The 202,804-nt window shown below is 67.9% G+C and carries 174 protein-coding genes and 2 tRNA genes; 98 read left to right on the top strand and 78 right to left on the bottom strand.

Going from position 1 to position 202,804, the window contains the following annotated elements; all coding sequences use genetic code 11:
- From MXC99_RS13560 to MXC99_RS13540, 5 genes are all read right to left on the bottom strand, one after another.
- A partial coding sequence (locus MXC99_RS13560; protein ID WP_247725961.1) for a response regulator occupies window positions 1-1,105 on the bottom strand: 1,105 nt, incomplete at its 3' end.
- A 63-nt stretch (window positions 1,106-1,168) separates the two neighbouring features.
- On the bottom strand, window positions 1,169-1,525 hold the full coding sequence (locus MXC99_RS13555) for an Hpt domain-containing protein (protein WP_247725960.1): 357 nt from the start codon (window positions 1,523-1,525) through the stop codon (window positions 1,169-1,171).
- Between the two features lie 78 nt (window positions 1,526-1,603).
- Complete coding sequence (locus MXC99_RS13550) at window positions 1,604-2,809, bottom strand: EAL domain-containing response regulator (protein ID WP_247725959.1); 1,206 nt, start codon at window positions 2,807-2,809, stop codon at window positions 1,604-1,606.
- 14 nt (window positions 2,810-2,823) lie between these two features.
- Entirely contained in the window at window positions 2,824-7,227 is a 4,404-nt protein-coding gene (locus MXC99_RS13545; protein ID WP_247725958.1) for a PAS domain S-box protein, read from the bottom strand.
- A gap of 115 nt (window positions 7,228-7,342) precedes the next feature.
- Window positions 7,343-9,181, bottom strand: a complete 1,839-nt coding sequence (locus MXC99_RS13540) for a potassium transporter Kup (RefSeq protein WP_247725957.1) — start codon at window positions 9,179-9,181, stop codon at window positions 7,343-7,345.
- Window positions 9,182-9,523: 342 nt separating this feature from the next.
- On the opposite strand from MXC99_RS13540, the gene gltX reads away from it, so the two are divergent.
- Both gltX and MXC99_RS13530 read left to right on the top strand, forming a co-directional pair.
- On the top strand, window positions 9,524-10,936 hold the full coding sequence (gene gltX, locus MXC99_RS13535) for a glutamate--tRNA ligase (RefSeq protein WP_247725956.1): 1,413 nt from the start codon (window positions 9,524-9,526) through the stop codon (window positions 10,934-10,936).
- Window positions 10,937-11,118: 182 nt separating this feature from the next.
- Entirely contained in the window at window positions 11,119-12,771 is a 1,653-nt protein-coding gene (locus tag MXC99_RS13530) for an SEL1-like repeat protein (protein WP_247725955.1), read from the top strand.
- A gap of 113 nt (window positions 12,772-12,884) precedes the next feature.
- On the opposite strand, the gene mnmC is transcribed toward MXC99_RS13530, so the two are convergent.
- From mnmC to prfB, 8 genes are all read right to left on the bottom strand, one after another.
- Entirely contained in the window at window positions 12,885-14,822 is a 1,938-nt protein-coding gene (gene mnmC, locus MXC99_RS13525) for a bifunctional tRNA (5-methylaminomethyl-2-thiouridine)(34)-methyltransferase MnmD/FAD-dependent 5-carboxymethylaminomethyl-2-thiouridine(34) oxidoreductase MnmC (protein ID WP_247725954.1), read from the bottom strand.
- A 36-nt stretch (window positions 14,823-14,858) separates the two neighbouring features.
- Window positions 14,859-15,779 (bottom strand): DUF808 domain-containing protein, encoded by a 921-nt coding sequence (locus MXC99_RS13520; RefSeq protein WP_247725953.1) that lies wholly within the window; start codon window positions 15,777-15,779, stop codon window positions 14,859-14,861.
- An 8-nt stretch (window positions 15,780-15,787) separates the two neighbouring features.
- On the bottom strand, window positions 15,788-17,287 hold the full coding sequence (gene lysS / locus MXC99_RS13515) for a lysine--tRNA ligase (RefSeq protein WP_247725952.1): 1,500 nt from the start codon (window positions 17,285-17,287) through the stop codon (window positions 15,788-15,790).
- A gap of 107 nt (window positions 17,288-17,394) precedes the next feature.
- Window positions 17,395-20,187, bottom strand: a complete 2,793-nt coding sequence (locus MXC99_RS13510; RefSeq protein ID WP_247725951.1) for an ATP-binding protein — start codon at window positions 20,185-20,187, stop codon at window positions 17,395-17,397.
- Between the two features lie 21 nt (window positions 20,188-20,208).
- Window positions 20,209-21,297: a tRNA (uridine(54)-C5)-methyltransferase TrmA gene (gene trmA, locus MXC99_RS13505; RefSeq protein WP_247725950.1), complete on the bottom strand. Its 1,089-nt coding sequence runs from the start codon at window positions 21,295-21,297 to the stop codon at window positions 20,209-20,211.
- Between the two features lie 4 nt (window positions 21,298-21,301).
- The gene (locus MXC99_RS13500; protein WP_247725949.1) at window positions 21,302-22,012 is read right to left on the bottom strand and encodes a hypothetical protein; all 711 of its coding nucleotides are present in this window, start codon (window positions 22,010-22,012) and stop codon (window positions 21,302-21,304) included.
- A gap of 27 nt (window positions 22,013-22,039) precedes the next feature.
- Window positions 22,040-23,362 carry a hypothetical protein gene (locus MXC99_RS13495; RefSeq protein WP_247725948.1) on the bottom strand — a complete coding sequence of 441 codons (1,323 nt, stop codon included), beginning with the start codon at window positions 23,360-23,362 and terminating at the stop codon, window positions 22,040-22,042.
- Window positions 23,363-23,463: 101 nt separating this feature from the next.
- Window positions 23,464-24,568 (bottom strand): peptide chain release factor 2 gene (gene prfB / locus MXC99_RS13490; RefSeq protein WP_247725947.1). Its coding sequence is split into 2 segments (ribosomal slippage): window positions 23,464-24,486 and window positions 24,488-24,568, totalling 1,104 coding nucleotides; the frame shifts between segments, so codons are not numbered across the junction.
- 225 nt (window positions 24,569-24,793) lie between these two features.
- Here prfB and boxC point away from each other — a divergent pair.
- Window positions 24,794-26,452 (top strand): 2,3-epoxybenzoyl-CoA dihydrolase, encoded by a 1,659-nt coding sequence (gene boxC, locus MXC99_RS13485; protein ID WP_247725946.1) that lies wholly within the window; start codon window positions 24,794-24,796, stop codon window positions 26,450-26,452.
- 36 nt (window positions 26,453-26,488) lie between these two features.
- On the opposite strand, the gene nhaA is transcribed toward boxC, so the two are convergent.
- A complete protein-coding gene (nhaA, locus tag MXC99_RS13480; protein ID WP_247725945.1) occupies window positions 26,489-27,832 on the bottom strand; it encodes a Na+/H+ antiporter NhaA in 1,344 nt (447 codons plus the stop codon).
- Window positions 27,833-28,350: 518 nt separating this feature from the next.
- Here nhaA and MXC99_RS13475 point away from each other — a divergent pair.
- From MXC99_RS13475 to MXC99_RS13455, 5 genes are all read left to right on the top strand, one after another.
- Window positions 28,351-28,566, top strand: a complete 216-nt coding sequence (locus tag MXC99_RS13475) for a glycine zipper 2TM domain-containing protein (RefSeq protein ID WP_247725944.1) — start codon at window positions 28,351-28,353, stop codon at window positions 28,564-28,566.
- Window positions 28,567-28,591: 25 nt separating this feature from the next.
- A complete protein-coding gene (locus MXC99_RS13470) occupies window positions 28,592-28,852 on the top strand; it encodes a hypothetical protein (protein ID WP_247725943.1) in 261 nt (86 codons plus the stop codon).
- Between the two features lie 93 nt (window positions 28,853-28,945).
- Window positions 28,946-29,260 carry a BON domain-containing protein gene (locus MXC99_RS13465; protein ID WP_247725942.1) on the top strand — a complete coding sequence of 105 codons (315 nt, stop codon included), beginning with the start codon at window positions 28,946-28,948 and terminating at the stop codon, window positions 29,258-29,260.
- 3 nt (window positions 29,261-29,263) lie between these two features.
- Window positions 29,264-38,215: a GH36-type glycosyl hydrolase domain-containing protein gene (locus MXC99_RS13460; protein ID WP_348772100.1), complete on the top strand. Its 8,952-nt coding sequence runs from the start codon at window positions 29,264-29,266 to the stop codon at window positions 38,213-38,215.
- A 141-nt stretch (window positions 38,216-38,356) separates the two neighbouring features.
- Window positions 38,357-39,058: a VIT1/CCC1 transporter family protein gene (locus MXC99_RS13455; RefSeq protein ID WP_247725941.1), complete on the top strand. Its 702-nt coding sequence runs from the start codon at window positions 38,357-38,359 to the stop codon at window positions 39,056-39,058.
- A gap of 50 nt (window positions 39,059-39,108) precedes the next feature.
- Here MXC99_RS13455 and cls read toward each other — a convergent pair whose 3' ends face one another.
- The 15 genes from cls to MXC99_RS13380 form a co-directional block, all read right to left on the bottom strand.
- Window positions 39,109-40,542 (bottom strand): cardiolipin synthase, encoded by a 1,434-nt coding sequence (gene cls, locus MXC99_RS13450; protein ID WP_247725940.1) that lies wholly within the window; start codon window positions 40,540-40,542, stop codon window positions 39,109-39,111.
- A gap of 81 nt (window positions 40,543-40,623) precedes the next feature.
- A complete protein-coding gene (locus MXC99_RS13445; RefSeq protein ID WP_247725939.1) occupies window positions 40,624-41,862 on the bottom strand; it encodes a DUF2254 domain-containing protein in 1,239 nt (412 codons plus the stop codon).
- A 233-nt stretch (window positions 41,863-42,095) separates the two neighbouring features.
- On the bottom strand, window positions 42,096-42,539 hold the full coding sequence (locus MXC99_RS13440) for a PRC-barrel domain-containing protein (protein WP_247725938.1): 444 nt from the start codon (window positions 42,537-42,539) through the stop codon (window positions 42,096-42,098).
- A 40-nt stretch (window positions 42,540-42,579) separates the two neighbouring features.
- On the bottom strand, window positions 42,580-42,768 hold the full coding sequence (locus MXC99_RS13435) for a CsbD family protein (RefSeq protein WP_247725937.1): 189 nt from the start codon (window positions 42,766-42,768) through the stop codon (window positions 42,580-42,582).
- Between the two features lie 145 nt (window positions 42,769-42,913).
- Complete coding sequence (locus tag MXC99_RS13430; RefSeq protein ID WP_247725936.1) at window positions 42,914-43,423, bottom strand: glycine zipper 2TM domain-containing protein; 510 nt, start codon at window positions 43,421-43,423, stop codon at window positions 42,914-42,916.
- 90 nt (window positions 43,424-43,513) lie between these two features.
- Window positions 43,514-43,693 carry a lmo0937 family membrane protein gene (locus MXC99_RS13425; RefSeq protein ID WP_247725935.1) on the bottom strand — a complete coding sequence of 60 codons (180 nt, stop codon included), beginning with the start codon at window positions 43,691-43,693 and terminating at the stop codon, window positions 43,514-43,516.
- A 78-nt stretch (window positions 43,694-43,771) separates the two neighbouring features.
- Window positions 43,772-46,012, bottom strand: a complete 2,241-nt coding sequence (locus MXC99_RS13420; RefSeq protein ID WP_247725934.1) for a putative bifunctional diguanylate cyclase/phosphodiesterase — start codon at window positions 46,010-46,012, stop codon at window positions 43,772-43,774.
- Window positions 46,013-46,059: 47 nt separating this feature from the next.
- The gene (locus tag MXC99_RS13415) at window positions 46,060-48,795 is read right to left on the bottom strand and encodes a chemotaxis protein CheB (protein WP_247725933.1); all 2,736 of its coding nucleotides are present in this window, start codon (window positions 48,793-48,795) and stop codon (window positions 46,060-46,062) included.
- Window positions 48,737-50,119 carry a helix-turn-helix domain-containing protein gene (locus tag MXC99_RS13410; RefSeq protein ID WP_247725932.1) on the bottom strand — a complete coding sequence of 461 codons (1,383 nt, stop codon included), beginning with the start codon at window positions 50,117-50,119 and terminating at the stop codon, window positions 48,737-48,739. The genes MXC99_RS13415 and MXC99_RS13410 overlap by 59 nt, the downstream gene beginning before the upstream one ends.
- A gap of 212 nt (window positions 50,120-50,331) precedes the next feature.
- The gene (locus MXC99_RS13405; RefSeq protein ID WP_247725931.1) at window positions 50,332-51,435 is read right to left on the bottom strand and encodes a dihydrolipoamide acetyltransferase family protein; all 1,104 of its coding nucleotides are present in this window, start codon (window positions 51,433-51,435) and stop codon (window positions 50,332-50,334) included.
- On the bottom strand, window positions 51,432-52,415 hold the full coding sequence (locus MXC99_RS13400; RefSeq protein ID WP_247725930.1) for an alpha-ketoacid dehydrogenase subunit beta: 984 nt from the start codon (window positions 52,413-52,415) through the stop codon (window positions 51,432-51,434). The genes MXC99_RS13405 and MXC99_RS13400 overlap by 4 nt, the downstream gene beginning before the upstream one ends.
- A 66-nt stretch (window positions 52,416-52,481) precedes the next feature.
- Window positions 52,482-53,579 carry a pyruvate dehydrogenase (acetyl-transferring) E1 component subunit alpha gene (gene pdhA, locus MXC99_RS13395; protein ID WP_247725929.1) on the bottom strand — a complete coding sequence of 366 codons (1,098 nt, stop codon included), beginning with the start codon at window positions 53,577-53,579 and terminating at the stop codon, window positions 52,482-52,484.
- Between the two features lie 325 nt (window positions 53,580-53,904).
- On the bottom strand, window positions 53,905-54,576 hold the full coding sequence (locus MXC99_RS13390) for an OmpW/AlkL family protein (protein WP_247725928.1): 672 nt from the start codon (window positions 54,574-54,576) through the stop codon (window positions 53,905-53,907).
- Between the two features lie 356 nt (window positions 54,577-54,932).
- On the bottom strand, window positions 54,933-56,648 hold the full coding sequence (gene recJ / locus MXC99_RS13385; RefSeq protein ID WP_247725927.1) for a single-stranded-DNA-specific exonuclease RecJ: 1,716 nt from the start codon (window positions 56,646-56,648) through the stop codon (window positions 54,933-54,935).
- Window positions 56,645-57,745: a hypothetical protein gene (locus tag MXC99_RS13380; protein WP_247725926.1), complete on the bottom strand. Its 1,101-nt coding sequence runs from the start codon at window positions 57,743-57,745 to the stop codon at window positions 56,645-56,647. Before MXC99_RS13380 ends, recJ begins: the two co-directional genes overlap by 4 nt.
- Window positions 57,746-57,933: 188 nt before the next feature.
- Between MXC99_RS13380 and MXC99_RS13375 the strand changes: the two genes are divergently transcribed.
- From MXC99_RS13375 to MXC99_RS13335, 9 genes are all read left to right on the top strand, one after another.
- Window positions 57,934-58,317 (top strand): hypothetical protein, encoded by a 384-nt coding sequence (locus tag MXC99_RS13375; RefSeq protein ID WP_247725925.1) that lies wholly within the window; start codon window positions 57,934-57,936, stop codon window positions 58,315-58,317.
- A gap of 208 nt (window positions 58,318-58,525) precedes the next feature.
- Entirely contained in the window at window positions 58,526-60,718 is a 2,193-nt protein-coding gene (locus MXC99_RS13370; protein WP_247725964.1) for a YgiQ family radical SAM protein, read from the top strand.
- Window positions 60,719-60,952: 234 nt separating this feature from the next.
- Entirely contained in the window at window positions 60,953-61,939 is a 987-nt protein-coding gene (locus MXC99_RS13365) for a sulfurtransferase (protein ID WP_247725924.1), read from the top strand.
- Window positions 61,940-61,958: 19 nt separating this feature from the next.
- Window positions 61,959-63,104, top strand: a complete 1,146-nt coding sequence (locus MXC99_RS13360) for a YeeE/YedE family protein (protein WP_247725923.1) — start codon at window positions 61,959-61,961, stop codon at window positions 63,102-63,104.
- Between the two features lie 13 nt (window positions 63,105-63,117).
- Window positions 63,118-63,285 carry a hypothetical protein gene (locus tag MXC99_RS13355; protein ID WP_170110011.1) on the top strand — a complete coding sequence of 56 codons (168 nt, stop codon included), beginning with the start codon at window positions 63,118-63,120 and terminating at the stop codon, window positions 63,283-63,285.
- A 217-nt stretch (window positions 63,286-63,502) separates the two neighbouring features.
- On the top strand, window positions 63,503-64,759 hold the full coding sequence (locus MXC99_RS13350; RefSeq protein WP_247725922.1) for a lipoprotein-releasing ABC transporter permease subunit: 1,257 nt from the start codon (window positions 63,503-63,505) through the stop codon (window positions 64,757-64,759).
- On the top strand, window positions 64,752-65,459 hold the full coding sequence (lolD, locus tag MXC99_RS13345) for a lipoprotein-releasing ABC transporter ATP-binding protein LolD (protein ID WP_247725921.1): 708 nt from the start codon (window positions 64,752-64,754) through the stop codon (window positions 65,457-65,459). Before MXC99_RS13350 ends, lolD begins: the two co-directional genes overlap by 8 nt.
- A gap of 203 nt (window positions 65,460-65,662) precedes the next feature.
- Window positions 65,663-68,068, top strand: a complete 2,406-nt coding sequence (locus tag MXC99_RS13340; RefSeq protein ID WP_247725920.1) for a DNA internalization-related competence protein ComEC/Rec2 — start codon at window positions 65,663-65,665, stop codon at window positions 68,066-68,068.
- Between the two features lie 121 nt (window positions 68,069-68,189).
- Window positions 68,190-69,110, top strand: a complete 921-nt coding sequence (locus tag MXC99_RS13335; protein WP_247725919.1) for an alpha/beta fold hydrolase — start codon at window positions 68,190-68,192, stop codon at window positions 69,108-69,110.
- 16 nt (window positions 69,111-69,126) lie between these two features.
- Here MXC99_RS13335 and rsgA read toward each other — a convergent pair whose 3' ends face one another.
- Both rsgA and MXC99_RS13325 read right to left on the bottom strand, forming a co-directional pair.
- Window positions 69,127-70,071, bottom strand: a complete 945-nt coding sequence (rsgA, locus tag MXC99_RS13330; RefSeq protein ID WP_107220630.1) for a ribosome small subunit-dependent GTPase A — start codon at window positions 70,069-70,071, stop codon at window positions 69,127-69,129.
- A complete protein-coding gene (locus MXC99_RS13325; RefSeq protein ID WP_247725918.1) occupies window positions 70,068-71,339 on the bottom strand; it encodes a M48 family metallopeptidase in 1,272 nt (423 codons plus the stop codon). The genes rsgA and MXC99_RS13325 overlap by 4 nt, the downstream gene beginning before the upstream one ends.
- 152 nt (window positions 71,340-71,491) lie before the next feature.
- Between MXC99_RS13325 and orn the strand changes: the two genes are divergently transcribed.
- Window positions 71,492-72,040 (top strand): oligoribonuclease, encoded by a 549-nt coding sequence (gene orn / locus MXC99_RS13320; protein ID WP_247725917.1) that lies wholly within the window; start codon window positions 71,492-71,494, stop codon window positions 72,038-72,040.
- A 133-nt stretch (window positions 72,041-72,173) separates the two neighbouring features.
- Here the strand turns inward: orn and MXC99_RS13315 are convergent, their stop codons facing one another.
- Together MXC99_RS13315 and rpmE are read right to left on the bottom strand one after the other, a co-directional pair.
- Entirely contained in the window at window positions 72,174-73,832 is a 1,659-nt protein-coding gene (locus tag MXC99_RS13315) for an ArnT family glycosyltransferase (protein WP_247725916.1), read from the bottom strand.
- 159 nt (window positions 73,833-73,991) lie between these two features.
- Window positions 73,992-74,210, bottom strand: coding sequence for a 50S ribosomal protein L31 (rpmE, locus tag MXC99_RS13310; RefSeq protein ID WP_107220634.1), 219 nt, complete (start codon window positions 74,208-74,210; stop codon window positions 73,992-73,994).
- Between the two features lie 175 nt (window positions 74,211-74,385).
- Here rpmE and MXC99_RS13305 point away from each other — a divergent pair, with 175 nt between their 5' ends.
- The 5 genes from MXC99_RS13305 to MXC99_RS13285 all read left to right on the top strand — a co-directional run bounded on the left by MXC99_RS13305 (window position 74,386) and on the right by MXC99_RS13285 (window position 77,805).
- The gene (locus tag MXC99_RS13305; protein ID WP_247725915.1) at window positions 74,386-75,387 is read left to right on the top strand and encodes a tRNA dihydrouridine synthase; all 1,002 of its coding nucleotides are present in this window, start codon (window positions 74,386-74,388) and stop codon (window positions 75,385-75,387) included.
- 76 nt (window positions 75,388-75,463) lie between these two features.
- Entirely contained in the window at window positions 75,464-76,138 is a 675-nt protein-coding gene (gene trmB, locus MXC99_RS13300; RefSeq protein WP_247725914.1) for a tRNA (guanine(46)-N(7))-methyltransferase TrmB, read from the top strand.
- Window positions 76,139-76,238: 100 nt separating this feature from the next.
- On the top strand, window positions 76,239-76,997 hold the full coding sequence (locus MXC99_RS13295) for a YecA family protein (protein ID WP_247725913.1): 759 nt from the start codon (window positions 76,239-76,241) through the stop codon (window positions 76,995-76,997).
- Window positions 76,990-77,319 carry a YkgJ family cysteine cluster protein gene (locus MXC99_RS13290; protein ID WP_247725912.1) on the top strand — a complete coding sequence of 110 codons (330 nt, stop codon included), beginning with the start codon at window positions 76,990-76,992 and terminating at the stop codon, window positions 77,317-77,319. The genes MXC99_RS13295 and MXC99_RS13290 overlap by 8 nt, the downstream gene beginning before the upstream one ends.
- Window positions 77,320-77,445: 126 nt before the next feature.
- Entirely contained in the window at window positions 77,446-77,805 is a 360-nt protein-coding gene (locus tag MXC99_RS13285; protein ID WP_247725911.1) for a YkgJ family cysteine cluster protein, read from the top strand.
- A 48-nt stretch (window positions 77,806-77,853) separates the two neighbouring features.
- Here MXC99_RS13285 and MXC99_RS13280 read toward each other — a convergent pair whose 3' ends face one another.
- Complete coding sequence (locus tag MXC99_RS13280; protein ID WP_247725910.1) at window positions 77,854-78,789, bottom strand: ATP adenylyltransferase family protein; 936 nt, start codon at window positions 78,787-78,789, stop codon at window positions 77,854-77,856.
- Window positions 78,790-78,870: 81 nt separating this feature from the next.
- Between MXC99_RS13280 and MXC99_RS13275 the strand changes: the two genes are divergently transcribed.
- A complete protein-coding gene (locus MXC99_RS13275) occupies window positions 78,871-79,101 on the top strand; it encodes an RNA-binding S4 domain-containing protein (protein ID WP_247725909.1) in 231 nt (76 codons plus the stop codon).
- 90 nt (window positions 79,102-79,191) lie between these two features.
- Here the strand turns inward: MXC99_RS13275 and MXC99_RS13270 are convergent, their stop codons facing one another.
- Window positions 79,192-80,931: an NAD-binding protein gene (locus MXC99_RS13270; protein WP_247725908.1), complete on the bottom strand. Its 1,740-nt coding sequence runs from the start codon at window positions 80,929-80,931 to the stop codon at window positions 79,192-79,194.
- A 19-nt stretch (window positions 80,932-80,950) separates the two neighbouring features.
- Window positions 80,951-81,334 carry a DUF6394 family protein gene (locus MXC99_RS13265; RefSeq protein ID WP_247725907.1) on the bottom strand — a complete coding sequence of 128 codons (384 nt, stop codon included), beginning with the start codon at window positions 81,332-81,334 and terminating at the stop codon, window positions 80,951-80,953.
- A 217-nt stretch (window positions 81,335-81,551) separates the two neighbouring features.
- On the opposite strand from MXC99_RS13265, the gene MXC99_RS13260 reads away from it, so the two are divergent.
- On the top strand, window positions 81,552-82,226 hold the full coding sequence (locus MXC99_RS13260; protein WP_247725906.1) for a DUF502 domain-containing protein: 675 nt from the start codon (window positions 81,552-81,554) through the stop codon (window positions 82,224-82,226).
- 33 nt (window positions 82,227-82,259) lie between these two features.
- Here MXC99_RS13260 and acnA read toward each other — a convergent pair whose 3' ends face one another.
- Window positions 82,260-84,959: an aconitate hydratase AcnA gene (gene acnA / locus MXC99_RS13255; RefSeq protein ID WP_247725905.1), complete on the bottom strand. Its 2,700-nt coding sequence runs from the start codon at window positions 84,957-84,959 to the stop codon at window positions 82,260-82,262.
- A 291-nt stretch (window positions 84,960-85,250) separates the two neighbouring features.
- Here acnA and acnB point away from each other — a divergent pair, with 291 nt between their 5' ends.
- The 5 genes from acnB (at window position 85,251) to MXC99_RS13230 (ending at window position 93,599) form a co-directional block, all read left to right on the top strand.
- Window positions 85,251-87,848, top strand: a complete 2,598-nt coding sequence (gene acnB, locus MXC99_RS13250) for a bifunctional aconitate hydratase 2/2-methylisocitrate dehydratase (protein ID WP_247725904.1) — start codon at window positions 85,251-85,253, stop codon at window positions 87,846-87,848.
- A 346-nt stretch (window positions 87,849-88,194) separates the two neighbouring features.
- Window positions 88,195-89,958, top strand: a complete 1,764-nt coding sequence (locus MXC99_RS13245; protein ID WP_247725903.1) for a sensor domain-containing protein — start codon at window positions 88,195-88,197, stop codon at window positions 89,956-89,958.
- A 252-nt stretch (window positions 89,959-90,210) separates the two neighbouring features.
- On the top strand, window positions 90,211-90,945 hold the full coding sequence (locus MXC99_RS13240; protein ID WP_282100156.1) for a transglycosylase SLT domain-containing protein: 735 nt from the start codon (window positions 90,211-90,213) through the stop codon (window positions 90,943-90,945).
- Window positions 90,942-91,631, top strand: coding sequence for a response regulator (locus tag MXC99_RS13235; protein WP_247725901.1), 690 nt, complete (start codon window positions 90,942-90,944; stop codon window positions 91,629-91,631). The genes MXC99_RS13240 and MXC99_RS13235 overlap by 4 nt, the downstream gene beginning before the upstream one ends.
- Before the next feature lie 615 nt (window positions 91,632-92,246).
- On the top strand, window positions 92,247-93,599 hold the full coding sequence (locus MXC99_RS13230) for a hypothetical protein (RefSeq protein WP_247725900.1): 1,353 nt from the start codon (window positions 92,247-92,249) through the stop codon (window positions 93,597-93,599).
- A 111-nt stretch (window positions 93,600-93,710) separates the two neighbouring features.
- Here the strand turns inward: MXC99_RS13230 and MXC99_RS13225 are convergent, their stop codons facing one another.
- The 15 genes from MXC99_RS13225 to MXC99_RS13155 form a co-directional block, all read right to left on the bottom strand.
- On the bottom strand, window positions 93,711-95,729 hold the full coding sequence (locus tag MXC99_RS13225) for an NEW3 domain-containing protein (RefSeq protein WP_247725899.1): 2,019 nt from the start codon (window positions 95,727-95,729) through the stop codon (window positions 93,711-93,713).
- Window positions 95,730-96,370: 641 nt separating this feature from the next.
- Complete coding sequence (locus MXC99_RS13220; protein ID WP_247725898.1) at window positions 96,371-97,129, bottom strand: DsbC family protein; 759 nt, start codon at window positions 97,127-97,129, stop codon at window positions 96,371-96,373.
- Between the two features lies 1 nt (window position 97,130).
- Window positions 97,131-97,757: a type II secretion system protein gene (locus tag MXC99_RS13215; protein WP_247725897.1), complete on the bottom strand. Its 627-nt coding sequence runs from the start codon at window positions 97,755-97,757 to the stop codon at window positions 97,131-97,133.
- 5 nt (window positions 97,758-97,762) lie between these two features.
- A complete protein-coding gene (locus MXC99_RS13210; RefSeq protein WP_247725896.1) occupies window positions 97,763-98,146 on the bottom strand; it encodes a type II secretion system protein in 384 nt (127 codons plus the stop codon).
- A gap of 10 nt (window positions 98,147-98,156) precedes the next feature.
- Window positions 98,157-98,669 (bottom strand): type II secretion system protein, encoded by a 513-nt coding sequence (locus MXC99_RS13205; RefSeq protein ID WP_247725895.1) that lies wholly within the window; start codon window positions 98,667-98,669, stop codon window positions 98,157-98,159.
- Window positions 98,666-100,651: a secretin N-terminal domain-containing protein gene (locus MXC99_RS13200; protein ID WP_247725894.1), complete on the bottom strand. Its 1,986-nt coding sequence runs from the start codon at window positions 100,649-100,651 to the stop codon at window positions 98,666-98,668. The genes MXC99_RS13205 and MXC99_RS13200 overlap by 4 nt, the downstream gene beginning before the upstream one ends.
- Entirely contained in the window at window positions 100,648-101,151 is a 504-nt protein-coding gene (locus tag MXC99_RS13195; RefSeq protein WP_247725893.1) for a hypothetical protein, read from the bottom strand. The genes MXC99_RS13200 and MXC99_RS13195 overlap by 4 nt, the downstream gene beginning before the upstream one ends.
- Window positions 101,148-101,699: a hypothetical protein gene (locus MXC99_RS13190; RefSeq protein WP_247725892.1), complete on the bottom strand. Its 552-nt coding sequence runs from the start codon at window positions 101,697-101,699 to the stop codon at window positions 101,148-101,150. The genes MXC99_RS13195 and MXC99_RS13190 overlap by 4 nt, the downstream gene beginning before the upstream one ends.
- The gene (locus MXC99_RS13185; RefSeq protein ID WP_247725891.1) at window positions 101,696-102,220 is read right to left on the bottom strand and encodes a hypothetical protein; all 525 of its coding nucleotides are present in this window, start codon (window positions 102,218-102,220) and stop codon (window positions 101,696-101,698) included. Before MXC99_RS13185 ends, MXC99_RS13190 begins: the two co-directional genes overlap by 4 nt.
- A 13-nt stretch (window positions 102,221-102,233) precedes the next feature.
- Window positions 102,234-103,031: a hypothetical protein gene (locus tag MXC99_RS13180; RefSeq protein ID WP_247725890.1), complete on the bottom strand. Its 798-nt coding sequence runs from the start codon at window positions 103,029-103,031 to the stop codon at window positions 102,234-102,236.
- Window positions 103,012-104,742 carry a GspE/PulE family protein gene (locus MXC99_RS13175; protein ID WP_247725889.1) on the bottom strand — a complete coding sequence of 577 codons (1,731 nt, stop codon included), beginning with the start codon at window positions 104,740-104,742 and terminating at the stop codon, window positions 103,012-103,014. Before MXC99_RS13175 ends, MXC99_RS13180 begins: the two co-directional genes overlap by 20 nt.
- Window positions 104,739-105,953, bottom strand: a complete 1,215-nt coding sequence (locus MXC99_RS13170; protein WP_247725888.1) for a type II secretion system F family protein — start codon at window positions 105,951-105,953, stop codon at window positions 104,739-104,741. The genes MXC99_RS13175 and MXC99_RS13170 overlap by 4 nt, the downstream gene beginning before the upstream one ends.
- A gap of 25 nt (window positions 105,954-105,978) precedes the next feature.
- Window positions 105,979-106,428, bottom strand: coding sequence for a type II secretion system major pseudopilin GspG (gene gspG / locus MXC99_RS13165; RefSeq protein WP_247725887.1), 450 nt, complete (start codon window positions 106,426-106,428; stop codon window positions 105,979-105,981).
- Window positions 106,429-106,696: 268 nt separating this feature from the next.
- A complete protein-coding gene (locus MXC99_RS13160; protein WP_247725886.1) occupies window positions 106,697-107,704 on the bottom strand; it encodes an HpcH/HpaI aldolase/citrate lyase family protein in 1,008 nt (335 codons plus the stop codon).
- 129 nt (window positions 107,705-107,833) lie between these two features.
- Window positions 107,834-108,826 (bottom strand): malate dehydrogenase, encoded by a 993-nt coding sequence (locus MXC99_RS13155; protein ID WP_247725885.1) that lies wholly within the window; start codon window positions 108,824-108,826, stop codon window positions 107,834-107,836.
- Window positions 108,827-109,055: 229 nt separating this feature from the next.
- Here MXC99_RS13155 and MXC99_RS13150 point away from each other — a divergent pair, with 229 nt between their 5' ends.
- The 16 genes from MXC99_RS13150 to moaE all read left to right on the top strand — a co-directional run bounded on the left by MXC99_RS13150 (window position 109,056) and on the right by moaE (window position 126,464).
- A complete protein-coding gene (locus MXC99_RS13150) occupies window positions 109,056-109,784 on the top strand; it encodes a GntR family transcriptional regulator (protein WP_107220651.1) in 729 nt (242 codons plus the stop codon).
- Window positions 109,785-109,883: 99 nt separating this feature from the next.
- On the top strand, window positions 109,884-110,273 hold the full coding sequence (sdhC, locus tag MXC99_RS13145) for a succinate dehydrogenase, cytochrome b556 subunit (RefSeq protein WP_107220652.1): 390 nt from the start codon (window positions 109,884-109,886) through the stop codon (window positions 110,271-110,273).
- The gene (gene sdhD / locus MXC99_RS13140; RefSeq protein ID WP_247725884.1) at window positions 110,267-110,614 is read left to right on the top strand and encodes a succinate dehydrogenase, hydrophobic membrane anchor protein; all 348 of its coding nucleotides are present in this window, start codon (window positions 110,267-110,269) and stop codon (window positions 110,612-110,614) included. The genes sdhC and sdhD overlap by 7 nt, the downstream gene beginning before the upstream one ends.
- 2 nt (window positions 110,615-110,616) lie before the next feature.
- Complete coding sequence (gene sdhA / locus MXC99_RS13135) at window positions 110,617-112,410, top strand: succinate dehydrogenase flavoprotein subunit (protein ID WP_247725883.1); 1,794 nt, start codon at window positions 110,617-110,619, stop codon at window positions 112,408-112,410.
- Between the two features lie 19 nt (window positions 112,411-112,429).
- Complete coding sequence (locus MXC99_RS13130; RefSeq protein WP_247725882.1) at window positions 112,430-113,140, top strand: succinate dehydrogenase iron-sulfur subunit; 711 nt, start codon at window positions 112,430-112,432, stop codon at window positions 113,138-113,140.
- Window positions 113,141-113,155: 15 nt separating this feature from the next.
- The gene (locus tag MXC99_RS13125; RefSeq protein ID WP_107220656.1) at window positions 113,156-113,392 is read left to right on the top strand and encodes a succinate dehydrogenase assembly factor 2; all 237 of its coding nucleotides are present in this window, start codon (window positions 113,156-113,158) and stop codon (window positions 113,390-113,392) included.
- 61 nt (window positions 113,393-113,453) lie between these two features.
- Window positions 113,454-114,749, top strand: coding sequence for a citrate synthase (gene gltA, locus MXC99_RS13120; RefSeq protein ID WP_247725881.1), 1,296 nt, complete (start codon window positions 113,454-113,456; stop codon window positions 114,747-114,749).
- Window positions 114,750-114,913: 164 nt separating this feature from the next.
- A complete protein-coding gene (locus MXC99_RS13115) occupies window positions 114,914-117,763 on the top strand; it encodes a 2-oxoglutarate dehydrogenase E1 component (RefSeq protein WP_247725880.1) in 2,850 nt (949 codons plus the stop codon).
- A gap of 24 nt (window positions 117,764-117,787) precedes the next feature.
- Complete coding sequence (gene odhB / locus MXC99_RS13110) at window positions 117,788-118,969, top strand: 2-oxoglutarate dehydrogenase complex dihydrolipoyllysine-residue succinyltransferase (protein WP_247725879.1); 1,182 nt, start codon at window positions 117,788-117,790, stop codon at window positions 118,967-118,969.
- A 75-nt stretch (window positions 118,970-119,044) separates the two neighbouring features.
- Window positions 119,045-120,475 (top strand): dihydrolipoyl dehydrogenase, encoded by a 1,431-nt coding sequence (lpdA, locus tag MXC99_RS13105; RefSeq protein WP_247725878.1) that lies wholly within the window; start codon window positions 119,045-119,047, stop codon window positions 120,473-120,475.
- Window positions 120,476-120,654: 179 nt separating this feature from the next.
- Complete coding sequence (gene zapE / locus MXC99_RS13100) at window positions 120,655-121,767, top strand: cell division protein ZapE (RefSeq protein WP_247725877.1); 1,113 nt, start codon at window positions 120,655-120,657, stop codon at window positions 121,765-121,767.
- Between the two features lie 111 nt (window positions 121,768-121,878).
- Window positions 121,879-123,837, top strand: coding sequence for an ATP-dependent DNA helicase (locus MXC99_RS13095; RefSeq protein WP_247725876.1), 1,959 nt, complete (start codon window positions 121,879-121,881; stop codon window positions 123,835-123,837).
- 57 nt (window positions 123,838-123,894) lie between these two features.
- Window positions 123,895-124,389, top strand: a complete 495-nt coding sequence (mobB, locus tag MXC99_RS13090; protein ID WP_107220663.1) for a molybdopterin-guanine dinucleotide biosynthesis protein B — start codon at window positions 123,895-123,897, stop codon at window positions 124,387-124,389.
- Entirely contained in the window at window positions 124,386-125,591 is a 1,206-nt protein-coding gene (locus MXC99_RS13085) for a molybdopterin molybdotransferase MoeA (protein WP_247725875.1), read from the top strand. Before mobB ends, MXC99_RS13085 begins: the two co-directional genes overlap by 4 nt.
- Window positions 125,592-125,633: 42 nt before the next feature.
- Window positions 125,634-125,894, top strand: a complete 261-nt coding sequence (gene moaD / locus MXC99_RS13080) for a molybdopterin converting factor subunit 1 (RefSeq protein WP_247725874.1) — start codon at window positions 125,634-125,636, stop codon at window positions 125,892-125,894.
- Between the two features lie 3 nt (window positions 125,895-125,897).
- Window positions 125,898-126,464: a molybdopterin synthase catalytic subunit MoaE gene (moaE, locus tag MXC99_RS13075; RefSeq protein WP_247725873.1), complete on the top strand. Its 567-nt coding sequence runs from the start codon at window positions 125,898-125,900 to the stop codon at window positions 126,462-126,464.
- A 119-nt stretch (window positions 126,465-126,583) separates the two neighbouring features.
- On the opposite strand, the gene MXC99_RS13070 is transcribed toward moaE, so the two are convergent.
- A complete protein-coding gene (locus tag MXC99_RS13070) occupies window positions 126,584-127,090 on the bottom strand; it encodes a phasin family protein (RefSeq protein WP_247725872.1) in 507 nt (168 codons plus the stop codon).
- Between the two features lie 278 nt (window positions 127,091-127,368).
- Between MXC99_RS13070 and MXC99_RS13065 the strand changes: the two genes are divergently transcribed.
- Window positions 127,369-127,704: a DUF2249 domain-containing protein gene (locus tag MXC99_RS13065; protein ID WP_247725871.1), complete on the top strand. Its 336-nt coding sequence runs from the start codon at window positions 127,369-127,371 to the stop codon at window positions 127,702-127,704.
- Here MXC99_RS13065 and MXC99_RS13060 read toward each other — a convergent pair.
- From MXC99_RS13060 to MXC99_RS13050, 3 genes are all read right to left on the bottom strand, one after another.
- Window positions 127,701-127,910 carry a hypothetical protein gene (locus MXC99_RS13060; protein WP_247725870.1) on the bottom strand — a complete coding sequence of 70 codons (210 nt, stop codon included), beginning with the start codon at window positions 127,908-127,910 and terminating at the stop codon, window positions 127,701-127,703. The genes MXC99_RS13065 and MXC99_RS13060 overlap by 4 nt on opposite strands.
- A 35-nt stretch (window positions 127,911-127,945) precedes the next feature.
- Entirely contained in the window at window positions 127,946-129,286 is a 1,341-nt protein-coding gene (gene gorA / locus MXC99_RS13055; protein WP_247725869.1) for a glutathione-disulfide reductase, read from the bottom strand.
- A gap of 181 nt (window positions 129,287-129,467) precedes the next feature.
- Window positions 129,468-130,046, bottom strand: coding sequence for an RcnB family protein (locus tag MXC99_RS13050; protein ID WP_247725868.1), 579 nt, complete (start codon window positions 130,044-130,046; stop codon window positions 129,468-129,470).
- A 222-nt stretch (window positions 130,047-130,268) separates the two neighbouring features.
- Between MXC99_RS13050 and MXC99_RS13045 the strand changes: the two genes are divergently transcribed.
- The 3 genes from MXC99_RS13045 to MXC99_RS13035 all read left to right on the top strand — a co-directional run bounded on the left by MXC99_RS13045 (window position 130,269) and on the right by MXC99_RS13035 (window position 132,404).
- The gene (locus MXC99_RS13045) at window positions 130,269-131,219 is read left to right on the top strand and encodes an alpha/beta hydrolase (protein ID WP_247725867.1); all 951 of its coding nucleotides are present in this window, start codon (window positions 130,269-130,271) and stop codon (window positions 131,217-131,219) included.
- 156 nt (window positions 131,220-131,375) lie between these two features.
- A complete protein-coding gene (tadA, locus tag MXC99_RS13040) occupies window positions 131,376-131,840 on the top strand; it encodes a tRNA adenosine(34) deaminase TadA (RefSeq protein WP_075148582.1) in 465 nt (154 codons plus the stop codon).
- Window positions 131,841-131,924: 84 nt separating this feature from the next.
- Complete coding sequence (locus MXC99_RS13035; protein WP_247725866.1) at window positions 131,925-132,404, top strand: L,D-transpeptidase; 480 nt, start codon at window positions 131,925-131,927, stop codon at window positions 132,402-132,404.
- Here the strand turns inward: MXC99_RS13035 and MXC99_RS13030 are convergent.
- Both MXC99_RS13030 and MXC99_RS13025 read right to left on the bottom strand, forming a co-directional pair.
- A complete protein-coding gene (locus tag MXC99_RS13030; RefSeq protein WP_247725865.1) occupies window positions 132,394-133,191 on the bottom strand; it encodes an NRDE family protein in 798 nt (265 codons plus the stop codon). The genes MXC99_RS13035 and MXC99_RS13030 overlap by 11 nt on opposite strands.
- An 18-nt stretch (window positions 133,192-133,209) precedes the next feature.
- Window positions 133,210-134,241 (bottom strand): YgfZ/GcvT domain-containing protein, encoded by a 1,032-nt coding sequence (locus tag MXC99_RS13025; RefSeq protein WP_247725864.1) that lies wholly within the window; start codon window positions 134,239-134,241, stop codon window positions 133,210-133,212.
- 241 nt (window positions 134,242-134,482) lie between these two features.
- Here MXC99_RS13025 and mltG point away from each other — a divergent pair, with 241 nt between their 5' ends.
- The 7 genes from mltG to MXC99_RS12990 all read left to right on the top strand — a co-directional run bounded on the left by mltG (window position 134,483) and on the right by MXC99_RS12990 (window position 141,022).
- Window positions 134,483-135,487: an endolytic transglycosylase MltG gene (gene mltG, locus MXC99_RS13020; protein WP_247725863.1), complete on the top strand. Its 1,005-nt coding sequence runs from the start codon at window positions 134,483-134,485 to the stop codon at window positions 135,485-135,487.
- Window positions 135,484-136,188 (top strand): dTMP kinase, encoded by a 705-nt coding sequence (tmk, locus tag MXC99_RS13015; protein ID WP_247725862.1) that lies wholly within the window; start codon window positions 135,484-135,486, stop codon window positions 136,186-136,188. The genes mltG and tmk overlap by 4 nt, the downstream gene beginning before the upstream one ends.
- Window positions 136,185-137,234 carry a DNA polymerase III subunit delta' gene (holB, locus tag MXC99_RS13010; protein WP_247725861.1) on the top strand — a complete coding sequence of 350 codons (1,050 nt, stop codon included), beginning with the start codon at window positions 136,185-136,187 and terminating at the stop codon, window positions 137,232-137,234. Before tmk ends, holB begins: the two co-directional genes overlap by 4 nt.
- Complete coding sequence (locus tag MXC99_RS13005) at window positions 137,231-137,593, top strand: PilZ domain-containing protein (RefSeq protein WP_247725860.1); 363 nt, start codon at window positions 137,231-137,233, stop codon at window positions 137,591-137,593. The genes holB and MXC99_RS13005 overlap by 4 nt, the downstream gene beginning before the upstream one ends.
- Before the next feature lie 71 nt (window positions 137,594-137,664).
- A complete protein-coding gene (locus tag MXC99_RS13000; protein ID WP_247725859.1) occupies window positions 137,665-138,471 on the top strand; it encodes a TatD family hydrolase in 807 nt (268 codons plus the stop codon).
- A 46-nt stretch (window positions 138,472-138,517) separates the two neighbouring features.
- On the top strand, window positions 138,518-139,174 hold the full coding sequence (locus MXC99_RS12995; protein WP_247725858.1) for an ankyrin repeat domain-containing protein: 657 nt from the start codon (window positions 138,518-138,520) through the stop codon (window positions 139,172-139,174).
- 141 nt (window positions 139,175-139,315) lie between these two features.
- Window positions 139,316-141,022, top strand: a complete 1,707-nt coding sequence (locus MXC99_RS12990; RefSeq protein WP_247725857.1) for a SulP family inorganic anion transporter — start codon at window positions 139,316-139,318, stop codon at window positions 141,020-141,022.
- A 70-nt stretch (window positions 141,023-141,092) separates the two neighbouring features.
- Here MXC99_RS12990 and MXC99_RS12985 read toward each other — a convergent pair whose 3' ends face one another.
- Complete coding sequence (locus MXC99_RS12985) at window positions 141,093-141,887, bottom strand: AraC family transcriptional regulator (protein ID WP_247725856.1); 795 nt, start codon at window positions 141,885-141,887, stop codon at window positions 141,093-141,095.
- 101 nt (window positions 141,888-141,988) lie between these two features.
- Here MXC99_RS12985 and MXC99_RS12980 point away from each other — a divergent pair, with 101 nt between their 5' ends.
- Window positions 141,989-143,215, top strand: coding sequence for an MFS transporter (locus MXC99_RS12980; protein ID WP_247725855.1), 1,227 nt, complete (start codon window positions 141,989-141,991; stop codon window positions 143,213-143,215).
- 23 nt (window positions 143,216-143,238) lie between these two features.
- On the opposite strand, the gene hcrB is transcribed toward MXC99_RS12980, so the two are convergent.
- From hcrB to MXC99_RS12960, 4 genes are read right to left on the bottom strand one after another with little or no spacing between them, the layout of a single operon-like run.
- Complete coding sequence (hcrB, locus tag MXC99_RS12975; RefSeq protein WP_247725854.1) at window positions 143,239-144,213, bottom strand: 4-hydroxybenzoyl-CoA reductase subunit beta; 975 nt, start codon at window positions 144,211-144,213, stop codon at window positions 143,239-143,241.
- Window positions 144,210-146,519 (bottom strand): 4-hydroxybenzoyl-CoA reductase subunit alpha, encoded by a 2,310-nt coding sequence (gene hcrA, locus MXC99_RS12970; protein WP_247725853.1) that lies wholly within the window; start codon window positions 146,517-146,519, stop codon window positions 144,210-144,212. The genes hcrB and hcrA overlap by 4 nt, the downstream gene beginning before the upstream one ends.
- The gene (gene hcrC, locus MXC99_RS12965; RefSeq protein WP_247725852.1) at window positions 146,516-147,001 is read right to left on the bottom strand and encodes a 4-hydroxybenzoyl-CoA reductase subunit gamma; all 486 of its coding nucleotides are present in this window, start codon (window positions 146,999-147,001) and stop codon (window positions 146,516-146,518) included. The genes hcrA and hcrC overlap by 4 nt, the downstream gene beginning before the upstream one ends.
- A gap of 10 nt (window positions 147,002-147,011) precedes the next feature.
- Entirely contained in the window at window positions 147,012-147,512 is a 501-nt protein-coding gene (locus MXC99_RS12960; protein ID WP_247725851.1) for a MarR family winged helix-turn-helix transcriptional regulator, read from the bottom strand.
- A 253-nt stretch (window positions 147,513-147,765) separates the two neighbouring features.
- Between MXC99_RS12960 and cobS the strand changes: the two genes are divergently transcribed.
- From cobS to MXC99_RS12925, 7 genes are all read left to right on the top strand, one after another.
- On the top strand, window positions 147,766-148,764 hold the full coding sequence (gene cobS / locus MXC99_RS12955) for a cobaltochelatase subunit CobS (protein WP_247725850.1): 999 nt from the start codon (window positions 147,766-147,768) through the stop codon (window positions 148,762-148,764).
- A gap of 5 nt (window positions 148,765-148,769) precedes the next feature.
- Window positions 148,770-150,623 carry a cobaltochelatase CobT-related protein gene (locus tag MXC99_RS12950; protein ID WP_247725849.1) on the top strand — a complete coding sequence of 618 codons (1,854 nt, stop codon included), beginning with the start codon at window positions 148,770-148,772 and terminating at the stop codon, window positions 150,621-150,623.
- A 41-nt stretch (window positions 150,624-150,664) separates the two neighbouring features.
- Entirely contained in the window at window positions 150,665-151,018 is a 354-nt protein-coding gene (locus MXC99_RS12945; RefSeq protein WP_247725848.1) for a zinc ribbon domain-containing protein YjdM, read from the top strand.
- 268 nt (window positions 151,019-151,286) lie between these two features.
- Window positions 151,287-152,474 (top strand): amidohydrolase, encoded by a 1,188-nt coding sequence (locus MXC99_RS12940; RefSeq protein WP_247725847.1) that lies wholly within the window; start codon window positions 151,287-151,289, stop codon window positions 152,472-152,474.
- A complete protein-coding gene (locus MXC99_RS12935; protein ID WP_247725846.1) occupies window positions 152,471-154,969 on the top strand; it encodes an ABC transporter permease in 2,499 nt (832 codons plus the stop codon). Before MXC99_RS12940 ends, MXC99_RS12935 begins: the two co-directional genes overlap by 4 nt.
- A gap of 89 nt (window positions 154,970-155,058) precedes the next feature.
- The gene (locus MXC99_RS12930) at window positions 155,059-156,252 is read left to right on the top strand and encodes a DNA recombination protein RmuC (protein WP_247725845.1); all 1,194 of its coding nucleotides are present in this window, start codon (window positions 155,059-155,061) and stop codon (window positions 156,250-156,252) included.
- Window positions 156,253-156,327: 75 nt separating this feature from the next.
- A complete protein-coding gene (locus MXC99_RS12925; protein ID WP_247725844.1) occupies window positions 156,328-156,609 on the top strand; it encodes a hypothetical protein in 282 nt (93 codons plus the stop codon).
- 48 nt (window positions 156,610-156,657) lie between these two features.
- Here the strand turns inward: MXC99_RS12925 and ribA are convergent, their stop codons facing one another.
- The gene (gene ribA / locus MXC99_RS12920) at window positions 156,658-157,815 is read right to left on the bottom strand and encodes a GTP cyclohydrolase II RibA (RefSeq protein ID WP_247725843.1); all 1,158 of its coding nucleotides are present in this window, start codon (window positions 157,813-157,815) and stop codon (window positions 156,658-156,660) included.
- A 309-nt stretch (window positions 157,816-158,124) separates the two neighbouring features.
- Entirely contained in the window at window positions 158,125-159,204 is a 1,080-nt protein-coding gene (gene moaA, locus MXC99_RS12915) for a GTP 3',8-cyclase MoaA (protein WP_247725842.1), read from the bottom strand.
- Window positions 159,205-159,411: 207 nt separating this feature from the next.
- Here moaA and MXC99_RS12910 point away from each other — a divergent pair, with 207 nt between their 5' ends.
- A complete protein-coding gene (locus MXC99_RS12910; RefSeq protein WP_247725841.1) occupies window positions 159,412-161,841 on the top strand; it encodes a Lon protease family protein in 2,430 nt (809 codons plus the stop codon).
- Between the two features lie 26 nt (window positions 161,842-161,867).
- Here the strand turns inward: MXC99_RS12910 and MXC99_RS12905 are convergent, their stop codons facing one another.
- The 3 genes from MXC99_RS12905 to MXC99_RS12895 all read right to left on the bottom strand — a co-directional run bounded on the left by MXC99_RS12905 (window position 161,868) and on the right by MXC99_RS12895 (window position 163,332).
- Entirely contained in the window at window positions 161,868-162,464 is a 597-nt protein-coding gene (locus MXC99_RS12905) for a Yip1 family protein (RefSeq protein ID WP_247725840.1), read from the bottom strand.
- 180 nt (window positions 162,465-162,644) lie between these two features.
- Window positions 162,645-163,070: a putative toxin-antitoxin system toxin component, PIN family gene (locus tag MXC99_RS12900; RefSeq protein WP_247725839.1), complete on the bottom strand. Its 426-nt coding sequence runs from the start codon at window positions 163,068-163,070 to the stop codon at window positions 162,645-162,647.
- Window positions 163,057-163,332 carry a type II toxin-antitoxin system Phd/YefM family antitoxin gene (locus MXC99_RS12895; RefSeq protein ID WP_075148613.1) on the bottom strand — a complete coding sequence of 92 codons (276 nt, stop codon included), beginning with the start codon at window positions 163,330-163,332 and terminating at the stop codon, window positions 163,057-163,059. Before MXC99_RS12895 ends, MXC99_RS12900 begins: the two co-directional genes overlap by 14 nt.
- 592 nt (window positions 163,333-163,924) lie before the next feature.
- Here MXC99_RS12895 and MXC99_RS12890 point away from each other — a divergent pair.
- Window positions 163,925-164,317 carry a response regulator gene (locus MXC99_RS12890; protein ID WP_247725838.1) on the top strand — a complete coding sequence of 131 codons (393 nt, stop codon included), beginning with the start codon at window positions 163,925-163,927 and terminating at the stop codon, window positions 164,315-164,317.
- Window positions 164,318-164,541: 224 nt separating this feature from the next.
- Here the strand turns inward: MXC99_RS12890 and MXC99_RS12885 are convergent, their stop codons facing one another.
- The 6 genes from MXC99_RS12885 to MXC99_RS12860 form a co-directional block, all read right to left on the bottom strand.
- Complete coding sequence (locus tag MXC99_RS12885) at window positions 164,542-165,159, bottom strand: DUF2238 domain-containing protein (protein WP_247725837.1); 618 nt, start codon at window positions 165,157-165,159, stop codon at window positions 164,542-164,544.
- 1 nt (window position 165,160) lies between these two features.
- Complete coding sequence (locus MXC99_RS12880) at window positions 165,161-165,391, bottom strand: hypothetical protein (protein ID WP_247725836.1); 231 nt, start codon at window positions 165,389-165,391, stop codon at window positions 165,161-165,163.
- A 147-nt stretch (window positions 165,392-165,538) separates the two neighbouring features.
- Entirely contained in the window at window positions 165,539-166,387 is an 849-nt protein-coding gene (gene fghA, locus MXC99_RS12875) for an S-formylglutathione hydrolase (RefSeq protein ID WP_247725835.1), read from the bottom strand.
- 91 nt (window positions 166,388-166,478) lie between these two features.
- Window positions 166,479-166,554: transfer RNA gene (locus tag MXC99_RS12870), tRNA-Asn, on the bottom strand.
- A gap of 61 nt (window positions 166,555-166,615) precedes the next feature.
- A tRNA-Asn gene (locus MXC99_RS12865) sits at window positions 166,616-166,691 on the bottom strand.
- A gap of 86 nt (window positions 166,692-166,777) precedes the next feature.
- Window positions 166,778-167,986, bottom strand: a complete 1,209-nt coding sequence (locus MXC99_RS12860; protein WP_247725834.1) for an amino acid aminotransferase — start codon at window positions 167,984-167,986, stop codon at window positions 166,778-166,780.
- 155 nt (window positions 167,987-168,141) lie between these two features.
- On the opposite strand from MXC99_RS12860, the gene uvrB reads away from it, so the two are divergent.
- The gene (uvrB, locus tag MXC99_RS12855) at window positions 168,142-170,247 is read left to right on the top strand and encodes an excinuclease ABC subunit UvrB (RefSeq protein ID WP_247725833.1); all 2,106 of its coding nucleotides are present in this window, start codon (window positions 168,142-168,144) and stop codon (window positions 170,245-170,247) included.
- A gap of 18 nt (window positions 170,248-170,265) precedes the next feature.
- Window positions 170,266-170,736 carry a low molecular weight protein-tyrosine-phosphatase gene (locus MXC99_RS12850; RefSeq protein ID WP_247725832.1) on the top strand — a complete coding sequence of 157 codons (471 nt, stop codon included), beginning with the start codon at window positions 170,266-170,268 and terminating at the stop codon, window positions 170,734-170,736.
- 88 nt (window positions 170,737-170,824) lie between these two features.
- Here the strand turns inward: MXC99_RS12850 and MXC99_RS12845 are convergent, their stop codons facing one another.
- Window positions 170,825-173,899 carry an Rne/Rng family ribonuclease gene (locus MXC99_RS12845; protein WP_247725831.1) on the bottom strand — a complete coding sequence of 1,025 codons (3,075 nt, stop codon included), beginning with the start codon at window positions 173,897-173,899 and terminating at the stop codon, window positions 170,825-170,827.
- 437 nt (window positions 173,900-174,336) lie between these two features.
- On the opposite strand from MXC99_RS12845, the gene MXC99_RS12840 reads away from it, so the two are divergent.
- Both MXC99_RS12840 and MXC99_RS12835 read left to right on the top strand, forming a co-directional pair.
- Window positions 174,337-175,296, top strand: coding sequence for an RluA family pseudouridine synthase (locus MXC99_RS12840; protein ID WP_247725830.1), 960 nt, complete (start codon window positions 174,337-174,339; stop codon window positions 175,294-175,296).
- Window positions 175,289-175,945 carry an HAD-IA family hydrolase gene (locus MXC99_RS12835; protein WP_247725829.1) on the top strand — a complete coding sequence of 219 codons (657 nt, stop codon included), beginning with the start codon at window positions 175,289-175,291 and terminating at the stop codon, window positions 175,943-175,945. The genes MXC99_RS12840 and MXC99_RS12835 overlap by 8 nt, the downstream gene beginning before the upstream one ends.
- 89 nt (window positions 175,946-176,034) lie before the next feature.
- Here the strand turns inward: MXC99_RS12835 and MXC99_RS12830 are convergent, their stop codons facing one another.
- Window positions 176,035-176,775: an SAM-dependent methyltransferase gene (locus tag MXC99_RS12830; protein ID WP_247725828.1), complete on the bottom strand. Its 741-nt coding sequence runs from the start codon at window positions 176,773-176,775 to the stop codon at window positions 176,035-176,037.
- Window positions 176,772-177,347, bottom strand: coding sequence for a Maf family protein (locus MXC99_RS12825; protein ID WP_247725827.1), 576 nt, complete (start codon window positions 177,345-177,347; stop codon window positions 176,772-176,774). The genes MXC99_RS12830 and MXC99_RS12825 overlap by 4 nt, the downstream gene beginning before the upstream one ends.
- A gap of 165 nt (window positions 177,348-177,512) precedes the next feature.
- On the opposite strand from MXC99_RS12825, the gene MXC99_RS12820 reads away from it, so the two are divergent.
- The 9 genes from MXC99_RS12820 to MXC99_RS12780 all read left to right on the top strand — a co-directional run bounded on the left by MXC99_RS12820 (window position 177,513) and on the right by MXC99_RS12780 (window position 184,261).
- Entirely contained in the window at window positions 177,513-178,037 is a 525-nt protein-coding gene (locus tag MXC99_RS12820) for a YceD family protein (RefSeq protein ID WP_247725826.1), read from the top strand.
- Window positions 178,038-178,066: 29 nt separating this feature from the next.
- On the top strand, window positions 178,067-178,246 hold the full coding sequence (rpmF, locus tag MXC99_RS12815; RefSeq protein ID WP_075148623.1) for a 50S ribosomal protein L32: 180 nt from the start codon (window positions 178,067-178,069) through the stop codon (window positions 178,244-178,246).
- Between the two features lie 93 nt (window positions 178,247-178,339).
- Window positions 178,340-179,356: a phosphate acyltransferase PlsX gene (gene plsX / locus MXC99_RS12810; RefSeq protein WP_247725825.1), complete on the top strand. Its 1,017-nt coding sequence runs from the start codon at window positions 178,340-178,342 to the stop codon at window positions 179,354-179,356.
- The gene (locus MXC99_RS12805; RefSeq protein WP_247725824.1) at window positions 179,353-180,318 is read left to right on the top strand and encodes a beta-ketoacyl-ACP synthase III; all 966 of its coding nucleotides are present in this window, start codon (window positions 179,353-179,355) and stop codon (window positions 180,316-180,318) included. The genes plsX and MXC99_RS12805 overlap by 4 nt, the downstream gene beginning before the upstream one ends.
- Window positions 180,319-180,354: 36 nt before the next feature.
- Window positions 180,355-181,284 carry an ACP S-malonyltransferase gene (fabD, locus tag MXC99_RS12800; protein ID WP_247725823.1) on the top strand — a complete coding sequence of 310 codons (930 nt, stop codon included), beginning with the start codon at window positions 180,355-180,357 and terminating at the stop codon, window positions 181,282-181,284.
- A 3-nt stretch (window positions 181,285-181,287) separates the two neighbouring features.
- On the top strand, window positions 181,288-182,037 hold the full coding sequence (fabG, locus tag MXC99_RS12795) for a 3-oxoacyl-ACP reductase FabG (RefSeq protein WP_247725822.1): 750 nt from the start codon (window positions 181,288-181,290) through the stop codon (window positions 182,035-182,037).
- An 89-nt stretch (window positions 182,038-182,126) separates the two neighbouring features.
- Window positions 182,127-182,366, top strand: a complete 240-nt coding sequence (gene acpP / locus MXC99_RS12790; RefSeq protein ID WP_004255952.1) for an acyl carrier protein — start codon at window positions 182,127-182,129, stop codon at window positions 182,364-182,366.
- A gap of 101 nt (window positions 182,367-182,467) precedes the next feature.
- Window positions 182,468-183,703 carry a beta-ketoacyl-ACP synthase II gene (gene fabF, locus MXC99_RS12785; RefSeq protein ID WP_247725821.1) on the top strand — a complete coding sequence of 412 codons (1,236 nt, stop codon included), beginning with the start codon at window positions 182,468-182,470 and terminating at the stop codon, window positions 183,701-183,703.
- A 27-nt stretch (window positions 183,704-183,730) separates the two neighbouring features.
- The gene (locus MXC99_RS12780; protein ID WP_247725820.1) at window positions 183,731-184,261 is read left to right on the top strand and encodes a protein YgfX; all 531 of its coding nucleotides are present in this window, start codon (window positions 183,731-183,733) and stop codon (window positions 184,259-184,261) included.
- Between the two features lie 74 nt (window positions 184,262-184,335).
- Here MXC99_RS12780 and nadB read toward each other — a convergent pair whose 3' ends face one another.
- A complete protein-coding gene (gene nadB / locus MXC99_RS12775; protein WP_247725819.1) occupies window positions 184,336-185,937 on the bottom strand; it encodes an L-aspartate oxidase in 1,602 nt (533 codons plus the stop codon).
- Window positions 185,938-186,168: 231 nt separating this feature from the next.
- On the opposite strand from nadB, the gene rpoE reads away from it, so the two are divergent.
- The 18 genes from rpoE (at window position 186,169) to MXC99_RS12685 (ending at window position 202,603) form a co-directional block, all read left to right on the top strand.
- The gene (gene rpoE / locus MXC99_RS12770; RefSeq protein WP_247725818.1) at window positions 186,169-186,768 is read left to right on the top strand and encodes an RNA polymerase sigma factor RpoE; all 600 of its coding nucleotides are present in this window, start codon (window positions 186,169-186,171) and stop codon (window positions 186,766-186,768) included.
- Window positions 186,769-186,777: 9 nt separating this feature from the next.
- Complete coding sequence (locus MXC99_RS12765) at window positions 186,778-187,326, top strand: sigma-E factor negative regulatory protein (RefSeq protein ID WP_247725817.1); 549 nt, start codon at window positions 186,778-186,780, stop codon at window positions 187,324-187,326.
- On the top strand, window positions 187,323-188,294 hold the full coding sequence (locus tag MXC99_RS12760; RefSeq protein WP_247725816.1) for a MucB/RseB C-terminal domain-containing protein: 972 nt from the start codon (window positions 187,323-187,325) through the stop codon (window positions 188,292-188,294). Before MXC99_RS12765 ends, MXC99_RS12760 begins: the two co-directional genes overlap by 4 nt.
- Entirely contained in the window at window positions 188,291-188,761 is a 471-nt protein-coding gene (locus MXC99_RS12755; protein ID WP_348772099.1) for a SoxR reducing system RseC family protein, read from the top strand. Before MXC99_RS12760 ends, MXC99_RS12755 begins: the two co-directional genes overlap by 4 nt.
- Window positions 188,758-190,194, top strand: coding sequence for a DegQ family serine endoprotease (locus MXC99_RS12750; protein ID WP_432654254.1), 1,437 nt, complete (start codon window positions 188,758-188,760; stop codon window positions 190,192-190,194). Before MXC99_RS12755 ends, MXC99_RS12750 begins: the two co-directional genes overlap by 4 nt.
- Window positions 190,191-190,469, top strand: coding sequence for a glutaredoxin family protein (locus MXC99_RS12745; RefSeq protein ID WP_247725815.1), 279 nt, complete (start codon window positions 190,191-190,193; stop codon window positions 190,467-190,469). Before MXC99_RS12750 ends, MXC99_RS12745 begins: the two co-directional genes overlap by 4 nt.
- Before the next feature lie 67 nt (window positions 190,470-190,536).
- Complete coding sequence (gene lepA, locus MXC99_RS12740) at window positions 190,537-192,333, top strand: translation elongation factor 4 (protein WP_247725814.1); 1,797 nt, start codon at window positions 190,537-190,539, stop codon at window positions 192,331-192,333.
- A gap of 46 nt (window positions 192,334-192,379) precedes the next feature.
- Window positions 192,380-193,168, top strand: a complete 789-nt coding sequence (lepB, locus tag MXC99_RS12735; protein ID WP_247725813.1) for a signal peptidase I — start codon at window positions 192,380-192,382, stop codon at window positions 193,166-193,168.
- Window positions 193,169-193,310: 142 nt separating this feature from the next.
- Window positions 193,311-193,673, top strand: a complete 363-nt coding sequence (locus MXC99_RS12730) for a DUF4845 domain-containing protein (RefSeq protein ID WP_247725812.1) — start codon at window positions 193,311-193,313, stop codon at window positions 193,671-193,673.
- A 4-nt stretch (window positions 193,674-193,677) separates the two neighbouring features.
- Window positions 193,678-194,349 (top strand): ribonuclease III, encoded by a 672-nt coding sequence (rnc, locus tag MXC99_RS12725; protein ID WP_247725811.1) that lies wholly within the window; start codon window positions 193,678-193,680, stop codon window positions 194,347-194,349.
- Entirely contained in the window at window positions 194,346-195,278 is a 933-nt protein-coding gene (gene era, locus MXC99_RS12720; protein ID WP_247725810.1) for a GTPase Era, read from the top strand. Before rnc ends, era begins: the two co-directional genes overlap by 4 nt.
- Window positions 195,279-195,293: 15 nt before the next feature.
- Window positions 195,294-196,046, top strand: coding sequence for a DNA repair protein RecO (gene recO / locus MXC99_RS12715; RefSeq protein ID WP_247725809.1), 753 nt, complete (start codon window positions 195,294-195,296; stop codon window positions 196,044-196,046).
- Window positions 196,046-196,801, top strand: a complete 756-nt coding sequence (locus tag MXC99_RS12710; protein ID WP_247725808.1) for a pyridoxine 5'-phosphate synthase — start codon at window positions 196,046-196,048, stop codon at window positions 196,799-196,801. Before recO ends, MXC99_RS12710 begins: the two co-directional genes overlap by 1 nt.
- Before the next feature lie 28 nt (window positions 196,802-196,829).
- Window positions 196,830-197,228, top strand: coding sequence for a holo-ACP synthase (gene acpS / locus MXC99_RS12705; protein WP_247725807.1), 399 nt, complete (start codon window positions 196,830-196,832; stop codon window positions 197,226-197,228).
- 186 nt (window positions 197,229-197,414) lie between these two features.
- On the top strand, window positions 197,415-199,133 hold the full coding sequence (locus tag MXC99_RS12700; protein WP_247725806.1) for a type I restriction-modification system subunit M: 1,719 nt from the start codon (window positions 197,415-197,417) through the stop codon (window positions 199,131-199,133).
- Window positions 199,123-200,484: a restriction endonuclease subunit S gene (locus MXC99_RS12695; RefSeq protein WP_247725805.1), complete on the top strand. Its 1,362-nt coding sequence runs from the start codon at window positions 199,123-199,125 to the stop codon at window positions 200,482-200,484. Before MXC99_RS12700 ends, MXC99_RS12695 begins: the two co-directional genes overlap by 11 nt.
- A gap of 2 nt (window positions 200,485-200,486) precedes the next feature.
- Window positions 200,487-201,506, top strand: a complete 1,020-nt coding sequence (locus tag MXC99_RS12690; protein ID WP_247725804.1) for an SIR2 family protein — start codon at window positions 200,487-200,489, stop codon at window positions 201,504-201,506.
- Window positions 201,506-202,603, top strand: a complete 1,098-nt coding sequence (locus tag MXC99_RS12685) for an AAA family ATPase (protein WP_247725803.1) — start codon at window positions 201,506-201,508, stop codon at window positions 202,601-202,603. Before MXC99_RS12690 ends, MXC99_RS12685 begins: the two co-directional genes overlap by 1 nt.
- Window positions 202,604-202,804 lie beyond the last annotated feature (201 nt).

Raw genomic sequence — 202,804 nt, 5'->3', positions numbered from 1 at the left:
TGGGGATAGAAAAACCAGCGGCGCCGGAGCAGTTGGCGCTGTTGTAGTGGCATTTTTGAAAGTGCGATCTAGCAAAAACAAGCACTTGCGAGCGTAACTGTCGAACTCGGGGGGGCAAGGCCTGCACGCCGCTGATGCCCGGCATCAGGATGTCGAGCAGTACGAGGTCGGGCGTGGTGTCACGGAGTATCCGCAATGCCTCGGTGACGTCGTAGGCCACGGTCAGTTCGTATGCGGACGGTTCGAGCTGGTGGGCGACCGTCTTGTGCACGAACTCGTCGTCATCGATCAGGAGGATGCGTGGGCGCACATCCTTGGCCATCGCCTTGAGAGCACGGGCCGATTCGATGTGCGGTGTGCAGTCGTGCTGCAGTTGCTCGGCCCACTGGCGCACTGGCCGGACCGCTTCGGTGAGGCCCTTGAAGTACGCGCGCAACTCGTTCTGCTTGAGTTGGGCGATGTCTTCCTGCAGGTTCTGGAGCGCTTCGGGGTCGTCGTGGGCCGCCTGGTCGGCGCGACGGTGGAGGTGATCGAGCGCGCTGCCGATACTTTGCTCGGCCAGGTTGACCGCGTCGTCGACCGAAGCGATGTGCCGGTTGCCTTCGCTCGCTTGCTGCTGGAGCAGCTCTTCGAGGCCGACGATCGACCGCGCCTGCCGGGCGAACTCGCCGAGTACCGGGGGCGTGCGCTTGAGCGCCTGCTGTTCGCGCAGGACGTTATGGACCGACATGCGCAGGCGCGGGACGTCATACGTCATCGGCCAGAACATCACGTAGTCGTCGAAGACCGCCTTGCGGCACAGTTCGTAGGCGCCCTGGACGCTGAGCTTGTTGCACAGGACCACGGTGCGGTGCGGCTGCAGATGGATCTTTTCGCTGAGCCGGTAAAGCTCCAGGTAGAACTCTTCGGACTTGTTCAGCGTCTTGAAGGCCAGCACCAGGACGTCGGGCGGTCGCAGGTCGAAGAACCCGACGCGTTGCTCCGGGTCGAGCGACAGGAGGACATGTTCGAACTCCGGCGCGAGCTGCTTGCCGATGATGGTGGCGTCGTTGTGATCGTCGGTGACGATCATGATGGTCGCAGGAATTTTCTTGGTGGGGGTCATCTGTACAGTCGTTCCGACAGGTTGACGGGACGGTCCGGTCCCTGTGGATCGGGGTGTGGCATTTCAGGCAAGCAGCCGGTCGATCCGGCCGGCCACAGTGTGCAGTTCGCGCTCCAGCGCTTCGATCGAGGACTTCAGCTCTGCGATCGGCCGGCCCTGCGCGGCCTCGCCTTCGAGACGGGCGCTCGACTCCCCGAGGGCCATCGCACCGACTGTGCGGGCGTTGGATTTGAGGCGGTGGGCGAGGCCGGAGATGCGCTCAAGCTCTCCGGACCGGAGGGCGGATTGCAGCGCTTCGAGGGTCGTGGTCGCCACCCGGCGGAAGTCGGCGAGGAAGTCGGCGATGACTTCCGGCTCGTCGCCGACCACCGCCTTGAGCATGTCGAGGTCGAGCGTATCCGTTGTTGGTGGTTGCATCATGTGGTTCTCCTTGGCGAGGCTGGGCACGCGCTGCGCGAGGGCATTTCGCGAAAGGGGGCACGGCCGCCGGATGTGTTTTCAATAGAGGTGGTGGGCCGGATTGAAGGAGGCGCGGCCGATCTCCCGGTCGTGGAGCCAGGTGAGCAACTGCTCGACCGGCAGCGCCCGGGCGATGAACCAGCCCTGGGCGATGTCGCAGCCGGCTGCGCGCAGATGGTTCCAGTCGTCGTGGTCTTCGATGCCTTCGGCGACGGTCTTCATCCCCAGCTTGCGGGCCATGTCGAGGCTGGCGTCGAGGATGGTGCGCAGGGCGCCGTCGCGCCAGGCGCCATGGACGAAGCTGCGGTCGATCTTCAGCTCGGTGAACGGGATGTCGCGCAATTGGGTGAGGGAAGAGTGGCCGGTGCCGAAATCGTCGATCGACAGGCCGACGCGCTTGAGGCGCAGGCGGGTGAGGATGTCCAGTGCCGCCTGGCGGTTCTTCATCAGGCGGCTCTCGGTGACTTCGAGGATCAGCGTGCTCGGTGCCACGCCGGCGGCCGAGGCTTCCTGCTCGATGAATTCGGGGAAGTCCAGGCGCACGAGGTTATCCATCGACACGTTGATCGCCAGCTGCAGGGTGTGGCCCTGCAGCTGCCAGCGCCGGGCATCGCGCAGCGCACGGCGAAGGACCGCGCGCATCAGCGCATCGACCAGGCCGTGATCCTCGGCTACCGCGATGAAACGGTCCGGATAGACCAGCCCGTCTTCCGGGTGCTGCCAGCGCGCCAGGGTTTCCACGCCGATCACCGTTCCGCTGTGCAGATCGACTTTGGGTTGGTAATGGTTGACCAGCTGCCCGGCGGCGATTCCGTGTGCCAGTTCGTCGGCGCCGTAGGGCGTGGCAGGAGCGAGGCGTTCCTCGCTGGCCTCCGGCAGTGCCTGCAGCAGCCGCTGCAGCTGCTCGCTGGACACGGGCTTGTAGAGCGTGCCCGCGACCCGCAGGCGCTCGGCGCGTGCCAGGCGCTCCGCGCTTTGCAGGATGCGTTCGTCCTCGCCGCTGATCAGTACCAGGGCACCGCGATAGCCGAGGCGGACGAGGTGGCGGATGAACTCGACGCCGTCCATTTCGGGCATCTGCAGATCGCAGAAGATCAGCTCGGCCGTGCCGGGCTCGCGTTCCAGGTGCTCGACCGCGCTGCGCGCACGCCCGTACAGTGCGATTTCGGTGAACCCGAGCGCGTGCAGCTGGCGATTCATCAGCCGGCAGATGAAGGGGTCGTCGTCGACTATCAGGATTTTCATCACGCTCGTCTCATTCAGGCCGGTTGTTCGCCGGCCAGCTGCTGTTTTATCTGTCGTCGCGTGGCGGCGCGGATGCTGCGGAATTCGCTGGTGCAGTGCGCCAGGGAGGCGGTGTCGGCGGCTTTCGCGGCCTGCTCCAGGTCGCCGCACAGCTGCGCCAGGCGCTGCGCGCCGACGGCCCGGGAGGACGACTTCAGGCGATGGGCGAGGGCGCCCATGGCGGCGTGGTCCCCGCATCCGAAGCTGTCTTCGAGTTCGATGGCCAGTGCATCGAGCGATTCGACATAGTCGTGAAGGACTTCGGCGGCCATCTGCCGGTCGCCCCCGACCAGGGTGTCCAGCGCCTGCGTATCGAGCAGGATCTCCTCGACCGGTGCGGCGGCGCCGGGTTGAGTGATCTTGGCGGCTTCGGTGGTTTCGGCCGTTGCGCAGGGCAGCCAGCGCTCGAGTGCCGCTTTCAGCGTGGCAAGCCGGATCGGCTTGGTCAGGTATTCGTCCATTCCGGCCGCTTTGGCTCGCGCGGCTTCATCGCGCAAGGCATTCGCGGTGAGGACGAGGATCGGGATACGCCGCGCGCCGTTTTCCTCGCGGCGGATGCTCTCGGCGAGCTGATAGCCATCCATTTCCGGCATGTGCAGGTCGGTCAGCAGCAGGTCGTAGGGCGCATCTCGCCACATCGCCAGGGCTTCGACGCCGTTGCGGGCGATCTCGCAGTGATGGCCGAGCAAACCCAGCTGGTGCTGGATCACCTTGCGGTTCACCGCATCGTCTTCGGCGACCAGGATGCGATGGCTGCGTCCGTCGCCCCGCGCCGACGCGGCTGCGGGTGGCGCGGGGTCGATGCTGGGCGGGGGGCTGGCCGGCTCCAGCGGCAGGCGGACGCTGAACAGCGATCCTCGCCCCGGGCAACTGTCGACGCTGATTTCACCGTTCATCAGGTCGACCAGGCGCTTGCAGATCGCCAGGCCCAGGCCGGTGCCGCCGAAGCGGCGGGTGGTCGTGCTTTCGGCCTGGGTGAAGGGGGTGAACAGATTGCGCTGATGCGCCGCGCTGATACCGATGCCGTTGTCCTCGACTTCGAGGGCGACCTGCAGCGGGCTGGCGGCCAGCACCCGGGCGCGCACGTGGACCCGGCCGCGGCCGGCGCTGGGATTGCGTTCGGTGGAAGAGAACTTGATCGCGTTGCCGACCAGGTTGCAGAGGATCTGCCGCAGGCGCAGCGGGTCGGCGTGGATCCACCGTGGCATCCCGGCTTCCACGTGTACCTCGAGATCGACGCCTTTGGCCTCGGCGAGCGGTATCAGGGTGCGGCACTGCTCTTCCAGCAGGGCGGGGAAATCGACCGTCTCCTGACCGATCTCCAGCTTGCCGGCTTCGATCTTCGAGAAGTCGAGGATGTCGTCGATGATGCTGAGCAGATTGCCCGCCGACTCGCGGATGGTCTTCACCAGATCGGCCTGCTGGAGGTTCAGATCATCCTGGGCGAGCACGTCGATCAGGCCGATCACGCCGTTCATCGGCGTGCGGATCTCGTGGCTCATGGTGGCGAGGAAGGCCGACTTCGCGCGGCTGGCCTGCTCGGCATCCTCGCGGGCCTGGGTGAGGCTGGCAATCAGCGCCTGGCGGTCGCGGATGTCGCGCAGGGTGCCGATGAACAGGTGCTCGCCGTCGATGCGGTATTCGGACACGCTCAGCTCCAGGCTGACCGCTGCGCCGCTCTTGTGGCGCCCGGTCACTTCGCGACAGGAGCCGATGATGTGACGCTCGCCGCTCTGCAGGTAGCGCGCCAGGTAGTCGTCGTGCCGGTCACGGTGGGGACTGTCCATCAGGCAGGAGACGTTACGCCCGAGCAGTTCTTCGGGGGTGTAGCCGAGCAGCGGCTCGATCGCCGGATTGACGCGGCGGATGGTGCCGTGGCGGTCGATGGTGATCACGCATTCGAGCAGGTGATCGAGAACCGCGCGGATTTCCTCCTTTTTGGCTTCCAGCTCGGTCAGGGTCCGGCTGCGCTCCTCGATGCGCTGCTGCAGCTCGGCATTGAGCTCGGTGAGCTGCCGCGCGGCGCGGTGCTGCTCGGTCATGTCCCGCGCGGTGGCGAACAGCAACTGGCCCGGCTGGGGCAGGGCCTTCCAGCTCAGCCAGCGCCAGGAGCCGTCCTTGCAGCGGTAGCGGTTCTCGAAGCCGAGCGTGCTGCTGTCGTCGTGAGCCAGGCGCTGGAGCTCGTGGCGGGTGGCGGGAATGTCGTCGGGATGGACAAAATCGAACATCGGGCGACTGAGCAGTTCCTGCTCGCTCCAGCCCAGGATCCGGCTGAAGGCGGGGTTGACGCTCTTGAAATGGCCGTCGGTGGAGGCGATGCAGAACAGGTCGAGGGACAGGTTGAAGAAGCGGTCGTGCTGCTCTTCGGCACGGATGCGCGCGCTGATGTCGTTGAGCAGGATCAGCGAGCCGAGGCGGCCCCCGTGCAGGTAGGCGACCGAGGTGAGTTCGGCCCAGGAATAGGAGCCGTCCAGGCGGTGGTAGTGGATCACCGTCGGGTTGGGGGCGGGCAGCCCATTGGCGCGCAGCTCGGTGCGCTCGCGGATGATGTCCCGGCTGTCGGGGTGGACGAAATCGAGCAGGGCGTGCCCCAGCAGCTGGTCGGCGGAGCGGGCGCCGAACAGCTCCAGGGTGCGGGCGTTGACGAACATGAAGCGGCCATCGCACTGCACGAGGATGCCAAGGGGCGAGAGCTCGATCAGCTGGCGATAGCGTTCTTCGCTCAGGTGCAGGGCGAGTTCGGCCGCCGAACGGGCCTCCAGCTCGCTGCGCAGCTGGGCGGTGCGCTCGCCGACCTGGCGGCTGATGAGGGTGTGGCGACCGGCACTGCTGAGGGTGGCGAAGACCGCGAGCAGTGCGATGAGCATGGAAAAACCGAGGAAGAGGCGCTCCTCGCTGCTTGAGCCGGGTAGCCGGGGCGGAGTGTCGGGCTGCATTTCCAGGCGCCAGGTGCGGCCGCCGAAGTGGAAGTCGCGCTGCCAGTCCGGCTCGGCTTCGCCGGGCAGGCCGTCGACCAGCAGGCGTGCCGGGCTACCCGGGGTGACGTCGGTGATGCGTGCGGCGAAGCGGTGTTCGCGGGCACGCTCGATCAGCGGGGCGAACAGCTGCGGGATGTCGAGGACGCCGGCCACGTAGCCGGCGAGGTGCTGTGGTTGGCGCTCGCCAGCCTGCCGCCACACCGGGATATAGACCAGCGAGGCATGGCGTTCGGTACGCACCAGCCGGACCTGATCGGAAGCTGCGGTGCTGCCGTTGCCCAGCGCCGCGGCCATCGCCTGGCGGCGTAGCGGCTCGAAGCCGTGGTCGAGGCCGAGCACGATATGGCTGGCGGCCAGTGGCGCGCTGTACAGGATCGGGAAGTATTCGGCACGCCGGCCGGCGCTCTGCAGTTTTCCCTGGCCGTCCAGTTCGGTGATGCGGAAGGTTTCGAAGCCTTCGGTGAGCATCGATGCCTCGAAGGCGCCGCGCTGCGCGGCTTCGATGCGCGGCGCCCAGTCCACCGAAAGGATCGCCGGGTGATCGAGAAAGCTGTGGGCATATTTGTGGAATTCCTCGCGCGTGACTTCGTCGCTGGCGGTGAAGAAGTGGGCGAGCCCTTCGAGCGGCAGCAGGGTTTCGACGATGCTCTGGGTTTCACCGTCGCTGATGACGCGCATCAGCGTGTGGGTCTGGCTGCGCGCGCGCAGGTCTTCCAGTTGCGTCAGGCCGAGATGACCGGATACCAGCAGGGCGGCGGTGATGATCAGCGGCAGGGTGAAGCGGTAGCTGCCGCCGCCAAGCACCCGGAAGGGGTGAGTGCCGGGCCACAGCAGCAGGCTCAGCGGGGCGAACAGCAGCACGCCGAGGGTGTCGCCCGACCACCAGCGCAGCCATTCGTCGAGCAGTGCAGCCTCCTCGAGCCGGCCACCGAAGAACCGGATGGCGGTGCTGCACGAGGCGGAAAGGAGGCAGGCCAGCGGTCCTGCGCCGATCAGGAACCGGCCCAGTCTCCAGTCGTGGGCGAACGGCAGGTCGTCCTCGAGGTAGCGCCGTGCCAGCCGGGCGCCGAGCAGGGCCTGGGCGGTGACTGCGCTCGCGATCAGTGCGGCGGTTCCGGCACCGGCAAGGGAAGGGTCGAACCAGAGGTTGGTCGACAGGCCGCCGAGCCAGACCCCTGGCCAGCAGCGTGGCCCCCAGATCAGCAGGGCGGCCACCGCCACTCCGGCGGCGGGCCATACCGGGGAGGCGTAACCGGAGGACAGGGAGAACAACATCCCGGCGACCCCGGCCAGACCGTAAAGAAAGGCGACGATCAGGCAGCGGCGCAGGTGCACTTTCGGGGAGATGGGCGTGTCGGCTGGCGTCCTACCCTGCGCAGCCTTCACCGCGTTGTCGTTCATTCATCGGCCCATCGGTCTTTTTTGCGGATCATATCAAGCATGTCCGCGGATGCCGAAGGGCCTTTTTCACGGCAACGGACGCGTCGTTGGCGGAATCAGCCTGTGACTGGGCCGTTCAGAGCTCGATCTGGGTGCCCAGCTCGATGACCCGGTTGGGCGGGATCCTGAAATAGTCCGCGGCGCTGCCGGCGTTGCGGAACATGACGATGAAGAGCTTTTCACGCCACCGCGCCATGCCCGAGCCCATCCGGGACACGAGCGCCTCGCGCCCGAGGAAGAAGGACGTCTCCATCATGTTGATGGGCAGGCCCAGTTCACGGCAGCGGGCGAGCTCCACCGGGATGTTGGGTTCGTCCTTGAACCCGTAGTGCACACTCAGCTGATGGAAGCCGAAATCGAGCGGGGTGAGCCGGAGCCGCTCTTCCAGCGGCACGTACGGGATGTCGGCCGTCTCGACCCTGAGGAGGAGTACCTGCTGATGGAGAACCTTGTTGTGCAGCAGGTTGTGCAGCAGCGCCCGCGGCACGCCATCGAGCCAGGTGGTCATGAAGACCGCTGTCCCCGCGACCCGGGGCGGGGGGTCGTTGAACAGGGAGTGAATGAACAGTTCGAGCGGCATCGTGTCGCTGCGGATGCGTTCATTGAGGAGGCTGCGGCCGCGCTTCCAGGTCGTCAGCAAGGTGAAGATCACCGCACCGATGAGCAGCGGAAACCACCCCCCGGCCAGCACCTTGGTCAGGTTGGCGGAAAAGAACGCCATGTCGGTGATCAGGAAAACGAGGATGAACGCCAGTGCCGGCAGCATCCCCCATTTCCATAGCCGGCGCACGACCACGAAGGCGAGCACGGTGTCGATCATCATCGTCAGCGTCACCGCGATGCCGTAGGCTGAGGCCAGCGCGCTCGAAGACTGGAAGCCGACCACGAGGGCGACGACTGCACCGAGCAGCATGCCGTTGATGCCGGGAACGTAGATCTGGCCGATCTCCCTTTCCGATGTGTGCAGCGTTCGCATCCGCGGCGCGTAACCGAGCTGGATCGCTTGCTGGGTCAGCGAGAAGGCGCCCGAGATGACGGCCTGGCTGGCGATGATGGTGGCCAGGGTCGCTATGCCGACCATCGGGTACAGCAGCGGCTCGGGCACCAGCATGTAGAAGGGGTTGCCGACGTTCTCCGGATGGTCGAGGATCAGCGCGCCCTGCCCGAGGTAGTTCAGGTACAAGGCCGGGAAGACGACGAGAAACCAGCCCAGTTTGATCGGTTTTCGGCCGAAATGCCCCATGTCGGCATACAGGGCCTCGCCACCGGTGATGGCCAGGACGACGGCACCGAGGGCGAGCCAGCCCAGCAGCGGGTTGTGCCATAGGAAGGCCGCAGCCCAGGCTGGGTTCAGGGCGCCGAGGATTTCCGGGTGAAGCCGGATGCCATTGATGCCGAGCGCGGCCAGGATCGCGAACCAGCACAGCATCACGGGCCCGAAAATGGCGCCCACACTTGCCGTGCCCCGGCGCTGCATCATGAAGAGGCCGACCAGCACCACCAGTGCGATCGGGACCACGAAAGGGCGCAGCGCAGGGGTGGCGACTTCGAGCCCTTCGACCGCCGACAGCACCGAGATCGCCGGTGTGATCATTCCGTCGCCGTAGAACAGCGCCGCCCCGAAGACGCCCAGCAGCGACAACAGCGTGGCCTTGCGGCCAGGCTCGACGACCCGCAGCGCGAGTGACATCAAGGCCATGATGCCGCCTTCGCCGCGGTTGTCGGCACGAGTGATGAAGATCACGTACTTCACCGAGACGACCAGCACCAGCGCCCAGAAAACCAGCGACAGGATGCCGTACACATTGGCGGGCGTGACCGGCACTGCATGGTGGCCGTTGAAGACTTCCTTCAGCGTATACAGGGGGCTCGTGCCGATGTCTCCGTACACGACGCCGATGGCGGCGATGACCATGCCCGGAAGGTTTCCGTGCCTATCAGCGGGAGGGGGGCCGGGAGCGTTTGTCGAACCAGGTGTCTGCATGGTCTGCTTTCGTACGGGATGGCTGCGCGGGAAGGGTGTTGCCCCCGATGTCAGGCGTGGGTGTGGGCGCCGGGGCGGATGCTACACAGGAAGCGCATAAAAAAAGTGTAAAGATCGCCGCCCTGGCGGGGCCTCCCTTGGCACGTGTCGGCCGGCTGCGTTGAGGGCCAGCCACTGCTGCATCGGGGTTAGAATCGCCCCTTTCTGCCGGGATGTCTTGACTCGCGTCCCGGAACCTCGCGTCTCCTTCCTTCTGCCGATTTTCCGACCTCCATGCCTGCAACGCCTGCTTCCCGTCCCGTCCGCACCCGCTTCGCCCCCAGCCCGACCGGCTACCTGCACATCGGCGGCGCCCGCACCGCGCTGTTCTCCTGGGCGTACGCCCGGCGCCACGGCGGAGCCTTCATCCTGCGCATCGAGGACACCGATGTCGCCCGCTCCACCCCCGAAGCGGTGCAGGCCATCCTCGACGGCATGCGCTGGCTCGGCCTCGCGCACGACGAAGGTCCGTTTTACCAGATGCAGCGGATGGACCGGTACAAGGACGTGATCCGCCAGATGCTCGCCGCCGGCACCGCCTATCCCTGCTACATGGCGGCGGAAGAACTCGACCGCCTCCGCGAGGAGCAGCGCGCGCGCGGCGAAAAACCCCGCTACGACGGATGCTGGCGTCCCGAGCCGGGCAAGACCCTGCCGCCGCCGCCCGAAGGCGTGCAGCCGGTGGTGCGCTTCCGCAACCCGACTGAAGGCGTGGTGGCGTGGGACGACCTGGTCAAGGGCCGCATCGAGATCGCCAACACCGAGCTCGACGACTTCATCATCGCCCGCGCCGACGGCACGCCGACCTACAACTTCTGCGTGGTGGTGGACGACTGGGACATGGGCATCACCCACGTCATCCGTGGCGACGACCACGTCAACAACACCCCGCGTCAGATCAACGTGCTGCGCGCGCTCGGCGCCGAAGTGCCGTTGTACGCCCACCTGTCGATGATCCTCGGCGACGACGGCACCAAGCTGTCCAAGCGCCACGGCGCGGTGAGCGTGATGCAGTACGACGACGACGGCTACCTGCCCGAAGCGGTGATCAACTACCTCGCGCGTCTGGGCTGGAGCCACGGCGACGACGAGGTCTTCAGCCGCGCGCAGTTCGTCGAGTGGTTCGACCTCGACCACATCACCCCTTCGGCGGCGCAGTTCAACACCGAAAAGCTCAACTGGCTCAACGCCCAGTACCTGAAGAAGGCCGACGACGCCTTCCTCGCCGCCGAAGTCGCCAACCGCCTCGCCCGGCGTGAAGTCGATCCGGAAACCGGGGTGTCCCTGGAGGCGGTGGTGGCGCTGTACAAGGACCGGGTCGCGAACCTCAATGAACTGGCCGACGCGGTCGAGCTCTTCGTCGCCGAGGTGCATCCGGCGCCGGAAGTGATCGGCCAGCACCTGACCGAGGCCGCCCGCGCCGCGCTCGCCGGCCTGCGCCGCCGCCTCGCCGAGGTCGCCTGGGACAAGGCCGCGCTGGCGCAGGCGATCAAGGACACCATGGCCGAGCACGGCCTGAAGATGCCGCAGGTGGCGATCCCGCTGCGCGTCGCCGTGCTCGGCGTGGCGCAGACGCCCTCGATCGACGCGGTGCTCGAAGTGCTGGGGCGCGAGCGCGTGCTCGCGCGCCTCGATCGCCACCTCTGACGCTCGCCCGCAAGCCGCCCGGCAATGCAGAAGGCCCTTCTTCCGCGCGTTTGAACCCCCTTTTTTGAATACGGCCCCATCCCCGGCTATGGTGACAGGATAGCCGGGGGCGCTTTCCGCTTTGCCGGGAACCCCCGCGCTGCGCGCAATGCGTGCGCAGACGGCGAAAAAAAGGGGGGTGAATGATGAAGCGCATGCTTGCTGCGGCCTGGGTTCTGCTCGCCGCCTGCGCCGGGCCGGCCGTCGCCGATCTGAACACCGGGCAGCGGGCGCTCGACCTGAGCGACTACCCGAAGGCCCTGGCCGAGTTGCGCCCGCTCGCCGAGCGCGGCAACAGCAAGGCGCAGTTCCTCCTCGGCAAGATGTACACCTTCGGCTGGGGCGTCGCCCAGGACAAGGAGGAAGGCCTGCGCTGGTACCGCGAGGCGGCCAGCCGCGGTCTGCCCGAAGCGCGCCGGCTGCTGATCCGGCTCTGTGAGCGCGACAGCGATGCCGCTTCCGTCGCCGCGGAGGCGGAACGGCTGAACGGGCTCGGGCCGCTGGAACTGCTCCGCAATGGGCGCAGCCTGTGCTCCAGGGTCGCGCTCCAACTGGAGGCGAGGCTGGAAAAGAACCCGGCCGAAACGACCTCCCGCTACCGCCTGCTCGGCTACTACTATTTCAACGCGGTGGGCGAAATCGGTGCGCCGAAAACCATTGAAGCCCGCCGCCGCCACATCCTGTGGCTGATCGCTGAGCATCCCGACAGCGAGCTCGGCGGCACCGTCGAGGCGCGCATCGCGCGGGCCGGAAATACGCTTGCCGACCCCCCGGGCTATGCCGAGGGCAGCCGTCTGTGGTTGCAGCAGGTGGACCGGGAGCCGGCTTCCGCGGCGGCATTCGCACACGCTGCGGCCTACCATCAGGTTCATGACAAGCCCATCGCCGAGCGCATCCTGCTGGCGGGGAAGTCGCGTTTTCCTGGGTCTGCCGAGCACTACGATGCCAGCCTGGGTTACCTCTACGCGCTTGCGGTTCTCGGCGTGTCCGGGCTCAACCATACCGGCATCCCGGTTGCCGCCAGTCCGCAGGAGGCGTCCGGCCCCTTTGCCGCGAAGGCGCGCAAGACCCTGGCGCAGTCGGAGAGCCCGGTACTGGTGGGGGTGGCGGGCAAGATCCTCAGCCAGTACGGGGTGATGATGCAGGCCTTCGGCACGTCGGCAACGGGGGAAAGGAAACTCGCGGAGCAACTGCTCACGCGCGCCGAACGCCTGCAGCCGGGCAATCCACTCTGGGCGGAGACGCTCGGCCAGCACCTGCTGCTGATGGCCAGGCCGGGCCTCGCCGGGGGCGGCGATGGGGACGCGATGCAGCGCGCGCTGGGCTATCTGGAAAAAAGCCTGGCGCGGACGGGCGAGCCGGAGTGGCGTATGAGCCGCCTGCAGGAAGTCGCGAAGCTCGCGCTCAAGCTCGGCGAGCAGGCAAAGGCGGAGCGATACGCGCGCGAACTGCTGGCGCTTGCCGAGCCGCATCCGCAGGATGAGCAATATGGTCCGGCCTGGCACGACGGGCACATGGTGATGGGGCAACTGGCGCTGAAGCGCGGATCGGTGGCCGAGGCACGCGCGCATCTGCGGGCGGCGGGCGAGAGTGCAGGCGGCGGGACGCTGTCCTCCTTCGGGCCGAACATGGGGCTGGCCAGAGATCTGCTGCAGCGGGGCGAAAAGCAGGCCGTGATCGACTACCTGAGGCGGTGCCAGAACTTCTGGACCGGAGCGCAGGTCCCGATCGAGCGCTGGATCGAGGACATCGAGCACGGCCGTACGCCCGAATTCGGCGCCAACCTGGAGTACTGACGCGGCGCCGGGCGGGCAGGGGCGGGGCGGCTTTCCCGGCTGCATGGTCCCGCTCACATGGTCCCCGCAGCGACCTCCCCACGGCCCTCTTCCCGGGCTTTCGCCGGGCGGCGTCAGCCGGTGGCCCGGCCGCGGGGCGGGCGCAGCAGGAAGCGCGCCGGATCGAGCGCCTCGCACAGGTCGCGCTCGAGCGGCAGCGGGTCGCCGTCGAGCACGCTGGCGAGCAGTTCGGCGGCGATTTCCGACCACACCAGGCCGCGCGCACCGTAGCCCGACAGCACCCAGGCGTCGGGTTGGCGCGGGATGGCGGCGAGCGGCGTGGCCGGGGCGACTGCGGATGCGGCAGGAAGGGCGCCGACCATCGGCAGGCGGTCGGGCGAAGTCGGGCGGAAGCCGACGCGGCCGCCGACATCGGCGGGCGCGAGCCCGGCGGTGATGCCCGGCAGCATGGCCTCGAGCCGGGCGAGGTTGTCGGCGTGGTCGCGCAGCCGCGGCGCCGCATCCTCGTCGTCGCTGTCGAAGCTGGCGCCGGTGCAGTGCTGGCCGTCGACTTCGGGGCTGACGTAACCACCGCGGCACACGACCACCCGCGGCGCGCCGCCGGGGGTCGCCGGCAGCAACGAGACCTGGCCGCGCGCGCTGCCGACCGGCAGCAGGCGGGCGGGGACGAAGTCGCGCACCGCGCTGCCGACGGCGAGCACCAGGACTGCGGCGCCGGCGATCTTCGTGCCCCGTTCGTCGACAGCGCACCAGCCGGTGTCGTCGCGCTGCAGGCGGGCAAGCTTGCGGCCGAAATGGGTGCGCACCCGGTCGCCGTGGCGGGCGAGGTTGGCCGCGCACAGGCTGGGTGGATGCACCCAGCCGCTGTCGCCGAACCACCAGCCGCCGATCGGCACCGCCCAGCCGGCAAGGGTGGAGGCCTCGTCGGCGGCGACGTAGCGCAGGTGGCCGGGGGGCAGGCCGAGGCGCTCGACCACGGCGACCATCTTCGCCGCCTGGGTGTCGTCGCGCGCCAGATGCAGCACGCCGCACGCTGCGGCCTTCACCGCCTCGCCTGCGGCGCGCAGGCGGGCGATGTGGCGCCAGCCGTAGAGGGTGCCGGCGCGCGTCAGCCGGCTCATGCGGTTGTCGTCGAGGCTGGGAAGCGGGCGCAGTACCCCGGCGAGGTTGCCGGACGCGCCGAGGGCAGGCGCGGCGGCGGCGTCGATGAGCTCGATGTTCCAGCCGCGGGCGGCGAGGCGCTCGGCCAGCGCGCAGCCGGCGAGACCGGCGCCGACGATCAGGGCATGGCGGCGGGGGGGCGCATCCCGCGTTCCGCCCCCGGGCTGCGGCGCCGTGCTTGCGGCGCCCGGCAGGCGTCCGCGCAGCATCTGACGCTTGCCGCCGAAGCCGGGCACCTTTGCAAGCTCGAAGCCGGCGTCGCGCAGGTGCCGGCGCACCGCGCCGGCAACCGACCAGGTGGCGAGCGTCGCGCCCGGCGCGGCGAGGTGGGCGAGTTGCCGGCAAAGCTGCGGCGACCACAGTTCAGGGTTCCTGGCCGGGGAAAAGCCGTCGAGGTAGAAAGCGTCGGCCCGGGCGACGAGCTGCGCCAGGCCCTCGCGCGCATCGCCGAAGTACAGCGTCAGGGTGACGCGCTCGCCGTCGAGGTGGAGGCGGTGCAGGCCGGGCGCGAGCACCGGCCATTGCGCGCGCAGCGCCGCGGACAGTTCGGCGAACTGCGGCCAGCGCCGGTGGAGGCGGGCGAGATCGTCGGTGCCGAAAGGGTGGAGTTCGCAGGAAACGAAGTGGAGCCGCCCGCAGCGTTCGGGATCGTCACGCCAGGAAGCCCAGGTGGCGAGGAAATTGAGCCCCAGGCCGAAGCCGGTCTCCAGCACCACGAAGCGCTCGCGGCCGCGCCAGCGCTGCGGCAGACCGTTGCCGGCGAGGAACACGTGATCCGCCTGCCCCAGGCCGCCGTCGGCGGAGTGGTAGACGTCGCCGAAGGTGTCGGACCAGGGCGTGCCGTCTTCGGCGAAGGCGAGGCGTGCCGGAACGAGGGGTTGCGCTGCCATGCCGCGGCCGGGAGGAGAAGGTCCGGGTGCCGCCGTTCAGTGAGCGGCTGTCCGCGCGGGCAGCAGATGCCTGCCGAGGCTGACGGCCACCAGCACCAGCGCGCCGGCGATCACGCCGAACATGCCGTCGAGCAGGCTCGGCAGCAGGGCGCCGCTCAGACCGTCGAGGTCGGCAGTCAGGGTTTCGATCAGGTGATGCACCGGCGGCAGGCCGTGCGTCAGGATGCCGCCGCCGACGAGGAACATCGCCACCGTGCCCAGCACCGAGAGCGTGCGCATCAGCCACGGCGCCAGCCACAGGATCGCCGCACCGATGCCGCGCGCAACGGCGTTGGCCCGGCGACTGAGGAACAGCCCGGCGTCGTCGAGCTTGACGATGCCGGCGACGAGGCCATACACCCCGATCGTCATCATCACCGCGATGCTGATCAGCACCGCGACCTGGGTGCCGAAGGCCAGGCCGCCGACGACACCGAGCGCGATGACGATGATTTCCGCCGACAGGACGAAGTCGGTCCGCACCGCGCCCTTGATCTTGTCCTTCTCCAGTGCGGCCAGATCGGCGTCCGGATCGATCAGCGCCTTCACGACCTCGCGGTGGTGTTCGGCGTCTTCCTTGCCGTGCAGGAACTTGTGCACCAGCTTCTCGAAACCTTCGAAGCACAGGAAGGCGCCGCCCAGCATCAGCAGCGGGGCGATCAGCCAGGGGACGAAGGCGCTGATCGCCAGCGCCGCCGGCACCAGGATCGCCTTGTTGAGCAGCGAGCCTTTCGCCACCGCCCATACCACCGGTAGTTCGCGCTCGGCCTGCACGCCGGTGACCTGCTGGGCGTTGAGTGCGAGGTCGTCGCCCAGCACGCCGGCGGTCTTCTTGGTAGCGACCTTGGTCATCGTGGCGACGTCGTCGAGCACGCTGGCGATGTCGTCCAGAAGCAGGAACAGGCTGCCGCCGGCCATGGTGGGGATTACTCCGCCCGCATCTGCGGGAAGAGGATCACGTCGCGGATCGAGGGCGAGTCGGTGAGCAGCATCACCAGGCGGTCGATGCCGATGCCGCAGCCGCCGGTCGGGGGCAGGCCGTATTCGAGCGCGCGGATGTAGTCGGCGTCGAAGTACATCGCTTCCTCGTCGCCGGCCTCCTTGGCCTCGACCTGGGCGCGGAAGCGCGCGGCCTGGTCTTCGGGGTCGTTGAGTTCGGAGAAGCCGTTGGCGATCTCGCGGCCGACGATGAAGAGCTCGAAGCGCTCGGTGATCTCGGGGTCGGTGTCGGAGGCGCGCGCCAGCGGCGAGACCTCGATCGGGTAGTCGATGATGAAGGTCGGCTCCCACAGCTCGGCTTCGGCGCAGGCCTCGAAGAGCTGCAGCTGCAGGCTGCCCAGCCCGCCCGGCTTCACCTTCTCGCCGAAGGCGACGATCTTTTCCTTCAGCCACGCGGCATCGGCGAGCTGCTCCGCGGTGAAGCCCGGGTGGTACTTGCGGATCGCCTGGACGATGGTCAGGCGGTGGAAGGGCTTGGAGAGGTCGAGCTCGCGGCCCTGGTAGACGAAGGACTCGGTGCCGAGCGCCTCGCGTGCGGCCTGGCGGATCAGGCCTTCGGTGAAGTCCATCAGCGTGCGGTAGTTCGCGTACGCTTCGTAGAACTCCATCATGGTGAATTCGGGGTTGTGGCGCGGGCTGAGGCCTTCGTTGCGGAAGTTGCGGTTGACCTCGAACACCTTCTCGAAGCCGCCCACTACCAGACGCTTCAGATACAGCTCGGGCGCGATGCGCAGGAACAGCTCCATGTCGAGCGCGTTGTGGTGGGTAGTGAAGGGCTTCGCCGCGGCGCCACCGGGGATGGGGTGCATCATCGGCGTCTCGACTTCGAGGAAGCCGTGGCCGGTCATGTAGTTGCGGATCGACTGGACCATGCGGCTGCGCGCGACGAAAGTGAAGCGCGTCTGCTCGTTCATGATCATGTCGACGTAGCGCTGGCGGTACTTCTGCTCGACGTCGGTGAGGCCGTGGAATTTGTCCGGCAGCGGACGCAGGCTCTTGGTCAGCAGGCGGATCTCGGCGGCCTTGACCGAGAGCTCGCCGGTCTTGGTCTTGAACACGGTGCCGACGCAGCCGACGATGTCGCCGATGTCCCAGTGCTTGAACTCGGCATACACGTCCTCGCCCACGGCGTCGCGCTGGACGTAGAGCTGGATGCGCCCGGAGAGGTCCTGGATGGTGACGAAACTCGCCTTGCCCATCACCCGCTTGAGCATGATGCGCCCGGCAACCCTGACCTCGACCGGGGTCGCTTCCAGCGCTTCGGCCTCCTTCTCGCCATACAGCTCGTCGAGCTTGCCGGCGGTGTTCTCGCGCGAGAAGTCGTTGGGGAAGGCGCGGCCGCGGGCGCGCCAGGCGGCGAGTTTCTCGCGGCGCTCGGCGATCAGGTGGTTTTCGTCCACGGGCGGGGTGTTGGTCTGTTCGGACATGGCGTCTGCTTCGATTTGTGGAAAATGCGTGCGCGTGCCGGAGCGCGCGCGAAAGACGTAATTGTGGCAGGGCCGCGAGGGTGGGGCAATTCCGGGTGCGTCCGGGTTCAATCCAGCGCCCGCTGCAACACGCCGATGGTCGGCGCCCAGTCGTCTCCGGGCGCCTTCTTGCGCGTGACCAGGGTGAGCTGGGCGGGGGCGAAGACGTTGGCGTTATGGGTGACCGGGGTGGTGATCAGGTACTGCGCGCGGGTGGCGCGGAGGAAGGTGCCGACGCGGTCGATGTTGGCGACGTCCAGATGGGCGAAGGGCTCGTCGATGAAGACGAAGCCGCCGGGGCGGGCCTCGTCCATCAAGAGGCCGATCAGGAGGATCAGCGACTTCATCACCTGCTGGCCGCCCGAGGCCTCGCCGTCGTTGAGGCCGACCGCGCCCTTGCGGTCGAAGTCGAAGCGCACTTCGAGCCCGGCCTGGGCGAGCGAGAGGTCGTCGTTTTCCAGATGCGGCGTGGGGCAGTCGACGCCGACGTTGGCCAGTTCGCCGAGCGCTTTCAGGTTTTTCGCGTACTGGCGCACGGTGGCGCGCAGCTTGGCGATGTAGGCGGCGCGGGCGTTGTCGCTGTGCAGCCGTGCGGTGGCGCAGTAGCCCTGGCGGTTCAGGTAGTCGCGCTCGCGCACGACGACGTCGGCGGCGAGGCGATCGCGCACGACCAGCACTGCGGGATCGGTGATCCAGTCGCCTTCGTCGAGATGGCGGCGCAGGCGCTCGAGCTGCAGGCGGGCGCCGCGGGCGTCGCCGTAGCGGTCGACGAGGAGCGCGAGTTCGGCCGTGTCCAGCCCGTGCGCCGGGATGGCGTGCCGGCGGCGGCGCAGCCGGACGATGCGCTCGGCCTGGGCGTGGCGGCGTGGGCCGTGCTCGCGCGCGAGCTCGGCCAGGCGCAGCTCGATGGCCTTCAGCTCGCGGGTGCGACGGTCGAGCTCGATCTGGATGCCGTTGATCTTTTCGGTGAGGCGGTCGAGTTCGCCGCGGGTTTCGCTGCGCGCGCCGATCGCCTCGGTCAGGGCCTTGCGTGCGGCGGGCAGCTCGGCCTCGGCGCTGGCGTAGCGCTCGGCTTTGGCAGCGAGCAGTTGGGCCGACTGCAGACCGAGCAGGCGCTGGCGGATCGTGGTGAGTCCGGCGGCGGCGGTGTCGAGCCGGGGGCGCAGGGCCTGGAGCTGCTTGTCGAGCGCGGTGATCTCGTCTTGCAGCGCGGCGATGCGCGACTGGCGGGCGAGTTCGCCGAAGTGGAATTCCTGCGGCCGGCCGAGGTGGCGGGCGCCGCGGCGCTCGCGGTGGTAGCCGTCGCGGGTGATCCATTCCTGCTCGCGCGGCAGCGTGCGGGCGGCGTCGGCGTCGTCGACGCGGCGGATGCGGTTGAGCAGGTCGGTGAGCCAGCGCGGCACCGGGGCGCTGAATTCGACCACCTCGGCCAGGCTCAGCGGCCGCGGCGGCGGGGCGGTTTCGCGCTCGGTAACGATGAAATGACGGAAGCGCGCGTGCTCGCCGAGCGCCCAGGCGGCATGGCGGTCGGATTCGCGCTCGAGCAGGATCAGGTGGCGGTAGGGGCGCAGGATGGCTTCGAGTGCGCCCTGCCAGGCGGGGTCGGTGACTTCGACCACCTCGGCGAGGCTGTGGTGGGCGATCCCGTCGGCGCTCAGGCGGACGCGGAAGCGCGCGACTTCGGCGTCGCCCGGCGGGCCGGCGCGGTTGCGTTCGGCGCGCAAGGCGGCGGTCTTGTCCTCGAAGGCGGCGACCAGTTCGCGCTCCTTGCGGCGCAGCGCGGCAAGCGCGGCGTCGGCTTGTTCGTGCTCCTTTTCCAGTGTGAGGGCGTCGGCACCGTGCTCGCTCGCGAGTTGGGCGCGCAGCGCGTCGCGCTCTTCGAGCAGCTTGTCGAGGTCGCGCAGGCGGTCGTGGGCGGCGAGGTAGCGTTGTTCGGTGCTGCCGTCGGACGCCTTCAGCCGTTTGCGCTCGGCCTGGGCGGCGTCCTGCTCGGCGCGCACCGCGTCCAGGCGCTGGCGCGCTTCGCGCTGCTCGGCGAGTTTTGCACCGCGCTCGTGGCCGGCGCGGTGCAGGGCTTCGCGCTCGGTGGCGATCTCGTGCTCGAGTTCGGCGAGTTCCAGGTGCGGCACGATCCCGGTGTCGAGCGCCCGGGCTTCGTCGGCGAGCCGCTTCCATTCGAGGAAGCGGTTGGCCTCGGCCTTCTTTTCTTCGGCCTGGGTCTTCAGGCGTTCGAGGTCGATGCCGATCTCGCCGAGTTCGCGCTCGGCCGATTTCTGCTCCTCGCGTGCGGCCTGGTAGTTGTCCAGCACTTCCTTGTCGCCGAAGACGTCGAAGACCAGCTCGAGCAGGGCCTTCGGCGAGTATTCGCACAGCTTGTCGGTGTCGCCCTGTTCCAGCGCCAGCACCTTGGTGATCGCCGGCGTCAACCCGCCCCAGGCGAGGCGGTGCTGGTAGTCGCGCAGGCCGATCCAGTCGGTGCTGGTTTCGAGGGTCTCGATCGGCTGATCGCCGTCGACGATGGTGTAGTCGCGGATCCAGTCGCCGCCGGCCTTGCGGATGCGGCAGGCGAGCGTGACCTCGTCGGCGAGACAGGGGAAGAAGGGGCGCCTGCCGCTGTGGCCGGGCTGGTTGGCGACGACCGCGCGGATCCAGGCGAAGCTGCGCTCGGCGCGGCGCACGTAGCGGCGGTAGTCGCGCTTGCCCGAGCAGCGCAGCGCGAAGAGGGTGCGCAGGGCGTCGAGCAGGGTGGTCTTGCCCGAGCCGTTGGGGCCGACGATGGTGATGATCTGCGCGTCCAGCGGCAGCGAGAAGCGGCGCCAGAAATCCCAATGGACGAGTTCGAGGGTCTTGATGTGGAACATGGATGGCCGGTTGCGTCGTGTTCAGCGCCGCTGCAGCAGCAGCCCGCACTCGAGGTGGTGGGTGTAGGGGAACTGGTCGAACGCCGCCGCCGCGGCGATGCGGTGGGTGGCGGCGAGGGCGGCGACGTTGGCGTGCAGCGTGTCCGGGTTGCAGGAGATGTAGAGAAGGTTGTCGAAGCCTTTCGCCAGCGCGATCGTGCCTTCGTCCAGCCCGGCGCGCGGCGGGTCGACGAACAGCGTGGAAAAGCGGTAGCCGGCCGGATCCACCCCCTGCATGCGGCGGTATTCGCGCCCGCCGGCGAGGGCGTCGCTGATCTCCTCGCTCGCCATCCGCACCAGGGTCACGTTGGCCACATTGTTGTCGGCGAGGTTGGTGTGGGCGGCGCGCACCGAGGTCTTGCTCATTTCGGTCGCGAGCACGCGGCCGAACCGCGGTGCCAGCGCCACGGTGAAGTTGCCGTTGCCGCAGTAGAGCTCGAGCAGATCCCCTCCCAGGCCCTTCGCCTGCGCGCGCGCCCAGGCCAGCATATGCTGGTTCACGCCGCCGTTGGGCTGGGTGAAGCTGCCCTCGACCTGCTGGTAGCGCAGGCGAAGGCCGTCGACCTCGAGCACCTCCTGCACCCAGTCGCGCTCGAGCACGATCTTCTGCTTGCGGCTGCGGCCGATGAGCTGGATGTCGAGCGCGGCGGCGAGCGTGCGCGCGGCGGCCTCCCAGGCCTCGTCGAGCGGGCGGTGGTAGACCAGGCTCACCAGGCATTCGCCGCTCAGGGTGGCGAGGAACTCGACCTGAAAGATCCTGCGCCGCAGCGGCTCGCTGGCCTGGAGCGCGTCGCGCAGCCGCGGCATGAGCTTGGCGATCGGCTCGGCGACGGCGGCGAAGGTGTCGAGCAGGATGGGCTGCTTCGGCTCGGCGCTGTCGAACATTGCGTAGTCGATGCGGCCGTCGTGATGCCACAGGCGGAACTCGGCGCGCAGGCGGTAGTGCAGCGGTGCGGAGCGGAAGACCGCCGGTTCGGGCAGGCCGAGTCCGGCGAAATCGGCACGGTAGCGTGCGAGCTTGGCGGCGAGCTGTTCGTCGTAGCGGGCGGGGTCGATGACGGGCAGGGGCATGGCTTCAGCGCTCCTCGTCCATCGCTTCGGCCTCGTCGGGCAAGGCCTCGGCGAGTTCGAAGGCATTGTGCTCGGGCAGCGGATGGCCGGCGGCGTCGAGGATCTCGCCCAGGGTGCCGTGGATGATGCGGTCGGCCATCACCCGGTAGTCGAGCGCGAGGTCGAGCAGCGGGCCTTCGCTGATCAGGCCGTTGCGGCGTTCGATGAAGCCGAGGCGGGCGAGCTTGCCGAGCATGAAATTGCGCATCTTGGTGCGCCCGCCCAGGCGGGGGCCGAAGTCGGCGATCAGCGAGGCCTCGGTGAGCGTGCCCGAGACCGACTCGCCGTGCGCCACCGGCTTGTCGCTGCCGAAGAGGTCGCTCTGGCCGTCGTCGACCAGCTCGCGGCGGGTGACCTGGCGCTCGCGCTTGGGCAGCACGATCAGCGCCCAGAGGATCACCAGCAGGGCGATCTCGTCGCGGGTCAGGCCCAGGTTGCTGGCGGCGTACTCGCGCCCGGCGCCGAACACGGGCTCGGCCAGTTCGGGCTGCAGGGCGACGCCGACGTGGGCGGCGTAGGGGTTGTCGAGCAGGCGCAGGCCGACGTCGGCCAGCCTCCGGTCGAGTTCGTGGCGGAAGGTCTCGTCCACCAGCGCGCGCCGCACCAGGCGGTCGCCGCGTGGCAGCCAGCGCTGGGCGAGCAGGCGGGCGGTGAGGGTTTTGAGTTCGTATTCCATGGGGGGCGTGATCCGGAAAGGGCGGGCTCAGGCCCGGGCGGCCGGTGCGCTGGCCACGGGGGGCGCGGAGGCCGGCGCAGGCGTGCGTGGGCGTGCTTCGCCCTGCGTGATGGCGGCGATTTCGTCCGCGCCGACCGCGGTCAGCGTGTCGCCGAACTCGATATCCACCGGCAGGCGCATGAACGTGCCGACCGGGCCGTCTTCCGGACCGTCTTCCGGGCCGCCCCGGGCACCGTCGGCGAGCAGGGCGAGCAGCGACAGGCGGTAGCTCGCCAGGGCGAAGCCGCCGCCGGCGACGACGCGGTGCAGCGACTGCGGTTCGGGCAGCGCTGCGAGGCGGTCGGTGAAGTGTTCGAGCAGGCGCAGGTCTTCGCTCTGCAGCGCGACTTCTGCCCTGGCGTCGCCAGGGGGCGGCAGGCGGGTATCGGCTTCGGTGGCGGGCGGGCCGCCTTCGAGCTGGGCCTCGGCGCGGTCGAGCAGTTCATGGCCGCCGGCGAGCAGCGGCAGTTCGGGCACCGCGGCAATGGCTGCCGCCGCCAGGCCGGAAATCGCGCCGGCCTCCAGGCTGCGCAGCCAGGCCGCGACGTCCGAGGACGAGACGCCGGAGGCGCCGAGGGTGACGCGCTGCGCTTCGATCTTGTTGAGCGCGCGCTGGAACGCGGCATCCACCCGTGCCAGCCGCGACTGGGCGAGCCCGATGCGCTGGGCGATGCGGGCGATGTCGAAATCGACTTCGGGATCGGCGAGCAGCGTGTTGAGCAAGTCGGTGCCGCGTGCCAGCCAGCGCCCGTTGGCCGACAAGCGGCGACGGGCATCGAGGATGCGGAACTCCGAGCCGGAGGCGATCGCTTCCTCGAAGTGCCAGGTGAGGTCGTTGAGCTTGGACAGCAGATGGCCGAGCGCTTCGGGGGTGATGCCGCCCACCGCCTGCAGGCCGGCGAGCTGAGCGGTGAGAAAGCCGAGCTCGGCGTCCTCTTCCGCGCCGAAACGCAGCAGCATCGCGATTGCCGCCACCGCGTTGCGTCCGATGTCGGAGAGCGCGTAGTGGCCGTCCTCGCCGATCGCCAGCAAGGCGTTGTCGCGCAGGCGCTTCAACACGGTCTCGAACTTGACCGGATCGAGGTAGGTGAAGCGCGCGCGCAGCGCTTCGGGTGGCCAGCGCGGTGAATCCGCCTCGCGGCCGATTTCGCGCAGCACCAGAAGGCGCATCAGCACCTCGGCCTCGGTGCCGCGGAACAGCGTGATGAAAGCGTCGAGCAGCGGGCGCGCCGACGCCAGCGCCGCCAGCTCGGGCACTTCGTCGGCGTCGACGCCGGGGGCGAGGAAGTCGGAGAGGATGGGGTCGGTCATCGTCAGTACCGGCGCCTGGGCAGATCGGGCGCCGCAGGCGGGTGGGGGTGGGAGCCGGCGGAACCGATGCTTCGCCCGCCTTCAAGGTCGGCCCCGGCGGATCAGACGCCCTGCTTCAGGCTCGCCGCGATGAAGTCGTCGAGGTCGCCGTCGAGCACCGCCTGGGTGTTGCCGACTTCGTAGTTGGTGCGCAGGTCCTTGATGCGCGACTGGTCGAGGACGTAGCTGCGGATCTGGTGACCCCAGCCGATGTCGCTCTTGGAGTCTTCGAGCTTTTGCTGCTCGGCCTGGCGCTTGCGCAGCTCGAGCTCGTACAGGCGTGCCTTCAGCATCGACATCGCCTCGGCCTTGTTCTTGTGCTGCGAGCGGTCGTTCTGGCACTGCACGACGATGCCGGTCGGCTCGTGGGTGATGCGCACCGCGGAGTCGGTCTTGTTGATGTGCTGGCCGCCGGCGCCCGAGGCGCGGTAGGTGTCGATGCGCAGGTCGGCCGGGTTGATGTCGATCTCGATCGAATCGTCCACTTCCGGGTACACGAACACCGAGGTGAAGCTGGTGTGGCGGCGGGCGTTGGAGTCGAAGGGCGACTTGCGCACCAGGCGGTGGATGCCGGTCTCGGTGCGCAGGTAGCCGTAGGCGTAGTCGCCGCTGAGCTTGATCGTGCAGTTCTTGATGCCGGCGACTTCGCCTTCGGTCTCTTCCATCAGCTCGACGGCGAAACCCTTCTTCTCGCCGTAGCGCAGGTACATGCGCTCGAGCATCCCGGCCCAGTCCTGGGCCTCGGTGCCGCCGGCGCCGGCCTGGATTTCGATGAAGCAGTTGTTGGGGTCCATCGGGTTGCCGAACATGCGGCGGAACTCGAGCTTCTCGACTTCCGCGGCCAGCGCGCCGAGGTCGGTCTCGACCGCCTCGAAGGTGTCGTCGTCGTCCTCGGCTTCGGCGAGCTCAAAGAGATCCTTGAGATCACGCGACTGCGCGTCGATGTTCTGCAGCGTCAGCACCACGTCTTCGAGCTGGCGCTTTTCCTTGCCCAGCTCCTGGGCGCGCTCGGCGTTGTTCCACACCGCCGGGTCTTCCAGCGCGCGATTGACTTCTTCGAGCTTCGATGCTTTCACATCGTAGTCAAAGATACCTCCGTAGTTCGCGACCGCGGGCGGCGAGGTCGGCGAGTTTTTCGGCGATGGCGTTCTGGCGTTCGGCTTCCATGGCGGCGGCTCCGGCGGAATCTGGGAAACCGCGCATTATACCCGGGGGCGGGCGGCGCCGGACGGGCGATCGCGCGCCCCCGGCACGGGGTATCGCCCTGGTCTATGTTGTAGAAGCAGGGCGGCTTGCGACTCGGGGCGATGAAGATGGCCGGCCCCGGATGCGGGTCGAGGGCGGCCGTTCGGGCGGAAGACGGGGGTGACAGTGGATGCAGCATGGGCAGGGATGGCGGACGCCGTCGATTACCGCACCGATCCATCGCGCTACCGGCACTGGTCGCTCGCGATCGATGGCGAAGTGGCCACGCTGACTCTGGACGTCGACGAGGACGGCGGCATCCGCCCGGGCTACAGGCTCAAGCTCAACTCCTACGACCTCGGCGTCGACATCGAACTGCACGACGCGCTGCAGCGCATCCGCTTCGAGCATCCCGCGGTCCGCAGCGTGGTGCTCACCTCGGGCAAGCCGAGAATCTTCTGTTCCGGCGCCAACATCCAGATGCTGGGGGCCTCTTCGGCGGCCTGGGTCGCGAACCTGTGCCGGTTTTCCAGCGAGACCCGCAACGGCATCGAGGACGCCAGCCAGCATTCCGGCCTCAAGTTCATCGCCGCGTGCAACGGCACCACCGCCGGCGGCGGCTACGAGCTGGCGCTCGCCTGCGACGAGATCATCCTCGTCGACGACCGCAACTCGGTGGTATCGCTGCCCGAACTCGTACTGCTGGGGATGCTCAGCGGCACCGGCGGCATCGTCCGCATGACCGACAAGCGCAAGGTCCGCCGCGACCACGCCGACATCTTCTGCACCACTTTCGAAGGCGTGCGCGGCAAGCGCGCGGTGGCGTGGCGCCTGGTCGATGCGGTGGTCAGGCGCAGCCGGTTTGCCGCCCACATCGCCGAACGCGCGAAGACGCTCGCCGCCGGCGCCGACCGCCCCGCCGGCGCCAGGGGGGTGGCCTTGCCGAGCCTCGAGCGCAGCGTCGAGGTCGCCGCCAACCACGACGCCGGCTACCACTACGAATTCGTCGATGCCGCGATCGACGCCGCCGCCCGCAGCGCGACCCTGACCGTGCGCGCCCCGGCCGCCGTCACCGCGACCACGGTTGCCGAAATCGAAGCCCAGGGCGCCGACTGGTGGCCGCTGAAGATGGCGCGCGAACTCGACGACGCGATCCTCAACCTGCGCACCAACCACCTCGACATCGGCCTGTGGCGGCTGCGCACCGAAGGCGATGCCGAAGTCGTGATGGACATCGACGCCACCCTCGTCGCCCACCAGCAGCACTGGTTCGTGCGCGAGACGATCGGCATGCTGCGCCGCACCCTGGCGCGCCTGGACGTGTCCTCGCGCAGCCTCTACGCGCTGATCGAGCCGGGCTCGTGCTTTGCCGGCACCCTGCTCGAGATCGCGCTTGCCGCCGACCGCAGCTACCTGCGCGACGACGAGGACGGCGCCAACCGCATCGGCCTCACGGCGATGAATTTCGGCCCCCTGCCGATGGTCAACGGCCTGTCGCGCATCGCCGCCCGCTTCTACCAGGAAGAGGGCCCGGTGGCCGCGGTGAAGGCGCGCAAGGGCGAGCTGCTCAGCGCGGCCGAGGCGATGGCGCTGGGCCTGGTGACGGCGATCCCGGACGACCTCGACTGGGCCGACGAAGTGCGCATCGCCTGCGAGGAGCGCGCCAGCCTGTCGCCCGATGCGCTCACCGGGCTGGAGGCCAACCTGCGCTTCGGCATCACCGAGACCATGGACACGCGCATCTTCGGCCGCCTGTCGGCGTGGCAGAACTGGATCTTCAGCCGCCCCAACGCGGTCGGCGAGAACGGTGCGCTGAAGCTGTTCGGTTCGGGCAGGACGGCGCGCTTCGACTGGAGGCGGACTTGAGCGGAGCCTCGTGCGGCCCCGCGCGAGTCCACCGGGTCAATTCACGCGAGGCTGTTTCCGGCTCGGTGCCATCCAGGTCAACAAGGCGAGCCCGGCCAAGGCCGAAACCACGGATGCGACGAAGATCCCCAGTTTGGCGCTGTCGACCAGGCTCGCTGCGAAGGCCAGGTTGGCGATGAAGAGGGCCATCGTGAATCCGATTCCGGCGAGCAGGCCGCCGCCGGCGAGCAAGCCCCAGGCCAGATCCGGCGGGCGCAGCGCGATGCCGAGACGCACTGCCAGCCAACTGAACGCCAGGATGCCCACCGGCTTGCCGAGCGCGAATCCGACGAATACCGCCAGCGTGACGGGATTGCCGAGATCGGCCCAGGACAGCGGCAAACCGGCGTTGGCCAATGCGAAGAGCGGCATGATGACGAAGCCGACCCACGGGTGCAGCGCGAGTTCCAGGCGTTCGACCGGCGACAGCGTTTCGCGGGCCGCGACTTCGGCCGCCTGCAAGGTGTTACGGTCCGGTGTGTGGCCACCGTTGTTGCCGTCGGCCGGATGGGCGACGACTTGACTCAGGATTGCGTACAGACGCTCGTCGCTGACCCATCGGCGGGCGGGGGTCATCAAGCCGAGTACCACCCCGGTGATCGTGGCGTGGATCCCGGAGGCATCCACGGCGAACCAGCTCAAACCGCCGGCCAGAAAGTAGACCGGAAAGCCGCGGAAACCGGCCAGTGCCAATACGCGCACGAGGGCGAGGCTCAGTGCCCCCAGCGCGAGTGCACTCCAGTCAATCTGGCTGCTGTAGCCGATCGCCACGACAAGAATGGCGCCGATGTCGTCCACGATCGCGAGCGAGAGCATGAACACGCGCAGGTTGTGCGGGATGCGCGACCCCAGGAGCGCCAGGCAGCCGATGACGAATGCCGTATCGGTGGCCATCACGGTGCCCCAGCCGCGCTCCCCCGGTTGATCCCACTGCAGCAGCAGATACAGGCCGGCAGGCACCAGCATGCCCCCGAGGGCGGCCGAAATCGACAGCGCGGCGATGCGGGGGTTCTTGAGTTCGCCCAGGACGAGTTCCCGCTTCAATTCCAGCGCGACCAGAAAAAAGAACAAGGTCATGAGTCCGTCGTTGATCCAGTCTTTCAACGAACGGGCGTACTCGAACCCTCCGACGTGAACGCCGACTCGCGTCTCCCAGGCTTCCAGGTAGGTGTGGGCCCAGGGGGAATTCGATAGCACGAGGGCGGCAAGGGTGAACAGCAACAGGACGGCGCCCCCGGCCACTTCGATGCGCAAGAACCGCGCGAACGGTCTTGTCAGCCTGTCGCCGAATTCCATCGGCAATCGAACGAGATCCCGGGGGGTGTCGCGCTCTTCAGACATCGCACGCAGCGCCAGGGCGTTGGTGCGGGGACGACGGAGGAAGAGCGCCGCGCGGCGTCTTCCGGCGCCCCCCGATCCGTCCCGGCGCGTCCCGACCGTGCCGGGGCGCGCTGGGCGTGCCCAGTTCGGGTCCGGCCGGAGCGGCTGTGCTCATGATCATGCCTCCAAAAAAAGTCCCCGTTCAGCGTAACCGCTTCGCGGGGAGCGGGCTGAGCCTTTCATTAAAGACCCGCTTGAGGTTTTTTCGCTAGTTACGAGCGCTTGAGCCTTCTTCACCGTGCTCGGGAATCTCGGCCGATGCCTTGCCGTGCGCGACAAGGGGCCCCTATGTGCGTCAGCAAACAGACGGCAGAGGTGCTTCCGAATAGTTTGGCGGTGTCCGGGCCGACAGGCGCAGGATCTTCGACACACGCCATGCATGGCGGTCGAGAGTCGCGTGAAGTGGGCGGATGGAGTGCATGACCGGCGCGCATTGCCAAGGCATCACTTCCTGGATGGTCAGATGAAGGGGTGATGTCATGAGAACGATACGTAGATTTTCTTCCGGCGTGCTTGCGGCAGCGATGCTGCTCGCCCTCGGGGGGTGTGCCGGTATGTCGGCGCAGGACAAGAGCACGGCGATGGGCGCCGGCATCGGTGCCGTCGGGGGGGCCGTCCTGACCGGTGGCAGCGCTGTCGGCACCGTCGGGGGGGCCGCGGTGGGCGGCGTCATCGGGCACGAAGTCGGCAAATAGCGCCGCGTGAGGAGCAGGCCGCGAGGTGCCGGCGCAGGCCGCCCGGCGCATCGCGGCAGGACTCGTCGGCGATCAGGAGAATGTCATGTTCAGGTTCGGAAAAAGCATCACTGCCGCATTGATCGCCAGTGCCGTGCTCGGGGTGTCCGTGGCGGGCTGCCAGAAGCAGGAAGGTCCGGCGGAACAGGCCGGCAAGGAAGTCGACAAGGCGATCGACAAGGCCGGCGAGCAGGTCGAGAAGGCCGGTGAAGCGATCCAGGACGCGGCAAAGGACGCGAAGAAATAGATCGGCGCGAGGCGTCGTCCCGCAGCTTCGTCCTCTGTCGACCGGACGCAGCCGCTGCAAGCTCTGTTTCAACCGCATTTGGAGGTATCCGTCATGACTCAGTTTGGCAAGTATCTTTCCGCGTTCTTCCTCGCCCTGACCCTGGTCACCGCGGTCGGCTGTTCATCCACGCCGAAGCAGGAGGGCATCGGCGAATACATCGACGACAGTGTGATCACCGGCAAGGTCAAGGCGGCGATCCTCGATGAGCCCAGCCTCAAGGTCGCCGAAATCAACGTCGAGACCTTCAAGGGCGTGGTTCAGCTCAGTGGCTTCGTCAATTCGCAGGCCGACATCAACAAGGCGATCGAGGTGGCGCGCGGCGTCCGTGGCGTGAAATCGGTCAAGAACGACATGCGGCTCAAGTAAGCGATGCTTGCCCCGCGCCCGGCGCCGGAGCGCATGCCCGGCGCCGGGCGCGGGGCCTTCTTCGCCGCTGTCATGCCGCAGCCGGATCGACCCGACGAAGAGCCGCCGCTGCGCGCGGAGTTGTTCAGCAGCGACCAGATGGCGCAGCATGGCCGCGCACTGGCGGCTTCGCATCGGCTGGCGCCGGGGCGCGCGCCGGATCGCCTGCTGGATCGACTGGCCGCAAACGAGCAGGCGCTGGTCGACGCCTCCCGGCTGCTGACCACGGCGGTCACCGAGAACCGCCGGATCACGCCGGCCGGAGAGTGGCTGCTCGACAACTTCTATCTCATCGAAGAACAGATCCGCACCGCCCGGCGCCATCTGCCGAAGGGCTACAGCCGCGAACTGCCCCACTTGGGGCCCGGGCCGTCGGCGGGGTTGCCGCGCGTCTACGACATTGCGCTCGAGACCGTCGCCCACGGCGATGGCCGGGTCGATGCCGAAAGCCTGAGCTGCGTCGTCCTCGCCTACCAGACCGTTACCGCCCTGAAGCTGGGCGAACTGTGGGCGATCCCGATCATGCTGCGGCTGGCGCTGATCGAGAACCTGCGTCGCGCCAGCGTGCGGATCGCTGCCGGCTGCGTGGAGCGCGAGCTGGCCGATGGCTGGGCGGACCGGATGACGCACACGGTCGAGACGGACCCGAAGAGCCTGATCCTGGTGATCGCGGACATGGCGCGTTCGCACCCGCCAATGAGCTGCACCTTCGTCGCCGAACTGGTGCGTCGCGTGCAGCACCGCGGTCCCGCGCTGGCCCTGCCCCTGTCCTGGATCGAGCAGCAACTCGCCGAGGCGGGCCTGTCGATCGAACAGTCGATTCAGTTCGAGAACCAGCAGCAGGCCGCCGATCAGGTCTCGATCAGCAACAGCATCGGCAGCCTGCGGCTGCTGGGGGCGATGGACTGGCGCGCCTTCGTCGAGACCATGAGCGTGGTCGAGCTGGCGCTGCGCGAGGATCCGGCCGGCATCTACGGCAGCATGGATTTTGCCACCCGCGACCGCTACCGCCATGCGGTGGAGGCGATCGCCAGGCGATCCGCACTGACCGAAGGCGAGGTGGCGCGCAAGGCGGTCGAGCTGGCACGCGCGGGCGTGGCGGTCGACACTTCCGTCGCCGCCGCCGATCGTGCGGCGCACGTCGGCTATTACCTGATCGACCAGGGGTTGCCCGCGCTCGAACGGGCGGCCGCGGCGCGCACGTCCAGCGCTGCGGTCGTGCGCCGTGTCGGCGCACGCTTTCCGCTGGCGTTCTACCTGGGCGCCATCGCCCTGATCACCGCCTTCATCGGCGCCGGCTTGCTGCAACAGCTGCAGGCCGCGCCGGTGCTCGCCGCGATGCCTGCCTGGACGCTGCTGCCGCTCGGCCTTCTGGCCCTGCTGGCGGCGAGCCACCCGGGCGTGGCGCTGACGAACTGGCTGGCCACCCTGCTGGTGCCACCGCACCCGCTGCCGCGGATGGATTTCTCCACCGGCATTCCGCCCCGCTGGCGCACGCTGGTGGTGGTGCCGACCATGCTCACGAGTGCGGAGAACGTCGAGGACCTGATCGAGGCCCTGGAAGTGCGCTTTCTCGCCAACCGTGACGACAGCCTGCACTTCGGCCTGCTGACCGACCTGCTGGACGCGCCCCGCGAGACCCTTCCCGAGGACGGGGCGCTGGTGCGGCTGGCGCGGACGAGGATCGAGGCGCTGAACCGGAAGTACGGCGAGCGGGGCAGCCGCGTGGGCGATATCTTCTTCCTCTTCCACCGCCCGCGGCGCTGGAACCCGCAGGAAGGGGTGTGGATGGGCCACGAGCGCAAGCGCGGCAAGCTGGAAGAGCTGAACGCGCTGCTGCGTGGCGGCGCGTCTGCCGCCGGGGCGGGCTTTGCGCTCGTGGTCGGGGACACGGCGAGCCTGTCCGCGGTGAAGTTCGTCATCACCCTGGACACCGATACGCAACTGCCGCGCGATGCGGCGCGTCAGCTGGTCGGCGCCATGGCGCACCCGCTGAACCGGCCCCGCTACGACGCCGCGGTGCGCCGCGTCGTCGATGGCTACGGCATCCTGCAACCGGCGGTGGCGGTGAGCCTGCCGGGGTCCAATCGTTCGCACTACGCGCGCCTGTACGGCGGCGAGCCGGGCATCGACCCCTACACGCGCGCGGTGTCGGATGTCTATCAGGACGTCTTCGGTGAGGGCTCGTTCATCGGCAAGGGCATCTACGACGTCGATGCCTTCGAGCAGGCCGTGGGCGGGCGCTTCCCCGACAATCGGATTCTCAGCCACGACCTGCTCGAAGGCTGCTACGCGCGCTCCGGGCTGTTGAGCGACGTGCCGCTGTACGAGGACTACCCGGCCGCGTATGGCGCCGACGTCAGCCGGCGCTATCGCTGGCTGCGCGGCGACTGGCAGCTGGCAGGGTGGCTGGGGCGCAAGGTGCCCTGCCAGCGCGCCGGCGAACATGCGGTGCCGGGCGCGCGCCTGGAGCGGAATCCGCTGTCGGCGCTGTCGCAATGGAAGCTGCTCGACAACCTGCGGCGCGGGCTCGTACCGGCGGCGCTGGTCCTGCTGCTGCTGTCGGGATGGACGCTGCTGTCACCGGCATGGCCATGGACCCTGTCCGTGATCGGCATCCTGCTGCTGCCGGCCTTGTGCACCCTGGCCGTCGAACTGCTGCGCAAGGCGGAGGAGGTGCTGCTGCGCCAGCATCTCGCCGCGGTCGCGCACTCGGCCGCGCGCCGCTTCACCCAGCTCGGGTTCGAGTTCGCCTGCCTGCCGTACGAGGCGTTGTTCAGCCTGGATGCGATCGTGCGCACGGTCTGGCGCATGGGGGTGACGCACCGGCGGCTGCTGGAATGGAAGCCGTCGGGTGAGGTCGAACGCGCCCTCGCCGGGCGGGGCTGCAGCGACCTGGCCGCGTTCTTGCGCATGATGTGGGTCGCTCCCGCCGTCGCCGCCGGCGGGGCGACGCTTGTGGCGGTGGCGAACCCGGCCGGTGTGGGCGTGGCGGCGCCGGTGCTGCTGCTGTGGCTCGCCTCGCCCGCGCTCGCGTGGTGGATCAGCCGGCCGCTGGTGCGCCGCTCGGCGCGGCTGACGGCCGGGCAGAAGCTCTTCCTGCATGGGCTGTCACGCCGGACCTGGGCCTTCTTCGACACCTTCGTCGGCGCGGAGGACCATTGGCTCCCGCCGGACAACTTCCAGGAGTACCGCGTCGCCCGGGTCGCGCATCGCACCTCGCCCACCAATATCGGCCTGGCGCTGCTGGCGAACCTGTCCGCCTACGACTTCGGTTACCTGACGGTCGGCCGGCTCGCCGAGCGCACCGCGAACACCTTGCGCACAATGGGCATGCTGGCGCGCCACCGCGGCCACTTCTACAACTGGTACGACACGCACACGCTGCTGCCGCTGCCGCCGCTCTACATCTCGACGGTGGACAGCGGCAATCTTGCCGGTCACCTCCTCACCCTGCGCGCGGGCCTGCTCGCGCTGGCCGACGACCCCATCCTGCCGGCGCGCCTGGTCGACGGCCTGAGCGACACCTTCGCCATCGTCGCCGATGCGGACGGCATCGCGGCCGAACCGCTGGCGGCGTTCAGGCGGGAACTGGCGTCCGCGGCCGCGGCGCCGGTGGGCACCCTGGCGGCGTTGCGCCCGGCCCTGCTGCGGCTGGCGACGGCCGCCGCCGAACTCGTTCCCCTGCCGGCAGACAGCCTCCTGGTCAGGGAAGGGCACGCGCCCGACAGCGAACCGAACGACTGGGCCCAGGCGCTCGTCCGCCAGTGCAGTGAGGCGCTGGAAGAAGTCGATTTCCTCGCGCCGTGGCTGGCGCTGCAGTCGGCACCGGTCGGGGCGGCGGACGATGCTGCGGCGGGGGGCGACGATTTCGTCCTCGAGGCGCCGATTCCGAGCCTGCGCGCCCTCGCGGGCCTGGACCGGGAGTGGTGTCCGGCCATCGGCCGCCGGCTCGAGGCCGCGACGGACACCGCGCAGCGCGTCTGGCTCGGCGAGCTTCACCGCCAGGTCGCCGAGGGCAGTGCCCGTGCCAGGGCGCGCCTGGCGGCGATCGAAAGCCTGGCGCGGCAGGCCGGCGCGCTGGCGCAGATGGAGTACGAATTCCTGTTCGATCCCACGCGCCATCTGCTCGCCATCGGCTACAACGTCACCGAGGGGCGGGCCGATGCCAGCTACTACGACCTGCTCGCCTCGGAGGCGCGCTTGAGCGCCTTCGTCGCCATCGCGCAGGGCCGGCTGCCGCAGGAAAGCTGGTTCGCGCTGGGGCGCTTGCTGACCGGCAGCACCGGTGAGCCGGTGCTGCTGTCGTGGTCCGGGTCGATGTTCGAGTACCTGATGCCGCTCTTGGTGATGCCGGGCTACGACAACACACTGCTCGACCGCACCTGCAAGGCGGCAGTGGCGAGGCAGATCGAGTACGGGCGGCAGCGCGGCGTGCCGTGGGGCATTTCCGAGTCCGCCTACAACGCGGTCGACGTCCAGCTGAACTACCAGTACCGCGCCTTCGGCGTGCCGGGCCTGGGGCTCAAGCGCGGCCTCGCCGACGACCTCGTCGTCGCGCCCTATGCGTCGGCGCTGGCGCTGATGGTGGCGCCCGAGGCGGCCTGCGTGAACCTGCAGCGGCTCGGCGATGCCGGGCTGATGGGCCGGTTCGGCCTGTTCGAGGCCGTCGACTACACCCCCGCACGGCAGCGGCGCGGGCAGGCGAGCGTGGTGGTGCGCTCCTTCATGGCCCATCACCAGGGCATGAGCCTGCTCGCGCTGGCCTTCGTCCTGCTGGATCGGCCGATGCAGCGTCGGTTCGCATCGGATCGGCAGTTCCAGGCGGTGATGCTGCTGCTGCAGGAGCGGATTCCACGGGCGACGGCCTTGTTCCCGCATACCGCGCAGCTCTCGGACATGCATTCGGCGGCGGCGCCCGCCGAACTGCCGGTCCGCAGCTTCGATCGTGCCGACACCCCGACCCCGGAAGTCCAGCTGCTGTCCAACGGCCGCTACCACGTGATGCTGACCCATGCCGGGGGCGGCTACAGCCGCTGGAAAGAGCTTGCCGTCACGCGCTGGCGCGAGGACGGCACCTGCGACGACTGGGGCGCCTTCTGTTACGTGCGTGACGTGGCGAGCGGGCAGTTCTGGTCGACCGCCCACCAACCGACGCTCAAGCGTGCGGCGTGCTACGAGGCGATCTTCTCCGAGGGGCGGGTCGAGTTCCGCCGCCGCGACACCCTGGGCGGCGAGGGCGGCAGGGGTGGCGAACAGGGGGAGGACGCGGGCGGCGCCGAAGGGAGTACGGGCGGGGGCGAAATCGAGACCTATACCGAGATCGCGGTCTCGCCCGAGGACGATATCGAGCTGCGCCGGGTCCGCATCACCAACCGCTCGCGCCAGCGCCGCCAGATCGAGCTGACGACCTACGCCGAGGTGGTGATCGCGCCGCCGGCGGCGGACGCCCTCCACCCGGCCTTCAGCAAGCTCTTCGTCCACACCGAGATCGTGCGCGAACGTCATGCCATCCTGTGCACCCGCCGGCCGCGCTCGCGCGGCGAGCGGGCGCCCTGGATGCTGCACCTGATGGCAGTGCGCGGCGCTATCGAGGGAGCGGCCCCCGGCGCCCTGTCCTACGAGAGCGACCGCCTGCGCTTCATCGGCCGCGGCGGCAGCGCCGCCGCGCCGCGGGCGATGCGCGAACCGGGGCCGCTGTCCGACAGCGAGGGCTCGGTGCTCGACCCGATCGTTGCGATCCGCTGTGTCCTCACCCTCAATCCGGAGCAGTCAGCCATGATCGATGTCGTCTCGGGCATCGCCGATAGCCGCGAGCGGGCCGAGTGCCTGATCGACAAGTACCAGGACCGGCATCGTGCGGACCGGGTCTTCGACATGTCGTGGACCCACAGCCAGGTGGTGTTGCGTCAGATCGACACCAGCGAAGCCGAAGCGCTGCTCCACGCCCGCCTGGCGAGCAGCGTGATCTTCGCCGACGCCGCCTTGCGTGCTGATGTCGCGGTGCTCATCGGCAACCGCCGCGGCCAGTCCGGGCTGTGGGGCTACGCCATCTCGGGTGATCTGCCGATCGTGCTGCTGCAGATCGGCGACGCGGCCAATATCGATCTCGTGCGCCAGCTCGTGAAGGCCCATGCCTACTGGCATATGAAAGGGCTGGCGGTGGACCTGGTGATCTGGAACGAGGAGCACGCCGGTTACCGCCAGCACCTGCAGGAGCAGATCATGGGCCTGCTCGTTTCGGGCATCGGGACGAGCGTGATCGACCGGCCGGGCGGGGTCTTCGTGCGCCTGGCCGAGCAGATCGCCAACGAGGATCGGGTGCTGCTGCAGGCGGTGGCGCGTGTCGTGATCACCGACGAGCGCGGTACACTCGCCGAGCAACTCGACCACCGGCCGCCCGCGAAAGTGCACGAACCGGCGTTCAGGCCGAGCCGGCCCGTCGATCCGATGCCCCCGCCGGTGGGGGCGTCGCTACCGGGTGATCTGATCCTGTGCAACGGGCTCGGCGGATTCAGCGCCGATGGCCGCGAGTACGTCATTGGACTGGCGCCGGGCCAGCTCGCCCCCGCGCCCTGGGTGAATGTGCTGGCGAATCCGTCCTTCGGCACGGTCGTCTCGGAGAGCGGCGGAGCCTACACCTGGAGCGAGAACGCGCACGAGTTCCGCCTCACGCCGTGGAACAACGACCCGGTCGGCGATTCGGGCGGCGAAGCGCTCTACCTGCGCGACGAAGAGAGCGGCGAGTTCTGGTCGCCGACGCCTCTGCCGGCGCCTGCCGCCGTGCCCTATGTCGTCCGTCACGGTTTCGGCTACAGCGTGTTCGAGACGCGGGCGCACGGCATCGCCTCGGAACTGTGGGTGTACGTCGCTGCCGATGCCGCGGTCAAGTTCTCGCTGCTGAAGGTGCGCAATGAATCGGGGCGGCCGCGGCGGTTGTCTGTGACCGCTTACGTCGAGTGGGTGCTGGGCGATCTGCGGGCGAAATCGGCCATGCACGTCAGCACCGAGCTCGACGCCGGGAGCGGCGCGCTGTGCGCGCGCAATCCGTTCAATGGCGAGTTTGCCGAGCGGGTGGCTTTCTTCGACGTCGATGAACCGACGCGCAAGCTCAGCGGCGACCGGCGCGAGTTCCTCGGGCGCAACGGCAGCCTGCGCAGTCCGGCTGCCCTGCGGCGCGCGCGCCTGTCCGGCAAGCTGGGGGCGGGGCTGGACCCGTGCGCGGCGATCCAGGTCGGCGTCGACCTGGCCGTGGGACAGGCGCGCGAGATCGTGTTCCGCCTCGGCGTCGGCCGCGACGCCGGCGACGCCGGCCGCCTCGTGCGGCGCTTTCGTGGCGCCGCGGCCGCGGCGGCGGCGCTCGAAGCGGTGCGGCAGCAGTGGCATCGCACCCTCGGCGCGGTGCAAGTGGAAACCCCCGAGCCCGCGGTCGATGTGCTCGCCAATGGCTGGCTGCTGTACCAGACCCTAGCCTGTCGCGTATGGGCGCGCAGCGGCTATTACCAGTCGGGCGGCGCGTTCGGTTTCCGCGATCAGTTGCAGGACGTGATGGCGCTCGTCCACGCCGAGCCCGGGCTGGTGCGCGAACACCTGCTGCTGTGCGCGAGCCGCCAGTTCCAGGAGGGTGACGTGCAGCACTGGTGGCATCCGCCGGTAGGCCGCGGCGTGCGCACGCAATGCTCGGACGACTACCTGTGGCTGCCGCTGGCGGTGTGCCGCTATGTGCACACGACCGGCGACCGCGCCGTGCTCGAGGAACGGACGCCCTTCCTGGAAGGCCGCCCGGTGAAGCCGGAGGAGGATTCCTACTACGACCTGCCGGCGCGTTCGGCCGACGTCGCCAGCCTCTACGAGCACTGCGTGCGCGCCATCCGCCACGGCCTGCGCTTCGGCGAGCGTGGCCTGCCGCTGATCGGTTCGGGCGACTGGAACGACGGCATGAACCTCGTCGGGATCGAGGGCAAGGGCGAAAGCGTGTGGCTCGGCTTCTTCCTGCATGAGGTGCTCAGGCGCTTCGCCGCGCTGGCGCAGGCGCACGGCGATGCCGACTTCGCCGCGCTCTGCCGGGGCGAAGGGGCGGGATTGCGCCGGCGCATCGAGGCGCAGGGCTGGGATGGTGAGTGGTATCGCCGCGCCTGGTTCGACGACGGCACGCCGCTCGGTTCGGCAGCCAACGCCGAATGCCGGATCGATTCGATCTCGCAGAGCTGGTCGGTGCTCTCCGGGGCCGGCGACGATGCGCGGTCGCGCACCGCGATGCGGGCGGTCGACGCGCACCTCGTGCGGCGCGAGGATGGGATCGTGCAGCTGCTCGGGCCGCCCTTCGACACGTCGGAGCTGGACCCCGGCTACATCCGCGGCTACCTGCCGGGGGTCAGGGAGAATGGCGGCCAATACACTCATGGGGCGATCTGGGCGGCGATGGCCCTCGCCGAACTCGGCGAAGGCGAGCGTGCGTGGGAACTGCTGCGCATCATCAACCCGGTGAACCACGCGCGCTCGGCGCCGGGCGTGGCGACCTACAAGATCGAACCCTACGTCGTTGCCGCCGACGTCTATGCCCTCGCGCCGCACGTCGGCCGCGGCGGATGGAGCTGGTACACCGGCTCGGCCGGCTGGATGTACCGGCTCGTCACGGAGTCGCTGCTGGGGCTCCGGCGCGCGGGCGGAGCGCTGCGTTTCGCCCCCTGCCTGCCGGCGCAGTGGCCGGGGTTCGGCATCCATTACCGCTACGGGGAAACGATGTATTACATCACCGTCCGGCGCGCTGTCGCCGGCGACGCGGAAGCGGGTGCGGCGATGCAGGTCAGGCTCGACGGCGTGCTGCGAGCCGACGGAGTGATCGCGCTTACGGATGACGGCCGCGAACATCGGGTCGAGGTGGCGCTGCTGCAGGCGCTGCCGCGGCCAGACTGAACGGGGCGCGGCCTTGCCGTGGTGCGCTCGCCGTAAGAGCCGCGGCCAATCGACAGGGGCGGCGCCGGCATGTAGTGTTGTGGCGTGCTGCCGAGCGGTTTCGTCGCCGGACGCGCACATCGACTCCCGGAGACCGAGCCCATGAGATCGCTACGCCGCCACCGCGAGCACCACCGGACCGAGCGCGTCGGCTGGCTGCGCGCCGGCGTGCTCGGCGCCAACGACGGCATCGTTTCCACCGCCAGCCTGGTGCTCGGCGTCGCGGCGGCCAGCGCCGGCAAGGAGAGCATCCTGGTGGCGGGCGTCGCCGGGCTGGTGGCAGGGGCGATGTCGATGGCGGCCGGCGAGTATGTTTCGGTGCATTCGCAGGCCGACACCGAAAAGGCCGACCTGTCGCGCGAACATGCCGAGCTGGAGGCCGACCCCGTGGCGGAACAGCGCGAGCTTGCCGCCATCTATGTCGCTCGGGGGCTCGACCCGGACTTGGCGCAGCGGGTTGCCGGGCAGCTGATGGCGCACGATGCGCTCGGCGCCCATGCGCGCGATGAACTCGGCATCACCGATGCGCTTGGCGCACGGCCGCTCCAGGCCGCCCTGGCTTCGGCGGCGAGCTTTTCGGTCGGTGCCGCGCTGCCGCTGGGCGTGACCGCGCTGACGCCGATGCAAAACCTGATTCCGTCGGTGGCCGCGACCTCGCTCGCCTTCCTCGCCCTGCTGGGGGCGGTCGCGGCGCGCGTGGGGGGCGCGAGCGTGCTGAGGGGGGCGTGGCGGCTCACCGTGTGGGGAGCCCTGGCGATGGCGATCACCGCGGCTGCAGGGGCGCTGTTCGGCGCGCTCGCCTGAGCGCCGGCGCCTCTGCCGGGCCGGTTCCGGGGCGAGGCCGCACGCCATGCTCACAACCAGTATTGCCAGAGCCGGCCGAACAGCTCCTTCACACGCAGGTCGAGCGAACGCCGCCGCCATTGTTCGAGGGTGATCTGCTCGGAGTCCGCGATGTCGCGTTCGAACGCGGCGCGCATGCGCTCGCCGAATGCCGTGCCCAGCACGACCGCGTTCACTTCCTCGTTATGCAGGAAGCTGCGCCAGTCGAGATTGGTCGAGCCCACCGTCGACCACACGCCGTCGATCAGGGCGGTCTTGGCGTGCATCAGCGCCTTGCGCCGCTCGAAGATCTTCACCCCGCTGCGCAACAACTCGTCGTAGTAAGAGCGCCCGGCATGGAACACCAGCGCCGAATCGGTGGTGCCCGGCAGCACCAGGCGGACGTCGACCCCGCGCGATACGGCGTCCTTCAGCGCGCCGAGCAATTGCGGGTCGGGCACGAAGTAGGCGTTGGTCAGCAGAACCTCGGTTTCGGCGCTGTTGATCGCCGACAGCAGGGTCACATAGATCAGGCTGAAGGCATCGTCGGGCGAACTGCCGATGGCGCGCACGACCTCCTTGCCCTGCGGCGGTAGCGGCGGAAAGTACTTGCGCTGCGCCAGCGGTTCGCCCTTTTGCCTTTGCCAGGTATCGAGGAACAGCTTCTGGAATTCCGCCACCACCGGGCCATCGAGTTGCAGATCGGTGTCGCGCCAGGGCAGTGCGCCGTCCGGGCGGCGCTTCGAGTGCCGGCTGAACGAGCCGCCCGAGTAAACGCTGCTGATGTTGATGCCGCCGAGAAATGCCGTCCGGCCGTCGACGATTAGCAGCTTGCGGTGATCGCGCTGGTTGACCGCCCACCCTGCCTTGGCCGCCAGCGGATTGACCGGGTTGAACTCCAGCGTGTGCACACCGCTGTCACGCAGGCGCTGAAGGAACTCGGCCGGCGTGTCGAGGGTGCCGACGCTGTCGTAGATCAGGTTCACCTGCACCCCTTGCTGCTGCTTGGCGATCAGCGCGTCGGCAAAGCGCTGCCCTACCTCGTCGGCCTCGAAGATGTAGGTTTCCATGTTGATGTGGTCGCGCGCCGCCCCGATCGCCGAGATCATGGCGCGGTAGACGTCGGGGCCGTCCTCCAGCAGGCGGACGCGATTGCCGGCCAGCAGCGGGCTGTCGGAGACGGCCTGCTCGACCGCGAGGTGGCGCTCGAAGATGTCGCCGGCCGTGTTGTCGCGCTGCAGGCGAGCCAGGATCTCGCGGCTGCGTGCCGCCGAGAGTGGTCTGTGGGGTCCGTCGATCTGCACCGGCGCCGCCGGGAGCGCCATGTCGGGCACGATCACCGGCAGTGAACTGCAGGCCGCCAGTACCAACGCCGCGCTCATCGCCGGGAGCCCGCCCGTGCGCCGGGCCAGCGCGCGCGGCCCGCCTGCCATTGCGGGCCGCGGGTGGAGCAGATTGCGTTTCACGATCGGATCAGTCATCTCGGAAGGGGCCGCCGGGCTGTTCGATACGGCGTGTGCGCTGGGTTGCCGTGGGTGCTGCGCCCGTCAGAACCTGGCTGCCAGGCGCTCGAGCCTGGCCACGTCTTCGGCCAGCGGCAAGGTGTGCCGGGCACGTCCCAGCGCCCGCTGCGACTGTTGTCGCGCCGCCGCCTGGAAGGCCGGGTGGCCGAGGCGGGACAACGACAGCAGGGTCTTCTGCAGCCGGATGCCCACGGCCAGCGTCCCCGCCCCGGACTCGGAAATGGGCGAGAATGCATCGTTGAACAGATCCTCTACGGCAAGCGGCGGAACGAACACGTGCGGATAGAAAATCTCGCTGTCCTCGTCGCGGGCTTCGGCCAGGATGGCGAGAACGCGCACCAGGGAGGCGAGGGTGGCGATCGCGGTGCCCGGGTCGTTGACCGCCGGTGACAGCGCCTTGGATGCGATCTCCGACAACACCATGATGCCGAAGCGCGGGTCCTGGTCGAAGGAGCGCCGCGCGGCGACATTGAACGCCTCGCGCACGGCCTGCAGCGTTCCAGCGTCGGCGACGAAGTCGAGCCAGGCGATCGGCACGACCGTGTCGACGAAGTCGCCCGGCAGGGCCTCGACATGGATCTCGCCGCCGCCCAGGCGGGCGATCCGCTCCAGCGCGGCCACGTCGATATGCTGCACGTAGCCGATCTTGGTGCTTGCGACGCAGGCTACTGCCGGGGCCGGTCCGATCCGCATTCGGCCGCCGATACAGGGGTGTTTCCAGCGCGCGCGCATGGTATGGGCGGCGACGGCCTCGACGCGGTCGATGGCATCGCCCACGCGTCCGAAACGCGCCAGCAGATCGATCCAGCGCAGCAGGGTGATGACGATGATGGCGATGACCCCGATCGTGCCCACGAACAGCACGACACGGCCACTGTCCCCATACACGCCCGCATTGAGGGCGATGATGCCGACCAGGCTGAAGAGGAAGCTGCCGACGAAGGTGGCCAGCGCATTTTGTGCGCTGCTGTCCTGGATCAGGAGTTCGGCCACCCGAGGCGTCGTTGCGCTCGATGCGGTGGCATAGGCGGCGACCATGGTCGCCAGCGAGAACGTCGTCACCGCGAGCATGCTCGAGGCGAGGATCTGCAGCACGTTGCCGATCGAAGCGGCGCCGATCTTGCCCGACCAGTCGGCGGGAATGAGCGGCGCGAGGGCGATCGCGGCGATTGCGGTGAGAATGCCGGCGACGGCGAACAGGCTGGCCCGCACCCAGAGGCGGCGGGCGAGTTCGGTGATTAGCCAGCGCAGTTGTGTTGGCACGCCTGGTTCCTGTTGTCTTGCAGGGTGCTGTCGCTTCGGTTCGCTCTCTTTCGCTGCTTTACAAGCGCAGGGGAACGCACGGCCGGGACCTGCCGCAGCGCCGCATGTCCCGGTTCCGGGGCGTTCCGGCCCCCGGGCGCCATCCTCCCAAGCCCGGGGGCCGTGGTGAACAGCGGAGTCGCTAGACGGCCGGTTAGATTGGCGCGGCCCTGCTGTTCAGCCTTTATCTGCGCTCAGTGGCGCGGGTCGTCCGGATACGGCTTGGTCCGGTAGTAGGAATGGATCGACTGCGTCCATGCCGGGTCTGCCATGTCGGGCCAGTGGTCCTTGTCGAAACCGGGCGCGCTGGCGAGACGTTCCTTGTCGATGTCCAGCACGAAGCGCTTGTGCTCGGTGTCGAGGGTCAGCGCACTCCAGGGCACGGCGAAGAGTTTTTTGCCCATACCGAGAAAGCCGCCGAAGGACAGCACCGCATAGGCCACGCGGCCGCTGTGCACGTCCAGCATGATTTCCTTGATCTCGCCCAGATCGTCTTCCTGCCGGTTGTAGACGTCGTTTCCGATCAGCGTATCGGCGCCCATCAGGTGGGGGCCGGGTCCCCGCTCCGTAGCGGGGCCCGGCGTGAGGCCGGCGGTGGCTTTGTACATGCCATAGGTGTCGCGTTCTTCGTAGTTCATGGTCTACTCCTGCAATGAAAGCCTGCAATGAAAGGCGGGTTCAGTCGGCTTTCTTGATTTCATCCTTGATGTCTTCCTTGAGGTCGCCATAGCCGGCCTGGACCTTGCCGACGGCCTGCTCGATCTTGCCTTCGTCTTCCAGGCGCTGGCTGCCGATGACCTTGCCGGTGACTTCCTTCACCTTGCCTTGCGCTTCTTTCATCCTGCCTTTGACTTGATCCTTGTTCATTGCTGTCTCCTGAAAATCTGCCTCGGCGATCGAGCGCAGCGTGGAGCCGGGTTTCCGGCGTCACGTCGGACACAGGATGCCCGGTGGCGCGGGGGCGGTCTGTACGTCAGGGCACATTGGCGCACGTTGCGGAAAGCGCGGCAGATCAATAGCGCTCGACGCTGCCGTTCACGATCCGCACGTGGTCGCCGACCCTGAGGTCGTCGGCAGTGCTCCGCATCAGGGCCTGATAGCCGCCGTTTTCCATGCGTACGGTGATCTTGTAGGCGTCCACCGTCTGGTGCTGCCGGTCCTGCTGCTGGCGTTTTTCGATTTCGTGGCCGATATAGGCACCGCCTGCGGCACCGAGCACGGTCGCGGCCGTGTTGCCGCTTCCGCTCCCGACCTGATGACCGACGACGCCGCCGACGACGGCTCCGGCGACGGTGCCCAGACCGATGCCGGTGCCGCCGATGCCGGTGCTGGTACCGGTTGTCGCGCTGGCCTGGCTCACCCGTTCGATGGAATGGATGATGCCGTATCCGGCATAGACGTTGCTCTGGTTGGAGGAGCCGGCGCCGACCGGGTTGTAAGGATCGCTGGTGGTCCCGCAGGCGCCGAGCGTGAGCATGCCGGCGAGCCCCAGCAGCGCGGCGAGTCGATGGGTCGTTTTCATTGCAGATCTCCAACGCGAGTCGAACGTGCCGTGAGCCGGCAGGGCGCCTCGGCGCCGGTGCGGGCAGGCGGACGGCGACCGGGGCGCGGTTCAGATGCCGCGCCCGCTGATCACTCTGAGCAGGACGACGACCAGGGCGATCACCAGCAGGATGTGGATGAAGCCACCCAGCGTGGTCGAGGTGACCAGCCCGAGTAGCCACAGGATCAGCAGTACGATGGCGATGGTGTAGAGCATGGCGCCCTCCGTTCTTGTCCAGACGAGCTTCATTGGTGATCCTGTCGGTGGGGGCTGTCTGTCTTCCAGCGCACACAAGTGCCGATGAGCCGCAGTGCGCGGGGCCTGCGATCAGTGTGCGGTGCAGCGGCGCTCGGGCCATGCGCGGTGCCAGCTCGCCACCCAGGCGGGCAGGTCCGCGGCCGGCATCGGCCGGGCGATGCCATTGCCCTGGGCGAGGTCGCAGCCCAGCGCCAGCAGCAGCTCGCCGTGCGCGGCGGTTTCCACGCCCTCGGCGATCACCTCGCGGTGGAAGGCCCGCACCAGGCCGATCACGCCTTCGACGATCGCGCGGTCATCGGCGTCGTCGATCATGCCGAGCACGAAGCTCTGGTCGATCTTGAGCCGTTCGGCCGGAAGCCGCTTCAGATACGTGAGCGAGGAGTAGCCGGTGCCGAAGTCGTCCAGCGCGAAGCGCACCCCGAGCGCATGGCAGGCATGCATCACCTCCGAGACATGCGCCATGTCTTCGAGGGCACTGGTTTCCAGCACTTCGAGCTCCAGAAAGCGATGCTGGACATCGGGATGGGCGAGCAGCAGGGCGGTGAGCTGCGGGACGAACTCGTCCTGCTGCAGCTGGTGGGCGCCGATGTTCACGCTGACCGGGATGCCCTGCCCTGCGGCATGCCAGGCGCTCATCTGGGCGAGCACGGCAGCCAGCACCCATTCGCCCAGTTCGACGCTGATCGGGTGGTCCTCGATGATGGGCAGGAAGGCGGTCGGCAGCAGCAGGCCGCGCTCGGGGTGCTGCCAGCGGATCAGGGCTTCGGCGCCGATCACCACGCCCGTCCGCATGTTGATCTTGGGCTGGTAGTAGAGCACGAACTCGCGCTGCGCCAGCGCGCGGCGGATATGCTCCAGGCTCTCGTGGCGGCTCTGCAGGGCCACGTCCTGGACCACGTCGAACAGGTGGTAGCGGTTCTTGCCCGCCTGCTTGGCCTGGTACATCGCCTGGTCGGCATGGCGCATCAGCTGGTCGGCATTGGCGGCGTCCTGCGGGTAGAGGGTGACGCCGATGCTGGCGGACACGTGGAGCAGCGCGTCGCCCACCGTCGCCGGCGCGGCGGCGGCCTGCAGCAGGCGGACGAGCACCGGGACGCAGTCCTGCACCTCCTCCAGGTCGACCAGCACTGCGACGAACTCGTCACTGCCGATACGCGCCAGGGTGTCGCCTTCGCGCAGCGCCGTCTTCATGCGGTGGGCGAGGGCGATGAGCAGTTCATCGCCGGTGTTGTGGCCGTGCCGGTCATTCACCACCTTGAAGCCGTCGAGGTCGAGGTAGGCCACGGCGAGCGCCCGCTCATGCCGTTCGCACTGGAGCATCGCCTGCTGCAGGCGGTCGGCGAGCAGCACGCGGTTGGGCAGGTTGGTCAGGGCGTCGTAGTGGGCGATGTGCTCAAGCTGCTGCTGGTGCGCCTTCATCGCCGTGATGTCGGTGAACAGGGTGACGTAGTTCCGCGTCCTGCCGTCGGCATCGCGCACGGCGCTGATGGTGGTCGATTCGACATACACCTCGCCGCTCTTGCGCCGGTTCCAGATCTCGCCCGACCACTGGCCGTCGCGCGCCAGCGCCATCGCCATCGCGGCGTAGAACTCCGGCCCCTGCACGCCGGAGTCGAGCATGCGCGGGTCGCGCCCGAGCGCTTCGTCGCGGCGGTAGCCGGTGATCCGGGTGAAGGCGGCGTTGACTTCGAGGATCGTGCCCGCCGCGCTGGTGATGATGATGCCCTCGCGGGCGTGGGTAAACACGCTGGCGGCGAGTTGCAGGCGGGCTTCGGCCTGCGCGCGCGCGGTGATGTCCGTGACCACGGCGTGGCAGGCCTGCCCATCGGCGCCAAGCGTGGCCTCGATCTGCACGATCAGCGGCGGTCGCCCCTCGCCGTTCAGGTGCAGTTCGCAGGCGGGGTGGGGCTGCGCCGTGAAGACCTGTTGCAGGAAGGCGTCGAGGCCCGCCAGATCGGCCGCGGCGACGAAGGCGCCGAAGCGCCTGCCCGTCAGCCGGGTGCGCTCGATGCCGAGCAGGCGCGCGCCCGTGAGGTTGGTCTGCAGGATTGTGCCGTCGCGCTCCAGCGTGAAGTAGCCCACCGGCGAAAAGTCGTAGAGGTCGGTGTAGCGCGCAAGCCCGGCTTCCACCAGCGCGCGCGAGGCCCGCAGCTCCTCGTTCTGCAGCTCAAGCTCGATCTGGTGCACCTGCAGCTCATGCAGCAGGCGCTGTGTTTCGGGCTGCACGCGAGGGGGGCGTGCGATGCCGCGCAGGTGCTGTTCGGCGCGCCGGCGCAGTTCGGCGGCGCCGGGAAGCTTGCCTGCTTTCATGTCCTTTTTTCCACCTCCCCCCTTGTCCTTGCCCCGCCAGCACGGCGTTACGTCTTCTGGCTGGTGAGGCGCTTTTCCAGGATAGCTTGTGCCTTCTTCAATGCCAGCTCCAGCGCCCGGGCCCGGTCGAGCTCGCCGGTCTGCGCCGCGAAGCGTCCGCGCAGGGCCGACAGGGCCTCGCGCAAGGTTTCCTCTTGCGCTCTGGTCATGCTGATGTCGATGAAGGTGATCACCACCCCGTCGATGCGGTTGTCCTGGGTGCGGTAGGGCATGATCCGCACCGTGAACCAGCGCCCGTCGCGGGTGGGCACCTGGCGCTCGTGGAAGATCAGCGAGCGCAGGACCTCGTGCACATCCTCGGCCAGCGTCGGGTAGTCGAGCTCGGTGACGAGGTCGGTGACGGGCCGGCCGGCGTCGCCGGGGATCAGCTTGATGATGCTCGTAGTCTGGGTGGTGAAGCGCCGCACCTTGAGTTCGTCGTCCAGGAACAGGGTGGCGATGTCGGTGCTGTTGAGCAGGTTCTTCATGTCGTCGCCGGCCTGCGATAACTCGTCGACCTTGGCTTGCAGTTCGTGGTTGACCGTCTGCAGCTCCTCGTTCATCGACTGCATCTCTTCCTTGGAGGTGGTCAGCTCCTCGTTGGTGCTTTGCAGTTCTTCGTTGGTGGACTGGAGTTCTTCGTTGGCGGACTTGAGTTCTTCCTGCGAGGACTGCATCTCTTCGCGCGTGATCTGCAGTTCGTCGCGGCACTGCTTGAGCTGGTCGGCCACGGCGGCGAGCCTGAGGTGATCGTCGGCGCTAGGTCCGCTCTGCTCCGAGGCGTTCGCGGCCGCCGGCGGGGCGATGTTGGCAAACACGATCAGGACCATCCCCAGCAGGGCGGCCGGTTCGGCCAGCGGGTGCACGGTGAGGTCGATGAACTGGGTCCCGCCTTCGGTTCCGACCGGCACCGCCTTGAGCAGCACCGTGACCTTGTGCCGGACGGCCTTGGCGAAGGCGGCATCGAGCGCGCTGCTCAAGCCTTCCCGGGCCATGGCAAAGACGTTGAGGTTTGCCTTGCCGGCGGCCGGCTCCAGGTACCTGCCGGTCTTGCCGTTGACATAGACGATGTCGCCCTTGTCGTTGGTCAGCACGGCGGCCGGGCAATAGTGCTGCAGTAGCAGGGATTCGGTCAGCGCTTTCAGGTTGGGGGCGGACAGCGGCGTCTGCACCGGAGGGGCCGATCCCGCCACCGGGTCGGTGCGCGCGTGCTGGCGCACGAAGGCGGATGGAAACTCGGCCAGCGCCGCCCGCATCTCCTTGTCCCGGCGCTGGTAGAGCCGAGTCCGGCCCGGCCGCGGCATGAACAGGGCAGCCGCGTCGCCGACCGTCTCCGCGCTGCCCAGCATCAGGATGCCGCCGGGATTGAGGCTGTAGTGGAACAGCGGCAGCAGCTTCTTCTGCAGTTCGGCCTCGAGGTAGATCAGGAGGTTGCGGCAGCTCAGCAGGTCGAGCTTGGTGAACGGCGGATCCATGACCAGGTTGTGGGGGGCGAAGATCACCATTTCGCGGATCTCCTTACCCACCCGGTAGCCGCGCTCCTCCTGCACGAAAAAGCGGCGCAGGCGGTCTTCGGCGACGTCTGCGGCGATGTTGGCCGGGTAGACGCCGGCCCGCGCCTTGTCGATGGCGTCGTGGTCGAGGTCGGTGGCGAAGATCTGCAAGGCGTAGTGGGCCGCCGGATCGAGCCGCTGCAGCGCTTCGCGGAAGACGATGGCGAGCGAGTAGGCTTCTTCGCCGGTCGAACAGCCCGGCGTCCACGCCCGCAGGGTGCCGCCGTCGGGGTGGGCGGCGAGCAGCGCCGGGATCACCTCGGTCTGCAACTGCTCCCATACCGCCGGGTCGCGGAAGAAGCGGGTGACACCGATCAGCAGTTCCTTGAACAGCAATTCGGTTTCGTGCGGATTCTCGCGCAGGTAGCGGACATAGTCCGCGATCCGGGGCAGCTGGTGCAGGCCCCGGCGGCGCTCGATGCGGCGGTACAGTGTGCTCTTCTTGTACAGCGAGAAGTCGTGGCCGGTGTGCGCGCGCAGCAGCAGCAGAACCTTATCGAGCCCGCTCTGGTCGGTGTCCGCCTGCACCGGGTCGGGCGCGCGGAGTGGCGCCGGGAGGTGCTGGAGATAGGCGATGATCCTGTCCGGCAGTTCCTCGGCTGGGGCGATGAGGTCGGCCAGACCGGCCTCGATCGCGCTGCGGGGCATGCCGTCGAACTTGGCCGAGGCCGGGGACTGGACGAACACCGCGCCCGCCTTCTCCTTGATCGCGCGCAGGCCCAGGGTGCCGTCCGAGCCCATCCCCGAGAGGATGACGCCGATGCTGCGCTCCTGCTGGTCGTCGGCCAGGGCGCGGAAGAAGTAGTCGATCGGCAGGCGCAGGCCGCGTGGCGCGGCCGGCTCGAGCAGATACAGCACTCCGTGCAGGATGGACACATCGCGGTTGGGCGGAATCACATAGACGTGCTCCGGCTCGACCTTCATCCCGTCCGCGATTTGGACGACGGGCATCGCGGTGGTGCGCTGGAGCAGCTCGACCATGATGCCCTTGTAGGCCGGATCGAGGTGCTGGATGACGACGAAGGCTAGTCCGCAGGCCGGCGGCATGTGCCCCAGGACCAGTTCGAGGGCCTCGAGCCCGCCGGCGGAGGCACCGATGCCGACGATCGGAAAGGGCGCTTGCGCAGCGGCTTCAGCTGCTGCGTTGGCGGGCGGGGGGTGCGGTCGTGTGCGGGGCGGCGTGCGCGGCATGGTCGGTGGATACCTGGTGGTGGCAGGCGGCAGCCTGTCGGGGCGGTGCCTGCTTGTCGCGTTTTTCCGTGCCGCTGTCAATCACCACCATGCGGCATTCCTGGCCGCTTTCGTCCGCCACCGCCTCGATGCTGACCGCCTTCGCGCCACGCTGGCTGGTCGCCGTCAGACGAAGCTTGCAGCGTTCCCGGCACCTGCCCTGCAGCACCGCTTCGTGGAAGCGGTTGAACACGGGCAGGTAATCCGGCTCGACGAAGGCGGCGAAGCGATACGGCCGGGTCTGCGAGCGCTGGATGCCGAGCAGGATCGCTCCGGCAAGGTTGAACTGGACGATGACGCCCTGTGCATCGAGGGTGAAATAGGCCAGCGGTGCGAAGTCGTAGATGTCGGCGTATTTCCTGCGGAGGGTATCGGCCTCGTCGTAGGCGTGGCGCAGCTCCTCGTTGTTCATCTCGAGCTCGATCTGATGAACCTGCAGTTCGTGCAGCAGGCGCGTGCTTTCCCATTGCGTATCCGGCAGGGGCGGGCGGTCCTGCTGCAGGCGGGTTTCGGCACGTTTGCGCAGGGTGGCCGGGTTTGGTCGCGCCCGGTCCCAGCGCAGGCTCGCCGGGGCCAGATGATAGAGGCGCTCGTACTCGGTGCGGACGACTCGGTAGCATTCGCAGGTGCGGGCCTCGAGGGCGGTGCGGTCGGTCACCGTGATGTGTCCGCGGCGATAGTGGAGCAGGCCAGCCGCCTGCAGTTTCCCGGCGACTTCGGTCACCGCCTCGCGGCGCACGCCGAGCATGCTGGCGATCAGTTCCTGCGTCATGTCGAGCTGATTGCCGGGCAACTGGTCGAGGCTGAGCAGGAGCCAGCGGCACAGCTGCTGGTCCACGGTGTGATGCCGGTTGCAGACTACGCTTTGCGCCATCTGTGTCATCAGCGCCTGGGTGTAGCACAGGCACAGGCGCAGCAGGTTGCCGTGCTGGTCGAGTTCCCAGGCCATCACCTCGGCGCGCACGCGGTAGGCCGTGCCCGCGCTCTGGACGACCGCCTTGTGCGTCGTCGCCTTGCCGCCCAGCACCAGCGGAATGCCCACCAGGCCGTCGCAGCCGGTCATGGCCAGTTCGGCCGAAGAGCCGTCCTCGGTCGTGAATACCAGCGACACGATGCAGGAGGTCGGAAAGTACACGAAGCCGAGCGCGTCGCCCGGCTGATACAGAATGTGGCCCAGCGGCAGGGTGACGCGTTCGAGATCGTCCGCCAGGCGGGCGTAGTCCGCCGCCGGAAGGGCCGCCAGGATGCGGTTTTGCCCGGTGCTCGGCGTCGATGGAGCGCTCATTGCCGATCTCCTCGCGGTGCAGGGGGCCGCGTGCGCCCGATTGCAGGGCCAGGTGCAGGGCGCACGAGGCGAAGTCAGTCTCCTGTGTGCTTATGTGTAGTGGTGCACAGACGATCCACCGTCAAGCCGTTTCCGCCGCCTTGATGGAAAAAGCTCCGCCCGCGGCAGGCCCGGACAGGCCCGCAGCGGGTCTTGGTGGCGCCAGGCCGGCCTTAGTCCGCCCGTTGCAGATCGGCGATCACCGCAGCGAGGAAGCGGCCGGCCTCACCGCCGGTGACCACGCGGTGGTCGAAGGTCAGGCTCAGCGGCAGCACCCGATGCACCACCGCGACCCCCTCGACCGCCACGACCTGGTCGTGGGCACGGCCGGCGCCGAGGATGGCGACGGTGGGCGGGACGACGACGGGGGCGGCGTACTTGCCCGCGATCATGCCGAAATTCGACAGCGTGATCGTGCTCCCGCGCAGTTCCTCGGCGGGAATCTTGCGTGCGAGGACGTCGGCGTGCATGCGGTCGAGGCCGCGGCGCAGGTCGGCGGCGTCGCGCTGGGCGACGTCGCGCAGCACCGGCACGAACAGGCCCTCGGCGAGGTCCACGGCGATGCCGACGTCGACCCGCTCGAGCCGGCGCAGGCCCATCGAGTGGCCGTCGTACCAGGCGTTGAGCGCGGGCTCGGCGCGGCAGCCGGCGACCAGCGCACGCACCAGGCGGATCGTGATGTCGCTGTCGGCCGCCCAGGCGTGGATGTCGGCGTCGTCGATCACGGTGGCGGCGGCGACTTCGGCCTGGGCCAGCGCCATGTTCTGCGCCATCGCCCGACGCACGCCGCGCAGCGGCTCGGCGGGGCCGGCGGCGGCGAGCTCCTTCGCTGCGCGCTGGACGTCGCTGCGGGTGATGATGCCGTCTGCGCCCGAAGGGGCGACCATCGCCAGTTCGATGCCGAGCTGACGGGCCAGCGCGCGCACCGCGGGAGTGGCGCGGACCGCCGACGGGCCGGCGCCGATCGCGGCTGGGGCTTCGGCATGGACTTCCTGGCCGACCTGCACTTCGCCCACCACGGTGCCGCTGTCGGCGTCCTCGTCCGCGCCCTCGAAGCCCGCCAGCGGGGCGCCGACATGGACGAGCTGGCCGGCCTCGCAGTACAGCTTGACGATACGGCCGGAATGCGGCGAGGGAATCTCGACGATCGCCTTTGCCGTCTCCACCGACACCAGCGGCTGGTCGGCGGCGATGTCGTCGCCGGCCTTGACGTGCCATTCGACGATTTCGGCCTCCTGCAGGCCTTCGCCCAGGTCGGGCAGCTTGAAGATCTTCATGATGCCTCCTCCAGGGTGCGCCGCGCCGCGGCGACGATGCGCGCCACGCTCGGCAGGTACTGCTGTTCGAGCCGCGCGAGCGGGATCACGGTGTCGTAGCCGGTGACACGCTGCACCGGAGCGAGCAGGGAATACAGGCCTTCCTCGGCGAGGCCGGCGGCGATCTCGGCGCCGAGCCCGGCGGTGCGCGCGGCTTCATGGACGATCACGCAGCGCCCGGTGCGCGCCACCGACTCGAGGATGGTCGCCATGTCGAGCGGCTTGAGGGTGGCGAGGTCGATCACTTCGGCCATCACCCCCTCGGCGGCGAGGGCGTCGGCGGCGGCCTCGGTCTCGTGCATCATCGCTCCCCAGCTCACCAGGGTGAGATCGGTGCCGCCGCGCAGGGTGAAGCACACGTCCAGCGGCAGGGCCTCGCCGTCGTCGGCGACGTCCTGGCGGAACAGGCGGTAGAGCCGCGTCGGCTCGAGAAAGATCACTGGGTCGGGGTCGCGGATCGCGGCCAGCAGCAGGCCGTAGGCGCGTGCCGGCGAGGACGGCATCACCACGCGCAGGCCGGGGACGTGGGCAAGCATCGCCTCGGGGCTTTCGGAGTGGTGCTCGGGGGCGTGGATGCCGGCGCCGCAGGGGGTGCGCAGCACCAGCGGGCAGGACAGCCGCCCGCGGCTGCGGTTGCGCAGGCGCGAGGCGTGGTTGATCAGGTGATCCAGCGCCGGGTAGAGGAAGCCGGAAAACTGGATCTCGGCCACCGGCTTCAGCCCCATCGCCGCCATCCCCACGGCGGTGCCGGCGATCGCCGTTTCGGCGAGCGGGGTGTCGATCACCCGCTCCGCGCCGAAGCGCTGCTGCAGGCCGAGGGTGGCGCGGAACACGCCGCCGTTGGCGCCGATGTCCTCGCCCAGCAGCACCACCGCGGGGTCGTGGGCGAGGGCGTGGGCGAGCGCCTGGTTGACTGCTTCCACAAGATTGAGCTCAGCCATGTTCCCCTCCGCGCGTGTCGATGAGTCGATTGTCCGGGCGATGCCGGAGCCGCATGGCGGCCCCGCTCAAGGCGATTTGCCGCTGTCCCCGCCGTCGTGCGGCGCAAAGCGCAGCGCGCTGGCGCGTTGTCCCTGCAAGGCGGCGGGCAAGGTGGCGTAAAGGTAGTCGAACATCGCCGCGGTGTCCGGGGGCGGGGTGGCGAGATAGGCTTCGACCGCGGCGTTGACCGTTTCGGTGCATTCGTGGGCGAGCGCTTCTTCCTGCTCCTTGCTCCATGCGCCCAGGTGCAGGAGGTGCTTGCGCAGGCGGGCGATCGGCTCGAGCGCCCATTGTTCCTGCACCAGCGCGGGGTCGCGGTAGCGCGAGGCGTCGTCGGCGGTGGTGTGGTCGCCGAGGCGGTAGGTCAGGGCCTCGATCAGGGTCGGCCCGCCGCCGCTGCGCGCGCGCTCGATCGCCTCGCGGGCGACGTGGTGCACGGCGACGACGTCGTTGCCATCGACCTGGATGCCGTCGATGCCGGCTGCGATCGCCTTCTGCGCCAGCGTCGCAGTGGCGCTCTGTGCGCTGCGCGGCAGCGAGATCGCCCACTGGTTATTGCTGACTACCAGCACCATCGGCGCGTTCCACACCGCGGCGAAGTTCATCCCTTCGTAGAAATCGCCCTTGGAGGTGGCGCCGTCGCCCATGAAGCACACCGCCACGCGCGCTTCGCCGCGCAGCTTGAAAGCATAGGCGGCGCCGGCGGCGTGGCAGACCTGGGTGGCGATCGGCACGCAGTTGGGGAAGTCGCTGCGTGGTCCGGAGAAGTCGCAGCCGCGCTCGTCGCCACCCCAGTAGCGCAGGCTTTCCTCGACTTTCACGCCGCGCACGAGCTGGGCTGCATGTTCGCGGTAGGACGGCAGCAGCACGTCCGCGGCGTCCATCGCCGCGGCGACACCGACGCCGACCGCTTCCTGGCCGAGCGCCGAAGCGAAGGTGCCGAGCTTGCCGGTGCGCTGCAGGGCGATCGCCTTGGCGTCGAACGTGCGCGTCAGGTACATCGCACGGTAGAGGGGGACGAGGGCGGCCGGGTCGCGTGCGAACGCGGGCAGCGGCGCAAGGGCTTCGCCTTCGGTGTCGATCAGGCGGACATGTTCGATGTGAAAACGCGCGACGGTGCTCATCGCAGTCTCCCTTTCAGGTCGAGCGTGGTGCGCAGGTGCCCGGGGTGGTGCGGTTTCGGTTGCGGCCCGCCGTGCAAGTGGTGTTGAGGCCTTGCCGGCAGGTGTGTCGGGCGGTTCTCGTCATCCGTCAGTGCCGCCGTTTGCATATTTGGAACGTCTTGCCGCGGCGATGTTCCCGCTCCGGTGCAAGCCGGACCGATAAAGTGCGATGCGTTCGGAGTGCCGCGGGGGCGGTCGCAGCGCTCGATGCGGGCGCAAAAAAAGCGACCCCGGAGGGTCGCACAGGAGGGATCGGCCGCGCATCGCCGCCGCAGCGGCCGGGCGCTCAGAAGCGGTAGCCGAGGCCGACCATGAACACCCACGGGGCCACATCGACGTCGACCGCGACCTTGCTGGTGCCGAGCCTGGCGGTGGCGGTGGTGTCGATGTCCACGTACCACAGCGCGGCGTTGACCATCAGCCGGTCGGTGAGCATGTAGTCGGTGCCGAGCTGCAGCGACAGGCCCCAGGACTCGTCCAGTTCCAGGCCGGAAAAGCCGTTGGCGCGCTGTGCGCGGCTGAAGCCTTCGTCGAAAAACCGGGTGTAGTTGATCCCGGCGCCGATGTAGGGCTGCCACTTCGAGTCCGGCGCCAGCGGGAAATACTGCAGCGACAGGGTCGGCGGCAGGTGCTTGAACTCGGCCAGCCTGCCGTCGATGCCGGGGGCAACGCCGGAGACCTTGACCTGGTGCTTGAACGGGGTGGCCGCGAGCAGTTCGATGCCGATGTGGTCGGTCAGCATGTAGCTCAGGGTCAGGCCGAGCTGGGTGTTGTTGTCGATCGTCGCCTTGCTGCCGGGCACCGCGCTGCCATTGACCCGGACGGCGGAACTGTCGTCCTGCGGGGCGACCACTGCGGCGCCGGCGCGCACGATGAAATCGCCTTCCTTGTGCGCCATTGCCAGCGGGCTGGCGAGGGTGAGTGCAAGGGCAGAAGAGAGAAGGGCGCTTGTTTTCATTTTGAGCTTCCTGAGCGAGTGAAAAATCCTGGGTTCGCTCATGCTATGACGACAGGGAAGCCTGGATTTGATCCAAATCAAGGGTGTGTGAGTTAAAAGATTGATTGAGATCAATAATATTGATCGTGCGATGCGTCATGTTGTGATCATATTGACTGCAGAAGCGGTGTTTCGACGATGCTGCACCGCAAGCCGCAAGCCGCAAGCCGCAAGCCGCAAGCCGCAAGCCGCAAGCCGCAAGCGGCAAGCGGCAAGCGGCAAGCGGCAAGCGGCAGTCCTGGCGGACTGCGGCCTGCCCATCGGCGAACGCGGGGGTGGAACGGAACGGATGGCGCCGTTGCGGCGCCGTGGCGCACTCAGGCGGCTTCGAAGTGCTCCAGCATCAGCTGCACGCTGCTGACGCCGTTGTATTCGTTGATCCCGAGCCGGTAGGCGGCGTGGATCTGGGCGGCGGCGCCGTCGGCGTGGTTGAAGCGGATCGCCTCATGGCGGACGCCGCTGCGCGACAGCTCGAGCTTGAGGTGGCGATCTTTCAGCAGGCGCTGGCGTTCGACGCGGAAGACGTCGTCGAACAGCGGGGCGGGGAAGTCCTGCCCCCAGATTTCCGCTTCCAGCATGCGCACCGCATCGAGGGCGAAGTAGCCGGACTCGAGGCTGCCGTCGGTGTCGATGCGGCGCTGCAGGTCGGCGGGGGCGATCAGCTCGCCGACGACCTCCTCGAAGGCGGCGTCGAAGTCGGCCAGTTCGCTCTCGCGGATGGTGAGTCCGGCGGCCATGGCGTGGCCGCCGAAGCGCAGAACGAGGTCGGGGTGGCGCTTGGTCACCAGGTCGAGCGCGTCGCGCAGGTGCAGACCGGGAATCGAGCGCCCGGAACCCTTGAGCTCGCCGTCGGCGGCGCGGGCGAAGGCGATCGTGGGCCGGTGCAGGCGTTCCTTGATGCGGCCGGCAACGATGCCGATCACGCCCTGGTGCCAGTCGGGCTCGAACAGGGCGATGGTGGCGCGGTTGCCGGCGCTCACTTCGCCATTGATTCCCGCCAGCCGTAGCAGTGCTTCTTCCTGCATGCCGGCTTCGATCGTGCGGCGTTCGCGGTTGAGGCGGTCGAGCACCTGGGCGATGTTCATCGCCCGCCCCGGGTCGTCGGTGATCAGGCATTCGATCCCCAGGCTCATGTCCGATAGCCGCCCGGCGGCGTTCAGGCGCGGGCCGATCATGAAGCCGAGGTCGGTCGTGCTGGCGCGCGCCGGGTCGCGCCCGGCGAGGGCGAACAGGGCGCGGATGCCCGGCTGCAGGCGGCCGGCGCGCATCCGGGCGAGGCCCTGGGCGACGAGGATGCGGTTGTTGCGGTCGAGCTTGACGACGTCGGCGACGGTGCCGAGCGCGACCAGGTCGAGCAGCGCGGCGAGGTTGGGCTCCTTGCCGCCGGCAAACGCCCCGCGCTCGCGCAGCTCGGCGCGCAGCGCGAGCATGGTGTAGAACATCGCGCCCACGCCGGCCAGCGCCTTGCTCGGGAAGTCGCAGCCGGGCTGGTTCGGATTGACGATGACGTCGGCCGCGGGGAGGACGTCGCCGGGCAGGTGGTGGTCGGTGATCACGGTCGCCATGCCGTGGGCGCGCGCGGCGGCGATGCCTTCGACGCTGGCGATGCCGTTGTCGACGGTGATGAGCACGTCGGGCTCGAGCCGCGCGGCGATGTCCACCATCGCCGGAGTGAGGCCGTAGCCGAGGGTGATGCGGTCGGGCACCAGATAGTGCACGTCGGCGCCGAAGGCGCGCAGCGCGCGCATGCCGACCGCACAGGCGGTGGCACCGTCGCAGTCGTAGTCGGCGACGATGACCAGGCGTGCGCCGGCCTCGATCGCGTCGGCGAGCAGCTGCGCCGCTTCGCCGGTGCCTCTGAGGGCCTCGGGCGGCAGCAGGTTCTTCAGCGCGGTGTCGAGCTCGTCGGCGCGGGTGATGCCGCGCGCGGCGTAGAGGCGGGCGAGCAGCGGATGCAGGCCGGCGTCGGCGAGGCGGTCGAAGGCGCGCTGCGGCACGGCGCGGGGCTGGATGCGGGGGGTGGCGGGGCTCATCGGGAGGCGGCGGTAGGGGGGGCGTCGGAAAGCGGCGGGCCGGGGAGCGGGGCGAGTGTTTCGAGCAGGGTGCCGAAGGCGCAGGGCTTGCGCCAGAATTTCCAGCGGTCGCGGGCGCGCACGTCGAGCTCCAGGGTGCCGCGGTCGCCCGGCGCGCTCAGGTGCAGCGCATCGAGCGTGCCACCGCCGAGGGCCGCGGCAAGCGGAGCGAACCAGTCGCGCTCGAGCATTTCGAGACCGCTGCGCCAAGCGTCCACGTCGCGCTGCTGCGCTGCGCGATGCAGGGTGTCGAGCAGGACCAGGGTGTCGCTGCGCAGGGCGGTTTCGAGCTGCGGCGGGGTGGGTTCGAGGCCTGCGGCCCGGGCCAGCCCTGCGCTCAGCGGATCGACGGCCTGGATGGCGGCAAAGGGCGCGTGCGGCGCTGCGCTCAGCGCCCCCGCGCCCCACAGCCACAGGCTGTTGACCGCACGCCGGCCGGCTTCTTCGCGGCGGCGGTTGAGCCGATGGTTGTGCAGCACGATCTGTGCTTCGTTCATCGTCCGCTGCCACTGGCGGGCGTCTTCGCCTTCGGGGAGGAAATGCTTCACCGGGCGGCCGACGACGTCGTCGAGCGGGTACAGCTTCACCTGCGTCGCTGCGGCCAGGCGCAGGTACCAGCGTGTCGGTGCGCACGCTTCGAAACGGCCGAGATCGGCAAAGACCTCGTCGAGCGCAGCGACCAGCTCCGCGGCCTCGGCAGCGTCGAGCTCGTCTTCGGCGAAGCCGTTCAGCAGCAGGTGTTCGCGCGCGAAGGACAGGTTGACCGGGTCGGCGCACAGCCAGAATGCATCGGCCTCGGCGCGCTGGGCAGGATCGCGGGCATGCCCGCCGGCTTCGCCGAGGCGGCGCAGCGCGGCCAGGGGCAAGGGCTCACCGGCCGTGGCCGGGGGGAGGCCGAAGCAGCGCGCGAGCCGGCGGTCGAGCGGTTCGGGGGCACCGATCCGCCAGCGCCCGAGGCCGAGCAGGCGCTCCAGTCCGGGCAGGGCCAGGCCGCTGGCGGGGCCGACGAGGCTGGCGGACGGCCACAGCAGGCCGGGAATCAGGAGCTGGATCGGCATCACGGGAACAGGAGAGGAAGCGGCGCGAGTCTAGCACGGCGCCTATCGGGCGCTGCCGCGCCGGCCACGGGGCGTGCGCGGGGGCGGGGCGTTCCCGATCGAAACGCCGGCGAGTGTGCAACCAAGTGCGCAACCGAGCGCGCCGCGGTGTGTCGAAGGAAAACGGGGTTGATCGAGGAGGAAAGGCCATGAGCCCGGAACACCTGAGCGCACTGATCGCCGAGATCGAGGCGGAAACTCCGCTCGATTTCAGCGCCGTGGCCATCGATGCGCAGTATGCACGGCGGCTGATGGCCAGCCATTTCTGTGAAATCGATGCGCGCCTGGCGGCCTGCGGCCTGCTGCTCGAGGACCGGCTGGAAATGATGGCGGCGATCGCCGCGCATGCGCTGGTCGAGAACATGCTGCTGCAGCTGGTGCAGTTGCGCACGGTGGCGGCGCTGCACGAGCGGTCGAGGGCGCGCGGCGGTGAGCCGCGGGGGGCCGCGGCGGAGGGGGGCTCGGCGGCGGGCGCCGATGGGGCGGTGGATGCGGCGTTCCGGGAGTGGATGCGGCGCCACGGCATCGGCTGACGGCAGCCTGGAGAAGGGAATACGGAAAGGGGGCAATACCTCTTGGCGGGAGGGCACCGATACAATGGCGGCCACCATGAAATCAAGCTCCTCGTCTTCATCTCCCGCTCCCCGTTCACCGGCTGCGGTGCGGGACCCGGGCGGTGCCGGCGGCTCGGGCATTCTCGAGCATGCCGTGTCCGGCTACCGCGCCGCGCCCTTCCTGCCCATGTCGCGCGCCGAGATGGCGGCGCTCGGCTGGGACGCGTGCGACGTGATCCTCGTCACCGGTGACGCCTACATCGACCACCCCAGCTTCGGCATGGCCCTGGTCGGCCGCCTGCTCGAGGCCCACGGCTTTCGCGTCGGCATCCTCAGCCAGCCCGACTGGCACTCGGCCGAGCCCTTCCGCGCGCTGGGCAAGCCGCGCCTGTATTTCGGCATCACCGCCGGCAACATGGACTCGCTGGTCAACCGCTACACCTCCGACCGCAAGATCCGCTCCGAGGACGCTTACACGCCGCATGCCGAAGCCGGCCGCCGCCCCGACCGCGCCGTCACCGTCTACGCCCAGCGCGCGCGCGAAGCCTTCCCCGACGCCAACATCGTCGTCGGCAGCATCGAGGCCAGCCTGCGCCGCATTGCGCACTACGACTACTGGTCGGACAAGGTGCGGCGCTCGGTGCTGCCCGACTCCAAGGCCGACCTGCTGCTGTTCGGCAACGCCGAGCGCGCCCTGGTGGCGCTGACCCACCGCCTGGCGGCGGGCGAGCCGATCGCGGCGATCCGCGACCTGCGCGGCACCGCCTGCATGGTCAAGCCGGGCTGGCTGCCGGAAGCGGACGATGGCGAGCCCTGGGTCGAGATCGATTCGCTCGCGCTCGACAAGCCCGGCCGCATCGACGCCCATCCCGACCCCTATGCGATGGCGCCGGCGGCAGCCGCGGAGCCCGCCGCCGACGGCGCCCAGCCGGTGCGCATCGTGCCGGCGGCCGAACGCGTTGCGGCGCGGCGCGCCCAGCGCGGACGCACGCTGATCCGCCTGCCGTCCTACGAGCAGGTGAAGGACGATCCGGTGCTGTACGCCCACGCCTCGCGCGTGTTCCACCTCGAATCCAACCCCGGCAACGCCCGCGCGCTGGTGCAGCGCCATGGCGAAGGCCCCGGCGCGCGCGACGTCTGGATCAACCCGCCGCCGCTGCCGCTGACCACCCCGGAGATGGACTTCGTCTACGGCCGCCCCTTCGCCCGCGCGCCGCATCCGTCCTACGGCGAGGCGCGCATTCCGGCCTGGGACATGATCAAGTTCTCGATCAACATCATGCGCGGCTGCTTCGGTGGCTGTACCTTCTGCTCGATCACCGAGCACGAGGGCCGCATCATCCAGAGCCGCTCGCACGACTCGATCCTCCGCGAGATCGAGGAGATCCGCGACAAGTCGCCCGACTTCAAGGGCCACATCACCGACCTCGGCGGACCCACCGCCAACATGTACCGCATGGCGTGCAAGAGCAAGGCGGTCGAGCAGAACTGCCGCCGCCTGTCCTGCGTGTATCCGGGCATCTGCGAGAACCTGAACACCGACCACTCGTCGCTGGTCGAGCTCTACCGCAAGGCGAGGGCGGTGCCGGGGATCAAGCGCATCACGATCGGCTCGGGCCTGCGCTACGACCTCGCCGTGCGCTCGCCCGAGTACGTGAAGGAACTGGTCACCCACCACGTCAGCGGCCTGCTCAAGATCGCGCCCGAGCACACCGAGGAGAACACCCTCGCGAAGATGATGAAGCCGGGCATCGGCGCCTACGAGGAATTCCGCCGGATGTTCGAGACGTTCTCGGCGCAGGCGGGCAAGAAGCAGCACCTGGTGCCCTACTTCATCGCCGCCCACCCCGGCTGCACCGACGAGGACATGCTGAACCTCGCGCTGTGGCTGAAGAAGCACAACTTCCGCCTCGACCAGGTGCAGACCTTCCTGCCCACGCCGATGGCGCTGGCGACGACGATGTACCACTCGCGCAGGAATCCGCTGAAGAAGGTGTCGGCGGATTCGGAGGTCGTGGAGACCGCCCGCGCCGGCAGGGTCCGCAAGCTGCACAAGGCTTTCCTGCGCTGGCACGACCCGGAGAACTGGGCGATCCTGCGCGAGGGTCTGCTCAAGATGGGGCGGGGTGAGCTGATCGGCAATGGCCTGAACTGCCTGATTCCGCGCCAGCCGCCGCCCGCTGCGGCGGTGCCGGGATGCGCCCGCGGGACGCCGCCGGAAGGCAAACAAGCGTCCGCTCCGGCGAAGCCGGCGGGTCGTACCAAGGATGAGGCGCCACGGCGGTCGATGGGGCACGCCGCGGGCGCGCAGGCAGCGCCATCGGCCAGGGCGCGACGGCCCGAGGGGCGCGGCGCGCGCAAGCCGACGCGCGGGCGCTGAGTCCCGTCTCCTGCCTCGAACCCAGCCTGATCGCCACTGCGTTCCGGCCCCGGTCGGGCGCGCGCCGCGGGAACACAGATTCGGTGTTTTATGGAAATTAGTTATAATGAAGTTACTTTTGATGTATTTTAGGTGATAAAGAATCGGTCTATGCTCTGCCGACAACAATCGGGAAGCCGGTGTGCAGACGATGCCCTCGCTTCCGCCCCCCGACCGTCAGAGGAAATTGCAGTCATGCTGAAAAAAGTCATTCTCCCCCTCGCCTTCGCCGCCGCCTTCTCTGCTTTCCCGGCGCTGGCCACCACCCACATCCAGGCGCCGGCCGGCGCAGCCGCGGCGGTGGCCGCGACCCTGCCGCCGCTGATCGATGTGCAGGCGCTGAAAGCCCAGCTCGGCCGCACCGACCTGCGCATCCTCGACATCCGCGCCGACAAGGACTACGCCGCCGGCCATATCCCGGGCGCGATCAACACCCCCTACGGCAAGTACCGCGGCCCGCAGGACAACCCCGGGCAGTTGCCGGCCGAAGCCGCGCTCACCGAACTGCTGCAGGCTGCCGGGGTCGATGCCGACACCCAGGTGGTGGTGGTCCATGGCGGCGCCAGTCACACCGACTTCGGCGCCGCGGCGCGAGTCTACTGGACACTGAAAGTCGGTGGCCTGACCCGGTTGTCGATCCTCGACGGCGGCACCAAGGCCTGGCAGGCGGCCGGCGGCGCGCTCGACAGCGCGGCGCCGGCGGTGGCGCGCAGCCGCTTCAGCTACCGCTACGATCAGGACCAGATCGTCAGCGGCGAGGAGCTCGCCGCCGCCCTCGAGGCCGGCCAGGCGCCGGCGCTGATCGATGCGCGCCCGGCGAAGTTCTACTCCGGCGAGGTGCGTGTCGATGCCGCGGCGCGCTACGGCACCCTGCCCGGTGCGCGTTCGCTCGACAACGCCCGGTTCTTCCCCGAGGGTGGCACCACGCTCAAGCCCGCGGGCGAACTGAAGGCGCTGGTGGCCCAGGCCGGTGCGGCCGATGCCCCGGCGGTGTCGTTCTGCAATACCGGCCACTGGGCGGCGACCAACTGGTTCGTGATGTCCGAGATCGCCGGCAACAAGCAGGTCAAGCTCTACCCCGAGTCGATCGTGGGCTGGAGCAAGAGCCCGCTGCCGATGGAAAATGAGCCCTCGCGCGTGACCGCCCTGATCCAGGATGTCAAGCGCGCGCTGGACAAGTGACCGCGGCGGAGTTTCGGCAATGCGACTGCTGATCCGGTTGTTGTTCGTCCTCGGCGGGCTCGCCGGCGTGCTCGCGGTGACGCTTGCCGCCGGTCTGCGCCAGGGCCTGCTGGCGCTGCTCGGTATCGGCTTCGGTGCGGCGCTGCAGGGCGCGCGCTTCGGTTTCACCACCGGCTGGCGCGACTACATCGAACGCCGCGACCCGCAAGGCCTGTGGGCGCAGATGCTGCTGCTCGCGCTGGCGGCGGCGCTGACCCTGCCGCTGCTGGCGGCCAATCCGGGTGAGCTGGTGGGGGCGGTGGCGCCGCTGACGATCAGCCTGGTGCTGGGTGCCTTCCTGTTCGGCGCCGCGATGCAGCTCGCCGACGGCTGCGGCTCGGGCACCTTGTACAAGGCCGGCGCCGGTGCGCCGCTGTCGGTGGCGGTGCTTCCCACCTTCGCCATCGGCAGCTTCGTCGGCGCCTCGCACCAGCCCGCCTGGATCGCCCTCGGCGGCCTGCCCGCGGTCGATCTGCTCGTCCTCGGCTGGCCGCTCGCCCTGCTCCTCACCGTCGCCGCTTGCGCCCTGGTGGCCTGGCTGGCAGCGCGCGGTGCGCGCCAGAACAGCCGGGCGCGGCTGAGCGGTGAGCCGGCCGCGCTGCGCAGCGCGCTCGATGTCGCGTCGGGCTACGGCGGCTGGGCGCGGCGCTGGTGGATCGGCGCGCTCGTGCTGGCCGTGCTGTACACCGCGCACCTGGTCGTTGCCGGCCAGCCGTGGGGGATCGTCTACGGCATCGGCGTGTGGGGGGCGAAAGTCGCAGCGGCGCTGGGCTGGAGCCCGGTGGGCGATCCGTTCTGGGGGAGCGCGCCGCATGCGGCGCGGCTCACCGAGCCGGTGCTGGCCGACGTCACTTCGGTGACCAACCTCGGGCTGATCTACGGTGCCCTGGTGGCGGCGCGCTGGAACGGTGCGGCCGCATTCGCCACACCTTCGGCACGGCGCCTGATCGCCGCCAGCATCGCCGGGCTGGTGATGGGCTACAGCTCGCGGATGGCCTTCGGCTGCAACGTCGGCGCGTTCTTCGGCGGCGTCGCCTCGGCCAGCGTGCACGGCTGGGTGTGGTTCGCACTCGCTTTCGCCGGCTCGATCGTCGGTGTGCGGATCCGCCGCCGGGTGGCGGGCTGAAGGAGCGGACGACATGGACGGACAAAAACTCTTTCGCCTCGCGAGCGCGCTCTTCTGGGGGCTGGTGCTGGCACTGGTCGCGGTCGATACGCTCAATTCCAGCGGTGTGCGGGTCGAGCCGCCGCCGATCGCGCTCGGCAGCGGACAGATGGCCTCGGGCGGGCACTGCTCGGGACGCTGAGCCCGGCCGGGGCCGTTCCGGCTTCCCGCTGGACCGGGAGCGCACAAGCGCACCACCCATGCGCCCGCCGCGGCCGATGGCCCGGCGGACGGATGCGGTGGCCTTGCCGCAGGCCGTGCCGGGCTTACATTCCGGCGCGCTTTAGTCTCCCCTTGTGCTCCATCCGCGGGCACAATGCCGGGTTGCTGTCTTTCCCATCCGGACCCCTCGACCATCCATGCGCTACGAATTCCTCGTGGGCCTGCGCTACACGCGTTCGCGCAAGCGGGCCCAGGGCCGCAACCGCTTCATTTCCTTCATTTCGCTGGTTTCCATGCTCGGCATTGCACTCGGCGTTGCCGCGCTGATCGTCGTGCTCTCGGTGATGAACGGTTTCCAGGAGGAGCTGCGCACCCGCATCCTCGGCGTCGCCTCGCACATCCAGGTGCACAGCGTGGACGGCGGCCTCGAGGCCTGGCAGCAGGTCGCCGAGGAGGCGCAGCGCCATCCCGAAGTGAAGGCGGCGGCGCCCTACGTGCAGGAGCAGGGCATGCTGTCCTTCGACGAGGCGGTGCGGGGGACGATTGTGCGCGGAGTGATTCCGTCCGAAGAGGACAAGGTCGCCGAGTTTGGCCGCCACATGCAGGCCGGCGCGTTCGAGGCGTTGCAGCCGGGACGCTTCGGCATCGTCCTCGGCCGCGACCTGGCCCACGCGCTGCGTGTGCGGATGGGCGACAAGCTCACCCTGATCGCCCCCCAGGGGCTGGTGACGCCGGCCGCGGTGCTGCCGCGGGTGAAGCAGTTCGAGGTCGTCGGCATTTTCGAGGCCGGCATGTACGAATACGATTCCGCGCTCGCGCTGGTGCATCTGGCCGACGCCCAGGCGCTGTACCGGCTGGGCGATGCGGTGAGCGGCGTGCGGCTCAAGCTCGACGACCTCTTCGCCGCGCCACGGGTGGCGCGCGAGCTGGCGCTGACGATCAGTACGGCCGGGCTGACGGTGGCCGACTGGACCCGCAGCCATGCCAACTTCTTCCGCGCGGTGGCGCTGGAAAAGACGATGATGACCCTGATCCTGTTCCTGATCGTCGCCGTGGCCGCGTTCAACATCGTGTCCACGCTGGTGATGGCGGTGCAGGAAAAATACGCCGACATCGCCATCCTGCGCACTCTGGGGGCGAGCCCGGCGTCGATCATGGCGATCTTCGTGCTGCAGGGCACGATCATCGGCTTCGTCGGGCTGGCCGCGGGGGTGGCCGGCGGGCTGGCGATCGCGCACAACCTCGACGTGGTGATTCCGGCGCTGGAGGCGCTCACCGGCGCCACGCTGTGGAACAAGGAGATCTACTACATCAACGAGCTGCCCTCGCAGGTGCTGGCGGCCGATGTCGTCTCGATCGTCTCGGTGTCCTTCGTCCTCACCCTGCTTGCCGCGCTGTACCCGAGCTGGCGGGCGTCGCGGGTCAATCCGGCGGAGGCGCTGCGCTATGAATGAGACCGCGATCGTGCACGATGGCGCCGGATCGGCGCCGGTGCTGGCCTGCGACGGCCTGGCCAAGCATTTCCGCGAGGGGGCGGAGGCGGTGAAGGTGCTCGACGGCGTCAGTCTGCGCGTCGGCCGCGGCGAGCACCTCGCCATCGTCGGCGCTTCCGGTTCGGGCAAGAGCACGCTGCTGCACCTGCTCGGCGGGCTGGACGTGCCCAGCGCCGGCGCGGTGCGGCTGATGGGGCAGGATTTCTCGGCCTTGTCGGAGGCCGCGCGCGGCCGGCTGCGCAACGCCGCGCTCGGCTTCGTGTACCAGTTCCACCACCTGCTGCCCGAGTTCACCGCGCTCGAGAACGTCGCCATGCCGCTGTACATCCGGCGCATGGACAAGGCCGCGGCCGATGCACGCGCCGCCGCGATGCTGCAGGAAGTGGGGCTGGGCCACCGCCTCGACCACACCCCCGGCGAACTCTCCGGCGGCGAGCGCCAGCGTGCGGCGATCGCCCGCGCGCTGGTGACCCAGCCCGCCTGCGTGCTCGCCGACGAGCCCACCGGCAACCTCGACCGCCGCACCGCCGGGGTGGTGTTCGACCTGATGCTATCGCTGAACGCGCGCCTGGCGACCAGCTTCATCATCGTCACCCACGACGAGACCCTCGCCGCCCGCGCCCAGCGCAGCCTGCGGCTGTGCGACGGGCGACTGGAGTAAGGGCTGCCCGGTCGCGGCTTCCTCCGTCGCGCAGGAAGCGCGCCGCTTTTGCCCGTTCCGGAATGCCGGCAGCGGTGATTCGGCGAGAACCTTCTCCCGTGTGTTGACGACGAGCGTGGTGGCCATGGCGGTGCACTGCGCGCTGGGTCCGCGGGCCTTTCCGGAGTGGCGCAGAGTTGATTCTATTGGCATCATCGTATGCCATGAGAATTGTCGCGGTGTCCTTCCTGCTCGGTGTTGGCGTGCTGCAGATGCAGCCTTCCCTCGCCGGACGCGAGTTCTACCTGATGGTCCTGGCGGGGGGGCTCGGCGCGCTGGCAGCGGGCATGCTGCTGTGCGGCCGGTGGGTGAAGCGGGCTGCGCAGCGAACCTGGTTACGCCCTGCGCTGCTCGCCGCCCTGGCCTTCGTCACCGGCTTCGGCTGGGCCGGGCTGCGGGCAGAGGCGCGGCTGGGCGATGCGCTGGCGGGGACGCTGGAAGGCGTGGATGTGGTCGTGCGCGGGCGCATCGCATCCTTGCCCCAGGCCGTGGGCGAGGGCTGGCGCTTCGTGTTCGAAGTCGAGGCGGGCGAAGTCGAGGCGGGCGAGGCCGGGGCGGGGGAAACCGGGGTGCCGCAGCGCCTGCTGCTGTCCTGGTATCCCGCTCGCCGCGCTGCGGCGGCGCTGCCGGCACCGATGCCCGGGGAGCGCTGGCAGTTCGTGGTCCGGCTCAAGCGCCCGCACGGTTTTGCCAACCCGTCCGGGTTCGATTACGAAGCCTGGCTGCTCGAGCGCGGCGTTCGCGCCACCGGGTACGTGCGCGCCGACGCCCGCCTGCTCGAGGGCGAGCCGGCGGGTTTCATGCAGCGGGTCCACCGCCTGCGCGCGCAGCTGCGCGCGCGGATGCTGGACACGCTTGCCGATGCCCCCCATGCGGCAATCCTGGTCGCGCTCGGCGTCGGCGATCAGCAGGGCATCCGGGCGCAGGACTGGGCGGTTTTCCGCCGTACCGGCATCGGCCACCTGGTGTCGATTTCGGGCCTGCACGTGGCCCTGGTCGGCCTGCTCTGCGGCGGCGGGCTGGGCGCGGCGTGGCGGCGCGTCCCGGCCCTGGCGCTGCGCCTGCCGGCACAGAAGGCGCAGGCGCTGGCGGCGCTGGCGGGGGCGAGTGCCTACGCCCTGCTCGCGGGAATGGGCATCCCGGTGCTGCGGGCCTGGCTGATGCTCGCCGTGGTGGTGCTGGCGATGCTGTCGGGACGGGCCGCCGCGCCTTCGCGGGTGCTGGCGATCGCGCTCTTCATCGTGCTCGTGATCGACCCCTGGGCCGTGCTGTCGGGCGGATTCTGGCTGTCGTTCGGGGCGGTGGCGGTGATCCTCGCGTGCACCGGCGGGCGGCTGCGGGCGGTGGCCGGCTGGCGCGCGGCGCTGCGCATCCAGCTCGCGCTCGGTGTGGCGCTGATTCCGCTGCTGCTGGCTCTGTTCCAGTCCTTTCCGCTGCTCTCGCCGCTGGCCAACCTGTTCGCCGTTCCGCTGGTGAGCTTCGTCATCACCCCGCTGGTGCTGGCCGCGCTGCTGCTGCCGACGTTGCTGGTGCCCGCCCACGCCGCCACGGTGGCGATGATGGCCGGAGTCGAGCGCCTGGCGGCGCTCGAGCACGCGCTGTGGGAGCAGGCGCCGCCACCGCCCTGGCTGCTGGGCGCTGGCCTGGTGGCGGTGGGGCTGCTGCTGTTGCCGCGCGCCACGCCCGGCCGCCTGGCCGCGCCGGCCCTGCTGCTGGCCTTGCTGAGCTGGCAGCCGCCGCGCCCTGCCGCGGGCACCTTCCGCGCCGTGGTGCTCGATGTGGGGCAGGGGCTGGCCGTCCATGTGCAGACGCGCACCCACGACCTGCTGTTCGACGCCGGTCCGGCCTACGGGGGCGACGCCGATGCCGGCGGCCGGGTGGTCCTGCCCTACCTGCGTGCGGCCGGTGTGCGCCGGCTCGATGCCCTGCTGCTGTCGCACGAGGACATCGACCACGTCGGCGGCGCAGCGAGCGTGCTGGACGGGGTCGCGGTCGGGGAGGTGATCGCCGGGCAGCCCGCTGGCGCGCCCCCCTGGGCGCAGGCGCTGCGGCCGGGCACGACCATGCGGCGCTGCGCGGCGGGGCAGAGCTGGTTTTGGGACGGGGTACGCTTCGACGTCCTTCATCCCGCGTCCGCGAGCGACGGAGGCGGGCGCCTGGAGCACGACAACAACCGTTCCTGCGTGCTGCGGGTGGGGACCGCGGGAGGCGCGCTGCTGCTGACGGGCGACATCGAGGCGGTCGCCGAGCGTGCCATCCTCGTCCGCCATGGCGCGGCCGCGTTCGCTGCCGAGGTGGTGGTGAGCGCTCACCACGGCAGCCGCTCGTCGTCGTCCCCGGCCTTCGTCGAGGCGAGCCGGGCGATGGAGGTGATCCATTCTGCCGGCCACCGCAACGTCTTCGGCCACCCCCATGCGCAGGTCTGGGCGCGCTGGGCCGCGGCCGGGGCGCGCAACTGGCGCACCGATAGCCAGGGCGCGGTCGAGGCCCGCTTTGCCGCGGCGGCCGGCGCGGACGTCAGCGTCGGCGCCTGGCGCAGCCTGCGGCCACGTTACTGGCACGGCCGCTGAGCCCGTTCCCGGCGGCGATCCCCGGCGGCGACCCACCGCCGCGCGATTGGAACTGGGTAAAAGATTCAGGCTAGACTCGACTCCTGTTCCATCTCCGGCGCCAGGCGCCGACCCGCACACCATGAGCTTCCTGTCCGCCCTGCGTCGCCTGCTGGCATCGCCCCCCGAACGTTCGCGCCCCGTCCATGCCCTGCGCGAACGCTTCGTGCAGTGCATCGGGCCGCACGGCCTGCACCGCATGGCGTACACGGAATGGGGCGATCCGCACAATCCGCGGGTACTGATCTGCGCCCACGGCCTGACCCGCAACGGGCGTGATTTCGATGATCTGGCCCGGGCCCTGGCGCGCGACTACCGCGTGGTCTGCCCCGACGTGGTCGGGCGCGGGCGCAGCGACTGGCTCGGAGTGAAGGCCGACTACGGCTTTCCGGTTTATGTGGCGGACATGGTGACGCTGATCGCACGCCTGGACGTGGAGAGTGTGCACTGGGTGGGGACGTCGATGGGCGGGATCATCGGCATGCTCCTTGCCAGCCAGCCGCACACGCCGATCCGCCGCCTCGTGCTCAACGACGTCGGGCCGGTGATCACCGCCGTTTCCCTGCGCCGGATCGCCCAGTATGTCGGCACCGCACCGCGTTTTCCCAGCATCGAGGCGGCCGAGGCCTACCTGCGCGAAGCCTGCGCTCCGTTCGGCCCGCTCACCGATGCGCAGTGGCGCCACTTGACCACACACGCGGTCCGCCCGGTCGCGGGCGGCGACGGCTTTGCGATGGTCTACGACCCGGCGCTGGGCGAAGCTTTCCGCGCCGCGCCGATCCTTGCCGACATCGACCTGTGGCCGGTGTACGAGCGCGTGCGCTGTCCGACCCTGGCCTTGCGCGGAGCCGACTCCGATCTGCTCGAGCCGGCGACGTTCGCGGCGATGGCCGCGCGCGGACCGTGCGCGCAGACGGTCGAATTCGCCGGGGTGGGGCATGCGCCGATGCTGATGGACGAGGCGCAGATCGGTGTCGTGCGCGATTTCCTGCTCGCCGGTTGAGATCACATCCCCACGCTCACCAGCCCGGGTTGAGCCGGCGTGCCTGGTCGATTTCGCTGCGGATGGTGCGGAAATGTTCCCAGCGCCGTGGATGGATGGCGCCGCTCGCGACTGCGGCGAGCAGCGCGCAGCCGGGCTCGGCCTCGTGCCGGCAGTCGCGGAAGCGGCAATGCCCGAGATGGGGACGCAGTTCGACGAAGGCTTCGGCGAGCTCGTCGTGCGCCAGGTGGGCGAGGCCGAACACCTGCAGCCCGGGACTGTCGATCAGCCAGCCCGGCAGGGCCGCGTCGTCGGCGGACGGCAGCGGGTAGAGGCGGGCGAAGGTGGTGGTGTGCTTGCCCGAGTCGAGGGCGGCGGAAATCTCCCGGGTGGCGGCCTGGGCTTCGGGAACGAGGGCGTTGGTGAGGGTCGATTTGCCCATCCCGGACTGTCCGACCAGGATCGCGTGCAGGCCGGACAGGCGCGCGCGCAGGCGCGCCGCGCCGTCGAGGGCGGAGACTTCGAGCACTTCATAGCCGAGTGCACGAAAGGGGGCGAGCTGAGCGCGCGCGGCCGCCAGGCGGTCGGCGAGGTCGGCCTTGTTGAGCACGATCAGGGGGGTGATTTCCTGGCTTTCGGCGGCGGCGATGCAGCGCGACACGAGGAGGTCGGAAAACCCCGGCTCGGTGGCGACCACGATCACGATATGGCTGAGATTGGCTGCGATCAGCTTCTCGCGGAAGGCATCCGAGCGCCACAGCAGGTTGCGCCGCGGCTTGAGCGCGGCGATGGCGCCCTGGCCGTCGCCACCGGGAAGGACTTCCACGACATCGCCGCAGGCGAAGCTGCTTTTCTTGCCGCGCGGATAGCACTGCAGGCGGCCAGCCGGAGTGTCGACTTCGTAGTGGCGGCCGAAGGCGGCAGCGATGATGCCGTCGAGCCGTGTTTCGGCGCGGGCGGCCGGGCGGGTGCGGGCTCTCACTCGGGGCGGGTCCTCGGTAGTCGGGCGTGCGGAGGCAGCAGGCGGCCGATCCGCAAGGCGGCCGGCGGATGTGAATCGAAAAAGCGTGAATACAGCGGGTCGGGGGTGAGGGTCGCGGCGTTGTCGCGGTAGAGCTTGACCAGCGCGGAGGCGAGCGCGGTGGCGCTGCTCTGGCGCGCGGCGTAGGCATCGGCCTGAAATTCGTGGGTCCGCGACCAGTGGCTGAGCAGCGGGGCGAGGGGAAAAGTGAACGCCGGCAGAATCAGGAAGAACAGCGCCAGCGCGCTGGCGCCGTCCTGCGCCTGCATCCCCAGTGCGGTGAAGAACCCGGGCTGCGCCGCGAGCCAGCCGAGGACGGCGAGCACGGCGAGGCTGGCCGGGGCGAGGACGGCGAGGCGCTGGAACAGGTGGCGGTGGTGGAAATGGCCGAGCTCGTGGGCGAGCACGGCCTCGACTTCGTCGGCGTCGAGCTTGTCGAGCAGGGTGTCGAAGAACACGATCCGCTTCGCTGCGCCGAGGCCGGTGAAATAGGCGTTGCCGTGGGCCGAGCGGCGCGAGCCGTCCATCACGAACAGGCCGCTGGAGCGAAAGCCGCAGCGCGCGAGCAGGGCTTCGACGCGCGCCTTCAGGGCAGCATCGGCGAGCGGGGTGAACGTGTTGAACAGCGGCGCGATGAACGTCGGCCAGACCAGCATCACCAGCACGTTCACCCCCAGCCACAGGGCCCACGCCCACAGCCACCAGCGCTCGCCGGCGAGCCCGATCGACCACAGCAGCACGGCGAGCAGGGGCAGGCCGATCGCCGCCGCGAGCGCCGCTTCGCGCACGGTGTCGGCGATGAACAGGCGCGGTGTGATGCGGTTGAAGCCGAACTTCTTCTCCACGCCGAACGTGCGGGCGAGGACGAAGGGCAGCTCGAGCACCCAGCCGAGCACGCCGAGCGTCGCCAGCAGGGCGGTGCCGTGGGCCACGCTGCCGGCCGGCAGGACTGCGGCCCAGGCCGCATGCACGGCCTGCAGCCCGCCGCCGAAGGTGAGAGCGAGGGCGAAGAGCGCACCGGCGACCGCTTCGCCCGCGGCCAGCGGTGCTCGTGCCGCGGTGTAGTCGGCCGCACGCTGGTGCGAGGCGAGCGGGATGGCGGCGGCGAAGGCGGCGGGCACGGCATCGCGGTGCGCGCGCACGTGGCGGACCTGGCGGCGGATCAGGGCCAGGCGGGCGGCGAGGCCGAGCAGCAGCGCGCAGAGGAAGAGGACGGCAAAGCTGTTCATCGGGCGGCCGCTGGGGGCAAAGTGGTCCGGGCGTGTTCGGCTGAGGCGGGGGGCGCGCATGGCGCGGGCGTGCCGGGAGCGGGATCTATGACACAATCGCGCCCTTCGATGTTTCCCGACCACAAGGTAGCGAGAGAAAAGGCGGATCGATTATGGCACAGGACCCGAAAACCCTGATATGGCTCGACATGGAGATGACCGGTCTCGAGCCCGAGCGCGACCGCATCATCGAGATCGCCGTCGTGCTCACCGACGAGAACCTCAACACGATCGCCGAGGCGCCGGTGATCGCCGTGCATCAGCCCGACACGGTGCTCGATGCGATGGACGAGTGGAACCGCAATACCCATGGCAAATCCGGCCTGATCGCGCGGGTGAAGGCGTCCACCGTGTCTGAGGCCGAGGCCGAGGCCCGGGTGCTCGACTTCCTGAAGGAACGGGTGCCGGCGCGCACGTCGCCGATCTGCGGCAACTCGGTGTGCCAGGACCGGCGCTTTCTCGCGCGCTGGATGCCGGCGCTGGAAGCCTGGTTCCATTACCGCAACCTCGACGTATCCACCCTCAAGGAACTCGCCCGGCGCTGGCGGCCGGCCGTGTACGAAGGGGTGAAGAAAGCTGGCAGTCATACCGCGCTCGCCGACATCCACGAATCGATCGCCGAGTTGCGCCATTACCGGGATCATTTCCTGAAGCTGGACTGACGCGGGCGGGAGCGCCGGCAGCCGCACGCGGCACTGCGCGAGCGGCTGCCGGCGCCGGGCGCGCGGTCACAGGGCGCGCCGTGCCACCCCGGCAGCCGCTTCCGCTCCGCGGGCACGGGCGGGCGAGCGGATGTCAGGAAGGGGTGCGGCGCAACAGGCGGAAGCTTTCCTGGCGCTTGCCGGCACCGCGGCGGAACTCCCACACCGGCTTCCATTCCGGCGCCAGCGCGCGCAGCTCGCTGCGGCCTTCGGTGTGGACAAGCAGCAGCGTGCATGGCGTGGCGCCACCTTCGACGCGCTGGGTGCGCAGTCCGGCGAAGTAGTCGAGCGAACTGCGCAGGGCGTCCGACAACCCGGTGGTGGCGATGCAGGCGCCGGGGTCCTCGCTGCGTTCTCCGGCCACGGCGATGGCGAGCGAGCTGGCTACCGTGCGGTAGCTGCGGCCATGGTCGAACCAAGGCATCAGCAAGACCACGGCCAGGCACCACAGCATGGTCAGCCCGATCGCCCAGTTCGCCGGAGCGCGTGACAGCGAGCGCGGCAGCCGCCACACGAGGACGATCCACAGCAGGCTGATCGCGCTTCCTGCGAGGAGCTGGAACGATCCCCCGGGGAGCACGAAGTCGGGCGCGTTGCGTGCCACGTGGCGGGCCAGTCCGGGGGGCCAGCCCAGCGCCTGGGCGGTCCAGGCCAGCCACACCAGCACGCCGAACAGGGCGAGGCTCATCAGCGCGAACCAGTCGAAGGCGTTGGCGGCGCCGCGGCGCAGGGTCGGCACCCCGCCGGCGGCCAGCAGTGCGGCGGCCGGCACCATGAGCAGCGCGCCGGCCTGGGAAAGATCGCCGCTCAGCACCCGCCAGCCCAGCACCAGTACCGCGCTTTGCAGGGGCAGCAGGGTCGGCAGGGCGGTGAGCCGGCGGCGCTCGCGCCACAGCGCCCACAGCGCGATCGGCCACAGCGGCCACAGGAACCAGGCGAGCAGTTCGAGCAGGCGCGGGATGTCGCCGAGGGCCAGTTGCGGTCCGGCAAGGCGCGACCACTCCGCGCCCAGCCAGCGCAGGAACAGGCCCGGTTGGTGAAGGTGCAGCACCAGCGGCCAGATCGCGGCCAGCGTCAGCGCCAGACACAAGCCCAGCAGCAGCGCGCCGCTCGCGCGCGGGGTGCGGCAGTCGGTGCCCAGCAGCAGGGCCAGCGGCAGCAGCGGGGCGGTGATCAGCAGCCCGCCGAGTCCGCCGGCAAGAAAGGCGAGGGCACTGCCGAGGCCGGCCTTGAGCGCGCCGGTGAGCGGGCGTTGCGGCACTTCGGCAAGGCCTTGGAGGGTGAGCGCGAGCATTGCGAACACGGCCAGCAGGGGCTGAGTCTCGTGTGCATGCAGTACCAGCCCGAGAGCGCCGAGGGCGAGCAGCGCGGCCGGGGTGCGCGCCGGGCGGCCGTGCAGCGCCTCGGCGGTGCGGGCGACAAAATAGATCGCCAGGGCGACGAAGAACGCGCTCGCCAGGCGTGCGCCGCCGTGCACCGGGAGCACGGCGCTGCCGAGCCAGGCGAAGCTTGCCGCCGTCCAGAAATACAGCGGCGGATAATCGGTGAGCGGTTCTCCGGCGAGCTGCGGGAACAGCCAGGATTCGCCGCGCAACAGTTCCAGGACCGGGCCGAAGTAGCGCGCATCGTCGCCGCGCCAGGGGTCGTGTACGGTGAGGCCGACGAGCAGGTAGAGGCCGACCAGTGCGGCCAGGCCGACGGTGCCGTAGATGCGACGCTGGAACAGGGTGGGGGAGATGGGGTCGCGGATCATGCGCGCATTGTGCGGCGGAGCACGTGGACAGGCAAAGAGTGGCGGCAGCGTTCGTCCGGGGCCGGCCGCCCGGAGGCGATAAAAAAGGCAGCCGCGGCTGCCTTTCGGATCGGCGCCGCGAGGCGGACGCCGTGGCGTGCGGGGGCGAGCCCCGGTGCGTCAGCTCGCGCGCTGGACGTTGCCGTACTTCTGGCGGAAGCGCTCGACGCGGCCGGCGGTGTCGACGATCTTCTGCTTGCCGGTATAGAACGGGTGGCAGGCCGAGCACACTTCGACGTGGTACTGGTCCCGGCCGAGGGTGGAGCGGGTGGTGAAGGTGTTGCCGCAGGAGCAGGTCACATTCACGTCGTTGTACTTCGGATGGATGTCCGCTTTCATGATGGTTTCCTGGAATCTCGCGGGCGGCGGATGTGACCGCCCTGTTTGGTAAAGGGCGGAATTATCCTGCAAGCCATCTCCGCTGGCAAGCAAAAGAGCTGCAAGCGCGGCGTGCGCGCGCATTACAATCGCGCCTTTGCCAACCGGGGCCGCGCATGCGGCGGGGAGAATCGGGGTGCGTCTGCTGCTCGCGCCGATGGAAGGCCTGCTCGACGAAGTGTTGCGCGCGATGGTGACGCGGCTCGCCCGCTACGACTACGCGGTGACCGAGTTCGCCCGGGTGTCGGGCACCTTGCTGCCGGATCGCTTTTTTCGCCGGATCGCGCCCGAGCTCGATCACGCCAGCCGCACCGCGGCGGGCACGCCGGTACGGGTGCAGATCCTCGGCTCCGACCCGGGCTGCATGGCGGACAACGCTGCGCGCCTGGCACGGCTGGCGCCGGCGGGCGTGGATCTGAACTTCGGCTGCCCGGCGCCGACGGTCAATCGCCACCGTGGCGGCGCGGTGCTGCTCGACGAGCCGGAGCTCTTGCACCGCATCGCCGCCGCGGTGGCCGCAGCCTTGCCGGCCGGAGTGCCGCTGACGGCGAAGATGCGGCTCGGCGTCGCCGATCCCGGGCGCGCGTGCGAATGCGCCCAGGCGCTGGCCGGGGGCGGGGCGACGGCGCTGGTGGTGCACGCGCGCACCCGGCAGCAAGGCTACCGGCCGCCGGCCCACTGGGAGTGGGTGGCGCGGGTGGCGCAGGCGGTGCGGGTGCCGGTGGTGGCCAATGGCGAGGTGTGGACCGCCGCCGACTGGGTGCGCTGCCGCACGGTGTCCGGAGTGGCCGACGTGATGCTCGGCCGCGGCGCGGTAGCCGACCCTTTTCTCGCCGGGCGCATCCGGGACGGGCGCCTCGATCCCCCGGATGTCGCCGAGCGGGCACGGGAATGGCAGGCCCTGCTCCCGGTGCTCGGCGAATTCAGCGTGCGCGTGCAGCGCAAGGTCGAGGCGCGCCATGCGCCGGGGCGGATCAAGCAGTGGCTGCATCTTCTGGCGCGCTCGTATCCGCAGGCCCGGCACCTATTCGCCGCGATCCGCGGGCTGCGCACGTTGGCCGAAGTCGAGGTCATGCTCGGCCGTCATGGGGTGCCGCTTCCCGGGGCCCAGTCTCCGGCGCCGGCCTGCGCGGCTTGAGTGCGCCAGGATGCGGCACCGGCGCGCTGCGCGCAGCACTTTCCGCTACGGTGCCTACCCTCCATCAGGAAACACGATGAGCTACGCCAATTCCCGCATCCCGCACAGCGCCCAGCAAGGCGTGCACGAGGCGCTGCGCGCCCGGGTGCAGAAGCATCTTGCCGAGCCGTTTCGCAAACCCTTCGCCGATTACAACCGCGCCGCGCTGCAGCTCGCGCTCGCCGGCTGGGACGGACGGGCGCCGCTGATCCTCGATGCCGGCTGCGGCGTCGGCCACAGCACGATCCAGCTCGCGCGCCAGTTTCCCGAGCACTGGGTGATCGGCGTCGATCAGTCGCAGGACCGGCTCGAACGGCGCAAGCCTTACCCCGAGGCCTTGCTGCCGCAGAACATGGTGTTCGTGCGCGCCGATCTGGTCGATTTCTGGCGCCTGCTCGAGGCCGCCGGCGTGCGCCTGGCGCGGCACTATCTGCTGTATCCCAACCCCTGGCCGAAGATCGGTCATCTGGGCCGGCGTTGGCACGCACACCCGGTGTTCCCGTGGATTCCCCGCCTCGGCGGGGTGCTGGAATGCCGCAGCAACTGGCCGGTCTATATCGAAGAGTTCGCGCTGGCGCTGGGCGAGGTGCTGCAGCGGGAGGTTCCCTGGGAGCGCTTCGAGGCGTCGCAGCCGTTGACGCCGTTCGAGCGCAAGTACCGGGATTCGGGCCAGCGCCTGTTCCGCCTCGGGATCGCACTGCCGGCGACGTGAGACGCCGGCGCGGATGTGGCCTGAAGGCGGTCGGGCCGAGGTTCGACTTGCTTGCCGGGGCGGCTTGAGTCACCCTTGGCGCCGAATCAAGGAGATGCTCATGAGCGACACGCCCCCCCCTGTTCCTGCCGATGTGCAGGCCATCCCGACCCTGATGAGCGACGAGGATTTCGAGGCCCTCGAGGAGATTCTCACCTCGGAGGTCGTCCCCGAAGACTGCATGGACCTGGAAATGCTCGACGGCTATCTGGCGGCGGTGCTGATCGCGCCGCGCCCGATCCCGCCCGAGCGCTGGATGCCCGGAGTGTGGTCGGCCCACGGCGAAGAGGCCGATTTCGGTTCGGGGAGCGGGCTGCAGCGCGCGATCCGGCTGGTGAAGGCCTATCACAACGAACTGCTCGCCACGCTCGGCCTCGACGATGAGGACGAGGCGTGCTGGGAGCCGTTCTGCTTCGCCATCACCGAAGGCGACTCGCTGAAGCTGGGCGAGGCCTGGGTGGACGGTTTCACCCAGGGGCTGGATCTGTGGCCGGAAGACTGGGCCGCCGGACTCGACGAGGAGGTGGTCGAAGCGGTACGCGAAACGCTCGACGAAGTGCTGGAGCCGTGGGCGGCGGACGATGCCGCGCGTGCCGACGATGAAACCCGCCTCGGCTGGCTGGTCGCGCTCGGTGAAGCGGTCAATGACATCCATGCCCACTGGCGCGATCTGGGCTTCGCGCCGCCGGCGCCGCTGTCGGTGGATGCGCCGCGCCGGCCGGCGCCGGCCGGGCCGGGGCGCAACGACCCCTGCCCCTGCGGCAGCGGCAAGAAGTTCAAGAAGTGCTGCGGGGCCGACAGCGGCAGCGCGGATGCGTGAGGACCATTGCACCCGCTGCGGTGCCTGCTGCGCTGCGTTCAGGGTGGATTTCCACCACTCCGAGCTGGCCAGCCGGGCGCCGGGCGGCGTGCCGGATGCACTCGCCGTGCCGGTGACGGCGACCTTGGTGCGGATGCGCGGCACCGATGCCGCGCTGCCGCGCTGCATCGCGCTCGAAGGCGAAGTCGGGGGGGCGGTGCGCTGCACCCTATATGCCGCCCGGCCTTCGCCCTGTCGCGACTTCGCACCCTATGCGGCGCTGGGAATCGGCGACGAGGCCTGCGCCCGGGCGCGCCGGCGCCACGGCCTGGAAGCCCTCTGAAAGCTTGATCTATTTGGCCAAATTTATTTTCAAGGCATTGAAAATAAAAAGGTTTGCAGGCTTGCGCAGACTTCGGGATTGGATAGAATCCGCGCGCCGAACCACTCTGCCTGTGCCCCGCCCACCATGGAAGGCTTCAATCCCTGTCTCGATTGCGGCATCTGCTGCACGCACTTTCGCATTTCCTTCTACTGGGCCGAAGCCGATGATGCGCCAGGCGGTTTCGTGCCCGCGGACATGACCAAAAAGCTCAACCACACGCTGCGCTGCATGAAGGGCAGCAACCAGGTGCCGCGGCGCTGTTCGGGGCTGGCCGGCACGGTGGGGGAGAAGGTGGCGTGCACGATCTACGACAACCGGCCGACGCCGTGCCGCGAGTTCCCGGTCTACTTCGACGACGGCACGCCCAACCCGAAGTGCGACGAGCTGCGCGCGACCATCGGCCTGCCACCGCTGCTGCACGCGCCGCTGCCCCGCGCGGCCTGAGCCCGCGTTGCCTGTCCCGCGCGGCGCGCCCGCTTTTGAGCCTGCTTCTCAGTCTGCGTGCCGGCAGGGGCGGCCGACGGCGGCGAGCACGGCGAGCGGTCCGGCTGCGCGCAAGGTCTCGATCTGCTCGATGTCGCGCACGAACAGCGAACCGGCATAGCCGAGCGAATTCACCGAAATGTTTCCCCATTTTTCCTGGGTGCGCGGCACCACGAGCAGCCACTGCGGATTGACGAGCAGGTTGTAGGCCGGCATCGGGTTCGCTTGCGCCGGGATCGACAGCGCTTCGCAGGCGGCGGCGAAGGCGGCCTGCAGGATCTGAGCGCCGCCGTTCCCGGCCAGGCCGGCGAGGGCGACGAAAGCGTGGCTCCAGGGCAGGGCCGGATTGGAGGTCGCGGTGCCGTGGCGTGCTGCGCCCTGCGGGGCGAAGGCCGCCAGGTCGGTGGTGCCTGCGGGAATCCATTGCAGGTGCTTGTGGGCCTGGCTGGCACCGGCGATGCGTCCGCCGTTGTAGAAGCCCAGTCCGCCTGCGGTGGCGATCAGGGTGGCCAGGGCGCGGAAGTCGGCGTGGCTCAGTGCCGTGCTCTGGTCTTCGAAGCGGCGGGTGACGATCAGCAGGTGGCGCTCGATGACCGGGAACTTGTTCAGCACGACCAGGTGGTCGGGGCCGAGCGCGGCGACGGTGAGCGCCGCTTCGGGGGGGAGAAAAGGGTTGAAGTCCGGCCTGCGGCGGGTCACGGTGTCGACCCGGGCGCGGTCCTTCAGGGCCAGGGAGGAAACCCAGCGCACCGAGAAGTGCGGTACGCCGTCGCACTCGATCGAGGTCTGCTCGGTGCGGATCGGTTGCAGTGCGCCGCTTGCGAGGGCGCGGGCGATCGTGCGGTCGGTGCGCTCGAGAAAGTCGGCCGGGAGATCGCAGGCATGCTCCGGGGCGGGAACGGGAGGCACCAGTGGTGCGCCGGCAGGCAGGGCGTCGCTGGTCATGCGAAGGGCTGGCAAGGGACAATGGCCGCATTTTGACATGAGCGCCGTGCCCGTGTGGCGCGAGGGCGCAGGAGGAAGACGATGAGCATCCGTTTTGCCGTGCGTGGCGAGCACATCCAGCTCGACCAGTTGTTGAAGGCCGCGGGCCTGGTGGATTCGGGCGGTGCCGCCCATGTGGCGGTGGAAGAAGGCCGGGTCCGGGTCGACGGCAAGCTCGAGACGCGCAAGCGCGCCAAGCTGCGTGCCGGCCAGCGCGTGCGCTTTGCCGGCGAGGAGATCGAACTGGTCGGAGTGGGGCCGGAAGAGGCGTAGCGCGCGGAAGGAGGGGCGCGGAGATCAAAGTGCGGAGGCCGGGGCGGGAAACCGGCGAAAGAGGAGGACGGCGCCCGTCCCAGGGCCGTTTCAGGGCAGCTTCGGCGGCGCCGCCGGGCGGGCGCGGTGCGACAGCTTTTCCCAGATCCAGCCGCCGGGCAGATCTTGGCCGGTGAGGATGTAGTTGAGCGTGTGTTCGTTGGCGATGATGAGGCTGAAGTCGTTCAGCGCGCGGTGGGTGCCGGCGAGCAGGAGCTCGTCGCCGGCGCGGATCGGAGTGTCGCCTTCCGGTGTCAGCAGGTGGTGGTCGTCGTCACGATCGAGGAACAGGACTTCGCATTCGAGTGCGGCACCGCGCTCCGACGGCGAGCGCAGCAGCATTTCGAGCGTGATCCTCTCGCCGCGCATCAGGCGGCGGTAGAGTGCCGGCGCACGATGCAGGTTGATGCGTTCGCTGCGGATCTCGGGCACCGTCCACCCCAGGCGCGCGGTCAGGTGCTCGAGCCGGGTGTCGCACCAATCTTCGTCGCGCGTGCGTACTTCGCGCAGGAAGGGAACGAGCAGCGGGGTGCTCAGGATCGCCAGGCACTCGTGGGCGATGATCCGGCTCGGGACCATGGTGATGTCGGCCTCGAAGGCTTCGAACAAGGCGTGGTTGGCCTCGTGGTTCTGGCGCACGATGACGAACAGGTCGGGGGCGAGTTCGCGCGCGGTGACCGCGATCGACAGGTTGTCGACGTCCGAGCCGGTGGCACAGACGATGCCGGTGGCCTGATCGATGCCGGCCTGGCGCAGCGATTCGGCGCCGGTGCTGTCGCCCCGTACCCAGCGATGGACGCCGTCGGGCCGGGCGTCGAGGTCGATGATCGTGACCGGTACCGCTTCGGCGTCCATCGCGTCCACCATCCAGCGTCCGAAACGGCCGTGGCCGCAGACGATCCAGTGCCCGCGCGGCGGGTCGCGCTGGCGCTCGACCCGGGTGCCGGGCAGGCCGGTGAGCCAGCCCAGCAGCTGGGAGGCCTTCGGGGCATGGAGCGCGAGCGCCAGGGTTTCGCTGAAGCGCTCGAAGGGGTCGATGATGTGGCGGGTACCGAACGACGCCATGTTGGCCGACGTTTCCCGGTGCTCGGCGCGGCACAGTGCGGGCAGGCGCGGGGCGAGCAGGCGCGCGGCGATGGCGATCGCGAGGTTGGCCTGGTCGTCGTCGGTGAGGGCGATCACGCCGATGCAGTGGGGATGGGTGAGGCCGGCGAATTCGAGTGTTTCGGGGTTGCCCGCATCGGCGCACAGCGCGGGCACGTCGAGCGCGTAGCTGTGGAGGTCGATTTCGCCGACCTTGTCGTGGTCGAGTTCGATCACCACCGCGCGCATGCCCATGCGGTCGAGCGCCTGGCAGATCAGGCGGCCGGTCTCGCCGTAGCCGCACACCAGGTAGAAGGGCTCGCGCAGCCGGCGCACCGCGCGCACGAAGCCCTGCATCGCGATCGCCTGGCGCAGGCTGCGGTCGGAGAGCAGGCGGAAGACCGCCCCCAGGGTGTAGGCCCAGCCGATCACCGACAGATAGATGCAGACCGTCACCCACAGCCGCTGCTGGTCGGAAAAGGTATGGGGCATTTCGCCGAAGCCGATCGTGGTCGCGGTGTAGCTGATGAAGTAGAAGGCGTGAAAGAAGCTCAGGGAATGGGGCTCGCCGGCTTCGTCCACGCCGGGCATCAGGGTCAGCCCCAGCACCGACACCGCGATGATGCCGATGAGCAGGATCAGCGGCGCGCGCAGCCGCCGCAGGATCAGGAAGAAGATGCTGTGGTGGCGGGAGAGGGGGCGCTGCATGGCACGTGGGGGGCTGGTTTCAGCGTCGCTGCATGATGGTCTCGGCGATCAGGATGATGACCGAGACCATGTTGGCGAACAGCGCGCCGCCCGACAGCGAGACCACGCGGGCGGTCATCTCGGGGGTGAGGCCGGCGGCGGAGACGTGGGCGGCGTAGCCCCAGACCATCGCCGCGGCAAGCAGCTGCAGGTCGGCGACGAGGCTGGTCGATAGATGCACGGCGCCGATCTGGGTGCGGTCGCCCAGTTTGAGCACGGTGGCGATCAGGCTGACGACGAGGGCGGCGAACAACTCGTAGATGTCGTGGTGCGCGGGGTTGTCGATGTCGCCGACGAAGAAGCCGAAGTTCAGCGTCGCGGCGAGGACGATGAAGAAACCGAAGATGACTTTTTCGAGGTTCATGGAGGTGCGCCGGGCGGGGGAACGGGATTGGCAGGGGGAAGGGGCTCGGGGGCCGACTTTAGCGTGAAAGCATGGGCTTCGGCGAGGGCTCGGGATGCAGGACGATCGCACGCGCTGCGGCAGGCGGCGGTCGCGATCCGGGGCCCGGCCGGTGTGCCGCGGGGTGCTTGCGGTATGCTGCGGGCCTGTTGCCTTCGGGATTCATCGGGGACTCGCCATGGACGCGCACGCGCATGAACGCATCCGCCACACCCCGCGCTATCTGCTGATCGGCCTGCTGACGGCGGCGCCGCTGTGGGTGACCTGGCTGGTGTTCGATTTCATCTTCACCCAGCTGTCGAAGCTCGGCACGCCCTGGGTGAGCACCCTCTCACGCGCGCTGCGGGGCAATTACCCGGGCGTCGCCGACTTCATCCTCCTGCCCCAGTTCCAGTCGGTGCTCGGGGTGATCTTCACCCTGGCCGTGTTCTACCTGCTGGGCTGGCTCGCCTCGCTGGTGATCGGCCAGCGCATCATCCACTGGCTCGAGCGCCTGGTCGAGAGCATCCCGGTGGTGGCGGCGATCTACGGCGGGACCAAGCGCTTTCTCGCCGCAGTCAAGGAAAAACCGGCGGGCGTGCAGCGGGCGGTGCTGATCAACTTCCCGTCTTCCGAGATGAAGGCGGTGGGTTTCGTCACCCGGGTGATCCGCGACGAAGCGAGCGGGGAGGAACTGGCGGCGGTCTACGTGCCGACTTCGCCCAACCCCACTTCGGGCTACATCGAGATCGTGCCGGTGGCGCAGGTGGTGTCGACCGACTGGACGATGGACGAGGCGATGAGCTTCGTCATGACCGGCGGCGCGACCTCGCCCGAGCGGATCCGCTTCCGCAATCCCGCCGGGCCGGGCTGAGCCCGGCCGGCGGGGCGCTGTGCGCAGCGCCCTTCAGGCGGCGAGGATGGCGCGCAGCACGTAGGGCAGGATGCCGCCGTGGCGGTAGTACTCGACTTCGATCGGGGTGTCGATGCGGCATCGCAGCGCGAGTTCGCGCGTGCCGCCGTCGGTGTCGCGGATCGTCAGCGTCAGCGCCTGCTGTGGCTTCAGCTCGGCGCCGATGCCGGTGATGTCGAAGGTTTCCGCGCCGCTCAGGGCGAGGTCCGGCCAGCTGTCGCCGGCCTCGAACTGCAGCGGCAGCACACCCATGCCGACGAGGTTGGAGCGGTGGATGCGCTCGAAGCTCCGGGCGATCACCGCCTTCACCCCGAGCAGCGCCGTGCCCTTGGCCGCCCAGTCGCGCGACGAGCCGGTGCCGTATTCCTCGCCGGCGAACACCACCGTCGGCGTGCCGCGCGTGCGGTGCGCCATCGCCGCCTCGTACACCGTGGCCTGTTCGCCGTCGAACAAGGTGTAGCCGCCTTCGACCCGGCTGCCGTCGGGGTTGGGCGGCAGCATCAGGTTGCGGATGCGCACGTTGGCGAAGGTGCCGCGCACCATCACCTCGTGGTGGCCGCGGCGCGAGCCGTAGGAGTTGAACTCGGCGGGTGCGACACCGCGCTCGAGCAGCCAGTGGCCGGCGGGGCTGGTCTCGCGGAAGGAACCGGCAGGCGAGATATGGTCGGTGGTGACCGAGTCGCCGAGCAGCAAGAGGGCGCGCGCGCCGCGGATGTCGCCGATGGGGCCGGGCTGGGGCGCGAAGTCGTCGAAGAAGGGCGGGCGCGCGATGTAGGTCGACTCGGGCCAGTCGTACACCTGGCCGATGGGGGCGGCGATCGCGTTCCACAGGTCGTGGTCGCGGGTGAAGTCGGCGTACAGGCGCTGGTAGCTCGCCGGCTCGAGCGCCACCGGCAGCAAGGCCGCGACCTCGTCGGCGCTCGGCCAGAGCTCGCGCAGGAACACCGCTTCGCCGTCGCTGCCGGTGCCCAGTGGCTCGCGGGTGAGGTCGATGTCCACCGTGCCGGCGAGGGCGAAGGCGACCACCAGCGGTGGTGAAGCGAGATAGTTGGCGCGGATGTTGGGGTGGATGCGCGCTTCGAAGTTGCGATTGCCCGACAGCACGGCGGCGACGACGAGATCGTGCTCGATGATCGTCTCGTTGAATTCGGCGGCGAGGTCGCCGGAGTTGCCGATGCAGGTCGTGCACCCGTAGCCGGCAAGGGCGAAGCCGAGCTGCGCCAGCGGCTCGAGCAGGCCGGCGCGGGCCAGGTAGTCGGTGACCACGCGCGAGCCGGGGGCGAGTGAAGTCTTGATGTGCGGCTTCACCTTCAATCCGCGCGCCACCGCCTTCTGCGCGAGCAGGCCGGCGGCGATCAGCACCGCCGGGTTGCTGGTGTTGGTGCACGAGGTGATGGCGGCGATCAGGACGTCGCCATGGCCGAGCTCGATGTCGTCGCGCCCGCTGGCGAAGCGGTCGACGAGCTGGCCTTCCTCGCGGCCGAAGCCGTTGTCGGCGACCGGGGTGGAGAACAGGCGCTCGAACTCGTGGCGCATTGCCGGCAGCGCGATGCGGTCCTGCGGCCGCTTCGGTCCGGCAAGCGAAGGCTCGATCGAGGCGAGGTCGAGCGTCAGCGTGCGGCTGTAGGCGATGTCGCCCGTGCGCGGCATGCCGAACAGCTGCTGGGCGCGGAAATAGGCTTCGAACAGCGCGCATTCGTCCGCGCTGCGCCCGGTCGCGCGCAGGTAGTCGATCGTCCTCGCGTCGACCGGGAAGAAGCCCATCGTCGCGCCGTATTCGGGGGCCATGTTGGCGAGCGTGGCGCGGTCGGGCACCGGCAGGCTGGCCGCGCCTTCGCCGAAGAACTCGACGAACGTACCGACCACCTTCTCGCGCCGCAGCATCTCGGTCACGGTGAGCACCAGGTCGGTGGCGGTGGCGCCGGCGGGCAGGGCGCCTTGCAGCTCCACACCGACCACGTCCGGGGTCAGGAAGTAGACCGGCTGGCCGAGCATCGCCGCCTCGGCCTCGATGCCGCCCACGCCCCAGCCGACGACGCCGACGCCGTTGATCATCGTCGTGTGGGAGTCGGTGCCGACCAGGGTGTCGGGGAAATACACCTCGCCCTCGCGGCGCACGCCGCGGAACAGGTATTCGAGGTTCACCTGATGGACGATGCCGATGCCCGGCGGCACCACGCGGAAGGTGTCGAAGGCCTGCATGCCCCACTTCATGAACTGGTAGCGCTCGCGGTTGCGTGCGAACTCGAGTTCCATGTTGCGGCGCAAGGCATCGGGCGTGCCGTAGTGGTCGACCTGCACCGAGTGGTCCACCACCAGATCCACCGGCACCCGCGGCTCGATCCGCTTCGGCTCGCGCCCCTGCTGGAGGGCGACGTCGCGCATCGCGGCGAGGTCGGCGAGCAGCGGCACGCCGGTGAAGTCCTGCAGCACGACGCGGGCGACGACGAAGGGAATCTCCGCCGTGCGCGGTGCGTTCGGGCGCCAGTTGGCGAGCTCGCGCACGTGGGCGGCGCTGACCTTGCCGCCGTCGCAGTGGCGCAGCAGCGCTTCGAGCACGATGCGGATCGACACCGGCAGGCGCGACAGCGGACCGATGCCGGCCGCCTCCAGTGCCGGCAGGGAATGGAAGTGGCCGCGCGTGCCGGCGGGCGTGGTGAAGGCCTGCAGGGAGGGAAAGGACGATGCGGACATGATGCTCCTCCTTGTCCGGCGCCTACGGCGGCGGACGGATGAGATGGCGGTAGTGTGTCCCCCGGATGCAGATGCGACTGGCGACCCCGACCGATGTTCCCGCTATCGTCACGCGTAGGCTGTACGCGGGCGACTCCGGGAGTAGAATGCCGCCGGTTCGAAAAGCGGATTCGATGTTCGGGTGGTGCACTGCACCTCGAGTCTTATAAAAGACATATAATCCGCCCCGTCCGCGCGGGCGATCCCCGCCCGGAGTCCTGATCACCGCCACGAAAAAGTGAGGAAGTCGCCGTGCTTGAAGCTTACCGCGCCCATGTCGCCGAACGTGCCGCCCTCGGCATCCCGCCGCTGCCGCTGTCCAAGCAGCAGGCCACCGAGCTGGTCGAACTGCTGAAGAACCCCCCCGCCGGCGAGGAGGCCTTCCTCGTCGAGCTGCTCACCTACCGCGTCCCCGCCGGCGTGGACGATGCCGCCAAGGTCAAGGCCGAGTTCCTCGCCAGGGTCGCCAAGGGCGAGGAGTCCTGTGCGCTGGTGTCGCGCGCGAAGGCCACCGAACTGCTCGGCACCATGCTGGGCGGTTTCAACATCAAGCCGCTGATCGATCTGCTGGGCGACGCCGAAGTCGGCGCTATCGCCGCCGAGGGCCTGAAGAAGACCCTGCTGATGTTCGACTACTTCCACGACGTCAAGGAGCTCTCCGACGCCGGCAACGCCAACGCCCGCGCCGTGCTGCAGTCGTGGGCCGACGCCGAGTGGTTCACCAGCCGCCCGGAAGTGCCGGCTTCGCAGAAGCTCACCGTGTTCAAGGTCACCGGCGAAACCAACACCGACGACCTGTCGCCGGCGCCGGACGCCTGGTCGCGCCCCGACATCCCGCTGCACGCGCTGGCGATGCTGAAGAACCCGCGCCCCGGGATCACCCCGGAAGAACCCGGCGTGCGCGGCCCGGTCAAGTTCCTCGAGGAACTGCGCGCCAAGGGCAACCTGGTGGCCTACGTCGGTGACGTGGTCGGCACCGGCTCCTCGCGCAAGTCCGCCACTAACTCGGTGCTGTGGTTCACCGGCGAGGACATCCCCTTCGTCCCGAACAAGCGCTTCGGCGGCGTGTGCCTGGGCTCCAAGATCGCCCCGATCTTCTTCAACACCATGGAAGACGCCGGCGCGCTGCCGATCGAGATCGACGCCGGGCAGATGGACATGGGCGACGAGATCGAGCTCAAGGTCGACGCCGCCTCGGGCAAGGTTACCGCGACCAAGAATGGTGCCGTGATCGCCGAAAGCCAGCTCAAGACCCTGGTGATCCTCGACGAAGTGCGCGCCGGCGGCCGCATTCCGCTGATCATCGGCCGCGGCCTCACCGCCAAGGCGCGCGAGGCGCTGGGCCTGCCGCCGTCCACGCTGTTCCGCCTGCCGCAGAACCCCGCCGACACCGGCAAGGGCTTCTCGCTGGCGCAGAAGATGGTCGGCCGCGCCTGCGGCCTGCCGGAAGGCCAAGGCATCCGTCCGGGCACCTACTGCGAGCCCAAGATGACCACCGTCGGCTCGCAGGACACCACCGGCCCGATGACCCGCGATGAACTGAAGGACCTGGCCTGCCTCGGCTTCTCCGCCGACCTGGTGATGCAGTCCTTCTGCCACACCGCGGCCTACCCGAAGCTGGTCGACGTCAAGATGCACCGCGAGCTGCCGTCCTTCATCTCCACCCGCGGCGGCGTCGCGCTGCGCCCGGGCGACGGTGTGATCCACTCCTGGCTCAACCGCCTGCTGCTGCCGGACACCGTCGGCACCGGCGGCGACAGCCACACCCGCTTCCCGATCGGCATCTCGTTCCCGGCCGGCTCGGGTCTGGTGGCCTTTGCCGCCGCCACCGGGGTGATGCCGCTCGACATGCCCGAATCGGTGCTGGTGCGTTTCAAGGGCAAGCTGCAGCCGGGCGTGACCCTGCGTGACCTGGTCAACGCCATTCCCTACTACGCGATCAAGCAGGGCCTGCTGACCGTGGAGAAGAAGGGCAAGAAGAACATCTTCTCCGGCCGCGTGCTCGAGATCGAGGGTCTGCCCGACCTGAAGGTCGAGCAAGCCTTCGAACTGTCCGACGCCGCCGCCGAACGTTCGGCCGCCGCCTGCTCGGTGCACCTGGATAAGGCGCCGATCATCGAGTACATGCGCTCGAACATCACGCTGATGAAGTGGATGATCGCCAACGGCTACCAGGATGCGCGCACCCTCGGCCGTCGCATCAAGGCGATGGAAGCGTGGATCGCCAAGCCCGAGCTGCTCAAGGCCGACGCCGACGCCGAGTACGCCGCCGTGATCGAGATCGACCTCGCCGACGTCAAGGAGCCGATCGTCGCCTGCCCGAATGACCCGGACGACGTCAAGCTGCTGTCGGAAGTTGCCGGCGACAAGATCGACGAAGTCTTCATCGGCTCGTGCATGACCAACATCGGCCACTTCCGCGCCGCGGGCAAGGTGCTGGACGGCAAGTCCGACATCCCAACCCGCCTGTGGATCGCCCCGCCGACCAAGATGGACGCGATGATCCTCAACGAGGAAGGCTACTACGGCGTGCTCGGCAAGTCCGGCGCGCGCATGGAGATGCCGGGCTGCTCGCTGTGCATGGGCAACCAGGCGCAGATCCGCAAGGGCAGCACCGCGATGTCGACTTCGACGCGCAACTTCCCGAACCGCCTCGGCATCGACACCCGCGTCTATCTGGGTTCGGCCGAACTCGCCGCGGTATGCGCGCTGATGGGCAAGATCCCGTCGGTCGCCGAGTACATGGCGCAGGTCGAGGTGGTCAACCAGAAGGCGGGCGACATCTACCGCTACATGAATTTCGATCAGATCGAAGAGTTCAGGAGCGTGGCCGAAACCGTCGAAGTCTGATCGGTGCAGGATCCGGATCGGTTTCGGCCGATCCCGTGGTAAAAACATGAACGCCTCTGTCCGGGTTGCCGGCGGGGGCGTTCGTGTTTCTGGAAACAGCACCGGCTGCTGCAACAGGGGGGGCGCGGGTGCAGCGTAGCTGCCGTGACCGGAATCACGATGTTCCCGATTAAGACCGGCGTTGCGGCCCGCGCACGGATAAGATCCGGCCAGTGTTGAGGTGCCGTGAGTCGCTGGATGCAGCGAGGCCGGCAGGGGCTGCGGCGGGGCGGAGCCGGGCGGGATTTGTCGGCCGGCTCGAATGCTGCGAATATCTTCCGTCGGCATGTTCCTCCCTGGGAGCGAGATGAAATTTCTTTGGGTGCTTACTCTGCTGCTGCTGCTGGCGCTGACCGGCATGATCGTTCGCACCGTGCGCAGCGAACGCAGGCTGCGCGAGCAGAACCGGCGTCTCGAAGAGGTGATTTGGGGGACCAATGCCGGAACCTGGGAATGGAACGTCGAGACCGGAGAAACGATGTTCAACGCGCGCTGGGCGGAAATTCTCGGCTACACGCTCGACGAGATTTCCCCCAAGACCGCGGCCACGGTACGCGCCCTTGCCCACCCGGACGACATGAAGCGCTTCGACCGGATGGTGGTGCACTGTTTCCGCCATGAAAGCGAGACCTACGAATGCGAGCTCCGCTCCCGGCACAAGAACGGGCACTGGGTGTGGGTGCTCGACTGGGGCAGGGTGGTCGAATGGACCCCCGATGGGAGGGCGCGGAGGATGTCGGGAACGCGCCAGGACATTACCGTGCGCAAGGAGGCGGAGGCGCTGCTCGCCGGCGAAAAGGAACGCCTGCACACGATCTTCGAATTGATGCCGATCGGCATCGTCCTGATCGACCGTGGCGGGCGCGTGGTCGAGTGCAACTCAGCCGCGGTGAACATGCTCGGCATCGCCCGCGCCCAATCTTTGTACCGCTCGATTACCGGACCGGGCTGGAGTGCATTCAGGCCGGATGGCGAGGCGATGGCGCCGCGCCACTACGCGGGCCTGCGCGCCCTCGCCGAACAGCGCCCGCTCCACCATCGCAGCATGGAGGTGCGCGGTCCCCGGGGCAGTCTCTGGCTGCGGGTCAGCGCCACCCCGCTGGATCATCCGCGCTATGGCGTGGTCATCACCCACTCCGACGTCACCGCGCAGCGCGATGCCGATGCCCGCCTGCGGCTTGCCGCGAGCGTGCTCGGCCAGGCCAGCGAAGGCATCGTCGTCACCGGCGCGGATGGCCGGGTGGTTGAAGTCAATGACGCCTTCACCGCCGTGACCGGTTATCGACGCGACGAGGTGCAGGGCAAGACCCTGGAGATCTTCGAGTCCGAGCTCCATCCCCGGGAGTATTTCATGGGGATACGGCGGGCGATCCGCACGCATGGGCACTGGCACGGGGAGCTGTGGAGCCGGCGCAAGAACGGCGAGGAGTACGCGGCGATGCTCAACGTCAGCGCCGTGCGCGGACTGCGCGGGCAGACGCAGAACTACGTGGCGCTGTTGAGCGACATCACGGCGCTGAAGCGCCAGCAAAAGCAGCTGGAACATATCGCCTATCACGATCCGCTGACCGATCTGCCCAACCGGGCGTTGTTCACCGACCGCCTGCAACAGGCACTCGCACAGTGCAGCCGTAGCGGACGCCAGCTGGCGGTCGCGTATATCGACCTGGACGGGTTCAAAGCGGTCAATGACACCCACGGCCATAACGTCGGCGATCGGCTTCTGGTGATGATCGCCCGCAGGATGCGGAAGGTGCTGCGTGAAGGCGATACCCTGGCCCGGCTCGGAGGAGACGAGTTTGCTGCGCTGCTCGTCGACCTCGACACCGCGGCCGACTGTGAATCGGTGCTCGGCCGGCTGCTCCAGGCCGCGGCCGAACCGGTCGTCGTCGATGAACTCAGCCTGACCATTTCCGCCAGCATCGGCGTCGCCCCCTTCATCGGAGGAAAGCTCGACCCCGGGCTCGATGCCGAGCACCTCATGCGCCATGCCGACCAGGCGATGTACCTGGCGAAACGGATGGGCAAGAACGCGTACCGCTTCTTCGATGCGCAGGCATGCGGTGGTTGAGCCGGGGGCGGTTTCCCGCGCGCGCTGCATCGATGTTTCCGGGGCTGCGGCCCTTCCTGGCGCTTGAAGGGCGGCCGCGGGCTTGCCTGGCTTCACCTTCCCCCGCCTGCTATTGTTTGAAAGTGAAGTTTTAAAACAAGAGCTTGGGGGTGCGGGATGAAAGCCATGTACCTCGATCGTCCCGGTCGCCGGAGCCCGGATCGCCGCTTCTCGTACCAGCACCGGCCGCGCCGGGAATGGCCATGAAGGGCCGTGCGATGCCGCGGGGGCGCGGAAGGCAGGTCTTCGGCGGATGGCTCGCGGCCTGGCTGGCGGGGGGGGGGGCTGTTGCCCGATCCGGCGGTGGCCGACATCTATGCCTTCACCGATGAAAAAGGGATGGTGCATGTCAGCAATGTCCCGCAGGACCGGCGCTACCGCCTGATCCTGCGGGTGCCCGAGGCCGCCGCCGAGCGGCGCGCGGGACGCCGTGCGCGCGAGCCGGTCCGGCGCTTCCAGCAGCAGGTGGCGCAGGCCGGGCAGGCCAGCCGGGTGGCGCCGGCGCTGATCCACGCCGTGATCAGCGCCGAGTCGGGCTACGATCCGCAGGCCCGTTCGCACAAGGGGGCGATGGGCCTGATGCAGCTGATGCCGGAGACCGCGCGCCGCTACTGTGTCGATGACCCGTATGATCCGGCGCAGAATATCCGTGGCGGTGTCGCCTACCTGGGGGACTTGATGCGCAAGTTCAACCATGATCCGACCCTGGCGCTGGCTGCATACAATGCCGGCGAGGCGGCGGTGCAGCGCCACGGCAACCGCATTCCACCCTATGCCGAAACACGCCGCTACGTGCCGCGCGTGCTCGGGCTGTACGAGCGTTATCGGCGTGAGCTTCCGCCATCGCCGGGAAACGGCGCTGCAGCGGAGGACGCCTCGGGAGCGGACCCCTGTGCGCGGCTGGTGGACGGGAGCCGGGAGGCAGGTAGCGAGGGGGCGCTGAATTGAGCAACCCTGGCGATATCGGCGACCCGATCCGGGTGTTCATCTTCGATGACCACAAGATCATCCTGTGGGGGCTGGAGCACCTGATCGAAAGCGCCGCCCCGCTGATGCACTGGATCGGCTCGGCGGATAAGCGCGACGAGATCGTCGGCCGCGTGCTGGCGACTTCGCCGGACGTGGTCGTGCTCGACGTGGACGTGGGCGAGGCCGATGGCACCGAAGTCGTGCGCCACCTGGTGCGCGAAAGCGGCGCGCGGGTGCTGATCCTGACCGGCAGGCAGGACCCCGATCTGTACCAGCGCGCGATGATGTGCGGGGCGAGCGGGGTGGTGCAGACCCAGGAAAGCCCCGACACCTTGCTGCGCGCGATCGAGCGGGTGGCGGTGGGCGAAGTCTGGCTCAACCGGGCGGTGATCGGACGGGTCATCGAGGCGCTCGCCGGCGGCCGCCGTCCGCAGGACGACGAGGCCTTGAAAATCGCCAGCCTGACCGAGCGCGAGCGCAAGATCATCGCGGTCGCAATCGAGAACAAGGGCGCGCGCAACAAGGTCATCGCCGACCAGCTCCACATCAGCGAGCACACCTTGCGCAACCACTTGGCGGCGATCTATCGCAAGCTGGGCGTCAACGGCCGCATCGAGCTGTATCTCTACGCCGTCAGTCACGGCCTCAATACCCACCTTTGCTGAACGCCGGCGCCGGGGTACGCCGCGGCCGTGGTGCGCCGCGCGCTCGTGCTGCGCCTGCAGGCCGGGCCCTGTCCCGGGATTCTTCCCGGGCGTTTTGTCCTGGGCAGACATGACGTTTGTCCGGCGGCCGTCCGTGCTCGCTCCGCCATCGGCCGTACTCCCCGTCGTTTCTTGCTTGTAGCCGGTTTCGCGTGCGCACCACGGGGGCCTGCCGCGGGCTTCGGCTGCTTGCCGTCGGCATCAGAATGCGGCCGCTTGCGGGCCGTGACGGGCCGTCCGTTGACGGGATGCCCTGGCGCCGGATGGCGGTGACGCACCAGAAAAAAAGGCTCGATCGGATCAGGTTGAAAACGGATCGGGTCGCCTAGGCTGAGCGGTAGACGGCGCCTATGACGGAAGAGAAAGGAGGCGGGATATTGCGGAAAAACGAGCAGACAGCGTGTTTTGCAACCTGTGTACACGGCCGTTTCATTTCAATGAACCAGCGGAACAACAACGGCAGGTAGCGATGGGTGATGGGCTTGGTGGATGCCCCCATTTCCCTTCGCCGTACCCTGTCCGGTCTGGTTCGATGACATGACGCGCGGTAACAAAAACAAGGTGTGGAGAATCATCATGTGTTCATACGAGAGGATTCGTGGCATCGCCCTTGGCCTCGCGGTATTCGGTATCGCGGGCATCGGGCTGCAGCCCGGCGCCGCTTCGGCGGCAGCGGGCGACGTGGGGCCGGACGTGCCGGCTGTGTTCGTACCGGGCAATCCGACCTGCTCGCAATTGATCAGTGGCGTTGACGGGCTGGTCGAATTCAAGATCAACGATCCGGCCGATGGCAACTTCCTGCATGGAACGGCGTCCTTCGAAATCGACGTGCGCAGCACGGCGCTCGGCCCGGTCTTCGACTGGGAGATCGCAGGTGGGCAGGTGTATGGGATCGTCGCCAAGGGCGGGCCGAACGCCAACCTTTACGATTACGCGGGCAACGGCGTCCTGGTCTTCCACGACGACGGCCTGCATTCGCCGACCAACCCGAACAATGGCAAGTACTACGGCTTGAGCCACATCTCGTTCTGCTACGTTCCCGGAGCGCCCAAGGTCGAGGTCGGCAAAGTGTGCGTGCCGAGTGCGAGCAACCCGAGCTTCGACGCCGACACCAACATGGTGCATACCGTGTTCGATGTGACGATCGAGAACACCGGAGTCGGCACCGTCTACGACGTGACCATCGAAGAAGCGGCTTCCGTGTTCAGCGATGCAGTGCTCGACAAGGCCGGCAGCCAGTGCTCGCTGACGGCGATCGGTGGCATGCCGGTCGGGCCGGTGATGCTGCTGAGCTGGGATGGGAGTATGGCGACGACGACGGCGGTGAAGGTGGCCGATAGCCTGGCCGAAGGGGCGATGCTCGGCGTGACCGTCGAATGCGATTCGAGCCGCAGCCAGTTGTCCAATACCATCAGCGTGAAGGCCAAGGCGTCGGCGGCGAGCCCGACTTTCGATGTTCCGCTGGCGATGCATACGACGACCATGGCCGAGCAGTGCGGGCTGAGCCTGCAAAGCGGCCTGACCGTGGCCAAGGCCTGCACCAGCGTGTCGATGGTCGGTGGCGTAGTGCCGCAGGTGTGCGTCGATATCACCGTGACCAACACCTCGCAGCAGGACGTGACCGTGACCAGCCTGGTCGATGTCGAATCGAACGGGCAGATGGTGGATGTGCTCGGTGCGTTCGAGGCGGCCAACGGCAATTCCGCCCTCCTCCAGCAGGCAGGGGCGCCAGGCGACGAGGTGAAGTTCAATCGCTGCTATACGCCGACCGCAACCGGCATGGATGCGCTGGATCCGGCTCTGGTCAGCTATCCCGACGAGGTGACGGTGGAAGGTGTCGGTGTCTTCGATGGCGCGCTGATCCCGCCTGTCGGCGATCCGGCGATCAGCGCCACCGCGAGCTGCCCGCTATGCCCGCAACCGGAATGACGAGCGGAGTGCGTGAAGCGATGTAGCAAACGGATGAGCAGGTCTTACAGGAAGCCGGCCCGGGCGAGGGGAAACCGTCGCCCGGGCCGGCGCATGATTGCCCGGCCGTTGCTAGCGGCTCGCGGTGAAGCTGGCCGAATTGCTCAGCGACTTGCCGCTGCTGCTGGCGACACTCGCCACCCGGTAGCTGCCGGCAGGGTCGTTGCGCTTGAGCTTGTACTTGTGGATGGCGCGGCCGTCGCGGCCGGTGGTGACGCTTTGCGTCACTGCCCTGCCGTCGGCCTTGGTCAGCGTGAAGCTGACGCTGGCACCGGCTACCGGGTTGCCGCCGGCGCTGACGGTGACGGTCGAGGCGACCGTCTCGCCCAGGGTATAGCTGGCCTTGTCGGTGGCGAGCGTGGCGCTCAGTTCGGTACTGCTGCTGCCGGCCTCGATCGTGTAGGTCGAACTGGCGCTGCCGCTCAGGCTGGTGCTGGCGCCGTGGGTCGCGCTCGCGCTCACGTTGTAGGTGCCGGCACTGGCGCTGGTCGGTGAGGCAACCGTCAGCGTGGTCGAGGCCGCGCTGCCGGGTGCGATGGTGAGGGTGTTCGCCGCCAGCGTCCCGCTCCAGCCCGTGGGCACGGCACGTGCGAGGCTGAAGCTGGTGCTGGTGCACGCCGTGCTGTCGTTGTTGCTTACCGCCACGGTGTAGGTCAGCGCGGTGCCGGCAGCTATGGCCTGGGTTGCTCCGGAGAGCAGCACGGAGGGAGCGGCGCGCTTGCACGTGCTGTCCTTGCCGAAGGTCACATCGACGCCGGCGCCGTTGGCATCGGCCCAGGTGACGGCGATGGTCACCCCGGCGTTGCTGTCGGTGAAGCGGCTGCCGGCGGCAAGCGCGCCGTCCATCAGGTCGTAGGCGGCGGCGGTGGTGTTGCTGCGGGGCGTCATGTCGAGCTGGAAGGCGCCGCGCGAGAGGCTGGCACTGCGCAGGGTCACGCCCGTGGTCAGGTTGCCGACGCCGGCAAGGAAGCTGTCGAAGCCCTGCGCCTGGCGGTACTCGAGGTAGTAATAGATGGGTTCGCCGGTCGTCGGATCGATACCGCGCAGGAGCTTGAGCGCCTTCGCTCCGCCCGCGCCGGTGCTGGAGAAGGGTTCGAGCACGTAGCTGCCGCTCGTCTCGATGGTGGTGATCGGCGGCACGCCAGTGCCATTGAGCCAGCCCAGACGTTCCTTGCCGAAGGCGCTGAAGTGGCCGCGGCTATTGCCCATGGTGTCTTCGATGTCGCCGTACTCATAGCCGCTGCAGGTGGTGCCGATCGGCGACAGGTCGCAGTGCAGGCTGTGGGCATGGCCGAGACCGAGGTTGTGGCCCAGTTCATGGGCGACGGTCTTCTGGTCGAAGGCGCCGTTGATCCAGGCGTCGGTCGGGCTGCCGCCGACGATCGCCAGCCCGGCCCAGGTGCACGCGGAAATGCGCGGGAAGACGTAGACAAAGCGGGTGTAGGCCGACAGGTCGACGCCGGCGGCAGTGGCGGCGGCGCGGGCGTGGGTCTTGATGTTCGGGGTATCGCAGGTGGCGCTCGACAGGGGCAGGGTATACCAGCCACGGACGGCGCTGCTGACCGTCGCTCGTTCCGATGAGTTCTCGCGCATGAAGGCGTCGATCGTGCTCATCAGGGTCTGCGCGCCGCTGACGGTGTAGGGCTGGCTGGTGTTGTCGCTGAAGTTCACCAGCAGCACCAGCGTGTTCTGCACCCCCACCGAGTAGCTCGGCGCGGCGCTCACCTGAGTGAGGCTGCTGTCGTCGTCGAGGGCGAGCAGGTTGTCTGCGAGCCGGCCGCGGGCGCGCACCTTGGCGCCGGAAACCAGGTGTCCGGGGGGCTCACCGCGGTAGCGGAGCTCGCGGTGTTCGCCGGCGGGGGTGAGCAGGTAATGGCGGGTCTTGTGGGTGAGATCGGGGTAGTCCTCGATCCGCACTTCGAGGGTGCCTTCGAGCGTGGCCGATGCGCCGGCTGCGGTAGCGGCGGCAGGTGGGCGCTCGGGGGCGGCATGGGCTGCGGGCGAGAGCAGGCCGATCGACAGGGCGAAGGCGGCGAGCAGTGACAGGAGGCGTGACGGGTGGGGGCGAAGGAGGGATGGTGTGCAGGGCATCGGACTCGCTCGGAAGGGATGGATGGAGAGGCGTGCGGGAAGGGGCTGGCCAGGTGTGCGCCGGCGCCGGAACGGTGCGGCTTGGGGCAGGGTCCGTGAGCGGATGCGAACCGCCTCGACGGCATCGGAGCGGGGGCCGTGCGGGGATCGCTCAGCGGGGCGGATGAGCTTTTGTACTGGCCGATCAAGACTATGAAGGCAGTACAAAACTACTAACGGCGCGCAGTATTCTTGCCCTGGCAGACGCTGTCAAGACGAAGGCCGGGCGTCTTCCCCATGAATTATGTATCTGAATAATCAGGGAAATTATGGCGATGCGAACGTCCTGAACTGGAAATGACAGCCCTGCGCCAGATGCCCCGCGGAGCGGGCGCCGGGCGTTCCGATGAGGTGTCCGGAGAGGGGAATCGTGGCGCCGGGACATCCCATCCGGCATGAGCGGCAAAACAACAGGAAACGCGACCGGGGACGGTGCGGCGGCTGGGTGTGCCGCGGAACGTAGGAGTGGAAGAGCGGAGAGGGCAGAAGGGGCATGCGCAGCGGAGGCGTGCCACGCGTGCTGCCCATGACATGAAAAATCGGCCGGGCGGCGCTCCGGCCGATCCGCTATCCGTGCCTGCAACCTGCTGGGTGGGGAATGCTCACATCGCCGGCCGCTGCGGGGAAGCGGTAGCGGCCTCCGGATTGCCGAGCAGGCGTTCGATCTGGGGGGCGGGAAGGGCGCCCGCGACCCGTTTGCCGTCGCCGAAGAAAAGGGTGGGCGTGCCGGTGATGCGCAGCCGCCGGCCCAGCTCGGCGAGTTGTTCGATCGGTGTCGCGCAATCGCCCGGATTGTCCGCCACCACGCCGCGCCGCACCGCGTCCAGCCAGGCTTTGGCGGGATCCTGCGCGCACCAGATCTTGCGCGATTTTTCAGTGGCGCCGCGGTGCAGCTGCTCGATCGGATACAGGAAGATGTGGATGGTCACGTTGTCGACCTTGTCCAGTTCGTTTTCCAGCTGGCGGCAGTACGGGCAGTCGGGGTCTTCGAAGATCGCCAGGCGGCGCTTGCCGTCGCCCTTGACGATCTTGATCGAGTGTTCGTGCGGGAGCTGATCGAAATCGATCGCAGTGAGCTCGCGCAGGCGCTCGTTGCTGAGATTCTGCCGGGTCCGGGCGTCGATCAGTGCGCCCTGGAGCAGGTAGCGGACCGCTTCGTCGGTATAGAGCAGCACGCCGTTGGAATAGATTTCGTAGAGGCCGGGATAGGGGGTCGGACTCAGCTGGTCGATTTTGACATTGGGCAGACGCTCTGCGAGGCGCTGGCGGACGGCCGCTTCGTCGGCATGTGCGGGAGCGGGAAGGGCGAGCGGCATCAGCAGCATGGCCGCTGCGGCCAAAGTCGGGATGAGCGGTTTCATTTCATTCTCCTCGGGGGGGCCGCGGTGGCGGGAAAGATCCGGGCGCGCCCCGCCCGCCGGGAGCGGGTGGGGCAGCGGGGCGGGGCGGGGGCGCCTGGGGTGGGGTATAGACGAACGTCCACCCGGCATAGCCGGATGGGGCCCCGTCTTCGGCAGAATCCTGCGCTGGAGTGTGGATGACCGATCCGGCGCCGCCCGTTTCGGTCGTGCCGGCCTCCGAGACCAGCCTCCCCAGCGGCTCGTCGGTCGACAGGCTGTAGACGCCGGCGATGCCGTCGTCGGGGGCTTTGATCAAGCCCCATTCGGGGCTGAGGGTGAGGGGGTCGCGGTAGATCCGGCGCAGGTAGCGTCGGGTCTCGGGATAGCGATCGTCTTCGAGCAGGTCGTCGAGGGTGGGGGGAAATTGCTTCACCGGCCCCGGCGTGCTTTGGTAGTAGCGGCCGATGGCGCGGCGGAACTCTTCACCGATGAAGCGCAGTTCGCGCTCGGCCTCGCGCTGGCGCACGGTGCGCCAGACTTCACTCGTGCTGCCGAGCAGCGCCCCCATGAAGGCGACCAGCAGGAGCACGCCCAGGTAGGTGAAGCCGGCTGGGGGGGCGAGCGATTGCGGGGAGAATGCGCGCGCCATGGTCGTCACCAGTCGCCGTAGGCCTCGCCCTCGAGGCTGTCGCCGGGGGCGCCGCTCCTGACATCGTAGACGCCGCCCAGCGACGGGTCTTCGGGGGGGATGACGACCCAGGTCTCGCGGCTGTCGGTGATGGGGTCGCGCGGCAGCGCGCGCAGGTAGCGCTGGCTGACGAGCTCGTCGAGGGTGTCCGGGTATTTGCCCTTGTCGCCATAGTATTTGTCGATCGCCTCGCGCATGACGTTGAGGTCGGTGCGGAGCACGGCCTCCTTGGAGCGCTCGACGCTGGTGAAATAGCGCGGCACGGCAAGGGTGAGCAAGGTGGCGATGATCGTCATCACCACCAGCAGTTCGATCAGGGTGAAGCCCTCGCGGGGGCGTGCGCGCATCATCGCCGTCGCCTCACCATTCCCGGTACGGCACGCCGTTCAGGCCGATGCCCGGCGAGCGCGAATAGACGTCGAAGACGTCTTCGCCTTCCTGCGGGTCGTCGGCGGAGCTGCGGTAGCTGCGCAGCCCCCAGGTCGCGGCCGGCTCGAGCTCGGGGTCGGCGGCCATCGGGTCGCGGGGAATGCGGCGCAGGAAGTAGATCTTGCGCTTGTCGGGGGTCTTCACGTCTTCGACCCCCTCGGCCAGGACTTCGAGCGTCGGCGGATAGCCGGATTCGTCGGGCGCGTGCGGGATGCGCCCGTCGTCCACCGCTTCACGGTAGGCGTCGATGCCTCCCCGGAGCTGGCGCAGCGCGGCCCTCAGTTCCTGCTCCCGGGCGCGCTGGACGATCACTTCGCCGACCGGTACCGCGACACTGGCGAGCAAGGCGACGATCGCCACCGTGACCACCACCTCGATCAGGGTGAAGCCGGTGTGGGTCGCTCTCGCCGGTGCCGGGCGACGGCCGGGGGGACGCGGGATCATCTCGCCAGCCCTTCCTCGCGCATCGGCCCCGCGGGGAAGACCGGCGCCTGCGGTGCCACCGGTGCGGCTTGCGGGGATGGCGGAGGCGTCTGTTGTGGCTCGGGCTGGGAGGGAGGCTCGGCACCCGGAATCGGACCGAGGGGGACGGCATTCGCATCGCGCGAGCCCATCTGTCCGGCCCCGCTCTCGCTCCCCGACAGGAACTCGATCGAACCGGCTTCCGGGAGTTCGAGGTTACGCACGATATGCGGCGTGATCAGGAGGACGATCTCGGTCTTGCTGTTGGTGGTGTCGTGGCTGGAGAACAGCCGTCCGGCGATCGGCAGGTCGCCCAGGATGGGAATCTTGTTGGCGCTGCGCCGGTCTTCGTCCTGGATCAGCCCGGCCAGGACCTGGGTCTCACCGTCGCGCAGGCGCAGCGTGGTGCCGGCTGCGCGGGTGCCGACCTGGTAGGCGACGTTGCCGGCCGAAGTCGTCACCTGGCGGACGATGTTGCTGACTTCGAGCCCGACCGTGATCGTCACCTCGTCGTCCATGCTGATGCTGGGTTCTACGTCGAGCTTGACGCCGACATCGAGGTAGGTGATCGACTGCGAGACGAAGCCGGTCGAGGTCGCGGTGCTGGTGAACACCGGCAGCTTGTCGCCGATGTGGACCTTCGCCTTTTCGCCGTTCTTGACCCGGATCCGCGGGTTGGCGAGGACGTTGGCATCGGCGTCCTGAGCCTTGATGTTGAGCACCAGCGCCGGGTTGGCGATGAAGGTGGTGAGACCGAGCGGGTCCCGGCGCAGGTCGATGACGCCGCTGGCGACGGTGGCGCCCACCCCCGGGGTGACGATCGGAGTGATCGCCCCGGTGGTCGGATTGACCACGGTGCCGGTCTGGGTGCTCGCGCCCTGGGTCAGCTGGCCGTAGCCGATCTGGGTCGGCCACTGCAAGCCGAGCGATTCGAGCCGGCTGCGCGATATTTCGAGCACTTCCACTTCGAGCAGGGCTTCCGGTTCGGCGACGTCCTGGGCCGTGATCAGTTTTTCGGCCAGGCGGACGGCTTCCGGGGTGTCGCGGATCACCACCATGTTGATCCGGTCGTCGACGAACACGTCGCGCATCTTGAGCATCGCGCGCAGCATCGTCGCCGTCTGCTTGACGTCGGCATTGGCCAGATAGAAGCTGCGCACCACCAGTTCCTTGTAGTCCTTCTGCTTGGCCGGAGTGCTCGGGTAGACCAGCAAGGTGTTGTCGCTGATCACCTTGCGGTCGAGCTGGTTGGTGATGAGGAGCAGGTCGATGGCGTCTTCGATACGTGAATCGCGCACGAACAGCGTGGTCTTGAGGTCGGGCCGGACGTCCTTGTCGAAGACGAAATTGATGCCGGCCGAACGCGAGATCACTTCGAACACCGCTCTCAGGTTGGCGTCGCGGAACTCGAGCGTGATCGGCCGCGCGAGCAGCGCCCGCAGCCGGGGGCCGCCGTTGAGTGCGTCGCGCGACTGCTCCTCGTCGACGCGGCGCATCAGCTGGCGTGCTTCGCGGTGGCGGGGCTGTTCGGCCAGCACTCTGCGCAGCAGGGGGGATGCCTTGCTCGACTCGCCGCTCTCGATCAGGGTCCGGGCGTCGACGACCAGTGCGGCATGGCGCCGGTTCGCCTCCAGGCCGGCGAGGCCGGCGAGGGCCTGGCGGTTTTCGGGGTCGAGCTGCCGCGCCCGCAGGTAGAGGGCCTCGGCCTCGTCGAAGCGGGCGTTGATGCGTGCGGTTTCGGCGCCCGCCAGGAGCTGGTTGACGGTGCGTTCGCGCTGGCTGATGTAATAGGAGCGGAACTCGGCATTGCCGGGCGAGGCCCGTGCGGCGCGGTCGAGCTGTGCCAGGCCCTCTTCGACCCGGCCTTCGGCGAGCAGCTGCTTGCCCTCGAGGAAGGCCGGGTCGGTGGCGCAGCCGGCCAGCAGCAGCTCGCTGAGCAAGATCAGGGTAAGTGCGCGTTTCAATTGGCCCTCCCGATTTCCAGAGTTTGTTTTTCATTCAAGGGCAGATAGGTCAGGCTCAGGGTCGGCGGCGCGATCTGGTCGATGCGGTAAGTGCCGTCGATGAGGTCGCCTTTGCGTACGGCGAAGTTGCGCTCGGCCGTGCTGACGAACACCACCACTTCGCCGTCGATGATGAGCTTGCCCAGATAGGTGAACGGCAGGGGCGGGGCGCTCGGTGGCGGGGCGGTGGGCGCAGTCGGTGTCGGCGCCGCCCGCCAGCTCCGGGGGGCGAACAGGTCGGTGATCGTGCCTTCACCGGGGGCGCGTGGCGCCGGGATGGTGAGCGCACTGGCGTCCGCCGCCCGCTCGGCCGCGGGCGGGCGTGATGGACGGGGGCGGGCGGGCGCCGTGGCGCTTTCTTCGCCGGTCTCCCAGCGCGATACCCAGACCGTCGCCGCCAGGGTCGCGAGCAGCGCGATGCCCAGAATCAGGTGGCGGCGGGGGCGGGCGGCAGGTGTCATTCCGTCCTCACGTAAAAGACGAACTGCAGGGCGGCGTCGACCTTGTCCTTGTCGATCCCGTCGCGCTTGAAGTGCAGATCGCGCAGGGCCAGGGTCGGCAATTCGGCCAGCGTCCGTTCGAGGAAGCGGCGCAGTTGCGGATAGCGACCCGAGGCCGGTACGGTGATCTCGTAGCGGGCCAGCCGGCCGCTGGGTTCGAGGATGAACTTGTACTGGGCCTGCTCCAGCGCCAGTGTCTGTTCGCCGGCGAGGGCGTAGATCCGCTCGAGGCTATCGGGCAGGGCGTCCTGCGGCGGAAACGCCTGATGGAAGCGCAGCAGCTGCTGCTCGGGCGTGCCTGCTCCGTCCGGCGCCGGCCCTTGCCGTTCGGTGGCGAGTGCGGCCTGATGCCGGGCCAGCCGTTGCTGCAGATCGGCTTCGCGCTCGCAGCCCGGCAGCAGCGTGAATACGGCCAGTCCGGCAGCATAAACTGCGAGCAGCAGGCCGAATCGGCCGCTGCCGCTCAGGCGCCGCAGGCTGCGCCCCGGATGCGGCCATGGCCGTTTCATCGCGCTTGCTCCCAGGTCGCGGACAGGGAGAAGCGGACCGGCCGTTCGGCGAGTTGCCGCTGCACACGGTGTTCGATCAGCACCGCGTCGCGCAGCACGGCGCCTTGCCCGAGGCGTTGCAGGTAGGCGAGCATCGCTTCGTGGCGGCGTGCCTCGGCGGTGATCCGGATCCGTCCCTGCGCGGCATCGGGGTCGATGGCGAGCACGGCGATGTCGGCGCTGCCGGCGGCCTCGATGGCTTCGAACAGCTCGCTCCAGCGGCGCTGGAGCAGCGTGTCGATCGCCCGCGCTTCGCGCAGGGCGCGCGCCAGCGCCGGGTCGGCGCTGCGGGTGACGTCGCGCTGGGCGCTCGGCTGGCGACGTTCGAGTTCGGCGAGCCGGTCTTCGAGCGCACCGATCAAGCGGGCCTGCTGCCATGCAAAGACGCTCGCGGCGGCGGCGGCCAGGCAACCGAGCGCCAACAGGACTCGCCCGGGGCGGTCGGGGCGATGCCGTTGGTAATCGAGTTCGATCCGCCGCATCGTCCCCTCCTCACTAGGTCGTGGCCCGGGCGGCGCCCAGCGGCTGCAGCGACCACCCCGGCGCCGGTTCGGCGCCGACTTCGGCCGCCGTGGCGAGGTGCAGATAGACCCTGCCCGGGGCGCTGTCGGCCCCGCCCAGTAGCCGGCCGCGTTCGAGCACGGCCGGCAGCTCGGCCAGCCAGTCGTCGCCGACGCGCTGGCTGTAGAGGGCGTGGGGCGCGTCGGCATGGACCCGGACCAGGCACAGCCGCCCGCTTTCCTGATCGAGAAACCAGTAGTCGTCCTTGGCGGGCAGTTCTTCCCGGTGGGCGTTGAACGTCGCCATCAGCTGTGGCTGGATCGAGGCGAGGGGGACGGCCGCATCGGCGAAAGCCGTGCGCAGCGCGTGGAGCAGGGCGCCATCGACGGCGCTGGCCAGGCAGGGGGCCGGCAGCGGGGCGGTGTCCCAGCGCAAGGTCCAGCCCTCGGCGGTGCTGCCGTGGGCCTGAACGAAAGCGTGGCGGACCATCGCCAGCTGCTCTTCGGCGGTGACCAGCTGCTCGTCCCAGGGGATGGTCAGATAGTGGACGAAGTGGTTGGAGAGCACGACGGTGGCCCGGGTCCCGTTCCAGCTCCGCTCGGCCAGCGCTTCGCCGAGCGTGGCGAGCACCGGCAGCCACGGCGGATCGCCGGGGGCCGGGCTGGCGCTGCGACAGTCCAGGGTCGTTTCGGCCAGCTGTCGTCCGCCGCGCCAGCGCGGCCTCAGGCGGCGCAGGCGCAGCGTGTGCGGCTGCAGTTCGGCGAGCAGGTGGTCACGCCACGAAAGTGACACGGTTGATCTCCTGCAGGGTGGTTTCTCCGCGGCGGACCAGTTCCAGTGCCGCTTCGCGCAGGTAGCGCGTGCCGTCGCGGCGGGCGACTTCCTTGAGCCGGCGGATCGGTTCGCGGGCGATGATCATTTCGCGGATCTCGTCGGTCAGGTTGAGCATTTCGGCGATCGCCTTGCGCCCGCGGTAGCCCGTGCCGCGGCACTGGCTGCAGCCGTGCCCGGCGCGGAAGTGAAAATCCTGCTCCTGCCGCGGGGCGATGCCCGAGGCGCGCAACAAGGCTTCGTCCGGGCGCTCGTCGACGACGCAGTGCGTACAGCTCAACCGCACCAGGCGCTGGGCGAGGATTCCGTTGAGGGCCGAGACGAAGGCGTAGGGGTCGACGCCCATGTGCATGAAGCGGCTGATGACGTCGAAGACGTTGTTGGCGTGGACCGTGGTAAACACCATGTGCCCGGTCAGCGCCGCCTGGACCGCGATCTGTGCGGTCTCGGGGTCGCGGATCTCGCCGACCAGGATCTTGTCGGGGTCGTGGCGCAGGATGGAGCGCAGACCGCGGGCGAAGCTGAGGCCCTTCTTCTCGTTGACCTGGATCTGCAGCACGCCGGCGAGCTGGTATTCGACCGGGTCCTCGATGGTGATGAACTTGTCCTGGCCGCGATTGATCTCGCACACCGCGGCATAGACGGTGGTGGTCTTGCCGCTGCCGGTCGGGCCGGTGACCAGGACCATGCCGTAGGGTTCGCTGATCAGGCGGCGGAAGTTGGCGATCGCGCCGGGGTCGAAGCCCAGGTTGGCGAGCGACAGTCCCTGTACGTGGTCGACCAGCGCACGCCGGTCGAGAATGCGCAGCACCGCGTCCTCGCCGAAGATGCTGGGCATGATCGAGACGCGGAAATCGATCTCGCGCCCCTGCATGGTGACCTTGAAGCGGCCGTCCTGCGGTACGCGCCGCTCGGCGATGTCGAGTTCGGACATCACCTTGATGCGCGAGATCACGCGTTCGGCAAGTTCGACGCCGGGGGTCGTGCCGACCAGGCCGAGCACGCCGTCGATGCGGTACTTGATCACCAGACCGTTGGCGTCGGTTTCGAGGTGGATGTCGCTGGCCGCGGCCTTGAGTCCGTCGTAGATGATCGAATGCACCAGCCGCACCACCGGGCTGGTGTCTTCGCTGATCATTTTCAGCGACAGGTCTTCGCCGGCCGCGCCGCGCGCTCCTGCCTGCGCGCTGCCGGCGAGGACCGCGTCCATCGCCCGCAGCCCTTCTTCCTGCTGCGACAGGTAGGCGGCGAGTTCGTCGTGATGGACCAGCGCCCATTCGAACGGGCGCCCGATCGCGGCGTCGGCCCAGGCGAGCCGCTCCGGGTCGAACGGATCGGCGATCACCAGGCGCAGGCCGCCGGCTCCGTCTTCGAAGGCGAGGCACTCGCGGCGCATCGCCTGGGACAGCGGGAGCACATCGAACGCCGGCGTCGCGCACTGCATTTCGGCAAGGCTGGTGACCGGATAGTGGAACATCGCTCCGAGGGCGGCGACGAAGGCATCGGCCGCAAGCCCGGCGCGCTCTTCCAGCCGGCTCAGCCGCGCGCGGCTGTCGCTTGCCGCCTGCGCTTCGCGGATGAGTTCGGCGGACAGCCCGGGAGGCGCAGGGGAGGGGGAGCCCGAGCGCCGATCGGCAGGAGGAGGCCGGGTGGCCCGTGTGTCGTCGTTCAATCGATGCTCCCGGCCAGTTCGAAGATCGGCAGGTACATGAGGATCACGATGGCGCCGATCACGAGGCCGATGAAGGCCATCAGCAGCGGCTCGAACAGGCGGGTGAACCATTCCACCCAGCGCGCCATCTCGTCCTCGTAGAAGGTGGCGATGCGTTCCATCATCGCCCCCATGCGTCCGGTGTTTTCGCCGACGCGCAGCATGCGCACCGCCACCGAAGTGGTGAGCCCGTGCTGCTCCATCGCCTGCGAGATCGACTGGCCTTCGCGGATGTCGCGTGCGGCGAGGCGAAGCTGTTCGCGCAGGGTGGGCTGGAGCAGCCCCGAAACCATGTCGAGTGCGACCACGATCGGAATGCCACTGCTTTGCAACATGCCCAGGGTGCGGTAGAAGCGGGCGAGCTGGTAAATGCGCATCCGCTCGCCGATTGCCGGCAGGCGCCACAGCCGGGTGCCGATCGATTGCCACGTGCCGGGCCGGGTGGCGCCCCAGCCGAGGGCGGCGAGCAGCCCCGCGGCGGTGGCCGCGACGAGGGGGGCATTGGCCTGGAGGAATCGGCCCCAGGCCAGCAGCAGACTGGAAAAGAACGGCAGATCGTCGCCCAGTCCTTCGTATACGGCGGAAAAGCGCGGCACGACGTAGCCGAGCAGGAAGATCGTCACCAGCCCGCCGACGGCGATCAGCAACACCGGATAGATCGAGGCGCTGACGATCTTCTTGCGCACCTGCTCCATTTGCGCCTGATAGGCGAGATAGCGGCCCAGGGCTTTGTCGAGGTCGCCGGTGCGCTCGCTGGCGCGGACCGTGGCGACGTAGAGTGGCGGGAACACCGCCGGTTGGCACTGCAGGGCCGCGGACAGGGTCTGGCCTTCGAAAAGGGCCTGGAGGATGCGTTCGAGGATTTTCCGCGAATCCGGCCGCTGCTCCTTTTCGGCCAGGGTCTGGATGGCCTCGACCAGCGGCAGGCCGGCTTCGAGCAGGGCCAGCAGCTCATGGGTGAACAGCTGCAGCTGGAAGCGCACGCCGCCGAGCGGGAGCCGCCCCTGCAGTCCGCCGCCGCGCAGCACGCTGGACAGGCGCGGGTGAACGGTGAGGACCGTGTAGCCGAGGGCCTGTGCCTGCCCGCTGGCATCGGCTTCGCTCGCCGCTTCCAGGCTCAGGGTCGCGATGCCGCCCGCGCCCTTCTGTATGGCCTTGATGTCGAAGCGCATCCCCCCTCCCGTCCGGGTGGCTGTCTTACCAGTTGGTCACATCAGCGTTTTCGCCGCTCCCGCCGGGCTGCCCGTCCTTGCCGTAGCTGAATAGATCGAACTCGCCGTATTCGCCAGGCTGCCGGTAGATGTATGCGTTTCCCCACGGATCGGGGGGAACTTCCTTGCGCAGGTAGGGGCCCTCCCACCGGGGTTCGTCCTGAGGCTTGGTATTGAGGGCGGCCAGTCCTTGCTCGCTGCTCGGGTAGTGCCCGGTGTCGAGGCGGTACTGGTCGAGCGCCTGCTCCAGTGCGACGATCTGGGTCTGCGCGACCTTCGTCTCGGATTTGCCCACCTGGGCGAAATAACGGGGGGCGACATAGCCGGCGAGCAGGCCGAGGATCACCATCACCACCAGCAGTTCGAGCAGCGTGAACCCCCCGTCTGCGGGGTGCGGAGAGTGCCGGGTGACGATCCGGGGATGCCGGCTGCTCATGTTGTCTTCCAGTTTTCCAGTCGAGAACGAACGGCGGGAGAAACGGCGGGAGGCGGGCTTCCGAGGGGGCGGAGCGAAGCCGGCCAGCCTCCGGGTGACGGCTCCGTCCTGGCCGCTGACCATCGGTCGAGTGCAGCCCACTACTCATTTAGTAGTTCAATATGCATCGGGCTGCAAACCCGATGTGCAAGCGATCCGGGGCTGGAGACGCGGTGGCCGTGGAGGTGGGCGCCGGGCTTGGCGGAAAGCCGTGACCGGTGCCGCGCCTTCAGTGTGCCGGTGTGCCGGCAAAAAAACGCTGCCGCAGCGCGGCGGGCAGTTGCACCCCGGTGTGCCGGGCGCGCTGCAGCAGTTCCCAGTAGTAGCGGTAGGAGGCGCGGTCGTGCAGGCGGCCGCGATGCTGGATCGGTCCCCAGGCCTGGTCCTGGGCGGCGGCGAGGATCTGCGCCGCGGCCTCCACCTCGGAAAAATCCGGCTGCATGGCGGCGAGGATCGGCAGGATCTGGTTGGGGTGGATGCTCCACATGCGCAGGTAGCCGAATTCGCGCCGGGCGCGCTCGGCATCGTGGCGGATCACGGCGACATCCTTCAGTTCGGTGGTGACGTTGTGCGCGGGGACGACGCCGTTGCCGAGGGCGGCGGCGGCGATGTCGGTTTTCGCGCGCACGATCAGCGGGTGCTCGAACTGGCCCGGACTCGTCATCGCGCTGCCGGGGATCGCGCCGTGGTGGCCGGAGACGAAATCCATCAGGCCGAAGTCGAGTGACTCGACGCCGTCGAGCGCGGCGATCTGCCACGCTTCGCGCAGCGCGCCGTGGGTTTCGACCAGTACATGCACGGGGAGCGTGCCGGGCAAGCCGTTGGCGGCTTCGATACGGCGCAGGGCGGCGATCTGCGCTGCGGCATCGGCCGCCGAGCGGGCCTTGGGCAGGGTCACGAAGGCGAGACGCTCGCCTGCGGCACCGATCAGGATCTCGAGGTCGCGCTCCCAGTGGGGGTGGGTGATGTCGTGGATGCGGGCGCCGACGCGGCCGAAGTGGTTCCCGGCGCCGTTGACGATTTCGGCCACCATCCGCGCGTGTTCGGCTTCCGCCCCGGCGGGGGCGCCATCCTCGCAGTCGCAGGTGAGGTCGAACACCGGGCCGAGTTCCTGCTGCAGGGCCAGTGCCTTCGTCATCAGCTTTTCCGTGCCGGCGTAGTGATCGACCGCGGGCAGCGAAGGAAAGGGTTTTTCGCCGGCGAACAGGACTTCTTGCGGATGGAGAGCGGAGGTCATGGCTGGTGCGAGGCTGCGGTGAGAGAAGAGCGCCCAAGCATAGCAGCGGCCCGGTGGACGAAAAAGGCGCACGGCCGGAACCGTGCGCCCTGATGAAAGCGGCCGGCGGGGTGCCGGGCCGCGCCGGGATCAGCCCAGCAGATCCTTCACGCCTTCGCGCTCTTCGAGCAGTTCGTTGAGCGTGTGGGTCATGCGCTCGCGCGAGAAGGCGTCGATTTCCAGGCCCTGGACGATCTTGTACTCACCGTTCTCGGTGGTGACCGGGAAGCCGTAGATGATGCCTTCGGGGATGCCGTAGGAGCCGTCCGAGGGAATGCCCATGGTGACCCATTCGCCGTTCGTGCCCAGCACCCAGTCGTGGATGTGGTCGATGGCGGCGTTGGCGGCCGAAGCGGCCGAAGACAGGCCGCGGGCTTCGATGATCGCGGCGCCGCGCTTGCCGACGGTGGGCAGGAACACGTCCTTGTTCCAGGCTTCGTCGTTGATCAGGCCCTTGACGTTGTCGCCGTTGGAGGTCACGAAACGGTAGTCGGCATACATGGTGGGCGAGTGGTTGCCCCACACCACCAGGCTCTTCAGGCTGGAGACGTCACGGCCGGACTTGGCCGCCAGCTGCGACAGCGCGCGGTTGTGGTCCAGGCGCAGCATGCCGGTGAAGTTCTTGGCGGGGACGCGGCCGTACTTCTGCGCGACTTCCTTGGCGATGTAGGCGTTGGTGTTGCAGGGGTTGCCCACCACCAGCACCTTGCAGTCGGGGTCGGCGTACTGGCCGATCGCGGCGCCCTGCACGGTGAAGATCTTGGCGTTTTCGGTGAGCAGGTCCTTGCGTTCCATGCCGGGGCCGCGCGGACGGGCGCCGACCAGGAGCGCCACCTTGGCGTCCTTGAACGCGACGTTGGGGTCGTCGGTCGCGATCATGCCGGCGAGCAGCGGGAAGGCGCAGTCTTCCAGCTCCATCATGACGCCCTTGACTGCCTTCTGGGCCTGGGGCAGATCGAGCAGTTGCAGGATGACGGGCTGGTCCTTGCCCAGCATTTCGCCGCTGGCGATACGGAACAGCAGGCTGTAGCCGATCTGGCCGGCGGCGCCGGTAACGGCAACGCGGACGGGGGCTTTGCTCATGTGGATACTCCCTCAAAAGAAGACGGTCGGTGTGATCGAGAAATCCTGCCCCGGTCGTGCAGCGCGGCTGCAGGCGAAGCTGCCTGCCGACGGAAGTCGCCGGGCGGCGGCAGCTGAGGCGCGAGGATACTAATGGGAACGCGGGAGCCTGTCAAACAACGTTTTATATCTTATATAAGATAGAAGACAGGGCATAGACGGCATAAAAGTTTTATGCTCAAATGCGCGCATGACACAGGAAGCCCCCACCTTCAGTCCGTTGTATCGCCAGATCAAGGCCTTGATCCTGCAGGCTCTCGAAGCCGGCGAGTGGCGGCCTGGACAGGCCATCCCGAGCGAGCAGGAGCTCGCCTCGCGTTTCAGTGTATCGCAGGGTACGGTGCGCAAGGCGATCGACGAGATGGCAGCGGAAAACCTTCTCGTGCGCAAGCAGGGGAAGGGAACCTTCGTTGCTTCGCACAACGATCCGCGCGCGCTGTTCCGCTTCCTGCGCCTGGCGCCGATCGATGGCGACCTTTCTCCGCCGCAAAGCGTGCCGCTCGACTGCTGGCGGGCCAAGGCCGGCCAGGAGGCGTCGCGCATGCTGGGCATCGAGCTGGGGGCGCCGATCATCATCGTCCGCCGTCTGCTCAAGTTCACCACCAAGCCGGTGGTGATCGACGAGCTCTACCTGCCGGGCGAAATCTTCCAGGGGCTGACGGCCGAAACCCTGAAAGGCTGGAACGGCTCGCTGTACAGCCTGTTCGAGACCCGTTTCGGCCTGCGCATGATCCGTGCGCAGGAGCGCATCCGCGCGGTGGCGGCCGACCGGGGGGCGAGCGAAGCGCTCAAGGTGCCGGAAGGCACGCCGCTGCTGTCGGTGGAGCGGGTGACCTACACCTATGGCGACAAGCCGGTCGAATGGCGTCGGGGGCTGTATTCGACCGCGGACCATTTTTATCTGAACGAGTTGAATTGAAAGTGGCGATTGTGGGCTGGCGCCGTTGTCGGGCGCTATAATTTCGCGTTTTTTCGGAGTCCGCGACGGCGGTCGTCGCACATGCAGAGGGGAGTCTTCATGTCAGAAGTGACAGTGCGCAAACCGAGGCCGAAGCATCTGGCCTTGAATCAGATCCGGCTGCCATTGCCGGGCATCGTTTCGATCCTGCACCGGATCAGTGGCGCGGGGCTGTTCCTGCTGCTGCCTTTCCTGTTGTTCCTGCTCGATCGCAGCCTCGGCTCGGCCGAGTCCTTCGAGACGTTCAGCGCCGTGGTCGGCAATCCGCTGGTCAAGCTGCTGCTGCTCGGGCTGCTGTGGGCCTACCTGCACCACTTCTGTGCCGGCATCCGCTTCCTGTTGCTTGATCTGCATATCGGTGGCGATCTGCAGCCCGCGCGCAATTCTTCGCGCATCGTTCTGATCGTGAGCATCGCGCTCACCGTCGTCATCGGGGTGAAACTATGGTGAAACGTATCGTCGTCGGCGCGCACTACGGGCTGAAGGACTGGATCGCGCAGCGCGCCACCGCTGTTTTCATGGCGCTGTACACGGTCCTGTTCGCGATCTGTGCGCTGGGGTTGTCCGAGTTCAGCTACGCGGCCTGGTCCGAGCTGTTTTCTCGTGGCGTGTTCAAGTTCCTCAGCTTCCTGTTCTTCCTGTCCCTGTTCTATCACGCCTGGGTCGGCGTGCGTGACATCTGGATGGATTACATCAAGCCCGATGGTGTGCGCCTGGCGCTGCATCTGGTCACCCTCTTCCTGCTCGTCGGCTATGCCGGCTGGGCGGCTCAGATTCTTTGGAGGCTGTAAGCGTGAACGTCGCGAAGCGTACCTTTGATGCAGTCATCGTCGGCGCCGGCGGCGCCGGCCTGCGTGCGGCCCTGCAACTGTCCGAGGCCGGCCTGAAGACCGCTGTGCTGACCAAGGTGTTCCCGACCCGCTCGCATACCGTTGCGGCGCAGGGCGGGGTGGCGGCCTCGCTGGGCAACTCCACCGAGGACAACTGGCACTGGCACATGTACGACACCGTCAAGGGGTCGGACTGGCTCGGCGACCAGGACGCCATCGAGTTCATGTGCAAGAAGGCCAACGAAGTGGTCATCGAGCTCGAGCACTACGGCATGCCCTTCGATCGCACCGACAACGGCAAGATCTACCAGCGTCCGTTCGGCGGCCATTCGATGAACTACGGCCAGGCTCCGGTGATGCGCTCCTGCGCCGCCGCCGACCGTACCGGTCACGCCATGCTGCACGCGCTGTACCAGCGCAACGTGCGCGCCAACACCCAGTTCTTCGTCGAATGGATGGCGCTCGACCTGATCCGCAACAGCGACGGCGACGTGCTCGGCGTCACCGCGATGGAAATGGAAACCGGCGAGGTCAGCATCTTCCATGCCAAGGCGACCATCTTCGCCACCGGCGGCTCGGGGCGCATCTACTACAGCTCCACCAACGCCTTCATCAACACCGGCGACGGCGTGGGCATGGCGGCGCGTGCCGGGATCCCGCTCGAAGACATGGAGTTCTGGCAGTTCCACCCGACCGGCGTGGCCGGCGCCGGCGTGCTGATCACCGAAGGGGTGCGCGGCGAAGGCGGCATCCTGCGCAACGCTTCGGGCGAGCGCTTCATGGAGCGCTACGCGCCCAACCTCAAGGATCTGGCCTCGCGCGATGTCGTCTCGCGGGCGATGACCACCGAAATCAACGAAGGCCGCGGCTGTGGTCCGGACAAGGACCACGTCCTGCTCGACATCACCCACCTGTCGCCCGACACCATCCTCAAGCGCCTGCCCGGCATCCGCGAGATCTCGATCCAGTTCGCCGGCGTCGATCCGATCAAGGCGCCGATCCCGGTGGTGCCGACCTGCCATTACCAGATGGGCGGTATTCCGACCAACTACAAGGGTCAGGTCGTGGTGCCCAAGGACGGCAACCCGAATGCCCCGGTGTCCGGCTTCTATGCTGCCGGCGAATGCGCCTGCGCTTCGGTGCACGGCGCCAACCGTCTCGGCACCAACTCGCTGCTCGATCTGCTGGTGTTCGGCAAGTCCGCCGGCGAGACCGTGGTCGAGGACTTCAAGTCCGGCCAGCTCACGCTCAAGCCGCTGCCGGCCGATGCCGCCGACGCTTCGCTCGCCCGCATCGCCCGCCTCGAAGGGCAGAAGAACGGCGAAAGCGTGTTCGAGGTCGGCCTCGAGATGCGTCGCACGATGCAGAAGCACGCCGGCGTGTTCCGCTTCGACAACCTGCTCAAGGAAGGCGTGCAGAAGATCACCGAAGTCGCCGAGCGCGCCAAGCACACCGGGATCGTCGACAAGTCGAAGGTCTGGAACACCGCCCGCACCGAGGCGCTCGAGCTCGACAACCTGATCGAAGTCGCCCGCGCGACGATGGTTTCCGCCGAGGCCCGCAAGGAGTCGCGCGGCGCCCACGTCCGCGACGATGCGCCCGATACGGCGGAAAACCCGAACGGCCGCGACGACCAGAACTGGCTCAAGCACACCCTGTGGTATTCGGACGGCAACCGCCTCGAATACAAGCCGGTGAACCTGAAGCCGCTGTCCGACGACGTCGAGCCGATCGCGCTCGCCAAGCGCACCTACTGAGCGCACGGGAGAAATACTGATGAGCAAGCGTACCGTCCATTTCAAGATCTACCGCTACGATCCGGACAAGGACGACAAACCCTATATGCAGGACATTTCGGTCGAGCTCGAGGCTTCCGACAAGAAGCTGCTCGACGCCTTGGTGCGCCTGAAGTCCAAGGACGATTCGATGTCCTTCCGCCGTTCCTGCCGTGAAGGCGTGTGCGGCTCGGATGCGATGAACATCAACGGCAAGAACGGCCTGGCCTGCCTGACCGACATCGACAGCCTGCCGCAGCCGATCGTGCTGCGCCCGCTGCCCGGCCTGCCGGTGATCCGCGACCTGATCGTGGACATGACCCAGTTCTTCAAGCAGTACCACTCGATCAAGCCTTACCTGATCAACAACGATCCGGCGCCCGAGCGCGAGCGCCTGCAGTCGCCGGAAGAGCGCGAGGAGCTCAATGGCCTCTACGAGTGCATCCTGTGCGCGTGCTGCTCGACCTCCTGCCCGTCGTTCTGGTGGAACCCGGACAAGTTCGTCGGCCCCGCCGGCCTGCTCAACGCCTACCGTTTCCTTGCCGACACCCGCGACCAGGACACCAATGCCCGCCTCGACAACCTCGAGGATCCGTACCGCCTGTTCCGCTGTCATTCGATCATGAACTGTGTCGATGTGTGCCCGAAGGGTCTGAATCCGACCCGCGCCATCGGCAAGATCAAGGACATGATGGTCCGGCGCGCGGTATAAGGCGGAGGCCGTCGAATGAACATCAATCGGGGGCGTGTGCGCTGGCAGTGTCGTCGGGCTCTGCTCGAGCTCGACCTGGTGTTCGCGCGCTTTCTCGAGCGGCATTTCGATCGTCTGAGCGACGATCAACTGGCGGACCTCGACGATCTGCTGCGCTGCGACGACTACGACATATGGGCGATGGTCAATGGCAGCAAGGCATGCGAGGTGGACCGCTGGCAGGAGATGGTCGGCCTGCTGCGTGAGCGCTGACGCGCACGGGCCGCATTCAGACATCAACAGAAGTTAAACCGGCAAGTAGAAGGGACGATCCATGAGCACTGAACGCACGGCAACCCTCACCGTCGATGGCAAGGCCGTCGAATTCCCGGTCATGACCGGCACCCATGGCAACGATGTCATCGACATCCGCACGCTGGGTGCCAAGACCGGACTGTTTACCTATGATTCCGGCTTCCTGTCGACGGCGAGCTGCAAATCGAAGATCACCTTCATCGACGGCGACAAGGGCGAACTGCTCTATCGCGGCTACCCGATCGAACAGCTGGCCGAGAAGTGCAACTTCCTCGAAGTGGCCTATCTGCTGAAGAACGGCGAACTGCCGAACGCCACGCAGAAGACCGAGTTCGAAGGCATCATCAAGAATCACACGATGCTCCACGACCAGATGACGAAGTTCTACTCGGGCTTCCGTCGCGACGCGCACCCGATGGCGGTGATGGTCGGCGTGGTCGGTGCGCTGTCGGCGTTCTACCACGAGGCGATGGACTTCTCCGACGCCGAGCACCGCAACATCTCGATCAACCGCCTGATCGCGAAGCTGCCGACGATCGTCGCCATGGCCTACAAGTACAACATGGGCCAGCCTTTCATGTACCCGCGCAACGACCTCGACTACACCGCGAACTTCATGCACATGATGTTCGGTTCGCCGTGCGAGAAGTACGAGCCCAATCCGGTGCTGGTGCGCGCGCTCGACGTCATCTTCACCCTGCATGCCGACCACGAGCAGAACGCCTCGACCTCGACCGTGCGCCTGGCCGGCTCGTCGGGCGCCAACCCCTTCGCCTGCATCTCGGCCGGTATCGCCTGCCTGTGGGGTCCGGCGCATGGCGGCGCGAACGAGGCCTGCCTCAACATGCTTGAGGAAATCGGCGACGTGTCGCGTGTCGGCGAGTACATCAAGCGCGCCAAGGACAAGAACGACAGCTTCAAGCTGATGGGCTTCGGCCACCGTGTGTACAAGAACTTCGACCCGCGCGCGAAGCTGATGGGCAAGGTCTGCAACGACGTCCTCACCGAACTGGGCTTGGAAGACGACCGCCTGTTCAAGCTCGCCAAGGAACTCGAGAAGATCGCGCTGGAAGACGAGTACTTCGTCGAGAAGAAGCTCTACCCGAACGTCGACTTCTACTCGGGCATCGTGCAGAAGGCGCTGGGCATCCCGACTTCCATGTTCACCTGCATCTTCGCCCTCGCGCGCACGGTGGGCTGGATCACCCAGTGGGAAGAAATGATCACCGATCCCGAGTACAAGATCGGTCGTCCGCGCCAGCTCTATATCGGCGCAGCACGCCGTGACGTACCGTCGATCGATCAGCGTTCGTAAGAAACGATGAACAGGGGAGGGAGGCCTTGCCAGCCCTGACCGGAGCGGGGTGGTTGCTCATGCGCAGCCATCCCGTTTTTCCATTGAGCAGGGCGGCAAGGCGGTAGTGCAAAAATCCCCGTCACCCGTACAGGGCAATTAGAACACCATAGGTGTCACACATCATGATGAAGCAACTCGAGCAGACTTCGCACTTGTTCGGTGCCAATGCGCCGTTCATCGAAGAGCAGTACGAAAACTACCTCGCCGACCCCGCTTCGGTTTCCGAAGAGTGGCGCACCTACTTCGACCGGCTGCAGAGCCAGGCCGGAGCGGGCGCGCGCGACGTCGCCCACGGGCCGATCATCGCCGCCTTCGAACAGATGGCCAGGCGCGGCCCGGTGCGCACCGTGGTCGCCGAAGGCGAGGACAAGCAGCAGGTTTCCGTGCTGCAGCTGATCAACGCCTACCGCTTTCTCGGCAACCGCTGGGCGCAGCTCGACCCGCTCAAGCGCACCGAGCGCCCGCAGATCGCCGAGCTCGAGCCGTCGTATTACGGCTTCACCGAGGCCGACCTGTCGAAGAGCTTCAACGTCGGCTCCTTCCACGGCTTTTCGACCGAGCACGCCAGCCTGCGCGAGATCCTCGAAGCCCTGCGCCAGACCTACTGCGGCTCGATTGGTTCGGAGTACATGTACATCTCCGACATCGCCCAGAAGCGCTGGATCCAGAGCCGTCTCGAGAGCGTGCGCGCGACGCCGAAGTTCTCGCTCGAGATGAAGAAGCGCATCCTCGAGCGCACCACCGCGGCCGAAACCCTCGAGCGCTACCTGCACACCAAGTACGTCGGCCAGAAGCGTTTCTCGCTCGAAGGCGGCGAGTCGACCATCGTTGCGATGGACGAGATCATCCGCGTCGCCGGCAGCCTCGGCGTGGCCGAGACCGTGATCGGGATGGCACACCGCGGCCGCCTCAACGTGCTCGTCAACACCCTGGGCAAGTCGCCGTCGATGCTGTTCTCCGAGTTCGAGGGCAAGGCCGCAGCCGATCTGAGCGCCGGTGACGTCAAGTACCACATGGGCTTCTCCAGCGACGTCATGACTCCGGGCGGGCCGATGCACCTGACCCTGGCGTTCAACCCCTCGCACCTCGAGATCATCAACCCGGTGGTCGAAGGCTCAGTGTATGCGCGCCAGCTGCGCCGCGGCGACGCCGACAAGCGCCAGGTGCTGCCGGTGCTGATCCACGGCGACTCCGCCGTTGCCGGCCAGGGCGTGAACCAGGAGATGCTGAACTTCTCCCAGACCCGCGGCTACGGCACCGGTGGCACCGTGCACATCGTGGTCAACAACCAGATCGGTTTCACCACGTCCGATCCGCGCGACTACCGCTCCTCGCTGTACTGCACCGACATCTTCAAGATGGTCGAGGCGCCGATCTTCCACGTCAATGGCGACGACCCGGAGGCGGTGGCCTTCATCACCGCGCTCGCCACCGAATTCCGCCAGGAGTTCAAGAAGGACGTGGTGATCGACATCATCTGTTTCCGCAAGCTCGGCCACAACGAGCAGGACGAGCCGATGGTGACCCAGCCCCTGATGTACCGCAGCATCCAGAAGCATCCGGGCACCCGCAAGCACTACGCCGATCGTCTGGTGGCCGAAGGCTCGCTGCAGGTGGACGAGCCGGCGAAGATGATCGCCGAATACCGCGAGCATCTCGACAAGGGCGAGCTGCTCTACAACCCGGTGCTGTCCGGGCACAACCGCCAGTTCGCGGTGGACTGGTCGTCCTACCTCAAGCAGCCCTACACCGATGCCGCCGAGACCGCGATCCCGGTGCAGGAAATCAAGCGCCTGGCCGAGCGCCTGGCCGCGCTGCCCGAAGGCTTCTCGCTCCATTCGCGGGTCAAGAAGATCATCGATGACCGCGCCGCGATGGGCCGCGGGGAACTTCCGCTCGACTGGGGCATGGGCGAAAACCTCGCCTATGCCAGCCTGGTGGCCCAGGGCTACGGTGTGCGCATCTCCGGCGAGGACGTCGGCCGCGGCACTTTCTTCCACCGCCACGCCGTGCTCCACGACCAGAAGCGCGAGCGCTGGGACGAGGGCATCTACAAGCCGCTGGAGCACATCCAGGACGGCCAGGCGCGCTTCCAGTGCTACGACTCGGTGCTCTCGGAAGAGGGCGTGCTCGCCTTCGAATACGGCTACGCCACGACCGAGCCCAATGAGCTGGTGGTGTGGGAAGCGCAGTTCGGCGACTTCGTCAATGGCGCCCAGGTCGTGCTCGACCAGTTCATCTGCTCGGGTGAGGCCAAGTGGGGCCGCCTGTGCGGCCTGACGCTGATGCTGCCGCACGGCTATGAAGGCCAGGGCCCGGAGCACTCCTCGGCCCGCCTCGAGCGGTACATGAACAACGCCGCGGAGCACAACTGGCAGATCTGCGTGCCGACCACGCCGGCGCAGATCTTCCACCTGCTGCGCCGGCAGATGATCCGCAAGGTGCGCAAGCCGCTGATCATCATCACGCCGAAGTCGCTGCTGCGCCACAAGGAAGCGATCTCGTCGATCGACGAGCTCGCCAACGGTGGTTTCCAGACCGTGATTCCGGAAATCGAGGCCCTCGATCCGAAGAAGGTCAAGCGTGTCGTGCTGTGCCAGGGCAAGATCTACTACGAGCTGCTCGCCCACCGCCGCGAGCACAACATCAAGGACACCGCGCTGGTCCGCATCGAGCAGCTCTATCCCTTCCCGGCGAAGGCGTTCGCGGCGGCGATCGAGCAGTTCCCGAACGCCAGGGAAATCGTGTGGTGCCAAGAAGAGCCCCGCAACCAGGGCGCCTGGTACTGGCTGGCTTCGCGCCAGCACCTGGTCAACGTGCTCGGCACCAAGCGCCGCCTGCTGCTCGTCAGCCGCCCGGCGGCGGCCTCGCCGGCGGTCGGCTACTACGCCAAGCACAACCAGCAGCAAAAGGCCGTGATCGAAAACGCTTTCGGTCCCATCCAGGATACGACGCCGCAGTCCCCCAACTAAGAAGACCTCCCGGGAGAGAAAACCATGCTGATCGAAGTCAAAGTACCGCAGCTGTCCGAATCCGTGTCCGAAGCCACGCTGGTTTCCTGGCACAAGAAGGAAGGCGATGCCGTCTCGCGCGACGAGAACCTGATCGACATCGAGACCGACAAGGTCGTGCTCGAGACGCCGGCCCCGGCCGACGGCGTGCTGGTGAAGATCATCAAGCAAGATGGCGACACCGTCAGCTCGGGCGAGCTGATCGCCCAGATCGACACCGAAGCCAAGGCCGCCGCCGGCGCTGCCGCTCCGGTCCAGGCGGTGACGCCGCCGCCGGCCGCGCCCGCTGCGCCCGCCGCCGCCGGCGCGGCCAGCCCGGCCGCGCGCAAGATCCTCGACGAGAAAGGCATCGCCGCCGCCGATGTCGCCGGCACCGGCCGTGGCGGCCGCGTCACCAAGGAAGACGCCGTCGCCGCCCAGCCGAAGCCCGCCGCGGCGCCGGCCGCGCTGACGCTGGCCGCCGGCGAGCGCCCGGAAGAGCGCGTGCCGATGACCCGCCTGCGTGCGCGCATCGCCGAGCGCCTGATCCAGTCGAAGAACGAGAACGCCATCCTGACCACGTTCAACGAAGTGAACATGGCGCCGGTGATGGCCCTGCGCAAGCAGTACGGCGACAAGTTCGAGAAGGCCCACGGCGTGCGCCTGGGCTTCATGGGCTTTTTCGTCAAGGCCGCGGTTGCGGCGCTGAAGAAATTCCCGATCCTCAACGCCTCGGTCGACGGCAACGACATCGTCTATCACGGCTACATCGACATCGGCATCGCCGTCGGTTCGCCGCGCGGCCTGGTGGTGCCGATCCTGCGCGACGCCGACCAGATGTCGATCGCCGACATCGAGAAGAAGATCGCCGAGTTCGGGCAGAAGGCTAAGGACGGCAAGCTGTCGCTCGAAGAGCTCTCCGGCGGCACCTTCTCGATCTCCAACGGCGGCGTGTTCGGCTCGATGCTGTCGACGCCGATCATCAACCCGCCGCAGTCGGCGATTCTCGGCATCCACGCCACCAAGGACCGTCCGGTGGTCGAGAACGGCCAGATCGTCATCCGCCCGATCAACTACCTGGCGATGTCCTACGATCACCGCATCATCGACGGCCGCGAGGCGGTGCTCGGCCTGGTGACGATGAAGGAAGCGCTGGAAGATCCGGCCCGCCTGATCCTCGACGTCTGACCGCGATGCCGCGCGGGCGCGCCGCGGGCCTCGGCCCGCAGCACGTCCGCGTTGCCCCTTTTTCCGGAGTGAATGATGGCTGACAAGCAATTCGACGTACTCGTCATCGGCGGCGGCCCCGGCGGTTACGTCGCTGCAATCCGTGCCGCGCAACTCGGCTTCAAGACCGCGTGCGCCGAATCCAACCCCTATGCCGACCCCAAAGGCGAGCCGCGCCTGGGCGGCACCTGCCTCAACGTGGGTTGCATCCCTTCCAAAGCGCTGCTGCACACTTCGCACTTGTTCGAGGAAGCCGAGCATTCCTTCGAAGGCCAGGGCATCAAGTTCGGTGGCAAGGTCGGCATCGACGTGCCGACGATGATCGCGCGCAAGAACAAGGTCGTCGACCAGCTGACCCAGGGCATCAAGGGCCTGTTCAAGAAGAACAAGGTCGCCTTCCTCGCCGGCCACGGCAGCTTCGAGAGCGCCGGTCCCGGCGGCTACACCGTCCGCGTCGGCAATGAAACGGTCGAGGCCCGGCACGTCATCGTCGCCACCGGCTCCAGCCCGCGTCATTTGCCCGGCATCGCGGTCGATAACAAGATCGTCTGCGACAACGTCGGCGCGCTCGATTTCGATGCGGTGCCGAAGCGCCTGGGGGTGATCGGTGCCGGCGTGATCGGCCTCGAGATGGGTTCGGTGTGGCGCCGCCTCGGTTCGGAAGTGACGGTGCTCGAAGCCTTGCCCGAATTCATGCCTTTCGCCGATGTGGATGTCGCCAAGGAAGCGCTCAAGGTGTTCACCAAGCAGGGCCTGAACATCCAGACCGGCGTCAAGATCGGCGAGACCAAGGTCGGCAAGAAGGGCGTCTCCCTGGCCTACACCGACAAGGACGGCAACCCGGCCACCCTCGAATGCGACCGCCTGATCGTCTCGGTCGGGCGCGTGCCCAATACCGACGGCCTCAATGCCGCCGCCGTCGGGCTCGGCGTCAACGAGCGCGGCCAGATCGTCGTCGATGGCCACTGCCGGACGAATCTGCCCAACGTGTATGCCGTCGGCGACGTCGTGCGCGGGCCGATGCTGGCGCACAAGGCGATGGAAGAGGGGGTGATGGTCGCCGAGCTGATCGCCGGCCAGGCCGGGCACTGCAACCTCGAACTGGTGCCGGGCGTGATCTACACTTCGCCGGAAATCGCCTGGGTCGGCAGGAGCGAGCAGCAGCTCAAGGCCGAAGGCGTCGCCTACCGCGTCGGCAAGATCCCGTTCATGGCCAACGGCCGTGCGCTCGGTACGGGCGATCCGACCGGCTTCGTCAAGATGCTGGCCGATGCCAGCACCGATCGCATACTCGGCGTGCACATCATCGGCGCCAACGCTTCGGAGCTGATTTCCGAAGCCGTGGTGGCGATGGAATTCGCCGGCTGCGCGGAAGACCTGGCGCGCATCTGCCATGCCCATCCGACGCTGTCGGAAGTGGTGCACGAGGCTGCGCTCGCCTGCGACAAGCGCCCGCTGCATTTCTGAGCGCGCCGTGAAGTGAAAGGGGGGTGAGCGCGAGGGCCTTCTCGCCGCTCGCCCTTTTTTTTTTGCTTCCGCTGCCTCCGTGGCGGCTTGCCGAATTCTGTTCCGCTGACGTAACCGGCGTCGTGCGCGCCGCGCGTGCGCACCGAAGTGCCAATCCAGGTATTCAAGAACTGTCCACCATGCCCCACCGTATTCTCAACGTGGCCGAGCACGGCATGCTCGATGCCTACGAGGCCGAGCTCCAGACCCGCGGCTACACCGCCGATCCGGCGCAACGGGCGGCCGCGATCCGGCTGCAGAAGCTGTATGCCGAACTCCTCGGCTTCAAGGCGGCGCGGCGCGGCAAGCTGCGCAAGATGTTCGCCCGCCCGGCGCTGCCGCGCAGCGTATATTTCTGGGGTGGCGTCGGTCGCGGCAAGAGCTTCCTGATGGACTGCTTCTACGATGCGGTGCCGTACCAGCGCAAGCGCCGGGTGCATTTCCATGCCTTCATGCAGGAAGTGCAGAACGATCTGCGCCAGCACAACCACGAGCCTGACCCGCTGCAGAAAGCGGCCGATCGCATTGCCGCTGCCACCCGGCTGCTGTGCTTCGACGAGTTCCACGTCTCCGACATCGCCGATGCGATGATCCTCGGGCGGCTGCTGGAAGCCTTGTTCGCCCGCGGGGTGATCTTCGTCATGACGTCCAATTACCCGCCGGACGGGCTCTACCCCAACGGCCTGATGCGGGTGAACTTCCTGCCGACGATCGAATTCATCAAGCAGCGCTTCGACGTGTTCGAGGTCGATCACGGCACCGATTACCGCCTGCGCACTCTGGAAGCGCTGGAAATCTACCTCGTGCCGCACGACGCCGCGGCCGAGCGCAAGCTGGAAGACGACTTCCTGCGCCTGGCCGGCAGCGCAGGCGAGGGCGGTGCCATCGTCGTGCTCGAGCGCCCGCTGCCGGTGCTGCGCCGGGCGCCGGGCGTGATCTGGTTCGATTTCGATACCCTGTGCAAGGGCGCGCGATCGCAGAACGATTATCTGGAGATCGCCCGCGAACATCACACTCTGATCCTCTCGGACGTACCGAAGATGCTCGCCGGCAACGCCTCGGAAGCGCGCCGCTTCACCTGGTTGATCGACGTCCTCTACGATCACCGCGTCAAGCTGATCATGAGCGCCGACGTCCCGGCCTACGAGCTGTACACCGAAGGCCACAACGCCCACGAGTTCGTCCGCACCGTCAGCCGCCTGATCGAGATGCGCACGCGCGACTACCTCGCCGAACCGCACCGGACCGAGTGAGACCGGCCGCAATCCCCCTTTTGATTCCTATGGAATAATTCGCGGCATTCCGGGAGGGCGTGCGCCGGCGTAGAATCCCAGCCTTTCCCGTTGTCCGCGCGGCCCGCTCCGATGTCCGACCCTTCCTCGATCTTCGCCCCCGACGGCCCCCTCGCCGCGGCCATCCCGGGTTTCCGCGCCCGGCCGCAGCAGGTCGAGATGGCGCAGAAGATCGCCGAGGCCCTGCGCGACAACCGCGTCCTCGTCGCCGAGGCCGGCACCGGTACCGGCAAGACCTTCGCCTATCTGGTGCCGGCGCTGCTCGCCGGTGGCAAGGTGATCCTCTCCACCGGCACCAAGACCCTGCAGGACCAGCTCTTCAACCGCGACCTGCCGACGGTGCGCGCGGCGCTCAAGGTGCCGGTGTCGATCGCGCTGCTCAAGGGCAGGGCGAACTACGTCTGCCCCTACCACCTCGAGCGCAACGCCCGCGACGGCCGCTTCCTCAGCGCCCAGGACGCCGCCGATCTGCGCGCCATCGGCCGCTTCGCCCAGCACACGCAGAGCGGCGACAAGGCCGAATGCACCGATGTGCGCGAGGACTCCGCGGCCTGGATCGCCGCCACCTCCACGCGCGACAACTGCCTCGGCCAGGACTGCCCGCAGGTCAAGGACTGCTTCGTGCTGCAGGCGCGACGCCAGGCGATGGAGGCCGATGTGGTGGTGGTCAATCACCACCTGTTCTTCGCCGACGTGATGCTGCGCGACGAAGGCATGGGCGAGCTGCTGCCGGCATGCAACGCGGTGATTTTCGACGAAGCCCACCAGTTGCCGGAAACCGCCAGCCTGTTCTTCGGCGACAGCACTTCCACCGCCCAGGTGCTGGAGCTGGCACGCGACACCCGCTCGGAGACGGTGGCCGCGGCGCGCGACTGCGTGGCGATGATCGACGAGTCGCGCAAGCTGGAGAAGGCCGCGCGCGACCTGCGCCTGGTGTTCGGCAGCGAGCCGGCGCGGCTGGCGGCGGCGCAGGCGGCGGAAAAGGACGGCTTCGCCGCCCAGCTCGAGGCGCTGGAGCGGGCGTTGGCGGCGTTCCATGCCGTGCTCGAGACCCAGGCCGAGCGTTCCGAGGGCCTGGCCAACTGCCTGCGGCGCAGCACCGAGCTGGGCGAGCGCCTGGCGCGCTGGCGCAACCCGGCGGAAAAGGAGCTGATCCGGTGGGTCGAAGTGTTCTCTCAGTCGCTCGCCCTCAACGCCACGCCGCTGCACGTTTCGGACGTGTTCAAGCGCCAGCTCGAAGCTCAGCCCCGGGCCTGGATCTTCACCTCGGCGACGCTCGCCGTGGGCAGGGAGTTCGGTCACTACTGCCGTGAGCTCGGCCTCGCCTGGCTGGAGCCGCCGCCGCTGACGATGGTCTGGGGCAGTCCTTTCGATTACGCCGAGCAGGCGCTGCTGTATGCGCCGGCCGGCATGCCGGAGCCGAATTCGCCCGACTACAGCGAACGCGTCGCCCGGGTCGCGCTGCCCCTGATCCGCGCCGCGCACGGCCGGGCCTTCGTGCTGTGCACCTCGCTGCGGGCGATGCGCCGCATCCACGAGTTGATCGTCGACGGCCTCGCGCAGGCGGGCGACGCGCTGCCGGTGCTGCTGCAGGGGGAAGGCTCGCGCACCGAGCTGCTCGAGCGCTTCCGCCGCCTGGGCAACGCCGTGCTGGTGGCGAGCCAGAGTTTCTGGGAAGGGGTGGACGTGCCGGGCGATGCGCTGTCGCTGGTGGTCATCGACAAGCTGCCGTTCGCTCCGCCCGACGACCCGGTGCTCGCGGCGCGGGTCGAGCACATGCAGAAGCAGGGTCTGAGCCCGTTCATTCATCACCAGCTGCCGCGCACCGTGATCAGCATGAAGCAGGGCGCCGGGCGCCTGATCCGCACCGAGCGCGACCGCGGCGTGCTGTGCATCTGCGACCCGCGGATGATCGACAAGTCCTATGGCAAGGTAGTCTGGCGCAGCCTGCCGCCGATGCGGCGGACCCGCGTCGAAGCCGAGGCGGTGGCCTTTCTCGAAGCGCTGCCGGCGCCGAAGCAGGGCGGTTGAGCGCGCTCTGTTGTATCCTCTCGGATCGCTCAACCCGATTCCGCGCGCGGCATTTCGATGAAAGTCTTTGGTTTCGCCGGCTGGTCCGGCTCCGGCAAGACCACCCTGGTGGAAAAGCTGATTCCCGAATTCACCGCCCGCGGCCTGCGCGTGTCGGTGATCAAGCATGCCCACCATGGCTTCGACCTCGACAAGCCGGGCAAGGACTCCTGGCGCCATCGCGCGGCCGGCGCCACCCAGGTGCTGATGCTGTCGAACGACCGCTGGGTCCTGATGCACGAGCTGCGCGGCGACCCGGAGCCGACCCTGGACGAGCAGTTACGCCTGCTCGAACCCTGCGACCTGGTCCTGATCGAAGGTTATAAGGCTGCGACCGTGCCCAAGATCGAGATCCACCGCCCCGAGCACGGCAAGCCGCCGCTGTGGCCGGAAAACCCGCATGTGGTGGCGGTTGCTACCGATGCCGACATCGATTGTCCACTGCCGCGCCTGGCGTTGAACGACGCGGTGGCGGTGGCCGATTTCATCCTCGACTACCTGAAAGACCAATGAACGGCAACATGCTCTCCTTCGATGAAGCCCGCGGCCGCTTGCTCGGTTTTGCCCGGCCGGTGCGCGAGATCGACCATGTCGACTCCCTGTTCGCTGCCGGCCGGGTGCTCGCGGCGACGCAGCGCTCCGCGATCAACCTGCCGCCGATGGACAACTCGGGCATGGACGGCTACGCCCTGCGCGCCGTCGACGTCCCCGCCGCCGGCACCCGGCTGGCGGTGAGCCAGCGCATTCCGGCCGGCAGCGTCGGCCACGAGCTGGTGCCGGGCACCGCCGCGCGCATCTTCACCGGCGCGCCGCTGCCGCCGGGGGCCGACACGGTGGTGATGCAGGAGCTGTGCGAGCACGATGGCGAGCACGTCGTCGTCAACGCCGTCCCCCGCCTCGGCGAGGCGGTGCGCCGCATGGGCGAGGATATCGCCGCCGGTGACGAGCTGCTGCCCGCAGGCCTGCGCCTGAGTCCGCAGGCGGTGGCGCTGGCCGCTTCGGTGGGGTTGGCGCAGCTGCCGGTGTATCGGCGGGTGAAGGTGGCGATGTTCTCCACCGGCTCCGAGCTGGTGATGCCGGGCGAGCCGTTGCCGCCGGGCGGCATCTACAATTCCAACCGCTTCATGCTGCGCGGCCTGCTCGTCGCGCTCGGCTGTGAAGTGGAGGACTTCGGCATCGTCCCCGACCGTCTCGACGCCACCCGCGACGTGTTGCGCCGGGCGGCCGAGGGCCACGACCTGATCCTCACCAGCGGCGGCGTTTCGGTCGGCGAGGAAGACCACGTCAAGCCCGCGGTCGAGGCCGAGGGCAGCCTCGACATGTGGAAGATCGCGATGAAACCGGGCAAGCCGCTCGCCTATGGCCGGGTGCACGGGGCCGCCTTCATCGGCCTGCCGGGGAACCCGGTATCGAGTTTCGTCACCTTCGTGATGCTGGTGCGGCCGTTCCTGCTCGCCACCCAGGGGGTGGGCGAGACCGATCCGGTGGCACTGACGCTGCGCGCCGATTTCGACTGGCCGAAGCCGGACCGCCGGCGCGAATTCCTGCGTGCGCGCATCAACGCCCGGGGCGAAGTGGAAGTCTTCGCCAACCAGGGCTCGGCGGCGCTCCACTCCACCGTGTGGGCAACCGGGCTGGTCGATATCCCGGCCGGCACCGTGATCGAGCGCGGCGAGCAGGTGCGCTTCCTGCCCTACGGCGAGTTGTTGCACTGAAACCGATCCAGGCGGGCCGCCCCCCGCGAACGAGAGACAAGCATGACGACGAACGTGAAGATCCTGTATTTCGCCAGCCTGCGCGAAGCCGTCGGGCAGTCGGGCGAGGAGTTCGCCCTGCCCGAAGGCGTGGGTTCGGTCGGTGCGCTGCGTGCCCATCTGGCCGCCCGCGGCGAGGCCTGGCAGGCCCTGGCGGCCGGACGCAATGTGCGTGCGGCGGTCAACCAGCGCATAGTGGGGGCTGACGCACCGCTCGCGGCAGGCGACGAGGTGGCGTTTTTCCCGCCGGTAACCGGGGGTTGAAGCATGGATGTGGGCAATGAAGTAAGCGTTCAGGAAGCCGATTTCGACATCGGCGACGAGATCGAACGCCTCGGCGCGGCCCGCCGCGACATCGGTGCGGTGGCGAGCTTCGTCGGCCTGGTGCGCGACGCCAACGACGGCAGCGGCGTTTCGGCGATGACGCTGGAACATTATCCCGGCATGACTGAGCGTGCCCTCGAGGACATCGTCGCCGCCGCGCGGCAGCGCTGGTCGCTGCTCGGGGTGCGCGTGATCCATCGCTACGGCCGCCTCGAGCCGGCCGACCGCATCGTCTTCGTCGGCGTCGCCGGCGCCCACCGCGGCGAGGCCTTCGCTGCCTGCGAATTCATCATGGACTACCTGAAAACGCAGGCGCCGTTCTGGAAGCGGGAGGAAACGCCGAGCGGGGCGCGCTGGGTCGATGCGCGCGATAGCGACGACTCCGCTGCCGCACGCTGGGTGGAGGCGGACGACGCGGGTGGCGCCGCCGCCCTTCCTGCAGAGGACGCCTGCAAGGGCGAAAAAATGCGGGTCGAGGAAGTCTGGGACGAAATTGAACAACGGCGCTGAGCGAACAACGGCGCTGAGCCGGGCAGGGCGGATCGCGCTCGCTGGTGGTGGACTACGAACCGAGCCGGGCGGCGCCCGCAGGCGCTGTCCGGCTCGTCTCCGGTCCCCGGCGGGGACGCTTACTTGCGGCCTTTGCTGTCTTGCGGGGCTGCGCTGCGGAAGGCTTCAGTCGATGCTCGAGTGATCTGCTCGAATGCGGCACGGGTGGTGTCCATCGCGTTCTGAAGCGCGCTCAGCGCATTCTGGTCGGCGATCGGCATGCCCTTGAACATCTTCTGCATCGCTTCGAACATGTCCTGGGAACCGGTGCTGAGTTGTTCTCCCACCAGCTTGCCGAACTCGCTTTGCGTGCGGGCGGTGATCTCGGCGATTTCCCGTGCGCAGGAAAGCATCTTTTCCGTGGTGCTTTGCGCGTAGTGGGTGCGCAGATCCATGATGCCTTTCGGATCGTTGGCGGACGACAGCGCCTTTGCGCTTTCGACGCCTTCCTCGAACAGGCTTTTCGCCATCGCCACCTGGATTTCCATGATGCGCTGGGAGTTTTCGATCGAAAGTTGCGCCAGACGCATCGCGGTTTCGAGATTTTTTCGCTGAAGTTCGTTGAACTGCTCTTGCTTGCTGGCCATAAAGGTTCTCCACTCGCGCAAAAAAGGATCGTCCGGGGATCGCAGGAGGGGGTTCTTCGCATGCCCGCATGTCCGGCCGAGCGTGCTCGATCCGACCGCATTTTCCCCGTTCCCCGATGACAACAATATCACAGGCGCCCGCTGCGGGCGGTCGGGCCCGGGCCGGGTTTCTTGTTTTTCCTCAAGGCACCTTCCGCCGTGCCTGCATTACCATTTTCCCCGCTGCGAGTCCGGCCGCATGTCAAGTCCGGTACCCCTATCCGATGGAAGAATTCGCCATGTCCCAGAACGATGTCCACCCCTTCGATGCGCGCGGTGTCGCCAAGCGTTTCCGTCATGCGGCCATTTTCGGTGCCCTCGAGTCGCTCGAAGATGGCGAAGTGATGCGCTTCGTCAACGACCATGACCCGCTGCCGCTGCTCGGCCAGATCCAGCAGCGTTATGGCAACCAGGTCGGGATCAGCTATGTCGCGCGCGAGCCGGGCAACATTGTCATCGACTTCACCATCCAGCTCGGCGCTCCGGCGACGGCAGGGGCGCCCGCCGCTGCCGGCACGGCCGGAAGCTGCAGTGGCGGCACGAGCGGCCAGGGCTGCGGCTGCTCGGGCGGCTAAGCTTTGCCGTAGCTGCGGAACACCGCGCGGGCGTCGGCCTGCGCGCGCTCCAGCGTGCACATTGACGGATCGTCGTCGTGCGCGCTGAAAAAATCGTCCGCCTGGGCGGCCATCACCAGCTGGATGGCCGCTTTTTCGCTTTGCTCGTAGCGCTCGTAGAGCAGCGTGGCGACTTCGTCCAGGTATCGCTCGTAGGTCATGGGCATCGGCGTTGCTCCTGCAGGTCCGGGTGGTTCGATCATCATCGCAGCGTGACGAACTCTTCCGCGCTGGTGGGGTGAATGGCGACGGTGTTGTCGAAGTCGGCCTTGGTGGCGCCCATCTTGAGCGCCACGGCAAAGCCCTGCAGCATTTCGTCGGCGCCGTCGCCGATTACGTGGATGCCGACGACGCGCAGATCCTGGCCGGTGCAGATCAGCTTCATCGCCGTTTTCGGCCGATGTTCGGTGAGCGCGTGGGCCATCGCGGTGAAGCGGGTCGAGAACACCTCGACGTTGTCGAAGCGCTCGCGGGCTTCGTCCTCGGTCAGTCCCACGGTGCCGATCGGCGGGTGGCTGAAAACCACGGTCGGAATGTCGCTGTAGTCGAGGCGGCTGTCGGCCTGGCTGCGGAACAGGCGGGCGGCGAGCTTGCGCCCGGCGGCGATCGCTACCGGCGTGAGTTCGGCGCGGCCGGTGATGTCGCCGATGGCGTAGATCCCCTCGACCGCGGTGTTCTGAAAATCATCGGTGGCGATCACGCCGCCGGCTTCGGCATCGACCCCGGCCGCCTCCAGGTTCAGGTCGGCGGTGTTGGCGCGGCGCCCGGTGGCCCAGATCAGGGCATCGACTTCCAGGATGCTGCCATCGTCGCATTCGACGGACAGGGCACCGCCGGCCGGGCGGGACAGGGCGCGCACTTTCGTGCCGAAGCGCAGCGCGACTCCGTCTTCCTCCATTTGCGCCTTCAGTTCCGTACGCACCATGGTATCGAAGCCGCGCAGTAGCCCGGGGCCGCGCACCAGCATGGTGACTTCGCTGCCGAGGCCGTTGAGTACGCCCGCCAGTTCCACCGCGATGTAGCCCGCCCCGACCACCGCCACGCGCCGCGGCTGATGGTCGAGGGCGAAGAAGCCATCGGAGTCGATGCCCAGTTCCGCCCCTGGAAGGTCGGGGATCACCGGCCTTCCACCGGTGGCGATGACGATATGCCGGGCGGTGAAGCGCCGCCCGTCGACTTCGATCACATGGGGTTCGACGAAGCGGGCGAACCCGTGCACCATGTCGACGCCGGCCTTGTCCAGCATGCCGGCGTAAATGCCGTTGAGGCGGGCGATGTAGGCGTCGCGGCGCGCCTTCAGGCTGGCCCAGTCGACGGTGCCGGCGACTGCGCTGAAGCCGTAGCCGGGCGCATCGCGCATCGCCTGGGCGATTCCCGACGCATACCACATAATCTTTTTCGGGACGCAGCCCACATTGACGCAGGTGCCGCCGAGGCGCGCGCCTTCGACCAGCAGCACCCGTGCGCCGTATTCGGCCGCACGGCGTGCCGTTGCCACGCCGCCACTGCCACCGCCGATGGCGATGTAGTCGTAATGCTCCATCATTCGCTCCGTTCTGGTATTGCTCGGATTGTCCCTGTGCACCAGGCATGAATCGGTCAAGCCGGAGGTGGTGGCCGCCGAGACTCTCGCCGGTAAGCGCTTGCGTTGCCCGCTGCGGCCGATCGGCGATCGCGCCCCGGCCTTTGCGCCCGCCGCAGTGCGTGCTGTGGGCGGCCGGCGCCTACATCCGGTTCAGATCCTCAAGGGCGTCGACCACCATGCCGGTGCCGACCGCGACCAGCAGGATGTCCGCGGCCACGCGCACGAAGCGGTGCCCTTCGGGCGGTACGCCGAGCTGGACCATGATGTCGTAGGGCGGATCGTAGTACACCACGTCGCGCGGCAGCGGACGGCCGATGCGCCACTGCTTGGCCAATCCGGGCGGCATGCAGCCGTTATGTTTCTTCGCCAACCCGGGCGGGCAGCGCCCGGCGTGGAAGTGCTCGCTATAGTACGTGCGCACCGCCTCCCGATGGGAGTCGGTGAAATAGGTGCTGACCTGAATGGAGGTGTGTTGCTCGTCGCTGTCGTCGCGACGCCCGCGCTCGCCCGCTCCGGCTTTGTCGCGCTGCACCTGATTGCGGTTCGGGCTTTCCGCCTTGCCGCGCTCGGCGGGGTGCGCCTGCGTGCGTTCGGGTTTGCCACCGCCCGCCCAGTCGGGTTTTTCCGCCGCGGCCGGCGTTGCCAGCAAGGCGCCGCTCAGGGCCAGCGCGAGCGTGGTGAAGAGTTTGGGGCGGGTTTTCACACGAGGTGCCGTCATGTCCATTCTCCCGAGTGGTTCAATGCATGCGTCGTGCATCCGACGCCAGTGTAGTGGAAACGGCCCGGGGTGCAGCGCTCGCTTACCACTTGTCACCGTGACAACGGCGAGAGCGGAACCGGCGTCGGTCTTCGGGGGCGCCCCGCTTTACTCCGGAAGGCCGGCCCAACCGCTAGAATCCAGCCTCTGCCCGATGTGCCACCGCGAAATTTCTGCCATTCCATGCCGCTCACTCCCGCAGCCCGATCCCTCCTCGACATGATCTACCGTGTCGGTGCCCCGCGTTTCCATGAACTGTCCGTGGCCCAGGCCCGGCGCTCCTTCGAAAAGCTGCAGTTCGCCTTCCGTGCGGACGCACCCGCGGTGGCATCGACGGTCGAGGTACCGATCCGCCGGCCCGACGGCAGCGTCTTGCTCGCGCGCCTGTACCGGCCGCGCTCGAGCTGTCCGGCCGAGCGCCTGCCGGTGCTAGTCTACTTCCATGGTGGAGGGTGGTGTGTGGGCGATGTGCCGAGCTACGACGCGCTGTGCCGGGAACTGGCCAATGCTTCGGCCTGTGCGGTACTGTCGGTGGACTATCGGCTCGCCCCCGAGCACCCGTTCCCGGCGGCGGTCGACGATGCGCGCCTCGCCTTCGACTGGGTCGCCGGGCACGCCGAAACGCTCGGCATCGACGCTGGGCGCATCGCGCTTGGCGGCGACAGCGCGGGGGGCAATCTGGCGATCGTCACCGCACTTGCCCGGCGCGAGGCCGGCGGGCTGCAGCCCCGCTTCCTGCTGCTGATCTACCCGAGCACCGAGATCGTCAGCACGCGCGCGTCGCGCGCGCGCTATGCCGAGGGCTTCTTCCTCGATCGTGAAAGCCTGCGTTGGTTTTTCGAGCGCTATCTGCCGCAAGGCAACAGCGAGGATTGGCGGGCGTCGCCGATGCGGGCGTCTTCGCTCGCCGGGCTGCCGCCGATGCTGCTGATCGGGGCCGAGTTCGATCCCCTGATCGACGACTGCGCGGCGTTCGCCGCGCGGGTGAATGCCGAGGGAGGGGGGGTGGACTTCGTCGAAACGGCGGGCATGGTCCACGGCTTCATCACCCTCGGCAAGCTGTTTCCCGAAGCCGGAGAGGCGGTGCAACGGGCCGCGGCCGGTCTGCGCCGCCACCTGCGCGCGCTGGCCTGAGCGCGCGCGGGCGCGCTCGACGGTGGCGAGCGGGGCAGCGCAGCGTCAACGTGGCCGGCACGCGGCGCGGGTCGCTCCGTTAGAATCCGGCTTATCGATTCCGCCTGCCGTCGGCTGCGTGCGGCGCGGCGGGCTGGCCACGGACAAGACCTTGTGATGAACGATGAAGACTACATGCGTGCCGCGCTCGAGCAGGCGCGCCAGGCCGGGGCCTGCGACGAAGTGCCGGTGGGCGCGGTGGTGGTGCTCGACGGCGAGATCGTCGGGCGCGGCTTCAACCAGCCGATCGGCCGCCACGACCCCACCGCCCATGCCGAAGTGATGGCGCTGCGGGATGCCGGCGCGCGCCTGGGCAACTACCGCCTGCCCGGCGCCACGCTGTACGTGACGCTCGAGCCGTGCGCGATGTGCAGCGGCGCGATCATGCACGCGCGCCTCGCCCGCGTGGTGTTCGGCGCCCGCGACCCCAAGACCGGGGTTGCGGGCAGCGTGCTCGACCTTTTCGCCGAGGCGCGCCTGAACCACCATGCCCGCATCGAGGGCGGGCTGCTCGCCGACGAATGCGCGCGCCTGCTGTCGGGCTTCTTTGCCGCCCGCCGTGGCCGCACGCTGGTGGCCTAGCGTGCGGCCACTCCTGCGCCCATTGCATTCGCGGCCTGGCGCGTCGGCCCGGTGCGCGCCAGGAGCGGCGTGAACGAGGACGGCATGCACATCCGGATCGAAATCGGCGCGCAGCGCCTGTCGCTGTACGGCGACGATGGCGCCTGCATTCGCCGCTACCCGGTGTCGACCGCAGCGAAGGGGGCGGGGGAGGAAATGGGCAGCGAATGCACGCCGTGCGGCCGCCACCGCATCCGCGCCCGGATCGGCGCCGGTGCGCCAGCGGGGGCGGTGTTCCGCGGCCGGCGCAGGACCGGCGAGGTGTGGACGCCGGCCTTCGCCGCGCGCCATCCGGGGCGCGACTGGATTCTCAGCCGCATCCTCTGGCTGTGCGGCGAGGAGCCGGGACGCAACCGCGGCGGCACGGTCGATTCGATGCGGCGCTACATCTACATCCACGGCACCGGCGACGACCAGCCGATGGGCGAGCCGCGCTCGCACGGCTGCGTGCGCATGCGCAACCGCGACCTCATCGAGCTGTTCGAGCTGGTCGCGGTCGGTACGGTGGTGGAGATCAGCGAGTGAAGCCGTGCGTCACTTCACTGCGCAACTCGCCGTGCGGGTCCCAGCTCCACTCGCGCAAGCGGACCCGGCCGTCGCTGCCGAACAGCACCACGCTGCTGCAGCGCGTGCCGTAGCCCGGCGCGCGGATGAAGGCGGGAGAGAGCCAGCGCTCCCATTCGAGGCTGATGCCGGTGTCGGGCAGATGGGGGTCGGGCGCGGGGGTGGGGTCGCGCAGCAGCGCGAGCAGCGCGTCGAACAGCGCCTCTTCGGTGATGGGGCGTGGCTCGTCGGCGGCCGGCGTGAAGGCGCCTAGCCGCTGGGCGAGGCCGGCGCGCGCCTTCACCAGCTTCGGCCAGGGGCTATCGACGAGGTGGTTGGACAGGCCGTACACCCCGGGCTCGAGGAGATGCACCACGCCGGTGGTGCTTTCGAGCACGCCCAAGGCCCGGCCGTCGCTCAGCAGCAGGTTGAAGGCGGCGTAGCGGGCGCGCTCGGCGGCGAAGGCATGCAGGCTCGCCGCCGCGTCGCGGCCGTCTTCCAGCGCCTGGCGCACCAAGGCGCCGCGCGAGGGTGCGCCGCTGACGCGGCGGCTGGGGTCGCGGTAGTTGGTCAGGGCGGCGAAGCGGCCGTTGCGCGTCAGCCCCATCCACGTCCCGCCTGCTTCGAGGTCGCGTCCGGCGAGCAGCTCGGGGGCGTCGGTCCACCAGTGTGCCGGCGCCGCCGGGCGCTCGAAGTACTCGTCGCGATTGGCCGCGACCACCAACGGATACGCGGCGTGGGTGCGCCAGGCGAAGACGATCAGGCACATCGGCTCGGCTGCACCCTCTCAGGACAGGGCGTAGGGCAGCACCAGCAGCTGCAGCGCGGGGCCGGCGGGGGCGCCGAGACGGATCTCGCCGGCTTCGGCGCTGCTGCTCTGAAGGACGGCGAGGGCTTCGAGGCCGCCGTCGGGGGCGGGCGCCACATTCACCAGCTTGCCGGCGGACTGTTCGCCGAAATCGGGAGCGTAGAGATCCATTCCCGGCGCCGCATCGATGCCGGCGGCGATCGCCACGCGGTACATGCGCTTCTTGAGCTTGCCCAGGTACTGGGTGCGGGCGACGATTTCCTGCCCCGGGTAGCAGCCCTTGTTGAAGCTGACTCCGCCGATGAGTTCGTAGTTGAGCATCTGGGCGACGAATTCCTCCTGCGTCGGCGCGGTGACCAGAGGCAGCCCGGCGCGGACCATGACGAGCTGCCAGGCGGCGGTGCCGGCCTTGATCGCGCCCGCGGCGAGCAGGGCGTCGAACAGGGGACCGGCGCCTTCGGCCGGCGCCGCGACGACGAAGCATTGCGCGCCGAGGCGGATGCAGCGCACGCCGGCCTCATCGACCGCCTGTTTCATGTCGGCCGTCGGCAGGGGGATGCCGGCCGCCTGCAGGATGGTCGCGGCAGCGGGGCCGGCGAGGCCGACCAGCGCCAGCTCGGTGCCGGCGTTGGAGAGCTTGACCTTGCTGCGCAGCACGTACATCGACAGCTTTTTCAGGAAGGCGGGCAGGATGTCGGCCGACAGCGCCAGGACGTGGCCTTCGGCTTCGGGCCACATCAGGAAGCTGGCGATCATCCGCCCCTTGGGCGAATTGAAACTGTTCCAGGCGGCGGCATCGGGCTCCAGCTTGTTGACTTCGTTGGACACCAGGTTGTGCAGGAAGGCCGCGGAATCCGGGCCTGCCGCGCGGATCAGGCCCAGATGCAGCAGCGGCACGGCGATGGTCGCTGTGCTGGCAGCGTGCGCTTCGGTTGCCGGTTCGGCGAAAGTCACGGTGTGCTCACCCAGGGTGGCACCCAGGCGGGCGAGGTGTTCGGTCCAGGCTGTCATGGTTGGCGTGTCGGCAGTTCGGGCTGGCGTTGGTCGGGAAACGGCGCGCAGGGCCGTTCGGAATCCGCTTGACGGGCGGGGTGGGCCCGGTCCCGGAGGAGGCAGGGCGTGGCGCCGTCGGTAGCGGCCGTGCAATGCAGTATTATAAGCGCCCGCCGCATGGCGGTCGTCCCTGCGGGCAGCAGGGATTTTCGCCGGTAGGGGTTTTCGCCGGCAGGGGCCTTCGCCACAACGAATTTCGATGATGCGCTTCGCTTTCCGTGTTTTTGTCTTGCTCCTCGCGCTCGCCGCGGTGCTTGCCGCCGGCGGCGGGTGGTATGCCCATCGCCCGTTGTCGCTGCAGGCCGACAGGGTCGATTTCACCGTGCCGCGCGGGATCGGCATGCGCCAGGCGGCGACGCTGATCGAGCGCGCCGGAGTCGGCGTCGATGCGCGCCTGTTGACCTTGCTCGCGCGCGCCAGCGGCCGGGCGAACAAGATCAAGGCCGGCAGCTACGAGGTGCATGCCGGGATCACGCCGTGGCAGCTGATCCTGAAACTGTCGAACGGAGATGTCTCGCAGGGCGAGTTGCTGCTGGTCGAAGGCTGGACTTTCCGCCAGGTGCGTCAGGCGCTGGAGAACCATCCCGACCTGGAGCCGGACAGCGCGGGGCTGACGGAGGCGGAGATCCTCGCCCGCATCGGCGCGCAGGAGCGTCACCTCGAAGGCCTCTTCTTCCCCGATACCTATCTGTTCGACAAGCGCTCGAGCGCGCTCGAAGTGCTGCAGCGCGCCTACCGGGCGATGCAGGCCCGGCTCGCACGCCTGTGGGACGAACGCGATTCCGCGCTGCCGCTGTCTTCGCCCTACGAACTGCTGATCCTTGCCTCGATCGTCGAAAAGGAAACCGGGCGCCCCGAAGACCGGCCCCTGATCGCGTCGGTGTTCGCCAACCGCCTGCGCATCGGCATGCGCTTGCAGACCGACCCTACGGTGATCTACGGCCTCGGAGCCGAATTCGACGGCCGCCTGCGCCGGGCGCACATGGATGCCGACCACCCGTGGAACACCTACACCCGCGCCGGCCTGCCGCCGACACCGATCGCGATTCCCGGAGAAGCGGCGCTGCGTGCCGCGATGCGTCCGGAAAAGAGCGATTTTCTCTATTTCGTCGCCCGCGGCGATGGCAGCAGTGAGTTTTCACGCAGCCTCGACGAGCACAACCGTGCGGTGAACCGGTTCATTCGCAACGGAGCGAAACCATGAGCATGATGCCGCCGCGCCCCCCGGCCACGCCCCCGGAGCCGAGGCCCGGAGATGCGCTGGCGCCGCTTGCCGGCGCCGCCGTCCCGCGCGGGCGCTTCATCACCTTCGAAGGCATCGACGGTGCCGGCAAGAGCAGCCAGATCGCCGCCACTGTGGCGCTGCTGCGCGCGCGCGGGATCGTCGTCGAGCAGACCCGCGAACCCGGCGGCACGGTGCTCGGCGAGCGCCTGCGCGAGCTGCTGCTGCACGAACCGATGCACCTCGAAACGGAAGCCATGCTGATGTTCGCCGCTCGCCGCGAGCACCTCGCCGCGCGTATCGGGCCGGCGCTTGCTGCCGGCTGCTGGGTGGTGTGCGACCGCTTCTCGGATGCCACTTTCGCCTACCAGGTCGGCGGGCGCGGACTGGCGCGGGACAAGTTCGAGGCTCTCGAAGCCTGGGTCCACCCCGGACTGCAGCCCGATCTCACCCTGGTGTTCGATCTCGTGCCGGAGATCGCCGCGGCGCGGGTCGCCGCCAGCGGCGCCGATCCCGACCGTTTCGAGCGCGAGCAGCGCGATTTCTTCGTCCGCGTGCGCGAGGCCTATCTCGAGCGCGCACGGTTGGCGCCGCAGCGCATCTGCGTGATCGACGCCGACCGTACGCCGGACGTCATCCGTACCGAGATCGAGCGCCTGCTGGGCGAGCGTTTCTTCCCATGATCCATCCCTGGCTGCAGCCCGCCTGGACCCGCCTCGTCGAACTCGGCGCGCGCCTGCCGCATGCGCTGCTCTTCATCGGCGCCGCCGGGCTGGGCAAGCGCGAACTGGCCGAAGCGCTCGCCGCGCGCCTGCTGTGCGACGCGCCGCAGGCCGACGGCCATGCCTGCGGCCGCTGCGGCCCCTGCCAGTGGCGGGTCGCCGGCAACCACCCGGATCTGCATCGCGTGGCGCCGGCCGCCGAGGCGGCCGAGGCCGAAGGGAGCGAGGCCGCCGCGCGCGAGGCCGGCGGCAAGACCGCTTCCGCCCAGATCGTGATCGAGCAGATCCGCGAACTGCAGGCGGCACTGAATATGACCGGCCACCACAGCGCGCGCCGGGTGGTGGTGCTCGAGCCGGCCGAGGCAATGAACCCATTCACCGCCAATGCGCTGCTCAAGCTTCTCGAAGAGCCGCCTGCGGGCTGCGTCTTCCTGCTCGTGTCCTCGGCGCCGCGGCGCCTGCTGCCGACGATTCGCAGCCGCTGCCAGCAGTGGCCGTTCGGGCGCCCGGACGAAGCCGGGCTGGCGCGCTGGAGGGCGCAGGCCGAGCCCGATGCGCGCGCCTTGCTGGCCCTGGGGGGCGGCATGCCGCTGGCCGCCGAGCGGCTCGCCCGGGCCGGGGGGGCGGCCTTCTTGGCCCGCTTCGTCCGCGACCTGGGGAACGTGCAGGCGAGCGGGGTGCTGCAGTTGGCCGGGCAGTGGGAGGCGTGGCTGAAGTCGAAGGAAGCGCAGGGCGCCGGTTTCGGCCTGCCCGAGCTGAGCGGCTGGATGCAGCGCTGGGTCAGCGACCTGGCGGCGTTGCGCCTGGGCGGGCGGGTGCGCTTCTTCCCGGCGCAGGAGGCGGTGCTCGCCGCGCTTGCCGGGCGCAGCAGCGTTGCCGCCGCGAGCGCCTGCTACAATGAGCTGGCGCAGATCCACAAGGTCTCCCGCCACCCCTTGAGCCTGCGCCTGGTGCTTGAAGACATGTTGATGCGCTACGCCCGCGCTGTCGCCGGATCCCGTCGATGAGTGAAACCGCTCCCGCCGCTGCACGCCCCGGCGTGCTCTCGATCAATATCAGCTCGAAGTCCGCGCTTTATGCTGCGTACATGCCGTTCCTGAAAAACGGCGGCATTTTCGTGCCCACCCCGAAGACCTACAGGCTCGGCGCCGAAATCTTCATGCTGTTGCAGCTGATCGACGACCCGGCGCGCCACCCGGTCGCCGGTACGGTGGTGTGGATCACCCCCTATGGCGCCCAGGGCGGGCGCACCCAGGGCGTTGGCGTGCATTTTTCCGACGACGATGCGGGCAAGGTGGTGCGCGGGCGCATCGAGCAGATCCTCGCCGGGCACCTCGGCTCGAGCCGGCCCACGCATACGCTGTGATGTCGCAGCCGGGGGCGGGGTCCGCTCCGGTCCGCCCGATCCTGGTTTTTCGCCATGCAAACGGATACATGATGTACGTCGATTCACACTGCCACCTCGATTTTCCCGATCTCGCCTGCCGCGAGGACGAGATCCTCGCCACCATGGCCGCCAACCGCGTCGGCGCCGCGTTGTGCGTCGGCGTCAAGCTGGAGGATTTCCCGCGCGTGCGCGGACTGGCCGAGCGCCATCCCCGGCTGTGGGCCTCGGTCGGGGTGCACCCCGACAACGCCGACTGCGAGGAGCCGACCGTCGAGCGCCTGTGTGCGCTCGCCGCCCATCCCAGGGTGGTGGCGATCGGCGAGACCGGGCTCGACTACCACTGGCACCAGGACGCACCGCAGTGGCAGCGGGCGCGTTTTCGCACCCACATCCGCGCCGCCCGCGCCGCCGCCAAGCCGTTGATCATCCACACCCGCAGCGCCGCCGAAGACACCCTGCGCCTGATGCGGGAAGAACACGCCGCCGAGGCCGGCGGCGTCATGCACTGCTTCACCGAGAGCCGGGAAGTGGCCGAGGCCGCGCTGGCGCTCGGCTTCTACATCTCGTTTTCGGGTATCGTCACTTTCCGCAATGCCAAAGAACTGAAGGAGGTGGCGAAGATCGTCCCGCTCGAGCGCCTGCTGATCGAGACCGACGCCCCTTATCTCGCTCCGGTGCCGCATCGCGGCAAGACCAACGAACCCGGCTGGGTCGTGCATGTCGCCGAGGAACTTGCCCGCCTGCGCGGCGAGCCCCTCGAACGCATCGAACAGGCCACCACCGACAACTTCTACCGTCTCTTCCGCCATGCTCAAGGTTTTCACTCCGGCCCCGCTTCCGCCCTGCAGGGCGTCTGATCCCGGGGCTTTCCTAGCCGTCGCCGGCGTGCGCCGCGCGGCGCTGGTGACGCTCGTCGTCCTCGGCCTTGCGGCCGGGGGGGCGCACGCCGGGAGCTACGACGACGCTCTGGCGGCGGCCCGCCTCGGTGATGCGCGCGCCCTCGCCAGCCTGCTCGATCGCGGCATCGACCCCGACACCGTCGATGCCCAGGGCAACACCTTGCTGATCCTCGCCGCCCGCGAAGGGCAGCGTGCTGCCGTCGATACTTTGCTGGCGCGGCGGGTGCGGATCGATTACCGCAACCTCGCCGGGGATTCGGCGCTGATGCTGGCCGTGCTCCGCGGCCACGACGACGTCGCGCGCGCCCTGCTGCAGGCCGGCGCGAAGGTCAATCACGAGGGCTGGGCGCCGCTGCACTATGCCGCCTTCGAAGGGCGCGAGGCCCTCGTCGATGCGCTCGTCGCCGCCGGGGCCGAAGTCAACGCCCCGGCGCCCAACCAAGCCACCGCGCTGTCACTGGCGGCGCGCAACGGCCATATCGGTGTCGTCCGCCGGCTGCTGGCGTTGCCGCAGACCGAGCTCAACGCGCTCACCGATACCGGCCTGTCGGCCGACGTCTGGGCCGAACGGCAAGGCAACACCGACATCGCCGCGCTGATCCGCGCCGAGCGTCAGCGCCGCGGCCTGCCCGCGCCGGCACTGCGGCTCAGGATCGAGTAGGGGCGGCGGCCGGCCCTGCCACCGGCGGGCGCGCAAGACCGTTTCGAACGAGGCGGTCGCTGCGCTGGCCCCCAGGGCGCGCAGGCGCGAGCCTGTTTCGATGCATGGTAAGCTCGTCGCGCTTCCCATTGTTCTGCACCGATGAACGCCTCTCCGCACTGGGCTGAACGTACGTTCCCGTTCCTCGGCTGGCCGCGCCTGTGGCGCCAGCACGGGGTGCGCGGCGACCTCGTCGCCGGTGTCACCGTCACCCTGGTGCTGGTGCCGCAGGCGCTGGCCTATGCGCAACTCGCCGGCCTGCCTCCCCATCTCGGTCTCTATGCGGCGTTGCTGCCGGCGCTGGTGGGCGCCTTGTTCGGTTCCTGCGGGGCGCTGTCGACCGGGCCGGTGGCGCTCACCTCTCTGCTTTCGGGGGCGAGCCTGCTGTCGCTGGCGCAGCCCGATACGCCTGAATTCATCGCGCTCGCGGTCGTGCTCGCGCTGCTGTCCGGGCTGATCCAGCTGGTGCTGGGCCTGCTTCGTGCCGGCTGGCTGCTGAACCTGTTGTCGCGTCCGGTGATGGCCGGCTTCATCAATGCCTCGGCGCTATTGATCGGCTTGTCCCAGCTGCCCGCGCTGCTCGGCCTGTCGCTGCCCCGGGCCGAGCATTTTCTGGTCGGGCTGTGGCACTTGTTCGCCGGCACCGATCCCTTCCACCTGGCGTCTGTGCTGTATGGCGGCCTGGCCTTGTTCGCGCTGGTTGCGCTGCGCCGGTTCGTGCCCCGCTTGCCGGGAGTGCTCCTGGTGGTGGCGTCGACAACCGCGGTCTCGGCGCTCACCGGGTTCGCCGCGCAAGGCGGCGCTGTGGTCGGTACGGTACCGTCCGGCCTGCCTTCCCTCGGCTTGCCGGTGATCGACTGGAACATGCTGGTGGCCCTGTTCCCGGCTGCGTTCGTGATCGCACTGGTGAGCTTCATGGAGGCAGCCTCGAGTGCGACCGTGATCACTGCCCGGACCGGCATGTCGTGGAACCAGAACCAGGAACTCATCGGCCAGGGGCTGGCCAAGCTGGCTGCCGCCGCGAGCGGTGCGATGCCGGTCAGTGCGTCGTTTTCACGCTCGGCGCTCAACCATGCCAGCGGCGCGCGTACCGGATTGTCGTCGCTGCTCACCGCCGCCGGCGTGCTGCTGAGCCTGCAGTATCTCACCCCGCTGCTGTGGCATCTGCCGATCGCGGTGCTCGCTGCGGTGATCCTGCTGGTGGTGGCCAACCTCATCGACTTTCACGCGCTGACCGGCGCATGGAAGGCCGGGCGCGAAGACGGTCTGGCGGCGGTGACCACTTTTTGCGCGACCCTCGTGTTCGCCCCCAACATCCAGAACGGCATCCTCACCGGACTCATGTTGTCGCTGGCGCTGATGCTCTACCGTGATATGCAGCCGCGGGTGGCCCTGCTCGGCATGCACCCGGACGGCACTTACCGGGACTTGAAGCGTTTCGGTCTCGAACACCCCCATCCCAATCTGGTCATCATGCGCTTCGACAGTCCGCTGACCTTCGTCACCGCGAAGTCTTTCGAAGAGGCGGCGGCACGTGCCGCCCAGGCCCAGCCCGAAGTTGAGTTCCTGCTGATTTCCGCGGCCGGCATCAACGCCATCGATGCCACCGGTCAACACGCGATTTCCGCCCTCCACGAGCGCCTGCGCCTGAAGGGCCAGGTGCTGGCCTTCTGCGGGCTGAAGAAGCAGGCCGTCGATGCGCTCGAGCGCACCGGGCTATGGGTGCGCTTGAGCGAACACGGGCAGTACCGCACCGAGCACCACGCGCTCGACGCCCTGCTGCCCCGTCTTTCCCGACCTTCCGGATAGAGGCGGGCCGCCCTTCGTGCGGAAGCCGGCAAAGAACGTCATCGATCCCGCCCCATCGGCCGCGTGCCGCTCATCCACTTGTCCGAGTCAGCGATGTCAGATATTTCCCCGGAGGCCGGCCGAGGGCTTTTTTGAACATGGTGATGAAGGCGGTGACCGATTCGTAGCCGAGTTCGGCGGAGACTTGCTGCACGCTGGCGCCAGCGGCCAGCCGGCGCAGGGCGACCAGGAGCTGCAATTGCTGGCGCCAGCGTCCGAAGCTGAGGCCGGTTTCGCGCAGCATCAGGCGGGCGAGGGTGCGCTCGCTGGTGGCGACGCGGGCCGCCCATTCGGGCAGGGTGGCGCGGTCGGCCGGGTTGCGGGTCAGGGCGTCGGCAATGTGGCGGATGCGCGGCTCGTCCGAGATCGGCAGATGAAGCTGTTCGACCGGCATGTTCGGCAACTCGTCGAGCAGCACGCGGGCGACACGGCCGGTGGCGCTGTCGGCAGCGTACTCGTGCGGCTGGTCGGCAAGGTGCTGGATCAGCTCGCGCACGAGGGGCGAAATCGCCAGCGTGCAGCAGCGGTGCGGCAGCGCGGTGGCGCCCGGCTCGACGAACAGCAGGCAGATGCGGGCGTTGGGCGTGACCCGGTTGCTGTGTGGCATCGCACCGGGCACCCATACCGCACAGTTGGGTGGCACCATCCACAGCGCATGGGGCACCTCGCAGCTGATGGCGCCGCGCAGCGCGAGCACGAGTTGCCCCTTGCGGTGCCGGTGCACCGGAGTTTCGTTGTCGTTCCTGGTCGTTTCGACCCGCAGGGCGATCGCCGGGCTGGTGATGCGGTCGGGGTCGAAGTGGCGCAAGGAGGCATCGAGGAGCATTGGCGTGGCTGTTTTTGGAGATTAATTGGCAATCTATCCAGATACTCCCGGCCGGTAAATCCGTAAGCTTGGCGGCATCGCACGTTTTTCCGGATGCCCCCATGAGCCAGGCCCGCCCCGTCCCCTCCGCCGCTCCGCGCACGGTAGTGCTGCTGATCGGCATCTTGCTGGTCGCCGCCAACCTGCGCGCGCCGATCACCGGGCTGGCGCCGGTGCTGGGCATGATTCAGGACGCCTTTGCGCTGAGCACCGCACACGCCGGCCTGCTTACCACCTTGCCGTTGCTGGCCTTCGCCCTGGTGTCGCCGGTGGCCCCCTGGCTGGCGCGCCGCTTCGGCCTGGCACGTGCGCTGTTCGCGGCCCTGGTGCTGCTCGCCGCCGGCGTGGTGCTGCGCTCGGCGGGGCCGGCGTGGAGCCTTTTTGTCGGCACCGCGGTGATCGGCGCCGGGATCGCGGTGGGGAACGTGTTGCTGCCGGCGCTGCTCAAGCGCGACTTCCCCACCCGGATCGCCAGCGTCACCGGCGCGTACGCGCTGGCGATGGGCGCCGCCGCCGCAGTGGCTTCGGCAACGGTGTTCCCGCTTGCGAGCGGCTTCGGGCTCGGTTGGTCGGGTGCGCTGCTGGCGATGCTGGTACTGCCGGTGGTGGCGATGCTGCTGTGGTCGCCGCAGCTCGGCGAGCGGGCCGCGGTCGCCCAGCCCGGTGGCGGGGCGCCGGCCGCGAGCCCGATCTGGCGTCATCCCCTGGCCTGGCAGGTGACGCTGTTCATGGGGCTCAACTCGTTCATTTATTACGTGATGATCGGCTGGTTGCCCGCGATCCTCGCCAGCCGCGGCTATTCGGCGGCCGAGGCCGGGTCGCTGCACGGCCTGATGCAGCTTGCCTCCGCGGTCCCCGGGCTGGTGCTGGGGCCGCTGATCCAGCGTCTGCACGACCAGCGGAGGGTCGCGCTGGCGACCTCGCTACTGGTCGCCGGCGCGCTGCTCGGCCTCCAGTGGCTGCCGCAGCTGGCCGGCCTGTGGGTGGCGTGCTTCGGCTTCGGCACCGGGGCCTGCATCATCCTGGCGCTGATGTTCATGGGGCTGCGCACCGAAAACCCGCGCCAGGCGGCCGCCCTGTCGGGAATGGCGCAGTGCGTCGGCTACCTGCTGGCGGCCTTCGGCCCGCCCCTCATCGGCGGGCTGCGCGACCGGTCGCAGGACTGGACCCTGGCGCTGACGGTGTGCCTGGCGCTGTCGCTGGCGATGGCCGCAGTCGGCATGCTGGCCGGACGCAACCGCCGTATCCGCAGTGCGAGCACGGCGGCGGGCACCCCGGCCGCCGGCTGAGGACGCCCCTGCCGTGCGTGCCCTTAGCGGGCTTCCCAGAGCTGATCGACCACCTTGCGGGAGATGGCGAGCAGGACCCGGCGGCGATATTTGACTCCGGTGATGGTGGTCCTGAGCACGTTGGAGGTCTTGCGCACCAGCTGGGCCAGGGTCTCGGCTGCCGCGTCGTCCCAGTTGCCGCCCACCAGCGCGTCGACCGGCACCATCAGGGGGGCGGAGTTGGAACCGGTGATGGCCACTCGCAGACCGGCGATCCGGTCCCCGTCACGATGCAGGGCGGCGGCGACGCCGGCCAGCGGAAAGTCGACGGCATCGCGGATACGCACCTTGGAGTAGGCGGCTTTCCAGCCACCGGTGGGCGGAACCTCGATCGCGGCGAGCAGTTCGCCCTTCTCCAGGGTCAGGTGCTCGGCGCCGCTTTCGCGGAACAACTGTGCCACCGGCACGGTACGTTTGCCGGCGGGGCCGACGATCTCGGCGTGGGCGTCGAGCACCATCAGCGCGGGGGCAACGTCGCCGTGATAGGTCGCGTAGCAGCGATCGCTCTTGACGATCACGTGACACTTGTCGCCCTTGTACTTGAGGCAATAGCCGTTGCCGGAGCGCCACCATTCGCTCTGGTTGTAGAAGGTGCAGCGCGTGTCCTGGCACAGGTTGCCGCCGAGGGTGGCGGCCGCGCGGTGGGTCGGCCCGGCGACCGATTCGGCCGCCTGGGCCAGGGCTGGCCAGGTTGTCCGGATGGCGTCGTGCTCGGCGATGGCCTCCAGGGTGGCGCCGGCGCCGAGGCGCAGACTGCCGTCGGCCAGCGTCGAGATGACGCCGAGGCCGTCGATGCCGGTCAGATCGACCAGCGCGGCGGGCTGGCCCAGGCCACGGCGCAGGTTGGGCAGCAGGTCGGTGCCGGCGCCCAGGGGAACGGTACCGTCGGCGGCCAGGGCGTTGACTGCGTCGGCCAGCGTGGCGGGACGGTGGGTGCGGAAATCGGTGAGGATGTTCATGCTGCGGCTTCCTTGGCGTCGAGCAGTTCAGTGATGCGGTCGGGGCTGAGCGGGAAATCGGTGGCGCGCACGCCCACCGCTTCGTACACCGCTTCGTGGATCGCGGGAAGGAATCCGGCCAGCATCCCTTCCGAGGCCTCCTTGGCGCCGAACGGGCCGTTGGGGTCCATGCTCTCGACGATGATCACCTCGATGTCGGGGCTCTCCACGATGGTCGGCACCCGGTAATCGAGGATGTTGCCATGGACCATGCGGCCGTTGTCATAGACCGTTTCTTCCGACAGCGCCTGCCCCATGCCCATCCACACGCCGCCTTGCGTCTGGCCTTCCACCGCCAGCGGATTGAGGGCCTTGCCCACGTCGACCGCCACCCACACCTTGTGTGCGGTGACCTTGCCGGTGATCTCGTCGACCGACGCTTCCACCACCTGGGCGGCGTAGCAAAAGCCCATGGTGGCGCCGATCGCGCTGCCGCGGATCTTCTTGTCGCCCTGGAATTCGGTCGGGCAGGTGTAGGTGCCCTTCACCGTGATGGTGCCGGAGTCGACCATCGCGGCCTTGACCACTTCCTGGAAGGTGAGGCCGGGGTCCTGGCTGCCCGAGACCATGAACATCTCGTCGATGACTTCGATGTCTTCCTCGCGGGCGTCGAGTTTCTTCGCCGCGGCCTTGACCAGGACGCCTTTGAGCTCTTCGGCGGCGGAAATCGAGGCGTTGCCCACCATGAAGGTGACGCGCGACGAATAGGAGCCGTTGTCCTTGGGCGTCAGCGCGCTGTCGGCGGAGATCACCCGGATGCGGTCGAGGCGCACGCCCAGCACTTCGGCGGCGACCTGCGAGGCCATGGTGTTGGAACCCTGGCCGATGTCGGCGGCGCCGGTGAGCAAGGTGATGCCGCCGTCGAAGTCGAGCTTCAGGTTGACGGTGGCGTGGGGCTCGCCGGTCCAGTGCTTCGGCGTCGAGGTGCCCGACACGAAGTGCGACAGCGCGATGCCGAGGCCGCGCCCCTTGGGTAGCTTGCCCTTGCGTTCTTCCCAGCCCGAGGCGGCCTTGACCTTCTCCAGGCACTCCGGCACGCCGTAGCTCATCACCCGCTGGGCGTACATGGTGACGTAGGGGATCTGCGGCAGCATGTTGATCTGGCGGATCTTGAGCGAGTCGATGCCCAGTTCCTCGCCCATTTCGGTGAGCAGCGCCTCGAACGCGGCGCGGGTATCGACCGTGCCATGGCCGCGCATCGCGCCGCAGGGCGGGGTGTTGGTGTAGACGCGCCAGGCGTCGTGCTTGATCGCCGGGATGTGGTAGAGCCCGTGCATCAGCGCGCCGGTGTAGAGGATGGTGATGATGCCGTAGCCGGCATAGGCGCCGCCGGCCTGGGTGGCTTCCAGCGCGAGGGCGGCAATCTTGCCGTCCTTTTTCAGGCCGATCTTCATCTTCACTTCGGTCCACGGCCGACCGCGGTGGGCGATGAAGGTTTCCTCGCGCGTCTGCAGCAGGCGCACCGTGCCCTTGGCCTTGCGTGCCAGCAGGCCGGCGATGATCTCGAAGTGCAGGGCCTCGGTGCGGGCGCCGAAGCCACCGCCGAGGAAGGGCTTGATTACGCGGATGCGGGCCGAGTCCATCTGCAGGCAGGCCGCCACCTTGAGATGCACGTAGTAGGGCACCTGGGTGGTGGTGTTGAGCGTGAGCATGTCGCGCACCGGGTCGTACTCGGCCAGGGTGGCGTTCAGCTCCATATGAACGTGGTTGACTTCGGCGAAGGTGTAGGTCTTTTCGCGGACCAGGTCGGCTTCGGCGAAGGCGGCGGCGACATCGCCGAACTCGGCGTGGACTTCACGCAGGATGTTGTTGGGCTTGTCGTCGTGAAGGGCGATCGCGCCTGCCTTCATCGCCGCCTTGGGCGTCATGTAGGCGGGCAGGACCTCGTAGTCGACCTTGATCAGGGCGAGCGCCTTCTCGGCGGTCACTTCGTCGACGGCGGCGACGGCCGCCACTGGGTCGCCGCGGTAGCGCACCTTGTCGCGGGCGAGCGGGTACTCGTTCTCGGCGATCGGCAGCACGCCGAACGGCACCGGGGTTTCGGCGCCGGTGCACACGGCGATGACGCCTTCCAGGGCTTCGGCGGCCGACGTGTCGATGGCGAGGATGCGGGCGTGGGCATGAGGCGAGCGCAGGATGCGCCCCACCAGGGCGTCGGGGGCGGCGATGTCGGCCGTGTACTTGGCCTTGCCGGTGACTTTTTCGACACCGTCCACCAGGGGCGTGCGGACGCCGACGGTGCCGTGCTTGGGGAATTTCGGGCTCATCGTGCGCCCTCCTCGCACAACCGGGCTGCGGCCGCGGTCTCGACCGACTCGATGATCTTCACATAGCCGGTGCAGCGGCAGAGGTTGCCGGCGAGCGCGGTCTTGATCTCGTCGCGCGACGGGGAGGGGTTCTTCCGCAGTAGTGCCTCCGATGCCATGATCATGCCCGGGGTACAGAACCCGCACTGGGTGCCGAGCTTTTCGTGGAAGGCGGCCTGGAGCTTGGACAGCGTGCCCTGGGTGGCCAGGGATTCGACCGTTTCCACCTTCTTGCCGGCGACCTGGTGGGCCAGGGTGGAACAGGCCAGGCGCGGCCGGTCATCCACGAGGACGGTGCAGGCGCCGCACTCGCCGCCGTCGCAGCCCTGCTTGGTACCGGTCAGGCCGACGGTTTCGCGCAGGTAGTCCAGCAGCAGCATGTTGTCGGGAACAAGGTCCTCACGGGCGCGCCCGTTGAGGGTCAGACGAAGGATGTTTTTCAAGGTTGACCTCCTATTCCCGCACATTGGCCGGGGTTTCACTATCTTGTTGGTAAAGCCGTTTCAGCAGGTCGATCAGCGTGCCGCGTTCGGCATCGCTGAGTCGGGCCGAAAAATCCTGATCCTGTCGCAGCACGGCCTGCTCGATGCGTGCCAGCGCCTGAACACCGGGTGTGGTCATGTGCAGGCAGTAGCGTCGACGGTCGGTCGGGGAGGCGTCCCGGACGATCAGTCCTTTCTCCTCGAGCTGGTTCACGACCTTGACGATCGAGGAGCGATCCACGTCCATTGCCACCGCGAGAGCACTCTGGCTCAGCCCGGGGTTGTTGGCGATCACCTGCAGCATCCCGTAAAGGCCTGGCGTGATGCCCTCGGTGGTGGTGATGGTCCGGGCGAACTGCCTGAACGCGGCGATCTGCCCGCGACGCAGATGAAAACCCAGCTCACCGGTCATTGGGCCATGGAAAACCTCCGCCAGGTCGCTGTTGGCTGGTTTGCCCCGGTGTTTGCGCATGAAATCCTCTCGATGACTCTGCGCAGATTGTTAACCAGGGCAACAAAATTGGCAACCGAATTGTTTGTGTAGGCAACAATTTTATTGCCCTCTTTTCAAACCGGCGGGATGATCGGAAAATCCGCAGGACGGGTTACCATCGCTGTCCGTCCCATCCGGATGCGGCCGAACGCCCAGCCTGGACGAGAGGCCGCCTGAATTCGCCACCGGAGGAATCCTGCCGCTGGCCGCCCCCGCCAACCGGAACAGACCCATGACCGAGACCGAGCGCCAGGCTTCTGACTACCTTCCGACCCTGCCTGACTGCGAATTGTCGGTGCGCCGGGTTTTCGGGCTGGACACCGACATGGTGGTGCCGGCCTTCAGCCAGGGCAGCGAGCATGTGCCGCAACTCGATGACACCTACCGCTTCGACCACGACACTGCGCTGGCCATCCTCGCCGGCTTCGCCTACAACCGGCGGGTCATGATCCAGGGCTATCACGGCACCGGAAAATCGACCCATATCGAGCAGGTGGCGGCGCGCCTGAACTGGCCGTGCGTGCGCATCAATCTCGACAGCCACGTCAGCCGCATCGACCTGATCGGCAAGGACGCGATCGTCCTGCGCGACGGCAAGCAGGTGACCGAATTCCGCGAAGGCATCCTGCCGTGGGCGCTGCAGCATCCCTGCGCCCTGGTGTTCGACGAATACGACGCCGGCCGCCCCGACGTGATGTTCGTGATCCAGCGCGTGCTCGAAGTCGAGGGTCGGCTCACCTTGCTCGACCAGTCGCGGGTGATCCATCCGCATCCCGCGTTCCGCCTGTTCGCCACCGCCAACACCATCGGCCTGGGCGATACCACCGGCCTCTACCATGGCACCCAGCAGATCAACCAGGCGCAGATGGATCGCTGGAACATCGTCGCCACCCTGAACTATCTCGAGCATGACGCCGAAGTGGGGATCGTCCTCGCCAAGATGCCCGCCTACGACACCCGGGAAGGGCGGGAGCGGGTCGGCGCCATGGTGATGCTGGCCGATCTCACCCGCAGCGGCTTCATCAACGGCGACCTCTCCACCGTCATGTCGCCGCGCACGGTGCTGACCTGGGCCGAAAACACGCTGATCTTCAAGGATATCCGCTTTGCTTTCCGGGTCACGTTCCTGAACAAGTGCGACGATGTCGAGCGCGCCGCGGTGGCCGAGTACTACCAGCGCTGTTTCGGTGAGGAACTGATCGATCCGCGGACGCCCTCGGCAGCGGCCTAGCGTCCATGGCGTACCAGCGCACCCGCCCGGAACGCGCGCCCGAAGCGCCGCCGGGCGTCCTTGGAAGGGCAGTTGTCAGCGCCTTTCGCGCCATGGCCGGGCCGGCCGCCGCCGACTCGGCGGGCACCCGCGCCCGCCTGACCGATCTTGCACAGCACTGCGTGACTGTGGAGGACATCGCGCGCCTGCGCGGGCAGGCCGATGCGCAGGCATTGCGTCTGCGCTATCACGATGCGTGCCTCCATGAGCGGACGATGCCGGCGGGCGAAGATGCGCGCGCCGTCTATGACGCCATCGAGCAGGCACGCGTCGAAGCCCTGGGAGGCCGCCGGATGGCCGGCGTCTCGGCCAACCTCTCCGCCCTGATCGAGCAGCACTGCCGGGCGAGGAAATTCGACCGGGCGACGAGCCGGGCGCAGGTGCCGCTAGCCGAAGCGCTGTACGTTCTGGCCCGCGAACGCTTCTGCGGCACGCCGCCGCCGCCCGCCGCGCGGACCATGGTCGAACTGTGGCGCCCCTTTGTCGAAGCGAGGGCCGGGCGCAACCTCGAGGCGCTCGGCGGGCGCCTGCACGATGAGGAGGCTTTCGCCGCGGGCTTGAATGCGCTGGTTGCGGCGCTGGAACTGGAAGGCGGCAGCGGCGAACCGGAGGAGGAGCGCAAACTCGGCCACCGCCAGGACGAGACGCACACCGAAGAGGCCCCGGAGCAGCGCCACGGGGCGGGGGAGGCTGCACAGAACGCCGACAGCCCGCATCGCCGGGTGAGCGCCGGCCGGGCCGCGGGCCGGCCGGGCGCGGCCGCCGAAGCGCTGTTTTCACCCGAGCGCGGGGCCGGAGAGGCCGGCGCGTCCGCTTCGCGCCGGCCTGTGCCGTCGTTGCCGGGGGGCCAGGCCTATCATCCCTACACCACCGCCTTCGACCAGACCGTGGATGCCGAAGACCTGTGCGAAGCCGGCGAGCTGCACCGGCTGCGCAGCCGGCTCGACCGCGAGTTGGTCCATTTCCAGCACCTCGTCGGCCGCCTCGCCAACCGCCTGCAGCGCCGCCTGTTGGCGAGGCAGATGCGGGACTGGGTGTTCGACCTCGAAGAAGGCTTGCTCGACACCGGCCGGCTCGACCGCATCGTCGTCAGCCCGGATCACGGCCTGTCCTTCAAGCTCGAAAAGGATTCCGATTTCCGCGACACCGCGGTCAGCCTGCTGATCGACAACTCCGCTTCGATGCGCGGCCGCCCGATCACGGTGGCGGCGATGAGTGCCGATATTCTGGCGCGCACCCTCGAGCGCTGCGGCATCAAGGTCGAAATCCTCGGGTTCACGACGCGCGCCTGGAAGGGGGGGCAGGCGCGCGCGCAATGGCAGCACGACGGTGAACCGGCCGACCCGGGGCGGCTCAACGATCTTCGCCACATCCTCTACAAGGCGGCCGACACCCCCTGGCGGCGGGCACGCAAGAACCTCGGCCTGATGCTGCGCGAAGGCCTGCCGAAAGAGAACATCGACGGCGAGGCCCTGCTCTGGGCGCATCGCCGCCTGATTGCCCGCCCCGAGCGCCGGCGCATCCTGGTGGTGATTTCCGACGGGGAGCCGGCCGACGATTCGACCTTGTCGGCCAACCCGGGGCACTATCTGGCGCAGCACCTGCGCGACGTGATCGCCTGGATCGAGCAGCGCTCCCCGGTCGAGCTGGTCGCGATCGGCATCGGCCACGACGTAAGCCGTTATTATCGCCGCGCCGTCACCATCGACGATGTCGACGCGCTGGCGGGCGTCATGCTCGAACAGCTGTCGGCGCTGTTCGAGGAAGAGCTGCGGCGCCCGCGGCCGTCCGCGCCCGGGAGTGGCCGGACGGTGCGCTGACGCCGTGACCGGCCCGATTCACGAAACGACAAGGAAACCCGATGAGCAGTTTGCCGAAATGCCCTGCGTGCAGTTCCGAATATTCCTACGAGGACGGCGCGATGTACGTCTGCGCCGAATGCGCGCACGAATGGCCGAAAACCGCGGCCGAAGACGGAGAGGAAGACGGACACGAGGCCGGGCGCGCGTTCCGCGATGCCAACGGCAACGTGCTGGAGGACGGCGACAGCGTCACCGTGATCAAGGATCTGAAAGTCAAAGGTTCGTCGCTGGTGGTGAAGGTGGGCACCAAAGTCAGGAACATCCGCCTGGTCGACGGCGATCACGACATCGACTGCAAGATCGACGGCATCGGCGCGATGAAGCTGAAGTCGGCGTTCGTGAAGAAGAGCTGAAGGCGAAGCCGCTTCCCGGCCGAGCGCGCGCCTCCACCGGGAAAGGGATGGGCGGCGCGGGCAGGCGGCGCCGCAAAGCGCCGGCCCCGCCGCGCCGGGCGGGAACTTCGGGCGGAGCGGGGCTTTCACACCGGCAGCGGGCAGCGGGCAGCGGGCAGCGGGCAGCGGGCAACGGGTGCGGGTAAAGCACGAGCCGGCTGCCGTCCGTGTCCGCCCCTGTAATACACTCGACCCTCCCCCGCACAGAACCCGACCACACGGTGCAGCCATGAGCGTCCTCGAAGCCGTCCGGCCCCTGCACGGCAAACTTACCGCCATCCGGCGCGACCTCCATGCCCATCCCGAGCTGGCGTTCAAGGAGCATCGCACTGCCGAACTCGTCGCCCGCCATCTGCAGCAACTGGGGATCGAGACCCATTGCGGCATCGGCGGTACCGGCGTCATCGGCGTCGTTCGCGGCGGACGCGGCCTGCGCGCGATCGGCCTGCGCGCCGACATGGACGCGCTGCCGATCACCGAGCGCAACACTTTCGCCCATGCGTCCACCGTCCGCGGCTGCATGCACGCCTGCGGCCACGACGGACACACCACGATGCTGCTCGGTGCGGCCGAGGCGTTGGCGGCACGGCGTGATTTCGACGGCACCGTGTATCTGATCTTCCAGCCTGCCGAGGAGGGCGAGGGCGGGGCGGCGGCGATGATCGCCGACGGCCTGTTCGAGCGCTTCCCGATGGAGGCGGTGTTCGGCATGCACAACTGGCCGGGCATGGAAGCCGGCAGCTTCGCCGTCCACAGCGGTCCGGTGATGGCCAGCGCCGATCGTTTCGACGTCTGTTTCACCGGCGTCGGTGCGCACGCGGCGATGCCGCACCTGGGCACGGACCCGCTCCTGGCGGGGGCGGCCTTCGTGCAGGCGGTGCAGGCCCTGGTCAGCCGCCGCGTAGACCCGATCGACGCGGCGGTGGTGTCGGTAACCCGCTTTCATGCCGGCGAGGCCTATAACGCGATTCCCGACCGTGCCGAGCTGTGCGGCACGGTGCGCACCTTCTCCGCCGAAGTGCGCGACATGCTGGAGCAGGGGCTGCGCCAGGTCGCCGAAGGGGTCGCCGCGAGCCACGGCGTGCAGTTCGATTTCGGCTACCGCCGCGGCTATCCGCCGACGCACAACACCGCGCCCGAAGCAGCGTGCTGCGCCGAGGCCGCGCGCGCGGTCGCGGGCGCCGGGCGGGTAGCGGTCGATGGCCGCCCGAGCATGGGGGCGGAGGATTTCGCCTACTACCTCGAGCATAAGCCGGGGGCCTATGTGTGGATCGGCAACGGCCCCGGGACGGGCGGGTGCACGCTGCACAATCCGAACTACGACTTCAACGACGAGATCCTGAGCGTGGGCGCGGCCTACTGGTGCGAACTGGTGCGCACGCTGCTCGCCCCGGTGGAGCAGGGCCGGGGGCGATGATGCGGAACCTGCGTCTGGCCTGGCGGATGATGCTGCGCGACCTGCGCAGCGGCGAGCTGCACCTGCTCGGGCTGGCGATCGTGATTGCGGTGGCGAGCCTGACCAGCGTCGGCTTTCTCGCCGACCGCGTCGGCCGTGCGCTCGACCGCGAGGCCAACCAGCTGCTCGGTGGCGATTTGCTGCTGCGTGCCGATCGTCCGTGGCCGGCGCACTTTGGCGAAGAGGCGCGCGCACGCGGCCTGCAGACCGCGACCACGGTGTTGTTCACGAGCATGGCGGGAACCGCGGAAACGGTTGCGCTGACGGGCGTGAAAGTGGTGGAGGCGGGCTACCCGCTGCGCGGTACGATCCGCATCGCGCCCGGGCCGAATCAGGCCGACGCCGCCGCCGGGCGCGTGCCCGAGCGCGGCGAGGTGTGGCTCGACGAGCGCCTGTTCGCCGAACTCGGGGTCGAGACCGGGCAGTCCGTCGGGCTCGGCGAACTCCAGTTCCGCGTCGGGGCGATGATCGGTTTCGAATCCGACCGCGGGGCCAACTTCTTCAGCCTGCTGCCGAGAGCGGTTTTCAACCTCGAGGACCTCGCGGCCACCGGCCTGATTACCGAAGGCAGCCGAGCGACCTGGCGCTTGCATGTGGCCGGAGCGGCGGAAACGGTGGCGGCCTACGAGCGCTGGGCGCGCGCCCGTCTGGAGCGGGGGCAGGCGGTGGAGGGGGTCGATGACGCCCGTCCCGAAGTGCGCGCCGCGCTTGATCAGGCACAGCGCTTCCTGCGCCTGGCGGCGCTGCTCGCGGTGATCCTGGCCGCGGTCGCGGTGGGGCTGTCGGCGCGCCGTTTCATGGCCCGCCACCTCGACGGCTGTGCGGTGATGCGGGTGCTCGGTGCACGCCAGGCTCAGGTGCTGGGGATCGTGATCGGCGAATTCGTGCTGTTCGGCGTGGCCGCGGCGGCGGCCGGTTCCGCGCTGGGCTGGGCGGTGCAATGGGGCTTGGCGGGGGGACTGCGCGAGCTTCTGGCGACCGAACTGCCCGCGCCCTCGTGGCTGCCGCTGGCCCATGGGCTGGTGGTGGGCATGGCCTTGCTCGCCGGGTTCGTGTTGCCGCAGCTGCTGCGCCTGGGCCGGGTCAGCACGCTGCGCGTATTGCGCCGCGAGTTTGCGTTTGCCGAGCCGGTTTCCGGCACGGCCTGGGCGCTGGGGCTGGGCGCGCTGCTCGGCCTGGTGTTCTGGATCGCGGTCGATGTGCGCCTCGGGGCGATGGTCGCGGCGGGCTTCGTGGCGGCGCTCGGCGTGTTCGCGCTGGCGGCGTGGGGCGTGTTGTGGTTGGCCGGCCGGCTCAAGGGCGAGGGCAGCCTGCGCGGCGGGGGCTGGCGCTACGGTGTGGCCGCGCTCGGCCGTCGCATGAGCGCCAGCGTGATCCAGGTGGTGGCGCTCGGCCTGGGCATGACCGCCCTGTTGCTGCTGACCCTGGTCCGTGCCGACCTCCTCGACAACTGGCGGCGGATGGCCCCGGCCGACGCCCCCAACCGCTTCGTCATCAATATCCAGCCCGCTCAGCGGGCTGGAGTCGGCGAGCTGTTTGCCGCTGAAGGGCTGCCGGTGCCGGAAATCCAGCCGATGATCCGCGGCCGCATGGTGGCGATCAACGGCCGCCCGGTCGACCCGGACGCCTTCGACAATCCGCGCACCCGCCGCCTGGCCGAGCGCGAGTTCAACCTGTCCTACGCTGCCGAACTGCCCGCCGGCAATGCGGTGGAGGCGGGGCGCTGGCACGGCGCTGAGCGTGTGCCGCAGTTCTCGGTGGAAAAAGGGCTGGCGCAGACGTTCGGCCTGGAAGTGGGCGATCGGGTGGCCTTCGACATCGGCGGAACGCGGATCGAGGCCCCGCTCACCAGCGTGCGCCGGCTCGACTGGGATTCGATGCGGGTGAACTTCTTCTTCATCGCCGCGCCGGGCCTGCTCGAGGAGCAACCGGCGAGCCTGATCACCAGCTTCCACCTGCCGCCTTCGGCCCACGGCTTCACCACCCGCTTGATCGAGCGCTTTCCCAACCTCACTGTCATCGATGTCGCCGCGGTGCTGGCCCAGGTGCAGTCGATCACCGACAAGCTGATCGTGGTCGTCCAGTTCGTGTTCGGGTTCGCCGTGCTCGCCGGTCTGGTCGTGCTGTACTCGGCCTTGCAGGCTACCCACGACGAGCGTGAATACGAGCTTGCGATGCTGCGCACCCTGGGCGCACGCAACCGCCAGGTGCGCCAGGCGCTGCTTGCGGAGTTCCTCGTCCTCGGCGGCGTCGCCGGGGGGCTGGCCGGCCTCGGTGCGAGCGCGATCGGCTGGGTGCTCGCCGAGCAGGTCTTCAAGATGCCTTATCTCCCCGCTCCGGGACCGGTCTTGGTCGCTGCGCTGTGCGGCGCCGCCGGCGTGGTCGGCGGGGGCTGGCTGGGCACGCGCACGCTCCTGTCGCGTCCGCCGCTGGCGAGCCTGCGCGCGCTCGGCTGAAGCCCCTGCGCCGAAGGTACCGTCCGACCCTATGCCGTCCAACCCTATGCCGCCCAGCCGTCGCCCGCGCAACTCCAGAAGCTGCTTCGATGACTCAGACTGAAATGATTTTTGCCGCCCTGCTCGGCGCGGCGGTGCTACTGTCGGCCTGGCTGCTGCTGCGCAGCTTCGCCCACGAGCGCGACCTGCAGCAGCGCCTGGCGGAGGTGCTGTCCGAGCAGCTCGACGACCGCCTGGCGGCCCAGCATCGTGAAATCCTGCGCGATCTGCACGAAGGCCTGGCGCGCCAGAGCGACCGCATCGGCGAACACGCGCGCGCCGACCGTGATCTGCTGCAGCGCGGCCTGAGCGCGGCGTCGCTGCAGTTGTCGCGCGGCATGCAGGCGCTGACCCAGAGCGTCGACGGACGTCTGGATACCTTGTCCGGGCAGGTGAACCAGCGCCTCGACGAAGGTTTTCGCAAAACCAACGAGACCTTCGCCAGCGTGATGGCGCGGCTGGCGACGATCGACGAGGCGCAGAAGAAGATCGATGGACTGACCACCAACGTCGTCAGCCTGCAGGAGCTGCTCGGCGACAAACGGGCGCGCGGCGCCTTCGGTGAAGTCCAGCTCGAGGCTCTGGTGCACAACGCCTTGCCGCCCGATGCCTATGCCTTCCAGCAGATGCTGCCCAACGGCACCCGCGTCGATTGCCTGCTGACGCTGCCGGCGCCGACCGGCAAGGTGGCGGTGGACGCGAAGTTCCCGCTGGAAAACTACCACCGCATGTTCGACGCCGATGCCGCCGAGCTCGACCGCCGGAGCGCGCAGCAGGCGTTCCGTGCCGACGTCAAGCGCCACGTCGATGCGATTGCGGGCAAGTACATCCTCCCCGGCACGACTTCCGACGGGGCGGTGCTGTTCCTGCCGGCCGAGGCGGTGTTCGCCGAAATCCACGCTTACCACCCGGAGGTCGTCGCCTACGCCCAGCACAAGCGGGTGTGGATCGTGTCGCCGACGACGCTGATGGCAGTGCTCAATACCGCGCGCGCAGTGCTCAAGGATGTCGAGACGCGCAAGCAGATCCACGTCATCCAGGATGCGCTCGCCAGACTGGCGAAGGATTTCCAGCGTTTCGACGAACGCATGGCCGCGCTTGCCCGCCATATCGAGCAGGCCAGCCGCGACGTGCAGGATGTGCACACTTCCAGCCGCAAGATCAGTGCCCACTTCCAGAAGATCGAGTCGGCGCAGCTCGATGAACTCGACGCGCCCGACGTCGAGGAACGGACGCGAACTTGATCGCGAACAGGGAGCCGCCGCCTCCCTCCCTGTATCGTGCCAGCCATTCAGACTCTCGAGCCAGGCTTTCAACCTATGTCTTCGATTCCCTTCCCGATCCTCTTCATCATGCTGGTGTTCTTCACCATGTGGCTGATCCTGCGCAAGTTCCACCGCATCGAGGAGAAAAAGCGGAACCTGCCCGAACGCGGCGCCTATCTCCAGGCTCATGCGCAGTCCGACGCGCGCTGCATCGCCTGCGGCGCGACCGAACTCGAGGACCAGGGACTGACCCACGGCGAGGACGAGCGCCGGATCGTGTCCTGCGGCAAGTGCCGGACGCTGCTCTATCGCTTCGTCCGCCCGGCTGCCGAGTAGCTCCGCCACGGCCCGGCTTCCCCCTGGCAGCCGTTGCCGGGCTACGGTTCAGGGGCTTGGTGCCGGGCCGGGGGCGGGGAGACGTTCGGGTTCGTCGGAGGCCGGTTCGCCCTGCTCGTTGAGCAGGTCGTGCAGCCAGTGGCCGTGGCGGTTGGCCTTGGTGTGCAGGTAGCGCTGGTTCTGCGCCGTCACTGCGCCGTAGATCGCCTGGCGGGCGACGACGTTGATGCCGGCGCGCTGGAGCGCCTCGACCTTGCCCGGGTTGTTGGTCAGCAGCAGTACCTTGGGGATGCCGAGTGCTTCGAGCATCTCGTGGGCGACGCGGTACGTGCGCTCGTCCTTGGAAAAGCCGATCACCTGGTCGGCGTCGATGGTGTCCAGCCCTTCGTCCTGCAGGCCGTAGGCGCGCAGCTTGTTGGCGAGGCCGATGCCGCGCCCCTCCTGGGTCAGATACAGCAGGACGCCGCCGCCCTGGGCGCGGATCGCGGCCACCCCGCGGCGCAGCTGTTCGCCGCAGTCGCAGCGCAGGCTGCCGAAGAGATCTCCGGTCAGACAGGACGAATGCAGGCGCACCGGTACCGCATCCGGCCAGCGTGCGCGCTCGCCGATGACGATGGCGACATGCTCGTGCATGCCGTCGGCTTCGCGAAAGAGAATGAAGCGGCTGTCGTCAGCCTCGGACAGCGGCACACGCGCTTCGCTCACCCGCCTGAGCTGGCCGGAGCCGCTCTGGCACAGGCGCAAGGCTTCGCTGACATCGACCGCGAGCAGCGTGCCGTCGGCGACTTCAGCGGCGGCCGCCGCCGCCCGTGCCGGCAAGACCGGGCAGGCGATCGCTGCCGGCACCAGCTGGGCGCGGGCGAGCAGGCGGACTGCGGCGTCCTCGCAGCGTTCCGCCGGTCTCGCCGTGCATGCCGCAGGCAGGCGGGCGCCGCGTGTCCACGCCAGCTCGCGCAGTGCCTCGCACGTGGGCAGGGATTCGAAAGCGAGCGCCTGGGCGTCGCCGTCCACCGTCCGCCCCAGAGCGGCCATGCGGTGGCGGCTGAGCACCAGCTGTGCGGTCGACCCGGCAAGTGCCTGGAGCGCGGCGAGCGCGTCGTCGCTCAGCCCTTCGACCGCCTGGACGAGGACGCTGCGGTCGGTGTCGCGCAACAGGATGGGAAGGCCGCGTCGCAGGTCGAAAATTGCACGCTCGGCTTGGCGCATTGCTTGTTCTCCGTTCGGATGTTCGGGCCCGTCGTTCGAGCGGGGCGGGTCAGGGCGGGTCAGGGCGGGCCGGATCGGGTGGGATCGAGTGGGGCTCGATATCGATTGTGGGCGATTGTGGGTTGAATCGCTTTTAACAGATTGGGGCGGAGCGCGCATTCTGCAAGCGGCCGGCAGCGCGGTGGGCGAACCGTGCCCGCAGCGGGGAAAGGCGCCAGCGAGGGCGGCGGCGGGGCAGTGAGAGCGGCGGCCGCGGATCGAAGCCGCCTGTGCGCCCGTGCCGCGGTGCCTGCCCGGGCCGGCGCCGGCTCAGCCTCCGATGTAGGACATTTCGATCTTGCGCAGGGCGGCGGTTTCCGCGGTGCGCAGCTCCGAATAGCGGTCTTCGCGCCGCTGCCACACGCCGGCGATCGCGGCGTCGAGCGTGGCGTCGTCGACCCCCTGGCGCAGCAGGGCGCGCAGGTCGTGGCCGGCGTGGGCGAACAGGCAGGTGTACAGCTTGCCTTCGGTGGACAGGCGGATGCGGGTGCAGCTCGAGCAGAACGCCTGGGTCACCGAGGAGATCACGCCGACCTCGCCGCCGCCGTCCTTGTAGCGCCAGCGTTCGGCGACTTCGCCTGCGTAGTTGGGATCGATCGCTTCGAGCGGGAACAAGCGGTCGATGCGGGCGATGACTTCGCGCGAGGGCAGGACTTCGTCCATCTTCCAGCCGTTGGAGGCGCCCACGTCCATGAACTCGATGAAGCGCAGGATATGGCCGCTGTGGCGGAAGTGCCCGGCCATCGCCTCGATGTCGCTGTCGTTGGTGCCGCGCTTGACCACCATGTTGATCTTGATCGGCCCCAGCCCGGCGACCCGCGCCGCCTCGATGCCTTCGAGCACTTTTTCCACCGGGTAGTCGGCGTCGTTCATGCGCCGGAACAAGGCGTCGTCGAGCGCATCCAGGCTCACCGTGACCCGGTGCAGGCCGGCGTCCTTGAGGCGCTGGGCGAGCCTGGGCAGCAGCACGCCGTTGGTGGTGAGGGTGATCTCGACGCCGTCGAGCTTCGCCAGCATGCCGATCAGGCGCTCGATGTCCTTGCGCAGCAGCGGCTCGCCGCCGGTGATGCGGATCTTCCTGACGCCGTGGGCGACGAACAGGCGCGCTACGCGCAGGATTTCCTCGAAGCTCAGCAGTTCGCGCCGGGGCAGGAAGGCGTGGTCGTCGCCGAACACTTCGCGCGGCATGCAGTAGATGCAGCGGAAGTTGCAGCGGTCGGTGACCGAGATGCGCAGGTCGCGCACATGACGCCCGCGGCGGTCGGACAGCAGTTCTCCGGCGCTGGGGCTCGGGCCGGCATCGGGCGGAGGGAGGGGGGCGGCAGCCTCGTGGATGGGGATGACTTTCATGATAGCCATTGGAAGCGGATGCCCTGATTATCGGTACAGGGGCAGGATGGTGCAAGGCGGGCCATGATGCCGGCAGGGAATCGGCGCAAGCGGCGGGCGAAGGCGCCCCGGGAGCAGGGCGCTGCGGCAGGGCCGGGCCGGAAGAGGGGGAAGCGGGCAGTGTATCATTGCGCTCCGGACCGATCCGGCACCTGGAGAAAAACGAACATGGCCGAACTCGTGCCGCTGCCGGCGACGACACTGCGTACCCGCTGCAACCCCGCCTGCTTCAGCTTCGATACCACCGAATCCCTTGCCGACCATGCCGGCGACCTGGGGCAGGAGCGCGCCGTCGAGGCGATCCGCTTCGGCCTGGCGATGGGCCACAGCGGCTATCACGTGTTCGTCCTCGGTGAGACCGGCAGCGGCAAGCATGCGACCACCTTCCGCTTGCTGCGCGAGCGCGCCGCGACCGAGCCGGTGCCGCCCGACCTGTGCTACCTGCACAATTTCGACGAGGCCCTCAAGCCTTGCCTGCTGACGTTGCCCGCCGGCCGCGGCGCAGCACTGCGCGCGCACATGCAGACCTTCATCCGCGAACTCGGTCCGGCGCTGGGCGCCGCACTCGACAGCGATGCCCACACCGAGCGTGTCGAGGCGCTGCAGAGCGCGCACAAGGCGCGTGAGGAAGGCGCGCTGCGTGAGCTCGGCCAGGCCTGCGGGGCCGAAGGCATCTCCCTGCTGCAGACGCCGGAAGGTTTCGTGTTCGCGCCCACGCGCGATGGCGAGGTGCTGTCGCCGGAAGCGTTCGAGGCCCTGCCGGAGGCCGAGCGCCACGAGATCGAAGGCCGGGTCAGCGCCTGGAGCGAGAGGCTGGAAGACCTCCTCAACGAATTTCCCGGCTGGCGCAAGGCGGTGCGCGAGTCGATCGAGCGCGCCGAACACGAAGTGCTGGGGCCGGCGGTGTCGCACCTGCTGCGCGGCGTGCGCGAGGCCCATGTCGACCTGCCCGAGGTGCTGGCGTTTCTCGATGCGGTGGCGCTCGACGTGCTCGACAGCGCGATCAAGGGCACGATGCTCGACGAGGAAGAAGACGAGGTCGCCGAGCCCGAGGAAAGCACCCGCTACCATCGCTACCAGGTCAAGCTGCTGGTCGACCATTCGGCCTCGCAGGGCGCGCCGGTGGTGTTCGAGAACAATCCCGGCTACGGCAACCTGATCGGGCGCATCGAGCACATCGTGCAGCAGGGCAACCAGGTCAGCCACTTCAACCTGATCCGCGCCGGGGCGCTGCACCGCGCCAACGGCGGCTACCTGGTGCTCGATGCCGAGCGCCTGCTGGCCCAGCCTTTCGCCTGGGAAGGGCTCAAGCGCTGCCTGCGCGCGGGCGAGATCCGCATCGAGCCGCCGGCCGAAGCCCAGGGCTGGAGCGGGGCGCTGACGCTCGAGCCGCAGGCGCTGCCGAGCGCGCTGAAAGTGGTGCTGATCGGCGACCGCGACGTCTATTACCTGCTGATGGAGCACGACCCGGAGTTCGCCGACCTGTTCAAGGTTGCGGCCGATTTCGATGACGATCTGCCGCGCACGCCGGAAAACGAGTGCGAATATGCCCGCCTGATGGCCCTGCTGGCGCGCGGGGCGAAGCTGCTGCCGATCGAGCGCAGCGGCGTCGCCCGCCTGGTGGAGGAGGCGTCGCGCCTGGCCGAGGACGCCGGCCGGCTGTCGCTCAACACCCGCGCGCTGTCCGACCTGATGCGCGAGGCCGACTACCATGCCCGCCTGAAGGGCCTGACCGCCACCGGCCGCGCGGAAGTCGAGGCGGCGCTCGCCGCGCGCGCGCGGCGCTGCAACCGCTACCCGACCCGGGTGCGGGAATCGATTCTCGACGGGACGACGCTGATTTCCACCGACGGCGAGCGCGCCGGCCAGATCAACGGCCTGGTGGTGGTGGAGCTGGCCGCCGAGCGCTTCGGCCATCCGGTGCGGATTACCGCGACCGTGCGCATGGGCGAAGGCGACGTCGTCGACATCGAGCGCGAGACCGAGCTGGGCGGTGCGATCCATTCGAAAGGGGTGCTGATCCTGTCGGCCTTTCTCGCCGCGCGCTATGCCCGGCACCAGCCGCTGTCGTTGTCGGCGAGCCTGGTGTTCGAGCAGTCCTACGCGCCGGTCGAGGGTGACTCTGCGTCGCTGGCCGAGCTGTGCGCACTGTTGTCGGCGCTGACCCAGATCCCGATCCAGCAGCGCTTTGCGATCACCGGTTCGGTGAACCAGTTCGGCGAAGTCCAGGTGATCGGCGGCGTCAACGAAAAAATCGAAGGCTTCTTCGACCTGTGCGCTGCGCGCGGGCTGGACGGTTCGCACGGCGTGGTGATCCCGGCTGCGAGCGTGCGCCACCTGATGCTGCGCGAGGATGTGGTGCAGGCGGCCGCCGAAGGGCGTTTCCATATTCATGCGGTCAAAACCGTGGATGAGGCGATGACCGTGCTCACCGGGATCGAGGCCGGCGAGCCCGATGCGAAGGGCGTGATTCCGAAAGGTACGCTCAATCACAAGATCGCCACCGTCCTCGCCGAAATGACGGCCGCACGGCACGCGTATTCCGAGACCGAGGGCGCGGCGGGCGCGCGCCAGCATCGCCGGCGGCACGGCGTCTGACAAGGCGCGCTCCCGTTGCGCAGTCTTCACCGCAGGCCGACGATCATGCTCAGCAGCAGGGCGAGCACCGCCATCAGCGCGAGCCACGCGGCGACCCCGGTGGCGAGCACGAAGCTGCCCAGCAGGCGCGACTTGGCATGGTCGTCGAGCTTGAACAGCGGCTCGATGCCGTGGTAGATGAGCGCTGCCGAAGCCACCCAGGCTGCAGCCAGCGCAATGCCGGCCACCCACATCGAGGGGATGAAGAGCACCAGCGCGCAGAGCCACAAGGGCGTCGGCGCCACCGCGGCGAGCATGAACGCGTCGTGGAAGTCCGGGCGCGTGCCGATGACGTCGCCCATCTGCTGGATCACGCTGGCCATCAGCGGCACCATCAGCAGCTGCGCGCCAAAAAAGGCGACGAACACGGCGCCCGCCTCGAACGCGGTGATTTCCGGGACGGCGGCGGGAAACACTGCGCCGGGGGTCACGAACATCGAGTACAGCAGCATCGCCGGCGGAATCAGCGACATCGGCACCACGTACATCAGAAAGACCCGCATCACCGACGGATGGATGCGGACCAGGTCCGACCATCCTTCGGAATACGAGTACAGCATCTTCGGCAAATCATGGACATGCATGATCGTCTCCTCGGCCATCGATTCCCCTCGAGGCCTCCCCTGTGCTGCGTGAGCGAACCCGTGCAGTAGACCATGTTCCGGAGCGTTCGTGCCGGCAGGGCAGGACTCGACGACCGAGTTGCGTTTGAAGGTCGCCGACTTGCAGACGGGCAGACGCAGCACCCTCTTCTACATCCCGGCTCAGCGTTCCAGAAAGTCCCGTGGCAGGACAACCGGAATTCGGCGATAGGGGTTGAGCGTCGGCAAGTCCTCATCGCTGCTGACCACGACATCGGCCGAGCAGGCAAGGGCCAAGGCCAGGAACTTGTTGTCGCGCGGGTCGCAGCAAGGCTCCTGAAGCATCGTCTCGTCGGCCTCGGAAACGTGGAACAGCCGTGCGTGCCGGCGGTAGAGGTCGACGAACTGCTGGCGTAGATCGCGATCGAGGTAGCGGTCGAACTTCTCTCGCGACATGACCTCACCGAGTTCGGCAAGCGTCGAATCGGAAACGCACAATTCGGCTTGCGCGATAGCCTTCAGAAAAGCCTGGCGCGGGATCGATGTGGGGCGAAGGGCTGCGCTGACGAGCGTGCTGGTGTCGAAGACAACACGCTTAACGAAGTTCATTCACCATCCGCTGCACATCACTGTCGGACAGGTCGAGCGCCTCGGGTTTCAGGCGCGCATCCGCGGAGCGGAAGAAGGCCTCGAAATCGCTGACAACGCGTTCGCGCTGCTCACGGACAGCCAGCAACTCCTTCATGTCTGCGGGCGACAGGACAAAAGCCACCGGGCGACCGCGACGGGTGATGGTGACCGGTTCGCGCTGGGCGCTGTCGATCAACTCGCCGAAGCGATTCTGGGCCTCGACGGAGGTCACGGTGCGCATGATTAGTCTCCTGGCTGAAATAGCTAACATGGAAATTATAAGCAAAACATGGGGATCTGGGCGAAAGGATGCGGAGGGAGCAGTGCGCGGCAGGCCTCGAAGAAGAGCCGCACGTGGGTCGGGCGCCCGCGCCCGGCGATGATGACCGGTCCGGCCATCGCCGCCTTCTTGGTGCGTCCGGGCTGGCGGCTAAACGCCCGGCTCACAGGGCGGTGGTTGGCATGATCGGATCGGTGATCAGGTGCGTGAGGCAGCTCGCCTGCGGTGGTAGTGGCTGTGTAGTCCGGTCGCGGAGCGAGCCCCAAGATCCGGAGGGTGACAGGGGATGGACGCGGGGCGTGAAGCCCGCAGAAGCCACTAGAACGGCGTAGTTCGGCCAGGGCCGAACATCAGGAGGGGATAGGTGGTGCAGGGCGACCAAAAACGGCCCCTGATGCCCGCTCTGAGACCCCGTGAACGAAAAATGTCATCCTGAAGGATGGCACTCTCGTTTGATCCTAAAAACCTCAGTTATCCCACGCCGTTTATATGATCTGGCAGCAGCCGGAGGGGGTGCGGTGGCCCGATGGCCGTGAAGGGGGGCGCAGCCCGCATGCCCGCGCGCCTCGCGGGTCGCGTGCTGCTCGCCGACGACGAGGAGATGGTGCGGGCCTTCCTCCGCGAACTGCTCGAAGGCGGGGGACTGAGTGTCGAGGCGGCGACCGACGGCCGGGAAGGGCGGGCCATGTTTGCCGCCGATCCCGCCGCATTCGATGTCGTGCTCACCGACCTGACCATGCCCCACCTGACCGGGCTGGCGCTCGCCGATGCGATCCGGCGCCTGTCGCCGGCGACGCCGGTGATGCTGTTCTCCGGCTATGCCGATGGCGTCGGCGAGGAGGTGTTGCGCGCCGCGGGTGTGCGTCTGGTGTTGCCCAAGCCGGTCGAGCCTTCGGCCCTCTATGCCGCGCTGACCGAGGCGCTCGGCCCGCGCCGGCCGGACTGAAGCCGGTCATCGGGACGGTCGGCGGGGTGGCCTGTGCCAGCGGCCGTTCGACCGCCAGGCCGCAGTCGGCGATCACCCCGGGCACGCGCGAGATCAGGAAGGAGACGTGGAAACCGCAGAGACGAAGAAGCCGCCGGTACGACGATGCGGCAGACTGCGCCACCGGGCTGGTTCGGGGGGCGCTGCGGGCCCGCGCTGGGCGGGTCCGCGCGCGGACCACAGGCCTACTGGCCGAGCTTCGCCCGTGCCAGTCGTGCAAGCTGGCGGTCGTGTGTCCCGGCGAGCAACCACTGCGCCAGCATCGCCCCCATCAGCGCCATCAGCATGTCGGCCTGGGCATCCCAGGGGTCGCCCTGGGTGCCGAGGAACTCTACCGCGCCGCCGCCCCAGAACACTGCCGAGGCCCACTCGACCAGCTCGTACAGCGCGCTGATGCCGAGGCAGCTCAGCGCAAGCAGGACGAACAGCCACTTGCCCGGGCGCAGCGGCGAGGTGCGCAGCAGCAGCTCGCGGCCGAGGATGGCGGGTGTCACGCCCTGGAAGAAATGGCCGAAGCGGTCGTAGGGGTTGCGCGCGAGATCGAACCAGTCCTGTACCACGAAGCCGATCGGCACGCGTGCATAGGTGTAGGTGCCGCCGAGGATCAGGACCAGCGCGAAGAAGGCGATGAGGCCGCAGGTGAGCGGCGTGAGCGGAAAGCGGCGGGCGCTGAGGACGAGGATCGGCAGCGCGATCAGCACCGGCATCACCTCGGCCCACCATACGCCGCGGTCGTGAGGCGCCACGCCCGAGGCGAGGAGGGCGGCGAGGACGAGGATCAGCAACACGATACGCAGGCTCATGTCAGCGCACCACGCTGGCGGCCTTCGTCGCATCGACGGTGACCTCGGTTGCTGCCGCCATCTGCGCGCCGGCGTCGCCATCGCCATCGACCTCGGTGCGGGCAGTGCCCGACCCCACCACTGTGCCACGCCCCAGATCGATCAGCGTGATGCGGGAGGCCATCTCCTGGCTCGAGCTTCCGCCACCGCAGCCGATCGGCAGCAAGTGCCCCTGGATCCGGCTGAACTCCATGGAACGCCTCCCACGTCATCGGGTGCTGTGCTGGGCTCCGATTCTAACGGGCTACGTCCGATCCGGCGCGGGCTTTCTGCCGCAGGGCTTTCTGCCGCAGCGCGCACTTTACGCAAGGCGCCGGATCAGGGAGGCGGCTGCGTTGTGCTACCGATCGGCGAGCGCCCGCGCGTGATGGCGCAGGTGGTCGTCGATGAAGCTGGCGATGAAGTAGTAGCTGTGGTCGTAGCCGGGCTGCAGGCGCAGCGTCAGCGGATGGCCGGCTGTATTGGCCGCGGCCTGCAGCGCTTCGGGCTTGAGCTGCTCGACCAGGAAACCGTCCTTGTCGCCCTGATCGATCAGCAGCGGCAGGCGTTCGGTTGTGCCGGCAAGCAGGGCGCAGGCGTCCCATTGCCGCCAGTGCTCACGGTCCTCGCCCAGGTAACGCGAGAAAGCTTTCTCGCCCCAGGGGCAGCGCATCGGATTGACGATGGGGGCGAAGGCCGACACCGACCGGTAGCGGCCCGGGTTGCGCAGCGCGCATATCAGCGCGCCGTGGCCGCCCATCGAATGGCCGCTGACGCCGCGCCGGTCGGAGGCGGGGAAGTGTGCCTCGATCAGGGCGGGCAGCTCGTGCACCACGTAGTCGTGCATGCGGTAATGGCGCGACCACGGGGCCTGGGTGGCGTTCACGTAGAAGCCCGCGCCGTGGCCGAAGTCCCAGGCGCCGTCCGGGTCGCCCGGCACGTCCGGCCCCCGCGGGCTGGTGTCGGGGGCGACGAGGATGAGGCCGAGTTCGGCTGCCAGACGCTGGGCCCCGGCCTTCTGCATGAAGTTCTCGTCGGTGCAGGTCAGGCCGGACAGCCAGTACAGCACCGGCAGCTTTTCACCGCGTTCCGTCTGTGGCGGCAGATAGATCGCGAAGGTCATGTCGCAATCCACCGTGGTCGAGCGGTGGCGCAGGCGCTGCAGCCAGCCGCCGAAGCAGCGCTGGGGGCTGAGTGTTTCGAGACTCATGGGCGGCCTCCGTGATCGGAAATGAATGACGGTGCGGATGAGCGCTGCCAAATGAAAAAGCCAACCCCGGAGGATTGGCTTCTTCGTGTCTTGGCTCCCCGACCTGGGCTCGAACCAGGGACCTACGGATTAACAGTCCGGCGCTCTACCGACTGAGCTATCGGGGAATTACCTTTGCAGCCTTCGCTGCGACTCGCTGTTCGCTGGAGAACACCAAGTCCTGAAACTTGGCTCCCCGACCTGGGCTCGAACCAGGGACCTACGGATTAACAGTCCGGCGCTCTACCGACTGAGCTATCGGGGAACAGAGGCGCGCATTCTAGGAAAGAAATGCGCACCAGTCAAGGCGAGGGCGGGAAATTTCCGATTCACCGCCCTCGCCGGGATAAATCAGTTCTTCACCACCTGGGCGATCGCCTTCGCCACGTAGCCGATGTTCTTCGAGTTCAGCGCGGCGAGGCAGATACGGCCGGTCGACACCGCGTAGATGCCGAAGTCGGCCTTCAGCTTCTCGACTTGGGCGGTGGTCAGCCCGGTGTAGGAGAACATCCCGCGCTGCTTGACGACGAAGGAGAAGTCCTGCGCCACGCCTTCGGCCTTCAGCTGCTCGACCAAGCCGGTGCGCATGGCGCGGATGCGCTCGCGCATGCCGGCCAGTTCATCCTCCCACATCTGGCGCAGTTCGGGCGAGTTCAGCACCGCGGCGACGACGGCGCCGCCGTGGGTGGGCGGGTTGGAATAGTTGGTGCGGACCACGCGCTTGACCTGCGACAGCACGCGGCCGGCTTCTTCCTTGCTGGCGGTGACGATCGACAGCGCGCCGACGCGCTCGCCGTAGAGCGAGAAGCTCTTCGAGAACGAGCTCGAGACGAAGAACTGCAGTCCGCTGGCGGAGAAGGCACGCACCGCGACCGCGTCGGCGGCGATGCCGTCGGCGAAGCCCTGGTAGGCCATGTCGAGGAAGGGGATCAGGCCGCGGTTGCGGCACACGGCGACGACTTCGTCCCACTGCGCGTCGGACAGATCGGCGCCGGTGGGGTTGTGGCAGCAGGCGTGGAGCACGATGATCGAGTCCGGCTGCAGGCTGTCGAGCTTGGCTTTCATCGCGGCGAAGTTCACGCCGCGGGTGGCGGCGTCGTAGTAGGGGTAGTTCTCGACCGGGAAACCGGCGGACTCGAACAGGGCGCGGTGGTTTTCCCAGCTCGGATCGGAGATGTAAACGGTGGCGCCGGGCAGCAGGCGCTTCAGGTAGTCGGCGCCGACCTTCAGTGCGCCGGTGCCGCCGAGCGCTTCGACGGTGACCACCTGGCCGCTGGTGGCGAGGGCGGAGTCCTTGCCGAACAGCAGGTTCTGCACGGCGCTGTTGTAGGCGCCGAGGCCTTCGATCGGCTGGTAGCCGCGCGGCGGCATGGCTTCGAGGCGGGCCTTCTCGGCGGCGCGCACGGCGGCCAGCAGCGGGATCTTGCCGTTGTCGTCGTAGTACACGCCGACGCCGAGGTTGACTTTCTCGGCACGGGTGTCGGCGGCGTAAGCCTCGTTCAGGCCAAGGATCGGGTCACGGGGCGCCATCTCGACGGCGGCGAAGATCGAAGCGGACATGGAAACTCCAGTTGTTGCGGTTGTGCGGGCAGATCGGCCGCGGCTCGGGGGGACGGCACTGCGTGCCTCGAGCCGCGATTTGGGAAATAATCGACACTTTGGCGTGTACGCCCCAGCCAGGGGCGAACCGCTGAAAAACAAACGGAAATTCTAGCATGACGCGTCGAGGCAAGAACGTGGGAGAGGGGGCAGCGGCAGGAAATCCGGCAGCAGCGGAAGGGGCGGTGGTGCTGGGCTTCGAAGGTAGCCCCTTCCGCCTGCACCAGCCGTTTCCGCCGGCCGGCGACCAGCCCGAGGCGATCCGCCTGCTGTGCGAGGGCGTAGCGGACGGCCTGCTGTTCCAGACCCTGCTCGGCGTGACCGGCTCGGGCAAGACCTACACCATGGCCAACGTCATCGCCCGCATGGGGCGCCCGGCGCTGGTGCTGGCGCCGAACAAGACGCTGGCGGCGCAGCTCTACGCCGAGTTCAAGGAGTTCCTGCCCGAGAACGCGGTCGAGTACTTCGTCAGCTACTACGACTACTACCAGCCCGAGGCCTACGTGCCCTCGCGCGACCTCTTCATCGAGAAGGACTCGTCGATCAACGAGCACATCGAGCAGATGCGGCTGTCGGCGACGAAGAGCCTGATGGAGCGGCGCGACGTCGTCATCGTCGCCACGGTGTCGTGCATCTACGGCATCGGCGACCCGGTCGACTACCACGCGATGATCCTGCACCTGCGCGAGGGCGAGCGCATGGCGCACCGCGACCTGATCCAGCGCCTGGTGGCGATGCAGTACACCCGCGCCGACATCGACTTTCGCCGCGGCACCTTCCGCGTGCGCGGCGACGTCATCGACGTCTTCCCGGCGGAGAACGCCGAACTGGCGGTGCGCATCGAGATGTTCGACGACGAGATCGAGCACCTGACCCTGTTCGACCCGCTCACCGGCCACCTCAAGCACAAGCTCGCGCGCTTCACCGTCTATCCGTCGAGCCACTACGTGACCCCGCGCGCCACCGTGCTGCAGGCGATCGAGGCAATCAAGGCGGAGCTGGCCGAGCGCGTGGCCTTTTTCCAGCGCGAGGGCAAGCCGGTGGAGGCGCAGCGCATCGAGCAGCGCACCCGCTTCGACCTCGAGATGCTCAACGAGATGGGCTTCTGTAAGGGCATCGAGAACTACTCGCGCCATCTTTCCGGGCGCGCGCCGGGCGAGCCGCCACCGACGCTGATCGACTACCTGCCGGCCGATGCGCTGCTCTTCGTCGATGAGTCGCACGTCGCCATCGGCCAGGTCGGCGGCATGTACAAGGGCGACCGCTCGCGCAAGGAGAACCTCGTCGGTTACGGCTTTCGCCTGCCCTCGGCGCTCGACAACCGGCCGCTCAAGTTCGACGAGTTCGAGCGCCTGATGCCGCAGACGATCTTCGTCTCCGCCACGCCGGCGGCCTACGAGGCGCAGCACCAGGGCCAGGTGGTCGAGCAGGTGGTGCGCCCGACCGGGCTCATCGACCCGGTGGTGGAGGTGCGCCCGGCGCTGACCCAGGTGGACGATCTGCTCGGCGAGATCAAGAAGCGCCTCACGGTGAACGAGCGCGTGCTGGTGACGGTGCTGACCAAGCGCATGGCCGAGGATCTCACCGACTACCTCGCCGACAACGGCATCCGCGTGCGCTACCTGCACTCGGACATCGACACCGTGGAGCGCGTCGAGATCATCCGCGACCTGCGCCTGGGCGAGTTCGACGTGCTGGTCGGGATCAACCTGCTGCGCGAAGGCATCGACATCCCCGAGGTGTCGCTGGTGGCGATCCTCGACGCCGACAAGGAGGGCTTCCTGCGTTCCGCGCGTTCGCTGATCCAGACCATCGGCCGCGCCGCGCGCCACATCCACGGCACCGCCATCCTCTACGCCGACCGCATCACCGATTCGATGAAGGCGGCAATCGGCGAGACCGAGCGCCGCCGGCAGAAGCAGGTCGCCTTCAACGCGGCGAACGGCATCGTGCCGAAGACGGTCACCAAGCGGATCAAGGACATCATCGACGGCGTCTATGATGCCGACGGGGCCAAGCGCGACGCCGCCCGCGTCACCGAGAAGGGCGCCGACTATGCGTTGATGGACGAAAAGGCGCTGGCGAAAACGATCAAGCGGCTGGAGAAGGAAATGCAGGAGCACGCGCGCAACCTCGAATTCGAGAAGGCGGCGGCTGCGCGTGACGAACTGTTCAGGCTGCGCCAGCGCGCGTTCGGCGCCGACCAGCATGGCAGCGCCTGAGCGAGGAAGGAGGAAAGGGTGAAAATCCTGTTCGTGTGTTCCGGGAACATTTGCAGATCGCCCACCGCCGAAGGCGTCGCGCGCCATCTGATCGAGGCCGCCGGCTTGGCGGGGAAGGTGACGGTCGATTCGGCGGGGACGCTCGATTATCACGTCGGCGAGGCGCCGGACCGGCGGACGCAGCGCGCAGCGGCGCAGCGCGGCTACGACTTGTCGGCACTCCGAGCGCGGGCGCTGGTGGCGGAGGACTTCGAACGCTTCGATCTGCTGCTGGGGATGGACCGCGGCCATCTCGAGAGAATGCAAGCCCTCTGTCCCGAGCCGTATCGACCGCGTCTGGGGCTGTTCATGCAGTTCGCGGCGCGTTCGGGGTTCGCGGACGAAGTGCCGGACCCGTACCACGGCACCGCGGAGGACTTCGATCGCGTGCTCGAAATGTGCGAATACGGCGTACGCCGGCTACTGGAGTCGATCGGGCCGCACGCCTGAGCGTGCAGACCACGATGCCGAGTGTTGCGGTCCCCGGCGGAACGTAAAAAGGCCGTCTCTTGCGAGACGGCCTTGCGCTGCCGGGGGCTTACTTGCGGGTTTCTACCTGCTGCAGCGGCTCATCGACGATGACCGGAGCGGTTCGCGGCTTGCGGCCGAGGCGCGCCGGGGATTCGACCGCGCCGCTGCCGAAGTGGACGAGCTTGGACGGGTCGGTTTCGATCTTGACCAGTCCACTGCTATCCGGCACCGAGATCGGCGCGCTCGGGGCGTGCTCCGGCCTGCTCGCCGCCGGCTCGGGGCCTGCGGCCGGTGCGGGCGCGTCCATCGGCGCTTCGACCGCCGCCGTTGCCGCGGGCTCGGGTTCGAGCGCGCCGCTGGCGGGGGGGGCTTCCGCTTCGAGGGGTTCGATGAGCAGCGGCGGAAGTGCTGCCGCCTCGGCCTCGGTGGCCGCTTCGGGCGTGACCGGGGCCTCGGCGGACTCCGCGGCCTCGGTGCTGGAGGCGGCGACCGCATCCGGCGAGGCTACTTCCGGCGCGACGACGCGGACCGGGGCCGGGGGCGCTTCGGTCGGCGCTTGCGGCGCAGGTTCGATGGTCACTGCGCCGGACACGGCGACCGGAAGTTCTGCTTCGGCCGGGGTCGAATCGCCTGCTAGCGTTGCCGTGCTGTGCTCGAACGGCCGGGGGGCGGTCGCGGCTTCAGCGCTGACGGCCGCCGTGTCGATGGCCGTGGCGTCGATGGCCGGTGTCGCAGCGACGACGGGGGCGTCTTCGCTCGGGGCGGAGGTGGTTACGGCGGCTTCGCCCGCCTCGGGAGCCGGAGCCGGCGTGCTTTCTTCACCCTGAGCTTCGGTGCCGCCCTCGCCGAAGCCCGCTGCGTTGGCTTGTGCTTCACCGGTACGGCGGCCGCGACCACGGCCGCGACGGCGGCGTTTCTCGGTCGGAGCGCCTTCTTCCGTGGCGATTTCGGCGGTCGGCGTTGCGGTGGCGGCCGCTTCTGGCGCGAGCGCCTCGGCAGTGGCCGCAGCCGCGAGGACGCTTGTCGTCTGCGCGGTCAGGCGCTCGTCGTCGGCGACGGTGGCACGGGGCTCGGCGGCCTTTTCGTTGCGCTCGAGCGCTTCTTCTTCGCGGTTACCGCGCTGGCCACGGCTGCGGCGGCCGCCTTCTGCGCGTTCGGCTTTTTCCGTGCGCTCGGCGCGTTCACTGCGTTCAGGACGTTCGGACCGCTCTACAGAAGCCGCGCCGCGCTGCGGACGCTCGGTGCCTTCGCTGCGCTCGGTGCGGGGACCGCGCCCACCCTGGGGATCGCTATCGCGTTCGCTGCGGCGGCCACGGTTGCCGTTGCCGCGGCGGCCTTCGCCACTGCGCTCGCTGCGGCCGCGGCTCTCCCGCTTCGGTGCAGCTTCGGCTGCGGCGGCGGGCGCTGGCGGTGGCGCCTCGGCCTTCTTGCCGGTGAACAGGCCGATGATGCGGGCGAACAGGCCCTTCGACGGGGGCTGGGGCGCCGCCGCGGGAGCCGCCGCGGCCGGCGCGGCGGCCGCGATCGGCGCCGGCTGGGCCGGGGCGATGCCCTTGACCGCGGCTTCCTGGCGCGGCGGACGCTCGTTGGCCTTCGATGGCAGGCGCTGCTGCTCTTCGTCCGGTTTCTGCACCATCTGGTAGCTGGCCAGGGCGATGTCTTCGGCGTTGAGCTGGTCGTGGCGCAGGCGGATGATCTCGTGCGCCGGCGTCTCCAGATGGCGGTTCGGGACGATGATCAGCTGCACCTTGTGGCGCATCTCGATGCGCGCGATATCGACGCGCTTCTCGTTGAGGAGGAAGGTGGCGACATCGACCGGCACCTGCAGGTGAACCGCGCCGGTGTTCTCCTTCATCGCTTCCTCTTCGAGGATGCGCACGATGTGCAGCGCCGACGATTCGGTGCTGCGGATGTGGCCGGTGCCGTTGCAGCGCGGGCAGGTGATGTAGCTGGTTTCGGCGAGCGCCGGGCGCAGGCGCTGGCGCGAGAGCTCGAGCAGGCCGAAGCGGCTGATCTTGCCGGTCTGCACGCGGGCGCGGTCGTGGCGCAGGGCGTCGCGCAGGCGGCTTTCGACTTCGCGCTGATTCTTCGCCGACTCCATGTCGATGAAGTCGATCACGATCAGGCCGCCGAGGTCGCGCAGGCGCAGCTGGCGGGCGATCTCGTCGGCGGCTTCGAGGTTGGTGCGCAGCGCGGTTTCCTCGATGTCGGCGCCCTTGGTGGCGCGGCCCGAGTTGACGTCGACCGACACCAGCGCCTCGGTGTGGTCGATCACGACCGCACCGCCCGAAGGCAGGTTCACCTGGCGCGAATAGGCCGACTCGATCTGGTGCTCGATCTGGAAGCGCGAGAACAGCGGCACGTCGTCGCTGTAGCGCTTTACCCGCGAGACGTTCGCGGGCATGACGTGGGCCATGAACTGGCACGCCTGCTCGAAGATGTCGTCGGTGTCGATCAGGATCTCGCCGATGTCGGGCTGGAAGTAGTCGCGGATCGCACGGATCACCAGGCTGCCTTCCTGGTAGATCAGGAAGGCGCCGGACTGGCTCTGCGCCGCGCCTTCGATCGCGGTCCACAGCTGGAGCAGGTAGTTGAGGTCCCACTGCAGCTCTTCGGCGGAGCGGCCGATTGCCGCGGTGCGCGCGATCAGGCTCATCCCCGAGGGCACTTCGAGCTGGTCCATCGCCTCGCGCAGTTCGGCGCGCTCGTCGCCTTCGACGCGGCGCGACACGCCGCCGCCGCGCGGGTTGTTCGGCATCAGCACCAGGTAGCGGCCGGCGAGCGAGATGTAGGTGGTGAGCGCCGCGCCCTTGTTGCCGCGCTCGTCCTTTTCGACCTGGACGATGAGTTCCTGGCCTTCCCTCAGCGCTTCCTTGATCGAGGCCTTGCCGGCATCGACGCCGGGCTGGAAGTAGGCGCGCGAGATTTCCTTGAACGGCAGGAAACCGTGGCGCTCGGCGCCGTAGTCGACGAAAGCCGCCTCGAGGCTGGGCTCGATGCGGGTGATGACCGCCTTGTAGATGTTGCTCTTGCGTTCTTCTTTTGCGACCGATTCGATATCGAGATCGATCAGTTTCTGACCGTCTACGATTGCGACGCGCAGTTCTTCGGCCTGCGTCGCGTTGAAAAGCATGCGCTTCATTTGGATCGTTCTCCCGCGCAAAGCACACGGGCAGGACGAACGGCGCGCACCATCGCGCTTTCCGGGATCAGGAGCGACTGGACATGACTGCTGCTTTCATCCGGTGGGTTTGTCGGGCTGTGATGGGTCGGCTGGTCGATATTCTCTTGCTCCCGCCGGTTGTGGGCCTGGGCCGGAGCATTTGATCCTGCTGTGCGGTTTGTGCGTCAAAATCCAACCCGCGGGCTGGATGGGTATGTCGAAGTGGGACGGTTGCGTTACCATCGGCGCCTTTTCGGCCTTGGATGGCGGGCAACGATCGAGCCGGGAGCGCTCTTCAGGGCTCATTGCCAGCAGTCTGCGCACGCCTTCGATGCAGATGTTTCGACCTGCAGGGAAAATTAGACGCGTCGCACTTGGTTGGCAGCGACCGGGTCGATCGCCCGGAAGTATATTTCATGACGATGATTGAAGGCAAAGCGATCGCGGTTCGCCACGCGCGGATCGACGAGGAGGCTGCGGGGCAACGCATCGACAATTACCTGTTGCGCATCGCCAAGGGGGTGCCGAAAAGTCACGTCTATCGCATCCTGCGCAGCGGTGAAGTGCGGGTCAATGGACGCCGGGTGCAGCAGACCTACCGCCTGGTGGAAGGAGACGAGGTGCGCATCCCGCCGATCCGGGTCGCCGAGCCGACACGCAGCGCCCCGGCGCCAGCGGGCAAGCCGTTGCCGGTGGTGTATGAGGACGATGCCCTGCTCGTCATCGACAAGCCTTCGGGCAAGGCCGTGCATGGCGGCAGCGGAGTGAGCTACGGCGTCATCGAGCAGTTGCGCGCACAGCGCCCCGAGGTGCGCCTGCTCGAACTGGCGCATCGGCTCGACCGGGAAACTTCGGGTCTCTTGATTGTCGCCAAGAAGCGCTCCGCGCTGACCGCGCTGCACGACATGCTGCGCGAAGGCCGGGTGGAGAAGCGCTACCTGACCCTGGTGCCGGGGCGCTGGGCAAATCCGCTGCAGCACGTGAAGGCGCCGCTCTACAAATACCTGACCGCCGAGGGTGAGCGCAGGGTGCGGGTCAGTGACGAGGGCAAGCCGGCGCACAGCGTGATGCGGCTGGTCAAGCGCTGGGGCGGCTACAGCCTGCTCGAGGTGGAGCTGAAGACCGGGCGAACGCATCAGATCCGCGTCCATCTGGCGCATCTCGGCTTTCCGTTGTGCGGCGATGACAAGTACGGCGATTTCGCTCTCAACAAGCGCCTCGAGGGCGAGGGGCTGAAGCGCATGTTCCTGCACGCGGCGCGGCTCAGCTTCCGCCATCCGCTGACGGGCGAGGCGCTCGCCTTCGAGTCGCCGCTGCCCGACGATCTGCAATCCTTCATCGAGCGGCTCGATGCCGCGGAGAAAAGATATGACTGAGCGTTTCGATCTGATCGTCTTCGACTGGGACGGCACCCTGATGGATTCGGCCGCGGCGATCGTGCGCGCGATGCAGGCGGCAGCGTGCGACCTCGGCCTGCCCGCACCCTCGGACGAGCGTGCGCGCTACGTCATCGGGCTGGGGCTGGGCGATGCGCTGCGCCATGCGGTGCCGGAACTGGCGGAAGCCGATTATCCGCGCATGGTTGAGCGCTACCGCCATCACTACCTGTCGCGGGACCACGAACTGGTGCTGTTCGAAGGCGTCGTCGACATGATCGCTGCTCTGGCCGGGCGCGGGCGGATGCTCGGCGTGGCGACCGGCAAGAGCCGGGTCGGACTCGATCGTGCGCTCGGCCATACCGGGCTCGGCGCCTATTTCCACAGCACGCGCTGCGCGGATGAGTGCTTTTCCAAGCCGCACCCGGCGATGCTCGAACAGATCATGGATGAGCTGGGCGTGCGGCCCGAGCGCACGCTGATGGTCGGCGACACCACGCACGATCTGCAGATGGCGAAGAATGCCGGCACCGCCGCGCTCGCGGTCGCTTTCGGCGCCCATCCGGCGGCGGCGCTGGAGGCCGAGTCGCCGCTGGCCTGCGTGCATCGGCCGCACGAACTGGTGCGCTGGCTGTTCGAGCATGCCTGAGTGCGGGGACGCCTGAGCGAACGCGTTCGAGCCGGTGGTGCCGCGCGCGTGCCGATGCACGGAAGTGCCGCCGGCTCCGGCCGCGGAGGTCAGGCCAGGAGCAGGAACAGCGCCGGACGCTTGGCGAGCGCCGGGCGCGGCGCCTTCTTCCAGTCGCGGATGCTGCGGGTGAGGAGGAGTTCGCCTGCGGTGTTGAGTTCGCAGGCGACGCACAGGCGGGTGTCGGGCCGCAGCAGCTTGAGCAGGGCGTCGAACATGCGTTCGTTGCGATACGGGGTCTCGATGAAAATCTGGGTGCGGCCGAGCTGGCGCGATTCGCTCTCGAGGGTGCGCAGGGCGGTGTCGCGCCCGGCTTCATCGACGGGCAGGTAGCCGTGAAAGGCGAAGCTCTGGCCGTTCAGTCCGGAGCCCATCAGGCCGAGCAGGATCGAGGAGGGGCCGACCAGCGGCACGACGCGAATCCCCAGCGCGTGGGCGCGGGCGACCAGGCGGGCGCCGGGGTCGGCGACCGCCGGGCAGCCGGCGTCCGACATCAGGCCGAGGTCGGTGCCGTTCAGCGCGGGGGCGAGCAGGGCGTCGAGCAGGGCAGGGTCGGCGGCCTGCGCATCGGCCGGCAGCTCCCGGATGTCGGTTTCACGCAGTGGGTGCGGGTAGTCGAGCTGCTTCAGGTGGGCGCGCGCGGCGCGCGCCGTTTCGACCACGAAGTGGTGCAGGCCGGAGGCGATGGCCTGTGCCTGTGTGGGCAGGAAAGCCGCCCAGGGCGCCTCGCCGAGGGCGACCGGGACGAGGTAGAGCGTTCCTCTCGGGGGGGCGGAGGCGGTGTGACTCACGGCAGCTCCAGGCCTTCGGCGCGCAGCATGCGAGCGAGGGCGATCAGCGGCAGGCCGACCAGCGCGGTGGGGTCGTCGCCGGGCATGGCTTCGAGCAGGGCGATTCCCAGCCCTTCCGATTTGGCGCTGCCGGCGCAGTCGAGCGGGCGTTCCTTGGCGACATAGCGGCGGATCTCGTCGTCGCTCAGTGGACGAAAGCGGACCTGCGTCGGCACGCCTTCGACCTGCAGCCGGCCGCTGCGGGTGTTGAGTACGGCGAGGGCGGTGTGGAAGGTCACCGTCTGCCCGCGCATGCGCTGCAACTGGGCGATGGCGCGTTCTTCGGTGCCGGGTTTGCCGAAAATCTCGTCGCCGAGGCAGGCGACCTGGTCGCTGCCGATGATGAGGGCGTCGGGCCAGCGTGCGGCAACGGCGCGCGCCTTCTCGGCCGCCAGCCGCTCCGCGGTGGCGGTGGGGGGTTCGCCGGGCAGCGGCGTCTCGTCGGTTTCGGGGCGGTCGATCGAGAACGGCAGCTGCAGGCGCTCGAGCAGCATCCGGCGGTAGGCGGAAGTCGAGGCGAGAACGAGATTCATGGGGGCGCAGTGCGAAGTGGGGCAGGAGCGGGAACGGAAGCGGCAGACGGCGTCGAGCGGGAACGGCCGCCGTGTGGCGTTGCCGCGGATTGGCCTGGCCAGCGGTGTGGGTCGATGCAGGGTGGCTTTACACAAAGCTCGAAAAAATAATATCATGCGCGGCTTATGTCGCAACAAGGCATCCCGTCGAGAGTGATCTCCGACCCTTTCAGGTTCGCCGCAGAAGAGCGCTCGGTTCAGGGCGAGGTCGCTGTGGCCGATTTGCTGCGCCTCAGCGACGCTCTCGCCTCGAGCGAGGGAAGTGTGCTCTGGAAGCTGGAAGGGGCGCTTGTCGGGGACGGCGCTCGGCGCGAGCCGCGGCTGCGCCTGACCGCGAGCGGGCCGCTCGATCTGTGCTGCCAGCGCTGTCTGGGCGGTTTGCCGTGGGTGCTCGGGCTCGACTCCCGCTTGCATCTGGTCAGGGCAAGGCAGCCGATCCCGGAAGAGGAACTCGAGGACGACGAGGTCGATGCGATCGAAGTCGAGGGCGATCTCGATGTGCTCGCGCTTCTCGAAGACGAGATCCTGCTGGCGCTGCCGGTCGCCCCGCGGCACGAAAATTGTGATGCGCCACGTCCCGTCGGCGGCGCGTCGAAAGAATCGCCTTTCGCTGCGTTGGCGTCGCTGCGAGGCAGTCCCAGCGCGAAATAGGCGCGATATTTGTTTTAGGAGCGTTTCTCATGGCCGTTCAGCAGAATAAGAAATCCCCGTCCAAGCGTGGCATGCATCGTGCCCACGATTTCCTCACCGGCCCGGCGCTCGCCGTGGAACCGACCACCGGTGAAGTGCATCTGCGCCACCACATCAGCCCCAATGGCTTTTATCGCGGCAAGAAGGTCCTGAAGGTCAAGGGCGAGTAATCCTGCTGCCCGCACGCACGAGGGCGGCGCAGTGCGCTTTGCGCCTGCGCCGCTTTTTTTCCGACTTTTCCGACTGAATCACGCGAGATGCCGATGGGGGTCACCATTGCGGTCGATTGCATGGGTGGCGATCACGGCCCGGCCGTGACCGTGCCGGCTGCGCTGTCCTTTCTGCGCAGTCATCCCGACGCCAATGCGATCCTGGTGGGGCGGGAGGAGGCGATCCGGCCTCTGCTCGGTACGGTGGCGGCCGACTTCGGTTCGCGCCTGCGACTGCAGCCCGCCTCCGAAGTCGTGGCGATGGACGATCCGCCTGCGATCGCCATGCGCACGAAGAAGGATTCCTCGATGCGGGTGGCGATCGACCTGGTCAAGGCGGGCAATGCCGATGCTGCCGTGTCGGCCGGGAATACCGGCGCGCTGATGGCGATTTCGCGCTTCGTGTTGAAGACGCTGGCGGGCATCGACCGGCCGGCGATCGCCACCATCCTTCCTTCGATGAAGGGCCACACCTACATGCTCGACCTCGGCGCCAACGTGGACTGCTCGGCCGAGCATCTGCTCCAGTTCGGCATCATGGGAGCGATGCTGGTGGCGGCCATCGAACACAAGGATCGCCCCAGCGTCGGTTTGCTGAACATTGGCGAGGAAGCGATCAAGGGCAACGACGTGGTCAAGGAGGCGGGTGAACTGCTGCGCGGCAGCGGCCTGAATTTCTACGGCAACGTCGAGGGCAACGACATCTACGAGGGGACGGTCGATGTCGTCGTCTGCGACGGATTCGTCGGCAACGTGGCACTGAAGACCTCGGAAGGGCTGGCCCAGATGCTGGGCGCCTTCCTCAAGGAAGAGTTCGGTCGCTCCCTGCCGGCCAAGCTGATGGGACTGATCGCGCTGCCGGTGCTCAAGCGCTTCAAGCGCCGGGTGGACCACCGGCTGTACAACGGTGCCCCGCTGCTCGGCTTGCGCGGCGTCGTTCTCAAAAGCCACGGCTCGGCCGATGCGCTCGCCTTTGCGAACGCGCTGTCGCGTGCAGCCGAGGCGGCATCCAACCGGCTCATCGAGCGCATTTCCGAGCGCATGGCGAGCATGAATGAGGTGAAGGCATGATCTACGCACGGATCGCCGGCACCGGCAGCTGTCTGCCGGGCAACCCGGTGAGCAACGAGGACTTGGTCGCGCGCGGCATCGATACGTCGGACGAGTGGATCGTCAGCCGCTCGGGAATCCGCAGCCGTTACCTCGCTGCTGCCGATGTCGGGGCGAGCGATCTGGCCCGTGCCGCCGCCGAGCGCGCAATCGAAGCTGCCGGCTGCGAGGCCGACGACATCGACCTGATCATCGTCGCCACATCGACGCCCGACTATATCTTTCCCAGTACCGCCGCCCTGGTGCAGTCCAAGCTCGGGATCCGCAACGGTGGCCCCGCGTTCGACGTGCAGGCCGTGTGCAGCGGCTTCGTCTATGCGCTGACGGTGGCGGAGAAGTTCATCCGCTCCGGTAGCCACACGCGCGCCCTGGTGATCGGCGCCGAAGTGTTCTCGCGCATCCTCGACTGGTCGGACCGGGCCACCTGCGTGCTGTTCGGCGACGGCGCCGGCGCGGTCGTGCTCGAGGCCTCGACGCAGCCCGGCATCCGCGCCAGCGCGCTGCACGCCGACGGCAGCCATCATCCGATCCTGTGCGTGCCCGGCGGCGTCGCATCCGGCCAGGTGATCGGTGACCCCTTCCTGCGCATGGACGGGCAGGCGGTGTTCAAATTCGCGGTCAAGGTGCTCGGTGACGTCGCCCTGGAAGTGCTGGAGCAGGCCGGGGCGCCGGCCGACAGCGTCGACTGGCTGATTCCCCATCAGGCCAACATCCGCATCATCCAGGCGACGGCGAGGCGCCTCGGCTTGCCGATGGAGCGCGTCGTCACCACGGTCGATCATCACGGCAACACCTCGGCGGCCTCGATCCCGCTCGCGCTCGACGAAGCGGTGCGCAGCGGCCAGGTCCGTCGCGGCCAGCGTCTGGTGGTGGAAGGCGTGGGTGGCGGTTTCACCTGGGGCGCAGCCCTGATCGATTTCTGATTTCTCACCAGCATTTCTGACAAGCGGAGAGCAGGCATGGCATTTGCGCTGGTTTTTCCCGGCCAGGGGTCGCAGTCCGTCGGCATGATGGCCGCGTATGGGGATTCGACCGTGATTCGAGACACCTTCGCCGAGGCATCGGATGCGCTCGGCGAGGATCTGTGGGCGATGGTCTGCGACGGCCCGGCCGAGCGCCTGGCCCTGACCGTCAATACCCAGCCGCTGATGCTGGCCGCGGGGGTGGCGACCTGGCGCGCCTGGCTGGCAGCGGGTGGCACGAAGCCGGCGATGGTCGCCGGCCATAGCCTGGGTGAATATTCGGCACTGGTCGCGGCGGGGGCGATGGCGTTCAAGGACGCGGTGCCGCTGGTGCGTTTCCGCGCCCAGGCGATGCAGGAAGCGGTGCCGGCGGGCGAGGGTGCCATGGCTGCGGTGATGGGCCTGGAAGCCGATGCGGTGCGCGAAGCTTGTGCGGAAGCGGCGCAGGGGGAGGTGGTCGAGGCCGCGAACCTGAACGCCCCCGGCCAGATCGTGATCGCCGGTGCCAAGGCCGCGGTCGAGCGTGCGAGCGAACTCGCCAAGGCCAAAGGCGCCAAGCGTGCCGTGCTGCTGCCGGTGTCCGCGCCCTTCCACTGTGCACTGATGCGCCCGGCGGCCGAGCGCCTGGCCGGACGTCTGGCCGGCGTGGCGATTTCGAAGCCGGAAATCGACGTCATCAACAACGCCGATGTCGCCATCTACGATGAACCGGAGAAGATCCGCGACGCGCTGGTGCGCCAGGCCTTCTCGCCGGTGCGCTGGATCGAGCTGGTGCAGGCGATGGCCGCACGCGGCATGAGCCACGTCATCGAGTGCGGTCCGGGCAAGGTGCTGGCGGGGATGACCAAGCGCATCGCCAAGGACGTGGAAGGCGGCTCCGCGCACGACGCGGCGAGCCTGGAACAATCGATTGCGGCAACGAGGTAAGGAATGAGCTTCTCACTCGAAGGGCAGGTCGCCCTGGTCACCGGCGCATCGCGCGGCATCGGTCGTGCCGTGGCGCTCGAACTGGCCCGCCTGGGGGCGACCGTGGTCGGCACTGCGACCTCGGAGTCCGGCGCGGCGGAGATCGAAAAGGCCGTCACCGAAGCGGGGCTGAAAGGGACCGGGATGGCGCTCGACGTCACCGATGGCGCGGCCTGCGAGGCGCTCGTCGGCGAGGTCGAAAAGCGCTTCGGCGCGATCGCCATCCTGGTCAATAACGCCGGCATCACCCGCGACAACCTCGCGATGCGGATGAAGGACGAAGAGTGGGACGCGGTGCTCGACACCAACCTGCGTGCCGTCTTCCGCATGAGCAAGCTGGTAATGCGCGGAATGATGAAGGCGCGCAGCGGGCGCATCATCAACGTTACTTCGGTGGTGGCGAGCGCGGGCAATCCCGGCCAGGCCAACTATGCTGCGGCCAAGGCCGGGGTGGCCGGCATGAGCCGTGCACTGGCGCGCGAACTCGGCAGCCGCAACATCACAGTCAACTGCGTGGCGCCCGGTTTCATCGACACCGATATGACGCGCGCGTTGCCCGAAGCGGCGCGCGACGCGCTCCTGGGCAATATCGCCCTGGGACGTCTGGGGCGCCCGGAAGAGATCGCCGGCGCGGTCGCGTTTCTCGCATCGCCTGCCGCTGCTTACGTGACGGGGACCACCCTGCACGTCAATGGCGGTATGTACATGTCCTGATCAAGGTTCGGGATAGCGGTTCCCCGGCGTTTTGGTAGAATACGCCGGCTTTTTAAATACACCTGTCACCCTCAGGAAGGAGTTGGTTCATGGAGAACATCGAACAGCGCGTCAAGAAGATCGTCGCTGAGCAACTTGGCGTGAACGAATCGGAGATCAAGATCGAATCTTCGTTCGTCGATGATCTGGGCGCGGATTCGCTGGACACCGTGGAACTGGTCATGGCCCTGGAAGAGGAGTTCGAGTGCGAGATTCCGGACGAAGAGGCCGAGAAGATCACCACCGTCCAGCAGGCGATCGACTACGTCAACGCCCACCTCAAGAAGTAAGCAATACACGCGCTGTTCCAGCGTTTCCTGTCCGGTGACTGCCGTCCACGCGGTTCCGGGCAGGTTCTCATTCTTCCTTATCGATTCCAACGGAGTTGCCTGTGTCGCGTCGTAGAGTCGTCGTCACCGGTCTGGGCGTGATCTCGCCGGTCGGCAATACTGTTCCCGAAGCCTGGGAAAACCTGATTGCCGGAAAGAGCGGTGTCGGCCCGATCACGCGTTTCGATGCCAGCGGCTTCGCATCGCGCATCGCGGGTGAAGTGAAGGATTTCGATGTCGCTGCCTATCTTTCGCCCAAGGAGGCGCGCCGCATGGATGTATTCATCCATTACGGCATGGCCGCTGGCGTCCAGGCGATCCGCGATTCCGGCATTCAGATCGACGAATCGAACGCCGATCGTATCGGCGTCAATATCGGTTCGGGCATCGGCGGCCTGCCGATGATCGAGGATACCCACAACGATTTCCTCGGCGGCGGCCCACGCAAGATTTCCCCCTTCTTCATTCCCGGCACGATCATCAACATGATCTCGGGAAACCTCTCGATCATGTTCGGCCTGAAAGGGCCGAATCTTGCGGTGGTGACCGCGTGTACCACCGGTCTTCATGCGATCGGCATGAGTGCGCGAATGATCGAGTATGGCGACGCCGACATGATGGTGTGCGGCGGCGCGGAGTCGACCGTCACCGAGCTGGCGATCGGCGGCTTCGCCTCGGCCAAAGCCTTGTCCACGCGCAACGATGATCCTGCCACTGCGAGCCGTCCCTGGGACAAGGGGCGCGACGGTTTCGTGCTCGGCGAAGGCGCCGGCGTGCTGGTGCTCGAGGAGTACGAGCACGCGCTCAAGCGCAGGGCCAAGATCTATGCTGAAGTTGCCGGCTTCGGCATGAGCGGCGATGCCTTCCACATGACTGCGCCGGATACCGACGGGCCGCGCCGCAGCATGATCAATGCGATGAAGAACGCCGGTGTCAATCCGGACGAAGTGCAGTACCTGAACGCGCACGGCACTTCGACTCCGCTCGGCGACAAGAACGAGACCGATGCGATCAAGCTCGCGTTCGGCGTCGATACGGCGAAAAAACTCGTGGTCAACTCGACCAAGTCGATGACCGGGCATCTGCTCGGCGGCGCCGGCGGCCTGGAGTCGGTGTTTACCGTGCTCGCGGTGCATCACCAGATTTCGCCGCCGACGATCAACCTCTTCGACCAGGACCCGGAGTGCGATCTCGATTACTGCGCCAACGTGGCGCGGCAAATGAAAATCGATATCGCGCTGAAAAACAACTTCGGCTTCGGCGGCACCAACGGAACGCTCGTCTTCCGTCGCGTCTGAAGTGTCGATGCATGTGGCGTTCGCTCCATGCATCTGCCGCTGACCATCGAACTCTCCCCTTCGCGAGGGGTCCTGGCGTCAGTGCTGGCCGTGCATGCTGCGGCCGCACTGACGCTTTTCCATGTGCCGCTCGCGATGCAGATGCCCACGGCGGTTCCGGACGAAGGCCATGGCGCCGTGGCCGCAGTGGCCTGGGGGCTGCTCGTCGTCTCCTTGCTGCTCGGCGTTCGCGCCGAACTCGGCAAGCGCGGGACCGCGTTGCGGCTGTTCGAGGACGGCGCGGTGGAAGTGTCGACCGCCGAGGGGCGGACGCTGCTGTGCCGCCTCGGTGTTGATGCCGTCGATCTCGGCTGGGCGCTGTGGCTCCATCTTCGGGTCGAGCCTGGGGCTGAAGAAGCGAGCGCGTGCGAAGACGGGGCGCTGCCGCCCCGCCAGGGGAGGGGCTTGGCGCACGGGAGGCGAGTGATGCTCCTGCGCGCGAACCTGCCGGGCGCGCAGTGGCGGTGGCTGAGGATCTGGCTGCGTCACACGGCTTTGCGCAGCGAAGCCGGAGGTTGAGATGTGGATGGGCGGCGTGGCCGGGGTCGGGCTCTCTGCGCATGCGCCTGAGGAAAAGGCCCGGCGCGAGCGGCTCAGCTTCCGGTTTTCTTGCGCGGTGGGCGCGGGCGCAGGACGGTGTTGCGTGCGCGCGCCAGCGTGTCGGGAAAGTCACGCGAGGTGTGCAGGCCGCGGCTTTCCTTGCGCCGCAGCGCGCAGCGCACGATCAGGTCGGCCGTCGTGACCAGGTTGCGCAGTTCGATCAGGTCGTTGCTGACGCGGAAGTTGGTGTAGAACTCGTGGATCTCGCGCTCGAGCAGGCGGATGCGGTGCTGGGCGCGCTTGAGGCGCTTGGTCGTGCGCACGATGCCGACGTAGTCCCACATGGCCCGGCGCAGTTCCGCCCAGTTGTGCGCGATCACCACTTCCTCGTCGGCGTCGGTGACGCGGCTCTCGTCCCAGTCGGGGAGGACCGGCAACCGGCCATGAGGCTGGGCGAGGATGTCCTTCGCGGCGGCCTCGCCGAACACCAGGCATTCGAGCAGGGAGTTGCTTGCCAGGCGGTTGGCGCCGTGCAGGCCGGTAAAGGCCGCTTCGCCGACGGCGTACAGGCCGGGAACGTCGGTGCGTGCGGACAGGTCGGTGACGATGCCGCCGCAGGAAAAATGCACACAGGGCACGACCGGAATCGGCTCGCGGCTGATGTCGATCCCCAGTTCAAGGCAGCGCGCGTGGATGTTGGGGAAATGCTCGCGCAGCCACGCTTCGGGCTTGTGGCTGATGTCGAGGTAGACGCAGTCGATGCCGCGCTTTTTCATTTCGAAATCGATTGCGCGGGCGACAACATCGCGCGGCGCGAGCTCGGCCCGCGGATCGTGCTCGGGCATGAAGCGGGTGCCGTCGGGCAGCTTCAGCAGGCCGCCTTCTCCGCGTACGGCTTCGGAGATCAGGAAGGACTTGGCCTGGGGGTGGTACAGGCAGGTCGGATGGAACTGGATGAATTCCATGTTCCCCACCCGGCAACCGGCACGCCAGGCCATGGCCACGCCGTCGCCGGTGGCCACGTCCGGGTTGGTCGTGTACAGATAGACCTTGCCGGTGCCTCCGGTGGCGAGCACGGTATTGCGGGCGCTGAAGGTCACGACCTCGTCTGCGGCGATGTCGAGGACGTAGGCGCCGAGACAGCCCGCGCCCGGCTGCCCGACCTTGTCGCCGAGCACCAGGTCGACGGCGATGTGGTGCTCGTAGATGTCGATGTTGGGGTGGGCGCGCACCTGAGCGCTGAGCGTCAGCTGCACCGCGGCGCCGGTGGCGTCGGCGGCGTGGATGACGCGGCGGTGGGAGTGCCCGCCCTCGCGAGTCAGGTGGTAGCCGAATTCCGAGTCGGGTTCGCGGGTGAAGGGGACGCCGCGCTCGATCAGCCAGTCGATCGCGCGCTTGCCGTTTTCGACCACGAAACGGGTCGCGCCCGGGTCGCACAGGCCGGCGCCGGCAGTGAAGGTGTCCTGGATGTGCGCTTCGATGCTGTCGGTGGTATCGAGTACGGCGGCGATCCCTCCCTGGGCCCAGTTGCTCGCGCTGTCGGAGAGCTCGCGCTTGGTCACGAGCGCGACTCGCAGCGTGTCGGCGAGGCGCAGGGCGATGGACTGGCCGGCGGTGCCGCTGCCAAGAATGAGCACGTCGTACTGTTTGAGCAAGATGTCACCCGACTCGAGAGAAGTCCGCAAATATAGCACGCACCGCCGTTACGGCGAGTGCAGGTGCTGCGGGCCGGAAAAAGGGGGGGCGCTGCGCCGCCTGGGGCGGGCATGAACTAATTACGGGGGGGCGTGTCTTTCCGAGTACCTCCGATTTCTGCAGAACCTGCGGCGGCTCGCTTATAATCCGGATGTTTTGTCATTCGAATATCCGGGGAAACACTTCACTCCATGAGCGACCGAGTGCTCGATCAGCAGCTCGTCGAGCGCGTACAGCGCGGCGACAAACAGGCCTTTGGCTTGCTGGTATCCAAATACCAGCGCAAGCTGAACCGGCTGCTGTCGCGCCTGATCCGTGATCCTGCCGAAGTCGAGGACGTGGCGCAGGAAACCTTCATCAAGGCTTACCGTGCGCTGGGTTCGTTCCGTGGAGACAGTGCGTTCTATACCTGGTTGTACCGGATCGGTATCAACACGGCGAAGAACTACTTGGTATCCCAGAGCAGGAGAGCACCCACGTCCACGAGTTTCGATTCCGAGGAGGCCGAAACCTTCGAGGATGGCGACCAGTTGCGGGACATCAACACGCCCGAGCGCTTGCTGATGACGCGCCAGATCGGCGAAACCGTGGATCAGGCAATGGACGCACTGCCCGAGGAACTGAGGACCGCCATCATGTTGCGCGAACTCGAAGGCCTCAGCTACGAGGAGATCGCCAACATCATGGAATGCCCGATAGGGACGGTACGCTCGCGGATTTTCCGCGCGCGTGAAGCGATTGCAGAACGTCTGCGGCCCTTGCTGGATACGGCCCCGGACAAACGTTGGTAGGTGGCAAGGATGAAGGACACAGTGTCGGCCCTGCTCGACGGCGAGCTCGAAGATCATGCGATCGCCCCGGTATTCGAGAAGTTGCGGCGCGATCCCGAGCTGCGCAAGGAGTGGGACGCGTACTGCATGATCGGCGACGCACTGCGTGGCGAGCATGACTGCTTGCCCGGTTTCGCCGAGCGCGTCATGGCCAATCTCGACCGCGAGCCGGTGGTATTCGCCCCTGCAGTGGCGAGTGTCGGCTCCGCGCGCCGCGCGGCATGGTCGTCGATGCTGCCGGTTGCAGCCTCGGTGATGGGCGTGGCGGCAGTGGGGCTGGTCGCCGCGACCCTGTATTCGCGGGACGACGCTGCCGTGGCCCGGCTCGCGGCGGTGTCGGCTCCGGCCCAGATCACGAAGTTGGCGGCGGGACAGGGCGCCTTGCCGCGGGCCGGCGAGGACGATCCGCTGCGCGAATACGTCTTCGCTCACCGGGGGATCAGCGGCGGCGGGCCGGTTCCGGCCGGGCTGCAATATGTACGGAGCGTATCCGAGCAGCGCCAGGGTGCGGGCAGATGAGGTTTCTCCCTGCTGTACTGTGTTTCTGCGCCCTGCTGGCGGGGGCGCCGGCATATGCTGAAGCTCCTGTCGATCCGCTGTCCTGGCTGGGCCGGGTCGCGACGGCCGGGCAGCGCCTGAATTACGTCGGCACTTTCGTTTATCAGTCCGGCGCGCAGGTGGAAACTTCGCGCATCGCCCACCGTGTCGATGCCGACGGAGAGCATGAGCGGCTCGAAGTGCTCGATGGCAGTCCGCGCGAAATCATCCGCCGCGGCAACGAGGTGCGCTGCGTGCTGCCCGACGAGCGCACCGTGATCATCGACGAGGCAGCCGGTGGGCGCAGGGCTTTTCCTGCCCGGCTGCCTCTTTCTCCGATGGGGCTTGCGGAAAATTACCGCATCCGCAAAGGCGAGCTCGGACGCATTGCCGGCTACGAAGCGCAGGCGCTGGTCCTCGAGCCTCGTGACGACCTGCGTTACGGGCATGTCCTGTGGGCGGAGGTGAAGAGTGGCCTGTTGCTCAAGGCGCGCATGCTGGACGAGCGCGGCGAGCTCATCGAACAGTTCGCCTTCAGCGACGTGAGGATCGGGGGGGAGGTCGATTCCGATTTGCTGAAGTCGCGGTTTGCGCCGGGAGACGGCTGGCGGGTGGTCGATGCGCGTGCCAGCGGAATGCCGCGCAACGACAGCGGCTGGGGGCTTGTGGAGACGCTGCCCGGCTACAGCCTCAGCTCGGTGATGCAGCGGCCGCTCGGCCGTGACCGCGGGCAGGCCGTGCATATGGTCTTCAGCGATGGGTTGGCAGCGATCTCGGTGTTCATCGAGCCGGCCGGCGAGGGGTCGGCCGCCGGCCTCGGCCCTGTTTCCACCGGCGCGATCAACATCTACAAGCGCACCCTCGGCGGCCATATGATCACCGCGCTGGGCGAGGCGCCCGAGCGCGCCGTTCGCCGGATCGGCGACAGCATTCAACCAGTGGGGCAATGATGCAGGCACGTGCAGAAGTGTTGCGCGTCGAGCACGGTCGGGTTTGGCTCAAGCTTACCGACCGGGCCGGCGGCTGTGGGCGGTGTGACGAGCCGGGAGGCTGTCATTCGGTGCAGATCTCCCACGTGTTCGGCCCGCCGCAGGGCGAATTCGTGCTGCCGGCGAGCATTCCGGTCAGCCCCGGGGACCGGGTTCTGATCAGCATTCCCGACGGGGCGCCGCTCAACGCCGCGCTCGTCAGTTACGGACTGGGCACCTTGTTGCTGCTCGCCGGTGCCGCCACCGGCAGCCTGCTCGCTCCCGAGGGCGGGGGCGATCTCTACGCGGTCGCAGGTGGCGCGGCAGGGCTGCTCCTGGCCTGGACGTTGAATCGCGTGCTGACCCGGAGCCGGAACTGGCGCAGCCATCTGCGCCTGGAACTGGCGCCCGATGGCGCGTGCATGCTGCCGCCGCAGGGGTCGCAATGATCCGTTCCTTCCTGCGCCAGGCCTTTGCGATGCTGGCCATGGCGCTGGTTGTGGCGTCGGTATCGGCCGTCGAAATCGAGGCGCTGCCCGATTTCACCCGCCTGGTCGAGCACCAGGGGGCCGCAGTGGTCAATATCAGCACGACCCAGGCACATGCGGAGCGGTCCCGAGTTCCTTTTTCTTTGCCGGAGCTGGACGAGTCGGATCCGATGTTCGACTTTTTCCGCCGCTTCGTGCCCCGGCTTCCCGAATCGCCCGACCCGGACGCCGATCCGGACAACCAGTCGCTCGGCTCGGGTTTCATCGTCAGCGCGGACGGCTACATCCTGACCAATGCCCATGTCGTCGAGGGCGCCGAGGAGATTCTCGTGCGCCTTGCCGACAAGCGCGAGTTCAGTGCGGAGGTCGTCGGCGCGGATGCGCGCAGCGACGTTGCCCTGATCCGCATCAAGGCCGGCGCCCTGCCGCATGTCGTGCTCGGCGACCCGGACGCACTGAAAGTGGGGGAATGGGTGCTGGCGATCGGTTCGCCGTTCGGTTTCGAGCAGTCGGTGACCGCCGGTATCGTCAGTGCCAAAGGGCGTAGCCTGCCCGACGAAAATTTCGTTCCCTTCATCCAGACCGATGTCGCGATCAATCCCGGCAATTCGGGCGGGCCGCTGTTCAACCTCCGCGGCGAAGTGGTCGGCATCAACTCGCAGATCTACAGCCGCACCGGCGGTTTCATGGGCTTGTCGTTCGCGATTCCGATCGATGTGGCGATGGATGTGCAGCAGCAACTGCGGACCCATGGGCGGGTGCAGCGCGGCCGGATCGGGGTTTCGATTCAGGAAGTGACGCGCGATCTGGCCGACGGCTTCGGGCTGCCGCGGGCTGCGGGGGCGCTGGTCAGCATGGTCGAAGCGGGCGGGCCGGCGGCGCGCGGTGGCATCGAGCAGGGCGATGTGATCCTGCGCTTCAATGGCCGCAGTGTGGAAAACTCGGCCGATCTGCCGCGCATCGTCGCCGCCGCGCGCCCCGGGGCGACGGTCGATGTCGACGTCTTCCGTGACGGCAAGCCGCAGGTGCTGAAGCTCGCGGTCGGCGAGTGGCAGGACCCGGAAAGCGCCGCCAGCGCGGGCAGCAGGCCGCATGCGGCTTCCGCGCCGAACCGCCTCGGCCTGGTCCTGGTCGCGCCGACACTGGCACAGCGGCGCGAGCGGGGCATCGAGCAGGGGCTGGTCGTCCTGCGCGCGCAGGGGGTTGCCGCGCGCGCCGAGATCGCGCCCGGCGATCTCGTGTTGGGGATGGTCGTGGACGGACGCCGGCAGCGGCTGGGCACGGTGGCTGAATTCAATCGCATCGCCGATGCGCTCGAGCCGGGGCAGCCGATCACTTTGCTCGTCCGCCGCGGCGACGCGAGCTCCTACGTCAGCCTGCGGGCAGCGCGATGAAGCTTGCTGCCGGCCCGGGGCCCGTGTTTACCGTGATGAGCCGGCAGTGGTGCCATCTGTGCCACGATCTGGTGATGGCGCTGGAGCCGATCGCGGCCGAATTCGGCTGGAAGGTCGAGGTTTTCGACGTCGACCAGGATGCCGGACTTGAAGCACGCTGGAACGAATGGGTCCCGGTGCTGCTGCATGGCGAACGCGAACTGTGCCATTACCACCTCGACGAAGCCGCGGTGCGCGCTTATTGCGCCGGTTTTCCGCTAGAATCGCGGCCTTGACGAGGTCACCCCCGACACATCCAACTTATTCCGAAACGGGTGCTGCAAGGCACCCTTTTCGTTTCGCATGAACCATATCCGCAATTTTTCCATCATCGCCCACATCGACCACGGCAAATCGACCCTGGCCGATCGACTCATCCACTTCTGCGGCGGCCTGTCGGACCGCGAGATGGAGGCCCAGGTCCTCGACTCGATGGACATCGAGCGCGAGCGCGGCATCACCATCAAGGCCCAGACCGCGGCGCTGCACTACAAGGCGAAGGATGGGCAGGTCTACAACCTGAACCTCATCGACACCCCGGGACACGTCGACTTCTCCTACGAGGTCAGCCGCTCGCTCGCCGCCTGCGAGGGCGCGCTGCTGGTGGTCGATGCCTCGCAGGGCGTCGAGGCGCAGACCGTGGCGAACTGCTACACCGCGCTCGACCTCGACGTCGAGGTGGTGCCGGTGCTCAACAAGATCGACCTGCCGGCGGCCGATCCGGACAACGCCCGCAGCGAGATCGAGGACGTCATCGGCGTCGACGCCTCCGCGGCCATCCTGTGCTCGGCCAAGACCGGCCTCGGCGTCGAGGACGTGCTGGAGGCGATCGTCGCCCGCATCCCGCCGCCGAAAGGCAAGCCCGAAGGCCCGCTGAAGGCGCTGATCATCGACTCCTGGTTCGACAACTACGTCGGCGTCGTCATGCTGGTGCGCGTCGTCGATGGTGTGCTCAAGCCGAAGGACCGCATCCTGCTGATGTCGACCGGGGCGCAGTATCCGTGCGACCAGGTCGGCGTGTTCACGCCGCGCTCGGTGGGGCGCGAGCAGCTCTGCGCCGGCGAGGTCGGCTTCATCATCGCCGGCATCAAGGAACTGGAGGCGGCCAAGGTCGGCGACACCGTGACCCTGGCGAACAAGCCGGCCGCCGAGCCGCTGCCCGGCTTCAAGGAAATCAAGCCGCAGGTCTTCGCCGGCCTCTACCCGGTCGAATCCTCCGAGTACGACCAGTTGCGCGACTCGCTCGAGAAGCTGCGCCTCAACGACGCCTCGCTGCAGTTCGAGCCCGAAGTGTCGCAGGCCCTGGGCTTCGGCTTCCGCTGCGGCTTTCTCGGCCTGCTGCACATGGACATTGTGCAGGAGCGCCTCGAGCGCGAGTTCGACATGGACCTGATCACCACCGCGCCGACGGTGGTCTATGAGGTCGTGCTCAACAGCGGCGAGGTCATCCGCATCGAGAACCCGGCGAAGCTGCCCGAGGTCGGCAAGTACCAGGAGATCCGCGAGCCGATCATCACCGCGACGATCTTCCTGCCGCAGGACTACGTCGGCCCGGTGATCACGCTGTGCAACCAGAAGCGCGGTGCGCAGATCGACATGCGCTACCACGGCCGCCAGGTGCAGCTCGTCTACGAACTGCCGATGAACGAAGTGGTGATGGACTTCTTCGACAAGCTGAAATCGGTTTCGCGCGGCTACGCCTCGCTCGACTACGAGTTCAAGGAATACCGCAGCGCCGACCTGGTCAAGCTCGACATGATGGTCGGCGGCGAGAAGGTCGATGCACTGTCGGTCATCGTGCACCGCGCCAGCGCCCAGTTCCGCGGCCGCGAACTCGCCGCCAAGCTGCGCGGGCTGATCCCGCGCCAGATGTTCGACGTCGCCGTGCAGGCCGCGATCGGCTCGCACATCATCGCCCGCGAGACGATCAAGGCGCTGCGCAAAAACGTGCTCGCCAAGTGCTACGGCGGCGACATCACGCGCAAGAAGAAACTGCTCGAAAAGCAGAAGGAAGGCAAGAAGCGGATGAAGCAGGTCGGCAACGTCGAGATTCCGCAGGAAGCCTTCCTCGCCGTGCTCCGCACCGACGAAGGCAAGTGATCGAACCCGCCGTGCGGCGCCGCCGCCGGCTGACGACGGAAACCGCATGAACTTCGCCCTGATCCTCTTCCTGCTGCTCGTCGCCACCGGCGTGCTGTGGCTCTTCGACCGCTTCCATGCGCGCAAGCTGCGCCCGGCCGGCACGCCGGCGCCGTGGTGGGTGGAGTACGGGGCGAGCTTCTTTCCGGTGATCCTGGTCGTGTTCGGGCTGCGTTCCTTCGTCGTCGAGCCGTTCAAGATCCCGTCCGGGTCGATGATCCCGACCCTGCTGGTGGGCGATTTCATCCTCGTCAATAAATGGAACTACGGCATCCGTCTGCCGGTGATCAACAAGAAGATCATCGACATCGGTGCGCCGCAACGCGGCGACGTCATGGTGTTCCGCTATCCTGCCGATCCATCGCTGGACTACATCAAGCGCGTGGTCGGCCTGCCCGGCGACCGGGTCGAATACCTGAACAAGCGCCTGCGGATCAATGGCGAAACCGTGCCGCTGGAGAGCGCGGGCAACTACCTGCACCCCGACCGGCTCTACTATTCGCCGCAATACACCGAAAAGCTCGGGGAACGCGAACACGCGGTGTTGATCGAGCGTGACGCGCCGGCGTTCGTGCCGCAGGTGATGAATTTCCCGCAGCGCGGAAGCTGCACCTACACCAGTGCAGGAGTGAGCTGCACCGTGCCCGCAGGGCATTACTTCGTGATGGGCGACAACCGTGACGCCAGCAGCGACAGCCGGGTGTGGGGTTTCGTTCCCGAGGACAACATTGTTGGCCGCGCCTTCTTCATCTGGTTCAATTTCAGCGACATGAAACGGATCGGCGGTTTTCACTGAGCCCCCAGAAACGGCTTTGCCGCTTCCGCCCCCGCGGGGGACGGGAAAACCCGGGGCGGCCCTGCGTGTTCTCGAGTGCAGGCCCGCAGCCGCTTGCGGGACGGCGGATTCAATCACCCGCTCCGACGAAAGGGAGGAAACCATGCGCATGAAATCCCAACGCGGGCTGAGCCTGCTCGGCGTTCTCGTCGTCGGTGCGTTCGCCGCCTTCGTGCTGACGATTGGTTTTCGCGCGGTGCCGGTGATCAACGAGTACCTGGCGATCAAGCGCATCGTCAACGTACTCGCCGACGAGGGCGACAAGGGCATGTCCGCCCTGGAACTGCGCCGCAGCTTCGACCGGCGAGGCCAGATCGACGACGTCTCCAGCGTATCGGGAGTCGATCTGCTGATCGACAAGTCCGGCCCCCGCACCCGGATCGAGGTCGGCTATAGCCGTACCGTCCCACTGGTGGCGAACCTGAGTTTGTTGGTCGAACTGCATGCCCGCAGCGAGGGCCGTTGAACCGATGACGACCGACCAGCTTCAATCCCGCCTGGGCCACGTGTTCACCGATTCCGGGCTGCTCCAGGAGGCGCTGACGCACCGCAGCTTCGGCCTGCCCAACAACGAGCGTTTCGAGTTTCTCGGCGACAGCATCCTCAACTGCGTAATGTCGATCGCCTTGTTCGAGCGCTTCGGCGAGCTGCGCGAAGGCGAGCTGTCGCGCGTGCGCGCCTCGCTGGTGCGCCAGGACGCGCTTTACCGCATCGCGCTCGCGCTCGAGCTCGGCGACTGCCTGCGCCTGGGCGAGGGCGAGCTCAAGTCCGGCGGCAGCCGCCGCCCGTCGATCCTCGCCGATGCCCTCGAAGCGGTGTTCGCGGCGGTGTTCCTGGATGGCGGCTTTCCCTGCGCGAAAGGGGTCATCGACCGCCTGTACGCGCCCTTGCTCGCCGGAGTCGATCCGCGCAAGCCGAGCAAGGATGCGAAGACCGCCTTGCAGGAGTGGCTGCAGGGGCGCAGGATGCCCTTGCCCACCTACACGATGGTGCAGGTTCTGGGCGAAGCCCACTCGCAGGAATTCGAAGTTGCCTGCGAGATCCCCAGGCTCGGCGTGCGCACCCTGGGGCGCGGTTCCAGCCGGCGCATCGCCGAACAGCAGTCGGCCGAGCTCGCGCTCGCCGCCGTGAGGAAAAAATGAACCAAGAGCATTCCCGCCCCGCTTCGGCGGCGGACGCCGCTGCGGACGAAGCGTTCCGCTGCGGTTTCGTGGCCATCGTCGGCCGTCCCAACGTCGGCAAGTCGACGCTGCTCAACCGCCTCGTCGGGCAGAAGATCAGCATTGTCTCCAGCAAGGCGCAGACCACGCGCCACCGCGTCACCGGCATCCTCACCGAGGACCGGGCGCAGTTCGTGTTCGTCGATACGCCGGGCTTCCAGACCCATCATCGCAACGCGCTCAACCGTTCGATGAACCGCACCGTCTCCCAGGTTCTGGCCGACGTCGATCTGGTGTTCTTCGTCATCGAGGCCGGCCGCTTCACCGACGATGACCGCAAGGTGCTGACGGTGATCCCCGCGTCGTCCAGGGTGATCCTGGTGATCAACAAGGTCGATCAGCTGAAGGACAAGGCCCGCCTGCTGCCATTCATCGACGAAGTGCGCACGCAGCGCGAATTCGCCGAGATCGTGCCCTTGTCGGCGGAGAAGGGGAGCAACGTCACCGCCTTGGTCAGGGCGGCCACCCCGCTGCTGCCGGTCGGCGTGCCGATGTTCGAGGAAGACGAGGTCACCGACCGCAGCGAGCGCTTCCTCGCCTCCGAATTCCTGCGCGAGAAGCTGTTCCGCCTGCTCGGCGACGAGCTGCCCTACGGCATTGCGGTCGAGATCGAGAAGTTCGAAGTCGAAGGCAGGCTGCGCCGCATCCACGCCGCGGTGATCGTCGACAAACCCGGCCACAAGGCGATGGTGATCGGCAAGGGCGGCGAAAAGCTCAAGCGCATCTCCAGCGAGGCCCGCGTCGAGCTGGAGAAGCTGTTCGACGGCAAGGTCTTCCTCGAGGTCTGGGTCAAGGTCAAGAGCGGCTGGGCCGACGACGAGCGCGCGCTGAAGAGCCTGGGCTACGAATAAGCCCGGCGGTGCACGATGGCCGGCCCGAGACAGCGCATCGAGCAGCAGCCCGCCTGGGTGCTGCACACCCTGCCGTGGCGCGAAACCAGCCTGATCGTCGACCTCTTCGCGCGCGACCATGGCCGGGTCGCGCTGGTGGCGAAAGGCGCGCGCCGGCCGCATTCGCAGCTGCGCGGCGTGCTGATGGCCTTCCAGCCGCTGCTGATCGACTGGTCGGGCGGGGGCGAAGTGAAGACCCTGGCGCGCGCCGAATGGCTCGGCGGCCAGCCCCTGCTGGGTGGGCGGGCGCTGCTCTGCGGCTATTACCTCAACGAACTGCTGCTGCGCCTGACCGCGCGCGAGGACGCCCATCCGCGCCTCTTCGCCGCCTATGCCGACGCGGTGGGCGCGCTCGCCCGCGGCGAGGCCGAGTCGCCGATCCTGCGCCGCTTCGAGCTGGCCTTGCTGCAGGATCTGGGCTACGAGGTCGGTCTCGCCACCGATGCCGCGACCGGCTCCGGACTGCAGCCCGATGCGCGCTACCTTTATATAATCGAGCGTGGTCCGGTGCGGCTGGAGATCCTCGAACAAGAGCAGGACGGGGGCGCCGCACTCGGCGAGCAGCCGCTGGTGTCCGGACAGACCCTGCTCGACATGGCAGCCAACGACTTTACCCGCGCGGAGACGCTGCTCCAGTCCAAGCAGCTGCTGCGCGTGCTGATCAACCACACCCTGGGCGGCCAGCCGCTGCAGTCGCGCCGGGTGCTGAAGGAACTGCAGGAGCTTTGATGATCGAACTCGGCGTCAATATCGACCACGTCGCCACCCTGCGCCAGGCGCGCCGCACCTGGGAGCCCGACCCGGTGTGGGCCGCGGTGCAGGCCCACCTCGGCGGCGCCGACGGCATCACCATCCACCTGCGTGAGGATCGCCGCCACATCCATGACGAGGACGTGCGCCGCCTCGCCGAGCTCACCCAAGTCAAGCTCAACCTCGAGATGGCCGCCACCGACGAGATGGTCGCCATCGCCTGCCGCACCAAGCCGCAGATGGCGATGCTGGTCCCCGAAGGCCGCCACGAAATCACCACCGAAGGCGGGCTCGACGTGCTTGCCCAGGAGGCACGCCTGAAGGGCGTGATCGCCCGCCTGGCCGACGCCGGCATCGTCACCAGCGTGTTCATCGACGCCGAGATCCCGCAGATCGAGGCCGCCGCCCGCATCGGCGCGCGCGTGTGCGAGATCCACACCGGCCCCTACGCCCACGCCTTCCACGCCGCCGGGCGCGATGCCGAGGCGCCGGCGGTGGCGGCCGAGCTCGACAAGATCCGCATCGCCGGCGAAGCGGTGCGCCGCCTCGGCATGCGTTTCAACGCCGGCCATGCGCTCAACTACTACAACGTGCAGCCGATCGCGCGCCTGCCCGGCGTGCGCGAACTGCACATCGGCCATTCGATCGTCAGCCGCGCAGTCTTCGTCGGCCTGCGCGAGGCGGTCGCCGAAATGAAACGCCTGATGCGCGAAGGCGCGGCACGCAGCCGCTGAGCCTGGGCGCGCGGGCGGGAGAAAGGTCATGATCCACGGCATCGGTACCGACATCGTCCGCATCGAGCGCGTGCGCCAGGCGCTCGAGCGCCACGGTGAGCGCTTCGCCCTGCGCATCCTCGCCGACACTGAAGTCGAGGCCTGGCGCGCACATCGCGACCCCGCGCGCTTCCTTGCCAAGCGCTTCGCCGCCAAGGAGGCCTTCGGCAAGGCGCTCGGCACCGGCGTCGCCGTTCCCGCCACCCTGCACGCGGTCGCCGTGGGCCACGACGCGCGCGGCAAGCCCGAATACCGCTACGACGCGCGCCTCGCCGCTTACATGCACACTCACGCGCTGCGCGCCCACCTCAGCATCAGCGACGAGGACGAGCACATCATTGCGTTCGCGTTGATAGAGCGGTTTGGGGCGCGCCCCGATTTTCCCTGATCACCACGATCTGGGTCGTGTTGGATACCTTTTCCGCACGCTTCCGGTCTGTTGAGTCGGTTGAAGATGGCAAGCACCCATTGCGATGGGTATGCTTTCCTGCTGAGTGGAGCGGCGACTTCCGGCTCCGCCGCTTGCCCGAGATCAGGCAGTCGTCTCAAAAATTCCCTTTTCCGAGCTTGAAGCATGAATCCAGTAGAACAGCAGTTTTTCACCGACCTCGAAAAAAAACTCTGGACTGCTGCCGACAAGCTGCGCTCCAACCTCGACGCAGCCGTCTACAAGCACGTGGTGCTCGGACTGATCTTTCTAAAGTACGTCTCTGATGCTTTTGAAGAACGGAACAAAGAACTGCGCGAGCAGTTTCAGAACCCGGACCACGACTACTACATGGCTCTAGACGAGTGTGGCGGCGCGGGTACACAGGAGTACGAAGAAAACCTCGTCGCTGAACTGGAAAACCGCGACTACTACACCGAAAAAAACGTGTTCTGGGTGCCGCTGGAAGCGCGCTGGCAAACCCTGCGCGACTGCGCCCAACTGCCACCCAAAGCCCCACTGCCATGGAATAAACCGGGCAAGGACGAGCCGGAAGAGATGCGCAGCGTCGGCTGGTTGATCGACAACGCGATGGAGGCCATCGAGCGCGAGAACGAGAAAAAACTCAAGAACGTGCTCAACAAGGACTTCGCTCGCACCCAGATCGACAGCCACAAACTGGCCGACCTGATCGCCCACTTCTCCGACACCGACTTCAACCGCAAGGAATACAACGGCCAGCCGCTGAACCTCAAGAGCAAGGACATCCTCGGCCACGTCTATGAATACTTCCTTGGCCAGTTTGCGCTGGCCGAAGGCAAGAAGGGCGGCCAGTACTACACGCCCAAGAGCATCGTCACGCTGATTGTTGAAATGTTGCAGCCCTTCAAGGGGCGCGTGTACGACCCGGCCATGGGTTCGGGCGGCTTTTTTGTGCAGAGCGAAGAGTTCATCGAAGAGCACGGCGGCAAGGTCGCCAATGGCAAGACCGGCCAAATCAGCGTCTACGGCCAGGAGAGCAACCCCACCACGTGGCGACTGGCCGCCATGAATATGGCCATTCGCGGCATCGATTTCAACTTTGGTGGCGCACCCGGCGACACCCTGCTGAACGATCTGCACCCCGACCTACGCGCCGACTACGTGATGGCCAATCCGCCCTTCAACATGAAGGAGTGGTGGAACGAAAAGCTGGCAAGCGACCCGCGCTGGATCGCCGGCACGCCGCCGCAAGGCAACGCCAACTTCGCCTGGCTGCAGCACATGCTCTACCACCTGGCCCCGGCAGGCAGCATGGCGCTGCTGCTGGCCAATGGTTCGATGAGCAGCAACACCAATAACGAAGGTGAAATCCGCAAGAAGCTGATCGAGGACGACTACGTGGAATGCATGGTTGCGCTACCCGGCCAGCTCTTTACCAACACGCAAATCCCGGCCTGCATTTGGTTCCTTACCCGCGACAAGCGCAACGGCCTGGCGCTCAACAAAACAAAGCGCGACCGGCGCGGTGAGTTTCTGTTCATCGACGCCCGCCAGCTCGGCTACATGAAAGACCGCGTGCTGCGTGATTTCACGGTAGATGACATCAAAAAGGTGGCTGACACCTTTCATGCCTGGCAACTGGGTGAAGGCTATGAGGATGTGGCGGGCTTCTGCTACTCGGCCTCGCTGGACGACATTCGCAAGCACGAGCATGTGCTGACGCCGGGGCGCTATGTCGGTGCTGAAGAGCAAGAGGACGATGGCGAAGTCTTCGCCGACAAGATGGCGCGGCTCACGGCGCAGCTCGCGGAGCAGTTTGCTGAAAGCGCCAAGCTGGAGGGGGAGATCAAGAAGAACTTGGCGGGGTTGGGATATGGCATTTGAGCATCAACCAAGATTCTTCGGTGATTTAGTGAATTTCGTTGCCGAAAAAGCCAAAGCTGAGCACGCGAGCTTTACGACATATATTTCCACTGAAAATATGCTGTCGAGTTTTGGTGGTGTAACCACAGCAGCAACCTTGCCGGGAAGCGGCAGTGTGACGAGGTTCAAAACTGGCGACACGCTGTTCTCCAATATCCGCACTTACTTCAAAAAGGTTTGGCAGGCAGAGTTTGATGGACATTGTTCAAACGATGTTCTGGTCTTTCGCCCCAAAGACGAAACCGTTCTTTGCTCAAACTATCTTCACTATCTTTGCCGTTGGGAGAAATTCACTGAATTCAGCGCCAGAACATCCAAAGACGCAAAGATGCCGCGCGGAGATAAGGACGCGTTAGCTCAGTTTCAATTCGAGTTGCCGCCAATTGAAGAACAGATCACGATGGCTGGAGTTCTTCGTAGGCTCGACAACAAAATCACCGTCAACCGCCGCATCAACCAAGCCCTCCAAGCCATTGGGCAAGCTATTTTCAAGTCGTGGTTTGTCGATTTCGACCCGGTCAAAGCCAAGATCGCCGCCAAACAGGAGGGCCGAGACCCGCTGCGCGCTGCGATGAGTGCCATCAGCGGCACGCCTGACGACGAACTTGATGCCCTGCCGTCCGAGCAATACGCCCAACTCGCCGCCAACGCCGCGCTGTTTCCGGATGAGATGGAAGAGTCGGAGTTGGGGGAGATTCCGAGGGGGTGGGCCTGTGGTGCGCTTGGTGATATTTGCAGCTTTACGGCGGGCAGCGCGTTCAAACCGGAACACCAGGGCAGTACAGAGGGGGACTTTCCGTTCATCAAGGTGAGCGATATGAACCTTGCGGGTAACGAGGTCTTCATTCAATCGGCTAACAACTACGTCAGCAAATCTCAGCAGTCTGAGATGAAGGCGAAGTTGCACCCTTCGGGGGCGACCGTTTTTGCCAAGATTGGGGTAGCACTGATTTCGAATCGACGGCGATTGTTAACTGCCCCGACGATCATTGACAACAACTTGATGTCAGCCAGTCCCGCTGAAGGTAAATCTGGACAGTACTTCTTGTATTCGCTGCTCAGCACACTCGATTTCAATACCTTGGTCTCAGGCACCGCCCTGCCGTACATCAACGTTTCCGACCTCAAGAAGATACCCATCGTGCGTCCTCCGTACGATGCTTGCCATGCTTTTGAGGCGAAGGCGTCCTCGTTTTTTTCAATGATGCAGACGCTGGCGGCACAGAGCTCAACCCTTGCGACCACTCGAGATGCCTTGCTCCCCAAGTTGCTGTCAGGGGAAATTGAAGCATCCAGAACAGTTGAGGGCTGACCATGGATTTTTGGCGCCCGAAATATCACGAATATCTCAACTCCGAAGGGGATGTGGACATCATTGGCTCCACCTTCCAGCGGAGCCGAATATTGAAAGAGCTAGAACCGGAAACATATCAATTGTCTTTTGAGGATTGGGTGGAGGAGCGAAAAAGTAGCTTGCGCGACGTGGTGAGTCAGGTGCTTGCTGCGCACGACAATGCAAATCGTTTCAGCGCACTTAAGAAGGCATATGGCTCTCGAAATGTTGTCCCTTTTCTTGGTGCGGGGCTTTCAATGCCCAGCGGGTATCCTGGGTGGACGAAATTCCTGTGGGATCTGCAGTGTGAGTCGCACGTCAAGGCAGATGATTTGCAGTCGCTGCTAGGCGCAGGGGATTACGAGGGGGCAGCTCAGTTACTTCACGATGACCTCGGCCCCGCATTATTTAATAAGCAACTTCAGGAATGCTTCGACAGAGACTGTGTCGCGATTGGTGCAATTAATATGTTCCCTCTCGTGTTTTCAGAATCCAGTGTCATCACAACCAACTTTGACAAATTGCTGGAGTCTGCCTTTAAGGGGCAAGCACAAGGCTTTGATCAGCCGGTTTTTGGCGGCAATTTAGGAGAGGCGTTACGCATTCTGAGTACCGGGGGCAGATATTTGCTAAAGTTACACGGCTCATGTGAAACAGTTGCCAATCGCGTCTTGCTCCGTGATGAGTATGCGCAAGCTTATGGTGATGCTGGCACCGTAAAAAAATTCTTTTCCCGCTTTTTGTTTGGCAAGTCACTGCTATTTGTCGGATGTAGCTTGCTGATGGACCGCACGCTTCTGACAATGGAGCAGGTGGTTGCTGCAGAAGGGGCATATACCCTGCCGCAGCACTACGCCTTCCTTGAATTGAAGGAGGGGATGGATCGCGTCGAGCGCAAAAAGGCATTGGCAAAGGCCAATATTTTTCCGATATGGTATCCAGAGGGTGAGCACGATGAATCCATCGAGGCACTTCTTTTGGCATTGATGGAGGAGTCCTGATGAAACTCAAAACCGTCACCCTGCGTGGCTACAAATCCATCGCCAAGTTGGAAGCCTTCGAACTGCGAAACCTCAACGTGCTGATCGGTGCCAACGGCGCAGGTAAAAGCAACTTCATCGGTATCTTCAAACTACTGGCAGCGCTGGCCGATGGCAACCTGCAGACCTTTGTGCAGAAGCAAGGTGGGCCGGATGCTCTGCTGCACGGCAGCCGCAAGCGTACGCAGCAGATCGACGCTGAAATCTATTTCGAGAAAAACAGCTACCAGATCAGTAACGGCTATCGCATCAGCCTGACGCCCACAGCAGACAATCGTCTGATCTTCAGCCGCGAGGAAACCTGGATCGATGGCCATTACACGGCCAAGGCCATCCCACTGGGCACGGCGCACGATGAGGCCAAGTTGCGTGACGACCAGCAGGCGGTGAGCACCTATGTGCGACCCGCAATGCAAAGCTGGAGGCAGTACCACTTCCACGACACCGGCGACTCCGCTGCTGTAAAGCGCCCGCATGGCAGCAATGACAATCTGCGCTTGAAACCGGCGGCGGATAACCTGGCGGCGTATCTGGCCAAACTCAAGAAAACCTTTCCCGATGCATACCAGCGCATCGTGGACACCATCAAGCTGGCGGCACCCTTCTTCGGTGGTTTTGTCATCCGCGACCCATTGCCCGAAAACATCGAGCTGGAGTGGTTCGAGCAGACTGATCCTGACACGCCGTACAAGGCACATGTGCTCTCCGATGGCACGCTGCGCTTCATTTGCCTGACCACGCTGCTGATGCAGCCCACTCACCTGCTGCCTGACACGGTGCTGATTGATGAGCCTGAGTTGGGCTTGCACCCCTATGCCATCAACCTGCTGGCGGACATGCTCAAGCAGGTGGGGGAAACCAAGCAGGTGATCGTTTCAACCCAGTCAGTGGAATTGCTCAACGCGTTTGAACCGCAAGACGTCGTGGTCGTGGAGCGCGAGAGTGGTGCCACGGTACTGAGGCGGCTGGACCCGGAAGAGTTGAAGGAATGGCTGGAGGACTACAACCTCGGTGACCTGTGGAAGCGCAACGTGCTGGGCGGGAGGCCGACCCGATGAGGCGCGTGTGTATCGTCTGCGAAGGACAGACCGAGGAAACCTTCGTGCGAGATGTGTTGGCACCAGCCTTCTATGACTTGGGTCTGAACCCATGTCGTTATACACAACTCCCGTCACTCGGCCTCCTCGCGTAGCGCCTGTATGGTGGCGGCGGCATCCATGACGCGCTGCAAGCCGAGCCAGATGGTCTTGACGCCCGGC

The sequence above is a fragment of the Thauera aromatica genome (assembly GCF_023093595.1).
Classification (GTDB): Bacteria; Pseudomonadota; Gammaproteobacteria; order Burkholderiales; family Rhodocyclaceae; genus Thauera; species Thauera aromatica_A.
The sequence above is the reverse complement of the archived record's forward strand: the minus strand, read 5'-3'. Positions and strand labels throughout refer to the sequence as shown.

Bases quoted from the DNA above. Each gene is read 5' to 3' on its own strand.
- MXC99_RS13555 (WP_247725960.1), bottom strand. From the start codon at position 1,525: ATGATGCAACCACCAACAACGGATACGCTCGACCTCGACATGCTCAAG.
- MXC99_RS13550 (WP_247725959.1), bottom strand. From the start codon at position 2,809: ATGAAAATCCTGATAGTCGACGACGACCCCTTCATCTGCCGGCTGATG.
- MXC99_RS13545 (WP_247725958.1), bottom strand. From the start codon at position 7,227: ATGAACGACAACGCGGTGAAGGCTGCGCAGGGTAGGACGCCAGCCGAC.
- MXC99_RS13540 (WP_247725957.1), bottom strand. From the start codon at position 9,181: ATGGTCATCGCCGCCATCGGCGTCGTGTACGGAGACATCGGCACGAGC.
- gltX (WP_247725956.1), top strand. From the start codon at position 9,524: ATGCCTGCAACGCCTGCTTCCCGTCCCGTCCGCACCCGCTTCGCCCCC.
- MXC99_RS13530 (WP_247725955.1), top strand. From the start codon at position 11,119: ATGATGAAGCGCATGCTTGCTGCGGCCTGGGTTCTGCTCGCCGCCTGC.
- mnmC (WP_247725954.1), bottom strand. From the start codon at position 14,822: ATGGCAGCGCAACCCCTCGTTCCGGCACGCCTCGCCTTCGCCGAAGAC.
- MXC99_RS13520 (WP_247725953.1), bottom strand. From the start codon at position 15,779: ATGGCCGGCGGCAGCCTGTTCCTGCTTCTGGACGACATCGCCAGCGTG.
- lysS (WP_247725952.1), bottom strand. From the start codon at position 17,287: ATGTCCGAACAGACCAACACCCCGCCCGTGGACGAAAACCACCTGATC.
- MXC99_RS13510 (WP_247725951.1), bottom strand. From the start codon at position 20,187: ATGTTCCACATCAAGACCCTCGAACTCGTCCATTGGGATTTCTGGCGC.
- trmA (WP_247725950.1), bottom strand. From the start codon at position 21,297: ATGCCCCTGCCCGTCATCGACCCCGCCCGCTACGACGAACAGCTCGCC.
- MXC99_RS13500 (WP_247725949.1), bottom strand. From the start codon at position 22,012: ATGGAATACGAACTCAAAACCCTCACCGCCCGCCTGCTCGCCCAGCGC.
- MXC99_RS13495 (WP_247725948.1), bottom strand. From the start codon at position 23,362: ATGACCGACCCCATCCTCTCCGACTTCCTCGCCCCCGGCGTCGACGCC.
- boxC (WP_247725946.1), top strand. From the start codon at position 24,794: ATGGCGGACGCCGTCGATTACCGCACCGATCCATCGCGCTACCGGCAC.
- nhaA (WP_247725945.1), bottom strand. From the start codon at position 27,832: ATGTCTGAAGAGCGCGACACCCCCCGGGATCTCGTTCGATTGCCGATG.
- MXC99_RS13475 (WP_247725944.1), top strand. From the start codon at position 28,351: ATGAGAACGATACGTAGATTTTCTTCCGGCGTGCTTGCGGCAGCGATG.
- MXC99_RS13465 (WP_247725942.1), top strand. From the start codon at position 28,946: ATGACTCAGTTTGGCAAGTATCTTTCCGCGTTCTTCCTCGCCCTGACC.
- MXC99_RS13460 (WP_348772100.1), top strand. From the start codon at position 29,264: ATGCTTGCCCCGCGCCCGGCGCCGGAGCGCATGCCCGGCGCCGGGCGC.
- MXC99_RS13455 (WP_247725941.1), top strand. From the start codon at position 38,357: ATGAGATCGCTACGCCGCCACCGCGAGCACCACCGGACCGAGCGCGTC.
- MXC99_RS13440 (WP_247725938.1), bottom strand. From the start codon at position 42,539: ATGAACTACGAAGAACGCGACACCTATGGCATGTACAAAGCCACCGCC.
- MXC99_RS13435 (WP_247725937.1), bottom strand. From the start codon at position 42,768: ATGAACAAGGATCAAGTCAAAGGCAGGATGAAAGAAGCGCAAGGCAAG.
- MXC99_RS13430 (WP_247725936.1), bottom strand. From the start codon at position 43,423: ATGAAAACGACCCATCGACTCGCCGCGCTGCTGGGGCTCGCCGGCATG.
- MXC99_RS13425 (WP_247725935.1), bottom strand. From the start codon at position 43,693: ATGAAGCTCGTCTGGACAAGAACGGAGGGCGCCATGCTCTACACCATC.
- MXC99_RS13420 (WP_247725934.1), bottom strand. From the start codon at position 46,012: ATGAAAGCAGGCAAGCTTCCCGGCGCCGCCGAACTGCGCCGGCGCGCC.
- MXC99_RS13415 (WP_247725933.1), bottom strand. From the start codon at position 48,795: ATGCCGCGCACGCCGCCCCGCACACGACCGCACCCCCCGCCCGCCAAC.
- MXC99_RS13410 (WP_247725932.1), bottom strand. From the start codon at position 50,119: ATGAGCGCTCCATCGACGCCGAGCACCGGGCAAAACCGCATCCTGGCG.
- MXC99_RS13405 (WP_247725931.1), bottom strand. From the start codon at position 51,435: ATGAAGATCTTCAAGCTGCCCGACCTGGGCGAAGGCCTGCAGGAGGCC.
- MXC99_RS13400 (WP_247725930.1), bottom strand. From the start codon at position 52,415: ATGGCTGAGCTCAATCTTGTGGAAGCAGTCAACCAGGCGCTCGCCCAC.
- pdhA (WP_247725929.1), bottom strand. From the start codon at position 53,579: ATGAGCACCGTCGCGCGTTTTCACATCGAACATGTCCGCCTGATCGAC.
- MXC99_RS13390 (WP_247725928.1), bottom strand. From the start codon at position 54,576: ATGAAAACAAGCGCCCTTCTCTCTTCTGCCCTTGCACTCACCCTCGCC.
- recJ (WP_247725927.1), bottom strand. From the start codon at position 56,648: ATGAGCCCCGCCACCCCCCGCATCCAGCCCCGCGCCGTGCCGCAGCGC.
- MXC99_RS13380 (WP_247725926.1), bottom strand. From the start codon at position 57,745: ATGCCGATCCAGCTCCTGATTCCCGGCCTGCTGTGGCCGTCCGCCAGC.
- MXC99_RS13375 (WP_247725925.1), top strand. From the start codon at position 57,934: ATGAGCCCGGAACACCTGAGCGCACTGATCGCCGAGATCGAGGCGGAA.
- MXC99_RS13370 (WP_247725964.1), top strand. From the start codon at position 58,526: ATGTCGCGCGCCGAGATGGCGGCGCTCGGCTGGGACGCGTGCGACGTG.
- MXC99_RS13365 (WP_247725924.1), top strand. From the start codon at position 60,953: ATGCTGAAAAAAGTCATTCTCCCCCTCGCCTTCGCCGCCGCCTTCTCT.
- MXC99_RS13360 (WP_247725923.1), top strand. From the start codon at position 61,959: ATGCGACTGCTGATCCGGTTGTTGTTCGTCCTCGGCGGGCTCGCCGGC.
- MXC99_RS13355 (WP_170110011.1), top strand. From the start codon at position 63,118: ATGGACGGACAAAAACTCTTTCGCCTCGCGAGCGCGCTCTTCTGGGGG.
- MXC99_RS13350 (WP_247725922.1), top strand. From the start codon at position 63,503: ATGCGCTACGAATTCCTCGTGGGCCTGCGCTACACGCGTTCGCGCAAG.
- lolD (WP_247725921.1), top strand. From the start codon at position 64,752: ATGAATGAGACCGCGATCGTGCACGATGGCGCCGGATCGGCGCCGGTG.
- MXC99_RS13340 (WP_247725920.1), top strand. From the start codon at position 65,663: ATGAGAATTGTCGCGGTGTCCTTCCTGCTCGGTGTTGGCGTGCTGCAG.
- MXC99_RS13335 (WP_247725919.1), top strand. From the start codon at position 68,190: ATGAGCTTCCTGTCCGCCCTGCGTCGCCTGCTGGCATCGCCCCCCGAA.
- MXC99_RS13325 (WP_247725918.1), bottom strand. From the start codon at position 71,339: ATGAACAGCTTTGCCGTCCTCTTCCTCTGCGCGCTGCTGCTCGGCCTC.
- orn (WP_247725917.1), top strand. From the start codon at position 71,492: ATGGCACAGGACCCGAAAACCCTGATATGGCTCGACATGGAGATGACC.
- MXC99_RS13315 (WP_247725916.1), bottom strand. From the start codon at position 73,832: ATGATCCGCGACCCCATCTCCCCCACCCTGTTCCAGCGTCGCATCTAC.
- rpmE (WP_107220634.1), bottom strand. From the start codon at position 74,210: ATGAAAGCGGACATCCATCCGAAGTACAACGACGTGAATGTGACCTGC.
- trmB (WP_247725914.1), top strand. From the start codon at position 75,464: ATGAGCTACGCCAATTCCCGCATCCCGCACAGCGCCCAGCAAGGCGTG.
- MXC99_RS13295 (WP_247725913.1), top strand. From the start codon at position 76,239: ATGAGCGACACGCCCCCCCCTGTTCCTGCCGATGTGCAGGCCATCCCG.
- MXC99_RS13290 (WP_247725912.1), top strand. From the start codon at position 76,990: ATGCGTGAGGACCATTGCACCCGCTGCGGTGCCTGCTGCGCTGCGTTC.
- MXC99_RS13285 (WP_247725911.1), top strand. From the start codon at position 77,446: ATGGAAGGCTTCAATCCCTGTCTCGATTGCGGCATCTGCTGCACGCAC.
- MXC99_RS13280 (WP_247725910.1), bottom strand. From the start codon at position 78,789: ATGACCAGCGACGCCCTGCCTGCCGGCGCACCACTGGTGCCTCCCGTT.
- MXC99_RS13275 (WP_247725909.1), top strand. From the start codon at position 78,871: ATGAGCATCCGTTTTGCCGTGCGTGGCGAGCACATCCAGCTCGACCAG.
- MXC99_RS13270 (WP_247725908.1), bottom strand. From the start codon at position 80,931: ATGCAGCGCCCCCTCTCCCGCCACCACAGCATCTTCTTCCTGATCCTG.
- MXC99_RS13265 (WP_247725907.1), bottom strand. From the start codon at position 81,334: ATGAACCTCGAAAAAGTCATCTTCGGTTTCTTCATCGTCCTCGCCGCG.
- MXC99_RS13260 (WP_247725906.1), top strand. From the start codon at position 81,552: ATGGACGCGCACGCGCATGAACGCATCCGCCACACCCCGCGCTATCTG.
- acnA (WP_247725905.1), bottom strand. From the start codon at position 84,959: ATGTCCGCATCGTCCTTTCCCTCCCTGCAGGCCTTCACCACGCCCGCC.
- MXC99_RS13245 (WP_247725903.1), top strand. From the start codon at position 88,195: ATGAAATTTCTTTGGGTGCTTACTCTGCTGCTGCTGCTGGCGCTGACC.
- MXC99_RS13230 (WP_247725900.1), top strand. From the start codon at position 92,247: ATGTGTTCATACGAGAGGATTCGTGGCATCGCCCTTGGCCTCGCGGTA.
- MXC99_RS13225 (WP_247725899.1), bottom strand. From the start codon at position 95,729: ATGCCCTGCACACCATCCCTCCTTCGCCCCCACCCGTCACGCCTCCTG.
- MXC99_RS13220 (WP_247725898.1), bottom strand. From the start codon at position 97,129: ATGAAACCGCTCATCCCGACTTTGGCCGCAGCGGCCATGCTGCTGATG.
- MXC99_RS13215 (WP_247725897.1), bottom strand. From the start codon at position 97,757: ATGGCGCGCGCATTCTCCCCGCAATCGCTCGCCCCCCCAGCCGGCTTC.
- MXC99_RS13210 (WP_247725896.1), bottom strand. From the start codon at position 98,146: ATGATGCGCGCACGCCCCCGCGAGGGCTTCACCCTGATCGAACTGCTG.
- MXC99_RS13205 (WP_247725895.1), bottom strand. From the start codon at position 98,669: ATGATCCCGCGTCCCCCCGGCCGTCGCCCGGCACCGGCGAGAGCGACC.
- MXC99_RS13195 (WP_247725893.1), bottom strand. From the start codon at position 101,151: ATGACACCTGCCGCCCGCCCCCGCCGCCACCTGATTCTGGGCATCGCG.
- MXC99_RS13190 (WP_247725892.1), bottom strand. From the start codon at position 101,699: ATGAAACGGCCATGGCCGCATCCGGGGCGCAGCCTGCGGCGCCTGAGC.
- MXC99_RS13185 (WP_247725891.1), bottom strand. From the start codon at position 102,220: ATGCGGCGGATCGAACTCGATTACCAACGGCATCGCCCCGACCGCCCC.
- MXC99_RS13170 (WP_247725888.1), bottom strand. From the start codon at position 105,953: ATGCGCTTCGACATCAAGGCCATACAGAAGGGCGCGGGCGGCATCGCG.
- gspG (WP_247725887.1), bottom strand. From the start codon at position 106,428: ATGAGCAGCCGGCATCCCCGGATCGTCACCCGGCACTCTCCGCACCCC.
- MXC99_RS13160 (WP_247725886.1), bottom strand. From the start codon at position 107,704: ATGACCTCCGCTCTCCATCCGCAAGAAGTCCTGTTCGCCGGCGAAAAA.
- MXC99_RS13155 (WP_247725885.1), bottom strand. From the start codon at position 108,826: ATGAGCAAAGCCCCCGTCCGCGTTGCCGTTACCGGCGCCGCCGGCCAG.
- MXC99_RS13150 (WP_107220651.1), top strand. From the start codon at position 109,056: ATGACACAGGAAGCCCCCACCTTCAGTCCGTTGTATCGCCAGATCAAG.
- sdhC (WP_107220652.1), top strand. From the start codon at position 109,884: ATGTCAGAAGTGACAGTGCGCAAACCGAGGCCGAAGCATCTGGCCTTG.
- sdhD (WP_247725884.1), top strand. From the start codon at position 110,267: ATGGTGAAACGTATCGTCGTCGGCGCGCACTACGGGCTGAAGGACTGG.
- MXC99_RS13130 (WP_247725882.1), top strand. From the start codon at position 112,430: ATGAGCAAGCGTACCGTCCATTTCAAGATCTACCGCTACGATCCGGAC.
- MXC99_RS13125 (WP_107220656.1), top strand. From the start codon at position 113,156: ATGAACATCAATCGGGGGCGTGTGCGCTGGCAGTGTCGTCGGGCTCTG.
- gltA (WP_247725881.1), top strand. From the start codon at position 113,454: ATGAGCACTGAACGCACGGCAACCCTCACCGTCGATGGCAAGGCCGTC.
- MXC99_RS13115 (WP_247725880.1), top strand. From the start codon at position 114,914: ATGATGAAGCAACTCGAGCAGACTTCGCACTTGTTCGGTGCCAATGCG.
- odhB (WP_247725879.1), top strand. From the start codon at position 117,788: ATGCTGATCGAAGTCAAAGTACCGCAGCTGTCCGAATCCGTGTCCGAA.
- lpdA (WP_247725878.1), top strand. From the start codon at position 119,045: ATGGCTGACAAGCAATTCGACGTACTCGTCATCGGCGGCGGCCCCGGC.
- zapE (WP_247725877.1), top strand. From the start codon at position 120,655: ATGCCCCACCGTATTCTCAACGTGGCCGAGCACGGCATGCTCGATGCC.
- MXC99_RS13095 (WP_247725876.1), top strand. From the start codon at position 121,879: ATGTCCGACCCTTCCTCGATCTTCGCCCCCGACGGCCCCCTCGCCGCG.
- mobB (WP_107220663.1), top strand. From the start codon at position 123,895: ATGAAAGTCTTTGGTTTCGCCGGCTGGTCCGGCTCCGGCAAGACCACC.
- MXC99_RS13085 (WP_247725875.1), top strand. From the start codon at position 124,386: ATGAACGGCAACATGCTCTCCTTCGATGAAGCCCGCGGCCGCTTGCTC.
- moaD (WP_247725874.1), top strand. From the start codon at position 125,634: ATGACGACGAACGTGAAGATCCTGTATTTCGCCAGCCTGCGCGAAGCC.
- moaE (WP_247725873.1), top strand. From the start codon at position 125,898: ATGGATGTGGGCAATGAAGTAAGCGTTCAGGAAGCCGATTTCGACATC.
- MXC99_RS13070 (WP_247725872.1), bottom strand. From the start codon at position 127,090: ATGGCCAGCAAGCAAGAGCAGTTCAACGAACTTCAGCGAAAAAATCTC.
- MXC99_RS13065 (WP_247725871.1), top strand. From the start codon at position 127,369: ATGTCCCAGAACGATGTCCACCCCTTCGATGCGCGCGGTGTCGCCAAG.
- MXC99_RS13060 (WP_247725870.1), bottom strand. From the start codon at position 127,910: ATGCCCATGACCTACGAGCGATACCTGGACGAAGTCGCCACGCTGCTC.
- gorA (WP_247725869.1), bottom strand. From the start codon at position 129,286: ATGGAGCATTACGACTACATCGCCATCGGCGGTGGCAGTGGCGGCGTG.
- MXC99_RS13050 (WP_247725868.1), bottom strand. From the start codon at position 130,046: ATGACGGCACCTCGTGTGAAAACCCGCCCCAAACTCTTCACCACGCTC.
- MXC99_RS13045 (WP_247725867.1), top strand. From the start codon at position 130,269: ATGCCGCTCACTCCCGCAGCCCGATCCCTCCTCGACATGATCTACCGT.
- tadA (WP_075148582.1), top strand. From the start codon at position 131,376: ATGAACGATGAAGACTACATGCGTGCCGCGCTCGAGCAGGCGCGCCAG.
- MXC99_RS13035 (WP_247725866.1), top strand. From the start codon at position 131,925: ATGCACATCCGGATCGAAATCGGCGCGCAGCGCCTGTCGCTGTACGGC.
- MXC99_RS13030 (WP_247725865.1), bottom strand. From the start codon at position 133,191: ATGTGCCTGATCGTCTTCGCCTGGCGCACCCACGCCGCGTATCCGTTG.
- MXC99_RS13025 (WP_247725864.1), bottom strand. From the start codon at position 134,241: ATGACAGCCTGGACCGAACACCTCGCCCGCCTGGGTGCCACCCTGGGT.
- mltG (WP_247725863.1), top strand. From the start codon at position 134,483: ATGATGCGCTTCGCTTTCCGTGTTTTTGTCTTGCTCCTCGCGCTCGCC.
- tmk (WP_247725862.1), top strand. From the start codon at position 135,484: ATGAGCATGATGCCGCCGCGCCCCCCGGCCACGCCCCCGGAGCCGAGG.
- holB (WP_247725861.1), top strand. From the start codon at position 136,185: ATGATCCATCCCTGGCTGCAGCCCGCCTGGACCCGCCTCGTCGAACTC.
- MXC99_RS13005 (WP_247725860.1), top strand. From the start codon at position 137,231: ATGAGTGAAACCGCTCCCGCCGCTGCACGCCCCGGCGTGCTCTCGATC.
- MXC99_RS13000 (WP_247725859.1), top strand. From the start codon at position 137,665: ATGTACGTCGATTCACACTGCCACCTCGATTTTCCCGATCTCGCCTGC.
- MXC99_RS12990 (WP_247725857.1), top strand. From the start codon at position 139,316: ATGAACGCCTCTCCGCACTGGGCTGAACGTACGTTCCCGTTCCTCGGC.
- MXC99_RS12985 (WP_247725856.1), bottom strand. From the start codon at position 141,887: ATGCTCCTCGATGCCTCCTTGCGCCACTTCGACCCCGACCGCATCACC.
- MXC99_RS12980 (WP_247725855.1), top strand. From the start codon at position 141,989: ATGAGCCAGGCCCGCCCCGTCCCCTCCGCCGCTCCGCGCACGGTAGTG.
- hcrB (WP_247725854.1), bottom strand. From the start codon at position 144,213: ATGAACATCCTCACCGATTTCCGCACCCACCGTCCCGCCACGCTGGCC.
- hcrA (WP_247725853.1), bottom strand. From the start codon at position 146,519: ATGAGCCCGAAATTCCCCAAGCACGGCACCGTCGGCGTCCGCACGCCC.
- MXC99_RS12960 (WP_247725851.1), bottom strand. From the start codon at position 147,512: ATGCGCAAACACCGGGGCAAACCAGCCAACAGCGACCTGGCGGAGGTT.
- cobS (WP_247725850.1), top strand. From the start codon at position 147,766: ATGACCGAGACCGAGCGCCAGGCTTCTGACTACCTTCCGACCCTGCCT.
- MXC99_RS12950 (WP_247725849.1), top strand. From the start codon at position 148,770: ATGGCGTACCAGCGCACCCGCCCGGAACGCGCGCCCGAAGCGCCGCCG.
- MXC99_RS12945 (WP_247725848.1), top strand. From the start codon at position 150,665: ATGAGCAGTTTGCCGAAATGCCCTGCGTGCAGTTCCGAATATTCCTAC.
- MXC99_RS12940 (WP_247725847.1), top strand. From the start codon at position 151,287: ATGAGCGTCCTCGAAGCCGTCCGGCCCCTGCACGGCAAACTTACCGCC.
- MXC99_RS12935 (WP_247725846.1), top strand. From the start codon at position 152,471: ATGATGCGGAACCTGCGTCTGGCCTGGCGGATGATGCTGCGCGACCTG.
- MXC99_RS12930 (WP_247725845.1), top strand. From the start codon at position 155,059: ATGACTCAGACTGAAATGATTTTTGCCGCCCTGCTCGGCGCGGCGGTG.
- MXC99_RS12925 (WP_247725844.1), top strand. From the start codon at position 156,328: ATGTCTTCGATTCCCTTCCCGATCCTCTTCATCATGCTGGTGTTCTTC.
- ribA (WP_247725843.1), bottom strand. From the start codon at position 157,815: ATGCGCCAAGCCGAGCGTGCAATTTTCGACCTGCGACGCGGCCTTCCC.
- moaA (WP_247725842.1), bottom strand. From the start codon at position 159,204: ATGAAAGTCATCCCCATCCACGAGGCTGCCGCCCCCCTCCCTCCGCCC.
- MXC99_RS12910 (WP_247725841.1), top strand. From the start codon at position 159,412: ATGGCCGAACTCGTGCCGCTGCCGGCGACGACACTGCGTACCCGCTGC.
- MXC99_RS12905 (WP_247725840.1), bottom strand. From the start codon at position 162,464: ATGCATGTCCATGATTTGCCGAAGATGCTGTACTCGTATTCCGAAGGA.
- MXC99_RS12900 (WP_247725839.1), bottom strand. From the start codon at position 163,070: ATGAACTTCGTTAAGCGTGTTGTCTTCGACACCAGCACGCTCGTCAGC.
- MXC99_RS12895 (WP_075148613.1), bottom strand. From the start codon at position 163,332: ATGCGCACCGTGACCTCCGTCGAGGCCCAGAATCGCTTCGGCGAGTTG.
- MXC99_RS12890 (WP_247725838.1), top strand. From the start codon at position 163,925: ATGCCCGCGCGCCTCGCGGGTCGCGTGCTGCTCGCCGACGACGAGGAG.
- MXC99_RS12885 (WP_247725837.1), bottom strand. From the start codon at position 165,159: ATGAGCCTGCGTATCGTGTTGCTGATCCTCGTCCTCGCCGCCCTCCTC.
- MXC99_RS12880 (WP_247725836.1), bottom strand. From the start codon at position 165,391: ATGGAGTTCAGCCGGATCCAGGGGCACTTGCTGCCGATCGGCTGCGGT.
- fghA (WP_247725835.1), bottom strand. From the start codon at position 166,387: ATGAGTCTCGAAACACTCAGCCCCCAGCGCTGCTTCGGCGGCTGGCTG.
- MXC99_RS12860 (WP_247725834.1), bottom strand. From the start codon at position 167,986: ATGTCCGCTTCGATCTTCGCCGCCGTCGAGATGGCGCCCCGTGACCCG.
- uvrB (WP_247725833.1), top strand. From the start codon at position 168,142: ATGACGCGTCGAGGCAAGAACGTGGGAGAGGGGGCAGCGGCAGGAAAT.
- MXC99_RS12845 (WP_247725831.1), bottom strand. From the start codon at position 173,899: ATGAAGCGCATGCTTTTCAACGCGACGCAGGCCGAAGAACTGCGCGTC.
- MXC99_RS12840 (WP_247725830.1), top strand. From the start codon at position 174,337: ATGACGATGATTGAAGGCAAAGCGATCGCGGTTCGCCACGCGCGGATC.
- MXC99_RS12835 (WP_247725829.1), top strand. From the start codon at position 175,289: ATGACTGAGCGTTTCGATCTGATCGTCTTCGACTGGGACGGCACCCTG.
- MXC99_RS12825 (WP_247725827.1), bottom strand. From the start codon at position 177,347: ATGAATCTCGTTCTCGCCTCGACTTCCGCCTACCGCCGGATGCTGCTC.
- MXC99_RS12820 (WP_247725826.1), top strand. From the start codon at position 177,513: ATGTCGCAACAAGGCATCCCGTCGAGAGTGATCTCCGACCCTTTCAGG.
- rpmF (WP_075148623.1), top strand. From the start codon at position 178,067: ATGGCCGTTCAGCAGAATAAGAAATCCCCGTCCAAGCGTGGCATGCAT.
- plsX (WP_247725825.1), top strand. From the start codon at position 178,340: ATGGGGGTCACCATTGCGGTCGATTGCATGGGTGGCGATCACGGCCCG.
- MXC99_RS12805 (WP_247725824.1), top strand. From the start codon at position 179,353: ATGATCTACGCACGGATCGCCGGCACCGGCAGCTGTCTGCCGGGCAAC.
- fabD (WP_247725823.1), top strand. From the start codon at position 180,355: ATGGCATTTGCGCTGGTTTTTCCCGGCCAGGGGTCGCAGTCCGTCGGC.
- fabG (WP_247725822.1), top strand. From the start codon at position 181,288: ATGAGCTTCTCACTCGAAGGGCAGGTCGCCCTGGTCACCGGCGCATCG.
- acpP (WP_004255952.1), top strand. From the start codon at position 182,127: ATGGAGAACATCGAACAGCGCGTCAAGAAGATCGTCGCTGAGCAACTT.
- MXC99_RS12780 (WP_247725820.1), top strand. From the start codon at position 183,731: ATGCATCTGCCGCTGACCATCGAACTCTCCCCTTCGCGAGGGGTCCTG.
- rpoE (WP_247725818.1), top strand. From the start codon at position 186,169: ATGAGCGACCGAGTGCTCGATCAGCAGCTCGTCGAGCGCGTACAGCGC.
- MXC99_RS12765 (WP_247725817.1), top strand. From the start codon at position 186,778: ATGAAGGACACAGTGTCGGCCCTGCTCGACGGCGAGCTCGAAGATCAT.
- MXC99_RS12760 (WP_247725816.1), top strand. From the start codon at position 187,323: ATGAGGTTTCTCCCTGCTGTACTGTGTTTCTGCGCCCTGCTGGCGGGG.
- MXC99_RS12755 (WP_348772099.1), top strand. From the start codon at position 188,291: ATGATGCAGGCACGTGCAGAAGTGTTGCGCGTCGAGCACGGTCGGGTT.
- MXC99_RS12750 (WP_432654254.1), top strand. From the start codon at position 188,758: ATGATCCGTTCCTTCCTGCGCCAGGCCTTTGCGATGCTGGCCATGGCG.
- MXC99_RS12745 (WP_247725815.1), top strand. From the start codon at position 190,191: ATGAAGCTTGCTGCCGGCCCGGGGCCCGTGTTTACCGTGATGAGCCGG.
- lepA (WP_247725814.1), top strand. From the start codon at position 190,537: ATGAACCATATCCGCAATTTTTCCATCATCGCCCACATCGACCACGGC.
- lepB (WP_247725813.1), top strand. From the start codon at position 192,380: ATGAACTTCGCCCTGATCCTCTTCCTGCTGCTCGTCGCCACCGGCGTG.
- MXC99_RS12730 (WP_247725812.1), top strand. From the start codon at position 193,311: ATGCGCATGAAATCCCAACGCGGGCTGAGCCTGCTCGGCGTTCTCGTC.
- rnc (WP_247725811.1), top strand. From the start codon at position 193,678: ATGACGACCGACCAGCTTCAATCCCGCCTGGGCCACGTGTTCACCGAT.
- era (WP_247725810.1), top strand. From the start codon at position 194,346: ATGAACCAAGAGCATTCCCGCCCCGCTTCGGCGGCGGACGCCGCTGCG.
- recO (WP_247725809.1), top strand. From the start codon at position 195,294: ATGGCCGGCCCGAGACAGCGCATCGAGCAGCAGCCCGCCTGGGTGCTG.
- MXC99_RS12710 (WP_247725808.1), top strand. From the start codon at position 196,046: ATGATCGAACTCGGCGTCAATATCGACCACGTCGCCACCCTGCGCCAG.
- acpS (WP_247725807.1), top strand. From the start codon at position 196,830: ATGATCCACGGCATCGGTACCGACATCGTCCGCATCGAGCGCGTGCGC.
- MXC99_RS12700 (WP_247725806.1), top strand. From the start codon at position 197,415: ATGAATCCAGTAGAACAGCAGTTTTTCACCGACCTCGAAAAAAAACTC.
- MXC99_RS12695 (WP_247725805.1), top strand. From the start codon at position 199,123: ATGGCATTTGAGCATCAACCAAGATTCTTCGGTGATTTAGTGAATTTC.
- MXC99_RS12690 (WP_247725804.1), top strand. From the start codon at position 200,487: ATGGATTTTTGGCGCCCGAAATATCACGAATATCTCAACTCCGAAGGG.
- MXC99_RS12685 (WP_247725803.1), top strand. From the start codon at position 201,506: ATGAAACTCAAAACCGTCACCCTGCGTGGCTACAAATCCATCGCCAAG.